This window comes from Streptomyces sp. NPDC024687 (assembly GCF_055559055.1).
Genome location: NZ_JBVHLJ010000001.1, coordinates 112,933 through 342,218 on the forward strand (window position 1 = coordinate 112,933; position 229,286 = coordinate 342,218).

The following is a 229,286-nucleotide window of genomic DNA, read 5'->3' on the forward strand; positions in this document are numbered from 1 at the left end:
ACCCCACCTCCGGGCGACCACACGCCACCCCCTGGCGGTGACCACACGCCGCCGCCCGGTGGCGAGAACTCCCCGCCTCCCGGTGGTCATCACACGCCTCCGCCCGGTGACCACACGCCGCCTCCCGGTGGTGATCACACCCCACCTCCGGGCGACCACACGCCACCCCCTGGCGGTGACCACACGCCGCCGCCCGGTGGCGAGAACTCCCCGCCTCCCGGTGGTCATCACACGCCCCCGCCCCAGCTGCCGCACACCGGTGCCGAGGCCATGCTGGCCGCTTCCGGTGCCAGCGCCGCGATGATCGTGGGTGGCGTCGTCCTGTACCGCCGCGGCCGAGCCGCCTCCCGACGGTAGTGCGCAGGGTGCCGGACGGTGAACGTCCGGCACCCGCGACCCGGTACCCGGGACACCGCACCCGAGGCTCGACGGGCGTCAGCCGCGCACACCCGCCGGTGCCCCGCTGTGCCCCCGCCTCCCCGGCGCCGGAACCACCGCGCCCACGTCCCCGGCCCGCAGCCGGCGCCGCACCCCCCGTACCAGCGTCCCCGCCGTGTAGGCCGCCCCGTGCACGAACCGCATCGCCGGGCCGAACCCCGGCGCGGTGATCAGGCCGGCCAGGAACAGGCCGCGGTGCGAGGACTCGAAGACGGAGGTCACCCGGGGTGAACCGGCCGCGCCGCTCGTGAGGCCGGCGCGCAGGTCGGGGGAGAGAAGGGTCAGGCGGTCACAGGTGGCCGCGAACCCGGTGGCCGAGATGACGTGGTCGGTCTCCAGGGTCGCCAGGACTCCGGTCCCCTCGCCGCCGGTCCGGTGCACCACCTCCAGCCGTACCCCGGCCCCGTCCCGCACCGGCCCCGCCGCCGCGACCTCGTGACCGGGCAGGACCTCCACCGCCCCCTCGACCCGGTCCCTCACCCACCACGCGCCCGCCGGGCCGAGTGCCGTCGCGGCGACGCGGGTGCGGGTCGATTCCGGGAGGCGGTGGAAGAGGCCGGGGCGTTCGGCGTAGAACCAGTTGCGCCAGCCGCAGCCCAGGCCGCTGTGCGGGGCGCGGGCCGACTGCCACCAGGGGCGTTCCCACGGCGGTGGCACGTCGTTCCAGGACAGGCGGTCGGCGCGCACCAACACCCGTACGCGCGTGCCCTGTTCGGCGAGCAGGGCCGCGGTCTCCAGCGCCGCCTGGCCGCCCCCGATGACCGTCACGTCCCGTCCGCGGAAGCGGGAGAGGTCGTGGTGGTGGCTGCTGTGCGAGACGAGGGACGGGGGCAGGTCGCGCAGGGCCGGCGGGATCTCGACGAAGGGCATCACGCCGACCGCCAGGGCGACCGTACGGGCGTGCACGACCTGTCCGTCCTCCGTGACCGCCTCGAAGCCGCCGGGGCAGGGGGTCACCCGGGTCACCATGCGTTCGTCGACCTCGGGCGCGGTGTTGCGCGCGAACCACAGACCGTACTCGGCGAACGTCTCCACCGGGATCGGCTCCCCGTGCCGGGCCGCCGTCCGCTGGTCCGCGCAGTACCGGTCCAACTGCCAACGGCCGTCCGGATCCGAGAGGTTGGAGGCCCAAGGCTCCGACTTGAGGAACATGCCGCGGGGCATGTGGTCACGCCAGGACGCCATGGGGCGGCCGAAGACACGCAGCCTGAGCCCGGCGGCCGCGGCGTGGGAGGCGATGGACAGGCCGTAGGGCCCGGCGCCCACCACCAGTAGGTCGTACATCAACAACTGCTCGCTTTCTCGTCACAGACGTCGTCACAGACGCCATCGCAGACGTCATCGGAGACGTTCTCGGACAGGTCGTGGGACAGGTCGTGGGACAAGGCGGTCGGCGACTCGCCGGCGGAGGCGGTCGCGCCCGCCGCCCCCCGCACGCGATCCAGCAGCCGACCCGACACATGGCGCCCCCACAGACCCCACAGGGCCCGTCCGGGCCCCCGGTCGTCGCGCGCGTTCCAGGCCAGTTCGCGGCCGGCGGGAGGGGCGGGCCGCAGCGCGTTCAGCGGGGCGTAGTTCTCCACCACGAACTCCCGCCCCGGCAACGGCGCCCCGTCCGGCAGCGGACGGTGGGTCAGGTCCAGGTGCAGGGCGCGTACGACGTCCAGCCCGGCGGTGTCGGTGAAGAGCCGGAACTGGGCTCCGGGGCGCGGGTTGAAGTCGAGCAGGTGATAGCGCCCCGTCGTGCCACAGCGGCGGAAGTCGAGGTCGAAGATGCCGCGGTAGCCCAGTTCGCCTGCCAGCCGCTCGGCGAGCAGCTGTACGTGCGGATTGGGTGCCCAGCGGCCGACCGCCGTCAGTCCGGCGCCGCGCGGCCAGGCCCGCGACTTGACGCCTGGGCCGCCGCCGCACACCGCCCCCGACCGGTCGGCGTACCCGTGGAAGAACCAGTCCCGGTCGGGGCCCGGAGGCAGGAAGGCCTGCAGCAGCAGTCGGCTGCCGGCCTCTCCGGTCCGCAGGTACAGTTCCCGCGCCTCCTGCGCCGAGCGGACCACGACCGTGCTGCGCAGCCCGGCCCCGGCAGGCAGCAGCCAGGGCCGGCTCCACTTGGCGATCAACGGGAGCCCCAGTCCCCGGGCGGCGCTCGCGGCGTGCTCCGCGCTCTCCGGGATGACCGTCTCCGGATGAGGCACCCCCGCCGTCGCGCACACCCCGGCCAGTTCCGCCTTGTCGGCCACGCGTTCGGGCAGCGTGCCCGGCTGCTGCGGCAGGAGGTAGGCGGGGGTCAGTTCCTCACGCAGCCGGCCCACCGCGATGCCGCTCGCGTCGTCCATCGGGATCAGCACGGCCGGACGCGCGACGCCGGTCGCGATCCGGCGCAGTGCGGCGGCGATGTCGGCGAGGGAGGCGCCGGGCGGCGGCGGGGGGTGGATCTGGCGTACGAAGCGGGAATTGCGTACGGGACTTCCGGTGGCGTCCGCGACGAGATGGACCTGGACTCCCGCCCTGCCGAGTGAGCGTACGGCCCCCAGCGTTCCGTGGTGAAAGGGATTCCGGTCGATCCGCAGCAGGACGGCGGGGACGCGGGTGTCGAGCAGCGACACGGGCATTTCCTTCGGGTGGTTTCACTCGGGCGGGCGATCGGTGCACTCGAAAGCCGCAACCGCGGTGGCGTTGGTCGTATTGATGTGACTGAGTGTCAGTTATCGGAGAGAAAGGAGCAGGCATGTCCTCACAGCAGCGAGGGGCCCGTTCCCGACGACTGGCGGTCACCATGGCGGCGGCCGCCGCGTCGGTCGTCCTGGCGTCGGGTCCGGGTTTCGCCGCGGGGACGGCGCGGGTCGCCGATCCTCCCGCTCCGACACCCACGGTCACCCCGCCGGTCCCGGCGCCGACGGTCACCCCGCCGATCCCACCGAGTCCGCAGGTCGCACCGGTGTCGCCGGTCTCGCCCGTCCCCGTCACGCCGGTCCCGCCGACGAAGGTCGGCCCCGCCTTCGGCGCCTACCTCGACTATGGCCCCCGAGGCGTGGCCCGGATCGCCGAGCTCAGCCACTGGCTGGGCGGTGCCGAGCTGCGCGTCGGGCACACCTATCTGCCCGGCGACCGCTGGACCAACATCGAGGGCGGGCACGGCTTCCTCGACGTCTGGGCGGACTGGCGTACCCGGCAGGCCGACAGGATGCTCGTCCTCAACGTGCCCATGATGGAGCGCAACGAGGAGAACGTCTCCGACGCCGAGGTGCGGCAGCTGCTGCGCCGGGCCGCCGACGGGGCCTTCGACCGCCACTTCCGCGCGCTCGCCGAGCGGCTGGTCGAGCTGAAGGTGCCGGACACGATCGTCGTCCTCGGCTGGGAGATGAACGGCACCACGTACACCCACCGCTGCGGACCCGACCCGGAGGCGTGGAAGACGTACTGGAAGAGGATCGTCACCACGATGCGCGCGGTGCCGGGCCAGAAGTTCCGTTTCGACTTCGCCCCGAGCCGCGGCCGGGACGCCGTTCCCTGGACGGAGTGCTACCCCGGGGACGACACGGTCGACATCATCGGCATGGATTCGTACGACCAGCCGACCGGGCTGTCGTTCGACGAGCAGGTGAAGGAGCCGTACGGTCTTCAGGCCCAGGTGGACTTCGCGAAGGCGCACGGAAAGCCCATCTCCTACCCGGAGTGGGGACTCTTCCGCAACGGTGACAACTCCGCGTACATGCGGAGCATGCTCGCGTGGATGGACGTGCACAAGCCGCTCTACAACACGCTGACGGACTACTGTCCGCACGGTGTCTGGCAGTGCGCCGACAACCCCAGGTCCTCGCAGGTGTACCGGTCCGTGCTCTTCGGCCGCACCGGCGACCCGACCCCGCAGCCGACCGAGCCCGGAGGAAGCACCACACCGACGACTCCGGTGACTCCTTCCGTACCCGCCACTCCGACCGCACCGGCCGCCACGCCCGTGCCCCCGGCCAACTGCTCCCCGGTGCAGCTGGGCGACTGGGTCGAGTACTGGCTCGGCGGGAAGCTGTGCCTGCGCTTCGACTGGTGGTCGCGCAGCCGGTGAGACCCAGGTGGCGGCGGGTCGGTCACGGCCCGTCGCCACCGCGCTCCCTCCACCGTCGCAGCAGTTCCTTGCCCCGCCGGCGGGCGGCCACGTCGCACAGCGTCGCCGTCAGCAGCGGGGCGGTGCGCCGCCGGGCCAGCAACAAGCGCTGGTTGACGACCGGTTCGGGGCGCCAGTGATGCTTGTACGGCTCGTTGCCGCGCAGCAGGCTCAGCGTGCCGCGCCCGCCGTTACGGGTGTGCTCGGCGCACGCGTCCAGCAGCATCACCGCCACGTCCGCCTTGTTCTCCCGCAGCCGCGGATGGGCGCCGTAGAGATAGCCGCCCGCCAGCCGTCGCGACAGCAGTGTCAGGTCCACGGCCACCACGTCCTCGCCGAGGCGGAACTCGGTGACCACGGCGTCCCCCGAGCGCACCATCGGCTCCACCGACCGCACCAGGTGGTCACAGAACCGCGGCCGCAGATGCTCCGACGTCACCTTCCGCCCCTGCCACTGGAGCCGGTGCAGCTCCAGCAGTCGCCGCAGCGCCGTGTCCACCTCCTCCGGCCGCACCACCTGACGCTCGACGCCGAGCGCGGTCAGCTTGCGCAGCTTGGCCCGCACCCGCTGGGCCTTCGCCGAGGGCAGCCGGGCGACCAGCTCGTCCATCGGTACGGCCGGCAGCTCCAGGCACAGCGAGTCGCTCACCCGGCGACGCGGGCCGCGCCAGCGGTCGTAGATCCGCTCGGCCGCGCCCCCGGGACGTACCTCGCGGAAGTCGATCAGCGCGGTGCGGGCCACCGAGGCGAGCCCCTCGGTGAGGGCGGTCACCGCCTCCTCGCCGCGCTCGTCGTCCAGCAGTACGTCCCCGTAGTCGGAGATCGCCCCGCCGAGCGGCACGAGCGTCGGCACCGGACGCCGTACCCGCATCAGCGGGGCGGCGGCGACGAGCTCACGGCCGTCACGGACCAGCAGAAGACGCAGCCGGCCGCGTCGGCCGTAGGACAGCCACCACGAGTGCAGCCAGGCATGGCTCTGGAACGGGGTCGCCGCCGCGCACCTTCCGTACAACTCGCGCCAGTCCGGGGCGAGTTCCGCGAAGACGGTGTCGTCGGTGACGAGTTCCACGGTGTACTTCACAGCTGCCCGTGGACATCGGCGGCGGTGGCCGGGCTGGGTACGGACGGCGGTCGTGCGGGGTCCTCCGTGGCCCGCCGGGGCCGGACCAGCAGCACCAGGCCGCCGAGCAGACCGCCCGCGCTCGCCCCCACCAGACCCGTCACCGCCGGGGACGCCGAGGACGGTGCGACGGGGCGGGTGGCGCGGGCGAACTGCCGGAGCTCGACATGGGTGTCGGCCTGGGAGTCGTTCGCATGCCGGGTCAGCGCGCGCGAGACGGCGTTGGCCATGTCGGCGGCGAGGTCCGGGCGCGAGGAGGTGGCCGTGATCGCGACCATCGGCGCGTCCGGCGAGGTCGCCGTCTGCACGCTCGACTGCAGCGTCTTCACCGGCACGCCCGCCCACACCTGCGCGTCCCCGAGCACCGCGAGCTGTGGGGCGACCCGGCCGTAGGCCTGCGCGAAGCCCAGCGCGGTCGCGGAGTCGGACTTCTCGGTCGGTACGGCGACGACATAGCTGGTGGCCGTGTACGTCGGCGTCCTGGCCAGGCCGTACGTGCCGCCGAGCAGACCGCCGGCGAGGACACCGGCCGCCAGCAGGGACCAGGCCGGCAGCGACCTCGCCCGGGTGAGGACGGCGGACGGGCGGCGGGCGCCGGTGGGATTCTCGGTCATGAGGAACTGACTCCGTGAGGTGACGAGGGCGAGGAGTGGGCCGCCGCGTAGACGTCCATGAGCCGCGCGGCGCTGCGGGCGATGCTGTAGTGGTGGGCGGCGTCGGGCACGGTGCGCGGGAGGGGGCCCTCGGCGCGGGCCGCCTCCAGCGCCCGGGCGAACGCGTCGGGGCCGCCGGTCACACGGCGCGCGGACGGCGCGGAGTGCGGGGGCAGGTCCTCGACCGCGGGACAGGCGGCGTAGCGCACGGGCAGCCCGGCGGCGAGGCCCTCCACGACGGCCAGACCGAACGCCTCCTCGGGGCACGCCGAGGCGAGCACATCCATCGCGGAGGTGAGCGAGGGAAGGTCGGGACCGGAGGAGCCGTCGGGTACGCAGGGGCGTTCACCGGTGAACAAGACGCGGTCCGCCACCCCGGCCGCCTGCGCGGTGCGCCGCAGCACGTGCTCCTCGGGCCCACCGCCGACCAGCAACAGCCAGTAGTCAGCGGGAAGTTGGGCGAGCGCGTGGATGAGTACGTCGAACCGCTTGGCCGCCGTGAGCCGGCCGATGCCGCCGACGACGTACGCGGTCTCCGGCAGTCCGAGCCGTTGCCGGGTGCGCAGCCGCCGCTCCGGGTCGAAGCGGAAGCGGTCCAGGTCGATGCCGTTCGGCACGACCTCGATCCGCGGTGCGGGCACCCCCCAGCGCCTGAGCCGGTCGGCGACCGTGGGGGAGACGGCGACGGTGGAACGGCCGAGCCGCTCACTGGCCAGGTACAGCGCCCGGACGCCCGAGGTGAGCCTGCGTCCCTCCATCTGCGAGTCGCCGAGGGAGTGTTCGGTGGCCACGACCGCCCGGACGCCCGCGAGCCGCGCGGCGAGCCGGCCGTAGACGCAGGCACGGTAGAGGTGGGTGTGGACGAGGTCGTAGCGGCCCCGGCGGATGAGCCGGACCAGCCGGGGCAGCGCGGCCAGGTCGCGGTTGCCGGCCATGCCGAGGTGCGTGACCCGCACCCCGTCCGCGGTGAGCCCGTCGGCGACCGTGCCCGGGTTGGTGAGCGTCACGACCTCGCAGTCGACGGGCAGGTGCCGCAGCAGCAGCCGCAGTTGCTGCTCGGCGCCGCCGACGCCGAGGCCGGTGATGATGTGCAGGGCCCTCATGTCACAGACCCTCCACGGGGCGGCGCCGCAGCCGGTGCAGCCGGTACTTGAGGAACAGGCGTACGGCGTCGTCGTTCTGTCCGACGTGGACGCGGGGGAGGGCGTGCGGACCGGTGAGCGGGCCGGGGTCGATGCCACAGGCGTACCGGTATCCGGCGCTCCGTACGGCCTCGACGGTCCGCTGGTCGAGCGTGCCGTAGGGGTAGCAGAAGCCCTCCACCGGTGCGTCGAGCAGGTCCTCCAGCGCGGCCCGGCTCTCGACGACCTCGGCCTTCAGCCGGAGGTCGTCCGCCGCGGTCAGGTCGACGTGGGTCAGCCCGTGCGAGCCGATCTCGATCCCCGCCCGCGCCGCCTGCCGGATGCCGTCGGCCGTCAGGAGCGGCTTGCGCGGGCCCAGCGGATCCCAGGCGTTGTCGCCACCGAGCCGGCCGGGCAGTACGAAGAGGGTGGCGCCGAAGTCCAGCCGGCGCAGCACGGGCAGGGCGTGGTCGACGAAGTCGGCGTAGCCGTCGTCGAAGGTGAGCCCCGCCAGGCGCCGGCCCTCGCCGCGCGCGCGTGCGGCCAACAGCTCGGCCATGGACACGCCCCGCACCCCCCGCAGGGCGAGCCATCTCAGCTGCTGCTCCAGCCGCTCGGGAGTGACGGTGATGCGGTACGGGTCGTCCGAGCAGTTGGACACCGAGTGGTACATCGCCACCCAGGGAGCGGGACCGCGGCGGGGCGCCGTGCGGGTGCCTGCGGAGGAGTCAACGGCCATGCGTCAGCCTTCGGGTGAGGGCACGGGCCGCGGCCCGTACGGAACGGAGGGCGGGTGCGAAGCCCTGGGCGCCCAGGGCCAGGCCGACCAGGACGAACACGGCGGCCACGGTCGCCACCCCGGCCAGAAGTCCCGGCAGCGGTTCCCCGGTGCGGCTCGCGACGAGCGCGCCCGCCGGTGTCGCGACCGCGGCCGCGCACACCGGCCGGCTCAGCTCCGCGAGCACCTGCCGGGTGCGGACCGGGATACCGCGCGCGACGCCCCGGTACGCCGTCCCCATGCCGGCGAGCAACAGCGCCGCCGTCACGGTGATCCCGGCGGCGTTGGCGGCGGCGATCCCGGACACGCCCCAGGGGCCCACCGCCAAGGCGCCGGACCACGAGGTGACGAGGATGCCCCCGGCCATCGCGCAGACCGGGTACCAGGTGGGGCGGCCCGCCGAGAAGTACGAGCGGACCAGCGCGCCGACCAGGGTCTGGCCGAGCAACCCGAGGGCGTACACGCGCATCACGTCCGCCGTGGCCGCCGTGTCCCGGGCGGTGAACGCGCCGCGCTGGAAGAGGACTTCGATGATCTGGGGGGCGCACGCGATCACCGTGGCCGCACCGAGCAGCACCGTGCAGGCGGCCAGCGCCAGGTCCCGCTCCACGCGGGCGCGGGCCCGCTCGGTGTCCCCGTCGGCCAGCGCCCGCGCGACCACCGGGAAGGTGACGGTGCACAGCATCAGCGACAGGGTCATCGGGATCTGGGCCACCTTCTGCGCGTAGTTCAGGTGCGAGATGGCCCCGGCGGGCAGGGCGGAGGCGAGGAAGCGCTCGACGAGGACCTGGGACTGCCGGCACAGCGCGAAGAGCAGGACGGGGGCGACGAGTGCCAGGGTCACCGCCCGGTCCGGGGTCTCGGCGGGCTCCTCCCGACGCACCGGGGAGCGCCGCAACTGCCGCCACATCGCGGGAAGTTGGACCGCCACCATCAGGGCACCGCCGGCCGCGACACCCACGGCGGCCGAACGCACCCCCCAGTCGCCGCCCAGCACGAACATCGCCGCGATGATGCCGGCGTTGTACGCCACGTAGATCGCGCCCGGCATCAGGAACTGCCGGTGGGCCCGCAGCACCGCGCTGCAGTACCCGGCGAGCCCGAAGCTCAGTACACAGGTCGCGGTGAGCCGGGTGCAGTCCACGGCCAGGGCAGGGTCGGGTAGGCCCGGCGCCAGGGCCTCGACCAGGTAGGGGGCGGTGGCGACGATCAGCGCGGACGCGGCGACGAAGACCAAGGTCAGACGGGGCAGGGTGGCGGCGACCAGGGCCCGGACCGGATCGCCGGGGGCACCCTGGGCACGCCGGGCGAGGGCCAGGCTGAACGCCGGGATCAGTACGAAGGCCAGCCCGTCCTCGATGAGCAGAGTGGACGCGAACTCCGGCACGGTCCACGCCACCAGGAAGGCGTCCGTCCCGCTGCCGGCCCCGAACAACCGGGCCAGCGACTGATCCCGCACCAGCCCGAGCAGCGCCCCGGCGACGGACAGGGCGGCGGTGACGGCGGTGGCCTTGGCGAGAAAACGCCGGGAGACGGGAGGAAGTTCGGGAGCCCCGGCGGGCGAGTCGACGGCGCCGCGCGCCGTGGGCACGGGAAGGGGGGCGTCGGCGAGGCGGGGGGCGGCGGCAGAGCTGGCGGACCCGGAAGCGGGGCCCGCGCCGGACGCGGACCCGGCCGCCCCGGAAGCCGGCCCAGGCTCGGCGCCCGGCCCGGCTGACCCGGAAGCCGGCCCATCGTCCGCCCCCGACCTGGCCGACCTGGAAGCCGGCCCGGGGTCGGCGTCAGACCCGGCCGACCGAGAAGCCGGCCCGGGGTCCGCGCCCGGCCCCGCCGACCCGGAATCTTGCCCAAAGTCCGCGCCGGACCCGACCGACCCGGAAGCTCGCCCGGGTCCAGCGGCATCAGACCCGGCCGACGTCGAGGCACGCGGAGGTGTCACCGTCATCGCGCTCCGGCCTCCTCGGTCTCGCCGGCCCCGTCCCGCGCCGGTGCCGCACCGCTCCCGTCCCGCGCCGCCACCGCCCCGCTTCCGACCAGCGCCCACCACGCCACCACCCCGAAGCACACCGCCGTCAGTACCGTCGAGGGGCCGCCGATGTCCGCGTACGCGAAGTCCGTCAGCTGCCACACCAGCAGTCCGCAGCCGACGAGCGCGCAGTCCAGCCCGCGCCCGGACCCGCGCGCCCGCACCAGTCCCCGCAGCCCGCACACCAGCAGCGCCAGCCAGCTCCCCGCGAGGGCGAGCAGGCCGATCAGACCCTGTTCGGCGAGGACGAGGAGGTACATGTTGTGGGGGGACAGCAGCGGTTGCCGGCGGAAGGCCGCGCCCGCACCCTCCGTGTCACTGCCGGCGGACAGGGCCAGCGAGGCGTGCCCGTCCCGCTGCTCGGGGAAGCCCTTCAACCCCACACCGGTCAGCGGCTGTTCGCGCCACATGCCGACGGCCGCCGCCCACATGGTGTACCGGTCGGTCACGGACTGGTCGGGGGCGTCGGTGACCTGCGTGATGCTGTCGATCCGCTCCTGCAACTGCGCCGAACCCAGCCCGAACCCACCCACCAGGACCACGCCGACGGCAGCCACCACGGCCCCCACCGCCAGCGCCCGCCGCACCCCGGCCAGCACCAGCTGCACCGAGCACGTCACGGCCGTGGCGATCCACGCGCCCCGGCTGAAGGACAACGCGAGCGGCAGCAGCAGCGCGAGCGCGCACCCGGCGGCGACCACCCGTTGCCGTACCGACGCCCGTCCGAGCGCCAGCCCGAGCGCGCAGACCAGCCCGAAGGAGACGACGGTCGCCATCCCCATCACGTCCGCCGGCCCGAAGGTGCCGACAGCCCGGATGTCCGCCCCCTGGTAGGAGGCGCCGGTCCCGGTCGCGTACTGGTGCACGCCGATCGCCCCCTGCCACCCGGCCAGGGTCACCAACGACCAGGCCAGCAGCCGGAAGTCGCGCCGGTCCCGGACCAGCAGCAGCACGGCCACCGGGACCACCACGAAGACCTGGAGATAGCGGCCCATACCGGTGAGCCCGGCCACCGGGGAGGACGCGCTCACCGCGGCGACGGCCAGGGCGGCCACCGGCAGGCCGAGGACGACGGCGGCCGTTCGCGACAGGGGGCGCCGCCGCTCCCGCAGCAGCCGGATCACGCAGTACAGCACCACCAGGCCGGAGACCGCGTCGGCCGGTCCCGCACCGCTCTCGGCGGTCGGCGACACCGGAAGCGCCAGCAGCGCGACCACGGCCACCACCGGCAGAACGGGAGAGAGCTCCCGCACCCGCGGCAGGCTCAGTGCGAGACTCATGCGTGCTCAGCTCCCTGTCGGACGCACAAGCGCGGCCGCGGTGCGCAGCAGGATGCAGATGTCCTGCCACAGCGACCAGTTGTCGATGTAGGCGTTGTCGAACCGGCAGCGGTCCTCGATCGAGGTGTCACCGCGCAGACCGTGGACCTGGGCGAGCCCGGTGATGCCGGTCCGCATCCGGTGGCGGGCCGCGTAGCCGGGGTAGGTCTGGCTGAACTTCGTGACGAAGTAAGGGCGTTCGGGCCGCGGACCGACCAGGCTCATGTCGCCCCGCAGGACGTTCCACAGCTGGAGCAGCTCGTCCATCGAGGTACGGCGCAGGAAGCGGCACAGCCACGGCATCTGGTGCTCGTTCGCCACGCTCCAGCGCGTCGCCGCCTCGTGCGCGTCGACCGGCCTGTGGGTGCGGAACTTCAGCAGCGTGAACGGCTTGCCGTCCATGCCGATCCGCTCCTGCCGGAACACCACCCCCGGCCCGCCCTTCAGCCGCAGTGCCGCCGCGCACACCAGCAGCAGCGGGCTGACCAGCAACAGAAGCGTCCCGGACACGATCACGTCCAGCGCCCGCTTCCCGGCGCTGCCCCGCCGCCGCGACCCCATCACCAGACGCCGGCAGGAGAACCCGGCGAGCTGCTCCCTCGTCTCGTACGACGGTGACTCCGCGTCGATCTCCCACACCGCGCACCCCGACTCGGCGAGTGCCCGCAGCAGCGGTCCCTGCCGGGACCGTACGGAGGGATGCACGATCAGGACGTCCTGTACGCCGTTCTGGATGAGCGCCCGCTCGACCTCCTCGCCGGTCGTCAGCACGGGCAGCCCCTCGCCGCCGTCGGACTGCTCGCTCACGATCCCCACCGGCCGTACCCCACAGCCCGGATGGCGCAGTACGGCGGCGGCCACGCGCTGCGCGGTCGCCGCGGGGCCGATGACCAGAGCGGCGCGCGGACGGACCAGCCGGGTCACGCGCTGGCGCCGGCGCACGGTGCCGCGGCCCACGCAGGCCGCCACCGACTGGAGCAGGAAGCCGACGGCCAGGGTGGCAGGGGAGAGCACCCGGTCCGCGTCGTACGAGGCCACCGCGGCGGCGAGGACCAGCCAGGCGACCGCGATCCTTGCGCACACGGCGGGCAGTTCGTCGAGGACGCCGGCCACCTGACGGGGCGGGTGCGGACGCAGCAGTATCGACGCGGCCAGCAGCACGGCCACCAGAAGCGGCCGGAACCGGTCGCCGCTGAGCGCGAACGCACCCACCAGGCCGGCGAGAAGGTCCGCGGTGAGCAGCGGGACCGGGGAGGCGGGGCGGGCCGTGGGCCGGCGGGCGGGGAACCGGAATCCGGCTCCCTGGTCGCGCGGCGGCATGATCGAAACGGATGAGAATCCGAGGTCCCGGGCCTGTCCGCCGGGGGAGGGGACGGTGCTTTCCGCGGTCACGAGTGGATGGGCTCCCTGTGCTCGGTGGGCGCGACGCGCGCGGCGAGCTCGGCGTCGAGCAGGTCGCGGTACAGGCCCGCCACCGCCTCGGACGTGCGCCGCACGTCGTGGGTGGACAGGACGTGACGGCGGCCCCGGTGGCCGAGCGACTCGCGCAGCGACGGGTCGAGCAACAGCGCGGCGACGCTGCCGGCCAGTGCCGCCGGGTTCTCCGGGGGCGCCAGGCAGTGCGGTGCGAGGGCGGGCGGCAGGCTCTCCCGGGCGCCGTCCACGTCCGTCACCACCACGGGCCGCCCGCAGGCCATCGCCTCCAGCGGGGCGAGCGCCATGCCCTCCCAGCGCGAGGGCAGCACGACCAGATCGGCGGCCCGGTACCAGGGCACGGCATCGGCGACGGCCCCGGTGAAGAGCACGGACCGCGGGGCCCGTTCGCGCAGCCGGTCCCGCTCGGGTCCGTCCCCGACCAGCACCAGCCGGGCGTCCGGCACCTGGCGCAGCACCGTGTCCCACGCCCGCAGCAGGACGTCCTGCCCCTTCTGCCGGCACAGCCGCCCCACGCACACCACGAGGGGGGCCGCCGGATCGACCTCGGGCAGCAGCTGCGCCCGTACGGTGTCCGCGGAGGCAGGACGGAAGCGTTCGGTGTCGATCCCGTTGGGGATCACGCTCCACCGCCCCGCGATCCCGGCCCGCAGCCCCGTCCGGCGCTCCGCCTCGCTGACGCACACGGTCCGCGCGGACCAGCGCGATCCGGCCCGCTCCCAGCCGAGCGCGAGGGCGGCGGTGACGCCGCCGACGGCCTCGAACGACCAGGCGTGCGGCTGGAACACGGTGGGGATCCGCCCCCGCACGGCGAGCCGCCCGGCCAGTCCGGCCTTCGCGCTGTGCGCGTGCACCAGATGCGGCCGCACCTCCGCGATCACCCGGGCGAGCCGCCGCACCTCTCGAACGAGTGTCGGACCCGGCGAGCGCGTCGCCTCCCACTGCCGTACGTCCGCGCCCAGGGCCCGCAGGTCCGCGGTGAGAGGGCCGCGCGGGCAGGCGACCGTGACGTGCAGACCGGCGGCGACCTGGGCCCGCGTCAGGTCCGTCACCACCCGGGGCACCCCGCCGTCCACGGGTTGCGTGAGGTGCAGGACCCGCGGCCTGGGGTCGGTTGCTGACTGGTGCATTGCGCGGTTTCCTCGCTCAGGGACGGGCTCGGGACGGGCCGGAACGGGCCTACTGCCGGGCGTCGACGACGACGAAGAGCGCGCCGGCCCATGCCGCGTCCCGGTGGGAAACGAGCCGGAAGGCCAGGTGGTCACCGCCGTCGCGCAGGGCGTTTCCGAGTTCGAACACGTCCGAGTCGTAACCCAGGGTGTGCGCGTACGAGGGCACACGCTCCGGCGTGGGCGCCCCCATCTCGGAGATCGTCGAGTTCAGTACGTCGCCCCGGGGGCCGGCGGGACCGGCGAGCACGGTGTTCGAACCGCGGCCGGTCGACACGGTGAACGAATCACCCGTGCGGCCGCGGTCGCCGTCGTACGCGACGAGCCCGGCCCGGCCGGTGCCGTTCCTCGGCAGGCGCAGCCCGTTCAGACGGATCTCCTGGACGGTACGGGAGTTCAGGGCGTCGAAGCCGTCCCACAGGGAGAGGTGCCGCAGGGGCTGGGCCGCGTTCTCGTACGCCACCACCAGCGTCCAGCCGCCCCACGCCCCGGCCGTCGACCTGCCCATCGCCACGTTGACCTGCGCCACCGTGTACAGGCCCGAACCGCTCTCCCGGACCAGCTTCGTGACGTCCGCCGAGGCCTGGTAGGCGTCCGCGCCGTGGGTCACCCGGTGGCCCACCACCGTGTCCGCGAGGAGGGCCTTGTACTCGCCGCCGGGCTCGGCGATCAGCACCCGCCCGTTGTCCTTCGGCGGCTTCTGCTCGCCCACCCGCAGATTGCCGCCCCAGTACAGGCGCGCGTACGTCACCCGTGAGCCCTCGGGGAGCCGGACCTCGGCGCGGGAGGAGTTGTAGGTGTTGGGGTCGCGGTCCACGTCGACGTAGAACATGTCGAAGCCGCCGTTGACCCCCTGCCCGCCCGCGCGTACGGCCGGGCAGGAGGCTGCGGCCCGGGCGCCGGTGGCTCGGCAGCTGATGGAGATGTTGGCGGCGCGGACGATGCCGCCGTGCTGAGTCGCGCGGTACCGCTCGGTGAAGGGGAGTCGCCGCGCCTCCGCGGCCGACGGGGCGACCGGCGGGGCGGTCGAGGGGGCGGAGACCGCCGCTTCGGCGCAGACCGGCGCGGTGAGGGCCGCCAGACAGAGCACGCCCGCCATCGCACGGCGCAGCAGTGGACCCGGGGAATTACGCATGACCGGCGTTGCCCTTTCCGGAAATTACGGCGCCCCGTTGCGTGCGACATGCCGTCTGTGGGGGCGTCGGGAGAGCCGCAACTCTAGCCGCGTTCCGGACTATTACTGTCAAACCGGTCAATCGTGTCGCAATCGCACACCCGGGATCCCGGTGGATCACCCCTTTGGCCGCACAACCCGCGAAGGCGCCGCGCGTTGACACAGCGCCGGGCATCCCCGCCCGGGTGTTTGCGTCAACCCCCAAGGAGCAACTCTCCATGTCGCGTATCGCGAAGGGCCTGGCCCTGACCTCCGTTGCCGCCGCGGCCGTCGCCGGTGGTGCGGGCATCGCTGTCGCCGACAGTGGCGCGCAGGCCGTCGCCGCTCACTCCCCGGGTGTGCTGTCCGGCAACGTCGTCCAGGTTCCGGTGCACGTTCCGATCAACCTCTGCGGCAACACCGTCGACATCATCGCCCTGCTGAACCCGGCGTTCGGCAACCAGTGCGTGAACGACTGACGTTCACCCGTCGCTCCGTCGGCCGGCCGCCCTCCCGTGATTCGCACGCGGAAGAGCGGCCGGTCTGCGTTTCCCCGAACGGGGGACACCGGTTGCGGGGCCCGGTGGGTGAATTCACGGTGGGCACAGATCCGATGCTCATCGAAAGGAACACCCATGCGTGGTCTGCCCGCACGGCGCATCGCGTCCACCGCACTGTGCGCCGCCCTGCTGGTCGGCACGGTCGGCCCGGCCGCCGTCGCCGCCGACCCGGCCCAGGAGCGCGCCCGTACGGCGTCCGCTGCGCCCCTGCCCGACGCGGACACGCTCCTCGCCCAGGTGAAGAGCCTCGGTGGCCTCGGCGGCGTACTCACCCCGGTCACCGACCTGCTGAACTCCGTGCTCAAGGCCGACAACGGCCAGCTCTCCGCCGCCGAGGCGAACCGGCTCGGCACCGCCGTGAAGGACGCCATCGCCAAGGCCACCACGACGGCCCCGGCCCTCCCGGCCGCCACGCTCCCCGCCCCCACGAGGAGCGGTGTCAACGCGAGCGTGGCCCCCGTCGACGTCATCGGCGACGCGCTGGCAGCGCTGCAGAAGGCCATCGACGAGCTGATCAAGGCGGTGACCTCAGGAGACGCCGCTCAGGTGCCACCGGCGGTCACCGGCTCGGTGACGAGTCTCGTCAACACCGTCGCCGCGACCCTGCTGGGCGGCAAGCTGCCCAGACCGAGCCTGCCGGGCCCGCCGGGCCTTCCGGCGAACGGCCTGCCGAGCTAGCCCCGCGGCCCTTTCGCGCGGTCTTTCATGGAGCTCAGGGATCTCATATGAGGACTCATCGGAGGGGTTTCCGCTCCGGACGCAACTCGTTGGGCACGGCGTCAGAATTCTCTCTGGCGACATGAGTTGCCGAAGAAAGGAACACGATGAAGTCCCTGAAGGCCGCTGCTGTCGTTGCCGGTTCCCTGGTCCTCGCCGGTGTCGCAGCGCCCGCGTTCGCATACAACAACGCCGACCTCACGCCCACCAGCCTCAACGGCGCCGTGAACGCGCTCACCAGGGGTCCCATCGACGTGATGCCGCTGCAGCACCAGTCGGACGCGCTCAACACCGAGAACAAGGACTCCGTGCTCAACACCGTGAAGGGCGCGACCGAGGACCTGAACAACGACGGCGGAATTGTCGGCGTTCTTCCCGTGGGCGGCTGACTCCGCTTTTCCCCGCACCGGATCCGTCCGGGAATGGGGCCGGTTCCGTGGTGGCCGTCCGGGCCATGGGATCGGCCCTTCGCGCTGTTCGAGCCCGTCCCTCGTTCGTGTGGACGGACGGCGGCCCATCGCCCACACGGGTGAGAACGCGTCCGGCGGCCGTCCGGAGCGTCGTTAAGGTCGCCCGGTGACCTCAACCCCAAGCGAAACCCGGCCCTTCCGCTCCGCCGACCTGGGCACGATCGTCGTACTGCCCTGGAGCGGGGAGAACGCCGGCGGCGTCGACATCCCCCACCTCCTGGTCTGCTCCCTCGGGAACGCCGAGGGCGGTCCGGAGACGACGTCCGCGGCGGTCGAGCGGCTGCTGACGGACAACGGCCTGCCGGTCGGCCGGGAGCTGGTCGACGGCATCGCCAGGCCCAGTCTCCCGGTCGGTCTGCTCGTCGTCGCGGGCCAGGCCGTCCTCACCATGCCGCGGCTCAACGTCCAGTGCACCGTGCCGCCGGAGTGGCTGGCGGCGGTCGACGCACGCGGCTTCGCCTACCTGATCTTCACCACCCGGGCCTGGCCGGAGGCGGCGCCGGGCGAGTCCGTCGACCCGGCGACGCTCGCCGAGTTCGTCAACGCCGACGAGACCCTGGACGCCGCCGCGCACATCGTGCTGCCGGCCCGCAGCCTGCGCGCCTGACGCCGTGACCGCCCCGGGACAGCACACGCGGGAGCCCGCGGGCGCGGGCCGCGCCTTCGCCCTGCTGCTGGTGATCACCGGGACGGCCGGGCTGCTGGCCTCCTGGGTCATCACGCTCGACAAGTTCAAGCTGCTCGAGGACCCGGATTTCACCCCCGGGTGCAGCCTCAACCCGGTGGTGTCCTGCGGCAGCGTCATGCGGAGCGACCAGGCCGCGGCCTTCGGGTTCCCCAACCCGATGCTGGGCCTGGTCGCCTACGGCATGGTGATCTGCGTCGGCGTGAGCCTGCTGGCGGGCGCCCGCTTCCCCCGCTGGTACTGGCTGGCCCTCGCGGCCGGCTGCCTGTTCGGCGTCGGGTTCGTGTCGTGGCTGCAGTTCGAGTCGCTGTACCGGATCAACGCGCTGTGCCTGTGGTGCTGTCTGGCGTGGGTCGCCACGATCCTGCTGTTCTGGTACGTCGTCGCGCACGCCGTACGCCACCGGTTCCTGCCCGCGCCCGGACCGGTGAGGACGTTCCTCGACGAGTTCGCCTGGGGGCCACCGGTGCTGCACACCGGGATCGTCGGAATGCTGGTCCTGACCCGCTGGTGGGACTTCTGGACGAGCTGACCGGCCGCTGTCGGTTCGTCGTACTACTGCGGCACCCGGGGGATTCTTGCGCTGGTGACCGCCCCAGGATCGTTACGCGGTACGGACGTTGAGCCCCCGAACCCTGAAAGGGACCGCACCTGCCATGAAGTCGACCCCCCGAACCCTTGCCGCCGTCGCCGCCGGCGTCGCGGCCGCCATGGGTGCCGCCGCCGCGCCCGCCGCCGCGGTCGGCACGGTCCCCGTCCCGGTGCCGCTGGAAGCCGCCGAGAAGAACCTCAACATGGAGCTGCCGAGCCTCAGCGGGGAGATCCCGCTGCCGCGACCGGGCAAGCCCGACGGTCCGCAGTTCGTCGAGGGCCGGCTCCTCCCGGCGCGTACTGTCCCGCAGGTGCCGCTCACCGGCGGCCTGCCCGGCGCCGGCCTGCGCGCGCCCGTGCCCCACATTCTCGGAGACGGCTTCGACCACGTCGGTGTCGGCGTACCCGCCGCTGATCTGCGCACCCTGGCGCCCGGCCTGAGCGTGGACGCCCCGCTGACCCGTCCGAACCCCGACCACATGGGCCTGCCGGACACGAAGCTCCCGGAGGCGGGCATCCTCGCCCCGGTCCTGCAGACGGTGCCCGGCGCGGACCTGGGCATGGGACCGGGGCTCTAGGACCGCGCCAACGCGGCGGCTCGGCGGTTCGGCGGTTCGGCGAGGGCCGGGGCCCGGGGCATGGCGGCCCGGGCCCGTCGGCCTTCCGAGACCGCCTGGGCCGAAGGAGTGACCACGGGGGCCCTCAGGCGGTTACGGCTGTGTACATCGCAACCGGACGAGGAGTACACGATGGTCGTCAGCGTCGGTGGGGGAGTGGCGAGGGCCGAAACGGGGGCGGTGAGACCCCGGCCGGTGCGCACCGCGCGGCGGGACGCGGTGCGCGCGCTGCTCGCCACGGCCGCGGCCGTCGCGCTGGCCCCCGTCGTCGCTGCCTCCCGGCCCGAGCGCCGGGCCGCGCACCCCGTGGACGCGGCCTTCGACTTCGACGAGATCCATCGCGGCCGGCGCATCCGCGGCCTGCGGATGATCGCCGCCGGGCACCCCGCCGACGCCGTCCCGTGGCAGGTCACCGTGGACGGCCGACCGCTGCACCTCATGCGCCGCGCCGACGGCAGCTGGCTGAGCATGGTCGACCACTACCGCTCGTACCCGACACCGCTGGAGGCGGCCCGCGCGGCCGTCGACGAGCTGGGGCCCGGGCAGCGGCTGCGCGACCTGGGGACCATGGCGGGCGACACACACATGGGGGGACACCATGGTGTACACGCGTAAGGACGTCAGCACCCTCACCGCCACCGAGAAGCGGCGGTTCGTGAAGGCCCTGCTGGAGCTGAAACGGCGTGGCGAGTACGACGAGTTCGTGCGCACCCACATCCAGTACTACGTCTCCGACGGCGAGCACGGTCTGCGGACGGCCCACATGGCGCCCTCCTTCCTGCCCTGGCACCGCCGCTTCCTGCTGGACCTGGAGCGGGCGCTGCGCCGGGTGGACCCGTCGGTGACGGTGCCGTACTGGGACTGGACCCGGGACCGTGGGACGACGTCCGTGCCCTGGACCAAGGACCTCCTCGGCGGCAACGGGCGGCGCTCGGACCGCCAGGTGATGACCGGGCCGTTCGCCTACGCGAGCGGCAACTGGACCCTCACGGAGGGCGTCACCGACGGGCGGTTCCTCACCCGGGACCTCGGGCACGCCGCCGCTCCTCTCGCGCTGCCGACCAGGAGCGAGCTGGAGGGGGCGCTCGCCGACCCCGTCTACGACGTCTCACCCTGGAACTCCACGGTGACCAAGGGCTTCCGCAACAAGCTGGAAGGGTGGGGGAGCGGACGGGGCAGTGCCGCCTGGCGCAACCACAACCGGGTGCACCGCTGGGTCGGCGGGGCCATGGTCGGCGGCGCGTCCGTCAACGACCCCGTGTTCTGGCTGCACCACGCCTTCATCGACCTGTGCTGGTACCGCTGGCAGCGCCGGCACGGCGGCGCCCGCTATCTGCCCGCGAGGCCGCCCGGCCCGGCGAGCGACCAGTACGAGCGGGTCGTGGCCCGGCACGAGAAGCTGCCGCCGTGGAACGTGACGCCGGATCAGCTGGAGGACGTCAGCGGGATCTACCGGTACGCCTGAGACCTGGGGCGGGCCCGCGGGGATGGGCCCGCACATGGTCCCGGACCGGGTCCCGCACATGGTCCCGCACATGGTCACGGACATGGGGAGAGCCCCGGCGCTCGAGGTGCCGGGGCTCTTGTGTCGCGTACGGACGATCAGCCGCCGTAGCCGCTGTGCCCACCCGGGCCGGGGTTGCCCTTGTGGCTGTCGCCGCCACTGATGTTGGCGCAGGTGTTGCCGAAGGCCGGGTTCAGCAGACCGACCACGTTGATGGTGTTACCGCACACGTTGACCGGAATGTGGATCGGAACCTGGACGACGTTGCCGGACAGGACGCCGGGCGAGCCGATGGCGGCGGCCTCGGCATTGGCGTCCGCCAGGGCCAGGCCGGCGCCGCCGATGACCACGGCACCGGCGCCGAGGGCGACTCCTGCTGCCTTCGCGATGCGAGACATCACGTTCTCCTTTTGACTCGGTGAGTGCGGCGGCAGGACGCGCCGTCGCACTCCCCCTTCAACGCGGAGGCTCACTCCTGGTAACGGCGTTCATGAGGGGATCACCCTTTTTGCGGCGGGGGACCGGGCACCGATCTGGCGTGCGAGGGAAATCAGCTCGGACCGGTCAGCCGTCGTACGGGGGAACCCGCCAGGTACGCCTGGATGTTCTCGACGGCCTGGCTGTAGTACGTCGTGTAGTTGGCCCGCGAGACATAGCCGAGGTGCGGGGTGGCGAGCAGGCGCGGTGTCGTGCGCATCGGGTGGTCGGCGGGGAGGGGCTCGGTGTCGAAGACGTCGACGCCCGCTCCGGCGATCCGGCCTTCGTGCAGGGCGGCGACGAGCGCGTCCTGGTCGACGATCGCCGCGCGGGAGGTGTTGATCAGATAGGCGCCGGGCTTGAGGAGGGCGAGTTCGGCGGGGCCGAGCAGACCTCGGGTGCGGTCGCCGAGGGCGAGGTGGACGGAAACGAAGTCGCCGGCGCGGAGGAGGTCGGGCAGGGAGGGGGCGAGTTCTACGCCCACCTCGTCGGCGCGCTCCTTGGTGAGGTTCCGGCTCCAGGCGCTGACCTGCATGCCGAAGGCGAGCCCGACCTGTGCCACCCGGCCGCCGATCTTCCCGAGGCCGAGCAGTGCGAGCCGGCGGCCGTGCAGGTCGGCGCCTACGGTGCTCTGCCAAGGGCCGCCCGCGCGCAGGGCGTTGCTCTCCTCGACGATCCCGCGGGCCAGGCCGAGCAGCAGTGCCCAGGTCAGCTCGACCGGCGGGGCCGAGGAGCTGGCCGTACCGCAGACGGTGACCCCGTGTGCCTCGGCGGCCGCGTAGTCGATGACGGAGTTGCGCATGCCGGAGGCGATGAGCAGCTTGAGCCGGGGCAGCCGGGCGATGAGGGAGGCGGGGAAGGGGACGCGCTCGCGCAGGGTGACGACGATGTCGGCATCGGCGAGCGCGGCCGCCAGGGCGTCCTCGTCGGCGAAGTGGGTGTCGTGGCACACGACGTCGACCTGGTCCGCGAGCGGGGACCAGTCGGCGAACTCGGTCGCCACCCGCTGGAAGTCGTCGAGCACGGCACAGTGCAGACGCATGTCGGTCCTTCCCCCTGCGTGATCCGGTCCGGGCTTGATCCGCTCAGGTGATCGACTCTACGCCGTGGCACTGTCAGTGGCGGTCGCGCATGATCTCGGCCGCCCAGGCCGGGCCGACCCCGTCGGTTCCTGCGGGGCGAACTCGGCCAGGCGGGGCGTGATGTCGAGGGGGTGCCGGGGTCCTGCTCCGGGATGTCGGCTCCGGCGGTGCTGGTCCGCCCGAGCCCGATGCCGGTCGCACGACGGCATGTCCGCCGCAACGCGCCTCTGTGGCAAGGAAGAGCCATCGGTAGGCCGTACGGCCCATCCGGACTGGGGAAACACGATGTACAGCGGTGCGCCCCCGGCAGGACTCGAACCTGCGGCCAAGCGCTTAGAAGGCGCTTGGTGGGATCACCGGCGCGCCCCTCTGACCTGGCGTTCCCTGGACGCCGAGCGCGAATGCTCGGCGCCTTCGACACGCATTCGACACAGGGGCATGAACGGCCTCTGCCTCGCTCACCCACGCCGGGTAGGGCGGGAAGGCCGCGACCTGACCATCAGCGGTCCTTGCCGAGTGTTGGAAGGCCGCCACGGAAGGGGCGGTATGCGGACCCGTTCGCGCGGGGTGTGATGCCGAGCTTCTTCTTCAGCGCGGCCAGGTGCTCCGCGTCCTCGGTCGCCTGCTTGGCCTCGTCCTCGGCCGCTCGTAGCCGGGCGGCCTCCTCGTCGGAGACGATCCTCTTGGCCTTCCCCGCGTTGATGTCCTCTATCTCCAGGAGAAAGCCGAGACCCCACAGCCGGTACCGTTCGGCGGCCTCGCTGTCGTCGCGCTCGAGGGCTTCATGCTGCTGCGCTTCGAACCGTCGGGCCATGTCGATGCAGAGGGCGTGCCGGCTTCTGCCGATCCACGTCTTCCCGGACATGGTGTTGCTGCTGGCTTCCATGGTCCCCCTCGTCGCCTGTGTGACGGATCGTAGGCGTCTGACGTTGAGAGTGGGAGACTTCCCGGCCCGGGAGGGCGCTCGTGCGTGAGCACCGCATTAGGAGTTCGATCGTGCCCCTGCGCGGCTGCGGTCCAGCTCGTGTGTGGGGGCCATTGCCGGGTGCTGACTGTCGCGGCTGCTCGTGGTCGTTGATGTCAGCATTGGATGTCAGCGGAACAGCTGTGGCACAGGGCAGAGCTCCAATGGCTCGTCCGGCCGGTCGGCCCACCGCCACCAGACGTGTCGGGCGGTGCACTTCCACAGCGCCCGACAGGTCCGTCGACCATCGTCCTCCCGCTCGGAGAGCACGAGGCCACCAGATCTCATGGGCTGGCTGCACTCAGGGCAGACCAGAACGTCGTCGCTCATACAACGCACCTTAGCGACGCGACTGCTTCGTCCCGAAGCAACTTAAGTGAGGGCAGTGCCTTGGGTTGGTGTGCGTCTTACCTGCGCTGATGGTCCGCAGGCGTTCGCAGTTGTCCGCCGGTGTGCGTCGGCGTTGTCACGCAGTAAGTCACTCACCTGAGGACTCCGCCTGACGGAGGGCCCCTGCCGCCGCAGTCGCGTCGCTGCGGTTGTGTTGTCGTAACTGCTCTCATCTACAACGGAGCGCAGGGTTGTAGATGAACTTGTAGATGAGCTGCCCCTCCGGGGGCACGCAAAGCGAAGATCCTCACTCATCGTGACTGCTGCGAGGGCCTAGTGGTGCTGTCGTGGATACGCTCCGTCGCTACGCTGCACCTACGGTGACGGAGCGTATCCACGACAGCCCGACCTAGGGGTCCACTTGGGTGGAACTTGGTTGCCTCATGGTGAACTCTTTACTCGCGGCCCTCGCTCAGCGGCCTCTTGTAGGTCTGGCAAACCTACAACGAGCTCTTGTAGGTTTACCTACGTGGATACAGCTGAGCTGGCGACCATCGTTGCGGACTTGCGCAGCGAGGGTAGTGACATCGCAGAAGTAGAGGTCAAGCTGGCTGCGGGAGGATTCCCGCAGACGTTGGCTCCTACGTTGTCGGCATTTGCCAATACCCCAGGAGGTGGCACGCTCCTCTTCGGGTTGGATGAATCGGATAACTTTGCCTCTGTTGGAGTGTATGACGTTGCGGCCTGTAAGGCGGCTCTCGCTAGCCTCGCTCGCACCGGAATGGAACCGGCTCTAGTTCCTCGCTCGTGGAGCTTGGAATTTGAGGGAAACCAAGTAGTTGTTGCTCAGGTTGATGAGCTTTCTACCTCGGTCAAGCCATGTAGAGTGAAAGGCACGGGGAAGGCTTACCTCCGCTCATACGATGGGGATTACGAAATCTCGCTTCTTGAGGAGCAGGCTTTCATTGCGAATCGAGATACGCCTCGGTTCGATCAGGAGCCCGTAACGGCAGCGACGCTTGCGGATCTTGACCCGTCCCTGGTCTCTGATTACCTTGAGACGTGCAAATCGTCATCGGCGGCATTGTCTCGATTTCAGGACTCCGAGATTCTTTTTCGGACTGGCGTTGTCGCGGAGAGAGAAGGTACTCCTACGATGGCGGGCGTGCTGGCGCTCGGACTGTACCCCCAGCATTATTTCCCCAACTTGGTGATTCAGGCGAGCGTTGCACCTGGACCGAACGATCCGCCGGGTACTCGCGTCGTAGATTCGAAAAGGTTTGACGGTCCGATCCCGTTGATGCTGGATCAGGCGCTGAGGTGGGTTCAGCGTAATACGAGAAGTCGTGTGCGATTTGGCCGTGACGGGCATGGTCGAGACGAACCTGAGTACCCGATCGAGGCAGTCCGCGAACTACTCTCGAACGCGCTGATGCACCGTGACCTCGGGCCGTATGCCCTGGGTGAGGCCATTACTTTGAAGCTGGAGAGCGGCCAGCTAATCCTGAGTAACCCGGGCGGCCTCTGGGGGCTGACAGTTGACCGCCTGGGCAAAACAGGGGTCACTTCTGCTCGCAATGGGTTCCTGACCCGTATTTGTCAAAATGTTCGCTACGCACGTGATCAGCGTGTCATTGAAGCCCTGGCTTCTGGCATCCCAACTGTCCTCAGAAGTCTCCAGGAAGCCGGGATGGTTCCACCCCGTTTCCATGATCAGGGAGTTCGCTTCACCGTGCGGGTGCCCAATCACACCCTACTCGCTTCTGAGGACCTTGAGTGGTTGGCTTCTCTGCGTCCCGCGGTGCCGCTCAGCGATATTCAGCGGCACGCGGCAGTGGCCATGAGGCAGGGGGCTAAGTGGACTAATAAGACGCTCAGGGATGCATTCCCTATGGACTCCCTGGAGGCTAGGACTGTATTGGCTGGGTTGGTGGACGCAGGAGTCGCGGAAGCCATCGGCGAGCGTGGTGGGCGTGTCTATCAGTTGTCTGAAGATCTGCTGCCCGATGGTGCCCCAGAGCAGCAAAGACTCCCTATCGACTCAGAACCTGGGGGGCGTGATGATGCGCCGGAGCCTCCCGTGCCGGCCGCAGAAGGTGAACCGTCTCTGACGCGGAGAGCTCGGGGAGCGCGTCGAGTAAATGCAGAAAGAATCGCCAACGTTCTACTGAGTGGACCTGCTTCCATGGCGGCTATTCAGCAAGCTACAGATTTGTCTGAGAGGCAGGCGCTGTACGCGCTGCACTTGTTGAAGGAACAAGGCAGAGTAGTTTTGCAGGGTGGGCAGGGGGATAAAAACAGCAGATGGGCACTCATTCACAAAGGTGAAACCAGCGCTGACTGACGAGGTCGGCGGAGCGGCTTTGGGCTGGAGCTGCTTTGGGGCGAGTGATCATGGCCCCGTAAGCTTCCGGCGAGTCGGGCAGTCTGTGGACCTGCCCGTTAAAGCACGACGTTGGGGCCATGATCTTAGAGGCTCGCCCCAAAGTGGCTGCCTAAAGCCGCGGAGCCGACCGCCCCAGCCATAGAGGGTGTCTCCCTACTTCTGCCCGCGGCCGCCGAGCGCGCCGCCGGGCGCGGCCAGCCGGGGCGCAGACAGGAGGCAGGCCGCGCCGCAGAGGCGGCGCGCGCCCGCGCCGTGCGCGGGCCTTGATGAAGTAGGGAAAGTCTTATCCCGCTGGGATGGGGGCTTCGGTTCGGCTACGCCGCTACGCCGCTACGTCGCTCGGCGCCTGGCCATGCTCGAGGTACACCGGGGCGCTCGCTGCTCGGGCATCGATCGCCGCAAGGATGCGTCGGGCTAGCCGAGGGATCGTCCGGTCCGCGATCTCGCCCGGGGCAACGAACGTGACGCTCTTCAGTTCCTCGGCCTGCGGGCGGATGTCCTCCATGGCCTCCGGGGCAAGCTCGCCGCCGTCGAACAGGTACAACACCTTGTCGCCCTCGGTAGTGCTGGGCGCCCAGTCCACGGCCAGGAGGCGGCCAAGCGTCGGCGTGATGCCGAGTTCTTCCCGCACCTCGCGGCTGGCAGCCTGAAGCGGAGACTCACCGGTCTCGACGTAGCCCCCGGGGATGTCCCAGTAGTCCTTGTACGTGGGCACCACCATGAGGACGCGCCCGCTGGCATCGAAGAAAAGCGCACCCGCTGCCATACGCGGATGCGCCATCTTCGCTTCGTGCTCGTTCGCTGCCATGCAGCCGAGCGTACCCACCTAGACCACGTGCAGCCGATCGGCGAGATCCGCCATGGCCCGGCTCGGTCGGCTGCGCTGGTTGCGTACCCACGTGAGTACGAGTTCGCGGGCCAGGTAGTGGCTCCGTACCTGCTCCGGCGCCCAAGACTCGGCTTCAAGGATCATCGCCAGGGCGTCGTCGACACGGTTGTATGCGCTCAGCGCCCGGGCTACCTCGATGTTGTGCCGCGTCCGGCGCTCCGTCGGGAGGCTGCTGGTGTCGATACGCGGCCCGAGGTCGGCGGCTACCTGCATGTCGCCCAGTTCGCCCGCGGTGGCCACACGGTGGATGTCGACGTTGGTCGGGCCGAAAGCGGTCCACATGTGGTTCGCATCCTGCCCGAGTTGGCGGGCTGCCTGGTCGGCCTCGGCGAGGAACTCGCGCACGATCGAGCGCTCCTCCGCCCTGGCGGCTGCCATGGAACCAGCGAGGAAGAGCGTCCCGTAGATCGACAGGAACTCCGGGCTGGCCCCAGAGAGGCCCGGGCGAAGGTAGTCGGACGCATCACCGATGAGCTGCACGGCGGCATCAAAACGGCCAGTCGTCAGGAGGCAGTGGCCCACGGACCGGAAGAGCGAGCCGATGACCGCCGGGTCGCCGGACTGCTGCGCCGCGCCCAATCCGCGATCGGCGGCAATCCAAGCGAGGTCCACCTCGCCCACCTTCCCAAGGACCATGGCAGCGCTCTGGTACGTCAGCGCCAACAGCCCGTTGGCCTGCTCACGCTCCCGGCCGTCGTAGGACTGCGCCGCGATGAGAGCGTCCGCCAGTACCAGGGGCAGACGACGGGTGGCGAAGCCATAGCGGGAAGCCTGGTAGGAATCCATGATCTCTACGACGCTGGTGCGAAGCTCGTCCAGAGGCGTGGGGTCACCCTCGGTCGGCACCCCCAACAACGGCGTCAGCTGGCGGTAGTTCATCAACGCCGACCGAAGTGCCGGCACCGTGCGGTTGCCGCTGTCGGCGGTCCACTCCATGAGGGTCGGCTCGGCAAGCAGGTCACCGAGGGACACGTCAAGAGCATCGGCCAGGGCCTTGATGACCGAGAGCCGGTCGAGCTCCATGCGGTTGTTCTCGGCCCTGCTCAGCCAGTCGACCGTTCGGCCGACGAGTCCGGCCAACACCTCCTGGGACATGCCGCGCCTACGGCGGTACCAAGCGACTCGCTCACCGATCGTCAGGTTCGTCGTCATTCCTCGCATAGGAAGAGCGTCCACCCGCCTCTCGCTACGGACCCGGAAAATTTTTCTGGGTGGAAAATTTTTCAGGGTTGGTGAGTTGTGTCGGTCCTAGCGTTACTTACAGGCCGAGGGGCTGTCAGATCGAAAGGGCAACGAAGGGGCTGTGACCGTGCTGAGCCCGGCAGAGAAGCGAGAACTGATCAACCAGGTAAGGGGACTTGGTGAAGAGCTGGCAGAGGTTGCGCGTCGAGCGGACGCCTTGGTCATCGCCCTTGAGCCTGCTGCCGAACCAGGTCCTCCAGCTGGTCCATCCGCTCCGCAAGGCGGCGCACATCCCGACGGACCTCGGACAGGTACTCCGTGATCTGCTCAAACTCGGGGCTGCGCTTGGCGGAACCGCCTTCTCCAGGCAACGCAGCAAAGCTGCCCTTGCCTTGGTGGGAGATGGCGTAGCCGTCCTCGCGGAGACGCGAGATCGCCTGCCGGGCGACCGTGCGAGACACGGAGTGCTGCGCCATCAGGTCCGACTCTGAGGGGAGCTTGTCCCCCGGTGTGAGCTCTCCGTCTCGGATCCGGCGCTTGAAGTCGTCCGCGATCTGCAAGTACGCGGCACGTCCGGCGGTGAAGTCGGCCATAGCCCCTCTCAGTGGTTGTCGTACCTAGTGCAGCACATCGCGCTGACAGGCGTCGAGACAATCACTTGACACACCAAGTAGTACAGGTTCATGCTCTACACCAAGCTGACGTACTAAGTACGTCAAGTTCACGACCCAAGGAGCGCGTCATGCGTCAGATCCCCGTCGACACCTCCAACGCGACCGTGATGGTCGCCAAGGCTCCGCAGCCGAAGGTCAAGGACCGTCGCACCGGTGAGATCGCCATCGACAAGGACGGCGTCACGCTGATGACCGTGGAGGTCATGTTCTCCACGCCGGATGAGGTCGAGATCCTCAAGCTCACCGTCCCTCAGCCCGGCGTCTCCGAGGACCTGGCCATGGGTACCCCGGTCGCACTTACCGGCTTGGTCGCCTCGGCATGGGAGAACGAGTTCAACGGGCAGAAGCGGCACGGCATCGCCTTCCGCGCGGTCGCGGTGACGTCGCTCGCCGCCGCTACCTCGAAGCCCAAGGCGGCCTGACCATGACCTGGTTCATGGTCGCGCTGGTGCTGGTCGTCGCTGCTGCGGGTCTCCTGCGGTGGCGGCGCCCCGCCTGGTACTGGATGACCTTCGGGGTCACCCTCGCCGCCCTGCGGGTCCTGGTCCGGTACGCCTCCGTCATGGACGCCTGCGGGCTGACCGTCCCGCCCTCGCGTTGGCGCCTTGCCCTCGCCCGGATGACCAACCGACCGTCACCCGAATCCCGCGCCCCGCGCATCCTGCGACTGCGGCCGACCCGGACAGGTTTGGTGCTCCGGCTCAAGCTCCGCCCCGGACAGGACGCCTTCGACGTCTCCGCCGCAACAGACCGGCTACGCCACTCCTTCGGCCTGTACGGCGTCACCTCCCGCGAACTTCGCTCCGGTGTAGTCGAGTTGAGGATGACGGGCTATGACGTCCTCAAGCGGGTGCAGATGCCCGCCAAGACCGATCGCGCACCCATGCGGGTTCCTGTCGCCCTGCGCGAGGACGGCTCAGTCCACTACCGCGACTACCGAGCGGTCCCGCACGGCCTCACCCTCGGCGCCACGGAATCCGGGAAGTCCGTCTACCAGCGCAATCTTGTCGCAGGGCTGGCCCCGCTAGATGTCGCCCTGGTCGGTATCGACTGCAAGCAAGGCGTCGAACTCTTCCCGCTGGCCCGCCGCTTCTCCGCCCTTGCCGACAACCCTGACACCGCCCTCGACCTGCTCGAATCCCTGGTCACTCACATGGAAGGCGTCTATCAGCTGATCCGGGCCAACCAGCGGATCACGGCGGACGTCCCGGATGCCGAGATCGCCGCCGACATCTGGGACCTGCCCGCCGACATACGCCCCGTCCCGGTCGTGGTCCTGGTCGACGAGGTCGCCGAACTCGCCCTGTTCGCCACCAAGGACGACGAGAAGCGCCGCGACCGCATCATCACCGCCTTGGTCCGCCTCGCCCAGCTCGGCCGCGCCGCCGGCATCTACCTCGAAATCTGCGGCCAGCGCTTCGGCTCCGAACTCGGCAAGGGCATCACCATGCTCCGCGCCCAGCTCACCGGCCGCACCGCCCACCGCGTCAACGACGAGACATCTGCCAACATGGCCTTCGGCGACATCTCCCCGGACGCCGTCCTCGCCGCCATCCAGATCCCCACCGACGCCCCCGGCATCGCCGTCACCGGCGACGCCTCCGGCGGCTGGGCCCGCATCCGCGCCCCGCACACCTCGCTGCGCGAAGCCGTGAACATCTGCAACAAGCACGCCGAGCGCACCCCGGACCTGCCCGCCCTGGCGGCCTTCCGCCCCGCGGTTGCCCCGCTGCCCTCAGCCCGCGTGCCGCTGTCCAAGACAGCCCCCGCCACCGCCTGAGCCCCCTGCTCCACCGGTCGGCGCGACCGCCTTCGCGCCGGGTCCCTACCCCCCCCATGCCTGCTGAAGGGAGAGCACGTCATGTGCCCCGACTGCGAAGACTTCGCCCGCACCGTGCTCCTGCTAGGCCAACTCGCCCTCTACGCCGACGTATCCGGCGCTGACCACGGCTTCATCGAGGCGCTGGGCCCGTCCCTCGCCGCGTCCCTGCCCGAGCCTCCGCCCGGTGCGTTCCCGCCCGGCTACGACCCCACCGACGGCCCCGACTACCCCGGCGGCTCCTGATGGCCCGCCCCGCATTCCGCGTGGACGCCGTCCTCGTCCAGGCCGTCATCGCCGGAGCGCTGTCCTTCGCCCACCTTCACGACCTCGCCGCCGCTGCCGGACAGGACGGCTGGAAAGCCTGGGCCTACCCGATCTCAGTGGACCTGCTCCTGGTCGCCTCCTGGCGGCGGTTGCGCAGTGAGGGGCCGTCCCGGCTGGCCTGGTGCTGGTTCGTGATCGCCCTGGTTGCCTCGCTCGGCGCCAATGTCGCGACTGCCGGACTCCTCGACCTCCAACAGGTCCCGGCCTGGTTGCGCATCCTCGTCGCCGCCTGGCCCGCGCTGGCCTTCATGGGCGGCACGCTCCTCGCCCACTCCGCCACCGACCACCCGGCACCCGAAGTGCCGGCCACCACGCCCGAGCCCGATCCGGTCGCCTCGCCCGAGCCGGGAGCCCTCCCGGCCGCAGTCACCGAGGCCGAGCAAACCCCCGCACTCCCGGCTGCCGATCCCCTCCCGGAGCCCGAGCCCGCCGCGCCTGCTGCCCCGGCTGCGCCCGCTGTCCCGGCCGCTCTGGTCGACCACGCCCGCAAGGTCGCCGACGACCACCAGATCCGCACCGGATCGCCGATCGACACCGACACCCTGCGCGCCCGCCTCGGCGTCCCGCCCCAACTCGCCCACGCCATCGCTGCCCAACTCGCCTGAGCCGAAAGGAAACGACCTCGATGCCTGCCCGCGACCACTTCCACTCCGTCATGCGGATCGGCCCCGTGCAGATCGGCACCCACCGCGACCGCCACGGCCGCACCAAGCACGCCGCCGTGTGCACCAACGACCGGTGCGGCTGGTCCTCCGACTACTCCAGCCAGAGCGCCGCCCAGCTCGCCGCCCGCACCCACCGCTGCACCGTCCGATAGGAGGCCACCGCCCATGGACGTCCCCCTCTGGTTCGCCCTCGCCGTCGTCGGCTACCTCGGCTGCAAGCTCATCCGCCCGCCGCTCTGGCTGGTCCTGGTGCTGCTCCTCGGCGGCTACCTCATCGCGGACAGCCTCCTCGCCCCCGTCATCGACACCGCCATCAAGTAACCACCCGCGAAAGGAGACTCACCATGATCCGCCCCAAGATCCCGACCATGCCCCAGCCGACCGGCCTCATCACCCCGCCTGCCGTCGAGCCGACCGCCGTCATCCAGCAGCCGCCCACCGCCTCCGCGCCGGTCGCCCCGGTCACGGCGTCTGCCCGGCCCACCGTCCAGCTCACCCCCGGCGCTGTCGTCGCCCTGATCGGTGGTGGGACGGCCGTGGTCCTGGTCGTCGGCGCGGTCCTGGTCTCGATGCTCCTCGCGGTCGCCATCACCGGCGCCTCGGTCGCCCTCTGCGCCCTGGTCATCCGCTCGCTCATCAACACCGAGGCCAAACGGCGCTGACCGGCCCCCGGGCGGCCTCAACCGCCAAGTCTCCGCCGCCCGGGAGCCCTGCCCATTCCGAACCCGAAGATCCGGAAGGAACTCCCAGCATGACGCGCCGCACCACACCGCCGCCCCGCATCTGCCCCAACTGCGACGGCTTCGCCTCCGCCGCCGTCACCCTTGGCGGCCGCGACCCGCACGGTCGCCTGCACACCATCACTGCGCACTGCCCGGCCTGCCAGGGCACCGGCACCACGCACCGCCGCGCCGGCCGCAACCTGGAGGGCGCCCGTGCCTGACCTGCTGCTCGACCCGGCCACCCTCAGCGACCTGTTGAGGGTGGCCTCGGCCGATGACTATGACCGCTGGAATGAGCAGATCCGCCGCACCGGCGGCTGCGCCGACCCGATCCACCTGACCGGCTGGACGATCACGAAGGACAAGACGACCGGCGAGACCCTGCACCACTGGTCCACCGAGAACGAACCCGGTGGACGCCTCCGCCTCGCCTGCGGGAACCGCCGCGCCTCCCGCTGCCCCTCCTGCGCCTGGACGTACGCCGGAGACACTTACCACCTAATCCGCGCAGGACTGGTTGGAGACGACCGCCGCGACATCCCGGCCACGGTCCGCGATCACCCGCGTGTCTTCGCCACCCTCACCGCTCCCTCCTTCGGCCCGGTCCACAACCGGCCCGACACCGGGGTCTGCCGCTGCGGCACCTGCCACACCGCCGATGACTCCGTACTCGGCACCGCCCTCAACCCGACCACCTACGACTACGCGGGCGCCGTTCTCTTCAACAATCACGCAGGCAACCTGTGGCAGCGCTTCACCACCCGCCTGCGCCGCGAGATCGCCGCCCGCGCAGGACTCACCCGGCGCGAACTCGCCGACCACGCACGCATCTCCTACGGCAAGGTCGCCGAGTTCCAGAAACGCGGCGCCCTGCACTTCCACGCCGTCATCCGCATCGACGGCCCCGACGGACCAGACACCTCGCCCCCGGCCTGGGCCACCGCGCAGCTGCTCGACGACGCGATACGCGCCGCCGCCGCGCACGCCTACACCTCGGTCTCCGTCCCGGCCGCCGCCGATCAGCCCGCCCGCACCTTCCGGTGGGGCACCCAACTCGACGTACGCCCCATCAAGGCCTTCGGCGACGGCTCCGACATCACCGAGCAAGCCGTCGCCTCCTACGTCGCCAAGTACGCCACCAAAGCCGCCGAGAACACCGGCACCCTGGACCGCCGCATCGGCGAACTCTCCGAACTCGACCGCCACCAGGTCCCCGACCACACCCGCCGACTCATCAAGGCTTGCAAGGAACTCGACTCGCTCTACCCCGACCGCCGCCTCTGGGCCTGGGCCCACATGCTCGGCTTCCGCGGCCACTTCTCCTCCAAGTCCCGCCGCTACTCCACCACCCTCGGCGAACTCCGCCAGGCCCGCGCCGACTTCCGCGCCGCACAGGAACGCGAAGCCCTCGGCCTGGACGACATCGAACCGGACACCGTCCTCGTCCTCGCCGACTGGCAATACGCCGGACACGGACACACCCCCGGCGAATCCGTCCTCGCCGCCACCATCGCCCGCGACCTCCAACACAACCGCGAAACCGCCCGCGAAGCCCTACACGACCAACTCGCCCAGGAAGGAGCCGCAGCATGACCACCGCCACCCGGTCACGCAACATGCTCACCCTCGCGGAGGTCTGCGAGGAGCTGAGCATCTCGCGATCGACTTTCTACGACTGGCGAGCGAAGAGGCGTGCGCCGCGTTGCATCAAGCTCCCGAACGGCGACCTCAGGATCCGGCGGAGCGATCTCGACCACTGGCTCGACGACCGTGAGGACGTCGCCTGATGGAGACCACGTACGACGTGAAGGTCTACAAGATCCTTACGTACAAGGGCGCCCGGAAGACCACGTACACGGTGCGTTGGGTGGTCGCGGGGAAGCGCTGGCGGGAACCCTTCGGCACCGTCGCACTCGCTGAGGGCTTCCGCTCCGAACTGATCCGGGCCACGGGGAAGGGGGAGGCCTTCGTCATTGCCACCGGGCTGCCGATGTCCCATCGTTCCAAGTCGGCTTCGATGAGCTGGTACGCGTTCGCAGTCGGGTACGTGGATGCCCGTTGGCCGGAGCTCGGCGGCAACAGCCGTAAGAACACGGCCAAGACCCTGACGGCGGCTACCATCGCGCTGCTGCGTGTCCAACCGACCCAGTTCGCCCCGGTGGCCGTGCGGACTGCGCTGCGCGAATGGGCGTTCAACGCGACTCGTCGTGCGGACGCCCCGCGAGACGTGGTGACCATCCTCCGGTGGGTGGAGCGCAACTCCCTGCCGGTCTCGGCCTGGGAGGAGGCAGAGAGGGAAAAGGTCCTGCGCGCCGTCGACACGCGCCTCGACGGCAAGCAGGCGGCGGCCTGGTCCAGGAAGCGCCACCGCCGGATCCTCAACGTCGTGATGAAGCACGCGATCCGGCGGCGCGTGCTGCGGACCAACCCACTCCCCAAGGGGAAGGAGTCGACGGCTGTCACCAAGACCAGCAACGCCGTGGACAAGCGGTCCTTGATGAATGCGGACCAGGCGGCGGCTCTCCTCGACTGGGTTCGGCGCCGGCCGCGTGGAGGAAGGCGGCTGCACGCGTTCTTCGCCACGCTGTACTACTGCGGTCTGCGGCCGGAGGAAGCCGTAGCCATGCGAGTTGAAGACGTGACGATTCCCGGCCCCGACGCCCGGGATCAGTGGTGTGAGCTGCTGATCCACACGGCGACTCCGGAGGTCGGCAAGCAGTGGACAGACACCGGAGAGATCCACGAGGAACGTGACCTGAAGGGCCGTGCCGAGGGCGAGACGCGCACCGTGCCGGGGCATCCCGCCCTGACGCGCATCCTGCGACAGCACATCGAGGACGAACAGCTGGAGCCGGGGGATCTGCTGTTCCAGGGGGAGACGGGCGGCATCCTCGCGGGTTCGGTTATCCGCCGGGCCTGGCGCAGTGCGCGCAAGGCCGTCTTGCCCCCGCACGTCTTCGAGTCGCCCACGGGCAAGCGGGTGTACGACAACCGGCACACGCGCCTGACGAAGTGGCTCAACGACGGCATCCCGCCCGCCCAGGTTGCGGAGTGGGCAGGGAACAGCGTGCCCGTGCTGCTTGCCACCTACGCCCGGTGCGTCGACGGGCAGCTGCCGGACTTGAAGAAGCGTCTTGAAGCTGCCGGAGACCTCCCCGAGCCGCCCGACGCTGGTTGATCTTCGGCCAAAGAACTTCGACACGTATTCGACACGGCCACCCGCAAAAACCCGGTGACAGCCGGACAGCCCCGGAGTCCTCCCTTGATCGTCAGGGGAGTGCCCGGGGCTTCGTCGTGCCGAGCGATACCCGCTCTGAGCAGCAAAAACGCCCTCCCGAAGGAGAGCGGAGAAAAGGCGCCCCCGGCAGGACTCGAACCTGCGGCCAAGCGCTTAGAAGGCGCCTGCTCTATCCACTGAGCTACGGGGGCCGGGTGTGGTGGCCTCTGTCTTGGGTGCCCGGGTGTGGGCCGTTCCGTGACGTTGCCGGGGACAAGGATAGGGCTCCCACGACCTTGTCCCTGTTGCTTCGCCTCCGTGGCTCGATGTGGAGGTTCAGTGAAGCGGTCCTGATAATCGCAGGCAGGTACGAATCGTGCATCGCTTTTGGCGCCTCGCGCACCGGGTGTTGTGCACTCGTTATGCCTGGACTGTGCCTGCGTCCCAGTCGTCCCTTCCATCCCTTGTGTCCGGTCGGCGCGCAGACATGGCCATATGCTTCAGAATTCCCCCAAAATTGGGCATTCTTCACATGTGGTGACCTTGGACGTAAGGCCTCAGCTGCTCGACGCACTCTCCGCCCTGCGCGACCGTGTCGCCGCCGCACGCTTCCCGCTGCCCCTGGCGGGGGCCCCACGCGCGCGTGCCAACCGCGACGAACTGCTCGCCCAGCTCGACGACTATCTGGTGCCCCGGTTGAGAGACCCCGAAGCGCCACTGCTGGCCGTGGTGGGCGGTTCCACCGGGGCCGGCAAGTCGACCCTCGTCAACTCCCTTGTAGGACGCCGGGTGAGCGAGGCGGGCGTGCTGCGGCCGACCACGCGGACACCGGTGCTTGTCTGCCATCCGGAGGACCACCACTGGTTCAGCGGGATGCGCGTACTGCCCGACCTCACCCGCGTGTGGGTGCCCCACCACGAGCCGGGGGACGAACTCCTGCTGCCCGGCGAGAACCCCGCGCGCGTGCTGCGCGTCGAGACCGCCGACACCCTCCCGCCGGGCATCGCGCTCCTCGACGCACCCGACATCGACTCCCTGGTCGCCGACAACCGTGTCCTCGCCGCCGAGCTGGTCTGCGCCGCCGACATCTGGATCATGGTCACCACGGCCGCCCGCTACGCCGACGCCGTCCCCTGGCATCTCCTGCGCACCGCCAAGGAGTACGACGCCACGCTGGTGACCGTCCTCGACCGGGTGCCGCACCAGGTCGTCTCCGAGGTCTCTCGGCAGTACGGCGCCCTGCTCACCAAGGCGGGTCTCGGCGAGGTGCCCCGGTTCACGGTGCCGGAGCTGCCCGAGTCGGCCTGGGGCGGCGGGCTGCTGCCGGCCACCGCCGTGGCCTCGCTGCGGACCTGGCTCGTCCACCAGGTGCAGGACCCCGCGGCCCGGCACTACGCCGTCGCCCGTACGGCCCACGGCGTCCTGAACTCCCTCAAGTCCCGCATGCCCGAGCTGGCCGGCGCGGCCGCCGCCCAGTACGCGGCCGCGCTGCGGCTCACCGCCGCCGTCGAGGGGGCGTACGACAGCGAGTACGCGCGCGTGCGGGGGCGGCTGCAGGCCGGTGCCGTGCTCGCCGGTGACGCCCTCAAGCGCTGGCGGGCCTTCCCCCTCGACTGCACCGCCTCGGAGCTCCTGGACGCCCTGGTGGAGAGCCTGGGCGCCCTCCTGCTGTGCGCGGTCACCGCCGCCGACGAGCGCGTCGACGAGGCCTGGCGGCGCGAACCGGCCGGCGCCGCGCCGGAACTGACGGACCGCGACCCGACCCTGGAGAGCGCCGAGCACCGGATCGGGATGGCCGTACGGCGCTGGCGGCGGGAGCTGGAGGAGTACGCCGAGGAGGAGATCCGCGACCTCGACCGCGGGGCCCCGCCCGACCCGGAGACGGTCGCCGCCCTCGTTGCCACCGCGCTGCTCGGCGGACGCCGGGCCCGGGTCGCGGGCGAGGGGCTCGCCGAGCGGATCGGCGCCCACGGGGCCCTGCGGCTGCGCGACCGGGGCGGACGGTTGCTCGCCGAGCACCTCGACCGGGTCGTGAACACCGAACGCGAGCGCCGGCTCGCCCCGCTCGACGCACTCGACGTACACCCCGAACCACAGGCCGAACTCATCGCCGCGCTGTCCGTACTGCAGAAGGAGAGGTGACCGATGACCGCCGTGACGGATCAGGACCACACGGATCAGGACCACACGGGGCGGGCGGGGGACGCCGTATCGGAGAACGCCGTATCGGAGAACGCGGAGGGACCGGCCGAGGAATCCGCGCGCGCCGAAGCGGACTCGGGCGGGAAGGACGGGCACGCGCGCGTGGAAGGGACTCAGGGCCGGGACGGGCGGGCGGACGCCGGGCAGGCGCGCAAGAGCGCGGGCTCCGGTCCCGCGCGGGCGGACGCGGGCCAGGGACACGTACGCGAGGAGGCCGAACGCGCGCGCGTGGAGGCCGTTGACACCTCCGCAGGGACGGCCGACGCCGACTCCGGCGGCTCCTGGGACGACGGGCTCATCGCGCGCCGGGTCACCGCCGAGACCGAGCAGGCCGCCGTCGTGGAGGTCCGTGGGCCCAACGTCCCGCCGCCGGCCCCGCTCACGTACGACGGCCCGCTGCGCGCCCGCCTGGAGGCGCTGCGGGAGCTGGTCGGGCTCTCGCGGACCCGGCTCGACAGCCGGACGCTCGCCGAGGCCGGCCAGGTCCTGGACGAGGCGGCCGCCCGGCGCAGGCTGTCCGGGCAGCACACCGTCGTCGCGATCGCCGGCGCGACGGGCAGCGGCAAGTCGCAGCTGTTCAACTCGCTGGCCGGAGTGGCCATCTCGGAGACGGGGGTACGCCGGCCCACCACGGCCGCGCCGATCGCGTGCAGTTGGAGCGACGGTTCGGCGAGTCTCATCGAACGGCTCGGCATTCCGCCCCGGTTGCGGCGGCGCCCGCTGCAGAGTGCCGACTCGGAGGCCCAATTGCGCGGGCTCGTCCTGGTCGACCTGCCCGACCACGACTCGGCCGCCGTCCAGCACCGCGAGCACGTGGACCGGGTTCTGGCGCTCGTCGACGCCGTCATCTGGGTCGTCGACCCCGAGAAGTACGCCGACGCGATGCTGCACGAGCGCTATCTGCGGCCCATGGCGGGCCACGCGGAGGTCATGTTCGTCGTCCTCAACCAGATCGACCGGCTGCCCGGGGAGGCCGCCGAGCAGGTCCTCGACGACCTGCGGCGGCTGCTCGACGAGGACGGGATCGCCCTCGGGGAGTACGGCGAACCAGGCGCCACCGTGCTCGCGGTGTCCGCTCTCACCGGGGACGGAGTCGGTGAACTGCGGGAGGCGCTCGGTCAGTTCGTGGCGGAGCGCGGGGCTCCCTCGCGGCGGATCGCGGCCGACGTGGACGCGGCCGCGTGGCGGCTGCGGCCCGTCTACGCGACGGGCCGGCGCACCGGGCTGAGCGAGGCGGCGCGCGACGACTTCGCCGCCCGGCTCGCGGACGCGGTCGGCGCCACCGCGGCGGGCGAGGCGGCCGAACGCGCCTGGCTGCGCAACGCCAACCGCGCGTGCGGTACACCCTGGCTGCGGCTGTGGCGCTGGTACCACGACCGGCGCGAACCTCCCACGGGCCGACTGCCGTTGCGCGCCCACCCGGACGAGGAGGCGACCGCGCGTCAGCAGGTCGAGCAGGCGGTACGCACGCTCGCCGACCGGGCCTCGGCGGGGCTGCCCCCGGCGTGGGCGCAGGCGGTGCGCGAGGCGGCCGTACGCGGCTCCCAGGGGCTGCCCGAGGCGCTGGACGAGCTGACCGCCCGGGCCGGACTCCCACCGGGCCGTCCGCCGCGCCCGGGCTGGTGGCCGGTGGCCGTGCTGGCACAGGCGTCCATGACCCTCCTCCAAATCGTCGGCGGGCTCTGGCTGGTGGGCCAGATCGTCGGGGTCATGGCGCCGAACCTCGGGGTCCCGGTGCTGCTGATGGTGGCGGGCATCATCGGCGGCCCGCTCGTCGAGTGGAGCTGCCGGATGGCGGCGCGGGGGCCGGCGCGGCGGTACGGCGTGGAGGCGGAACGGCGGCTGCGGGAGGCGGCGTCGGGATGCGGGAGGGCGCGGGTGCTGGATCCGGTGGCGGCGGAGCTGCTGCGCTACCGGGAGGTCCGGGAGCAGTACGGCAAGGTCGTCGGGGTGGGGTGACGGCCGACGGCGGTGAGGTCCCTCGTTCGGGTGGCGGAGTTTTCCACAACCCGGGGATGGTCCACAGGGCGCAGCGGGCCCGGCCCGGCGGAGGCAGTCTGGCTTCGCGGCGATCGCGGTGACGCGGTCGGCACGCAGACAGCAGCAGCCGTACGGGACGGGCCCGTACGCATGTCAGGGAGGGGATCCCAGCGATGAACGAGACCATGATCTGCGCGGTGGGCAACGTGGCGACACAGCCGGTGTACCGGGAGCTGGCGACGGGCGCGTCGGTGCGGTTCCGGCTGGCGGCGACCGCACGCTATCTGGACCGCGAGAAGAACGAGTGGACGGACGGGCACACCAACTTCTTCACGGTGTGGGCCAATCGCCAGCTCGCCACGAACGTGGCGGGGTCGATCAACGTGGGTGATCCGGTGGTCGTCCAGGGCCGGTTGAAGGTGCGTTCGGAGGTGCGCGAGGGGCAGCCGGCCTGGACATCGGCCGACATCGACGCGGTGGCGATCGGCCACGACCTGGCGCGCGGCACCTCGGCCTTCCGGCGCACCCAGCGGCCGGAGAACACCGCCGCGGGTTCGTCCACGCAGCCCGAGCCCGTCTGGGAGACGCCACCGGGCGAGGCAGCGGAACGACAGGAGGCCGTCGCGGTGACGTGACGCCGACCGAGGGCGCGGCGACGGCGACCGAAGTGCGGCTTATCAGCGCATGTGTTCCGGTCATCTCTGGTCGATTTGTCGATAAGCCATACGAGTGAAAGGTCGTGGCGATAACGATTCCGAGTCGGATCGATCTTCCGACGGCCTCCTCGGGAAGAGGGGGGCGGCCGCGTCCCTAGGATGCCGAACACAGCTTCCGGGGCTACTGAGTTTGCTGGTGGGACCGCCACCCCGCTCGACAACGGGTCCTGCTCGAAGGGGAATTCCGTGTTTTCTGCGTTCTCTGCGCTGTCCGTGCGCGGACGGGGGGCGGCTCGCCTCGCGGCCGTCACGTTCGTCTCTGGCCTACTCGCCGCCGGTGCGACGGTGGCCGTCGCCGGCACGGCGTCGGCGGACGAGGCGGCGCAGAACCAGAGAGGGGCGACCGCCACCATAGGAGGCCTGAAGACCTACGGTGACGCGGTGATACACGACACCGACGGCGATCTCCAGGTGTCGGCCGGGCTGTTCGAGATGTCCGTCGAGGGCGGCGGAACGCTCCAGACCTACTGCGTCGATCTCTACAACCCCACGCAGAAGGACGCCAAGTACCACGAGACCGACTGGAGCGGCACCTCGCTGGGCGCCAACAAGGGTGCGGGCAGGATCCGTTGGATCCTGGAGAACTCCTATCCCCAGGTCAACGATCTCGCGGCGCTCGCCGCCAAGGCCGGTATCGCCTCCGGCCTGACCGAGCAGGACGCGGCGGCCGGCACCCAGGTGGCGATCTGGCGCTACTCGGACGACGCGGACGTGGACGCCGTCGACCCGCAGGCCGAGAAGCTCGCGGACTACCTCCAGAAGAGCGCCCGTGACGTCGTGGAGCCGGCCGCGTCCCTGACGCTCGACCCGCCCGCGGTCTCCGGTCACCCCGGCGAGCTGCTCGGCCCGGTGACGGTGCACACCAACGCGGCCGGCGCCACGGTCACCCCGCCGGCGGACACGGCCACCAGCGGCGTGCGGATCGTCGGCAAGGACGGCAGAGCGGTGACCTCGGTCAGCGACGGCAGTGAGCTCTACTTCGACGTCCCCGAGGACGCGGCGGCGGGCTCGGCCGACCTCACCGTGCAGGCCTCGACCACCGTGCCGGTGGGCCGTGCCTTCGCCTCCGAGAGCCGGAGCCAGACCCAGATCCTCGCCGGCTCCAGCGAGTCGACGGTCTCGGCCACGGCGAGCGCGACCTGGGCGAAGGAGGGTGCCGTGCCGGCTCTGTCCGCGGCGCGGAACTGCACGAAGGGCGGCCTGGACATCACGGCGGTCAACCAGGGCGATGAGGAGTTCGCCTTCGAGTTGATGGGCATCAAGTACGCCATCGCGGCGGGCGAGTCCCGCACGGTGACGGTCCCGCTCCAGGAGGACCAGGCCTACGACTTCACGATCACCGGCCCCGACGGTCTCGCCGAGCGCTTCACCGGTGTCCTCGACTGCCGCACCCGCAGCAGTGAGCGGGGCGCCACGACCCAGACCCTCAGCGAGCCCAGCCCCGCCACGGTGGCCCTCCCCACCACCGACGTCAACCTCGCCGAGACCGGCGGCTCCGCGACCACCCCGCTGATCGCTGGCACCGCCATCGCGCTGGTCGTGATCGGCGGCGCGGCCCTGGTCCTCACGGGCCGGAAGCAGAACCGGGCCCAGGACTGACCGCGGCGCGTCGGTGACGGGCAGAATGGCATCATGACCAAGCCATCCGCATCGCCGGCGCGTCACACCTCCTCGGACTCGGTGCTGTCCCTGTGGTCGCAGGACTCGGTGCTGTCGATCGGCTCGGTGGGCTCGGTGCTGTCCATCGGTTCCGTGGGCTCGGCCCTCTCGGTCGGCTCGATCGGCAGCGCCCTGTCCGTGGGCTCCATCGGTTCGGCCCTGTCCCTGATCTCGGCGGGATCGTGGCTGAGCACGGGGTCACTGCTGTCGGCGCAGTCGACGTGGTCGGTGCTGTCGTGGCGGACGTCCCGGGGGTGGATGCGGTCCTTGGGGGCGGTGGGGGCGGTAGGGGCAGCGGGCGCGGTGGTAGTGGGTGCGGCTGTGGTGCTGGCCGTGCGTGGGACGGGCGACTGACCACTGGCTGCGACGTTCCTCCAGGGGAGGGGCTCAGCGGTGGGGAGGTGGTCCTGAACGCCGTCCGCTCACCGGTCCGTGGAAGGTGGGTGAGGTGGCCGGTCCTGGACCGGGGTGCTGAAGGTGATGCCGGAGAAGTCACGTCCCTGCACGACGGGTCCGTGCTGTGTGCCGCCGCTGATGGCGTTGTGCGTGTCTCCGTCCCCGGTGCGCAGCAGCTGAGCCTGCTGCTGCCACTGCGTCAAGTCCGCGTGGAACGAGGGGTCTTGTTCGGCGCGGCGGTTCAGGGCCTCGCTGAGCGCCCGCGCTCGCTCCACGTCATGGGGGGCCTCGGACAGGGCGGCCAGTTCGGCTTCGCCGGTCGTGGGGCCCGTCCGCACCAATCCCCGTAGCGCCGACCAGAGTTGCCGGCCCATCTCACCGCCCGCTCCGGTCGCCGCCGCCACGAGAAGGCTCGCCGAGATCGGATCCACGCCAGTACCCCCAGTCGCTCAAAGGAGTCGAACGCATCGGTACGTCATCGTCCCAGAGCGGGCGCCGAGCAGGGCGGTCGTCGTCGGCCAGATTCGGGGGCCGGTGTCCGGTACCGAGCCACGAGCAATGGGTACCGGACACAGGGCGGTTCACATGCCGAAGTACGTCGGACCGTGACTCTGGACCATCACGTATGCAATGCATGTCAGTACTACGACACGGTTCAGATATCTCACGAGGCTCTTTGCCTTTCGTTCTCTCAACGAGCGTTGGTCTATGCCGAGACGTGGGCAAGGCACAGCTGCGGACCGGAGTGGCAGCGGGGTGCCTCGTCGCACGCGAGAACATTAGCGTGTTGATCGAGCGTGCGTGCGGCTATGGCGAACCAGGTCGAACGCTGCGCGGGTTACGCGTGTATCCCTATGGTCCGGCCGCGCCCATCCGAATTGAACTAGGCGGTAACTTCGGCCCGCAGCTCGGCCAGTAAGACGGCGGCCCGGACTTCCTCGGCGGAGGCCCCGATGCTCCGGCTCACCGCCAGGCTCTCCTCCATATGGGCCAGGGCCCGGGCGATGAGCCCGGCGTCCCGTTCGGCCAGGGCCAAGTCGTGGAGCACCTCGGCCTCCTCGCCCGCCGCACGAATGGCACGTGCCATCTCAAGTGCGGTGATGTGGTGTCGCAGGGCCTCATCGGTGCGTCCCGCCGTGCGGTACGTCCTGCCGATGCGCGTGAGGGCGATGGCCTGTGCGCGCCGGTCTCCGACATCCCGCAGCACCGGCAGGGCCATGCCGTACAGCTCAAGGGCTTCATCGGCTCTGCCGAGCGCATCCATCACGGACGCCATATTCATCTGAAGGGTGGCTCTGTCTCGCGGATTCCCCATCCGCTCGGCCACGATCACCGCCTGCCGATAAGCGATTTCGGCGGCCTCCGGGTGCCCTGCTCTCTTGTGGAGTTCCGCCATGTTGTTCAGTGCGCTGTATTTTCCCCGCTCATCTCCTATTTTCGTGAAATCGGCCAGAGCCGAAGTGAAGCACGCCAGAGCTTCTTCGTTCTCGGCCAGATGGAGATGATTGATGCCGAGTAGATTTCGGCAGCGCGCGGTGCGAAGTGTGTCAGTAGTTCGCGAAAGGAAATCAAGAGATTTCTTGAGAAGTGATCGGGCCGATCTGTACTGCCCCGTCTGCCACAGGGGGATCGAGAGCTGGTGAATGCATTCGCTCTCGAGCTCCCGGTCCCGCAGTGACCGTGCGAGGTCGAGAGCCTGGCGTGCGGTCGAGATCGCCTCGTCGTAAAGGGAGGCGTGGGTGTGCACCGCGCAGAGGTCGAGCAGGGCTCGCACCCTGGCCGGGCTGTCACCTGCGGTGTTCCAGTGGGCGACAGCGCGCCGCAGCAGTGGCTCGGCCGCGGCGAGGTGTCCCTCCATGTCCAGGAAGCCCGCCAACACATGAACAGAAAGGGCGAGTTGATGTTCTGTGCCGTGGTTTACAAGCCAGTTCAGGGTGTCCAGAAGATTGGCCGACTCGGTGATCAGCCACTGTTCCGCCGACTGCGCGCCGACGATTTCCGGACAGGGTGCGGTGGCGGGAACGCCCGTGCCGAGATCGGTGCGTGAACGGAAGGGATAGGCCAGCCGGTCCGCCCGGTCCGCGGTGTGCACGTAGTGATCCACAAGGTTTTGCACGGCCAGTCGGGCGTCGTCCCGGGATTCGGCGTCGCCCGACTCGATCAGTGATCTGGCGTAGTCCCGTAAAAGATCATGCATGGTGAAACGGTGGGGAATGGGCTCGGCCACGAGGTGGTGAGCCAGTAGTTCTTCAAGTACCTGTTCAGCCGTCTCCGGGGAGAGCCCGGTGAGAGCGGCAACCGCCCGGGGACCGAACTCGACTCCCACATGCAGACCGACGCGGCGGAAGACCAGCCGCTGGTCGGCGTTGAGAGCCTCGTACGAGACCGCGAAGACATGGGTCAACGTGCGGTCCAGGTCGTGGAGTTGGGCCAGGCGGCCGTTGCCGTCGCTCAGCTGGCGCAACAGGTCGGAGGTGGTCCACGAGGCGCGGGCCAGCAACCGGCTCGCGGCGATCTCGATCGCCAGCGGGAGGTAGCCGCAGACCCGGACGATCTCCGCCACATCGGCGGGATTCGTGTCGCGCGCTCTCCCCAGCCGCTGTGCGAAGAGCGCCGCCGCGTCCTCGGGAGGCAGCACGTCCAGTGAGACCGGCCGTACGCCAGGCAGTCCGGGCAGTCGTCGGCGGCTGGTCACGACGACCGCTGTCGGGGAAGCGCCCGGGAGGAGTGGGCGGATCTGCTCGGAGGAGGTCGCGTCGTCGAGGATCACCAGCATCCGGCGGTCTCGTGCCACCGAGCGCCACAGGGCGACCAACTCGTCCAGTTCGCAGGGTAGTTCCTTGGTGGCCAGGCCGAGCAGCCGTAGCAGTTCGGTGAGGGCGCGGGCGGGGGTCGGTCGGGTCCGGTCGGTGGAGGAGCCGCCGAGGTGGAGGAAGATGCGGCCGTCCGGGAAGCGGTCCCGTAATCGATGCGCCAGGTGGACGGCCAGGGCGGACTTTCCGACCCCGCCCATTCCGTGGATCGCCTCGACGGTGACGACGTCCGCTGCTCCCCGCCCCTCGCAGAGCGCCGCGGTGAGCCGCCGCAGTTCATCGTGCCGCCCGGCCCACGGGACATCACGGGGCAGGTTGTCCGGGACCCGGCGCGTCGGCCGCGGGACGCGCTTGTCCTTGGCCCCGGTGTGGGGGAGGAGGTCTGCCGCGGGGGTTCCCGCCAGGATTCCCTGGTGGACCCGGTGCAACCCGCGGCCGGCGTCGAGGCCGATGTCCCGGACGACACGCTGCCGGGTCCGCTGAAGCAGTCTGGTCGCCTCGGCCGTCCGGTTGCCGCCGTACAGGGCGACGGCGAGTCGTTCGGCCAGGGCCTCGTCCACGGGGTGTGCCTCGGCCAACGGCAGGAGTACGGGCACGGCGTCGCTGAACTTCCCTGCGCCCAGAAGGATTTCGGCCCTGGTCATGGCTGCCACGAGGCTGGTCTCGCCGATAGCGGCACGCAGATGCTCGGCCCACGAGCCGGTGATCCCGCCCAGCGGCTCGCCGTGCCACAGAGCCTCCGCCCGGTCCAGCAGACGCAGTCCCGTCTCCTCGTCCCCGTTGTCCCGCAGGGATCGGGCTCGCTCGACGCAGTTCGTGTAACAGCGCAGGTCCACCCGTTCCGGGTCGACCTCCAGGGCGTACGAGTTCGTACGACTGACGACCGGGGGAGCGTCGCCCCCGGCCATCCGCAGGGCGCCCCGGATGCGGGAGATGTGGGCGTGGAGCGCTTCCCGTGCCTTGGCGGGCGGATGCTCGTCCCAGATGCGGTGGATCAGAGCGTCCACGCTCACCGTGCGACCCGCGTCCCAGGCGAGGCCGGCGAGCGCCAGCCGTGTCTTGGTCGATCCGAGATCGCTACGGCGGCCCGCCGTTCGGATCTCCACCGATCCCGAAAGCCTGATCTCGAACTCCACCAGCGTCCTCCCCGCCGGTAGGCCCTGTGATTGCCGAGCATTCGAGAGTGTCATGGACCTGGCATGGGCGACCATAAGGGAGCGCTGTGTGTTCAAAGTTGACCGGTAAATAGCCCTATTGGTTCACATCTTGTCCGCAGTGGGGAGTGACTCCCGAGAAGACGGAAGGAGTCGCGTACGTGCGTGCTTTCTCCTCGGACGGATCGGAGGCGCTGCTGTCGGCCATGGCCGCCTGCGGCGCCGACCCGGAGTCGCCCGCGTGGCGCGAACTGGCCCGGGTGATGGACACCGCGGCCCTCGCGGCCCCCTCGGTGGCGCGGCTCTGGCCGGGGCACGAGGCGCGGGGGCAACCGGTCGAGGTGGCGCGGTGGCAGCAACTGGCGCAAGCTTTAGGTGAGTTGGCATCGCGCGACCCAGCGACACGGCAGGCGCTTGCCGAGTGGTTACGCGACCACTTTGCCCCCGGTCCGACTCTGCCTGGGTCGCCCTCCGTGCCGTCCGGATCGGGCCCGACGCCACCCGCAGCCGCGCCCAGGGCACCCGCACCGCCCGCATCCGCACCGACGTCTCCCGGGCCGGCCCCGGAGCCGCCCGCAGCCGTACCCACGTCACCAGTCCCCGACCCTGCCCCAGCACCCCCCGCCCCCGCGGTGACCGCCAACCTCATCAGCGGCAGTTCCGTGCTCCACGGGCCCAGCGTGCAGGCTCGGGACATCCACGGTGGTGTCCATTTCCATCCCTCCGTCACCCCGGCACCACCGCCCCGCCACCCCGTTCCCCGGCAACTGCCGCCGGTGACCGCGCGGTTCGTCGGCCGGGAGGCCGACCGGCAGGCACTCGACGCACTGCGTGCCGAGCGGTCGGCGCACGCGCCGCAGGTCCTGGTGGTCACCGGGCTCGCGGGTGTCGGGAAGACCACCTTCGCCGCCCACTGGCTCCACGAACACGCCGACAGTTTTCCCGACGGCCAGCTCTACGCCGACCTCGGCGCCCAGAACACAGCCGCGGAGGACGGCCCCGTCTCCCCGGCCACCGTCCTGGAAGCCTTCCTGATCGCACTCGGCGCGTCCTCGGTGCCGAGCGGAACCGCACAGCGAAGCGCGCTGTGGCGTTCCACGACCTCGGGCCTCCGGCTCGCCGTCCTGCTGGACAGCGCGTTCACCGCCGCCCAGGTCCGCCCGCTCCTGCTCGGCACACCGACCGGCCTCACCATCGTGACCAGCAGAAACAACCTGACCGGGCTGCGCGTCGACGGCGCCTCCGTGCACCGTCTGGAGGGGCTCCCCGCCGCCTCCGCCGTCGAACTCCTTGCCGTCGGCGGCGGGACGCGCGTGGTCCGGGAGCCGGCCGCCGCGCGTGAGGTGGTCAGACTGTGCGGCCGCCTGCCCCTGGCCGTGGCCCTGGCCTCCGCCCAGCTCGCCCTGCGCCCCCACCGCTCCGTGTCCGCCCTGGCCGACAGCCTGTCCCGGGGGCGGGGCGCGGTCGACACACTGCGCGTGGACGGGGAGGCCGTGATGCGTACGGCGCTCGACATGTCGTACGACGTCCTCCCGGGCGGGAGTCGGGCCCTGTACCGCCGGATGGGACTGCTGCCCGCCGACCGCCACGACCTGTCGCTGCTGACCGCCCTCGCAGCCGACGTGGAGGAGCCGGGCGGGGAAGGGGCGGGGGAGGAAGGTCCGGGGGAGAAAGGGGTCGACAGTGCGGAGGCCGCCGACATCGCCGTCGGCGCGCTCGTGGAGTCGAATCTGCTGGAGGAGACGGGGCCGGGCACCTATCGCTTCCATGACCTTGTCCAGCCGCACGCCCGGCGGCTCGGCGAGGAGCTGGAGGACCCGGGCCGACGCGAGCGCACCCTGCGGCGGTTCGTCGACTGGTGTCTGTCCACCGCGGCTTCGGCGGAGGGCATCCTCACGCCCAGCCACCGGCTGGCAGGGCACGACCTCCCCGCCGGGACGACGCCCGCGACACCACTCGACGGCCCCGAGGAGGCGCTGACCTGGCTGGACACGCACCGCAACGCGCTCATGGGTGCCGTACGGCTCTCGGCCCGGCTCGGCTGGCACTCCTCCTGCTGGCGTCTGACGGACCTCATGTGGCCCCTGTTCCTGCGGTTGCGCCCCTCGGAGATGTGGATCGAGGCGCACCGCCTCGGCCTCGAAGCGGCGCGCCGGAGCGGATCGAGGCAGGGGGAGGGCCGCATGCTCACCTCCGGCGCGATCGGCCTGCGCGACGCGGGCCGCTACCGGGAGGCCGCCGACTGGTACCGGCAGGCACTGGAGGCGGCCACGGCCGACGGCGACGTACGCCAACAGGCCCAGGCCCTGAGCGGGTTGGGACACGTCGCACTCCTGGCCCACCGGCTCGACGAGGCCCGCGGCCACTTCGAGCACGCCCTGCGGCTGCGGGAGTCGATCGGCTACCGGCGCGGCGCCGCCCTGACCCGGCGGCGCCTCGGCGAGACCGCACTGGCCGCCGGTGACCTGGCCACGGCCGCCGAGCAGCTGCGCCGGGCGGGCACCGAACTGGACGCGCTGGAAGAGACGTACGAGGCGACCCGCGTCCTGGCTCTTCTCGGTCATGTGCTGGACCGCGCAGGGGACCCCGACGGGGACCCGGGCGGTGGTGTGCGACGGCTGCGGGAGGCGCTCGCGCGCTTCCGGGCGGGCGAGGCCCGTTCCGAGCACTGGGAGGCACGCTGCCTGGAATGGCTCGGCCAGGCCGCCGAGACGCGTGGTGATCGGGAGGAATCGGTACGCCACTACGAGGCCGCCCGCGCGCTCCTCCGCCGCCTGAGCCCCGCGGACGCACAACGCCTGGACGACCGGCTGCGGCAGCGGTGAGCGCCGCGGCCGGCCGTCCTCCCGCCGGTCCGGTCAGTGCGGCGGTACCTCGGCGAGGCGGCGGAGCGCGTCCGGCGGTCTCCCGGCCACCGTCCAGGCGTGCACGACCGAGGCGACCGTGTGCGGCGGGAGCGGTGCATGGGACCTGCCGCCCCGTGACGGCCGTACGAACGACACGGTGCCCGACGCGTCCCGTACCCCGGCGACGCACACGGTGGACGTGTCGGGTACGGCGGCGGCAAGGCAACCGGGGTGGGCGGTCAGCAGCTCGAGCACGCGTCGGCGGGCTGCGCCGGGCGGCAGTGGGGCACGGCTCACCAGGACGTCGGCGTGTGCCGCGAGCGCTGCCTGCTCCGGGCCGTCCGCGTCCACCCACAGGTGCACGTCGCAGGGCAGCGGGCCTCCGGGCGGGTGCGGGCAGGGGGAGGGATACGGCTGTCCGCGTCCCCCGGTGGGCGAGGGCAGCGGATCGGACCGTACGAGCACCGGACCGTGCGCCGAGTCCGAACGCCAGACGGCGAGGGACGACCGCTCGTGCGAGCCGCCGGCGTGGAGCGCGGACGGACCGGAGCGCGCCGCGGGAAAGCACACCGTGGCCCATGCGGCATCCATGGCCGACGCGACGTCCCTGACCCATGCGGCATCCGGGATCGGGCGCCGGTCGCTCCTCATGCCGCCCCACTGCCGGCGGAGATCTCCCACCGGGTCAGCGCGGGCGGTGGCGGGGGCGGTGCGACGAGGGGCGGACGGGCCGGTTCGCCCAGCCCGAGCAGGCGGTAGAGGAGCGAGCGCATCCGCCGGTGGAACTGTCCCGGCGCCGACGTCAGCGAGGCGGCGACATGGTCGTACTGCCCCGGGCGGTGCAGCTGAGCCGCGTACTCCAGCTGCTCCGCGAGCGGATACCCCGGTACGACCACGGGCGCCACGGCGGACAGCAGAGCCGCCGGGGAGCAGGCCGACACCTCGCGCCGGGGACCGGCGGTCAGCAGCAGCGTCGCGTCCGTGAGGGTGCCGTACGCGGTGAGTGATCCGTGGTCCCCGATGATCCAGTCGGCCGCGATCAGCGGCGCCTGCCAGTCGGCCTCCGGCGGCACGACCGCGAGCCCGCGGCCCCGGCAGGAGGACAGCCAGCCGTGCACCTGCCGGGTTCCGTGGCCGGCGAACACATTGGGATGGACCAGCATCGCCACGCGGTGGCCGTCGCCCGGCAACTGACTCAGCAGTTGCGGCAGCAGGGCGTCGAGCCGCCCGAACGTCGACGCGGGCCCCCAGGTGGACGTGACGACCACGAGTCGCTGCCCGTCCTCGATTCCGAGTGCCCGGCGGTAGGCATCCCGGCCGGGCCGGCCCGCCATGATCCGGTCGGCACACGGATCGCCCGCCACGTGCGCCACCGGAAGCGCCTCAGGGCAGGACCGGGAGAGTTCCTCCAGGTCCCGGTCATGGGCGTAGACGACCGCCGCCGGGACCAGCTGCCCCTCGTGCAGCAGATGCCGGCGGCTCAGCATCCCCGGCGGCCTCGGCTCACCCGGGGCCAGTGCGGTGACGTCAGTGAGCAGTTTGATCTGGCCGGCCCCGTGCGAGATGCGTACGACCGGAGCCCGCAGTTCGTGCACTCCGCGGGAGCCCGCGGCGAGCGCGAGGTCGAAGTCGGCGCGCCGGGCCTCTTCCCAGGGCACGGTGCTGATGCCCAGGCTCCGCAGGAACTCGGTGGTCCCGTTGCCGAAGGCGTGCGGGGCGACCGTGAAGACCAGTTGGATGCGCAGGTCGGTCTCCAGGAGTTCGAAGACCTCGCGCAGCCGTTGGGCGAAGGTCACGGTGTGCACGACGACCAGGACCCTTTTGCAGTCCCGTACGGTCAGCCAGTGCCCCTGCTCGATCAGTGCTGATCTCGTCGTTCCGACAGACACGCGATCCCCCATCGCTCGTCGCGACGTACCACGGACGGCAGGGGGGTTCCCGGCGCACACAGTGCTTTCCTTGCACGTCTCTTGCAGCACCCTTGCGGCGGCGCAGCTGCCACTTACCTCTGCGGTGTCCCGGCCTGACTGTCCGAGAGCTGTGGCTGCGGCTCTGGCCGAAGCAGATCTCGGGGGTCGCTGACGACCAGCGTAGTGGCCATTTTGTCCCACAGCTCCTGTCGATTCTTGTCCCACAGGAGCCAGAAATAGGGAATCAGAAGGGTGAAGCTGGCAAGGAATCCGATGAGCGTCTTCGCGATGACTTCCCGGAAGAACATCCTGAGCCATCCGGCGGTTCGAGCCTGCGGAATGCAGACGACTCTCATGTGGAGCAGCTGTTTGGCGGGCGTTTGGCCATACTGGAAGACTATGAGCGCCCAGATGACCCAGCCGATCACCAACGTGCAGATCATGAGTACGAACTCCAGCAAGTACCCGCCGAAGCGAAGTCCGGCAGTGGAGAGCGTTATTCCTTGCGGCAGGAACAGTACCTGATTGCAGAATTGGCAGGAGAGTTCCTCGCCGACGGGTTTTCCGCAGGCCGGGCATTCGGTGGGCGGTGTCAATGCCGTCGACGTTGCCGGCGGCGTTGGCTGTGGTGTGAACGGCGGCGGGGTCGTCGGGGGGTGTTGGGGTCGCTGGCCCCATTGCCGGGGCTCGCCGCGAGCCTCAGGCTGCACCCTCGTTCCCCTGTGCTCGTCAGGGTTCTCGGTCATTGTCGTCTCCACTCGCTGTTGCGTAGGCTCAGTGACCAAAGGGGTCAAGGGCCTGGGAGGTCCCGTAGTCCTCCCACTGCAGTGAGACGCGATCGCCGATCCTGGGAACGTTGTGGAATACAGCCCAGGACATGATGATCCTGTGGTTGGGGCTCAGGTTGGCGTTCCACTCCGGGTGATCGCTGCATAGGTCGTGCTCGGCCTTTACGTACCCAATACTCTTGCCTTGTCTGAATATGTTTTCCCTTATCTTTCCGGTGTCCCAACCCTGGCATGTCAAGTAAACGACATGATCTGACGTGTTGTTGTAGATGACGTTCACCTGCCAGCGTGTGGGTATGCCTCCCTCCCAGGGGAAAACTTGGCTGGCTATCCAGAAGACTTGCACCTCTCCGTCGTCCGAGACGACATTGCTCTTGCCCTGGGTTGCGTATGCACCAGCCTCGGGGAATGAGCCGGCTGCTGAGACTATGGACGGCTGCTCTGCGGGGGCGGCACTCAGTCCGATTGCCGCGACCATCATCACTGGGCTACTCGCAGCCAAAGCCCTTCGGATGTTCATGGTGACCACATCCCAAGCGGGCGGAAATGCATGATGTGCAGGTGCCACGGCAGCGCGATGCGTCGGAGCGATCCGAATGGTGCTCGGTGCATCTGCGGGTGCTTGACCGCTTCGAGCGGTAGCTGTCGCCTGCCATGGGGCGAGAGTGTCCGCCAGGCATATGGCGGGGTTCGCCTGCGGTACCGGCAGTACCTATGTCCAGGGGAGCACGGGTCGGAGGCAGCTGCATGTCGATCAAGGGCGTTGCGGGTACAGCATTCTCCCCGACGGGCCCGGCATCCGGGACGCGGGCGGCATCGGGACCGACTGGCGTTCCAGGGCGTCCTGTTCGTGCCGGCAGACCGGGATCGGCTGGGGCCGGCGCAGCACCATGGAGCGCGCCCGGCTGACCGCCTTCACCACGGTCATGGCGGCTTCGGCGGCCTTCCGGATGATCTTCGCTCAGAGCGGTTCCGCCCTGTCGCTGCTCGCCGCGCACCGCACGACCGCGACATCCTCGGCTTCACGGTTCCCGCGAGCCGGCTGCAGTCGGTGCACCCGCTGTCCATCCTGCTGTCGGCCCCCTGGCAGGCCGGCTGCACCTGCCGCAGGAGCCCGGCTTCGCTTCGGGGATGACATGCGGGCGGCGCCTGGTCGGCGGACCGAGGCTGGACTGGGGTGTGGCCCCGCTGTGCGAGGTCCTCCTCGCGGAACTCCGCGGCGCGGACATCCTGGCGACAACCGTGACCGGTCGGCTACCGGGTGGTCGGTGAACGGCCAGGTCACAGCCCCCCGACCGAACGGGTTACCACCCGAGGGTGGACGTCAGGCAAGATGGGGTGTATCTGCCCACTCCAGATCTCAAGTTGCCGGACGGTTTCTCTTGGCTGAGTACATCTACACCATGCGCAAGACGCGTAAGGCGCACGGAGACAAGGTCATCCTTGACGACGTGACGCTGAGCTTCCTGCCCGGCGCGAAGATCGGTGTGGTCGGGCCCAACGGTGCCGGTAAGTCCACCGTTCTCAAGATCATGGCGGGTCTGGAGCAGCCGTCCAACGGTGACGCGTTCCTGTCGCCCGGCTTCAGCGTCGGCATCCTCATGCAGGAGCCGAAGCTCGACGAGTCCAAGACGGTCCTGGAGAACGTCCAGGACGGCGCCTCCGAGATCATGGGCAAGCTCAACCGCTTCAACGAGGTCGCCGAGCTCATGGCGACCGACTACTCGGACGCGCTGCTGGACGAGATGGGCAAGCTCCAGGAGGACCTGGACCACGCCAACGCCTGGGACCTGGACGCGCAGCTGGAGCAGGCCATGGAGGCGCTGGGCTGCCCGCCCGGAGACTGGCCCGTCACCACCCTCTCCGGTGGCGAGAAGCGCCGCGTCGCGCTCTGCAAGCTGCTGATCGAGGCCCCGGACCTGCTCCTCCTCGACGAGCCCACCAACCACCTGGACGCCGAGTCGGTGAACTGGCTGGAGCAGCACCTGTCGAAGTACGCGGGCGCTGTCGTCGCCGTCACTCACGACCGGTACTTCCTGAACAACGTCGCCCAGTGGATCCTCGAGCTCGACCGCGGCCGCGCGATCCCCTACGAGGGCAACTACTCCACGTACCTGGAGAAGAAGGCCGCTCGCCTCAAGGTCGAGGGCCGCAAGGACGAGAAGCGCGCCAAGCGCCTCAAGGAAGAGCTGGAGTGGGTCCGCTCCAACGCCAAGGGCCGCCAGACCAAGTCCAAGGCCCGCCTGGCTCGTTACGAGGAAATGGCGGCCGAGGCCGACAAGATGCGGAAGCTGGACTTCGAGGAGATCCAGATCCCGCCGGGCCCGCGTCTGGGCTCCATCGTCGTCGAGGTCAACAACCTCTCGAAGGCGTTCGGCGACAAGGTCCTGGTCGACGACCTCTCGTTCACGCTGCCGCGCAACGGCATCGTGGGCATCATCGGCCCGAACGGCGCCGGCAAGACCACGCTGTTCAAGATGATCCAGGGTCTTGAGCCCGCGGACTCGGGCACGGTCAAGATCGGCGACACGGTCAAGATCAGCTACGTCGACCAGAGCCGGGCCAACATCGACCCCAAGAAGACCCTCTGGGCCGTGGTGTCGGACGAGCTGGACTACATCAACGTGGGCCAGGTCGAGATGCCGTCGCGGGCCTACGTCTCCGCCTTCGGCTTCAAGGGTCCGGACCAGCAGAAGCCGGCCGGCGTCCTGTCCGGTGGTGAGCGCAACCGCCTGAACCTGGCGCTCACGCTCAAGGAGGGCGGCAACCTGCTGCTCCTCGACGAGCCCACCAACGACCTCGACGTCGAGACCCTGTCCTCGCTCGAGAACGCTCTGCTCGAGTTCCCGGGCGCGGCTGTGGTCATCTCCCACGACCGCTGGTTCCTGGACCGGGTCGCGACCCACATCCTCGCCTACGAGGGTGACTCCAAGTGGTACTGGTTCGAGGGCAACTTCGAGTCGTACGAGAAGAACAAGATCGAGCGGCTCGGCCCGGACGCCGCGCGTCCGCACCGCGCCACCTACAAGAAGCTGACCCGGGGCTGATCTTGCGGCACACCTACCGCTGCCCGCTGCGCTGGGCGGACATGGACGCGTACGGCCACGTCAACAACGTGGTCTTCCTCCGCTACCTGGAGGAAGCCCGTATCGACTTCCTGTTCCGCCCGGAGAAGGACTTCCAGCAGGGGTCCGTGGTGGCACGCCATGAGATCGACTACAAGCGGCAGCTGGTCCACCGGCACGCGCCCGTGGACATCGAGCTGTGGATCACCGAGATCCGGGCGGCGTCCTTCACCATCGCCTACGAGGTGAAGGACGGCGACGACGTCTACGTCCGGGCCTCGACGGTGATCGTGCCGTTCGACTTCGAGGCCCAGCGGCCGCGCCGGATCACGGCGGAGGAACGGGAGTTCCTCGAGGAGTACCGGGACGACGACGAGGAGGAGGCCGTCGCCGCATGACGGTGCTCCACCTCGCCGACGAGGGGGAGGCCGCGGATCTCGCCGCCTTCCTCTCCCGGCTGCTCCACTACGACCGCTCGGCCGCGGTACGGCTCCAGGGGGCCGGCACCGCGCTCGCCGTCTTCGGGCGCCCGCCGTCCTTCGAGGTGCTGGCGATCCGGGCGGTGCGGCTGGCCAAGCCGTACGAGAACGGGCTCGACGACACCCTCGATGTGACCGTGTCCGCCGGGGAGCTCCTCGGGTCCGTCGACGAGAGCGCGGGTACGGCTGTCGTGCCGGGGGTGGTGACCGGGCCGCCCTGGGCCGGAGTGCTGCCGCCGCGCGGCGGGTGGCAGGCGGTGACCGGGCTGCCGGGGCCGGAGGCGCTGCGGGCGCTCGTCCACGCCGGGGTCGCCGAATTCCGGGCCCGTAGCGAGGAGTTGGCACCCGAGACGCGTACGCGGGCCGAACTCGACCGGATCGGGCGGGAGATCTGGTCCCGGACCGTGGGAGACACCCGGCTGCCCGTGCGGGCCGTGCACGCGGCCCAGTCGCTCGGATTCCTGCGGTCCGGCGGGGGCCTGGGGCTCTTCTCTTCGGGGGCGTGGCTGCGGCTGCGGACGCCCTACGGCTCGATCGCCGTACGGCAAGGGGGACTCGGGGCGCTTGGCGTCAGCGTGCGCTGAGGGTCATCCGTCCCGGTCGCTGTCGTCCGGCCATACGCCGATGTGGTCCGGCTCCAGTTCCAGCGCGACCCGGTCGCGCATCCCCAGCGCCTCCGTGTACTCCTTCGGGAGCTGGAGGCGGCCCGCGCGGTCCAGCATTGCGTACTCCCTGGCCACCAGGGTCTCGTGGCCCGTTGCCGCGTCCACCTCGCTGCGGCGCAGGACCTCGGTGGACGTACGGCCGTCCCTGATCGCCACCGCGCGGCGGACCTCGCCGGCCACGGCCTGGTCGTGGGTGACGATGACGATCGTCGTGCCGAGCTGTTCGTTGGCCGTGCGGAACGCGGCGAAGATCTGTTCCGCGGTGTGGGAGTCCAGTTCGCCCGTCGGTTCGTCGGCCAGGAGGACCGCGGGGTTGTTGGCCAGGGCCACCGCGATCGCCACGCGTTGCTGCTGGCCGCCCGACATCTGGTGGGGGCGGCGGTTGCGGCAGTCGGCGACCTCCAGCAACTCCAGGAGTTCCAGGGCGCGTTCGGTGTGGATGCGGCGGGGTGTACGGGCGCCGGAGAGCTGGATGGGGAGGGTGATGTTCTGGGCGGCGGTGAGATAGGGCAGGAGGTTGCGGGAGGTCTGCTGCCAGACGAAGCCGACCGTCTTGCGGCGGTAGGCCAGGCGGTCCTTCGCGGTCATGGTCAGCAGGTCGTGCCCCGCGACCCGGGCGGCGCCGGCGGTGGGGGTGTCCAGGCCGGCGAGGATGTTCATGAGCGTGGACTTGCCGCTGCCGGACGCGCCCACCAGGGCGAGGAGTTCGCCCTCGCGGACCAGGAGGTCGAGGCCCTGGAGGGCCTGGACCTCCACGCCGTCGGTGGTGAAGACGCGGACGAGCCGGTCACAGGTGATCAGGGCGTCGTGGCCGTAGCCGGGACGGGAGCGGGCCTGGGCCGCCCGGTCGGCCAGGTTGGTGAGGGTGGGATTCGTCGTCATCGGCCTTCTCCTCGACGGTGGTCCGGGACGGTGAGTGGCCGGGGCGGGGTCCCGCTGCTGCGGTCGCCCCCGGCGAGGTCGGCGCCTCCGCCGGTGTCGTCCTGGCGGTATGACTGCGTATGGCTGGGGCCGGGGTGGGCGCTCGTCTGCGGCAGGGCTGCTCGTGGCTGGAGCCGAGGTAGGTGCTCGTGCCGCGCGGGCGGGCTGCTTCGCCCGCCGCCGGGCGGGTGCCGTCGCGCCCGGCGAGGTCGGCGGGTCCAGCGTTGTTCCCGCGCTGGCCGGTGCTGCCGTGTCCGTCGGGGTCGCCCCAGCAGCCCGCCTGCCCGCGACCGGGGCCGAGGGAGACGCGCGTCTCGCGCAGACGGGTTGCTTCGCCCGCCGCCGCTGAGCGGATGCCGCCGCGCCCCCCAGCACCGCCGCGCCCACCGCCACCCTCCCAGCCGTCCGACCAGGTGTTCATCTCGCGTCCCCCGCTCTCAGCTCCCGCACCGATCCCCGTCTCCCCGACCACCATGCCTGGCCGATCCCCATCCCCACCGCCAGCAGCAGTACGGCCGTCGCCGGTATCGCCAGGGACAGGGTGTCCGTGCGCAACTCCGACGCGGGCGAGGAGGGTTCGGCCGAGGGGAGGGCGATGGCTGTCAGGTCGATGCCCGGGGACAGGAGGCGGATGGTGGCCCAGCCCGTGAGGGTGCCTCCCAGCGCGGCCAGGATCGCCTGGGGCAGGGACTCCAGGATCAGCAGGCGGCGGCCCGCCGCTCGGGTCAGGCCCATCGTGCGGAGTCGGGCCAGCAGCGCCGTGCGTTCGGGGGCCGAGCGCAGGAGGGACAGCAGGAGGGCCAGGAGCGCGTAACCCGTGCCGGCCGCCACCGCCGTCGCGTAGACGCCTTCCGCGCCGGTCTGCAGCGGCGAGTCGACGTAGCGTTCCCGTTCCTCGGACCTCAGGTGCACGGACGCCGCCTCGGGGGCCGCCCTGCGCAGAGCGGGCCCGTCCAGGTCCTTCCCCGTCAGCAGCAGGGTCGTCGGCCGCGCCATCTCCGGGCTCAGCGCCTCGCGTTCCACGACCAGGAAGTCCGGGCCCGTCACGGCCGACGTGCGGTCGAGGACGGTGGTGATGCGGACGGTGAGCGAGCTGCCGTCCGGGAGGAGGACCGGGAAGGGGCGGGTGCCGTACGTCCGGGCCGTGGCCGTGGAGGCCAGGGCCGGGGTCGTGCCTCCGGCGGCCCCCTTCCGCAACCGGTCCGCCGGGAAGGCGCCGATGCCGGTCCGGGACGACAGTGCCGCGTAGTCCGCGGGGTTCACCCCGGCCAGCGGCACCGAGACCGCTCCGTCCTCCGGCTTCGCTTCGTACGTGACGCTCACCGCGGACAGGCCGCTCACCCCGGGTGAGCGGCGCAGCCGCTCCGGCAGCCCCGACGGGAGCGGCGTCGCCGTCTCCACGCGCGCGTCGGCGCCGACCGCGAGGAGGGCCGCGTGGTCGCGGGCCTCCTGTACGCCCGCGAGGACCGAGCCGCCGAAGGCCGCCGTGGTCAGAGCGGTCAGCAGGGCGAGCAGGGGCAGGACGGCGGAGGCCGAGGTGCGGCCCGCCCGGGCCAGGGACAGATGGGCGAGGGCACCGCGCAGACGGGCGGCCGGGCGGGCCAGGACCCGCAGCGGAAGCGGGTACAGACGGACCAGGACCAGGGCGGCGATCACGCCCACCAGCACCGGTGCCAGCGAGACGAGGTCGTCGGACGCGCCCGACGTGCCGCGGCGGCGCAGCGACTCCACCGCCCCCGCCGCCAGCACCAGCAGCGTCAGCTCGACGACCGTACGGCGCCGGGACGGTCGTACGGAGGAGATGTCCTCGCGGCCGGTGTGGACGCGGACCGCGCGGTGGGCGGCCACCGCGCGCAGGGGCAGGGCGGCACAGGTGACGGCGGTGACCGCCACGGCGGCCGCGATCGCGTACGGGAAGCGGCCCTCGGGGACCGTGACGAGCGCGGCGGCCAGGCCCAGGGCGCCCGCCGGGACGGCCACGACCGCCGTCTCGGCGAGGAGGCGGGCGGTGAGCCCCCGCAGGGAGGCGCCACGGGCCCGCAGCAGGGCGAGTTCGCCGCGGCGGCGGTCGGCGGTGAGGCCGCCCGCCATCAGCAGGACGACGACGGCGACCGTGCCGGTGCCGGACGCGGCGACCGCGACGAGCGGGGCGACTTCGCCCCGGAACCGGTCGTAGGCGATGAGGATCTCGTCGAGGTCGGTGAGGACGTCGGTCCGGCCGGTGATCTCGCTCAGTTCGGTCACCGGACCGTCGATCTCCAGCCGCACCTTCTGCAGGGCCGGACCAGCCTCCAGGGAGGCGAGCGCGGAGCGCAGGGCCGGGGTGTCGCGGGCCCGCAGCGTCTGCTCGGAGGGCGCCAACTGCCAGTAGGGCTCCGGGTTTCCGGGGGTGGCGAGCAGGAGCGGGGCCGCCTCGGGGGCGATGAGCAGGGCGCCGAGCCAGTGCATGTCCAGGGACGGCGCGGGTTCGCGGATCAGGGACGGGGAGCGCAGGATCGGGTGGGTGGACCAGTAGGAGCCCTGCGGGTCGTGCGGGGTGACGATGCCCGTGACGCGGATGGGCAGGGTACGGCCGGCGGCGGGCGCGTGGATCACCGAACCGACCTTGATGTGGAGGGACTTGGCGGTCTCGACGGTGACCGCGGCCTCCAGCTCGGGGCTGTTCGCGGTCACCTCGCCGTCCGCACGCGGCAGACGTCCCCGGGCGAGCGAGGTGTGGGCGCCCAGGCCCGCCTGGGCGATCAGGGTCACCTCCGCGGGTTTGCCGGTCGGGCGCGGCAGCCACGGGTCCGGTACCGGGATGTCCATGGTGGTGCGCACGCCGTACGTCGACTGCCCCGGGTCGAGGACGAGCGCCCGCGGGACCTGGGCGCGGACCTTGGCGTACTGGTGGGCCAGCACGCCGGGGCGCAGGACGTCCTCGCGTCCGCGTGGCGGCAGCATCATGGACGGCTGCGGGGCGAAGACCTCGATGCTGGTCCGGTCGGGGCGGGCCTGTTCGACGGCCCGGCGCAGTCCGGCGTCCTCGTAGCGGTCGACCGCCCGTGGGAACGCGGCCGCGAGGCACGCGGTCAGCGCGACCAGCAGCGCCAGCCAGAACGCGGTGCCGGGCGCGGTCCGCAGCCGCGTGCGCACCCAGGGCACGGACTCCCCGGAAGCCGCCGGCTCGGCCGTGTTGAAGAACCTCACCTCACTCGCCCCCCTCACGCAGCGCCCGCGCCGGATCCGCCCGCCGCAGTGCCAGCGCCGCGGTGACCAGGAGCGGGGCGAGGGCCACCGCCGCCAGCAGCGTGGCCGCCTGCGGGAGCGGGAGCTGGACCAGGACCTGCGGGACCGGTCTGGTCGCCTCGTCCGTCAGCACGATCAGCGGGACCACCGCTCGGGTCAGCACCGTGCCCAGCAGCGCGCCCACCAGCAGCGCCAGCACCACCAGGACGCCCTGTTCCACGGCGACCGCCCTGGCCAGCCGCCGCCGCGGGGCCCCCAGGGCGCGCAGTACGGCGAACTCCGCGCCGCGCTCCCGCAGCGACCCGGCCGCGCTCACCGCGAACCCGACCGCGGCCAGCGCCGCCGCCACCGCGGCCGCCGCGGCGAACGCGGCCTCGGGGCCCGCGCCGAACGGGTCGTCGCGCAGCTGCCCGGCGAGTTCGTCCCGTACCACGACCTGCGCGGGGTCCATGTCGGGCCGGGCCCGCAACGCCGCCGCGACCTTGTCCGAGGCGCCCGGCCGGGTCGACAGCCACCATTCGGTCGGCTCCACGCCGCTGTCGGACTGCTCCTGCAACTGCCGGTTCACGGACCGCAGATCGACCAGCAGGGCGCCGCCGTTGTCCGAGGTGGTGGGCAACTCCCGTACCGAGCGCACGATCCGCACCGACACCGTCGAGCCGCCCAGCGGCACGTCCACTCTGTCGCCGAGGGCCGCGCCCGCCGAGGTGAGGAAGCGCTCGGTGGCGACGGCGGTGACCCCGGCCGACCTCGGCTGCGGGGCCTTCAGCCGGATCGTCAGCGCCCCCGAGCTCCAGGTCTCGTCGTACGGGATGAACCCGGTGCCGTAGGCCACGCTCAGCCCGCCGGATTCCGAACTCAGGCGTGGCGAGGTCGGTTTGGTCTTGGGGTTCGCCGACGAACTCGCCCCGTCGCTCTGCGAGCGGACCGCCCAGTCGGTCGGCAACCGGAGCCGCCGCACCGCACCGCCGGTGCCCGAGGCGGTCAACTCCGAGACGGTGAGCCGCTGTTGCTGGGCCCTGCCGCCCGGGACGGGGACGAGCAGTTCCAGGGCGGTCAGGGTCAGCGGGCCCCCGGACACGTAGACGTCCAGCGCGTGGGGCCGTCCGTCGGCGGGGAGTTGGCCGGCCTGGACGCGGTAGGGGGTGTCGTAGCTGTCCACCAGGGTGACGGCGACCTGCGCCGTCGTACTCGGCACCGGGCCGCGCAGGGTCGCCGTCAGCCGCAGCCGGGTCGTGTCGGCGGGCACCTTCACGCCCGCGGTCGCACCCTTGGGGGCGAGCCCCTGGCGGAACGGTCCGGAGTGCAGGTCGGGGCGGATCAGCATCGAGGCGTGGGCGGTGTCGAGGGCCAGCACCGTCGCCACCCGGCTGCCGGACAGGGCCAGTTCGGAGCGGGCGGCGGGGGCGGTCCGCCGTACGCCCGGGACGGCCGCGTACTGCTCGGTGCGGCCCGGACCCGCGTCCCCGGAGGCCAGCACGCGCACCGGCGCCCCGGCCCGGAAGTCCGCCTGGTCGGACTGTGAACGGTCCCAGGAGGCGCCCTGCCCGATCGCCAGCATGCCCAGCGCCATCGCGAGGACCAGCAGCAGCACCGGGCCCGCCCCGCGCATCGGACGCCGGGCGATCTGCCAGCCCGCCAGGGCCGCGGTCAGTCCGCGCCCGCCGGTCGCCCGGCGTTCGGCGAGCCGGGCCAGCGGCGGCAGCAGCCGCAGCGTCAGGACGGTACCGGCCAGCAGCGCGAGCGCGGGCGCCGCCACCAGCAGCGGATCCACGCCCAGCGTGCCGGAGGTGTCGTCGGACACGGCACCGGAGGTCTGACGGCTGAGCTGGAAGTACGCCACCGCGGCCACGGCCAGCAGCCCGAGGTCCGCCCCCGCGCGCACCGCACCGGGCAGCGTCCGGGCCCGGCCACGCGCGAACGAAGAGGTCAGCGCGGGCAGGGTCACCGCCAGCGCGCACCCGAGCGCCACCGCCCCCGCCACCAGCCACACCCCGGGCCGGCCGCCCGGCGGCACCTCCAGACGCAGCCCGATCCGGGCCAGCGCTCCCCGTTCGGCCAGCGTCCGGGTCAGCGGGCCCGCCAGCAGCGGCGCGCACAGCAGCGCGGGCACCGCGAGCAGCACCGCCTCCAGGGCGGCGAGGCCCGCGATCCGGGCACGGGAGGCGCCGCGCGCCAGCAGCAGCCGGCTCTCGCCGGTTCGCTCACTGCTCAGCAGCCCCGCCACCAGCAGCAGGGCGCAGCCCGCGAGGAGCACCAGCTGAAGGGCGACGATCAGCAGGGTCGAGCGGGAGACGAGCAGGGAACGGTCGGTGCGGTCGAGGACCTCGGGCAGCGAGGTCGAGGCGGTCGTGGCGCCGCCGAGCGAGGACTCCTTGCGCAGCGCCGCGTTGCCCGCGACGGCCGTCTCCCGCAGCGCGTCCGAGCGCGCGGTCGTCACCGTCGCGAAGTCGGCCGACGCCAGCCACCCCGACGTCCCGACGCTCACCGTCCCGCCGGCCAGCACACCGGGATCGGCGAGCAGCGGGCCGTACGTCGTGAAGTCGAGCTTGTTGATGCCCCGCCCGTGCAGGTCGTCGAGGAGCCAGTACGGGTCGGCGGCGCGGACGGGCCGGTACAGACCGGTCACCGTGACCCGCACCGCCGGGCCGCGCAGCCGGTCGGCGAGGGTGAGGCGGGCGCCGGGGCCGAGGTGCAGGGAGCGGGCGGCGGCCTGCGGGAGCGCCACCTCGACCAGCCCCTTCGCCGCCCGCGGCAGCCGCCCCTCGACGAGTCGCACCCGACTGCGGTCCAGTGCCGCGAAGTGCGTCAGATCCGGGTCCCCGGACCGCTCCGACGCCGGCTGCAGCGACCGCGGCAGCGCGTACGGGCCCGACCGCAGCAGCGTCCGCACGGTCACCGGGAGCCCGTCGAACGCCTGCCGCGCCACCTTGCGTACGGCGGTGTCGGCGGCCGTACGACGCTCCTCGGGTACGTCGGCCCTGACGACCAGGGCGGTGTCGGCGGCGTTGCGCGGGTCCTGGAGGGAGTGGCGCAGGGCCGCGTCCCCGATCGCGCCGGAGTAGGCGGTGAGGGTCGCGAGTACCGCCGTGGTGAGCAGGACCGTGAGCAGCGCGGCGGCGAGCAGCAGCCGGTGCGCCCGCCCACGCAGGAACACCAAACGCGCGATTCCCCCGAACCCCGTCACCCGGCCCCCCGCCGTGTTGTGCAGATCTCCGGCGAGGATGTCAGAGGGGACGGTCGCGGGTAAGCGCTTGTAGCCCGGGCTTGACCGGATTGTGACCGGAATCCGACACCGGACGACCGGAATCCGGCACTCGGTGAAGAGTTGTCAGTCGGCGGTGTTCACCATCGAAGCAGCCGCGTACGTCAGGTAGTTCCACAGCTGGGTCTCGTGCTCCTCGGACAGGCCGAGTTCGTCGACGGCGTCCCGCATGTGCTTGAGCCACGCGTCGTGCGCCGCGCGATTGACCTGGAAGGGTGCGTGGCGCATGCGCAGCCGCGGGTGGCCGCGGTTGTCGCTGTACGTCGTGGGGCCGCCCCAGTACTGCATCAGGAACAGCACGAGGCGCTCCTCGGCCGGACCGAGGTCCTCCTCGGGGTACATGGGCCGCAGGACCGGGTCCTCGGCGACCCCCTGGTAGAAACGGTGGACGAGGCGGCGGAAGGTCTCCTCCCCGCCGACCTGCTCGTAGAAGGTCTGCGTCTGAAGCGTGCCGCGCCGGATCTCTTTCACGTCAACCATGGTCTCAGACGGGGTGGACGAGGACTCAAGGCTTAGGACCTGCCGTTCTCAGGGTGCAGAGTGGAGGCATGGGCGCGCACGCTCTCGACAGGGACCTCGCCGCACTCGCCGCCTCCGCGCGGGCCGCGCTGGTGCGGGAGATCGACGCGAGCGGGGCCTGGGCCGCCGACCCGGTGTGGCGGCAGGCCTTCGAGTCGGTGCCCCGGCATCTGTTCGTGCCCTACTACTACGTCGGCGTCGTGGGCGGCTACGAGCGGCGCTGGGGAGAGAGCCCGGACCCGCGCGCCCGTCGGGAGTGGGTCCGCGGGGCCTACGCCGACGCCCCGCTGGCCACCCGGCTGCGCGACGGCGAACTGGTCTCCTCCAGCAGCCAGCCCTCGCTGATGGCGATGATGCTGGCCGAGCTGCGGATACGGGACGGCGACCGGGTCCTGGAGATCGGCGCCGGCACCGGCTACAACGCGGCCCTGCTCGCCCACCGGCTCGGCGACGAATCCGTCACCACCGTCGACCTGGAACCGGAGATCACCGAGGCGGCGCGCAGCCACCTGGCCGCGGCCGGGTACCGCCCCGTCGTCGTCACCGGCGACGGAGCGCGGGGGGTGCCCGAACGCGCCCCCTTCGACCGGGTCATCGCCACCTGCACCCTGACGTCGGTCCCGACCGCCTGGCTCGGCCAGTGCCGCCCGGGCGCCCGCATCGTGAGCCCGCTCGCCACCGGTCTGATCGCCCTGACGGTCCGGGACGCCGGGCACGCCGAGGGGCGCTTCCTGCACACGCCCGTCTACTTCGTGCCGCTGCGTGGCACGGACCGGCACGACGAGGGGTCCGTCGAGTGGGGCGGGGTGCCGCGCCGGGCCCGGCAGGACGACCTGTTCCGCTTCCTGCTGGCCCTGAGCCGCGGCAGCCTCCAACCGCGGGAGGCGTACGCGCTGTGGGAGCGCGAGGGGCGGCCGAGCCGTGAGCGGTACGGCATCACGATCAGCGGAGACCGGCAGTGGGCGTGGCTGGACGACCCGGAGGGACCGCATACGTGGCCCCTCCGGTGAAGCCTCTCCGGTGACCTGGCCGCCGGCTAGCCGCGGCGGATCGTGATCGTCGTCCAGGCGCCCACGTGCACCCGGTCGCCGTCCTGGAGCGGCACCGGCACGAACGGTGTGATGGGCTCCTCGGCCCCGTTGACCGTGGTGCCGTTCGTCGAGTTCTGGTCCACGACCGCCCAGGAGCCGTCCGGCTGCTGCACCAGCACCGCGTGCTGGTGCGAGACGCCCGGGTCCTCCGGCGGCACCGACAGATCGACGTCGGGGGTGTCACCGGTGGAGTGCCGGCGGCGGCCGATGGTGACCTGGTTGCCGGTGAGCGTGCGCTGCTGCTCGGGGGAGTACGCGGGCAGGTTCAGGCCCGCGGCCTCCGGGCCGGAGCGCTGCATCATCGCCAGGAAGTAGTCGCGGTCCGGGCCGATCGTCGCCGTCCAGGTCGCAGGCTGCTGCGGGAAGGACGGCCCGGGAGGCCCGGGCGGGGCCTGGGTGGCGCCGGGCTGCGGGTAGCCGTAGCCGCCGCCGGGACCGCCGGGGCCGCCGCCCGGACCTCCGGGGGCGGTGTTGGAGGGCGGGGAGATGACCCAGTCGTCGGCGCCGCCGCCGAAGGAGGGACCGCCCTGCTGGGGCCGGTTGGTCTCCTGCGGGAAGGCGGGCGGGGCGGATGCGCTCTGCGCCGGGAAGCCCTGCGGGGCACCGCTGTTACCGGGGCCGGCGGGCGGGGTCGGGCCCAGGGGCGGCGGGACCGGGCGGGACGGGTCGGCACCGAAGTTCGGCGGACCACCGGGGGCGCCGCCGGGACCGGAGGGGCCACCCGGGCCGGGGCGGGACGGGTCGCCGGGGAAGCCCTGCGGGCCGCCGGGACCGCCGGGCCCGCCAGGGCCGGGCTGGGTGGGAGTGCCGCCGAAGCCCTGCGGACCACCGGGCTGGGGGTAGCCGTAACCACCGGGGCCGCCTGGGCCACCGGGACCGGAGGATCCGGGCGGGCCGGAGGGAGCCTGGGTGGCGCCGGGCTGCGGGTAGCCGTAGCCGCCGGGGCCGGGGTTGTTGCCGGGTCCACCTGGGCCTCCGGGGCCGCCTGGGCCTCCGGGACGTGAGGGTTCGCCCGGGAAACCGGAGGAGCCCGGTGCGCCGGGTCCGCCCGGGCCGCCAGGGAAACCGGAGGGGCCGGGTGCGCCGGAGCGTCCGGGATCGCCCGGGAAGCCCTGCTGGCCACCAGGACCGGACTGGCCGGGGCCACCGGATCGGGACGGGTCGCCGGGGAAACCGGAGGGGCCGGAACCGCCGGGCGCACCGGGTCCGCCCGGGAAACCGGAAGGACCGGAGGAGCCCTGGCCACCGGGACCACCGGGACCACCGGGACCACCGGGCCGGGACGGGTTCCCGGGGAAACCCTGCGGACTGCCAGGACTGCCGGGACCGCCGGGACCGCCGGGCCCACCCGGGCCGCCGCCCGGTCCACCCGGACCCGGGCGGCCCGAAGGCTCCGAGCCGAAGGGGATCGGTTCCGCGGGGCGGTTCACCTGGGACGGGCGCGAGCCCTGGTACTCGTACGAGTCACCGCCGCCGCCGAAGGACGGACCGGGCCCGGGCTGCTGCTGGAAGTGTGAGGGCGGCCCGCCGGAGCCGGCCGGCGGGCGCGGGGCGGCCGGGGTGTACGAGGTCGCCGTGTTCGTCAGGAAGTTCCACCGGCACTCCTCGCAGAAGGGCGCACCGCCCTCACGGGGCGTACGGCACTGCGGGCAGAGCTCCGGCTCGGGGTCGGGTACGGCGGACAGAGGCGGACGTCCGCCGGGCTGGCCCCCGGGACCACCGGGACCACCGGGACCTCCGGGACCGCCGGGCGGCGGGAAGCCGTAGCCGCCTCCACCCGGACCGGGCGGCGGCGGAGGGGGCGGAGGCACGGCACCGGCCATGCGGTGACCGCAGACCTCGCACCAGTCGTCGGAACCCGACTGGTGTCCGTTCGGGCAGGTCGGCATGTCGGCGCTTCCCCCTCTCGGATCAGGGAACTTCTACGTCGGTAACTGTCTACTTCTTTACACGAACTGTCTTTGTCGACCGTGTCTCGAGAGTCATCTCGTCGGCCTCCTCGACCTTCGCCTTCAGTCGCACAGTACCTGTCGTGGCGTCGACCACGTCGACCACCTTCGAAAGCAGTTTCGCAGTATCGGCGTTCCCCGAGTCGCTCGCGAGCTGAACGGCCCGGCCCAGTTTGGCCGTTGCTCCGTCGATATCGCCCGCTTTGCGGAGATCGAGCCCCTGTTGGATAGCTTGTGCCAGTTCGGCCTGGCCGGTGTAGTGGGCGACTTGGGGGTTGATCGACGTCGAGGCGACCATGTCGTCGGTCCACACGGCCCTGACGAGACCCTGTGCGCCCAGGTTCTGTGTGGTGCCGTCGGGCTGCGGGACGACCAGGGAGACCCGGGCGGCGAGCATCTCCTGGCCGATGTGCGCGGCCGGGACCTCGACGCAGACGTGGTAGTCACGGGACTCGTCTCCCCAGGAGCCGGTGGGGTAGTCCCCGGCGCGCGGACCGGCCTCGGTGCGGCGGTCGGTGAGCTCCTCGACGGTGGGCGCGACCTGCTTGACGAACTTGATGGTGGTGCCCACCGGGGTCCACACCCTGAGGGCGACGTCGGCGACCTCCTTGCCCATGGCCGTCTCCATCATCTGCGTGAAGTCGGCGGCGAGGGCGGCCGGGTCGGCGACGATGTCGGCGGTGCCGAGCAGGGCGGAGGCGATCCCTGTGACTTCTTTCACTTCCCAGTCGGTGCCCACGCCCCGGGCGTCGCAGGTGAAACGCCCCGCACAGGCGTCGAGGGAGGCCTTGAGGTCCTCCGGTGACTCGTGTTCGTTGCGTCCGTCGGTGAGCAGGATGCCGTGCCGTATGGCGACGTCCGCCGAGGACAGCAGGCGGTCGGCGAGGCGCAGCCAGGTGCCGATGGCCGTGCCGCCGCCCGCGCTGAGCTTGCGCAGGGCCTGCTTGGCCTGGTCGCGGGTGGTGGCGTCGGCGACCGCGAGCCGGCCGTTGCCCGGATAGATCTCCTTGGCCACGTGGGTGCCGCCGATCACCGCGAAGTGCACCCCGTCGCGCAGGGTGTCGATGGCGGCGGCCGTGGCGTCGCGGGCGTTGCGCATCTTGGTCGGCGGGTAGTCCATGGAGCCCGAGCAGTCGACCATGAGCGCGACCGCCGCCGAGGGGCCCTGTTGCGCCGACCACAGGTGCGCGGCCGCGACCGCGCTGCCGATCGTGCCGCCGCCGGTCGAGGTCACCGTGACGATCGCGTTGACCTCACGGCCGCCTTCGGGCAGGTACTCGTTCTGGTAGACGTCCATCGCGAACTGCGGCGCGTGCGACTTCGAGAAATTGGCCATGCCTGCTCACATCCCCCTCGCGAACCCCACAGTCGTGGGGCGATGACTGATCGCGGACCGGTCCCCTCCGGTCCGGCGCTCCCGCTGCGGCGCGTGCCCCGTGTGCGGCCTCAGGCCGATCCTGCCCCCTGCGAAGGGGTCGGGAACGGCACGACGGCCACTGTTACGTTGTCGTGGCCCCCGCCGTCCAGGGCATGGCCGACCAGCACCCGGGCGGTGTGCAGCGGGCGCACGGCGGCGTCGGCCGGTACGGCTTCCGCCATCTCGTCGGCCGCCTCGGCGTAGTTCCACAGGCCGTCGGTGCACACCACCACGACACCAGGCCGGTCCGGCTTGAAGGAAGCGGTGTGCGGGTCGAGTTCGTAGGCGTCCGCGCCGAGCCAGCCGGTGATCGCGTGGGCGCGCTCGTCGGCGTACGCCTCGGCCTCGTTCATCAGCCCCGCGGCGACCATCTGGGCGGCCCAGGAGTCGTCCTCGGTGAGCCGGGCCGGGGGTGAACTGCGGTCCGTCGGCACCCAGTAGACCCGGCTGTCGCCGACCCAGCCGACGACCAGCAGGCTCGGGGTGACGACCGAGCCGACGATCGTGCACGCGGGGGCGTTCTGGTGGGGCTGGTGCTCGCGGGCCGTGGCGGGCTCCGCGGCGAGCGAGTTGACCGCGCGGGAGGCGGCGACGATCGCCTCGTGCATCGCCTGCTGGGGGTGCGTGCCTTGCGGCAGCGCGGCCAGCAGCGCCTCGGCCGCGGCCCGGGACGCGGCCAGGGAGGCGTCGTCGGGGCGGGTCGCGGAGGACACGCCGTCGCAGACGACCGCGAAGGTGGCCGGCGAGCCGTCGGGCAGCACGCTGGTGCCGAGGGTGAAGGCGTCCTCGTTGCGGTGGTGGCGCAGCCCGCGGTCGCTGACGGCGGCCATCGGGCCCGCCTCCTGCTCCATGTGGTCGCGCTCACGCGGCTGGGCGTGCCCGCAGTTCTCGCAGTACCCGTCGTCGTCGACCCGGCCGGCGCGGCAGGCCACGCAGACCGTCGACGGTGCGGTGCCCTCGGCGGGGGTGGGCGGTCCGGCGGCCACACGTGGGTCGGGCGCCTGCAAAAGGTACTCCTCGGGCTCCGGGGGCCGGTCGAAGCGCACACCGGAGGCGGGGGAGACCGGTGACCCGAGCACCGGCCCCGACTGGGGTGGCACCTGGGGCAGTTCGTGCTCGCCCGACGCCGCGGCCCGCAGGTCGCTCGGCAGATGCAGCTCCGCCGGGGGGTGCGGGGCCTGCGGCCAGGGGCCGGCCGCGGGCGCGCCGTTCATGGCGATGGTCGGGCTGTCGTCCGGGTGTGCCGGGACGGCGGACAGGTCGTATCCGCACGCACCGCAGAAGCGGTCGCCCGACTCGAGGGGTTCCTCGCAGCTCGGGCACCTCGACAGGGCGGTCTGCTGGGGCATCTGCGACATCAACTACACCCACGTCCGGGGGCGGTAACGGTTGGCTCGTTCCACCAGGTAGATCCTCTCCTCGCCGCCCTGCGCGAGCCGGGCCAGCGCGCGGTACGAACGCTCCAGGCCGAAGCGCAGTCCTCGCTCGTCCAGTCCACTGCCGAGCAGCGCCCGTCCCCCGGCGGCGGAGGCGACGGAGTCCTGGCCACCGGAGAGTATCCAGTCCAGGGCCGCGCCCAGCACCTCGGCCGACAACTGCTCACGGCGCGCCGGATCGAGACCGTACGCGTCCAGCGCCTCGACCTGCCCGGCGGCGGCGGTCAGGTCGTCCAGGAAGGGTACGTCGCCCGCGGTCGCGGTGCGTCCACGCAGCCGCGCGCGGACGGCGGCCACCCGGGCGGCGGTGTAGTGGATGGAGGACTCCGGCACCGACTCCAGCGTCTTCACCGCGCTACGGCGGTCCCCGCTCGCCAGCTGCACGCGCGCGAGGCCGAACGCGGCGCTCACATAGCTGGGGTCGGTCGACCAGACCAGGCCGTAGTACTCGGCGGCGTTGTCGAGCTGGCCGAGCACCTCCGCGCACAGGCCGAGGGCGAGCTTGGGGGCGGGTTCGCCGGGGAAGGCGTCGTAGATCGCGTCGAAGGCGAGCGCGGCGGCCTCGTGGTCGCCGGTCACCAGGGCGGCCACGCCCCGGTACCAGACCACCCGCCAGTCGTCGGACCGTTCGTCCTCGAGGCGCCGCAGCGCCTCGTCCGCGGTGTGCGCGTCGCCGTTCTCCAGCCAGGCGCGGATCTGCCGGAGCCGTGACTCCGCCGACGGGGCCGGCGCGGCCGCGAGGGCGCCGAGCAGTTCGGCGGGCGCGGTGGTCATGAGCCCGGCGAGGAAACCGGCGTTGGGGTCGGAGGGGTCGACGAGGGGGACGGGAAGCGCGAGGGAGGCGACGGGAGCGTCGACCGCCTTGACGATCGAACCGCCGACACCGATCGCACCGACCACACCACCGGAACCGACCACACCGCCGGCACCGACGGAGGTCTTCCGGGACGGCAGCACCCGTCCCCCCAGCCGAGACACCTCCCCGTCCAGCTTCGGGAACAACTCCGTGTCGGTGACCCGGACTTCGGGGCCGAAGAGGGTCGACAGGGAGGGCCTGGCGCGGCCCGTCTGGAGGGAGACGACCTCGCGCAGCACGCCCGTCAGCTGGTCCGACATCTCCTGCGCGGAGGAGAACCGGCGGGCCGGGTCCGGGTCGGTCGCGCGGACCAGCAGCCGGTAGAAGGACTCGTACCGGCGGAAGACCTCGATGTTGTCGGGGTCGGGCAGCGAGTCGACGAAGACGTTGGTGTAGCCCTGGAAGTCGAAGGTCAGCACCGCCAGGGTGCGGCCGACGGTGTACAGGTCGGAGGCGACCGAGGGGCCCACGTCCGCGACCTCGGGGGCCTGGTAGCCCACCGTGCCGTAGATGGCCGACTCCTCGTCGTCCATCCTGCGCACCGCGCCCATGTCGATCAGCTTGAGCTGGTCCTCGGTCTGGATGGCGTTGTCGACCTTGAAGTCGCAGTACAGGAGGTTGCGGCTGTGGAGGTGGCCGAGCGCCTCCAGGGCCTCGATGCCGTAGGCGCACGCCTGCTCCACCGGCAGCGGGTCCCGCTTGCCGTCGGCCGAACGGCGGCCGTTGGCGATCTCCTTGAGCGACTTGCCGCCGACGTACTCCATGACGATGTAGCCGTCGAGCGAGCCGGTGCGCTGGTCGAGATGCTCCACGAAGTTGTAGATCCGCACGATGTTGGAGTGCTCGATCTCCGCGAGGAAGCGCCGCTCGGAGATCGCCGCGGCCATCGCGTCCTGGTCGCCGGTGTCCAGCAGGCCCTTGAGGACCACCCAGCGGTCGGACACCGCGCGGTCCACGGCGAGATACACCCAGCCGAGACCGCCGTGCGCCAGACAGCCCGCGACCTCGTACTGGCCGTGCACGACGTCACCGGACTTCAGCTTCGGCACGAACGAGTACGGGTGACCGCACTTCGTGCAGAAGCCCTCCGTGCGCCCCGGCCGCTCCCCGCGCGAACGCCCCACCGGGGCACCGCAGTCGGAGCGCGAGCAGAACCGCTTGCGCTCGGGCACCTCCGGGTTCTCCAGCACCATCCCGCGCGGGTCGGGCCGCGGTATCCCGGGCACCTCGACGAGCCCCGCGCCGAGCCGGCCGCGCCCGGTCGAACCTCCGGTCGAGCCGGAGCCGCGCACCGACACCGAACGGCCAGTCGACTTCCCCGAGACCGCGCGCGAGAGCCGTCCCGACACCGAGCGCCGTGACTTCGACGAGTGCGAGGAGGTACGGGCCGAACCGCGGCTCGTGGCGCGCGAACCGGCGCTGCCCTGTGAGTGGCTGCCGCCGCCCGTCCCGCCGGTGGGCACCGAGCCGTTCCGGCCGGTCCCGGCGGGGACGACCGGTGCGAGGCCGCAGGTGTCGCAGTACAGCTCGCCGCCGCCCATGTCCTCGTACCTGCCGTCGCAGCCGGGCCGCTGGCAGGGCTGCTGTTCCTGGCTCATGACGTCGACTCCCCCCTACGGTCCTGCGGCACCCGCGGGGCGCCCAGCAGTTCGGCGACCGCGTGCTGGTAGCGCAGCACGGCCTGTTCGGCGACCCGCAGGTCGCAGGGCGCGCTCCACAGCATCCGCCGGGCCGCGTCGTACCGCTCGATCAGGAACGGGTCCTCGGCCAGTCCGTGCCGGGCGACCTTCGCCTTGTACGCGTCGAGCCGGCCGCGCAGCTCCGCGCGGACCGCGAGCGGTGCGGTGACCGCGGTCAGCGACTCGCGGGCGCGCAGCAGTTCGTCCTCCGCCTTCTGCTCCAGGGACTCCAGGAGCGGGGACAGACGGTGCCACTGGGCGTGTCTGCGGTACTCGGCGGCCGTCGACAGCTGCTCCTGCAGCACGGTCGGCGGTCCGCTGACGACCGGCACCTCCGTGGCGGCGATCTTCGCGAGCACCTCACCGCGCGCGAGACGCGCCTCGGCGAGCGTGCGGTCCGCGCGGGAGAGCACGTCCCGCAGCCTGACCAGCCGGGCCTCCGCGTCCTGCCGGACGGTGAGCACGGCGTCGATCTCCCGGCGCACGTCCTCCAGCGCGCGCGCCTCACGGTCGTACGCCGTGGTGTCCGGTCTGCCGCCGCCGGGCGCCGAACTGCCCTGCGCGCGCTGCCAGAAGGCGAGCGGGTCGGAGATCACCTGCTCGCGCAGCGAGGTGAGGGTGCGGGTGATGCGCTCCAGGTCGTCACCGGCCGGGTGTTCCCCGGGCCGTACGCCGACGGAGTGCGCGAGCCGGCGGGTGCGCTGGAGCTCGGCGGACAGGAGGTCTATCCGCGCGGGCAGTGCCGACCACACCGAGTCGGCGGCGACGACCATGTCCAGGCTCGTCGCGTACAGCTCGTTCATCCGCTCCACGAGCGTCACCAGCGAGAACCGCTCGCTGAGCTTGCCGGAACCACCGTGCAAGGTGGGCGCGTTGGCCGTGGCGGTGGTCGAGCCCGCGACCGTGACCGACTCGCCGCGCAGCAGCTCGGACAGCTCCACCAGGTCCTCGCGGCTGGACCAGCGGCGGCGGGAGCGGATCTCGCGGGCCGAGCGCAGCGCGTCCGAGTACGCGTCGAAGTACGCCCACAGCAGGGTGATCGACGCGTCGGCGGCCTCCCAGCGCTCCTTGGTGACCCCGGTGAGGTCGGCGCCTTCGAGGAGTCTGCGGCCCGCGTGGTCCTGCAGGGCGAGGAGCGAGGTCTCGATCGCCTCGTGCTCCGCGCCGAGCCGCGCCAGCGCACGGTCCACCTCGTCCCGGTCCATCACCGGCCCGGGGGGTCCCGTGACGCCCATCGATCACCTCTCGCTGCTGAAGGGTTGCTGGGTGGTTGTTCGGTTGTGACGGTGCGTCAGTTCTTGCGCAGGTACTTCGGTGGCGGCGGCTCCGACTTCGCCGACTTCTCGATCAGTGTGGCCGACAGCCACTTGTCGTACGACGCCTGCCAGCCGTCGGTGGTGTCCTTGCGGTAGTCCACCAGGATCTGGTTGACCCGGCGTACCAGGTCGTCGGCGTCGCTCTTCATCGCCACGCCGTAGTACTCGGTGGTGAAGGGGGAGCCCTTCAGTTCGACCGTGGGGTCCTGGGCGGCCTGGCTGGCGGCGAGGGCGCCGTCGGTGACCACGGCGTCGACCTCGCCGAGCTGGAGCCTGACGAGGCAGTCGAGTTGGTTGGGCACCGTGGTCTTGATGTCGGCGGAGGCGACGAGATCCCCCGCCTTCTTGTCGTCCTCCAGCTTGGAGAAGGCGGTCGAACCCTCGGCCGTGCAGATCTTCTTCTTCGCCAGAGTGTCGTTGTAGCCGGTGATGTCCGAGGACTTGGGGGCGAGGACCTGCTGACCCGTCTTGAAGTAGGGCGCGGAGAACGCCACTTGGTCGACGCGGGTGCAGTTGATCGTCATCGTGCGGACGACCATGTCGACCCGGCCCTTCTCGATCGCCGGGATGCGCTGGTTGGTCGGGATCGCCTTGAACTGCACGGCGTTCGCGTCACCCAGGATGTCCTGCGCGATCCGGTGCACCAGATCGATGTCGAAGCCCTCCAGGTCGGCCTTGGGCCCGCCGTTGGGGTTGCGGTAGCCCCAGCGGTAGCTGTTCTGGTCGACGCCCACGATCAGCTTGCGCTTCTCGCCCTGCCGGGCCTTGATCCTGTCTATGGCCGGGCCGTCCGCGCTCGACGGGGACAGTGTCTGGTCCTCCGGGTGCGCCCTGATCGCCGGGTTCAGACAGGCCTTGTTGTCCGCCGCCTGCAGTGCGCGCGTCAAGCCTGGCCCGCCGGTTCCCGCGCTGCCGTCGCCGCTCGGCCGGGTGTGCGGCAGCAGCAGCGCGAAAGCGAGCACCAGGACGCAGACGACCGTCATCGCCCCGACACCGCCCCAGCCCTTGAGACCGGTCCGCACACGTCCGCGCATCCGCATCGTCACGCCCCCTCTCACCGGTACTCCGACAGCCTGCGGCCGATGCCCAGTACCGCGCCGGCCGCGCCGAGGACGGCCAGGACGGCGGCGCCCACCGGCAGTCCGGTCATGGCGCCCAGGCCGTCACCGGCCGACCGCGCGAACTCCTTCTCCTCGTGGGTCAGGGCCTTGGCGAGGTTCTTGTCGACGCTGTCGAAGCACTCGCCCGTGTCGCCCTTGCCGCCTATGACCCGGTTCAAAGCCACTTCGTAGTTGCCGAAGTCGTCCTGCTCGCGGGCCGCGGAGTGGCGCTGTTTCCACACCGCCATGTTGCCCTCGGCCGCGGTGACCGGCTTCTTGCCGTCGCTGTCGTCGGCGAGCTCGGACGCCTCGGCCAGGCCCTTGCCGAGGGTGTCCATGTCCTTGCCGAAGTCGTAGTCGTAGGCGTCGTAGGAGACGTCCTGGCCCTGGGCGTTCTTCACGGTGACCGTCTCGGCGCCGCGGGCCACCAGGGTGAGGTTCTCGTTGCCGCGCGCCTTCAGGGAGGCGATCCGGGCGTCGTGCAGCACATTCAGCGAGCGGACCCCGTGGTCGTAGGAGTCGTCGAGGCCCGCGCGCGCGACGGTGTGGCCGACGACCAGCCACAGCAGGACCACCGTGGCCGTCGCGGTGGCCGCGACCAGACCGTGGTTGAGGACCCGGTTGGTGCGCCGGTAGTTGCGGTGCTGCGCCCACGCGAGCCCGGCCAGCGCCAGGACGCCGAGGCCGATCGCCGCCCACGGGTAGGGCGTGGCGTCGGCGTAGTCGGCGCGCAGCCGCTGGTTCTCGCTCGTGTAGAGGTTCTGCGCCTTCGGGAGCATCTCCTCCTGCATCTTCTCGTTGGCGTACCGCAGATAGGCACCGCCGACCGGGAAGCCCTGACGGTTGTACGTACGGGCCCGCTCCACCAGACCCTTGTACTCCGGCAGCAGGGTGTTCAGCTCGGCCACGGTCTTCGCGGCGGGGGAGTCCGGGTCGGAGTTCGAGGCCGCCTTGACCAGACCGGTCGCCGCCAGGTCGATGTCCTTCTCGTACCGGTTGCGGGAGCCGGCCGTCTCCTGGCCGCCGGCGAGGAAGCCACTGGAGGCCGTGGTGTTGGCGTCGGCCAGGTAGCGGTAGATGTCGGCGGCTGCGCTGCTGAGCGGCTGGCTCTTGTGCAGCACGTCGTCCGCGGCGGCGGCCCGGTCGTTGGTCTGCCAGGCGGTCACCGCGCCGAAGAGGATCACGAGCAGGGCGAGCGCCGCGCCGATGATGCGCAGCCGGCCCGGTTCGGTGGTGGCGGCCGCGCGCACCTGGTCGAAACCCTCGGCGAAGGCCGTACGACGGGCGGGTGCCCGGTCCGGCGCGGGGGCGGGCGGGGGCGCCTGCGGGGCCGGGGCCGGGGGTCCCGGCTGCGGCGGAACGGCCGGCATCGTGGGCACCCCGGAACCCGGTGGTGCCGCGCTGCTCTTCGGCGGGTGTGTCACTGTTTGACCTCCCCCATGGTCATCCCTCGCCGCAAGTATCGCTGCCGGGACCGACATCCGCACCGGGCTTCACTCGATCTTGATCGGATCGCAGCGGACTGCCTGCCGCCGCGCCGCGTTCCGCACCACCCCTTGCCCATCAATACGCCGCCGGAATCGGTTCGGTTCCCCCCAAGGGGCGCGTAAGGTCACCGTCGTGCGCGGGGTACGTGTGGTGATGATCGGCGGAACGTCCCATACCGGCAAGTCCACGGTCGCCGGGGCGGTCGCCGGGCGGCTCGGCTTCGGGCATCGCTCGACCGACCTGCTGGCGAGACACCCGGGGCGGCCCTGGCGCACGCCGGAGCGGGAGGTGCCGCCGCACGTGGCCGAGCACTACGCGACGCTCGGCGTCGACGAGTTGATCGCCTCGGTCCTCGCCCACTACGAGCGGCTCTGGCCCCGCGTCGAGGAGGTGGTCCGGACGCACGCCGGCGCGGGGCCCGGCCTGGTCCTGGAGGGTTCCGCCCTGTGGCCCGAGCGGGTCGCCGCGCTGGACGTCCCGGGCACGGCCGCCGTGTGGCTCACCGCCGGCGAGGACGTCGTACGCGCCCGGATCCGGGCGGGCGGGCGCTACGACCACGCGTCGGAGGCGGAACGCGCGCTGATGGACGCGTTCCTGGCCCGCAGCCTGCGTTTCCAGGAGCTCGTGGTGGCGGCGGTCGACCGGCTGGGGCTGCCCCGCGTCCACGTCGGAGACGGCATGTCCGTCCCCGACGTGGCCGACGCGGTGCTCGCTCAGGCCTCGTAGAATGCCCGCACCCTCGTCTGCGCCTCCGGGGACGCCCCCGCCCGGTCCAGGCCGAGCAGCGCGGCGCCCAGGACCGGACTCGCGGTCACCACCCGGGGCACCGCCTTCGGGGCCCGGGCCGCCAGCAGTTCCCGTACGCCGTCGTCCAGCTGGGGGTGCCGGGCGGCCAGGACGCTGCCGCCGAGCAGGACCGGGGTCTCCTCGTCGAGAAGGTCGAGACGGGTCAGGGCCACCGTCGCCATGGACACCACCTCGTCGGCCAGGCGGTCGACGAGCGAGCGGGCCACCGGGTCGCCGGCGGCGGCCGTGGCGAACAGCACCGGCGTCAGTTCGTGACGGCGGGCCGTGGCGATCTCCTCCAGGTGCAGGGCCTCGATGAGGGCGTACATCGACGGCAGCCCGAAGTGAGCGGGCAGCACGCGCGCGAGCTCGGTGTCGGCACCCCGCCCGTCCTCCGCGCGGGCCGCGTGCCACAGAGCCTCCTCCGCGAGGCCCCAGCCGCCGCCCCAGTCGCCGGAGATCCGGCCCAGCGCGGGGAAGCGGGCGGTACGGCCGTCGGGCCGCATGCCGACGCAGTTGATGCCCGCGCCGCACACCACGGCGACCCCGCGCGGTTCGGTGACCCCGGCCCGCAGGATCGCGAAGGTGTCGTTGCGGACCTCCACGTCCGGGCCCCACGCGCGCGTGCGCAGCGCCGCGGCCAACTGCCGCTCCTCCACCGGGAAGTCGGCGTTGGCGAGACACGCCGAGACGTGCTCCACCGAACTCACCCCGGCGGCTGCGAAGGCCCGCCCGGCCGCGTCGGCGACGGCGTCCACCGCCGCCTCGACGCCCACCACCGGCGGCCGGAACCCGCCGCCGCGGGCCGTGGCGAGGACGCTGCCGTCGGCCGCCACGACCGCGACGTCGGTCTTGCTGTTGCCCGCGTCGACGGCGAGGACACATGCGGTCAGGCCCACGCGAGATGCTCCCGGTTGTGTGCGATCAGTCGGTCGGTGAGGCCCTCGGCGTACGCGTACTGGCCGACGAGGGGGTGCGCGAGCAGCGCCTTGAAGACCCGGTCCCGGCCGCCCCGCAGAGCCGCCGCCAGTGCCAGGTCCTCGTACGCCGTCACGTGCGCCATCAGCCCCGCGAACAGCGGGTCCACGGCCGGCACCGCCAGCGGGGTCGGACCGTTCGGGCCCACCGCCGCCTGCACCTCGATCACCGCGTCGGCGGGCAGGAAGGGCAGCGTGCCCCGGTTGAGGGTGTTGACCACCTGGTAGGGGCTGCCGCCCCCGCCGAGCAGCCCGGCGGCGAGGTCCACCGCCGCCTCCGAGTAGTAGGCCCCGCCGCGCCTGGCGAGCAGCTCCGGCTTCTCGTCCAGGGCCGGGTCGCCGTACATCCGCAGCAACTCGCTCTCCATCGCCGCCACTTCGGCGGCCCGGGACGGCTTGCTGCCCAGTTCCCGCACGACCTCGTCGTGCGCGTAGAAGTACCGCAGGTAGTACGACGGGACCACGCCGAGCCGGTCGAGGAGCGGGCGCGGCAGGTGCAGGTCGCCGGCGATCGTGTCGCCGTGCTCGGCGAGCAGCTTGGGCAGGACGTCCTCGCCCTCGGGACCGCCCAGCCGTACACCTGTCTCCCAGGTGAGGTGGTTGAGGCCCACGTGGTCGAGGTGGAGGTCGGCAGGCGTCACGCCGAGCAGCCCGGCGAACTTCCGCTGGAAGCCGATGGCCACGTTGCACAGCCCGACCGCCTTGTGCCCGGCCTGGAGCAGGGCGCGGGTGACGATTCCGACCGGGTTGGTGAAGTCGATGATCCAGGCGTCCGGGTTGGCCCGGCGGACCCGTTCGGCGATGTCGAGGACCACCGGGACCGTGCGCAGCGCCTTGGCGAGGCCGCCCGCGCCGGTCGTCTCCTGGCCGACGCAGCCGCACTCCAGGGGCCACGTCTCGTCCTGTTGCCGAGCCGCCTGGCCGCCCACGCGCAGCTGCAGGAGCACCGCGTCGGCGCCGTCCACGCCCGCGTCCAGGTCGGACGTGGTGACGATACGGCCGTCGTGCCCCTGCTTGGCGAAGATGCGCCGGGCGAGACCGCCGACCAGCTCCAGGCGCTCGGCGGCCGGGTCGACGAGGACGAGTTCCTCGACGGGCAGGGTGTCGCGCAGGCGGGCGAAGCCGTCGACGAGTTCGGGGGTGTAGGTCGAGCCTCCGCCGACCACGGTGAGTTTCACTGGAGGTTCCCTCGCTTCCGGATGCCGGGGACGGTGTCGGTCGGCCGGGGGTCCGGGGGTCGGCCCCCGGGGTGACGCAGCATGCGTGGTTAACCCTTCACTCCGGTCAGCGTGACGCCCTCGACGAACGCCTTCTGCGCGAAGAAGAACACGAGGATCACGGGGGCCATGACCAGCACGGTCGCGGCCATGGTGAGGTTCCAGTCGGTGTGGTGCATGCCCTTGAAGGACTCCAGGCCGTAACTGAGCGTCCAGGCGTTCTGGTTCTCCGAGGCGTAGATCTGCGGGCCGAAGTAGTCGTTCCAGGCGTAGAAGAACTGGAACAGGGCCACGGCCGCGATGCCGGGCTTCGCCATGGGGACGACGACCTTCAGCAGGGTGCGCAGATCACCGCAGCCGTCGACCTTGGCCGCGTCCACGTACTCGTTCGGGATCGTCATCAGGAACTGCCGGAGCAGGAAGATCGAGAACGCGTCCCCGAACGCCATCGGGATGATCAGCGGCCACAGGGTGCCCGACAGTCCGAGCTGCTTCGCCCAGAAGAGGTACATCGGGATGATGACGACCTGGGGCGGCAGCATCATCATCGAGATGACCAGCATCAGGGAGAGATTGCGGCCCCGGAAGCGGAACTTGGCGAGCGCGTACGCCACCGGGATCGACGACACGACCGTAAGGACTGTTCCCAGTCCCGCGTAGATCAGCGTGTTGCGCCACCAGGTCAGGAAACCCGGGGTGTCGAAGACCCGCCGGTAGTTGCCCCACTCCCAGGTGTGCGGGATCAGATCGCGGCTGAGGGCCTGGGTGTCGCTCATCAGCGAGGTCAGGAACACGAACACGAAGGGCAGCGTGAAGAAGAGGGCGGCGGCGAGGCCGAGGGAGTGGATCGCCACCCATTCGAGGAGTGCCTTGCGGCGGGCGGTGCGTTCGGCGGGCGAGGCCGGGGTCTTCAACTCCACCGGCCGGTCCAGTACTTGGGTCATGGTCAGTCACCTGCCTGGATGAGACCGCCCCGGCGCCGCATCAGGAACGCGGTGAACACCATCGACAGGGCGAAGAGGACGAGGGCGACGACACACGCGGAGCCGTAGTCGAAGCGCTGGAAGCCGAGGTTGTAGACGAGCTGGGGGAGGGTCAGCGTGGACTTGTCCGGGTAGCCGGGCTCGAACTGGGTGCCCGCGCCCTGGATCACGCCCGAGGCGACCTTCCCGGCGATGAGTGGCTGTGTGTAGTACTGCATGGTCTGGATCACGCCGGTGACGACGGCGAACATCACGATCGGCGAGATGTTGGGAAGGGTGACGAACCGGAACCGCTGCCAGGCGGACGCCCCGTCCAGCTCGGCCGCCTCGTACTGCTCTGTCGGCACGTCGAGCAGCGCGGCCATGAAGATGACCATCAGGTCGCCGATGCCCCACAGGGCGAGCAGGGTGAGCGCCGGCTTCGACCAGGTGGGGTCGTTGAACCAGCCGGGGGCCGGGATGCCGACCTTCTCCAGGATCGAGTTGACCGGTCCGGTACCGGGGTTGAGGAGGAACGCGAAGGCCATCGTGGCGGCCACCGGCGGGGCCAGGTACGGCAGGTAGAAGAGCGTCCGGAAGACCCCCGTCCCCGTCTTGATCTTCGTGATGAGCAGACCGACACCGAGGCCGAAGACGACCCGGAGGGACACCATCACCACGACCAGCCACAGGGTGTTGCGCAGGGCCGGCCAGAAGAAGGGGTAGTGCTCGAAGACGTAGGTCCAGTTCTTCGTCCCGCTCCAGGTCGGCGGCTTGAAGCCGTCGTAGTGCATGAACGAGAAGTAGACCGTCGACAGCAGCGGGTAGGCGAAGAAGACCGTGAAGCCGATCAACCAGGGCGACATGAAGGCGAGGGTCCGAAGCGCCGACCGGCGGCGCTTCGACGCCAGAGTGACGGTGCTCATCGCTACTTCGCCTGCGCGATGTCCGTGTCGATCTGCTTGGCCGCGTCGGCGAGGCCCTTGTCGAGGTCCGTGACCTTGCCGCTCTCGTAGGCGTAGCCGAGTTCCTGGATGGTGGTGAGGTACACGCCGCCGTTGATCGAGGACGGGGCGGTAGTGGAGTTCGGGTTCGCGGCGATGTCGAGGAAGGTCTTGAAGCGCGGGTCGTACTTCAGCTTCGGGGACTTCAGGGCCGCGAGTGTCGAGGGCACGTTGTGGATGGCGTTGGAGAAGCCGACCACCGCGTCCGTGTCCGTGGTGATGTACTTCAGGAACTCCCAGGCCGCGTTCTGCTTGGTGCTGTTGGCGGCGATGCCTGCGATGGTGCCGGTGATGTACCCCTTGCCGTACTGGTCCGCCCGGTCGTCGGGTACGGGCAGCGGGGCGACGCCGATGTCGAAGCCGGGTTTGGCGTCCACGGCCATGCCGAGCCGCCACTCACCGTCGAGCTGCATGGCGACCTGGCCGGTCTGGAAGGGGTGCTTGGGGCCCCACTCGTCGCCGAGTCCCGCGCGGTACTTCTCCAGCTTCCGGTAGCCGCCGAGCTCGTCGACGAGCTTCTTCTGGAGGGTGAAGGCGGCGGCGACGGCCGGGTCGGTGGCGACCGTGGACTTGCCCGACTTGTCGAAGTAGGTGGGCGAGAACTGGCCCATGTAGTGCTCGGTCGTCGTCTCCCAGCCGTGGTAGTCCGGCATGAAACCGAGCTGCTTGTACGAGTCGCCCTGGGCGATCGTCAGCTTCTTGGCGTCGGCCTCGAACTCGGTCCACGTCCTGGGCGGCGCGGTGATGCCCGCCTTCTCGAACGCCGTCTTGTTGTAGTAGAGCCCGTACGCGTCACCGAGGAGCGGCGCGGCACAGCGGTCGCCGTCGAACTGCGTGTACTGGTTCATCGCGGCCGGGAAGGTCATGTCCGGGTCGATCGACGACTTCTTGAAGAACGGGTTGAGATCGACCAGCGCCCCCGAGGAGCAGAACTTGCCCACGTTGTTCGTGGTGAACGAGGAGATGACGTCCGGGGCCTTGCCGCCGCCCGTGCGCAGCGCCTGGTTGATCTTGTCGTCGGTCATGTTGCCGACGACGTTGACGTGGATGTTGGGGTGCGCCTTCTCGAAACCGGCGACCAGCGCCTTCACTCCCGCCACCTCGGAGTCCGCGCTCCAGGCGTGCCAGAAGTTGATGGTCGTCTCCTTCGAGGCGTCGTCGTCGGCGCCGGAGGAGGACTGGCCGGTACAGGCGGTGGTGACGAGCACGGCGGACACGGTCAGGGCAAAGGCCGCTTTTCGGGCGGACGAGGGTATGGGTGTGCGCATGACGGGGTCTCCCAGGGGACGGGAAGGGACGGTGAGGTCGGAGGCTCAGCGCGAGGTGTCGAAGACCTCGTCGCGGGTGGCCGCGAGCGCGCTCTCCAGCGCGCCGCGCAGCACGGGGTGTTCGCGGACGTCGCCGACGACCAGTCGGGGCCGGGAGGCTGCCAGTTCCTCCAGCTCGGCCTGGACGAGGGCGCGCAGGGTGTCGCCGCCGGCGGTGAGCGAGGCACCGCTGAGGACGACGAGTTCGGGGTCGAGGACGGAGACGAGGGAGGCGAGACCGGTGGCCAGCCGGGTGGCGTAGGTCTCCAGGAGCAGCCGGCCCAGGACGGTGTCCTCGGTGGCGGCGCGCTCGACGAGGGCGGCGGCGGCCTCGGCGTACGGCCCCGAGGGGATGTCCGTCATGCCGAGCTCGCGGGCGAGGGCCGGGATGGCCTGGGAGCCCGCGAGCTCCTGGTAGCCGCCACTGTTGGCCTTGGTCACCTGCCGCACCAGCGGTGCTCCGGGAACCGGCAGGAAACCTACCTCCCCCGCACCGCCGGTCCAGCCGCGGTGCAGCCGTCCGCCGAGGACCAGGGCGGCACCGAGGCCGCCCTCGTTCCACAGCAGTACGAAGTCCTCGTGTCCGCGGGCCGCCCCGAGCCGTTGCTCGGCCACGGCGACGAGGTTGACGTCGTTCTCGTACTCGACCGGCATCGGCAGCGCGGCGGCGAGTTCGTCGAGGAGGGTCGGGCTGTGCCAGCCGGGGAGGTGGGAGGCGTAGCGCAGCCGGCCCGTGCCCGGGTCGAAGGCGCCCGGAGTGCCGATGACGAGCCGGTGGACGTCGCCCCGGGCCAGTCCCGCCGCCTTCACCGCGCCGTCGAGGGCGTCGGTGACCTGTTGTACGACGGGCTGGGCGGGCCGGCGTCCCGGCGTGGGCAGTTCGTAGGAGCCCACCGTGCGGCCGGTGATGTCGGCGACTGCGGCGAGGACGCGCTCGGGGGTGACGTCGAGCCCGGCGGCGTACGCGGCGGTCGGGTCGACCTCGTACAGCTGGGCGTTGGGGCCCGGCCTGCCCTCGGTGGTACCGGTGGCGAGGACGAGGCCCGACGCCTCCAGGCGGGCCAGGAGCTGGGACGCGGTCGGCTTGGACAGGCCGGTGAGCTTGCCGATCCGCGTACGGGAGAGGGGGCCGTGCTCCAGCAGGAGGTCGAGCGCGGCACGGTCGTTCATGGCGCGCAGCGTGCGTGGTGTGCCTGCCATGGGTGCCCCTCTCCGTGACTGCCGGACGACTTTACTGGCCGGCGACTGTTAGGAAGGTTTCCTATCGGATGCACCGGAACTTAGGTCTGGACCACCTGTCCGTCAAGGGGGGAACGGCAAACCGCCCCCGCAGGAAACGGAGTCGTTACCTGCGGGGGCGGTCGAGGGGCGGGGGAAAGCGTCTACCGGACGTCGATGAAGTCGCCGGGGGCCTTCGCCGAGCCGGTGGTGGCCGTACCCGCGAAGACGTAGCGGTAGTAGCCGTCCTTGGTGGCCTTCGTCGTCGTCCTCAGGGCGCCGCCGGTCCCGGAGGTCACCGTCTTGACGGTGGTGTAGCTGGTGGTGCCCTTGGCGCGGAACTGGAGGGTCGCCTTCTGGGAGGTGTAACCCGTGTACCTCCCGGCCTCCCAGTCGGCCCGGGTCAGCTTGCCGGTGACCGTGACGGTCCCGCCCTTCTTCACCGGCTCGGGCGCCGCGTCGGCGGTGAGCTTCGCCGCGCGCTTGACCTGGACGCCGCTGCCGAGGGGACCCCAGGCGTCGAAGTCGTAGCCGAGGTGGACGTGGCCGTCGGAACCGTCGTTGTCCTGGTCCATCGTGCTGTAGAGGCCGGCCGCCTTCCAGGTGGTGGCGTCCGAGGCCGAGTACAGGGTGTCCTCGGGGGCGATCACCACGATCTCCTTGCACGACTCGGTGACGGTGGTGTCCGTCGTCGCGGTCGTCGTGCAGGTGGGGACGTCCTCGGGCTCGACCTCGTTCGACATCCTGCTGAGCGTGCCCCGGTAGAGCAGGACGCCCGCGAAGGTGGTCTTGTAGTCGATCGTCAGGTCGGAGGGGCGGGTGAGGGTGTACGTCACCGGCACCTTCACGGCGGCGGTGGTGCCGACGGTGACCGCCTTGCCGTTGTTGACCGTGACGGCGGAGAAGACCAGGTCGGGCGAGGTGTCCGCGGACGCGACGGGCGCGACCAGACCGGTCAGTGCCAGGGCGCCGGACGCGGCGATGCCTATGGCGAGCTTTCTCATGCGTTTCCCCACATTCGAAGCGGGCCCCTGGGCGGCATTGCGCTCCAGAACAAGGGCCCGCTGTGGGGGTGACCCTAGACGATCACATTCGTGGCCGGGACGTGGGGTTCACGTGAAGAAGGTGAGAGTTCACCACCGCCGCACCGCTTGACCGCCGTACCGCCGACCGTTACTTCGCCGCCGGACGCTGCGCCGGTGTCGACACGAGCGGGGAGGCCGCCGCGGCCTGCGGGGAATCGGAGTTGGAGAAGACCGACGGGGCCGCGACCGCCGCGGTCGGGTCGGCAGCCTCCTCGTCGGTGACGACGGCGGCGCCGCCGACGATGCGGATGTCCGCCGCGTCGAAGGCGCGCTTGATGCGCCAGCGCAGCTCACGCTCGACGGTGAGGGACTTGCCGGGCATGGTCTTGGCGGAGACCCGCACGATCATGGAGTCCAGCAGGACGCTGTCCAGGCCGAGGACCTCGATCGGGCTCCACAGGAGCTCGTTCCAGGGCTCCTCCTTGCTCATCTTCTCGGCGACCTCGCCCAGCACCCGCTTGACCTTGTCCAGGTCCTCGGAGGCCCGCACGATCACGTCCACGCCGGCCGTCGCCCAGCCCTGGGAGAGGTTGCCGATGCGCTTGACCTCGCCGTTGCGGACGTACCAGATCTCGCCGCTGTCGCCGCGCAGCTTGGTCACCCTCAGGCCGACCTCGATGACCTCGCCGGAGGCCACCCCCGCGTCGATGGTGTCGCCGACGCCGTACTGGTCCTCCAGGATCATGAAGACACCGGAGAGGAAGTCCGTGACGAGGTTGCGGGCGCCGAAACCGATCGCGACACCCGCGACACCGGCCGACGCGAGCAGCGGGGCCAGGTTGATCTCGAAGGCGCCCAGGACCATCAGGGCGGCGGTGCCCATGATGATGAAGCTCGCCACCGAGCGCAGCACCGACCCGATGGCCTGCGAGCGCTGCCGGCGGCGCTCGTTGTTGACGAGCAGACCGCCGATCGCCGTGCCGTCGACCGCCTGCGCGGTGCGGTTCATCCGGTCGATCAGCTTGGTGATGGCCCGCCGCACGAACATTCTCAGCACCGCGGCGATCACCAGGATCAGCAGGACCCGCAGACCGATCGCCAGCCAGGTCGACCAGTTCTGCTCGACCCAGCTCGCGGCGTTCGTCGCGCTCTCCTGGGCGTCCTGGAGACTCGGCACGGCCGGCGTCGAGGTGTCCGAGGGGGACGGCGACGGCGACGGACTCGCGGCCAGTAGGACGGCGGACAAGGACACGGCAGGTACCTCCAGGTGCTGCGTCTGCCTTCCGGTACGGCGGTCAAGGTCACGAAATGGTCACCGGTAAAGCAGGCTCACCACACTAACGGTGCATCGTGTGTGGATCGTTGCAATGCCGAGGGGAGAGACGGCTCTCACCTGGGGATGAAGAATGGTGTGGTCGAAAACACTCCCAGCCCGTTACCGGGACATGGTGGCGTTTCTCCCGGGCGAGAGGGGAGACTGACTGCAGTTCGTCCCGGCGCGAGCCACGCGCCGCCGACGCCCAAGGAGGCATCCGTGCCGCATGTCCTGGTACTCAACGCGTCGTACGAGCCCCTCGGCGTCGTACCGCTCCGCCGCGCGCTCGTCCTCGTCCTGGAGAACAAAGCGGTCTCCCTCGAGGAATCCGGCGCCTTCATGCACAGCGCGACCGTCACAGTCCCCGCACCCAGCGTGGTCCGGCTCAAGCGATTCGTGCGGGTTCCCTATCGGGGGCCCGTTCCTCTCACCCGCAGAGCGCTCTTCGCCCGCGACGGAGGCCGGTGCATGTACTGCGGTGGCGTCGCAACCAGCGTCGACCACGTCATCCCGCGCAGCCGCGGGGGCAAGCACGTCTGGGACAACGTGGTGGCGTCCTGCCGGCGCTGCAACCACGTGAAGGCCGACCGACACCTGTTCGAAATCGGCTGGCGGCTGCGCCACAAACCCGCCCCGCCCACCGGTCTGGCCTGGCGCATCATCGGCACCGGGCACAGGGACCCACGCTGGCTGCCGTACTTGCAACCGTACGGCGCGGAGGCCGCCATGGCCCGGATCGACGGCATCTCTGCCTGACGACGATCCGGGCCTTTGTGTTGCCGCACGCGGCTCGTTCCGGTCCCGGAGGCCCCCCGTACCTCCGGGACCGGAAGATCAGCTGCTCAGGTGTACCTGAGCTCCGCCGGGCGCAGTGAGCGGCGCAGCAGGGGCAGCGAGGTGGCGGCGGCCAGGAGACAGGCCGCGTAGACCCCGAGCGGGACCAGGAGCGCGGTGTACGGCAGTCCGGTCACCGTGTCCTGCGAGGCCAGCGAGGCGTACCAGACGCCGATCGCCGTACCGCCCACGCCCGCCACGGCCACCGCGGGAGCCAGCGGCAGAGCGGTCTCCAGGAGCAGCGCCCTGGCCAGCACCCGGTACGGCACCCCGGCGGCGACCTGGGCCCCCAGGCCCCGGCGACGGGTGGCGAGGGACTCGACGGTGCCCACGGCCAGCCCCGTCACGGTCAGCGCGAGGGCGACGAGGATCGCGGCCGCCGTCAGGTCGATGCCGGTCGTGTAATAGCTCAGGTCCGTCGCCGGCGTGCCCTCGCGGCGCATGGTGTGCAGGGTCGAGAGCAGCACCTGCCGTACGCCCACGAACCCCGCGCCGACGACCGTCACCAGCAGCACCGAGGCATGGGTGCGGGCCGCCGCCCAGGGGTCGTCCCGCAGCCGTTCCGCCGCGATCAGCACCGCCGGGCTCTGCGCGCGGGCGGCCAGGGCCCCGCCCAGCCGCCGGGCCGCCGTACCGGCCAGGGACACCGTCGCGGCCCCGACGACCAGGACGACGGCGAACAGCGCCGGCGGCCCGAGCGCGACCTCGACGGGCCCACCGAGGAACGACGACACACCGACGAACAGCGCTGCGACCCCGAGCAGCCCGATCACCACGCGCAGCACCCGCCCCGGACCCCACACCGGCCGCGCCCGTCGCACCCAGCCCAGCGGGGAGGCCACCACCCGACGCAGCGCCAGCATGCTCACGGCCGTGCCCAGCAGCGGTACCGTCACCGGGACCAGGACGACACCGGCCCAGGCCAGGGCGCCGGGCCGCTCCCACAGGTGCAGCAGCAGCGGTACGAACACGGCGGTGGCCGCAACCGAGCCCGCCAGACAGGCCGGCCCCGACTCCAGCGCCGCGATCCGCCGTACCTGCCACGCCCCGGCGCCCGCCAGCCGCAGCGCGGCCAGTCGCCGGTCCCGGTGCACCGCGCCGATCCGCGCGCACTGCCCGAGGAACCCCAGCACCGGGACGAGCAGCATCAGCAGCACGAGTCCGACGTTGCGCCGGTCGCTTGCAGAGTTGAGCAGCCCGGAGCCGAAGGACACGGAGTGGTACCCGTCCAGCGAGTTCAGCGCGACGACGGACATCACGATGCCGGCCGCGAGCGCCGCCCCGACGGCCGTCAGCCCCACCCGCCACCACTCCCGCCGGTCGGAACCGCGGGTGAGCAGCCAGGCCATGCGGAGGTCGGCGGCCAGGGAGCCGCCGGTACGTGCCCCGAGATCGGTCGTCATGCCATCACCCCCGCCGGGGCCACGGCCCCGTCGGCCATCCGCACCTCGCGGTCCGCGTACGCCGCCACCTGGGCGTCATGGGTGATCAGCAGGACCGCCGTGCCGGACTCGCGGGCCGTGCGGGCCAGGGCGGTCATGACCTGCTCGCTGGCCAGGGAGTCCAGCGCGCCGGTCGGCTCGTCCGCGAAGACGACCTTCGGTCCGGTGATCAGGGCGCGGGCCAGCGCGGTCCGCTGGGCCTGCCCGCCGCTCATCTCCCCGGGCCGCAGCGGGGCCTGGCCGCGCACTCCGAACCGCTCCAGCCACTCACCGGCCCGCGTGTGGGCGTCGGCGCGGGAGACGCCCGCGAGCAGCAGCGGCAGCGCCACGTTGTCGAGCGCTGTCAGCTCGGGGATCAGCTGCCCGAACTGGAAGACCACCCCGAACTCCGTACGGCGCAGCTCGCTCAGCCGCTTCTCGGGCAGCTCGTCGAGGCGCTCACCGCCGTAGGACACCGAACCGGCGTCCGGCCGCACGATCCCGGCCAGGCAGTGCAGCAGCGTCGACTTCCCGCTGCCGCTGGTGCCGGTGACGGCGAGGATCTCACCGGCGTCCAGCTCGACCGAGGCGCCGCGCAGGGCCTCGGACCTGCCGTACGCCTTGGCGAGGTCGCGGGCCGCGAGCAGCGGCTCTGGGTTGCTCATGCTGAGTCGACCTCCGCGGTCAAAGTGGTCAGCCGGGCCGCCGTGGTGGTCATCCAGCGGAGGTCGGCGTCGAGGTGGTTGAGGGCGTAGTCCGCCGAGAGCACGGTCGCGAGGTCGGCGCCCTGAGCGGTCTTGACCGCCGTGAGCTCCCGCATCCGCGCCATGTGGGCGGCGCGCTGGGCCCGGAGATAGGCGTCCGGGTCGCCGCCGGACAGGATCGAGACGACGACCTTGGCGAAGATCTCGTTGGTCACGAAGGGCGCGGGCGGGGCGATCTGCCCGGCCCACTCGGCCAGTTCACGCGCGCCCGCCTCGGTCGAGCGGTATTTGGTGCGCTCCGGACCGCCGTCGGAGTCCGTGCCGTCGATCTCGGCGAGACCGTCGCGGACCAGGCGCTGGAGGGTCGTGTAGACCTGCCCGTAGGCCAGCGGACGGGCCTCGGGGAAACGGTCGTCGTGGCGTCGCTTGAGGTCGTAGCCATGGCTCGGCCCTCCGGCGAGCAGCCCCAGCAGGATGTGGCGGATGCTCATGGCGATCAGTATGCACCAAGTACATGTACTGAGTGAATAGTGATCGGTGCTGATCGACTGTGACCGCTGGACGGGAACCACGGAGCCACGGAACATGACGAAGAGCACGTTCCCCCCTTCGATACGTCTGTCGTCGCGTCCTGTGGGTAGGGCTGCGGTAACCCCGTCGTCGTACTCGACAAGGAGGCCCCCGTGGCCGCACCGGCACCCCTTCTGCTCCCGGCCCTGTCCAAACCCGAGGCGCCCGCTGAATACTTCTGTGTCTTCAGCGCCGAGGGCGCCTGCACCGAGACCCCGCTCACCAGCGAACCACCGCTGCCCGACGCCGAACCCCTCACCAGCGAACCCCCGCTCGCCGAGGCCGCCCACCTGATCAGCGAGTCCGACGCCCACCTGGAGCCATAGATGGCGGCGCCCCCCGGTCCGGAACTGTCCCGGCTCGCCGAGTCGTACGGCATCGCCACCGCGTACCAGCCCTCCCCGGACCGTACGGTCGCCGCCTCCGCCACGGCCGTCACCCTGGCCCTGGCCGCCCTCGGCGTCGACGCGAGTGACCCGGCCGCCGCCCTCGCGGCCCGGGACCGCGAGCTGCGCGAGCGCCTGCTGCCGCCCACCGTGGTGTGCTGGAGCGGCAGCCCGCCCGCCTTCGTCGCCGACCTGCCCGCGGGCACCCGGCTGCGCATCGCCACCGACCAGGGCGAGGTACGCGCCGCCGCCGACCAACTCCCGCCCGGTGTCCACCGGTTGACCGCCACCGCGCCCGACGGCCGCACCGCCGACGCCCACCTGATCGTTGCCCCGCCGCGGCTGCCGGCGCCTCCGGGACGGTCGTACGGCCTCCTCGTCCAGCTCTACTCCCTGCTCTCGCACCGCTCCTGGGGCATGGGCGACCTGGGTGACCTCGCCGAACTGACCTCCTGGGCGGGGCGTGCCCTCGGCGCCGGATTCGTCCAGGTCAACCCGCTGCACGCGGCCGTGCCCGGCGCCCCCACCGACCCGTCCCCCTACCGGCCGTCCTCGCGCCGCTTCCCCGACCCGGTGCACCTGCGCATCGAGGACATCCCCGAGTACGCCCAGGTCGCGGACCGCGACCGGCTGCGGACCCTGCTGGAGCGGGCCGAGCGGCTGCGGGCATCCGTGCTCGACAAGGGCGCGCTGATCGACCGGGACGCGGTGTGGGACCTGAAGCGGGAAGCGCTCGAACTCCTCCACGAGGTCCCCCTCGGGCCGGGCCGCCGCGCCGCCTACGCCGACTATCTCGCCGAGGGCGGCGAGGCGCTGGAGGACCACGCGACCTGGTACGCGCTGGCCGAGGCGCACGGCTCGGACTGGCGCGGCTGGCCCGTCGGCCTCCGCGACCCGCGATCCGCCGAGACGGCCCGCGCGCGCGGTGAGCTGATGGACCGCGTCGACTTCTACTGCCGCCTCGCCTGGCTCACCGAGAGCCAGCTCGGCGCCGCGCAGCGGACCGCGCGGGAGGCGGGGATGCCGGTGGGCGTCGTCCACGACCTCGCGGTGGGCGTGCACCCCGACGGCGCGGACGCGTGGGCCCAGCAGGCGTACTTCGCGGCCGGCATGTCCGTGGGAGCCCCTCCGGACGCCTTCAACGCCCGCGGCCAGGACTGGGGGCTGCCACCGTGGCGCCCGGACCGGCTCGCGGAGTCGGGGTACGCGCCCTACCGGCAGCTGCTGCGGGCCCTGTTCCGGTACACCGGTGCGCTGCGCATCGACCACGTCATGGGCCTGTTCCGGCTGTGGTGGGTCCCGCAGGGGCAGCCGCCGACAGAGGGGACGTACGTCCGCTACGACGCGGAGGCGATGCTCGCCGTGCTGGTCCTGGAGGCGTCGCGGGCCGGGGCGCTGGTGATCGGCGAGGACCTCGGCACCGTCGAACCAGGGGTGCGGGAGGCGCTGCGCGAGCGGGGGGTGCTCGGGACATCGGTGCTCTGGTTCGAGCGGGACTGGGAGGGCGACGGGCGTCCGCTGCCGCCCGAGCGGTGGCGCGCGGACTGCCTCGCGACCGCGACCACGCACGACCTGCCGCCCACCGCCTCACGCCTGACCGGGGAGCACGTCGAGCTGCGGGACAGCCTCGGACTGCTGACCCGGCCGCTGGACGAGGAGCGCGCCGAGGCCGCGGCGGACACGGGCGAGTGGCTGGAGCTGCTGGCCCGTCTCGGACTGCTGCACGGCACGGGGGGCGGCACCGACCCCTCCTCGGAGGAGGCGCAGATCCAGGCCGTCCACCGGTACCTGCTGAACACTCCCGCCCGCATGGTGGGGGTCTGGCTGCCGGACGCGGTGGGGGACCGCCGACCGCAGAACCTCCCGGGGACCTGGGACCAGTACCCGAACTGGCGGTTGCCGATCGCGGACGGGGACGGCCGGGTGATGACGCTGGAGGACCTGGCGGCGTCGGCTCGCCTGCACGCGCTGGTGGACGTCCTGCGGGCGCCGTAACGGCCGCGGCCGCGGGGCATGCGCGCACGGCCGGGGCGCCTCATACGGCACCCCGGACGCGCGGCCCGAACCGCCGTTGGATACTTTGGCTCCGTGGACAAGAAGAACGCCCTGCGCGCCGGCGCCCTGGTGGCCGGTACGACGCTGATGATGCTGCTCATGTCGTCCCCCGCCTCCGCGCTGTCCCGCGACGACGGTGACGACCCCGGCACGGGCCTGAGCGTCATCGAGACGCTGGGTCTCTTCGTCGTGGCCCCGCTCGTGCTGTTCGGGGTCATCGCCGCCCTGGTGATGGTCCTGGACAAGTCCAAGGAAGAGCACCGGGTGACCAGCCGCAACATCAGGACCAAGCCCGCCGAGGCCGAGGCAAAGGCCGGATCGAAGGCCTGACCCCGCATTTCCCGGGGCGCCGACCCCGCCGCACGTACGCGCGTGAGCCGTACGTGGGCGAGGCCGGCGCCCTCGTGCGTTCTCAGGGACTGGGCGCCGTGAGGTACCGCTGCAGAGTCGGGGCCAGCCACGCGACGACCTCCTCGCGGGTCAGTGCGACGACCGGCGGGAAGCGCAGGACGTACCGGGTGAGCCCCAGCCCGAGCAGTTGCGTCGCCATCAGCCCGGCCCGCGCCGGTGCCTGCTGGGGATCCGGGCACACCTGACGGGCGACCGGCAGCAACTGGTCCCGGAAGATGTTCTGGGTGCGCTCGGTGCCCGCCTGATTGGTCACCCCGACCCGGAGCAGGGCGGTGAGCACCTCGTTCTCCTCCCACATGGTGAGGAAGTGCGACACCAGCACCCGCCCGACGTCGTGCCGGGGCAGCGCGGCGAGGTCCGGCAGCTTCAGGTCGACGGCCACGACCGCCGCGAACAGGCCCTCCTTGCTGCCGTAGTAGCGCATCACCATCGACGGATCGATGCGCGCGTCCTTGGCGATGGCGCGGATGGTGGCCCGCTCGTAGCCGTCGGCGGCGAAGCGCTCGCGGGCCGCGGCGAGGATCGCGGTGCGGGTGGCGTCGGAGCGGCGACGCGTGCCGGTGGGACCGGAGTCCGAGCTGTTGTTGCCATTCGAGCTGCCATTCGTGCTGCCGTTCATGCCGCTGAGCCTAGGCCAACAGCTGTTGGCCAACAAATGTTGACCCTCTCCGTCTGTCGCGCTAACTTCGTCAACGAGTGTTGGCAAACAGGCGTTGGCAATCGTTGGCAACCACCAGGAGGTCGCTATGAACAGCACCGTGATCGTCGTCGGCTCCGGTCCCACCGGCCTCCTCCTGGCCGGCGACCTCGCCATGGCCGGCGTCTCCGTCACCCTCGTCGAGAAGCGCCCGCACCGGATCAGCAACCTCTCCCGCGCCTTCGTCCTGCACGCCCGCACCCTCGAACAGCTCGACGCCCGCGGCCTCGCCGACGGCCTGGAGGCGCTCGGGCAGCGCCTGGACAAGCTGCGCCTGTTCGGCGACCTGACCATCGACCTCGACGACCTCCCCTCCCGCTTCAACCACCTCCTCGTCCTGCCGCAGTACGAGGTCGAGAAAGCCCTGGAGCGCCGCGCGGTGGAGGCGGGCGTCGACTTCCGGTACGAGACCGAGGTGACGGGCCTGTCCCAGGACGAGAACGGCGTGACGGTTCAGGTCAGGGGCCCGGACGAGTCCACGCGGTCCCTCCGCGCCGAGTACCTCGTGGGGGCCGACGGCATGCGCAGCGCCGTACGCGACGCGATCGGCCTGCCCTTCCCGGGCCGCTCGGTGATCCGCTCGGTGGTGCTGGCGGACGTCCGCCTCGCCGAGCGGCCCGAGACCCTGCTCACCGTCAACGCCGTGGGCGACGCCTTCGCCTTCGTCGCCCCCTTCGGCGACGGCTACCACCGGGTCATCGCCTGGAACCGCGCCCACGACGTCCCCGACAGCGAGCCCCTGGACCTCGACGAGATCAAGGAGGTCACCCGTCTCGCCCTGGGCCGCGACTTCGGGATGCACGACGCCCGCTGGATGTCCCGCTTCCACAGCGACGAACGCCAGGCCCCCGCCTACCGGGTGGGCCGGGTCTTCCTGGCCGGTGACGCGGCCCACGTGCACACCCCGGCCGGCGGCCAGGGCATGAACACCGGCCTCCAGGACGCGGCCAACCTGAGCTGGAAACTGGCCCAGGTGACGGGCGGCCACGCGGGGCCCGAACTCCTGGACACCTACCAACTGGAACGGCACCCGGTCGGCAGGGCCGTCCTGCGCAGCAGCGGCGGCATCGTCCGTCTCGCGATGGCCAAGCGCCCCTGGGAACTGGCCCTGCGAGCCACCCTCACCACCGTCCTCGACCACGCCGCCCCGGCCCGCCGCCGCATGCTCGGCCAGCTCACCGGCATCGGCTACAAGTACCCGGCCCCCCGCGGCTCCCACCCCCTGACCGGCACCCGCGCCCCCGACGTGACCCTCGCGGACGGCGGCCGCCTCTACGAGTCCCTGCGCGGCGGCAGGTTCGTCCTGATCACCCCGGACGGCCACGAGGCCCCGGACCCCCGCAAGGAACGGCTCACGGTGGAGCACTGGGCGAGCGGACGGCGCACGACGGTCCTGGTGCGGCCCGACGGGTACGTGGGGTGGGCGGCGGAGGGGGCGACTGCGGGGGAGACCGAGGCGGCGCTCGCCGAGCATGTCGGCTGATCTCCACGGAGCGGTCTCCTGGTAGGAGGGCGAGGCCCTCTCGCCGTCCGAGAGCCGGGGTGGGGCTCGCGGACCCCGGGTCACTCCGGTGAGTTCTGTGTCCCTTCCAGCAACGCCCGCAACAGGTCGGCCAGTTGGTCGGCCTGTTCGTCGTCGATGGTGGACAGGGCCTCCGTCTGGGCGGCCAGGCCCGCTCCCACCGCCTCGTCGATGACGGCCAACCCCTTTTCCGTCAGGGTCACTTGGAGGCCTCGGCGGTCGTGGGGATCGGGGGAGCGGCGGAGCAGGTCGGCGCGTTCCAGCTTGTCGAGGCGGCCCGTCATGCCGCCCGTGGTGAGCATCAGCGTCGAGGAGAGCCGGCGGGGGGAGAGGGTGTACGGCTCACCGGCGCGGCGGAGGGTGGCGAGGACGTCGAACTCGCCGCGGGAGATGCCGTAGGGGCCGTACGCCTTCTCCACACGGTCGCTCATGGCGCGGGAGAGGCGGTAGATGCGCCCGAAGACCTCCATGGCCCGGGTGTCGAGGTCGGGCCGCACGGCCGCCCACTGCCCGATGATCGCGTCGACGGCGTCCTTGCGCTGTGCACTCATGTGCCGAGTATCCGCAGGGCTCGGCTCGGCCGCAAGAAAGTGGCTTGCGGAAAAGTAGCTTAGGGGTAAGCTACTTTCTGTCAAGCTAATAGGAGAGGGAGTCATGAGGAAGCCGACCACGAACCGCCCCGCCACGATCCTTCTCACCGCCCTCGCCCCCGTCTCCTGGGGCACCACCTACGCCGTGACCACCGAGTTCCTCCCCGCCGACCGGCCCCTGTTCACCGGCATGATGCGCGCGCTGCCCGCGGGGCTCGTGCTGCTCGCCCTCGCGCGGGTGCTGCCGCGCGGGGTCTGGTGGGGGAAGGCGGCGGTGCTCGGGGCGCTGAACATCGGGGCGTTCTTCCCGCTGCTGTTCCTGTCGGCGTACCGGCTGCCGGGCGGGATGGCCGCGGTGGTCGGGTCGGTGGGGCCGTTGATCGTCGTCGGGCTGTCGGCCTTGCTGCTGGGGCAGCGGCCCACCGCCCGGAGCGTGCTCACCGGGCTCGTGGCGGCGTTCGGCGTCAGTCTGGTCGTCCTCAAGGCGGCCGGGGCCCTGGACGCCGTCGGTGTGGCGGCGGCCTTCGCCTCCACCGCCTCGATGTCCGCCGGGACCGTGCTGACCAAGCGGTGGGGTCGCCCCGACGGCGTCGGCCCGCTCGCGCTCACCGCCTGGCAGCTCACCGCCGGCGGCCTGCTCATCACGCCCCTCGCCCTCTTCGTCGAGGGTGCTCCGCCCGCCCTCGACGGCCGCGCGGTCGGCGGCTACCTCTACCTCGCGCTGGCGAACACGACGGTGGCGTACTGGCTCTGGTTCCGCGGCATCGGCCGTCTCACCGCCACCCAGGTCACCTTCCTCGGCCCGCTGTCCCCGCTGACCGCCGCGGTCGTCGGCTGGGCGGCGCTCGGGCAGACGCTGACCCCGCTCCAGCTGACGGGCATGGCGCTGGCCTTCGGGGCGACGGTGGCGGGGCAGCTGGGGGTACGGCCCACCGCCGGCCGGTCGTTCGGCTCCGGTGGGATCAACCCCCGAAAGGCAGACCTGACGAGTACGGCGCTGCGGCAGATCTGACGGGTCCGGCGCGGGGACGGTGGGGGTGCGAGAGCGCCGGAAGCCGGAAGCGCTGCGGGTCGGGTGCGCGGCCCTGGCTGTCAACTCGTCGGCTCCTGCACCAAGGTGCGGTCAGATCGACACCGAGGGGTTCGCGGCGTCCGGAGCCATCCCGGGCGCGCGAGCCCCTCGGATTCTGGTTCTGAGACAGAAGGCCGCTGTCCGGTCTTCGCTGCGCGGGTCAATCACTGCGTCGGCGGCAGCCTCGGCACTGTCGTCGAGGTTCACGACGGCTACCGATGGCGAACCGTCCGCGCGGCACCGCACAAGCCAGTCGCCGTTGGGAGCGGTGATGGCGGAGGCTTGCGGTTGGGCTCCAGGGACGCGCGGGGGCCGTAGCCCGTGGTCGGCGGTGGCCCCGCGAGCCCCGAGACGCGAGAGGCGCGCCGCGATGAGCGAGCAGGACAGCCGGGTCATGCATCACCCCGCGGTGGTTGCGCACCGCAACAGCCGTGCCGGGGATGTCCAGTTGCGGATCGCCGACGCCATCACCAAGTTCGCCGGTTCGATGCCGTTCGTCTACCTTCACGCCGTCGCGTTCGCTTTCCACGTTCGTCGTGATCGGTCAGAACCGGCAGGCGGCCTTCCAGCAGATCAAGGCCGACCACGATTTCGTCGAGCAGGAGTTGGAGCTCAGGACCAACACCGAGCTGACGCGAGCGATCCACCTCATGACCACGGAGCTGCACCGCCGTCTGATCGAGGACGCCGCAGAGCAGTAACGGGGCCCCACCGGGGAGCGGGTCAGGCTCCTAGACCGGCGAGGGGTTCGGAGTCGTCGACGAAGGCACGGGCCACGTCGGCCAGGCGACGGTTGTGGGAGCGGGCGTAGCCGCGCAGCGCGGTGAACGCCCGCTCCATGTCGATGCCCTGGCGTTCGGCGAGCTTCCCCTTGGCCTGTTCGATCAGTACCCGGCTGTTCAGGGCGGCCTGCAACTGTTCGTTCAGCACGGTGCTGCGCTGGGTGGTGCGTTGTTGCAGCAGGCTGATGGTGGCGACGTCGGCCAGCGCCTGGGCGATGAGGGTGGCGGGTGGGTCGAAGGGGCCGGGCGCGGCCCGGAAGAGGTTCAGGGCGCCCACGGTCTCCTCCCGCAGGCGCATGGGCAGGGCCTGCACGGCGCCGAATCCTCCGCGGTGAGCAGCCGTGACGAAGCGCGGCCAGCGGTCGATCTCCCGGGTCAGGTCGGGGACGATCACCGGTGCGCCGGTGCGGAAACACGTGAGGCAGGGGCCCTCGTCGTTCTGGAGCTGGAAGAGCTCCAGCACACGCACCTGTTCGTCGGAGGCGGCCATGACGCGGAGTTTGCCGTCCCGGTCGGCGAGCAGCACCCCGGCGGCGCTCGCGTCGAGCATGCCGACGCAACGGTCGGTCAGCAGGCGCAGGAAGTCGATGAGGTCGAAGTCGGCGACCAGGTTGTCGGCCAGCTCGACGAAAGTCTTGGACAGGAGCTGTTCATCCATCGTGGGCACCCTCGATTGAGACTAGTCCCGGCCCGAAGGGGCGGGAAGTACGGCGCGTTCCTCGATCGGCACCAATGCGTCAGGGGTTCTCCCCGGCCTGGCCCGGCTCCGCGTCCGGTGGGAAACGGAGACGATGGGCCACCACGTCCGCGGCCACGTCGCCCAGTCGGCGTCCCTGAGCGTAGGCGTGGGAGCGGAGCCGGATGACGGCTTCTTCGATGCCGACGCCGAGCTGGACCGTGATCATCCCGCTGGCCTGGTCGATCTCCGCCCGGTACGCGCCCAGGTCCTCGACGGGGCCATCACGCGGCCCGCCCGTTTCGTCGATTGGCGCATCGAGCAGCGCCAGCGTCGCGAGATCGGCGAACGCCAGCGCGTCCGCCAGTTCCTCCGCGTTCAACCGGACCGGAACGCGTGCGTACAGGTCCAGGACTCCCGGGCTGATCGCACCCATCTGCAGAGGGAGCGCGAACACCGCACGTGCCCCGGCTTCCAGGGCCGCCTCGGCGAACACCATCCAGCGGTCCTGCAGGTCACGGGCGAGCAGATCGGGTGCCAGCACGGCCGAGCCCTGCAGGAAGGCGTCCACGCAGGGCCCCTCGCCCAGCGTGAGCTGGAGCTCTTCCAGTTGCTCGCTGACGCTGTCGGTGCTGCACAGCGGATGGCTCTGCGCGGTCCTGGACATCGCCGACACCCCGGCCCCGCCGACCGGCAGCGCGGCCACGGCCGCGGTGCACACATCCACCACACCGACTTGGGCACGGCGTCGTGCCGCCTGCTCCGCCACCAGCATCCGAATCCGCGCCGACCGGTTCTCAGGGCCCACCCGGTCCACCGCCTCCCGGTATCGTGACAAGGTCCTCCAGTCGCGCCGCGGTACGTTCCCCGGCGGGAAACACCAGCGCGCGGAACGTGGCGGCGCCCAGTGGCCTGCGAAGCTCTCCGACATCCAGCCACCCCCAGGAGTGGAGCGCGGCGAGAGCAGCGTGATCGGCCCCGTCCACCAAGGTGGCACCGAGAGAGGCCTGGTGGTCGGTCAGCAGCCGCTCCTGCACGCGACGGGCCAGGCGCCGGTCCTGCGGGTGCGGGCGGATCAAGATGTCACTGAACGCGAAGGCCCTGCCGGACACCGTGAGGTGCCCGACGCTTCGCGGCATTACTCCGTCGAAGCCGAGCCACCACGAGCCGTCGCCCCGCACCGGGAATCCGAAGGCACATCCCATCAGGCCGTCCGACTCGGCGACCACCATGGCGAATCCCGGCCGGCCCATGTCCGTGGTGACGCGGTTCAGGAAGTCCTGGCGGCCGGGACGGCGGTACGCGTCACCTGGCGCCGTTGCTCGGGAGTCCACGTACAGATCCGCCAGATCCTCACGTATGCCGTCCGCCATCCGACGGTCCAGCTGACGCAACCGCACCGGAGTCATAGGGCGTCACCCGAGAGGAAAGGCGTAAGAGGGGCAGACCGGTGCGGCGGGGTGGGAAGGGGCGCTACCGGGGCGCCGCCGACAGAAGGTGGCAGGGGGACGAACTGAGGACCGGGGAACAAGAACCCGCAGTGGGCGAGGCGGACGATACGCGCGAGTATCGGCGGCGGGTGGTGCAGTCGCAGGGTCCCACCCGCCACTCGGGTCTGCTGCGCAGCGTGGAGGAACTCGTTGAGTCCGCTGCAGTCGCAGAAGGTGACGAGGGTGAGGTCGATGTCGATGGTGCGGATACCGTCGCGCAGGCACCACTCCAGGGACGCACGCACCAGCGGCGCCGATTCCAGGTCGATCTCACCGACCAGGGTGATCAGCGTCCGTGTCCTTCGGTCATGGCGGTGGACAGTGAGCTGCGGCAGGGGCATGACGCCTCGGTTCAGAAGACCATCCGGCAGCGGGCCCGGTGGCGCCGGAGTTCCGGCCACTTGGGGCGCTCCCGGCAGGGCGTACGTTCGGCGGAGGCAGAGCAAGGCCGGTCCGACAGCCTGCACAGCAGGCCGGAGGACCACCCGGTTCCCTCCAGGGATGCGCCGGGTGACGGACCACGAGCCCGCTCCCCACGCCATCTGTGTCGCGCAACGACAAGCCGCCAGGGTCTGGGACGTCTGTACGGCAGCATAGTCCCCGGCATGGTCCGATGTCCGAACGGGCTTGGGTGGCCGCATCGGAGGCGGCGCCGACCGGCTGAGGCGAAGGACAGGACGCCGAGGAGAACTGACCCGAAGCAGACGGCGATGAGTAGCCACGGCCCCGCCGCTGTCTGCGCGGGGCTGCCGAGCGTCACGAGCACGGCAGCCCTTGCGTCCGAGAGAGATCAGCGGCGCGCCAACTGCCGTTCGCCTGCCGCGCCGGACTGGTAAGGCAGTCCGTAGTGCTTGAACACCGCTTCCTCCTGCTCGGCGGGCAACACGTCGTCGGTGCCGATCGAAGGGGCCTGCTTCACCAGCGTTCTGACATAACCGACCCTGACATAGCCCGGCCCGACGATCGCGTTCTCAATGGGCACGAAGACCAGACGGTGCCGGGTGGGCAGACCGGTCCGCACCGTGGCCATGGCAGGCTCGTCGGTGGTGGTGTCCACATAGATCGCCTCCAGGACACCGATCTTGTGTGACTCGGCGTCGACGACATCGCGGTTACGCCATTCCCGGACGTCTGCTGCGTGAATCATGACCTCTCCCTACCTGGACGACTTGCCTGGTTGTCGTGAGTCGCGGCCCTGGTCTTCCACGTGAAATCGCCGCAGCGTACGACGTAGCGCCCGCTGCATCCGCTCCGGGAGCGGCTTGCCCTCCCAGGCGGCGACCAGGGCCGCGGCCACCTCCGGAAGTCTGGTGTCGCACTGCCGCGAGATGTCGACCAGCAGGTTCCTGGCAGCTCCGCGGCGGCAGGGGGTCAGGACCATCACCATGCCGCGAGCCTGGTCGATGACCGCACGGCCGGCCAGCGCCCGCCGCAGCTGATCGTTCTCGGCGCGCAGTGTGACGAGATCCTGCCCCGCCGCTGCGTTCCCCCACATGGCCTCGGCCCGCAGGTTCCACCAGTCCTCTTGGAGCACGGTTGTGCGTTGCATGGCCTGTACCTCTTCTCGCGTTCTCGCGTTCTCGCGTTCGGCCTCTCAGGTCCCGAATGGAGCAGCCCCGGATCGTGGCTGTCTGCGCACGGGACGGGTCACCTGTGGCGTTCATGTTCCCGACGGTCCACGCGCCGTCGGCGCGCCCGATTCTGGCGGGTATAGCGGCGGTCCCAGCGGTCCTGACGATCCCTGCGCTCCCGGTAGTCCTGGTAGTCCCGGGGGCCTCGATAGTCCCCAGGATCGGACCCGCCGCCACGGCTCAGGCCTCCGCCATGACCGCGGCCGTGTCGGGTGGCACCGTAGGCCAGCACCGCCGCGGCCACCCACCAGATGGGGTGGAGGAAGCCGAAGCCGAACAGAACGGCGAAGAGCATGAGAAGCAGGACGAACACGGTGGGCCTCCCCGGGAGCAGGACACGGCATCGATACCGGGGACTGGGGCCTCACACCAGAGCTTAGTCCTGCCCAGCGGCTGCGGATACGGGGCGACGTAAGTGCGTCCTGCCCGGCACGGATGGCTACTTGACACCTGTCGGGAAACTGCCGGGAGGGCTGGCGTGCGACGTGCCGCCCCGGGCCCCGGCAGCGTCGCACCGCCAACTCGCTTCCCAGGGGGCGCATTCCCCCCGCATCGGTGCCGGACCCGCCGCGTCACGAGCGAGGCTGTCCCGCACGCGCCCCGTCACGAGGTCCCGGCGAAGCCCCGATGCCCCTCACGCGGGCAACGACCTGCCGCCCGCCGCGTCGTGGGAAGACCACATCCCGCCGTCGCCGCCGACCGGGCCGGCCGAATCCCCAGGCGAGGCGTCACTCACCCCGGTGCAGCTCCCGGAACTCACCCGTGTCGACACCACGTTGACAGGGGAGGTTGCCGGGCGTTGACTGGCAGCACGGCGTAGGGCCATGCCGCTCCGGAAGATCGGGGTGAGGCATTCCTCCTCCCCGTTTCGCCCGGACCCCGCGGAATCAAGGAAGTCCCCGCGATCTGGAGGCTCGGCGATGATCTGGATTCTTCTCCTTCTGCTGATCCTGGTGGTCTTTGGGTTCGGCTTCACGATGCAGATCCTGTGGTGGGTCGCCGCTGTCCTACTGGTCGTCTGGATCGCCGGCTTCGCGATGAGCCGGCGCGGCCGTGGCCGCCGCCGGTAGTCCGTTCCGGCGTTCGGCGCTGCCCGCAGGAACCCATTCACCGGACAAACAGGAGGCCGGCCATGAGTGTCGGACAGACCATCAAGCACAAGACACAGGCGTTCAAGGGCAGAGTCACCGAACGCATCGGCCGGACCACCGGCAATAGGCGACTGCGGTGCGAAGGCAAGACCGACCGGGTCTCGGGAAACCTGAAGCAGTCCGGCGACAAGGCCAAGGACGCCTTCAAGACCTGACCACCAACGCTCCGGGTGGTGCCCACGTCGCGGACACCACCCGGCATGCTTGAACGCCCGATCAGCCGACAGGAATCGACGGCAATGAAGCAGACCAGCGTGCGCACCGAGAGCCGGAAAAGCCCATCATGATCATCACCGTGATCATCGCCGTGGCCTTCATCGGCCTGGCCATCCTCCTCCACCCCGGACATGGACGAACCCGGGGCGGTGGCGGGCAGGGGCTGAAGCGCCGATTCGGCCCCGAGTACGCCCGCGCAGTCGCCGACCACGACGGCGACACCAGGGCCGCCGAGCAGGAACTCGGCAAGCGTGTGAAGGAGCACGGCCTCCTCACACAACAGCCGCTGACGCCCGCGGCCCGCGAGCGCTACATGACGCGATGGGCCGGCGTCCAGGAGGCTTCGTCGAGTCACCGCAGCAGGGCGTCATCGAAGCGGACGCACTGCTGGCCCGCCTGGCAAGGGACCGCGGCTTCCCCGACGGCGAGCGGTTCGAGGACCAGATCGCCGCCCTCTCCGTCCACCACGCCCACTACGTCCAGGGCTACCGCAGCATGCACACGGCGGCCCACGAGCCGAGCGGTACCGAGGACATGCGGGAGGCGATGGCCGACGCCCGAAGCCTCTTCGAAGCACTGGTCACCGAGCGGCCGGTCAGCCCGCCCCTACAGCGACGTACGTGACGGCTCCGAGCGGAGAGGCCGCTGCTCGGATCCGTAAGGCCGTGGTCGAGCTGCCTGCCGACGAACTGACGGACCCGGAAGCGGTCAGGAAAGTTCTCCCGCTCCGTGAGGTTGTGGAGGAACGGTCCGCCGGTCATGCGGGCCTGGACGCCCTGTCGACGGTCAGGTTGTTGCTGCCGCCGGTTGTCGCGTATGGCCGAGCTCGACGGCTCACGTGAGCGTGCTGACTTCGCCTGACCGGCGTGGGAAGGGCCTTGCCCGTGCCTCGGCGAGATGGTTCACGGACCGCTTCGTCGCCGGAGGCCGTTCGGTGGGCGGAGATCTTCTGTACGAGGTCGGGGACAGCGGCGACGGAAAGTCGTGTTGCTCATTCGACCCGGCGGCGCGGCCCCCTGCCGGCCGGCCGTTCGGCCCCGCCGAAGGCAGCCGCCGGGAGGCTTCGGCAGACCTGGCGGGCCCGGCGCCGCGATCGCAGGGGCGCCAGGGTGCTGGAAGCGCTGCGGGTGATGTCGGAGGCGTTATAACGTCACCCCGATCCCGCGTTACGGAACTCCCGGAGGCGCACGTGCCCGAAGACGTCTGTCCGGTGTGCGGGAAACCGCTCGCCGCGCGAGCCGGGCGTACGGGCCGCGGCTCCGTGTACTGCTCCGCCGCCTGCCGGCAGAAGGCCTACCGGGAACGGCGGCAGCCGGAAGGCCTCACCGTGCAGGGTCTCATCGACGACATCGGCCGGCAGGCCGGCCGGCTGGTGCCGCAGCCCGCCGACGCCCTCTACTCGACCGTCGCCGAACTGTCCGCGTCCGTCGCACAGTTGAGGCGCGTGGCCCGTACCGCCCGCGACACCACCGAGGACTCCGGGGATTCCGTCACACCCGCCCCCGTTACGCAACTCACCGAAAGCGACTTCGGCGCCCTCACCGAGCAGTACCGCCGTGAGATCCAGGTGCACTGCTACCGCATGACGGGGTCCTACGACGAGGCCGAGGACCTCGTGCAGGAGACCTTCCTGCGGGCCTGGCGGGCCCGGGACGGCTTCCAGGGCCGGGCCAGTGCGCGGACCTGGCTGTACCGGATCGCCACCAACGCCTGTCTGGACCTGCTGCGGCGGACCGCGCGCCGCCCGCAGCGCTACGAGCCGCTGCCGGGGATGAACCACGGCGAGGGGGAGCCGCCCGCCCGTATCGCCTGGCTGCAGCCCTACCCCGATGACGAACTCCCCGTCGCGGACAGCGAGTTGCCGGAGACGGCCACCGTCTCCCGGGAGACCCTGGAGCTCGTCCTGCTGGCCGCGATCCAGCATCTGCCCGCCCGGCAGCGGGCCGCCCTCATCCTGCGGGACGCCCTCGGACTGACCGCCGCGGAGACCGCCGAGGCCATGGAGACGAGCGTGGCCTCGGTCAACAGCGCGCTCCAGCGGGCCAGGCCGACCCTGCGCGCCCACCTGCCCCGGGACCGTTCCGACTGGCGGCCCGCGGAGCCGACAGAAGCGCAACAGGCCGTACTGGAGCGGTACATGGCCGCGGTCGAGCGTCTCGACCTCGACGCGATGGCCGCGCTGCTCGCCGAGGACGTGGTCCTCACCATGCCGCCGAACCCGTTCTGGTTCACCGGCCGGGACGCGCTCGTCGACTTCGTGAGGGTCAGCCTCGACCCCGCCTCACCGGCCTTCCTGGGCCACTGGCGCAGCCTGCCCGCCCGCGCCAACGGGCAGCTCGCGGTGGGGAACTACGTCCGCAGACCGGGTACGAGCGTCTACCGCGCCCAGGTCCTGGACGTCCTGCGCTTCGACACGCGGGGCCGGGACGACCGGATCGTGGAGATCACCTCCTTCGAGCCGCACCTCTTCCCGGCGTTCGGGCTGCCCCTGCGCCTGTGACGCCGTGACGCCTGTGACCTCGCGACCGATGAGCATCCGGGGAGTCGTACGTCTGCATGGTTGTCACCCCGTACAGCCGGTACACCCGTACACACCACTTCCCAGGAGTTCACCATGCTGCTCACCGACAAGACCGCGATCGTCTACGGCGCCGGCGGTGCCATCGGCGGTGCCGTCGCCCGCGCCTTCGCGGAGCAGGGCGCGAGGGTCCACCTCGTCGGCCGCACCCGTGCCTCCCTGGAGGCCGTGGCCGCCGACATCAAGGACGCCGAGGTCGCCGTCGTGGACGCGCTCGACGAGGCGGCCGTGGAGGCGCACGCCGAACAGGTCGGGGACATCGACATCTCCATCAACCTGGTCACGCGCGGCGACGTGCAGGGCGCGCCGCTGGTCGACATGGCCGCCGAGGACTTCCTGCGGCCGGTCACCAACGGTCTGCGCGCCAACTTCCTCACCGCCCGTGCCGCCGGACGCCGGATGGCCGCACGCGGATCCGGAGTGATCCTCGCCCTCAACAGCGGCTCGGCGCACGGCAGTCCGATGATGGGCGGCACCGGCCCCGCGGACGGGGCGATCGACACGCTCGTGCGCAACCTGGCGATCGAGCTGGGGCCGCGCGGGGTGCGGGCGGTGGGGCTGTGGGTGGCCGGGGTGCCCGAGACGTTCACCGTCGAGAAGCTCGCCGCCGTCAATCCCGCCATCGACGAGGGGGCCGTGCGGGGCATCATCGACCAGCTCGCCGGGATGCGCATGACCCGCCGCAACCCCACCCTCGCCGAGGTCGCCGCCACCGCGGTGTTCCTCGCCTCCGACCACGCGGGCGGCATCACCGGCACGTTCGTCAACGCGACGGGCGGGATGGTGTCCGTCTGAGGACCTACGACCTGCGCCGGGTGCCGGTGGCCGCGCAGACCGGGGTGCATGTGCGGACGATGCTGCACACGGCCCGGTTGGTGTGCCTGGGAGGCGCATTACCGGGACCGCGTGCCTCCTGGTGTGCCTGGGAGGCGGATGACCGGGGCCACCCGCCTCCCGGTGTCCTACTGAGCCGCCTGCGCGTCCGCCGCCTGGGCCTTCAGCGCGCGCTCCACGCCCGCGCGGGACTCGGAGACGAGCCGGCGCAGGGCCGCGTTCGGCTCGGCCGAGGCCAGCCAGGCGTCCGTCTTGTCCAGGGTCTCCTGGGAGACCTGGAGCGACGGGTAGAGGCCGACCGCGATCTGCTGGGCGATCTCGTGCGAGCGGGACTCCCAGATGTCCTTGACCACCTCGAAGTACGTGTCCGTGTACGGCGCGAGCAGCTCACGCTGGTCGGTCTGGACGAAGCCGCCGATGACGGCCTCCTGGACCGCGTTGGGCAGCTTGTCGGACTCGACGACCTGCGCCCAGGCCTCCGCCTTCGCCTCCTCGGTCGGCCGCGAGGCACGCGCGGTCGCCGCGTGGCGCTCACCCGCCGCCGTCTTGTCCCGCTCGTACTCGGCGGCGATCTCCGACTCGTCGTAGCGGCCCACCGAGGCCAGCCGCTGCACGAACGCCCAGCGCAGCTCGGTGTCGACGGCCAGGCCCTCGACCACCTGGGACCCGTCGAGCAGCCCCTCCAGGAGGTCCAGCTGCTCCGGCGTACGGGCCGTCGCCGCGAAGGCCCGCGCCCACGCCAGCTGATGGTCGCTGCCCGCCGGCGCGGACCGCAGGTGGGCCAGCGTGGCGTCGGTCCAGCGGGTCAGCAGGGTCTCGCGGGTGGTGGGGGCGGCGTACAGCTCGATCGCCAGCTTCACCTGCCGGTGCAGCGACTGCACGACACCGATGTCCGACTCCTTGCCGATGCCCGACAGCACGAGGGAGAGGTAGTCGCGGGTCGCGAGCTCCGCGTCCCTCGTCATGTCCCACGCCGACGCCCAGCACAGCGCGCGCGGCAGCGAGGACGCGAAGTCGCCGAGGTGCTCGGTCACGAAGGCCAGCGACTGGTCGTCGAGGCGGACCTTGGCGTACGACAGGTCGTCGTCGTTGAGGAGCACGACCGCCGGGCGGCGCTTGCCGACCAGCTGCGGTACGGCCGTCAGCTCACCGTCGACGTCCAGCTCGATCCGCTCGTCCCGCACCAGCTTGCCGCCGGCGCCTTCTGAACTGTCCAGTTCGTACAGGCCGACCGCGATGCGGTGGGGCCGCAGCGTCGGCTCGCCCTTCGCGCCCGCGGGCAGCGCCGGGGCCTCCTGACGGATCGCGAACGAGGTGATGACACCGTTCGCGTCCGTCTCGATCTCGGGGCGCAGGACGTTGATCCCGGCCGTCTGCAGCCACGCCTTGGACCAGGACTTCAGGTCTCGCCCGGAGGTGGTCTCCAGGGCGCCCAGCAGGTCGGACAGGCGCGTGTTGCCGTACGCGTGCGCCTTGAAGTACGCCTGTACGCCCGCGAAGAACTCGTCCTCGCCGACGTAGGCGACGAGCTGCTTGAGAACGGAGGCGCCCTTGGCGTACGTGATGCCGTCGAAGTTGACCAGCACGTCGTCCAGGTCGCGGATCTCCGCCATGATCGGGTGCGTGGACGGCAGCTGGTCCTGGCGGTACGCCCACGTCTTCATGGAGTTGGCGAACGTGGTCCAGGAGTGCGGCCACCGGCTGTCCGGGGCGTACGCCTGGCAGGCGATGGAGGTGTAGGTGGCGAACGACTCGTTCAGCCACAGGTCGTTCCACCACTCCATGGTCACGAGGTCGCCGAACCACATGTGGGCCAGCTCGTGCAGGATGGTCTCGGCGCGCATCTCGTACGCCGCGTCGGTCACCTTGGACCGGAAGACGTACTGGTCGCGGATGGTCACCGCGCCGGCGTTCTCCATCGCGCCCGCGTTGAACTCCGGCACGAACAGCTGGTCGTACTTCTTGAACGGGTACGCGTAGTCGAACTTCTCCTGGAACCACGCGAAGCCCTGCCGGGTCACCTCGAAGATGGCGTCCGAGTCGAGGTGTTCGGCGAGCGAGGGGCGACAGTAGATGCCCAGCGGGACGGACTGGCCGTCCTTCTCGTACACGCTGTGCACGGAGTGGTACGGGCCGACGATCAGGGCCGTGATGTACGACGAGATCCGCGGGGTCGGCTCGAAGACCCAGACGTCGTCCTTCGGCTCGGGCGTCGGGGAGTTGGAGATGACGGTCCAGCCGGTCGGCGCCTTCACGGTGAACTGGAAGGTGGCCTTCAGGTCCGGCTGCTCGAAGGAGGCGAAGACGCGGCGGGCGTCCGGCACCTCGAACTGCGTGTACAGGTACGCCTGCTGGTCGACCGGGTCGACGAAGCGGTGCAGGCCCTCACCGGTGTTGGTGTAGGCGGCGTCGGCGACGACCCGCAGGATGTTGCGGCCCTCCAGCAGGCCCGGCAGGGCGATACGGGAGTCCGCGAAGACCTCGGCCGGGTCGAGCGGGTCCCCGTTCAGCGTGACCTCGTGGACCGTGGGAGCGACGAGGTCGATGAAGGACTCGGCTCCGTTTTCGGCCACGTCGAAGCGCACCGTGGTCACGGACCGGTAGGTACCGCCCTCCTGCGCGCCGGAGAGGTCGAGATCGATCTCGTAGGACTCGACGCTCAGCAGCTTCGCCCGCTGCTGCGCCTCTTCGCGAGTCAGGTTTGTGCCAGGCACGCGGTCATCTCCTCGTTATGTGTGGGTTCGGCGGTTCGGTCATCCTTCCACGAACTGTCTCCGGCGGATCGGGGGATTACCCTGCGGTTGTGGGGGCGTCCGGTCCGATTTCCGCCGGTCATCCGCGCCCGGCCGGGCCAGCCTGGTCCCATGACGACCTACACCGCACGCCCCGTCGACTCCGCAGTCCTCCGGGAACTCCGCACCGCCGACGACGCCGGCCGCCCCCTGTCCCCCTTCCCGGACGCGGAGGGCGGGGCCCCGCTCCGCTGCTGTCTGCGCCGCAGCGAGCCCGGCGAGCGGATCGCGCTCGTCTCGTACGCCCCCCTGCGCCGCTGGGCGGCCGAGACCGGCGCCCGGCCCGGGGCGTACGACGAACAGGGGCCCGTCTTCATCCATGCCGACGAGTGCGCCGGGCCGGACGGACGCGACGGGTACCCCTTCGCCGACGCTCACCGGACGGTGCGGCGGTACTCCGCCGACGGACGCATCCTCGGCGGTGAGCTGGTCGAGGCTCCCGACGACGACGCCTTCCGAAACGCGTTCGACGACCCGTCCGTGGCACTGGTCCACGTCCGGGCCGTCGAGTACGGCTGTTTCCTCTACGAGGTGCGCAGGCCCCCGGCCTAGCCCTTGAGCTCGGCCGCCACCAGCTCCGCGATCTGCACCGCGTTCAGCGCGGCGCCCTTGCGGAGGTTGTCGTTGGAGATGAACAGGGCGAGGCCGTGCTCGACCGTCTCGTCGCGCCGGATGCGGCCGACGAAGGAGGCGTCCTGGCCGGCGGCCTGCAGGGGGGTCGGGATGTCGGAGAGGGTCACGCCCGGGGCGCCCGCCAGGAGCTCCGTCGCGCGCTCCGGGGAGATGGGGCGGGCGAAACGGGCGTTGACCTGGAGGGAGTGGCCGGAGAAGACCGGGACGCGCACGCAGGTGCCGGAGACCTTCAGCTCGGGCAGTTCCAGGATCTTGCGGGACTCGTTGCGGAGCTTCTGCTCCTCGTCGGTCTCGTTCAGGCCGTCCTCGACGAGGTTGCCGGCGAAGGGCAGGACGTTGAAGGCGATGGGCCGCTTGTAGACCTGCGGCTCGGGGAAGTCGACCGCCCCGCCGTCGTGGGTGAGCTTGTCCGCGTCGGCGGCGACCTTCTGCACCTGGCCGTGCAGCTCCGCCACGCCCGCGAGGCCCGAGCCGGACACCGCCTGGTAGGTGGTGGCGATCAGCGTCTGCAGGCCCGCCTCGGTGTCCAGCACCTTCAGGACCGGCATCGCGGCCATGGTGGTGCAGTTCGGGTTGGCGATGATGCCCTTGGGGCGGTCCGCGATGGCGTGCGGGTTCACCTCGGAGACGACCAGCGGGACCTCGGGGTCCTTGCGCCAGGCCGAGGAGTTGTCGATCACGACCGCGCCCTGCGAGGCGACCTTCTCGGCCAGCGCCTTCGAGGTCGAGCCGCCCGCGGAGAACAGCACGATGTCCAGGTCGGTGTAGTCGGCCGTCGCCGCGTCCTCCACCGTCACACCGTCCAGGACCGACCCCGCCGAGCGCGCGGAGGCGAACAGGCGCAGCTCGGTGACCGGGAAGTTCCGCTCCTTGAGGATCCTGCGCATGACCGTGCCGACCTGACCGGTGGCTCCGACGATTCCGACCCTCACGGTGACTCCCTATCTCTTCGCACTATCTCTTCGCACGTGACCGAGGCTTTTCCATCATGCGGCCGACCCGGGGCTCCCTGTCCAATTCTTTGCGCTCCATGCCCGAGGAATGGAACGCCTGAGCGTGTGATGTACGCCTCTGGACAATTTCCCGGGGATCCGCCGAACGTTTCCGCGCCCTGCGGCGTCGTAGAGGAAACGCGGTGAGGGGAGGGTGTCTGTGCTGCGCGGAATCGCCCGCCGTGGCCAGGGGGAACAGCGGGAGGATCCCCTGGACGCGGCGCAGGAACGCCGGGTGCGGGCCGTGCTCGCCCTGGGCGGAGTGCCGCAGGCGGACCTGCCGGACGGGGTGCAGCAGGTCCGCCTGCGGTTGCTGGAGCGGGCGGCGAAGGGGTACGAGGCGCCACGGGACGTGTCCGCGTGGGCCGCCGTCGTCGCCTCCAACCTCGCCATGGACTGGCACCGGGCCAAGAAGCGCCAGGACCGGCTGGGGGAGCGGCTGGCCTCGCTGCGCCAGCACGAGCACCCCTCCGGGGAGGACACCAGCGTGCTCTCCCTCGCCGTCGCGCAGGGCCTGGACGAGCTGCCCGACCAGCAGCGCCAGGTCGTCGTGCTGCGGTTCTTCGCCGACCTGCCGGTGCGCTCGATCGCCCAGGAGCTGGGCGTCCCGGAGGGCACGGTCAAAAGCCGCCTGCACACGGCGGTCCGGGCCCTGCGCGCCCGCCTGCACGAGGACGAGGTGGTGTGAGATGACCGCGGAACACGACGGTCTCGACGCCCTGATGGCCGCCATCACCGAAGAACCGCTGCCCGGGAGTGCCGCCGACGACCCGGCCTTCCTCGCCGAGCACCGCTCGGCCCGGGCCGATGTCGCCCTCCTGCGCGAGCAGCTGCGGATCATCGGCGAGACGCTGACGGAGACCGCACCGGCCGCGGAACCCGTGCCGCTACGACGGCCCCTCGCGGCCCGCCGTCGCGCCCGCGTGCTGGCCTTCGGCACCCTCGCGGTGGCCGCCGTCGCCGGTGTCGTCACGGGTCTCGGCTGGCTCGTGGGGCACAACGGTGCGAACAGCCTGAGCTCGGCCGACTCGGGGTCCTCCAAGGCGGAAGCCGGCGTCCGCTTCGGCAGCCCGGCCTACCTGGCCTGTGCCACCACGGTCGCCGAGGGCGAGGTCACCGTGGTCAAGCGGCTCCCCAGCACCGAAGAGCTCCAGGTCACCGTGCAGGTCACCCACTACTACAAGCCGACCCGGGGCGTCGCCCACCTCACCTACGTGATCAGTGAGTACGACCTCCCCGAACCCCTGGCCAAGGGCACCCGTGTCCTGTTCGGCGTGACCGAGGGCTCGCCGCGCCCCGACCACTGGGCGGTCGGCGAACAGGAGATCACCGTGGAGCGGGCCTGGATCACCGCCTCCCTCCCGGCCTCGCGCGGGCTCACCTGCTAGGGCACGAGAAAGGGCGGGCGCCCACCGGACGCCCGCCCCTTTGCCGCCGTACGGAGAAGTGTTACGGCGTGACCTTCTCGATCTTCACGTTGCCGACGCCCGCGATCGTGCCGCGCGCGTTGACGAGGCTGACCTGGCCGAAGAACTCACGGCCCTCCGGCGCGGCCGCCAGGGCGGTGACGCTGCCGGAGACGGTCGTCGAGGCGCCCGTGGCGAGCTTCACCGGCGCGTCGGAGACGGTGACGGTGCCCAGGGTGCTGGAGAAGAACACGTCCTGGTAGTCGTACGCCGTGGAACCGGCCGGGACCGAGTAGCCGGCGACCTCGATGGTGTACGTGCCGGCGGCGGGAGAGGCGACCGAGACGGCCTCCTCCGAGTCGCCGTCGGCGGACGTGCCGACCACGGTGCCCGCCGCGTCGTAGACCGTCAGGTCCAGGTCGGCGGAGACGTCGGAGACGTTGCCGATGGCGACGTCGAGCGACTTCGCGCCCGCGGGCACCTCGACCGTGGTGGTCTGGGTGGCGCCCTCGGCGATGGTCGGGCGAGCCGTCTTGGACGAGCCGAGCGGACCGCCGGCCAGCTTGCCGTCGATCGCGGCGAGCGTGTTGGTCACCTTCCAGGAGGCGGTGGCCGGGGTGCCGACCTTGGCCTCGGGGACGGTCACGGTCTCCGGGTCGAAGACCGCGCCGTAGACGGCGACGTCCAGCTTGTACGGGTTGTCGAGCAGCGGCGAGGTGCGGCGCGACTCGACCTCGATCTCCCAGACACCGGCCTGCGGGTCGGCGTAGGAACGGGCGTCGGGCTTGCAGCCGTTGCCGTCGAGGTAGTTGTTGTAGCAGTACGGGGTGCCGGTGTTGTCGACCGGGACGCCGTAGGGGTGGATGGCGATGAAGCGGGTCTGGCTCTTGTCCTTGAGCCCGCCGATCGCGACTTCGAGGGACTTGGCGCCCGCGGGCACGGTCACGAAGTACGACTGGGTGCTGTTGCGCTGCACGGTGTTCGACGCGGTGTAGGTGTACTTCACCGGCGCCGAGACGACGACCGTGGTCAGGATCTGCTGGTCAAGACCCTCGGTCTTCGGGTCGTCGACGACCAGGATCGCGCTCTTGAGGCCCGCGGACTTCGTCTGGGCCTGGACCTTGACGGTCACCGGCTGGTTCAGCGGGAGCCTGATGTCGTCCTTGCCGAGGATCCGGAAGGTGCCACCGGCGTTGTTGTGGAAGTGCAGGGTGTGGCGGAGCGCCTTGTCCGTGCCGGACGTACGGGTGATCGTGATGTCGTACGTCTTCTTCTGGCCGGCCTTCAGACCGCCCTCGCGGTCGTAGAGACCGGTGCCGTAGCCCGGGGTCTTCAGGAGCTGGTCGATCGCGGTGTCGACCGGGGCCTTCACGGTGTAGTCGTGAGCGGTGGCGCCGTCCTTGATGGCGTCCCAGGCGTCCACGATGTCGATGAGGCCCGCGCCCTCCTCGTACGCCTGCACACCCTTGATGTGGTCGGCGGTCGAGGTCAGGGCGGTGCGCAGGGTGGCCGGCGTCAGCGCGAGGTGCTTCTGCTTGGCGGCCGAGATCAGCAGCGCGGACGCGCCCGTGGCCTGCGGAGAGGCCATCGAGGTGCCCTGGAGCATCGAGTAGCCGGCCGGCAGCGTGTAGCCCGACTCGGCGACCGGGGAGCCCGGCAGCCAGGTCTGCGTGGTGTTGATGGACGCACCCGGGGCGGACAGGGTCGGCGTGAAGCCGCCGTCCTCACGCGGACCGCGCGAGGAGAACGGCATCATCGCGTACTTCTTCTCCACGGCGGAGCCGTAGTTGGAGGCCCAGGTCGCCTTGGAGATGGTCGCGCCGACCGAGATGACCTTGTCGGCCAGGCCCGGGTCGCCGATGGTGTTCGCGCCGGGGCCGGAGTTGCCCGCGGAGATCACCAGCTGGACACCGTAGGTGTCGATGAGGCGCGTGTAGAGCTCGGCGCGCGCGTTGTTGCCGTCGTTGAGCGCGGGCAGGCCGCCGATCGACATGTTGACGATGTCGACACCGCGGTTGACGACGAGGTCGATCATGCCCTCGGTCAGCGCCACGTTGGTGCAGCCGCCGGTCCAGGTGCAGGCACGCGAGGAGACGAGCTTCGCGCCCGGGGCCGCGCCGTTCATCCGGCCGCCGAACAGGCCGTTGGCGGCGGTGATGCCGGCGACGTGGGTGCCGTGCTCGGACTCGATGACGCCGATGTTGACGTAGTCGGCCTTGCTGCCCGCGGCGTCGTAGACGACGTCCTTGCGGATCTCGACGACGAACGGCTGGCGCTCGGCCACGTCCGTCGACGGGTTGTCGGTGCCGAACCAGCCGATCTGGTAGCCGTCCTTGTACGGCTTCATCGGCGTGTCGTCGGCGAAGTTCTGGTTGTTGTTCAGGTCGACCCGGACGGTCCCGGCGGCCTTGTCGTACAGCACGCCCCAGGTGTCGGTGGTGTCGCCGTCCCGGTTCGCGTCACCCTTGGCGTCGCCGCCCGCGGTCGCGGCCTCACGGAACAGGTTGACCTGGTACGACCCGGCGGGCGCGGTCCAGGTGCGGCCGTCGAAGGTGAAGCTCGGGCCGGAGACCGAGGTGGTCATGCGCCGCCAGGTGGCGTCGGCGTCGGAGACCGGGTCGGTCGCCGTCACCCAGTCGACGATCTTCCGCTCACCGGTGGTGGTCTTCTGCAGCGCCGGGTGGCCGAGGTCCACACCCGAGTCCAGGATGCCGATGGTGACCCCGCGGCCGTCCGCCTTCGGGTGGTCCTTCACGAAGTCGACGGCGCCCGTCTCGAAGGACGGGTTGTACGGGTTCTCGGCGGGCGTCTTCGCGCTCGGCGCCGGGTAGGTCTTCGCGGCCTTGTGCGCGGCACCCTTGGCGGTGTCGGCGCTCGGCGTCGGGTCGTCCAGCGGGATGTCCTGCTTGACGTCGATGCCGTGCACGGAGGAGAGCTTCGCGGCGGCGGCGATGGCCGAGTCCGCCTTCGCGGTGGGGACGGTGGCCCGGACGTAACCGAGCTTGTCGTACGTGAGACCCACCAGGCCGCCCTTGACCGCGTCCAGCTCCGCGGCGACCTGCTCGGTCTTCCCGGGGGCGGTGGCGACCATCAGCGTGATGTTCTTGGTGCCGTCGGCCTTGGCCTCGGCGAGCGCGCCGGCGTCGTCCGAACCCAGCTTCTCGTCGGCGGACTTCAGGCCCGGGTCCGACGCCGCGGGGGTGGTGCCCGCGTCCGCGGAGAAGGCCATGGGTATCGGTCCCGCCGCGGAGAGCGCGGCGACCAGTCCGGCGGCCGCGGCTGTCCGCGCCACACGTCTCGCGCCCGATATCGGAGGGCGCTGGGGGGTGAAGGTCATCGGCATCCCTTGTAGGTAAAGGAACGAGCGGGTGTGTGACCGGGACCGATCGGTCCTGGCCACGGCGATCCGGATGAAGACCCCGGATGACCGCACAGCTTTACGCATGGGAAGGATGTTTAGGGAGAGTTGACCGAATCGATATGGGTCTATGGGGAAAACCCGCGATGCCCTTTGGGGACATCGGTGAAGAGACATGAGGAAGCGGGCAATTCACCCCATGAGCCCTTGGGGATGTCTTTTCAGGCGTCCTTCGTGCGCGCGTAATGCCGGGACGCCTTCGCCCGGTTGCCGCAGATCGCCATCGAGCACCAGCGCCGGGTGCCGTTCCTCGACGTGTCGAGGAAGTGGAGCACGCACGACTCGTGGGCGCATGACCGGATCCGGTCCGGTGCGGTGCTCAGCAACTCCAGGTAGTCGCGGGCGGCGAGCCAGCCGGGCCCCCAGGCGGGGTCGCTCAACTCCGGGTGCTCGACCGGCCCTTGGGGGGCGAGCGCGACCCGGACCCGCCCGTGCTCCAGCACGGCGTCGACCAGCGGTGCCCCCTCCTCCAGTGACCCGTCCACCGCCGTGCGCAGCGCCTCCCGCGCCTGCCGGACGTGCCGCAGCATCGCGTCGTCGGGGATGTGACCGTCACTCAGTCCGGTCGAGTCGAGCCACACCGCGAGCCCGTCGAGGTCGGTGAGGAGGTCCTGGAGGGCCCCCTCGCTCATCCACCGCGTGTTGAGCAGATCGAGTGCGAGCGGCTCGCCGGTGAGCGGGCGGGGATCGCGGGGGGCGGACATGCGGGGCTCCCTTCCGTGCTAACCACTCAAGCGTACGTGACTGGTTGCACCTCTCGCCTCTAACCCCTAAAGTCGATAACAAGGGTTAACCATCCAGGTTGCCCACGCTGAAGGGGACAGCCGTGACCTTGCGCACCGGCCACATCGGTCTGAACGTCACCGACCTCGACCGCTCGCTCGCCTTCTACCGGGACGTCCTCGGCTTCACGCCCCTCGCCGAAGGCAAGGAGGAGGGCCGCCGGTACGCCTTCCTCGGCGACGGCGACACCCTCGTCCTGACCCTGTGGCAGCAGGCGGAGCAGCCGTACGGCCCCGACCGTGCGGGCCTGCACCACCTCGCCCTGGAGGCGGACTCGATCGACCGCGTCAGGCAGTACGAGGAGGCGCTGCGGGCGTACGGGGCGGACTTCGCCCACGAGGGCGTGGTCGCCCACCGCGAGGGCGCCGGGTCGGGCGGCGTCTTCTTCCACGACCCCGACGGCACCCGCCTGGAGATCTTCGTGCCGAGCGGCGCCGAGGACGCGCCTGCACCCTCCGGTACGGCCCCGACCTGCGGGTTCTTCTAACCATGGGAGCCATGGGGATCTATCACGCGGGCTCGCGGGCCGTGCAGGACCGGGTGGGAGTGCGCGAGCAGGCGGATCACGTGGGCCGCTCGGTCGGCCGGGGCATCCGGGAGGTCGCCGCAGCCTTCCTGGAGCTCCAGCCGCTGCTGGTCGCCGGTGCCGCGGACCCCTCGACGGGCCGGGTCTGGGCGTCCCCGCTCACGGGGGAACCGGGCTTCGTCAGGGCGACGGGCCCGGACCGCGTCTCGGTCGCGGGCGGATGGCTCCCGTCAGACCCCCTCGCTACGGCGTTCACCACACCCGGCACCCCTGTCGGCACGATCGCCCTCGACCCCCGCACCCGCCGCCGGATGCGCCTCAACGGCCGACTCCAGCCCACGGCACGGGGGTTCGCGATCCAGGCCGACCAGGTGTTCTCCAACTGCCCCAAGTACCTGCAGAAGAGGCAGACGTACGAGGTCGTACCGGACCGGCACCGCGGCGTCACGCGGCACGGCGGTGAACTCACGTCCACGCAGGCGGAGTTCGTGTCGGCGGCCGACACCTTCTTCCTGGCCTCCGGGCGAGAGGGCGGCGCCGATGTCAGCCACCGGGGCGGCAACCCCGGCTTCGTGCACGTCGATTCACCGGGCGAGCTCAGCTGGCACGACTACCCGGGCAACTCGATGTTCCTCACCCTGGGCAACCTCACCGCGGACCCCCGGGCCGGCCTGCTGTTCCTCGACTGGACGACCGGCACGACCCTCCAGCTGACCGGGGAGGCGACCACCGAGTTCGGCCCCGAGCGCAGGATCCGCTTCACCGTACGGGGGACCGTCGAGACCCCGTCGGCGATTCCCCTACGCTGGTCCGCGCCCGAATACTCACCGGCCAATCCGGACCCGGCGGACTAACTTGCCCGTATGCGCGAGAAATTGAGGGTGGCGGCCTACGCCATATGCGTCCGCGACGGACAGATCCTGCTCGCCCGGTGGCTCAACGACGGCAGCCCGGCGTGGACGCTGCCCGGCGGAGGCATGGAGCACGGCGAGGACCCCTACGACACCGTCCTGCGGGAGGTGACGGAGGAGACGGGCTACCGCGTCGAGGTCACCGGCATCCTCGGAGTGCGCTCGGTGCGCTTCCCGTCCCGGAGCCGCTTCGGCCGCACTGTCGAGCGCCACCACGTGGGGCTCATGTACGAGGCCCGGGTCACGGGAGGGGAACTGCGCTTCGAGGTCGGCGGCTCCACGGACATGGCCGCATGGCACGACCTGGACGCGGTACCCGCGCTGGAACGAGTGCCCATGGTCGACTTCGGCCTGCGGCTGTGGCGGGAGCGGCCGGTGTCCGGACGGCCCGCGGAGTAGGTGTCGTACCCCGCGAGATGAACACGCAGTGACCACCCCCGGGCCGTTCGGCGAGCGCTCCCGAACGCGCGGGGTGGGCCAAGATCCACGTACGGTGATCGGCGTTGCGCGTTGCCGTCTCGTTCACGCGCAGGCCATTCCCGGTGCCAAGCATCCAGAGCGAGCGGGAAATTCGCAGCAGCGACTCCCGCGACCACTGCCGACGCAGTTCGCACTCGGGGAGATCGCGCCATGTCGCGCACACGCTCTGTCGCCGGCGCCACGCCGGTGGTCCACCGCCGTACCGTCCTCGCCGCCGCGGGCGCGGCCGCCGTCTCCGTGGGCGTCGGCTACGCCCTGCGGCCCACCGACAGCCAGGCCGCCACGACCACCGGTGCCGCCGAGGCACCGGTGGCCCGGACCGTCCACCAGGCCGCCGCCCCGGTCCAGGCCCCTCTCGCCCCGTACACCCGCGGCACCACCGTCGCCTCCGTCGCCGCCCCGCGCACGAGCTCCGGCTACCGGCGCCTGGGCAACGGTCCCGGCTGGAGTCGCAAGGTGCGCTCCGACCTCGCCGCCCCGAAGGCCGGGCGGGCCGGCCGCCGTACCCCGCTCGCCGCGTTCGTGCAGCTCACCGACCTGCACCTGATGGACAGCCAGCACCCGATGCGCCTGGAGTACCTGCGCTCGACCGACGTGCACGCCTGGCGGCCCCAGGAGGCGCTGACCGTGCCGGGCGCGATCTCGCTCGTCGAGCGGATCAACGCGCTGCGGGGCGCCCCCGCCACCGGCGCCCCGCTCCAGTTCGCCATGACGACCGGCGACAACACCGACAACAACTCCCGCACCGAACTCGACTGGTTCCTGACCGTCATGAGCGGCGGCCGGATCACCCCCAACTCCGGGGATCCGCGCCACTACGAGGGCGTCCAGAACAGCGGCCTCAAGCAGTACTGGCAGCCCGACTCGACCACCCGCGACAACGACAAGCAGCTCGGCTTCCCGCACCTGCGGGGCTATCTCGCCGCCGCCATCCGGGAGGTGAACAGCCCCGGCCTCACCATCCCCTGGTACTCCACCGTCGGCAACCACGACAGCCTGCCGCTCGGCTGCTACGGGCACGGCGACTCCTGGCTCGCCGAGTACGCCGTCGGCGGCAAGAAGCTGATGTCGCTGCCCGCGTCCGAGTCGAAGAAGCTCCAGGACATGATCCGGAAGGCGAACGACCCGCAGGGCCACAACTTCCGCGACCTGCTCAAGGCGCACGCCCGGAACATGCGCTCGGTCACCCCCGACGAGCGGCGCGCCCCCTACACCGCCCGCGACTACCTCAAGGCCCACCTCGACCCCGCGTACCGGGGCGTGGGCCCGGTCGGCCACGGCTACTCCACCGCCAACCTCGACGCGGGGACCCAGTACTACAGCTTCCGCATCGCCGACGACGTCATCGGCATCAGCCTCGACACCACCGACCCGGGCGGCCACTACCAGGGCTCCATCGGCACCGGGCAACTTCGGTGGCTGGACCGGACGCTGCGGGAGAACAAGGACTCCTTCGCCGTCGTCTTCAGCCACCACACCAGCGACTCCATGGACAACCTCCGCCGCGACCCGGCCCACCCGGGCGAGCGGCGGTACGGCGGCCAGGAGGTCGTCGCCCTGCTCGCCAGCCACAGCAACGTCCTGGCCTGGGTCAACGGTCACATCCACCGCAATGTGATCAAAGCCCACGCGGCCCCCGACGGTCGCTCCTTCTGGGAGATCTCCACCGCCTCCCACATCGACTTCCCGCACCTCGCCCGGGTCATCGAGCTGGCCGACAACAAGGACGGCACGATCTCGGTCTTCACCACTCTGGTCGAGTCCGCGGCCCCCCACCGCACCGACTTCACCGACCTCTCCCAGACCGGCCTCGCGGCCCTTTACCGCGAACTGGCCTACAACGCCCCCGGTTCCAGCAACAAGCTCGGCGGCGGCGCGGGGGACCGGAACACAGAGCTGATGGTGAAGAAGGGCTGAAAACGGCTCAACCGACCGGACCGCCTCAACCTTCCCCTCCCGGCGGGGGTCTCTCCCGCCGATCACGCTCACCGGGCGTGCCTGAACAGGGGGAAGACATGACCGTACGCACGACTGTGGTGGTCGGGGCGACCGCCGTGGCACTCACGACCGGCCTCGCCGCCCCGGCGATGGCCGCCGGGTCCGACACTCATGCGGCCACCCGGCAGGCCGTCCGCGCCGCAGTGAAGGACGGCGTGCCGGGGGTGACGCTCACCGCGAAGGACGGCCGGAGCACCTGGTCGACCACCGCCGGGGTCGGCAACCTCAGGACGCACGCGCCGCGTTCGGCCGACGACCGCTACCGCGTCGGCAGCATCACCAAGACCTTCGTCTCCACCGTGCTGCTCCAACTGGAGGCGGAGGGACGGCTGTCGCTCGACGACACCGTGGAGAAGTGGCTGCCCGGCGTGGTCCACGGCAACGGCCACGACGGCAGCCGGATCACCGTCCGGCAGCTCCTCAACCACACCAGCGGAGTCTTCGACTACACCGCGGACGAGACGTTCGCGCGCACATACTTCCTCAAGGACGGCTTCCTCGAGCACCGGTACGACACCCAGAGCCCCGAGCAGCTCGTCGCGACCGCCATGGCCCACAAGCCGGACTTCGCACCCGGCACGTCCTGGAACTACTCCAACACCAACTACGTCCTGGCGGGCATGGTGATCCACAAGGTCACCGGCCGGACGTACGGCGAGGAGATCCGGCACCGCGTCATCGACCCGCTGCACCTGACCGCCACCTCGGTCCCCGGCACCCGCGTCACCGTGCCGCAGCCCAGCAGCCGGGCCTACTCCAAGCTGGCCGAGACGGCGACGGGACCGACGTACGACGTCACGAAGCTCAATCCCTCCCTCGCCTCCTCGGCGGGTGAGATGATCTCCGACTCGGCCGACCTGGACCGCTTCTACACGGCCCTGCTGAAGGGCCGGCTGCTCCCGCCGAAGCAGCTGAAGGAGATGAAGACCACGGTGGCCGTCGAGGGTCTCCCGAACGCCGGCTACGGCCTCGCTCTCATCGACCGCGAGCTCAGCTGCGGGGTCCACGTCTGGGGCCACGACGGCGGCATCCACGGCTCGACCTCCGTGGCCGTGACCACCGCCGACGGCAAGCACTCCCTCGCCTTCAACTTCAACGGCGACTGGTCGGGGGACACCGACGCGGTGATCGAGGCGGAGTTCTGCGGCGAGTAGCCGCCCGGGCCCACGCACGAGGAGGGGCCCCGGCTCCCCTCGTGCCGTGGCCCCTCCTCTCCCCTCCTGGTCCCGCCCCGGTCCGTCACTACCGGGGCAGCACCACGACATAGGCGGCGGGATCCCGGTCGCCGGAGGCCATCAGGGCCGTACGGACCACCGTCGCCTGCTGCTCCATCGCGTCCCGGAGCTTGCGCGGGGTGATGTGGACGACCGTGATGCCGAGCCGCTCCAGGTGCTCGCGCTTGCGGGCGTACTCGGACCAGAGGGCGTCGTCGTCCTCCCGGTGACCCTGGCGAGGTGCCCGGGTGTCCAGCTCCACCGCGACCGCCTGCTCCGGCCAGTACGCGTCCAGGCCGCCCAGGTGGGGGCCGCCCGGCAGCCTCAGGTCGACGTTCCAGACCGGGTCGGGGAGACCGTACTCCTGGACCATGCGGTACAGGCGGTCCTCCGCGATGGCACGGCCCTCGGCGAGCAGCGAGTCCACCGCGTCCACCACGTGCGGGCGGCCCAGCAGCTTGGCGTTGTTCAACTCCCGTACGACCGCGGCCGGTTCGCAATGGCCGGCGCGTACCGCCTCGGTGAGGAGCCGGCGTACCGCGCCCGCGTCCGTGAGCTCGGTGACCGCGTCGGCGAGGGCGCGCGGCACCGGGGCGACCGGGACGCCGGTGACCTGTTCGGCGGCGGGGAGCGCCGAGGTGCGGACGATCCGCGCGCCGCCCGCCGGGCGCAGCCGGCGCATCCTCGGGACCAGGACGTCGATCCGGTCCAGGGAGGGCAGCGGCGGGGTCGAGGTGAAGCCGTGCAGGGTCAGCGCCGCGAGGCCGGTGATCATCGCGTCCGCGTACACCGGGCGGTGCGGCTCCTCCGCGCCCGGCTGCGTCGGGACCCCGGCGCTCCGCTCGCGTGCCGCGTACATCAGCACCGCGTGCAGCCGCTCCTCGCTGGTCGGCGGACCCGGGTGGAGCAGGAAGACACCCGGGAAGATCTGCTGCCAGGGGCCGCCGGGCCGGCACTGCTCGTCGGCCTCGGCGACCGAGACGCCGGTCGTGCGCAGCCGGCCGGCCGTCACGACACGGCGGTGCACCTCGGAGAGGTGACGCAGGGGGCGGGGGGAGAGCGGGGGGACCGGGGGGTTGTGGTTCATGCGACGGAGGTTCCCGCCTTCGGACCGCCCGATAACCGCTGTTACACGCCTGTCGACAAATACGGACAAGACGGCACTAAAGGACGGGTGTTCGGGTGCCGACAAGGGACCGAAAACCCCTGGTCCATTCGGGTGGGACCAGGGGTTACGGCTCCTATTGACCGTATTTCGTAACGGCTACCGGGCGCCCAAGCTCAGGCCAAAGGTCACGCGTGGTTGACGGGGTTGACGGCCTGCGCGTCGCACGCCTGCCCCCGCAGCGCCCGCGCCAGATCGTCCCGCCCCTCCAGCACCAGCCTGCGCAGCGCCGGCGCCGCGTCCTCGTGCGCCGCCAGCCATGCATCGGCCGCGTCCAGCGTCGCCTGCGAGTCCTGGAGGGAGGGGAACAGCCCGGAGACGACGTTCACCGCGATCTGGATCGAGCGGTCCTGCCAGATCCGCTCGAGCACCGCGAAGTACTTCTCCGTGTAAGGCGCGAGCAGCTCCCGCTGGGCCGGCTGCCGCCAGCCCGCGATCGTCGCCTCGGCCAGCGCGTTGGACAGCGCGTCCGACTCCACGATCTGCGCCCAGCCCTGTGCCTTCACCGCCGCCGACGGACGCGCGGCCAGGCAGCGCACCTGATGGCGCTTGCCGGACGCGGTGTCGTCCCGGGCCAGTTCGGCCTCCAGCGCCTTCTCGTCGGCGAACCCGTGCACGACGAGCGGCTCCAGGAACGCCCACCGCAGCTCCTGGTCGACCTTCAGACCCGGCACGGTCGTCGTGCCGTCAAGCAGCCCCTGCAACATGTCGAAGCCGCCCGGGTCCTCGGCCGTGCGGGCGAAGAAGCGCGCCCACGCCAGCTGGCGCTCGCTGCCCGGCTCGGCCCGCTCCAGCAGCTCGCGCTCGGCACATTCGGCGAGCAGTGCCGCGCCGCGCGGACGCCAGTCGGGGGCCGCGTAGTGCGTGACCGCACCGTCGGCCCAGGCATGCAGCATCTGCAGCACCCCGATGTCCGACTCGCGCCCCGCGAACCGCGTCACCAGCTCCACGAAGTCCCGCGCGGGCAGCAGCGCGTCCCGGGTCATGTTCCACAGCGCCGACCAGCACAGGGCGCGGGCGAGCGGGTCGGTGAGGTCACCGAGGCCCGCCTTCAGGGTCTCCAGGGAGCCCGCGTCGAAGCGGGTCTTGCAGTACGTCAGGTCGTCGTCGTTGACCAGCACGAGCTCCGGCGCCTCGGCACCGGCCAGCTCCGCCACGACCGTACGCGGGCCGTCGACGTCCACCTCGGCGCGCGCGTACCGCTCCAGCGCGCCCCCGCCCGAGCGCCGGTACAGGCCCACCGCCACCCGGTGCGGCCGCAGCTCCGGGTGCGACTCCGCCGCCTCCTGCACGACCGCCAGCTCGTCGACCCGGCCCTCGGCGTTCAACAGCACCTGGGGAGTCAGGGAGTTGACCCCGGCCGTCTGGAGCCAGGACCGCGCCCACGCGCCCATGTCCCGCCCGCTGGTCTCCTCCAGCACGGACAGCAGATCGCCGAGCCGCGTGTTGCCGTACGCGTGCCGCTTGAAGTAGCGCCGCGCGCCCTCCAGGAACGCGTCCTGGCCGACGTAGGCGACGAGCTGCTTCAGTACGGAGGCGCCCTTGGCGTACGTGATGCCGTCGAAGTTGAGCTTGGCGTCCTGGAGGTCGCGGATGTCGGCGGTGATGGGGTGCGTGGAGGGCAACTGGTCGGCGCGGTAGGCCCAGGCCTTGCGGCGGTTGGCGAAGGTGATCCAGGCGTCGGTGAAGCGGGTCGCGCCGACGTTGGCGAAGGTGCCCATGAAGTCCGCGAAGGACTCCTTCAGCCACAGGTCGTCCCACCACACCATGGTGACCAGGTCGCCGAACCACATGTGCGCCATCTCGTGCAGGATGACGTTGGCCCGGCCCTCGTAGGACGCCTGGGTCACCTTGCCGCGGAAGATGAACTCCTCGCGGAAGGTCACGAGCCCCGGGTTCTCCATCGCGCCGAGGTTGTACTCGGGCACGAACGCCTGGTCGTACTTCCCGAAGGGGTACGGGTAGTCGAAGTGCTCGTGGAAGAAGTCCAGGCCCTGCTTGGTGACGAGGAACACGTCGTCGGAGTCGAAGTGGGGGGCGAGCCCCTTGCGGCACAGGGCGCCGAGGGGGATCTCCAGCCGGGTGCCGTCCTCGAGGACGCGCTCGTAGGAGTCCGTCACGTAGTGGTACGGGCCCGCCACCACGCACGTGATGTACGTCGAGATCGGCTTGGTCTCCGCGAACCGCCAGACACCGTCGTTCTGCGAGCCGAGCCCGTTGCTCCACACCGTCCAGCCCTCGGGCGCCCGCACCTCGAAGCGGAAGGGCGCCTTGAGGTCCGGCTGCTCGAAGTTGGCGAAGACGCGGCGGGAGTCGGCCGGCTCGTACTGCGTGTAGAGGTAGACCTCGCCGTCCTCGGGGTCGACGAAGCGGTGCATGCCCTCGCCGGTGCGGGAGTAGGCGCACTGGGCGTCGACGACCAGTTCGTTGTCGGCGGCCAGGTCCTCCAGGGCGATCCGGGTGCCGTCGAAGACCTCGCCGGGGTCCAGGTCCCGGCCGTTCAGCGAGAGGGCCGTGACGCTCGGCGCGACCAGGTCCGCGAAGCTCGTGGCCCCCGGCTCGTTGCACCGGAAGCGGATCGTGGTCACCGACCGGAAGGTGCGCGGACCGTCCCCGGCCTGGTCACCGACCGCCGAGCGCAGGTCGAGGGACACCTCGTACCCGTCGACGGACAGCAGGGCGGCCCGCTCCCGGGCCTCGTCACGGGACAGATTCTCACCGGGCACGGGCGGTACTCCCTCGGGTGTGTTCAGCATGCGGACAGGCCCGATCCTGCCATGTGCTCCTGACATCGGTCAGCCGGGAATGGGGTGGGCGACGAGCGGTGTTGCGGGTTGAAACGAACACTTTTCTAGGAGACCCATGTCCGACACCGCGAACGCCTCCGGCAAGACCCCCGTCGACTTCTGGTTCGACCCGCTGTGCCCCTGGGCCTGGATGACCTCCCGCTGGGTCCTGGAGGTGGAGAAGGTCCGGGACATCGAGGTGCGCTGGCACATCATGAGCCTGGCGGTGCTCAACGAGGACAAGATCGACCAGCTGCCCGAGGAGTACCGGGACATGCTGGCGACCAAGGCGTGGAAGCCGGTCCGGGTGGTCACCGCGGCCTGGCAGAAGCACGGCGCCGATGTCCTCGGCCCGCTCTACACCGCGCTCGGCACCCGCTTCCACAACCAGGACGAGGGGCCGACCGTCGAGGCCATCGCCGCCGCGCTCGACGAGGTGGGCCTGCCGGCCGACCTCATCGACTACGCGGACCAGGAGGACTTCGAGTTCGACGCCGAGCTGCGCGCCTCCCACAAGGAGGGCATCGAGAAGGTCGGCCAGGAGGTCGGCACCCCGGTGATCGCGGTCCCCGGTGCGGACGGCGAGCAGATCGCCTTCTTCGGCCCGGTCGTCACCCCGGCCCCCAAGGGCGAGGACGCGGCGCGGCTGTGGGACGGCACGCTGGCGGTCGCCTCGGTACCGGGCTTCTACGAGCTCAAGCGCACGCGTACGAAGGGCCCGGACTTCAGTAACCTGTGATCACTTCTCCGGCTCGGGGAAGGTGCCGCCGTCGTTCACGTCACCGCGCCGCTGGTATCGCCGGCAGCTCCCGCGTGAGCAGCGGTAGTACGCGTGCAGGCCGGCCCACTTCGGCTTGTTGGCCCGGACGTATGCCCTCTCCTTCTCGTCCCTGAGCGGTTCGAACTCCTCGGACGAGCGGCAGTTCGGGCACGGCATCTTCGGCATGTGACCCTCCACTGGCCAGAGGCCGACCGCCTCGACCCCGCGAGAGCAGACCCTCGCGGGGCCAAGGCATCAGCCCGGAATCGGTCCCACCGCACCATCGGCGGGGCGGGCATTGCTCCGACCCTCTTGGCATCGCCGGGGCCGGCCTGGTTCTGAGTTCCTTGAGTTACGAGCGCCGGACTCGCTCCGGGTTTCTTCGCGTCGCCGGGGCCTGGGACGTTTCGGGTTTCTTCGTGTCGCCGGGCCGGGCTGCTCCGAGCTTCCTCCCGTCGCCGGGGCCGAGCCCGCTTCAGGCCTCGTCGTATCGCCGGCGCCAGGCCTCTTCGAGGCGCCTCGCAGCGCCGGCGATACGACTGCTCGGAGCCTGCTCGCACTGTCTGCGCCCCCTCCGCTCGGAGCCTGCTCGTGTTGTCGGCACGCCGAGACGGGCCGCTCCGGGCCCTTTCGCCTTGTCACCGCCTCGCTCGTCCCCGGGCCTCCTCCAGCCGGCCCAGGTGCTCCTCGTACCGCTTGGAGTAGTACGCGGAACGCCCCGGATCCGGCTCGACGATTGCCGTGGGTTCGGTCCAGGCACCCGCGTCCAGAAAGACCCCGTGACGCTCTGCTGCCGCCAGCACCGCTCCACGGGCCCCCACTTCGCCCTCGACGACCCGCAACGGCCGCCCCAGCACGTCCGCCAGCAACTGCATCCACGCGGGGCTTCGGGTGCCTCCGCCGCACACCGCGAGCGACCCCGTCAGCCCGGCCGCCTCCAGACAGTGCCGGGCCGCGTAGCCGATGCCCTCGCAGGTCGCCCGGATCAGGTCGGCCTTGGTCGTCTCCAGGGAGACACCGCTGAGTTCGGCCCGCAGATGAGGCTCGACGAAGGGGGCCCGCTCCCCGGAGGGAGCGAAGTACGGCAGCACCCGGACCCCGTGCGCCCCCGGCGCGGTCGCCGCCAGCAGGTCGTCCACCTCGGCGTGGGTGACGCCGGTCGTCGACAGCACCCAGTCCAGCGCCGCCGTCCCCACCATCGCCGGCATCGCCCGCAGCCGGTGCCCGGGCCGGTCGGTGGAGATGTACAGCCCGGCCGGCTCCCCGGTCAGGTCCAGCTCGGTCGTGGCGACCAGCGCGGCGAGACACGTGCCCACGATCAGCAGCCCGTCCCCCGGCGACACCACCCCCGCGCCCAGCGCGCAGGCCGGCAGGTCGTACGGCCCGTTCGTCAGCCGTGTCCCGGACGGCAGCCCCTCCCGCGCCTCGCCCGTGGCGATGGGATCCCCGACGGACGCGAGCAGCCGCCGGCGGCGGGTGAGCCCCAGCAGCTCCACCACCCGGTTGTCGTACGTCCGGGTCCGCGGGTCGAGAAAGGGCATGGACGCGTCCGACACGTCCGTCGTCGCCCGCGCCGCCCCCGTGAGCCGCTGGAAGACCATGTCCTTGCAGTACACGGCGGCCGCGGCGGCGTCCAGGGACTTCGGGTCGTACCGGTCCAGCCAGGCCAGCAACGGCCCCGGCGAGCCCGGGAACATCGCGCCGCCGGTCCGCCGGAACACCGTCTCGAAGGTGCCGTCCGCGAGCCACTGGTCGAGCAGTTCGTGCGCCCGCCCGTCCATCCAGGACAGCGCCGACCGCACCGGCCGCCCTTCCCCGTCGACCAGCCACACCCCGTCGCCCTGACCGGTCAGCCCGGCCAGCTCCACCGGCTCCGGCACCCGCCCGGTCAGCGTGCCGAGGACGTCGACGGCGGCGTCGTAGACCTCGTCCATGTCCTGCTCGACGTACCCGCCGTGCAGGGAGAGCTCCACCGGGCGCGACTCGACGGCCAGTTGACGGCCCTCGGCGTCGAAGGCGGCGGCCTTGACGACGGACGTGCCCACATCGATACCGACGTACATGAAGAAATCCCTCCTAGGTCACGTCAAGCAGTGCGCCAACCGCTCCCCCCGCGCCCAGCGGCCCACCTCCTCCGCCGCGATCCTCGCCGCCTTCTCGGCCACCGCGCGGCTCGCCCCGCCGAGGTGCGGGGTCAACACGACCCGGTCGGCCAGGGCGCGCAGGCGGGAGTCCGGAGGCAGCGGTTCGTGCTCGTAGGTGTCGAGGGCGGCCGCGGACACCCGGCCCGCTTCGAGGGCGTCGCACAGCGCGGACTCGTCGACCAGCGGGCCGCGGGCCACGTTCACCACGACCGCCCCCTCCGGCAGCAGCGCCAGCTCGCGGGCGCCGATCAGACCGCGGGTCTCGGCGGTGAGACGGGCGTGCAGAGTGATCGCCCGGGAGCGGGTGAGGAGCTGGTCGAGGGAGGACACGCGCAGGCCGTGGATCTCGCCGCGCACATAGGGGTCGTACACCATGACCTGGGCACCGAAGGCGCACAGCACGCGCGCGACCCGGCTGCCGACGGCGCCGTAGCCGACGAGTCCGACGGGCAGGTCCTCCAGTTCCAGGCCGCTGTGCTCGTACGTGTAGTAGGCGGCGCCGCCCTCCCAACTGCCCTGTCCGGCGAGCAGGTCGTGGGCCTGCGGGATGCGGCGCACGGCAGCCAGCAGCATGCCGACGGTGAACTCGGCGGTGGCGGCGGCGTTGCGGCCGGGCGCGAAGCACACCCGTACGTCACGGGCCTTGGCCGCGTCGAGGTTCACGTTGACCGGGCCGCCCCGGCACACGACGACCAGCCGCAGGCTGTCGGCGGCGTTCAGCACCCGCTCGGTGACCGGGCCCATCTGGGTGACGAGGACCTCCGCGCCGTCCAGCGCCTCGATCAGCTCGTCCTCGGCGTCGCTCGCCTCCACCACCTCCGCCACGGGCCCGAAGGGTTCCAGGGGCCAGCCGAGCGTCAGCTCCTTCGTCTGCGCGGCGATGCCGCCCAGTTCGGCCTCGACGGCCCCGGCGATCAGCCCCGGCAGTACGAAGTGGTCGCCGGCCGCCACGACACGTACGGGATCGGTCCTCTGGGTCATCGTCGACCTCCGAGTCGTCGCTTCACTGAGACGATGTTGAGCCGCGGATCCCGGGTACGCATAGACCCCGTGCGGGTGGGAGGTCCCGATGACCGGTATGACTGACGAGAACGAGACGGCGTGGCTGGGGATCGACCTCGGCACGCAGAGCGTGCGCGTGCTGGCGGTCACGGCCGACGGGACCGTGCTGGGCCAGGGCTCCGCCCCGCTCGGCGGCCGGCGCGAGGGCGTGCGGCACGAGCAGGATCCGGAGCAGTGGTGGGAGGCGGTGCGTACGGCGTCCCGTTCCGCCCTTCTCACCCTGACGGGCGTACGGATCGGCGCCCTCGCGGTGTGCGGCACGTCGGGGACGGTCCTGCTGACGGACGCGGAGGGCCGGCCGACGAGCCCGGCGCTCATGTACGACGACGCGCGCGCGGCGGGTGAGGCGGCCGGGCTGCGGGAGGCGGGGCTCGCGGTCCAGGACACGTGGGCGCTGCCGAAGGCGCTGTGGCTCGCCGGTGCGCATGGGAAGGGCCGGGTCACCCACCAGCCGGACGTCGTCACCGCGCGCCTGACCGGCGGGCCGGTGCCCACCGACTCCAGCCACGCGCTCAAGACGGGCTACGACGTCGAGCGCGGTGCATGGCCGGATGTCGCCCTGGACCTACCCGAGGTCGTCCTGCCCGGCACCCGGCTCGGCGAGGTCTGCGCGGCCGCCGCGGAGGCGACCGGCATCCCCGCCGGCACGCCCGTCGTCGCCGGGATGACCGACGGCTGCGCGGCCCAGATCGCAGCGGGCGCCCTGCGGCACGGCTCGTGGAACTCGGTGCTCGGCACCACCCTCGTGCTGAAGGGGGCCACCCCGGACCCGGTCCGGGACCCGACCGGCGTGGTCTACAACCACCGTGCGCCGGGCGGCACCTGGCTGCCCGGCGGGGCGTCGAGCGTGGGCGCGGGGGCGCTTCCGGCGGACGCCGACCCCGCCGCGATGGACGAGCGCGCGGCCGCGTTCGAGCCGTCCGGCGCGGTGGCCTACCCGCTGGTGTCACGGGGGGAGCGGTTCCCCTTCCGCGCCCCGGACGCCACCGCGTTCCAGTTCGGCACCCCCGCCGACGACGCCGACCGCTGGGCCGGGCTCCTGCAGGGCGTCGGGTTCGCGGAACGCCTGTGCCTCGACTACCTGCACCACCTGGGCGCCCCGCTCGACGGCCCCCTCACCTTCACCGGCGGCGCGGCCCGCAGCCCGTACTGGAACCAGCTCCGCGCCGACATCCTGGGCCGCCCGGCCCGCGTACCCGAACAGACCGAACCGGCCCTGGGAATGGCCGCGTTGGCGCTGCACGGCACGACCGGCACCCCTTTGGCGGAGGCCGCCGAGCACATGGTCCGCATCCGCACGGTCGTGGACCCGCGCCCCGGCCGCACGGCCCTCTTCGCCGAGCCGTACGCCCGCCTGGTCGACGAACTCACCGAGCGGGGCTGGCTCCCCGCACCGGTGGCGGCGCACGCGCACAGCCGACTGAACGGGGACACCAGCCGGTGCTCCCACCCGCCAAGGGGCGCGGGGCTGTGACATCAGCGGCTCCGCCGCGGGGCACGACCAGCCACGACGGCGCCGCACCTACCGACGGGACCACACCATGAGCACGGGCACGACACTGCTGCTGGCCCGGCACGGGCAGACCATCTGGCATGCGGAGAACCGTTACGCGGGCGTGAGCGACATCGGGCTCACCGACGAGGGGCGGGCCCAGGCCGAGGCGCTGGGGAGGTGGGCCGCCGTACACCGTCCCGACGCGATCTGGACGTCCCCCCTGTCGCGGGCGATCGCCACCGCCGACCCGGCCTGCCGTGCCCTCGGCGTCACCCCGCACCGCGAACCCGGCCTCAGGGAGTGCGACTTCGGGGTGGTGGAGGGCCGTACCCTCGCGGAGTTCGCCGCCGAGGTGCCCGACGCGGCCGAGGCCTACCGTGCGGACCCGGTGGCGTACCCCTTCCCCGGCGCGGAGGATCCGACGGCCGCCGCCGCCCGGGGCACGCAGGCCCTGCGCCGCATCGCCGCCGCCCACCCGGGCGAGCGCGTCCTGGTCGTCGCCCACAACACCCTGCTGCGGCTGGTGCTGTGCACGCTGCTGTCGATCCCGCTCGGGCAGTACCGCAGAGTGTTCCCCCGGTTGCGCAACGCGGCGATCACCGAACTCCGCCTCCATGACGACGGATCCGCCGCACTTCTCTCCCTCAATGTGCCGTGCGAACAGGATCGGTCGTAGCACGATAGGCCCATGACGGAGATCGACACCTCGGTGCCGCATTCGGCCCGGATCTGGAACTACTGGCTCGGCGGCAAGGACAACTACCCCGTCGACGAGGCGGCCGGCGACGCCTACACGGCCGTCTTCCCCGGCATTGTCACGATCGCCCGCAGCAGCCGGGCCTTTCTCGGCCGCAGCATCCGCTACCTGGTCGAGGAGGCGGGCGTCCGCCAGTTCCTGGACGTCGGCACCGGGCTGCCCACGGTCGACAACACCCACGAGGTCGCCCAGCGCATCGCCCCCGAATCGAAGATCGTCTACGTGGACAACGACCCGCTGGTCCTCGCCCACGCCCGCGCCCTGCTGACCTCCACACCGGAGGGCGAGACGGCGTACGAGGACCTGACGCTCTACGAGCCGGAGAAGATCCTGGAGGCTGCCTCCCGGACCCTCGACCTCACCCGCCCCACGGCCCTGATCCTCAGCGGCCTGCTGGGCCACGTCGCCGATTACGACCTGGCCCGGGACCTGGTCCGCCGGCTGGTGGCGGGCCTGCCCTCGGGCAGCTACCTCTGCGTCAACGACGGCTCGCGCGGCACCGACCCGGACTACGAACAGGCCCAGGACGCCTACAACGAGACCGGCGCGGTGCCGTACTTCCTGCGTCCGGTCGACAAGATCGAGGCGTTCTTCGAGGGCCTGGAGCTGGTGGACCCGGGCGTGGTCTCCGTCCCGCTGTGGCGCCCGGACGGCGACACGGTCCCCGCACCCATCGGCCAGCACGGCGGTCTGGCCCGCAAGGCCTGACCGGACCCGGGAAGCCCCCGCGAGTCACGTCCTCGCGGGGGCTTCCGTCATTCCGCCCGCCGCATGAAGGCTGAGAAGACGATCACGAGGCGGGACGCTTCGGTGCGGGCCGGTCAGCACAGGACGGCCCCTCTTGTTGCAAAGAGCTTGCAACTACACGCTAGCAACAAAAAGACCCCCGCAGGTGGACCGGGGGTCTTCCGGGGCGCGTGGGGATCAGGCCTCGGCGCGCGCCCTCTGCCAGGCGTATCCCGCGGCCGCCAGGACCAGGGTCATGCCGCCCGTCCCGTACAGCTGTACGCGGGTGTCCGGTTCGCCGGCCATCAGGACCAGGATCGCCGCCATGCCGGCCAGGGCGACCCACGTCAGATACGGGAAGCCCCACATCCGGACCGTCAGGTTCCCGGGGGTCTCGCGCTCCAGGGCGCGGCGCAGCCGCAGTTGGGAGACGGCGACGAAGCCCCAGACGACCAGGACGACCGCCCCGATCATGTTGAGGAGCCAGGAGAAGACGTCGTCGGGGCGCCAGTAGCTCAGCACCACGCAGCCGAAGCCGAACATGCTGGAGGCGAGGACCGCGGCGCGCGGCACACCGCCGCGGACACGGCCGAGGAACCCGGGTCCCATGCCCCGCTCGACCAGGGAGTAGGCGATGCGCGAGGAGCCGTAGACGTTGGCGTTCATCGCGGAGAGGAGGGCGACCAGGACGACGACGTTCATGAGCGGGCCCGCTCCCGGGATGCCCAGTTCGTCGAGGGCGGCGACGTACGGGCCCTTCTCCACGACCGCCTTCGCGTCCCAGGGGACCAGGGTGACGATGACCGCCATCGAGCCGACGTAGAACAGCGCGATACGCCACATCGCCGTACGGACCGCGCCCGCCACGCCCCGCACCGGGTCCTCGGACTCGGCGGCCGCGATGGTGACCGTCTCCAGACCGCCGTACGCGAAGACGGAGGCGAGGAGGCCGACGACCAGGCCCTCGCCGCCGCCCGGGAAGAAGCCCCCGTGGCCGGTGAGGTTCGCGGTGCCCGGGGCGGCCGTGCCCGGCAGGAGGCCGGCGATCGCGAGCACCCCCAGGACCAGGAACAGGACGATCGCGCCGACCTTCAGGGCCGCGAACCAGAACTCGAACTCGCCGAAGTTCTTCACCGCGGCCAGGTTCGTGACGCAGAAGACCAGCATGAACAGGGCCACCCAGGCCCATTCCGGGGTCCCCGGCAGCCAGCCGGTCACGATCTTCGCGGCGCCGATGCCCTGCAGGCCCACGGCCGTGCACAGCAGCACCCAGAACGACCACCCGGCGGTGAAGCCGGCCCAGGGACCGATCGCCCGTTCGGCGTGCGCGGAGAAGGAACCGGAGGACGGATACGCGGCCGACATCTCGCCGAGCATCCGCATGACCAGCATCACGAGGAGGCCGGAGAGCGTGTAGGCGAGGACGATCGACGGTCCGGCGGCGGCGATCCCCGCCCCGGAGCCGACGAACAGTCCGGCGCCGATCACCCCGCCGAGAGCGATCATCGACAGGTGGCGCTGCTTGAGGCCGTGGGAGAGGGGAGCGTCGGACTCTTGTGGGGTCCTGACGGTGGTGCTGGGCATGGGCGCGGTTCGTCCAGTGCGTGAGACGGCAAAAACGCCCACAGTGTGGGCGGTCTTCCCTGGTCAAAGGGGAGACCGCCCACGATGCGGACCGGTCCGGCACCGGCTGTGACTACGCGGCTACGACCGTGTAGTGCGAGGCGTCGCCCTCGATCGAGTAGCTCTCCTTGCCCTCGATGCCCACCGGGACGTCCCCGGCGACCGTCACCCGGTGCAGCCGGCGCGGCAGACCGTCGTAGTTGTCGACGGCGTAGTGCTGGGTGATGCGGTTGTCGAACAGCACCAGCTGGTTCTCCGACCAGCGGTGGCGCAGCAGGTTCTCCGGGCGGGTCACGTACGACTGGAGGATCTCGAGCAGCTTGCGGGACTCACCCGTCGACAGCCCCACGATCCGCTGCGCGAACCCGCCGATGAACAGCCCGCGTTCACCGGTCAGCGGGTGCACCCGGATCACCGGGTGGACCGTGCGGTACTTGATCGACGTGAACTGGGCGCGCCGCGCGGCCTGTTCCTCGTCCAGGCTCTCCTCCGGTACGGCGTAGTCGTAGTCGTTGGTGTGCTCGGCCCACAGGTCGTCGGCGAGGCGCCTGAGCGGCTGCGGCAGATCCCGGTACGCGGCCGCCGAGTTGGCGATCAGGGTCTCGCCGCCGTACGGCGGGATCGTCAGGCTGCGCAGGGTGCTGGCCTGGGGCGGGTTGAGGACGAAGGTGACGTCGGTGTGCCAGTGGTTGGCGGCCCGGCCGCCCTCGCTGTCGACGGGCAGGACGTTCGAGGTGCCGTCGACGGCCGGCACGGTCGGGTGGGCGGTGGTGAGTTCGCCGAAGTGCCGGGCGAAGGCCTGCTGGCCCTCGTCGTCGAGGTTCACGTCGCTGAAGACCAGCGCCTTGTGGATGTTGAGGGCGTCGCGCAGCGCGGTGGTCGTGTCCTCGTCCAGAGGCTTGGAGAGGTCGACACCGGCCACATGGGCGCCGATGTTCGCGGTGACCTTGCGGATCTCGATACCGGACATGAGAGGGGTCCTTCCTAGGCGTGGACGGGCTGGACGGGCTGGACGGGCTGGACGTGCTGGTTGGCGGGGCGGGGGAGGCCGTAGCGCTCCCGCAGGGTCCGGCGCGGTCCGTACTCGGTACGCAGCAGGCCGCGGGTGCGCAGGATCGGGACGACGTGGTCGACGAAGGTGTCGAGTCCCGAGGGGAGCACCGCGGGCATGATGTTGAAGCCGTCGGCGGCGCCCTGCGTGAACCAGGTCTCGATGGCGTCGGCGACCTGCTCGGGCGTGCCGGCGAAGGTGAGGTGGCCGCGGCCGCCGCCGAGCCTGCCGATCAGCTGCCGCACGGTGAGGCGGTCGCGCCGGGCCAGCTCCACGACGAGCGTGTACCGGCTCTTGGCACCCTCGACGGCCGACTCGGGCGGCAGGTCGGACGGGAGCTGCCTGTCCAACTCCAGGCTGCCCGCGGGGAGTTGCAGCAGCCGCTCCAGGTTGGCCACGCCGTGCCGGTGCACGATGTGGTCCTCCAGCTCCTGTTCCTTCGCGAGCGCCTCGGCCTCCGTGGCGCCGAAGACGGGGACGATGCCTGGCAGCACCTTGATGTGCTCGGGGTCCCGACCGGCCGCCGCCGTACGGGACTTGAGGTCGGCGTAGAAAGCCCGCGCGTCCTCGATGGTCTGCTGGGCGGTGAACACGGCCTCCGCGTACCGGGACGCGAACTCCTTGCCGTCCTCGCTGGAACCGGCCTGCACGAGCAGGGGGTAACCCTGGGGTGTGCGGGGCACGTTGAGGGCGCCCTCGACGCTGAAGTACGTCCCCCGGTGGCGGGGCGGGTGGATCTTCGCGTCGTCGCCCCAGACGCCGGCCGCCTTGTCGCCGAGGATCGCGTCGTCCTCCCAGCTGTCCCAGAGCTTGAGGGCCACGTCGAGGAACTCGGAGGCTCTGGCGTACCGCTCGGCGTGTGCGGGTTCCGCGGCCAGGCCGAAATTGCGGGCGGCCTCCGCGCCGGCGGTGGTCACGATGTTCCAGCCGGCCCGGCCACCGCTGATGATGTCCAGCGAGGCGAACTTACGGGCCAGGTTGTAGGGCGAGTTGTAGGACGTGGAGGCGGTCGCGATCAGTCCGATGTGCTCGGTGGCCGTCGCCAGCGCGGTCAGCAGCGTGAGCGGCTCCAGCGCACCGGCGGGCCGCTGGGCGAGGTTGCTCCACAACTGCGGCCCGTCGGCGAGGAAGAGCGAGTCGAAGGTCCCGCGCTCCGCGATCCGGGCGAGGCGGACGTAGTGGTCGAGCGAGACGTGCGCGAAGGGATCGCTCTCGGGCAGCCGCCAGGAGGCTTCGTGGTGGCCGGTGTTCATGAGGAAGGCGTTGAGGTGGAGGTGGCGGGGCATGGGGGTCCTTTACGGCGTGCTCGGGGGGAGTGGCTTCGGGTACCGGTCGGCTGCGCTCAGCCCGTCCGGCGTTTGAGGACGAGGCCCCTTCAGGGCCGATGGGGGTCTGGGGGCGCAGCCCCCAGGGACGGTCACCCGGCGTCTGCGGTCGCTCCCGGCGCGGTGAGCTCCGTGCCCTGGTCGGCCGGGGTGGTGCCCGCGGTACGACTTCGGCGTGCGAGGTTGAGGTTCTTGACGGCCGGTGGGGTCTGGGGGGCCGCCCCAGGGACGGTCACCTGACGTCTGCGGTCACTCCCAGCGCCGTCAGCAGCCGCGCCCGGTACTCCTCCCGGGGCCGGGCCCGGTCGATGGTCTCGTCGAGGCCGATCCGTCCCTCCTCCAGGACCAGCACCCGGTCGGCCAGCGCGATCGCCTCGTCCACGTCGTGCGTCACCAGCAGCACCGACGGCTGATGCCGCTTCCACAGCTCCCGCAGCAGCGCGTGCATCCTGATCCGGGTCAACGCGTCCAGCGCCCCGAACGGCTCGTCCGCCAGCAGGAGTTCCGGCTCCCTGACCAGCGACCGGGCCAGTGCGGCGCGCTGTTGCTCGCCGCCGGACAGCTCGTTCGGCCAGGCCCGCTCGCGCCCGGCGAGACCCACCTCGGCGAGCGCCTCACGCCCCCTCTCCTCCCCGTCCGTCCCCAGCAGGACGTTGTCCAGCACCCGCCGCCACGGCAGCAGCCGGGAGTCCTGGAACACCACGGACACCCTCTCGGGGGCCGTCAGCTGCCCGCTCCCCACCACCTCGTGGTCCAGCCCCGCCACCGCCCGCAGCAGTGTGCTCTTGCCGGAGCCGCTGTGTCCGAGCAGGGCGACGAACTGTCCGGCCGGGATGTCGAGGTCGATGCCGTCGAGGACCGTACGGCCGTCGAACGACCGGGTCAGCCCCCGGATCCGTACGGCCGGCCGGGTCAGCTGCTCAGTGTGCGGCGCCATGACAGCACCCTCCGTTCGACGAGACGGACCGCGCTGTCGGAGACCAGGCCGAAGACCCCGTAGACCACGAGACCGACGAGGATCACATCGCTCTGGCCGTAGTTCTGGGCCTGGAACATCATGTAGCCGAGTCCGCTGGTGGCGTTGATCTGCTCCAGGACGACCAGGCCCAGCCAGGAGCCGGTGACACCGAGCCGGAGTCCCACGAAGAATCCGGGCAGCGCGCCGGGGATGACGATCTGCCGCACGAACGCGAACCTCGACAGCCCCTGCACCTCGGCGAGTTCGACGAAGCGGTGGTCGATGCCGGCCAGTGCGGCATGGGTGTTCAGATAGATCGGGATGTAGACGACGATCGCGATGATCGCGACCTTGAAGGACTCGCCGATGCCCAGCCAGAGGATGAACAGCGGGATCAGGCCCAGGGTCGGAATCGCCCGGTTGAGGTTGACCGTCCCGTCGATCAGCGCCTCACCGACCCGGCTGAGCCCGGCGGCCAGGGCCAGCAGGACACCGGCGGCCAGACCGATGGCGAAGCCGGACGCGGCCCGCTGGAGCGAGGTCAGCATGTCGGTGGGCAGGGTCCCGGCGGTCCACAGATGGACGCCGGTCCTGACCACGGTCCAGGGTGCGGGGACCGCGGCCGGGTCGAGCCGCCCGGCGGCGGAGGCCGCGGCCCACAGCGCGAGGAGGAGAACCGGGCCGACGAGCCGGGCGGCGGGCAGGCGCTTGCCGGGGGAGAGCCGGCGGCGCCTGCGGACCTGGGGAGCGTCCGGGGCGACCACGGCCGCAGCGGTCACGGTGGTCACGGCGCTCACCTCCGGTACTCCGCGGCCACGGCCTTCGCGGCGATGCCCTCGAAGCGGTGGTCGAAGAGGCCGCCCACATCGAACTTCTTCACGAAGCCGCCCTCCGCCAGCAGATCCGCGGTCTCCTGCTCCCACTTGATCGCCTCGTCCCAACTCGGCGGGAACAGAGGCTTGTTGGCGAGCGCGGTGACGGCCTTCGCCTGGGCGAGGGTCAGGTTCTGCGTCTTGACGTAGAACTCCTCGTTCCAGATGTCGGGGTTCTCGTACGTCCACACCTGGCCCTTGGCCCAGTACGGGATGTAGGCGGCGACCGCGGCGGCCTTCGCGGGGTCGCTCAGCACGGAGGCCGGCGCCCACAGCAGGTTGAGCAGGTCGACCACGTCGGTGGTGATGGCGCGGGCGCCCTTGCGCTCGTACTGCTGGAAGTAGGCGGGCGACTGGCTGTTGGGCAGCGGCGCCACGTCCACCTGGCCGGACTGCAGGGCCGTGAAGAACTGGTTGCTGGTGAGCGGGACGAGCTTGACCTCGTCGTAGGCGAGCCCCGCCTTCTTCAACGCCCGCAGCAGGACCACCCCTTGGGCCTGACCCTGCGAGAAGGCCAGCTTCCTGCCCTTGAAGTCCTCGACCGAGCGGATGTCGCTGCCGGGCTTGGTGGCGAAGAGGTAGTTCGGCTTACGGGTGATGTTGATCGCGACGATCTTCGCGTCGTAGCCCTGGAAGTGCGCCTGGATCGGCGGGATTCCCGCGTTGTTGGCGACGTCGAGGGAGCCGGAACGGAAGGCGTTGATGACGTCGGGGCCGGCGCTGATATTGGCCCAGGTGCTCACCTTGAACGGAGGAGCGCCCAACTTGCCGAGTTTCAGCTGTAGTTGCTGGGTGCCGGAGTACGAGGCGATCTTCAGGCTCGTGCCGGCCGGGACCTTGGCGGCGAGCGGGGCGGACAGGGCGTCCTGGCTGTCGGCGGCGGCACTGCTGTCGGCACAGCCGCTGAGGCCGGCGACACCGGCCGCGGCGCCGAGGACCGAGGTGAGGAACAGCCGCCGGTCGATTCCGGACGTGCTGATTCCGGACGTGCGGGAAAAGGGCATGGGAAGGCTCCCTGAATCAGTGCATGAGAAAGTCACAGAGAAATGAGTTCATGCAGGGGAAATGAGCGCGTCACGCGGGGTAACGTGTCAGCAACAAAGGGCGCGACAGTACAGGTGCGGGCTCATGAACAGGATGTTCGCGTCCACAAGGAGCCCCTGTCAACATTCGGAGTTTCTGAATTAAATAGCCTCAGGTGACGCGGCCAATGGATCCCGGTAGAGCACGTCGAGGGCCACCGAACCGCCCGCCACGGCAAGAACGGAATCCGGGAAACTCGACGGAATGACGGAAGCCGCGCGGTCGTCGCCGACGCCCTCGCGCAGGGCGACGAGGCAGTCCTCCCGGTGGAGGATGCCGACCTCGGTCACCACGACCGTCTCCGGGTTCAGCACGTCGAGGAGCAGCCGCGCCGCCCGCCCCACGGCGCCCGCCCGCTCGGTCAGCAGCCGGGCCGCCACCGGGTCGCCCGTGGCCGCCGCCGCGACCACGTGCATCGGGTTCACGCCCTCGACGATCCCCGCCTGCCGGGCCCGTCGGCACAGCGTCCGCTCGCTCAACTCGACCTGCAGGCACCCGGTCCGCCCGCAGTCGCAGGGCTCGGTGCCGCCCGGCACCGGCAGATGGGCGATCGCGCCCGCCTGGGAGCGCGGCCCGTGGTGCACCTCGTCGTTGGTGGCGAACGCCGAGTCCACCACGTTGCCGACGAACAGGTGCAGCACGCTCCGGCTGCCGCGCGCCCGCCCGAACAGCCGCTCCGCGTTGACCAACGCCCGCGCGTGCCCGTCCACATGGACCGGCAGACCGGTCCGGGCGCCGAGCACCTCCCGCACCGGCACCTCGTGCCAGCCCAGCAGGGGGTGTTCGACGACGGTCCCGGAGTCCCGGTCCACCCAGCCGCCGGCCGCGAAGCCGACGTCCAGGCAGCGCAGCCGCGGTGACCGCCCCAGCAGTGCGGCGAGGCATTCTGCGGCCCGCGCCAGGATCTCGGAGGCGCCGGCCCCGTTGTGCCGGAGCTCCCGTGCGGCCACCACCCGGCCGCGCAGATCGAGCAGCGCAACTGTCGTATAGGGGACGGCCACATGGACCCCGCCCACAACGAACCGTGACTCGTCCAGGTCGACGGGCACATGGGGGCGGCCCACACCATGGGACTGCCGGGGCGCCTCCGACTCACGGATGAGACCGAGCTCGGTGAAGCGCGAGCAGTAGTCCGTCACGGACGCCGGGGACAGTCCGGTCAGCCGGGCGATGGTGCTGCGTGCCACCGGCCCGTGCTCCAGCACGGACCGCAGGACGACGCTGGCGCTCGTGCGGCGCCGGGACATGGAAGGGGGCATGGAAGGGCGAGTGGCGGGAGCGGTGGCAGGGGGTGCCGCGGTACGGGGCATGGAAGACCGTCCTCGGGAACGGGGGCCGACACGTCTCGGAGAGTGAGGCGCGCCGGAGCCCGCCTCACACCGGACGGCGACAGACAGCCGTGCCCACGCGTCGCAGGTCGACGTGTCGACGCGAGGAGAAGTACCGGGACTGGGCGACCATGCCTGGAAGGGTAGGTCAGAAACGGTGAATCCGACCAGACCACTAGGGTTCGGTCGGTGATTCCGTTCGTTTGGTGATTCCCCACAGCGGCCCGACCCCGCCCCCCCTGTAGCCGGTGCCACCTCACCTCAGTGACCGGCATCACGCCGAACCGGGTGTAACCGACATCCTTTGTCCGGAGCCCACCAAGCCCCGGCTCCCGCCTTTGTCGGGCGCTGACGGTGATCGGCCGGAACACGCTGGGATAGCGTCACGATGTCCCCCGCCGTTCACACCCTCGCGGAGTCCCCATGAGCACCGCCGTCGCCCCCGCCCGCACCGGCCAGGTCCTCGCCGACCTGATCCCCGCCTCCCGCGTCCGGGACATCGCGCTCGTGGCCGGCGGCGCCGCGCTCACCGGTCTCGCCGCACAGCTCTCCGTGCCCGTGCCGGGCTCCCCGGTGCCGGTGACCGGCCAGACCTTCGCCGCGCTGCTCGTCGGCACCACCCTCGGCGCCCGCCGCGGTGTCGCCTCCCTCGCCCTGTACGCGCTGGCCGGCCTCGCCGGACTCCCGTGGTTCGCCCAGGGCACCTCCGGGTTCTCCGTGTCCTTCGGCTACATCCTCGGCATGATCCTGGCCTCCGCCGCCGTCGGCGCCCTGGCCCGCCGCGGCGCCGACCGGAACGTGTGGCGGACGGCGGGTGCCATGCTGGCCGGCGAGGCGATCATCTACGCGATCGGTGTCCCGTACCTCGCCTACGCCGCCGACATGTCGCTGTCCGCCGCGATCGCGGCCGGCCTCACCCCCTTCCTCCTCGGCGACGCCCTCAAGGCCGCCTTGGCGATGGGCGTCCTGCCGACCACCTGGAAGCTCGTCAAGCGCTGACATTCCTCCGGATCTCCCGCAGAGGTGCATGCCGGACATGCCGAAGGCATGACCTGACAGACCGTCAGGTCATGCCTTCACCGTTTTCCCGCTCCGGATCAGCCGGTGCGCTGCGGCCGCCGCTGCGACCACCACAGCCCGGCCACGCCCGCCGCCATCAGCGAGGCGCCCGCGGCCCCGAGCGGCAGCAGGTCCCGCCCGACACCGGTCTTCGGCAACTCGCCCGGGGTGTCACCGCCGGGCGCCACCGGCTTGTTGTCGGTGCCCAGCAGCAGCGGGGTGGCCGGGGCGTTCGGCGACGGATTCGTCGTACCGAACGGAACCGGGCCCTGCTGCCAGAACGTCTTCTTCCCGTCACCGGTCTGCACCGGCAAGCAGATCTTTCCGGTCTTGTCGAGATCGAATGTCGCGTCGACGGCGTACGACTTCGACTTACCGGCCGCGAGATTGTCGATGGGGCAGGCGAAACCGCTGTTCGAGCCCTCCGGTAGACCCTTTTCTGCAATCTGAGAGCAGCCTTGAACGTTTTTGACCGTCATGCCGTCGAATCCGACGACCAAAAGCCTGATCTTTCCGCTGTCCTTGCTCCCGTCGTTCTTCACGGTGGCCGTGAGATCGGTCTTCTGCGAGCTGTTGTCGACGGAGATCGTCCCGGGCAGTGTCGTCGTCAGCTCCACGCCCGCCGGCGCATCGTCAACGGCCTTTCCCCCCTTGCTGCTTGCGGGTCCCTCGTCCGCGCTCGCGGTGAAGGAAAAGATCATCACCGTCGAGAAGGACGCCGTGACCAGCGATCCGGCGATGGTCGTCATACGACGAGAACTCATGTTCGCCCCCCTTGGCTGCGCCTGAATTCGCAGTACTTGAAGAGGTACCACAAGATTTCTCCGCACTATGCTGGTACGGCGCGAAGTGTGACCATTGTGTTCCAGTCGGGGCATCGTTGAGGGGGTGCAGCGGATTGCCGGGGAATACGGGAGACACGGGAAATGCGAGGCGCGGCGGAGTTCCAGGGCTCCTGGTGACGGGACGCTATCGCCTGGTCGAAAGTATCGGCCAGGGCGGAATGGGGCGGGTGTGGCGGGCCGCCGACGAAATGCTCGACCGCCAGGTCGCGGTCAAGGAGATGCGGATCGACGGCCTCGACGCCGAGGACACCCGCACCCGCCGTGAACGGACCCTGCGCGAGGCCAGGGCCACGGCGCGCATCGACCACCCCAACGTCGTACGGGTCTACGACGTCGTGGACGAGGGCGAACGCCTGTGGATCGTCATGGAGTTGGTCAACGGCCGTTCCCTGGAACGGATGACGGTGGAGGACGGCCCACTGGGCCCGCGCGAAACGGCGCTCCTCGGCCTGGGGCTGGTGCGGGCCCTGCGCCAGGTCCACGCACGCGGCGTCCTGCACCGGGACATCAAACCCGGGAACGTCCTGGTGGAGTCCGGCGAGCGCACTGCCCGCCGGATCGTGCTCACCGACTTCGGCATCGCCGCGATGCAGGACGCCGAGGCGCTGACCATGGTCGGCATGCTCGTCGGCTCCCCCGACTACATGGCCCCCGAGCGGGTCTCGGGCCGTCCGCAGGGCCCGCCGTCGGACATCTGGTCCCTGGGAGCGACGCTGTGCGCGGCACTGGGCGGCCGCTCCCCCTTCTCCCGCGACACCACCCTGGCCACGCTGCACGCCGTCCTCTACGAGGAGCCGGAACTCCCGGCGGCGGGCCCGTTGACCGACCTCCTGACAGCCCTGCTGGAGAAGGACCCGTCGATACGCCCGGGCCTGGACGAGGTGGAGTCGACCCTGCACACGGTCGCGTTTCCGGCGTCTACGCCGACTTTGAGGATGGGGACGGGGGATGACACCGGCGACACGGGGACGTCGGAGCGGGAGCCCTGGGTGGGAGGTGTGCAGGCATCGGGTTCTGACCAGGCGGACTCTGCGCAGGTGGCAGGGGTGGGACAGGTTGACGGGGATTCCCTGTCGGGGGCGGCGCCGGGATCGGGGCGAGCGGGGAGTTCTGCGCCGGCGTGGGCCCAGGGGGAGTCGAGTGGCCCTGGGGATCCGAGGGGGCCGAGAACATCTGGGGCCACGGCAGTCCCTGGGACTGCGGGGGCTCCAGGAACGCCGGTTGGTGCGGACGCTTCCGAGGCGCGGGGTGCCGATGAAGCGGGCGGGGCGGGAGAGAGGCGGGGCGCTTCGGGAATTCCGGGTGGGTCCGAGGTGCCGGGGGACCCGGGAACACTGGGAGCCTCACGGGACACGCGGGAAAACTCGCCGGACGCGTCGGGTGCGCCCAGCGGTTCACCGGATACGTCAACTGCCCGAGGGGGCTCATCAAAGACTCCGTCGGTCCCGGGGCCGTGGACACCGCGGGAGTCACCCACTCCGGCCTATCTGGAGACCGGAGTCGTACGGGCGGTACGGGATCCGCGGGTGCCGGAGCCGGATGCCGGGCCCGAGGCGGCCGTGGACGAGCCTGCCGAGGTGGAGCCGTCGGATGCGGTGCCGGGGTTCTCGGGTGGGGGGGTTGGTCGGGCTTCGGGTTCAACGCCGGGGGAGTCCCGGTCTGGAGCCGAGGCGGCCGAGGCAGCGGAGCCGTCGGATGCCGTGCCGGGCTTCTCGGGTGCGGGGGTTGGTCGGGCTTCGGGCTCAACGCCGGGGGAGTCCCGGTCTGGAGCCGAGGCGGCCGAGGCAGTGGAGCCGTCGGATGGCGTACCGGTCGGGCAGGGGCCTGGGGGTGCGCGGGTTGCCTGGGGATCGGGCACATCGCCAGAGGAGGCTCGGTCTGTTGCGAAGGGTACGGAGCCGTCGGACGGTGTCGTGTCCAGGCGCGGGTCCTCGGAGTTGGCCGCGACCGCGACCGCGACCGCGACCGCGACCGCGACCGCGACCGCGACCGCGACCGCGACCGGAACCGGAACCGGAACCGGAACCGGAACCGGGACCGGGAGCGTGGGCCCGGATGGAGCGGGTGACGACGCCGTAGCCGCGCAACCCGAACACCTCACCCCAGCCGGGCCGTTCCTGCCCTCCGGATCTCAGGAGGCCTCGGCCGACCACATCGCCAGTGCTTCCACCGAGGCCGCCTCGGAGGAGCGTTCGGAGGTTCGGTCGGAGGTGCCGTCCGGGAGCTCGGTGGGAGCCGTACTCCGGGCAGGGGCCACCACGACCAGTACACCTCTCGCGAGCGCCCCCACCCAGGACTCCCTCGCGGCGGGCGCCCCCACGGAGCACTTCCCGATGCCGGACGCGCCGACCCGGGACGCCCTCACGCGAGCGGCCTCCGCCCCCACCCGTGTCGGTCCGGTACCGAAAACTCACCGTCGCCCCCACCACCCGGGCCAGGATCCCGATCCAGGCCCCGAGCAAGGACGGCCGGCGCAGGAAGGCGCAGCCGGCGGCGGGCAGGGCATCGACACCGACGTCCCCGCGACCGATCCCCGTACTCGACCCCACCCGGGCCAGGACCCCGGCCCTCGCCCCGCACAAGGTCCAGTGCAGGTAGGCGACGGCGGCAGCGGACCCGGCATCGACACCGCCGACCCCGCCACCGATCCCGGTACCCGACCCCACCCCGAGCAGGACCCCGACCCCGGCCCGGCGCTGGTCCTCGGCCCGCACCCCCACCGCATACCCCCGGGCGAACCCCCCACCACCGCCCACCGGGGCCGGCGCCGGACCACCCTGGTTGCCGTCGGAAGCGTGGTCGCCGCAGGTGCTGCCGTGGTCGCGATCATCCTCGCCACCACGTCCGGCCCACCCGGCGACGACAAGGCGGGCGGCTCCCCGTCCGCCTCGGCCTCCGTCTCCTCCTCGGCACCCGGCGGGACCCCGTCCGCCACCGTCGAGGGCACCTCCCGCCCCCGTTCGCTCCCGCCCGGCGCACACGAGGAGGCCGGCGGATTCGCGTGGGCGACTCCGACCGGCTGGCGGCGGGACGTGAAGACGGGGGCCGAGGTCCACTACACCTCGCCGGACGGGAAGCAGGAGCTCGCGGCCAAGTCGTCCCTCGCCCGAGGCGACCTGATGGAGACCTGGCGGACCTCCGAGCAGAACGCCCACCAGGGCCAGGACTACGCCAAGATCCGCCTGGAGGAGACGACGTTCCGCGATCACCCCGCGGTCGTCTGGGAGTACACCTTCACCCTCGGCGGCGTCCCCTGGCACGCCCAGCTGCTCGGCTTCAACGTGGGCGACAAGTCGTACCAGATCAACACCTGGTACCAGCCGGACATCGAGACGCAGGCCCTCACGACGTACGAGAAGGTGAAGGACAGCTTCACCGTCCTGTGAACCGGAACGGAGAAAGGGCCCCGCGGCACACGCCACGGGGCCCTGCTCACATGTCCGTTCAGCCGTCCGTTCAGCCGACGGAAACCTTGTCCGTCACGTCACCGGCCGACGCGGCGGTCGCCCGCCCGCGCCCGACCTTCTCCTTCACCACGGCGATGACCAGCACCACCGCCGCGACGAGCAGCGACAACAGCACGGTCTCCCGCCCGTCGTGCTCCGTGTCGGTCAGCATGTAGCCGAGGACGAACACGATCAACGCGGCCGTCGCCCAGGTCAGATACGGGTACAGCCACATCTTCACGACCAGCTTCTCCGGCGCCTCGGCCTGGATGATCTTCCGCATCCGCAGCTGCGAGAAGCAGATGACCAGCCACACGAACAGGGCCACCGCACCGGAGGAGTTGACGAGGAAGAGGAAGATCTTGTCGGGGGAGAGGTAGTTGAAGAACACGGCGACGAAGCCGAACACCACCGACGCGAGGATCGCGGCCATCGGCACACCCCGGCCGTTGACCCGCGCGAACGCCTTCGGCGCGTCGCCCCGCTCGCCGAGCGAGAAGGCCATCCGGGAGGCCGTGTAGAGGCCGGAGTTGAGACAGGACAACACCGAGGTCAGCACGATGAAGTTCATGATCTGACCGGCGTGCGCGATCCCGAGGGAGTCGAGCGCGGCGACGTAGGACCCGCTGTCCTGGATGGACTTGGAGTCCCACGGGATCAGCGTGACGACGACGAAGATGGATCCCAGGTAGAAGACCGCGATACGCCAGATGATGCTGTTGGTCGACTTGGTCACGGCCCGCTGCGGGTCCTCCGACTCACCGGCCGCGAGGGTCGCGATCTCGCTGCCCATGAAGGAGAAGACGACGAGCAGTACGCCGGTGAGGATGGCGCCGGGCCCGTGCGGCAGGAAGCCGCCGTGGTCGGTGAGGTTGGAGAGCCCCGCCTGGTCGGCGTCGACACCCGGCAGCACGCCGAACACGGCGAGCAGGCCGATGACGATGAACGCCCCGATCGCCACGACCTTGATCCCGGCGAACCAGAACTCGAACTCGCCGTAGGACCCGACGGAGACGAGGTTGGTGGCGGTCAGCACCACCATCACGATCAGCGCCCACCCCCACTGCGGTACGGCGGGTATCCACCCTTCGAGGATCTTGGCGCCGGCGGTCGCCTCGACGGCGAGCACGACGACCCAGAAGAACCAGTAAAGCCAGCCGATGGAGAAACCGGCCCAGCGGCCGAGGGCCCGGTCGGCGTGCGCCGAGAAGGAACCGGAATTGGGATTCGCGGCGGACATCTCACCGAGCATCCGCATCACGAGGACGACCAGCGTGCCGACGAGCGCGTACGACAGCAGGATGCCGGGTCCGGCGGTGGCGATACCGGAGCTGGAGCCCACGAAGAGGCCCGCTCCGATGACGCCGCCAATGGCGATCATCGAGAGGTGACGATTCTTGAGTCCGGCCTGGAGACCAGTCATACGGGGAATTCCTTCGTGCCGGGTGTGGGGAGGCCCGTACGAGCGGTGTACGGGTCGGTCCAGTGAATCGGAGGCAAAGAAATTCGTGAACCTTTGAATCCAGATTGTTACTTGAGGTTTCCTTGAGGTTCCATTGTCAGGCTCACTGTTTTCCTGGCCGACACCCGGGGCTGCTGCCCCGAAACAGCCGTGTCACACTCGTTCCATGCGCGTGTATCTCGGCTCCGACCATGCGGGCTTCGAACTCAAGAACCACCTCGTCGACTGGCTCAAGGCGGCCGGCCACGACGTGGTCGACTGCGGCCCCCACATCTACGACGCCCAGGACGACTACCCGCCCTTCTGCCTCCGCGCCGCCGAGCGCACCGCCGCCGACGCCGACTCCCTCGGCATCGTGATCGGCGGCTCCGGCAACGGCGAGCAGATCGCGGCGAACAAGGTCAAGGGTGTTCGGGCGTCCCTCGCCTGGAGCGAGGAGACCGCGTCGCTGGGCCGCCAGCACAACAACGCCAACGTCGTCGCGGTCGGCGCCCGCATGCACTCGACGGAGGAGGCGACGAAGTTCGTCGAGACCTTCCTCGCGACGCCGTTCTCGGGCGACGAGCGCCACCAGCGCCGCATCGACATGCTGTCCGACTACGAGACCACGGGCGACCTGCCGGCGATCCCGGCGCACCACCCCCAGCAGTAGCAATTCAGCCCCTCCGGCGATTGAGGAGCGGGGTTCCGGGGGTGGAGCCCCTGGGGGCGGGGTCGAAGGGGCGGCAGCCCCTGGAGGACGGGACGGGGCGGCGGGGGCGAGAACCCCCATGGCCCGCCCCCACCGGCAGACGCAGAAGGAGCCACCGTGCCTGAGGGGCACACCATCCACCGCCTGGCACAGGACTACGCCGAAGCCTTCACCGGCACGAAACCCCGCGTCACCAGCCCCCAGGGCAAGTTCTCCGACGCCGCCGCCCTCCTCACCGGCTCCGAACTCACCCGCACCGACGCCCACGGCAAGCACCTCTTCCTCGGCTTCCGGGACACCGACTGGGTCCACATCCACCTCGGCCTCTTCGGCAAGGTCACCTTCGGCGCGGCCCCCGCACCCCCGCCTACCGACACGGTCCGCCTCCGCCTCGCGAACACCACGGCGTACGTCGACCTCCGCGGCCCCACGACCTGCGCCCTGATCACCCCCGCCGAGAAGCAGTCGATACACGAGCGCCTCGGCCCGGACCCCCTGCGCGAGGACGCCGACCCGCACGCCGCGTACCGGCGGATCTCCCGCAGCCGGACGACGATCGCCGCCCTGCTGATGGACCAGAAGGTCATCGCGGGCGTGGGCAACGTCTACCGGGCGGAGGTCCTCTTCCGGCACCGCATCGACCCGTACCGCTCGGGCAAGGACATCACCCCCGCCGAGTGGCACGCGATCTGGACCGACCTCGTCGCGCTCATGCGCGAGGGCGTGCGGAACAACCGCATCGACACCGTCCGCCCGGAGCACACCCCCGAGGCGATGGGCCGCCCGCCGCGCGTCGACGACCACGGCGGCGAGGTCTACGTGTACCGCAGGGCCAGCCTGCCCTGTCACCTCTGCGGCGGCGAGATCCGCACCGCCGACCTCGCCGCCCGCAACCTTTTCTGGTGCCCGACCTGCCAAAAACTCTGAAGGCGGGACTCTGAAAGACAGGGCCGCCTAGAACCCGTGCGGCAGCCAGGGCGCCACCGCCGACCCGAACCCCACCGCCGCCTCGGCCAGCGCCCCCTGTCGCAGCTCCCGCACCAGGCCCGCGCCCGCCAGCGCGGCGAGGCTCACGCCGCCGAGGTAGGCCGCCCCCAACTCCCTTACCGGCAGAGCGAGGTCGGCCGGGTCCGTCGTACGGTCGCACGACGCGCCCTTCGCGTCCCCGCTGAGCCGCCAACGCCCCGCGTTCCAGGGGCAGAAGGAGTCCTCGACCTCCAACACCACGTCCACCGGCGCCTGATAGGTCCGCGCCTGGAGCGCGGCCCCCACGTCCACCAGCCGTACGTGCAGCGAGTCCCGCACCAGCAGTGAACAGCGCCGGACATCGGAGACGAGGTACTGCCAGGCCTCGTCGACCGGCCGCCGCCGCACATCGATCCGCGAGGTGAGGTCGAGGTCGAACAGGAACCGCCACAGCGCGCCGTGCGCGGCCGGATCCAGTGCCTCCAGGTCGGAGACCACCACGGTGCCCTTGGGCCCGGCCGGTTCCCAGTCCGCCTTGACCCGATACCGCACGAACCCCACGACCTCCCCGTCCCGCTCCGCGACCACGCACTGCAGGGGTGAGGCACCGTCCCGGTCGCTCTCCGGATCGAGCAGCCACATCCGCTCCCAGCCGGGAAGCCGGGCGACCATCCCGGGCCGCCGCGGCACGAGCCGGGCGTACACCGCCTCGCACGCGTCGAGCACGTCGGCGGGCGCCGCGTACCGCAGCCGTACGTCGTCGGTGCCGGGCGGCACGGACAGCCGTACCCGGGTCGTGTCGATGTCGGCGTTGAGGTGGTAGGTGCCGACGCCGTACCCGAACCGGCCGTAGATCACCGGCTCGGAGGCCGTGAGCACGGCCAGCGGCTCGCCCCAGGAGCGCACGTCGTCCAGCTGGCGGCGCATCATCGAGGTCAGCACCCCGCGCCGCCGGTGCGTGCCGGCCACGCCGACCATGGTGACGCCGGCGGCGGGCACCAGGGCGCCGCCCGGCACGGTCATCCGGAAGCCGAACGCCCCCGCCGTACCCACACACCGCTCGCCGTCCCAGACGCCGATGGAGCGGTCGTACGCGGTGAGCTCACGAAACAGCTCCCGCTCCTCGGCCGACTCCGGAACCCCGCCGAAGGCGCGGATCAGGGTGTCGTACCACTCGTCCCAGTCGTCCTGCCGTAGCACCCGCAAGTCAGTCCCCATGAACCATGCCTACCAGGGCATTGCGGGACGAGCGAGGGAATTTCACCGGGGCCCGTCATCGGCCGGAGCGTGTACGGCCCTTGAACAGCTGTGAAGTTGAACCTCGCACGGGGGACAAGTCGTACCTCCTGTGCCAAGCAGAGGGTTCGACGGATAAGGTCCCGAACTAATGGCAGCAGGACGAGAGCGGCGCGCGGAAGCCGAGACGTTCACGGCCCGGTGGAAGATGCAGTGGCACCGGGTCCGCGTCGGCCTGCGCAGAAGCGCCGTGGACTACTTCCGCGGCGACGGCTCGGACTGGGTCGCGCTGGCCGGTCTGCTCCTGACCATCCCAATGATCGCGTCCGTCACCCTGATGAACTCGGTGTGGTGCTCACCGGCCGCGCTGGTCCTCCCGATCGTCGCCGGCGGTCTGCTGCTGCGCCCGGCGAGCCTGCTCGGTCTGTACGCGGCGGCGGCGACCGCGCTGATCGTGGAGTCGGTGCGGCTGGGGCCGTACACCGAGGGGCCGTCCCGGGTCACCCCGGGCGTGGTCCTGGTCGTGGCCGCCTGCGGTTTCTTCGGCCTGCTGATCGCCCAGTTCCGCAGCCGGGTCGGGGTGCCCTGGCGGCGCGGCGGCACCATGCTGTTCGACCTGCGCGAACGCATCCGGGTGCAGAGCAAGCTGCCGCACCTGCCGCAGGGCTGGCACCGGGAGATGGCGCTGCGTCCCGCGGGCGGCCAGTCGTTCTCCGGTGACTTCGTTGTCGCGGCCCGTACCAACGGCGGCCGGACGATGGAGGTCGTCCTGACCGACGTCTCCGGCAAGGGCATGGACGCGGGCTCGCGTGCACTGCTGCTGTCGGGGGCGTTCGGCGGTCTGCTCGGTTCGCTGCCCCCGCACGCCTTCCTGCCCGCCGCGAACGGCTATCTGCTCCGCCAGGACTGGGACGAGGGCTTCGCGACCTCGATCCACCTGGTCCTGGACCTGGACTCCGGCGACTACGAGCTCTACTCGGCCGGCCACCCGCCGGGGCTGCAGCTCAGCGCCGGCAGCGGCCGCTGGGAGGAGAAGGCCGCGGAGGGCCCGCTCCTCGGGGTCTACGACGGCGCCCAGTTCGACCCGGTCAAGGGATCACTGCGGCCCGGCGACGTCCTGATGCTGTTCACCGACGGCCTGGTGGAGACGTCCGACCGCGACATAGTCGAGGGCATCGACCGGCTGACGGGGGAGGCCGACCGGTATGTCGCCGGCGGCTTCCACGGCGCCGCCTGGCACCTGATCGAGGCGGTGGCGAAGGACGTCAACGACGACCGGGCGCTGCTGCTGATCTGCCGCGAGGGCCCCACGGCTCAGTCGATGCCGCACTAGGCACGATTTCCGTACCGCGGCACGCCACACTGGAGGAATGACCGACGAGTTGACCCTGGCCGAGGTCGAGGCCCTCGCCCGCGCCGCACACGAGGGCCAGACCGACAAGGCCGGCCGGCCCTACGCCGAACACCTGCGGGCCGTCGCCGAGGGCGTACACGCGCGTGGCGGTGACGACGACCAGATCGCGGCGGCCTGGCTGCACGACTCCGTCGAGGACGACGCGCTCTCCGCGCAGTGGCTCGCCGAGGCCGCGCTGAGCCGTCGTACGAAGGACATCGTGCTCGCCGTCACCAAGCGGGCCGGTGAGCCGCCCGAGGCGTACGCCGGGCGCATCCTCGCGACCCCGGGCGCGCTGCTGGTCAAACAAGCCGACCTGGCGCACAACGCGGACCCGGCACGCCTGGCGGTCCTCGACGAGGCGACCCGGCAACGACTCACCGAGAAGTACGCGGGGATGCGCGCACTTCTCGGTCTGCCGGCGTCCGGCTAGGCACTGACCTCTAGCCGCTGGCCTCTAGGCGCTGACCTTCTCCCGGGGAGCCGCCGCCTTCTGCTCGACTCCCCGCCTCACCTCGGCCGGCTCCCGCCTGAACGCCCAGTTCATGTCGGGCTCCATCACACACCGGAAGACCCGGCGCACCGGCGCGGTGCACAGCAGGGTCACGGCGACCGCGGCGAGGGCGCTCACGAAGAGCTCACCGGCCGGACGGTGCAGCCAGGCATGGTCGAACCAGCCCGCGAAACCCGCGCCCTTGATCAGGAAGCCGTGCAACAGATAGCCGTACAGCGTGCCCGCGCCGAGTGCGGTGAACCACATGCGCCGGCCCGGCACCCAGGCGAAGAAGCAGGCCGTCAACAGCAGCGAGGCGCCGAACATGGCCAGCACCATGACCGGCCCCGTCCACCAGGGAGCGCCCATCTCCTGAGCGGCGTTGCGGTGGTAGAACCACTCGGTGTTCATCCGCGGCACCGCCCACCAGCCGACGGCGAGGGCGGCGGCGAACACCGGCACCGCCGCGATCCGCATCGAACGCCGGCGCACCATCCGGAAGTGCTCGGGCTTCATGACCAGGCCGAGCACGAAGTACGGCAGGAACTGCAACACCCGCTGGAGGTCCAGGTCGTCGCCGATGTCCGGGGTCACGGACGCCAGCATCGCGATGCCGAGCGCGAGCGGCAGCGGCCACCGCACCAGGTTCCAGATCGGCGTGGTCAACCGCCAGATGAACAGCGCCACCAGGAACCAGGTCAAGAACCACGGGTCCAGGAGGCTGATCTCCATGCCCGGGTCGTGGTCGGCGTAGCGTTTGAAGAGGGAGTACGCCGTCTCGAAGACGATGTACGGCACCGCGACGCCGGTGACGAGCCGCTTCAGCCGGTCCGGGCGCATGTCGAAACTGCGCGAGAAGAAGCCGGAGATGACGATGAACGCCGGCATGTGGAACGAGTACACCACCGTGTACACGCCCTCCAGGATCCTGCTGTCGCCCTTGAGCGGCTCCCAGGAGTGTGCGACGGCCACCAGGACGATCGCCAGGTACTTGGCGTTGTCGAAGAAGGCGTCACGCTGCTTGGTGGACGGCGGGTCCTGAGGCGAGCGCGGACGGGGGACTGGGTCGGCGGCGGCTGGAAACATCTGAGGCACCCTAGCCTCGGCTGTGTGTCTCCGTAAAACCGGCTGTCTCGTTGCCGGTTGTGCACTTCTGAGCCGTCTTCAACGGGCCTGTTTTGTCACCATCAATCCCCCCGAAATGCCGCATAACCCAGCCCGTCGCACACCTGTGTCGGTGCTTCGAATTCCCTGCGGACGGAATGTGCGGACACGGTGACCGCAGACCGAAAGGAACCGGCCACGGGGTGCGGGGCGTGTATCGGCATGGCCAAACGTTGGCTCACCGGCCGCATATGCGGGCCGCGTTGGTGGCACGATGGTTCTGGCGGGGGTCGCGGGGTCGCGTCCCCGGGCCGGGAGAGCGGGACCGACCGAGGGTGTGATCAGTTGTGGCCATTTCGCTGTCAGTGGTGCTGCTGTTGGGGATCATCCTCGTGGTGTTGATACGGGGAGGCTCCCTCAAGGCCGGCCCCGCCATAGTCGCGGTGCTCTTCGGCTTCTTCCTCGCCTCGACCGGCATGGCCGACGACATCCAACGCTTCCTGGACTCGATAGCGGAAACCATCAACTCGATCCAGTTCTAGCCCGGCTCCGACCCGCCGTGGATCATGAGCACATGCATCCTCGATTAAGCCGCATCGCCGGCATGGCGCTGTTTCTGCTCGGTATCGCCCTCGTGCTCTGGAGGGTCTTCGGCAGCCCTCAGGACTGGGAGGGCGGCATGAGATGGCTTCGTGCCGGCCTCGTGCTGGGAGCTCTGGGGGCGATCGGCCTCAGCGCACAACTGATCTTCCCCGACGCCGAGGGCGATGCACCGGATGAGGTGTCCGAGAAGACCGACGGAGCAGCTCCGGATGAGAGGCCATGAGCCGGTCCGCTGCTCAACGCCCTTACCGGTCCGGGGGACACCGAAGGCCCAGGAAGAGGGAATCCACCTCTTACCTGGGCCTTCGGCATTCAGAGCGGGCGACGGGAATCGAACCCGCGTAGCTAGTTTGGAAGACTAGGGCTCTACCATTGAGCTACGCCCGCACAGCACGCGCCGCGACCCGATGGCCGACGGCACGAAAGCATCGTACCGGGTCGTCACCCCTCGTCGCACACCCCTTCCGTCCCGCCGCCGACCGCGCGGCGCGCGAACCCGGCGCACCGGGGCGCGCACAGGCGCGGCCCCGGAGGCGACGCGCGGGCCGCGCGGCGTGGTGCTGCAAGGTTGCGAGGCGTGTTGCAAGTGACGGGCCGGCGGCGGTGCAGAGGCCCGGGACCCGCCGTACGTGCTCGTTTCAGTAGCCCGGACGGGGCGCGTGGCGGCGTGGTTCTGCATGGGGCTCGTGAAATGCGGCAACCCCGCTGCCTGCGGGCATGTACCCTACGTGTCGCACCAGACGGGGTGTGGCGCAGCTTGGTAGCGCGTCCGCTTTGGGAGCGGAAGGCCGTGGGTTCAAATCCCGCCACCCCGACCACCTGCGCGATCAGTCGCGTGACCGAGTCCGTGATCGCCTTTGGGGCGTGTCGCCGCTGCCGTTACTATGCAAGCTGCACGCCCGTGTGCCTCTCCATTCCAGAAGATCCTCCGGGCGGCGATCCGCCGGAGCCGCTCTGGCCCCGGCAGAATCCGAGAAGTCAGCCACAAGGAGACCGAACCGTGAAGAGCGCCGTGGAGACCCTGAACCCGACTCGGGTTCGGCTCAGCATCGAGGTGCCCTTCGAGGAGCTCAAGGACAGCCTCGACGCGGCGTACAAGAAGATCAACCAGCAGGTCACGGTGAAGGGCTTCCGCAAGGGCAAGATCCCGGCGCGCGTCATCGACCAGCGGTTCGGCCGCGGTGCGGTCCTCGAGGAGGCGGTCAACGACGCGCTTCCGAAGTTCTACACCGAGGCGGTCAACGAGGCCGAGATCGACGTCCTGGGCCAGCCCGAGGTCGACATCACCGAGCTGAAGGACGGCGAGACGCTGAACTTCACCGCCGAGGTCGACGTCCGCCCCGCCATCGAGATCCCGGACTACTCCGGCATCGAGGTCGAGGTCGACGCGGTCGAGGTCAGCGACGAGGACGTCGAGAAGGCCGTGACCGAGCTGCGTGAGCGCTTCGCGTCGACCTCCCCGGTCGAGCGGGCCGCCGAGGACGGCGACGTCGTGACCGTCGACCTGGAGGCCAAGGTCGAGGGCGAGGTGCTGGAGGACGGCGTCGCGAGCGGCGTCTCATACACCATCGGCTCCGGCGAGCTGCTGGACGGCATCGACGACGCCGTGAAGGGCCTGGAGGCCGGTGGCGAGGCCACCTTCACCTCCGAGCTCAAGGGCGGCACCGCGGCCGGCAAGGAGGCCGAGGTCACCGTCAAGGTCACCCAGGTCGCCGCCCGCGAACTGCCTGAGCTGGACGACGAGTTCGCGCAGCTCGCCTCCGAGTTCGACACCCTCGACGAGCTGAAGGCCGACAGCCGCAAGCGCCTCGAGAACATGAAGCAGTACGACCAGGCCACCCAGGCCCAGGAGCGCGTCCTGGAGAAGCTCCTGGAGCTCGTCGAGGTGCCCGTCCCCGAGAAGCTCCTCGAGGACGAGATCAACACCCGCAAGCACAACCTGGAGCACCACCAGCTCGGCCAGATGGGCCTCGACCTCGAGAAGTACCTCGAGATCCAGGGCAAGACGGCCGAGGAGTTCGACACCGAGACCAAGGAAGCCGCGGTCAAGGGCATCAAGACCCAGTTCGTGCTCGACGAGCTCGTCAAGCGCGAGAAGCTGAACGTCAACCAGGAGGAGCTCACCGAGCACCTCATGCGCCGTGCCGCTTCCTCCGGCATGTCCCCCGACCAGTTCGCCCAGGCGGTCGTCGAGGGCGGTCAGGTCCCGCTCCTCGTCGGCGAGGTCGCCCGCGGCAAGGCCCTGGCCGTCGTGGTCGAGGCCGCCACGGTCAAGGACACCAACGGCGAGGTCGTCGACCTGGACGACGACGAGGACGAGACGGCCGAGACCGTCGAGGCCGTCGAGGCCGCGTCCGAGGAGACCCCGGCCGAGGCCGAGGAGAAGACCGAGGGCTGAGCCCACGGCACCTCGGACGTCGCTCGAACGTCGTAGGAAGGGCCCCGGAGACCATGTCTCCGGGGCCCTTCCCGCATGGACCGGGGGGACACGGCCGGGGGTGCGGAGAACAGCGCGGCGGGTCACGGATCGCGCGCGCCCGGCCCCGAACCGGCGATACCACGGCGCTACGCCCCCGGCGAACACCCCCCTTACCGGGATTCCCCGAGGGGACCAGCGCGTTAGGGTCCATGAGTACCAGGGCAGGGAAGTCCCTCGAACTGCCCAGCCCCCGGACGGGAACACGTAAGACGGCCCGGTGCCGTCGTAAGACGAGCAGGTGGATACGTGACGAATCTGATGCCCTCCGCCGCCGGCGACCCCTCCATCGGTGGTGGCCTCGGTGACCAGGTCTACAACCGGCTGCTCGGCGAGCGGATCATCTTCCTCGGCCAGGCGGTCGACGACGACATCGCCAACAAGATCACCGCGCAGCTGCTGCTCCTTGCCGCTGACCCGGAAAAGGACATCTACCTCTACATCAACAGCCCCGGCGGATCGATCACCGCGGGCATGGCGATCTACGACACCATGCAGTACATCAAGAACGACGTGGTGACCATCGCCATGGGTCTCGCGGCCTCGATGGGCCAGTTCCTGCTCAGCGCGGGCACCCCCGGCAAGCGCTTCGCGCTGCCGAACGCCGAGATCCTGATCCACCAGCCGTCCGCCGGCCTCGCCGGTTCGGCCTCGGACATCAAGATCCACGCCGAGCGGCTGCTGCACACCAAGAAGCGCATGGCCGAGCTCACCTCGCAGCACACCGGCCAGAGCATCGAGCAGATCACCCGCGACTCGGACCGCGACCGCTGGTTCGACGCGCACGAGGCCAAGGAGTACGGCCTCATCGACGACGTGATCGCCACGGCCGCCGGCATGCCGGGCGGCGGCGGCACCGGGGCCTGAGCCCCATGCGGGGCCACAACGCCCCCGCACAGCCCCTCAGCCGACCGCCTAAGCCCCTAGGAGACAGACAGTGAACGACTTCCCCGGCAGCGGCCTCTACGCCCGCACCGAGGCCGAGTACACCGGCCCGCGTGCCGAGTCCCGCTATGTGATCCCCCGCTTCGTCGAGCGCACCTCGCAGGGCGTCCGCGAGTACGACCCGTACGCGAAGCTGTTCGAGGAGCGCGTGATCTTCCTCGGCGTGCAGATCGACGACGCCTCCGCCAACGACGTCATGGCGCAGCTGCTGTGCCTGGAGTCGATGGACCCCGACCGGGACATCTCGGTCTACATCAACAGCCCCGGCGGCTCCTTCACGGCGCTCACGGCCATCTACGACACGATGCAGTTCGTGAAGCCGGACGTCCAGACGGTCTGCATGGGTCAGGCGGCCTCCGCCGCCGCGATCCTGCTGGCCGCCGGTACGCCCGGCAAGCGCATGGCACTGCCCAACGCGCGCGTGCTGATCCACCAGCCCTACAGCGAGACCGGCCGCGGTCAGGTCTCCGACCTGGAAATCGCCGCCAACGAAATCCTCCGGATGCGCGCGCAGCTGGAAGACCTGCTGGCCAAGCACTCCACCACGCCGATCGAGAAGATCCGCGAGGACATCGAGCGCGACAAGATCCTCACGGCCGACGACGCCCTGGCGTACGGTCTGATCGACCAGATCATCTCCACCCGGAAGATGAACAACGCCGCCGTCCGCTGACGCGGACCCGTAGGATATGCCGCCCCTTGGCACAGCGCACGTCGAAGTGAACCCTGCCAAGGGGGGCCCGAACGGGGGGCCCGGCAAGGTACCGTCGGACATAAGGCAGCACCAGGAGCCGCTGGACCTAGGCGTCTCCCAGGCGAAGGGGAAGCACACCGTGGCACGCATCGGTGACGGCGGCGATCTGCTCAAGTGCTCGTTCTGCGGCAAGAGCCAGAAGCAGGTCAAGAAGCTCATCGCAGGGCCTGGTGTGTACATCTGCGACGAGTGCATCGACCTCTGCAACGAGATCATCGAGGAGGAACTCGCGGAGACGAGCGAGGTGCGCTGGGAGGAACTCCCCAAGCCCCGCGAGATCTACGAGTTCCTGGAGGGCTACGTGGTGGGCCAGGAGCAGGCCAAGAAGGCCCTCTCCGTGGCGGTGTACAACCACTACAAGCGCGTCCAGGCCGGCGAGAACGGCGGCGGCAGCAGCCGTGACGACGCGATCGAGCTGGCGAAGTCCAACATCCTCCTGCTGGGCCCCACGGGTTCCGGCAAGACGCTCCTCGCCCAGACCCTCGCCCGCATGCTCAACGTCCCGTTCGCGATCGCCGACGCGACCGCGCTCACCGAGGCGGGCTACGTCGGCGAGGACGTCGAGAACATCCTGTTGAAGCTGATCCAGGCGGCCGACTACGACGTCAAGAAGGCCGAGACCGGGATCATCTACATCGACGAGATCGACAAGGTCGCGCGGAAGAGTGAAAACCCGTCGATCACGCGCGATGTGAGCGGCGAGGGCGTGCAGCAGGCCCTGCTGAAGATCCTTGAGGGCACCACGGCCTCCGTGCCGCCGCAGGGCGGACGCAAGCACCCGCACCAGGAGTTCATCCAGATCGACACGACGAACGTCCTGTTCATCGTGGGCGGTGCCTTCGCGGGCCTGGAGAAGCTCATTGAGTCCCGGGCGGGCGCCAAGGGCATCGGCTTCGGCGCGACGATCCGCTCCAAGCGCGAGCTCGAGGCCAAGGACCAGTTCGAGGACGTCATGCCCGAGGACCTGGTCAAGTTCGGCATGATCCCCGAGTTCATCGGCCGCCTTCCCGTCATCACCTCCGTCCACAACCTGGACCGGGAAGCCCTCCTCCAGATCCTGGTCGAGCCGCGCAACGCGCTGGTGAAGCAGTACCAGCGCCTCTTCGAACTCGACGGCGTGGAGCTGGACTTCGAGCGCGAGGCCCTGGAGGCCATCGCCGACCAGGCCATCCTCCGCCAGACCGGCGCGCGCGGCCTGCGCGCCATCATGGAAGAGGTCCTGCAGGGCGTCATGTACGAGATCCCGTCCCGCAAGGACGTGGCCCGTGTCGTCATCACGGCGGACGTCGTCCACTCCAACGTCAACCCGACGCTCATCCCCCGGGATGCCCGCGGGCGGGGCCCGGGGGAGCAGAAGACGGCGTAGCCAAGTTTCCGAGGGGGCATCCGACGATCCAGGTCGGGTGCCCCCTCGGCGTATGTCTCAGTCGATCTGTACTGGGATCAAGCCAGACTCACGACTCGCCCCTTATGTCATGGGCATGGTTTTGATTGCATTATTGCCGCCAGGGGTGACCGCCCTGCGACGCAAGACAAACGGAGGGGCAAGCGTGAGGATGAAACGAGCGTTGGCGGCAGCCGGATTGACTGCGGCGGCGGTAGTAATGCCGGTCACGGTGGCGGCGCCGGCACAGGCCAGCGCGGCGGACTGCCGGAACTATCTGGCGAGCCAGGGCTACATCGTCGGACCAAAGGTCAAGGAGGCTTGTGCGCAGACCGGGATCACCGGCTATCAGGGCTGTGTCCAGAGGCTTTTGAACGTTGGCGTTCGCTCCGAGCATGCGCTCATCGCATGCAGCAAGCGCTGATCTCGACTCCGGACAACTGACCGACGGGTCCCGGTCGACCACTGGCCGGGACCCGTCGCCGGTGTCGCGTCCGTCAGGCCTTGACGCGCACGTCGTTGCGGACCTTGGCGGTCAGTTCGGCAGCCTCCGTCATCGTGGTGCTCTTGCCCTCGGTCAGGGCGGCCATGTCGTACGCGAAGACGTAGGTGACCGTGCTGTGGTCACCCCAGATGCACACCGGCATGGTCAGGGTCGTGCCGGACTCGGTGGTCTTGATCTCCTGGCACTTCATGACGCCGTTCTCGAAGCCCGCGGGCGTGAACTTCTGGGGGCTGCCCACGAACGTCCCCGAGCCGGAGTCCTTCGAGGAGCCCTCCTTGGCCTGGGCGAACATCGAGTCGACGACCTTCTCCGGGTCGTCGATCGTGCCGTACACCCCGGCGATCATCAGGGACTTGGTGCTCAGACCCGTGCCCGAGGAGTAGGTCGCGCTGACGTCCTTGGCGCCCTTGACGCCCCACGACTCGGCGTCCTTGACGTCGCTGTCGCTCAGCGCACCGAGCCCGTCGCCGCTGCCCTTCTTGTACTCCCCGCCGAGGATCGTCGCCGGTGCCGCCAGCTTGTGCGCCCCGTCGTCGTTGATGTCCGAACCGCCGCCGGACCCGCCCCCGGCGAACACGAGGGAGGCGCCGACCGCGATCGCGGCGACGACCACCACCGCGCCGACGATGAGGCCGATCTTCTTCCCCTTGCCGCCGCCGGCCGGGGGCGGCTGCGGGACGCCGTAGGGGGCCTGACCGTAAGGCGGCTGCTGGCCGTACGGGGCCTGCTGGCCGTAGGGGGCCTGCGGCTGGCCGTACGGCGGAGTCTGCGGCGGCACCCCGCCCTGCTGCGGATAGCCGTAACCGGGCTGCTGCGGCTGCTGTCCGGGCTGCTGCGGATACCCGTAACCCGGCTGCTGGGGCTGCGGGGCCTGCTGGGGGTAGCCGTAGCCGGGCTGGGGCTGGCCCTGCGGAGCCTGCGGCGGCTGGCCGTAGGGGCCCGGCTGGCCGTACGGCCCGGGCTGCGGCGGCTGCCCGGGCTGCTGGGGCTGCCCGTACGGGCCCGGCTGGTTGTGACTCATCCCTGGGTTCCCCTCCAGATACTTATGTGTTCCCGACATCCTGGCTCAGGCACCGGCGGCGCACCGCATCGGGGCCCCCACCGTTACAGAACAAACGCGTTTCGGGACACGCCCGCGACACCCCTAAACTGACCCCGTGACCGAGAACGCTCAGCAGCAGCCCACAGCGCCCAGCACCGAACTGCCGACCCAGTACGCGCCGGCCGAGGTAGAGGGGACGCTGTACGAGCGCTGGGTGGAGAAGGGTTACTTCACCGCCGACGCGAAGAGCGACAAGCCGCCGTACACCATCGTCATCCCGCCGCCGAACGTCACCGGTTCGCTGCACCTGGGCCACGCCTTCCAGCACACGCTGATGGACGCGCTGACCCGCCGCAAGCGCATGCAGGGCTACGAGGCGCTGTGGCTGCCGGGCATGGACCACGCCGGTATCGCGACCCAGAACAAGGTCGAGCAGCAGCTCGCCGAGGAGGGCAAGTCCCGCCACGACCTGGGCCGCGAGGAGTTCGTCGAGCGCGTCTGGCAGTGGAAGGAGGAGTACGGCGGCCGGATCCTCGGCCAGATGCGGCGCCTCGGTGACGGCGTCGACTGGAGCCGTGAGCGCTTCACGATGGACGAGGGCCTGTCCAAGGCCGTCCTCACCATCTTCAAGCGGCTCTACGAGGACGAGCTGATCTACCGCGCCGAGCGCATCATCAACTGGTGCCCGCGCTGTCTGACGGCCATCTCCGACATCGAGGTGGAATACCAGGAGGACGCGGGCGAGTTGGTCTCCATCCGCTACGGCGAGGGCGAGGACAGCCTCGTCGTCGCGACCACGCGCGCGGAGACGATGCTCGGTGACACGGCCGTCGCCGTCCACCCCGACGACGAGCGGTACCAGCACCTCATCGGCAAGCAGATCAAGCTCCCGCTGACCGACCGCACCATCCCGGTCGTCGCCGACACCCACGTCGACCCCGAGTTCGGCACGGGCGCGGTCAAGGTGACCCCGGCGCACGACCCGAACGACTTCGAGATCGGCCGACGCCACGACCTGCCGTCCCTGACGATCATGGACGAGCACGGCGTCATCACCGTCCACGGCCCCTTCGTCGGCCTGGACCGCTACGAGGCCCGCTCGGCCGTCGTCGGCGCCCTCAAGGAGCAGGGCCGCATCGTCGCCGAGAAGCGCCCGTACATGCACTCCGTCGGCCACTGCTCGCGCTGCAAGACCACGGTCGAGCCCCGCCTGTCCCTGCAGTGGTGGGTCAAGGTCGGCCCGCTCGCCAAGGCCGCCGGTGACGCGGTCCGCGACGGCCGCGTCAAGATCCACCCTGAGGACATGTCGAAGCGCTACTTCGACTGGGTCGACAACATGCACGACTGGTGCATCTCGCGCCAGCTGTGGTGGGGCCACCGCATCCCGATCTGGTACGGCCCCGACGGCGAGGTCGTCTGCGTCGGCCCCGACGAGGAGCCGCCCACCGGTGAGGGCTGGACCCAGGACTCCGACGTCCTGGACACCTGGTTCTCCTCCGGCCTGTGGCCGTTCTCCACACTCGGCTGGCCCGAACAGACCGAGGACCTGCGGAAGTTCTATCCGACCGACGTCCTGCTCACCGGCCACGACATCATCTTCTTCTGGGTCGCCCGGATGATGATGTTCGGCCTCTACGCCATGGACGGCCAGGCCCCCTTCCACACCATCGCGCTGACCGGCCTGGTCCGCGACGAGTTCGGCAAGAAGATGTCGAAGTCGAACCCCAACGCGGTCGACCCGCTGGTCTGGATGGACGCCTACGGCTCCGACGCCGTCCGCTTCACCCTCGCCAACGGTGCCAACCCCGGCGCGGACGTGCCGATCGGCGAGGACTGGGTCAAGGCCTCCCGGAACTTCACCAACAAGCTCTGGAACGCCACCCGCTTCGCCCTCATGAACGGCGCCACGGTCGAGGGCCCGCTGCCGGACGCCTCCGAGATGTCGGCGACGGACCGCTGGATCCTGTCCCGCCTCAACACCACGCTCGCCCAGGTCGACGCGTACTACGACGACTACCAGTTCGCCAAACTCGCCGACGCGCTCTACCACTTCGCGTGGGACGAGGTCTTCGACTGGTACGTCGAGCTGTCGAAGACGACCTTCTTCGCGGGCGGCGAGCAGGCCAGGGTCTCAGGCCGGGTCCTGGGCGAGGTCCTCGACGTGACGCTGCGGCTGCTGCACCCGGTCATCCCGTTCGTGACGGACGCCCTGTGGACCACCCTGACCGGCGGCGAGTCCCTGGTCGTCGGCGAGTGGCCGGCCGACAGCGGCTTCCGCGACAAGGACGCCGAGCTCGAGATCGCGCTGGTCCAGCGGGTCGTCACCGAGGTCCGCCGGTTCCGCAAGGACCAGGGACTCAAGGACGGCCAGAAGGTCCCGGCCCGCCTGGAGCTCACCGGCACCGACCTCGCCCCGCACGAGGCCGCCATCCGCCAGCTCCTGCGCCTCCAGCCGGAGGGTGAGACCTTCGCGGCCACGGCGACCCTCCCGGTGGCCGGTGCCACGGTCGCCCTCGACCTGTCCGGCACGATCGACGTGGCGGCGGAACGCAAGCGCCTCGCGAAGGACCTGGCGGCGGCCGAGAAGGAGAAGGCCCAGGCCAACGCCAAGCTCGGCAACGAGGCGTTCCTCGCGAAGGCCCCGGACAACGTGGTGGACAAGATCCGCGGCCGGCTGGCCAAGGCGGACGAGGACATCACGAGGATCAAGGCCCAGCTGGAAGGCCTGCCTCAGGCGTAGGGCTTCATAGGGCCCGGGGTCTTCTGGACTCCGGGCCCTGCGTCTACCCGGCCGCTCCCGAAGCTCAGCCACCCCACTCCGTGGGCGCACTGTCACTCGCCCTCCGTAGACTGACCCCGTGAGTGACACCGACCCCTTCGACGAGATCGTCGCCGCCGAGACCGACCGTGACCCCGACCTCGCGGTCATCGAGGCCGGCAGCCGCACCCTGCGCACCCAGGGCGCCCCGCCGGAGGCCGACGTGCCCGGACGCCCTGAGGACCCGGAGGTCGACAAGGCCCTGCGCAAGGTCGAGGCGGAGCTCGCCGGCCGCTGGGGCGAGACCAAGCTGGAGCCCTCGGTCAGCCGTATCGCCGCCCTGATGGACCTGTTGGGCGAGCCGCAGCGGTCGTACCCCTCGATCCACATCACGGGGACGAACGGCAAGACCTCCACGGCCCGCATGATCGAGGCCCTCCTCGGCGCCTTCGAACTGCGCACGGGCCGCTACACCAGCCCCCACGTCCAGTCGGTCACCGAGCGCATCAGCCTGGACGGCGCGCCGATCTCGGCCGAGCGGTTCATCGAGACGTACGACGACATCAAGCCGTACATCGAGATGGTCGACGGTCAGCAGCCGTACCGGCTGTCCTTCTTCGAGGTGCTGACCGGCATGGCGTACGCCGCCTTCGCGGACGCGCCTGTCGACGTGGCCGTCGTCGAGGTCGGGATGGGCGGCTCCTGGGACGCCACCAACGTCATCGACGGCGATGTCGCCGTGATCACGCCCATCGATCTGGACCACACCGACCGGCTCGGCGAGACGCCCGGTGAGATCGCCGTCGAGAAGTCCGGGATCATCAAGCAGGACGCGGCCGTCATCATGGCCCAGCAGTCGGTGGACGCGGCGCAGGTCCTGCTGAAGAAGGCCGTCGAGGTGGACGCGACCGTCGCGCGCGAGGGGCTGGAGTTCGGGGTCGTCTCCCGGCAGGTCGCCGTCGGCGGGCAGCTGGTGACCCTGCGCGGTCTCGGCGGTGAGTACGAAGAGGTGTATCTGCCGCTGCACGGCCCCTATCAGGCACACAACGCGGCCGTGGCGCTCGCCGCCGTGGAGGCGTTCTTCGGGGTGGGTGCCCAGCGCCCGGACCCGCTCGACATCGACACCGTCCGCAAGGCCTTCGCGGCCGTCTCCTCCCCGGGCCGCCTCGAAGTCGTACGGCGTTCCCCGACCGTCGTCCTGGACGCCGCCCACAACCCGGCGGGCGCCCGCGCGACGGCCGAGGCGGTCGGCGAGGCCTTCGACTTCAGCCGGCTCATCGGTGTGGTGGGCGCGAGCGGCGACAAGAACGTACGGGGACTCCTGGAGGCCTTCGAGCCGATCCTCGCCGAGGTCGTGATCACGCAGAACTCCAGCCACCGCGCGATGGACGCCGACGAGCTCGCCGCGATCGCCGTCGAGGTGTTCGGCGAGGAGCGTGTCCAGGTGGAACCGCGGCTGCCGGACGCCCTGGAGGAGGCGATCACGCTGGCCGAGGAGGACGGCGAGTTCGCGGGCGGCGGTGTGCTGGTCACCGGCTCGGTCATCACGGTCGGCGAGGCCCGGCTGCTGCTGGGAAGGGGCTGAGCCGCGGCCATGCGTACGCTCTGTGCATCGACTCTGATCGGCGAGTTGTTCGTCATCGGCTTCGCCGGACTCGTCGCGATGAAGGACCCCGACCTGGCCACGTCCACGGTGTGGACGGTCAGCGGCATCGCCATGTTCCTGTGCCTCGCGCTGTGCGGGATGGTGACCCGGCCCGGCGGCGTCGCCCTCGGCTGGGCGCTCCAGATCACCCTGATCGCCTCCGGCTTCGTGATCCCGACCATGTTCTTCATGGGCGCGATCTTCGCGGCGCTGTGGTGGGCCTCCGTGCACTACGGCCGGAAGATCGACGAGGCGAAGGCGAGATTCGCCGCTCAGGCGGACCAAGCCGGCCCGGCGCACTCCACTACACCTGACGCTGTGTGACGAACGTACCGACACGCCCTGTAATCTCGTCTCACCGCATATGTCAGCAGGTTAGGAGCCCCTCGTGAGCCAGCGCACCCTCGTCCTCCTCAAGCCCGACGCAGTCCGTCGTGGCCTGACAGGCGAGATCATCAGCCGTATCGAGCGCAAGGCCGGCTGGCAGATCACCGCGCTGGAGCTGCGCACCCTGGACCAGGACACGCTGGAGCAGCACTACGGCGAGCACAAGGGCAAGCCCTTCTACGAGCCGTTGGTGGAGTTCATGGCCTCCGGTCCGGTCGTCGCGCTGATCGTCGAGGGCGAGCGGGTCATCGAGGGCGTCCGCGCGCTCGCCGGCCCGACCGACCCGATCGCCGCCGCGCCCGGCTCTATCCGTGGCGACTTCGGTGTCATCGTCCGCGAGAACCTGATCCACGCGAGCGACTCGGAGGAGTCCGCCGAGCGCGAGGTGAAGATCTTCTTCCCCGGGCGCGCATAGTCCGGCGCGTAGTCCGGCGCGTAGGTTTCGTGGCATTTTCTGACAGGGTGTCAGTTCACCCGACTGTCTGACCTGGGGCGGCCGTACGTTTTCGGCCGTCCTCCGGCATATGCGTGCCGATCGGGGGAACGCGTGCCCCCTATGGACCGTCTCCACAAGCGAGGCGGCGTTCGATCTGCTGACAATGGCGAAGACCCTCGCGCGGTGTTCGTGCAGGCGCGTCTACGATGGAAGCCTTCACGTCACAGCACCCACTTCGCCGACCTGAAAAGCCCTCAAAAGCTCCCAGGAAGGCCAGACGAATCCTGATGGGGAACTCAATGTCGTTCATCGGCCGTGACATGGCTGTCGACCTCGGGACCGCCAACACGCTGGTGTACGTCAGGGGTCGCGGGATCGTACTCAACGAGCCGTCCGTCGTCGCGATCAACACGAACACCGGTGGAATCCTCGCTGTAGGCGCCGAAGCGAAGAAGATGATCGGGCGGACCCCCGGCAACATCGTTGCCGTGCGGCCGCTGAAGGACGGCGTGATCGCCGACTTCGAGATCACCGAGCGGATGCTGCGCTACTTCATCCTGAAGATCCACAAGCGGCGGTATCTCGCCAGGCCGCGCGTCGTCGTGTGTGTCCCCTCGGGCATCACCGGCGTCGAGCGCCGCGCCGTCATCGAGGCGTCGTCCCAGGCCGGCGCCCGCCAGGTGCACATCATCGAGGAGCCCATGGCGGCCGCCATCGGCTCCGGCCTGCCGGTCCACGAGGCCACGGGCAACATGGTGGTGGACATCGGCGGCGGCACCACGGAGGTCGCGGTCATCTCGCTCGGCGGCATCGTCACCGCCCAGTCCATCCGCGTCGCGGGCGACGAGCTGGACAACGCGATCATCCAGCACATCAAGAAGGAGTACTCCCTCCTCCTCGGTGAGCGGACGGCCGAACAGATCAAGATCACGATCGGCTCGGCCTACGACCTCGACAACGACGAACACACCGAGATCCGCGGCCGGGACCTCGTCTCCGGGCTGCCCAAGACCGTGGTCATCTCGGCCGCCGAGGTCCGCAAGGCGATCGAGGAACCCGTCAACGCCATCGTCGACGCGGTCAAGACGACCCTCGACAAGTGCCCGCCGGAGCTCTCCGGCGACATCATGGACCGCGGCATCGTCCTCACCGGCGGCGGCGCCCTGCTGCGCGGGCTCGACGAGCGGCTGCGCCGGGAGACCGGCATGCCGATCCACATCGCCGAGGACCCGCTGGACAGCGTGGCGCTGGGCTCCGGAAAGTGCGTCGAGGAATTCGAGGCGCTCCAGCAGGTGCTGGACGCCCAGCCGCGCAGATGACGTAACTCTTCGATTCCGCCGTACGAGATGATCTCCTCTCGTGCGGCGGATCGTTGATATCGAGGCATAAGCTCCCACAAACGCAACTCCAATGAGAAGGGCACGGCCGCCGCACGTGAGGGACACACGAGAGAGCCGGCTGCTCCTGGTGCTGCTGATCGCCGTCGCGTTCGCGCTGATCACGGTGGACATCCGCGGCGGGGAGGACTCGCCGGTCGACGGTGCCCGCCAAGGCGCGGCCGCCGTGTTCGGCCCCATCGAGAACGGTGTGTCCGCCGCGGTCGACCCGGTCGGCAACGCTGTCTCCGCCGTCCGCGACTCCGGCGAGCGGCACGACCGGCTCGCCGAGCTGACGAAGGAGAACGCCGCCCTCAAGGCGCGACTCGGCAGCGACGACCGCAACTCCAGCCGCCTCAAGCAGCTCGACAAGATGCTGAAGATCGCCGGCGAGGGACAGTACGGCATCAAGGGCGCCGAGGTCATCGCCATAGGAGCGGCCCAGGGCTTCTCCTGGACCATCACCATCGACGTCGGCGTCAACGACGGCATCCGGCGCGACATGACCGTCCTCAACGGTGACGGACTGGTCGGACGCGTCACCACCGTCGGCCCCAACACCGCCACCGTGCTCCTGGCCAACGACCCCGACTTCACCGTCGGCACCCGCATGGAGTCCACCGACGAACTCGGCTTCGCCTCCGGCCAGGGCGACCGCCCGCTGCGCGTCGAACTCCTCAACGGCAAGGCCGAGATCAAGAAGGGCGACCGCCTGGTCACCTTCGGCTCGCAGGCCGACAAGCCGTTCGTGCCCGGCGTCCCGGTCGGCGTGGTCTCCCGCGTCGACCCCTCCGGCGGCGACCTCACCCGCACCGTCTATGTCACGCCGTACGTCAGCTTCACCAAGCTCGACATCGTCGGCGTCGTCGTCCAGACCCCGAAGAAGGACCCGCGCGACACGGTGCTGCCCGCCAAACGGAAACCGACGCCCACGCCGACCGTGACGGTCACCGTCACCCCGTCCGCCAATGCGCCGGTCGACGGCGAGATCCAGCAAGAGCAGTAGGAGCTGTAGTCATGCGTGTCAACCGGATCCTGCTGTCCTCCGCCCTGATCGTGGTCGCCCTGGTGATCCAGGTGAGCGTCCTCGCCCGCCTGCACCTCCCGGGCGCCGTCCCCGACCTACTGCTCCTCACCGTCCTCGGCCTCGCGCTGGTCTACGGCCATGTCGGCGGCGCTCTCGTCGGCTTCGCCGCCGGTCTCCTCGCCGACCTCGCCCCGCCCGCCGACCATGCCGCCGGCCGCTACGCCCTGGTGCTCTGCGTCATCGGCTACCTCGCCGGCCTCGCCAAACCGGAGAACGGCAGACTCAAGTCGGCCACCGGCCCCATGGTCGTCGTGGTCGCCGCCGCCATCGGCACCACCCTGCTGTACGCCGGTGTCGGCGCCCTCGTCGGCGACACCGCCGCCCGTCATGTCGGCCTGCCCAGCCTGCTGTTCACCGCCGCCCTGTACGACCTGCTGCTCGCCCCGTTCGTCGTGCCCGGCATCATGGCGCTCGCCCGGCGCGCCGACAACGACCCGCTCGCCGAGGCCGGTTCCTCGGCCAAGTCGGCGGACATCTCCTCGGGCTGGCTCTCCTCGGGCACGGGCCTGAAGATCGGCGGCCAGCGCGGCGGCCTCGCCGGCCTGAAGACCAGGGCGCGGACCCGTACCGCGCGGGTGGGCCGCATCAAGGGGGTCAAGCGGCTGTGACCCCACGCGAGTCGGCGGCCCGCGTTCACAGGTTCGCCGTATATGACACGTACACACACTGAGAGGGGGCGGCAGCCACAGTGACCAACGCCCACCCGTCTCCCACCACCACCCTCAAAGGGATGGGCTTCGCCCATGACTAACATTCCGGAGACCGGACGGACCCCACGGGTCCAGATCCGACTCGTCGTCATCCAGATCCTGGTGCTGTCCCTCCTCGGCACCCTCGGCGGCCGCCTCTGGTACCTCCAGATCCGGGAGGGCGACGCGTACGCCAAGGAAGCCTCCGGCAACCACGTCCAGCAGGTCGTCGACCCCGCCGTACGCGGCTCGATCCTGGACGCCCGCGGAGTGCCCCTGGCGGACAACGAGACCCGCCTGGTGGTCTCCGCCTCCCGCACCGACCTGCTGAAGATGAAGGACGACGGCAAGGCCGTCCTCGCCAAGCTGGCCAAGGTCCTCGGCATGTCCGCCAAGGACGTCATGCTCAAGGTCCGGCTCTGCGACGCCAAGACGCCCCAGCCCTGCTGGAACGGCTCGCCCTACCAGCCGATCCCCATCACCGACGAGGCCACCCCCAAGCAGGCCCTGCAGATCCGCGAGCGCGCCGAGGACTTCCCCGGCATCAGCGCCGAGCCGCAGGCCGTGCGCCGCTACGCCGCCCCCGGCAAGGCCAACACCGCCCAGGTTCTCGGCTACCTCTCCCCGGTCACCGACGAGGAGATCACCAAGGCCCAGAACACCGACTCGCCCTACCTGCGCTCCGACCAGGTCGGCCGCTCAGGTCTCGAGCGCCAGTACGACAAGGCACTGCGCGGCAAGGCCGGCGTGACCCGCTACGAGGTCGACAACCTCGGCCGTGTCATCGGCGAGGCCGAGGCCGACGAGGCCCAGCCCGGCGCCAACCTCGTCACCAGCATCGACGCCCGCGTTCAGCGAGTCGCCGAGTACGAGCTGAACCAGGCGATGAAGATCGCCCGCAAGCAGTTCGACAAGATCACCGGCGAGAACTACAAGGCCGACTCGGGCGCTGTCGTCGTGATGGAGGCCAAGACCGGCCGGATCGTGGCGATGGCGTCCGCCCCGACCTACGACCCGAACGTCTGGGTCGGCGGAATCTCCGCCAAGGACTACAAGAAGCTCACCGGCAAGGGTTCCGACTACCCGCTGCTCAATAGGGCCATACAGGGTCAGTCCGCACCCGGTTCGACGTTCAAGGTCGTCTCCACGGCCGCCGCGGTCGAGGCCGGCTACGAGTGGGACGGCGGCTACCCCTGCACCAGCTCCTACTCGGTGGGCGGCCAGGTCTTCAAGAACTTCGAGGGGGAGAGCTTCGGCCCGATCTCGCTCGGCCGCGCCCTGGAGGTCTCCTGCGACACCGTCTTCTACGGCCTCGCCGACCGGGAGTGGAAGAAGGACGGCGGCATCAACCCCAAGAAGGGTGAGCCGAAGGACTACTTCTACAAGGCCGCCCACCAGTTCGGCCTCGGCAAGGAGACCGGCATCGACCTCCCCAACGAGGTCACCGGCCGCGTCCCCGACCGCCAGTGGAAGGAGTCGTACTGGAAGGCCAACAAGGACGCCTGGTGCAGGACCGGCAAGAAGGACGGCAGCTACGTCGAGAAGATCGCGTACGAGAACTGCCTCGAAGGCAACAAGATGCGCGAGGGTGACTCCATCAACTACTCCATCGGTCAGGGCGACACCCTCGTCACCCCGATCCAGGAGGCCAGGATCTACGGGGCGCTCGCCAACGGCGGGACCATATACCAGCCGAGCATCGGCAAGGCGATCATCAGCGCCGACGGCAGGACCGTCCAGGAGATCAAGCCCAGGGCGACCGGGAAGCTTCCGGTCAGCAAGGCCACCCTCAAGGGCATGGACACCGCCCTGGAAGGCGTCGTCACCCGCGGTACGGCCGCCTGGAAGTTCGGCGGCTGGCCGCAGGACAAGATCCCGCTGCACGCCAAGACCGGCACCGCCGAGGTCTACGGCAAGCAGACGACGTCCTGGCTGGCCACGTACTCCAAGGACTACACGGTCGTCATGACGATCGCCCAGGCCGGTACCGGCTCCGGCGCCTCGGGTGAGGCCGTGCGCCACATCTACAACGCCATGTACGGCGTCGCGGCCGACGGCACCATCGACAAGAAGAACGCGCTGCTGCCCACGCCCGAGAAGAGCCTGCCGAAGGTGCAGACGGACGGGACCATCAAGTCCCCGAAGATCTCCAAGGACCCGGCCAAGGACCAGCGGGCGAGCCAGGAGGCCGCGCCCGAGCCCGACGGGACACAGCAGGGCGCGACCGTGAACACGCCGGCCAACGGGAACCGTGACACCCGAAGGCGGCGCCGCAGGAGGGGACGCCGGAGGATGCTCACATGACCGGGGCGAACAGCTTCCAGGTCTCCGGGTACGGCCCCGCGCGCGCGGGCTGGACCCGGCTGCTGGCCCGCGACTCGCTCGCCCGCCGGCTGGACTGGCCGATACTGTTCTCGGCCCTCGCCCTGTCCATGATCGGTTCGGTCCTGGTCTTCTCGGCGACCCGCAACCGCACCGAGATCAACCAGGGCGACCCGTACTACTTCCTGATCCGGCACCTCATGAACACCGGCATCGGGTTCGCCCTGATGATCGGCGTGGTGTGGGTCGGCCACCGCACCCTGCGCACCGCCGTGCCCCTGCTCTACGGCGTCTCGCTCACCCTCATCCTGCTGGTCCTGACCCCGCTGGGCTCCACGGTCAACGGCGCCCACTCCTGGATCGTGCTCGGCGGCGGCTTCTCGCTCCAGCCCTCGGAGTTCGTGAAGATCACGATCATCCTCGGCATGGCGATGCTGCTGGCGGCCCGGGTCGACGCGGGCGACAAGCCCTACCCCGACCACCGCACGGTGCTCCAGGCCCTGGGCCTGGCCGCCGTCCCGATGCTGATCGTGATGCTCATGCCCGACCTCGGGTCGGTCATGGTCATGGTCATCATCGTGCTCGGTCTGCTGCTCGCCTCCGGCGCCTCCAACCGCTGGGTCTTCGGACTGCTGGGCGCGGGCACGCTCGGAGCGGTCGCGGTGTGGCAGCTCGGGGTGCTGGACGAGTACCAGATCGCCCGCTTCGCCGCCTTCGCCAACCCGAGCCTCGACCCGGCGGGCGTCGGCTACAACACCAACCAGGCCCGGATCGCCATCGGTTCGGGCGGACTGACGGGCGCGGGGCTCTTCCACGGTTCGCAGACCACGGGCCAGTTCGTCCCCGAGCAGCAGACCGACTTCGTCTTCACCGTCGCCGGCGAGGAACTGGGCTTCCTCGGCGCGGGCCTGATCATCGTCCTGCTCGGGGTCGTGCTGTGGCGGGCCTGCCGCATTGCCCGCGAGACGACCGAGCTGTACGGCACGATCGTGGCTGCCGGGATCGTCGCCTGGTTCGCCTTCCAGGCCTTCGAGAACATCGGCATGACCCTCGGGATCATGCCGGTCACCGGTCTGCCGCTGCCGTTCGTGTCGTACGGCGGATCGTCGATGTTCGCGGTGTGGGTGGCCATAGGGCTGCTGCAGTCGATCAAGGTGCAGCGGCCGATGTCGGCGTAGGCGGGGTGGGCCGGGTGGCCGCGGCCCCTGCCGGATACGGGGGCCGAGCACTAGATTTGAATCATGGCGGACACCAAGCGGGAGATCGAACGCAAGTATGAGTCCGACGACAGCGGCCTGCCCGATCTGACCAAGGTCGCCGGGGTCGAGACCGTCGTCGACAAGGGTGTCGCCCAGTTGGACGCCACCTACTACGACACACCCGACGAACGCCTCATGGCGTCCTCGATCACCCTGCGCCGCCGCACGGGTGGATCGGACGCCGGCTGGCATCTGAAGTTCCCCGTCTCCGAGGGCGTGCGCGACGAGATCCGGGCCCCGCTCTCCGACGCCCTCCCCGACGAACTCGCCGCCCTGGTCCGCTCCCGCGTCCGGGACGTCGAGCTGCTGCCCGTGGTCCGGCTCCGCTCGGACCGCGACGTGCGCCACCTCCTCGACGCGGGGGGCCGGCTCCTCGCCGAGGCCAGCGTCGACTCCGTGCACGCCGAGCGGCTCAGCGGCGGCGTCGGTGAGGCCCAGTGGACCGAGATCGAGGTGGAACTCGCCGACGGCGGCGACCCGGTCTTCCTCGACAAGGTGGACAAGCGCCTGCGCAAGGCAGGCGTACGGCCCTCAGGGTCCTCCTCGAAGCTGGCCCGGGCCCTCGCGGAGACCGCGCCCAAGAAGAAGAGCCCCGTCACCGGGGACCCGGTGACCGCGGGCGACCACGTCCTCGCGTACGTCCGCACCCAGCGGGACGCGATCGTCGCACTCGACCCGGCCGTCCGCCAGGACGCCGAGGACTCCGTGCACGGCATGCGCGTCGCCACCCGCCGACTGCGCAGCACTCTCAAGTCGTACGGCAAGGTCCTCGACCGTGCCGTCACCGACCCGATCGGCGACGAGCTGAAGTGGCTCGCCGGCGAACTGGGCGTGGACCGGGACCGCGAGGTGCTCAGCGGGCGCCTGTCGGCCGCCCTCGAGGAGGTGCCCGGGGCCCTGGTCTCCGGGCCCGTGGGCGAACGCCTCAGCGCCTGGTCGGGGGCCCGGCCCGGCGGGGCGAGCGCGCGGCTGATCGGAGTGCTCGACTCCCGGCGATACCTCGCCCTGCTCGACACCCTCGACGCGCTGATCGCCGACCCGCCGCTGCTCAAGGCGGCCGGGAAGAAGCCCCACAAGGTGATCGCCAAGGCCGTACGGAAGGACTTCCGCAAGGTCGCCGGGCTCGTCGGGCACGCTCTGGAGCTGGAGCCCGGCACCGACCGCGATGTCGCGATCCACGAGGCCCGCAAGAGGACCAAGCGCACCCGCTATGCGGCGGAGGCGGCCCGCCCGGCCCTCGGCAAGCCGGCCAAGACCATGGTCAAGTCCCTGAAGGCGCTTCAGAACCTGCTGGGGGAGCACCAGGACAGCGTGATGGCCCGGCAGACCTTGCGCGAGCTGTCCGCGGTCGCCCATGCGGGCGGGGAGAGCGCCTTCACGTACGGCCTGCTGTACGGGCGCGAGGAGCGGCGGGCGGCGGCGGTGGAGGCGGAGCTGCCCGGGTTCTGGGACGGGGTCAAGGGGGCGGCGGACGCCCTGTGATCTTTCGGGCGTACGGGGGGTGGCCGTGGCCGCGTTAGGCTAGATGGTCACCCCTGTCCGTCCATGGAAGTGCGAGATGTCAGCCGAAACCGCAGTGTCGGTGTTCCCGCAGCTCGAAGCTCTGCTCCCGCATGTGCAGAAGCCGATCCAGTACGTCGGCGGTGAGCTCAACTCCACCGTCAAGCCGTGGGAGTCCTGCGATGTCCGCTGGGCACTGATGTACCCGGACGCGTACGAGGTGGGGCTGCCCAACCAGGGCGTCATGATCCTCTACGAGGTCCTGAACGAGCAGGAGGGCGTCCTCGCCGAGCGCACCTACAGCGTGTGGCCGGACCTGGAGGCGCTGATGCGCGAGCACCGGGTCCCGCAGTTCACGGTGGACAGCCACCGGCCCGTGGGTGCCTTCGACGTGTTCGGCCTGTCCTTCTCCACCGAGCTGGGCTACACCAACATGCTCACGGCCCTTGACCTGGCGGGCATCCCGCTGGAGTCCAAGGACCGTACGCTCGACGACCCGATCGTGCTGGCCGGCGGCCACGCGGCCTTCAACCCCGAGCCGATCGCGGACTTCATCGACGCGGCGATCATCGGCGACGGCGAGCAGGCCGTGCTCGACATGACGAAGATCATCCGAGAGTGGAAGGCGGAGGGCCGGCCGGGTGGCCGCGAAGAGGTCCTCTTCCGCCTCGCGAAGACGGGCTCGGTCTACATCCCGGCGTTCTACGACGTCGAGTACCTCCCGGACGGCCGTATCGCCCGCGTGGTCCCCAACAAGTCGGGCGTCCCGTGGCGCGTGTCCAAGCACACGGTCATGGACCTCGACGAGTGGCCGTACCCCAAGCAGCCCCTGGTCCCGCTGGCGGAAACAGTCCACGAACGCATGTCCGTGGAGATCTTCCGGGGCTGCACCCGAGGGTGCCGCTTCTGCCAGGCGGGCATGATCACCCGCCCGGTCCGCGAGCGCTCCATCACGGGCATCGGCGACATGGTGGAGAAGGGCCTGAAGGCGACGGGCTTCGAGGAGGTGGGCCTCCTCTCGCTGTCCTCGGCGGACCACTCGGAGATCGGCGACATCGCGAAGGGCCTGGCGGACCGGTACGAGGAGGACAAGATCGGCCTGTCCCTCCCCTCCACCCGCGTGGACGCCTTCAACGTCGACCTGGCGAACGAACTGACCCGCAACGGCCGCCGTTCGGGCCTGACCTTCGCCCCCGAGGGCGGCTCGGAGCGCATGCGCAAGGTCATCAACAAGATGGTGTCCGAGGAAGACCTCATCCGTACGGTCTCGACGGCGTACGGCAACGGCTGGCGCCAGGTGAAGCTGTACTTCATGTGCGGCCTGCCGACGGAGACGGACGAGGACGTCCTCCAGATCGCGGACATGGCGACGAAGGTGATCGCCGAGGGCCGCAAGGTCTCCGGCCAGAACGACATCCGCTGCACGGTCTCCATCGGCGGCTTCGTCCCCAAGCCCCACACCCCCTTCCAGTGGGCCCCGCAGCTCTCCGCGGAGGAGACGGACGCCCGCCTGCAGAAGCTCCGCGACAAGATCCGCGGCGACAAGAAGTACGGCCGCTCGATCGGCTTCCGCTACCACGACGGCAAGCCGGGCATCGTCGAGGGTCTCCTGTCCCGCGGTGACCGCCGCATCGGCGCCGTGATCCGCGCCGTCTACGAGGACGGCGGCCGCTTCGACGGCTGGCGCGAGCACTTCTCCTACGACCGCTGGATGGCCTGCGCCGACAAGACGCTGCCCGCCTTCGGCGTGGACGTCGACTGGTACACCACCCGCGAGAAGACCTACGAGGAAGTCCTCCCCTGGGACCACCTCGACTCCGGCCTCGACAAGGACTGGCTCTGGGAGGACTGGCAGGACGCCCTCGACGAGACAGAGGTCGAGGACTGCCGGTGGACGCCTTGCTTCGACTGCGGGGTGTGTCCGCAACTGGACACCCACATCCAGATCGGACCGACGGGCAAGAAGCTGTTGCCCCTGACGGTCAAGAACGCGGGGACCCCTGCCGCGAGTGGGCACTCGCACTGAGGTGAGTGACGCCGAGGCCCCCTTCCTGCGCGGGAGGGGGCCTCGGCCGTCCATTGCGGGGTGCGGTGGGTCCGAGGGATTGCGGGCCCGCGAGAACCCCGTACTCGGCGGCTGTCGCCTGAGTGGCTGCTCTCGGTTCGCGAGATGCCTCCTGGCTTCCTAGCGTGGCGATATCCGCTACGGAGGAGACGCCATGACAGCGAGTGAGCCGTCTGAGGGCGGTCCTCGGCAGTGGACATCGCCCCCTGGGCCACCCCGGAAGAAGCGACGGGGCCGTGGCTGTCTCTGGGGCTGTGCCGGCGCCCTGGCCGCAGTGGCCGTCATCGTCATTGTTGCGCTGGTGATCGCGTCGGGGGACAACGATGAGAGCACCAGCCCTGCGCCCAGTACGAGCCTCACTGCGAAGACCCAGCAGAGGCAGACACGGGAAGCCGCGAAGGAGCGGGCCGACCTCATCAGCTTCCAACTCGACGACCGCTCGCAAGCCGGTATCACCGACATCTGGCTCGTTTGGACGATCAAGAACAGCAGCAGCGAGAAGTCCGACTACTCCTGGGACTGGGAGGCGGTCGATGCCGACGGCACTCGCGTCGAGAACAGTTCGGAGCTGGAGTCCGATGTGCAACCCGGCCAGACGGCTCGGGGCGAGTTCTTCACGACACTCAAGAGCGTGGAGGGCCTCAAGCTCAACGTCACCAGCTTCGACCGGACTGCCAGCTACTGAGCTGAGGCTTCGGCTAGGGGAGTTGAGGCTTGAAGGGGTGGAGCATGTCGTGGCCCGGCTGGACGAGGCCGTAGCTGCTCTCGGGTACTGCGTTCCAGGCGCCGGGCAGGTCGCCCAGGGGCTCGGAGACGACGAGGCGGGTCTCGTCCCCGACCTCTTGGAGGAACTCGGCGTCCGGGTGGAGCGCGCGCAGGGACTCCACCTGGGTGCTGTAGAACAGGGACCGCGACGAGCCCTCACTGGAGTAGCGGAAGGCCCAGAGGCGGTCACCGTCGGAGAGGGCGATGGTCATCTGGAGGGGGTGGGGGACGCCGTGTCTGCGGCCCGTCTCCTCGACCAAACCGGCCATGCGGGCCACGGCACCCGGCGGGTCCTCGGTGAGACCGAACGTCAGGGCCAGGTAGAACATCAGCTCGGAGTCGGTGGAACCCTCCATCTCCGGGTAGAGGGCCGGGTCGACGGCCAGGGCCAGGTCACGTCGGAGCAGATGGAAGTCGTTGATCATGCCGTTGTGCATCCACAGCCAGCGCTCCCTTCGGAAGGGATGGCAGTTGGTCTGCTGGACGGCTGTTCCGGTCGTCGCCCTGATGTGGGCGAAGAACAGACCCGACCTGACGTGGTGAGCGACTTCCTGCAGGTTCCGGTTGTTCCACGCGGGGCCCACGTCCCGTAGCACCGCCGGTGTGGTGAGCTCCTGCGCGTACCAGCCGATGCCGAAGCCGTCACCGTTGGTGGTCTCCACTCCCATACGGGAGTGCAGGCTCTGGTCGATCAGATTGTGGCGAGGCTCGAACAGGACGCGGCTGAGCAGGACGGGTGTGCCTGAGTAGGCGATCCAACGGCACATGTGCGCACTCACCTTCCTCGTACGAAGGGCGGCGTCACTCCTGCCTTCAGTATGGACCGACCGGGCGAGGAGAGCAGGACGTGGAGGGTCCGCGGCGCCCCGCCCGGGTTCGGGCTCAGCGCCCGTCGGCCGACTTCGGGCCGTAGAGCGCCGCGATGTCCTTCGACGTGGCCCAGCGGCTGTAGGTGGGGGACTGGGGCCAGCCGTCCGGGGAGTCCTGCCATTCCTCCTGACGGCCGTAGGGGAGGAGGTCGATCAGGGCGAAGGTGTGGCTCAGTTGCTCGGTGCCGCGGCCGTTGGTGTGCCAGGTGCGGTAGACGGTGTCGCCGTCGCGCAGGAAGACGTTGACCGCGAATCCTCCGTCGGGCGGGGCGCCGACGTCGGCTCCGAAGGGGCTGTTCGCGGTCGAGTACCACGGCATCCTGTTGCCGACCCGCTCCTTGTAGGCGAGGGCTTCCCCGATCGGGCCCCGGGTGACGACGACGAACCGGGCGTCGTAGTTGTCCAGGAACTCCAGGCGGGTGTATTGCGAGGTGAAGCCGGTGCAGCCCGGGCACTGCCACTCCTGGCCGGCGGACCACATGTGGTGGTAGACGATCAGTTGCCGCGTGCCCTCGAAGACGTCCGCCAGCCGTACGGGGCCGTCCTCGCCCTCCAGTGTGCAGTCGGGCATCTCGACCATCGGCAGGCGACGGCGCTCGGCCGCGATGGCGTCGAGTTCCCGCGTCGCGGCCTTCTCCCGGGCTCGCAGTTCCCCGAGCCGGTGCTCCCACGTCGCGGCGTCGACGACGGGAGGCAGTGCTTGTGCGGTCATGGGTCCCCTCACAGAGTGAGTGCGTACGCGACTTTCGCTTCTGCAGAGGGCAGACCTCGTCGGGCTTCAGAACTCATCGGTCGAGGGAGAGGGAGAGCTGGAAGGGGGCGAGCTGGAAGGGGGCCAGGGGGAGGGTTGCCCATGGTGTGGCCCCCGGCCCTCTCCCTCCGATCCTCGTCCCGCCGTCGGCTACTTGCTCGCGGCGAAGCGCATCAGGGCCAGTTCGTCGCCCTGCTTGATCTTGCCGGTGGTGTTGATGACTTCGAGCTTCCAGGTGTTGCCGACTCGGACCGCCTTGGCGACCGCGCAGCCGTTGTCCGTGGTGAGCATGCTGGGCCAGATGTCGGCGACCTGCTGGGAGCTGCCGCCGGTGGCGTCGTAGACCTTGAAGCTGATGTTGCGGGCCTTCTGGAAGGAGCTGCCCTTCTTGTAGGCGGCGGCGACGAAGACGATCGACGTGATGTGCGGCGGGAGCTTCGCGAACTCGACGGTGACCGTCTCGTCGTCGCCGTCCCCGTGGCCGGTCTGGTTGTCGCCGCTGTGGAGCAGGGAGCCGTTGCCGATGGGGTCGAGCGAGTCGAGGCCCGCCAGGCGCACCGGGTCGCCGTCGTGCATGGCTATGGCGATCAGGTCGAGATCCGTGCCGGTCTTGCGGCGGAGCTTGCCCATCACTCCGCCGCTGGCGCCCGCGGTGGGGTCCCAGGAGACCCCTATGGACAGGTGGGTCACGCCGTCCAGGTCGGCGGGGCCGTCTTCCTTCGTAAGCGTAATCATGGGGACATAGTGCACGGGCTCTCACCGAGGTCCCAGGGCGGACCCGTCATGACGGCCGGCCGCACCGCGTCTCGTAAGGTGAGCCGCCGTACTGCATCCGGACGGGGAACTGAGGCGTCTACGTCGTTATGGACCTGGAGAAGCAGCCACACGCGCCCCCGCCCCCGCCCGAGGGATGTCTCACCGTCGCGATCCGCATCCCCGTACGCATCGTCGTGCTCGTGCTGGTCGTGCCCGTGCGGCTCGTGTGGGACGCGCTCGTCGTGGCGGGGCGGTTCCTGCGGGACAGCCTGCTGCGGCCGCTGTGGCGGGCCCTGGTCGTGTGGCCCTGCGTGGCCCTGTGGCGATACGTGGTCGTGCCCCTCGCCAAAGCGGTCGGCTGGCTCGGCAAGGTGCTCCTCGTCGTCCCCCTGGTGTGGCTGTACCGGTCTGTGCTGACGCCGGTCGGGCACGGCGTCACGTGGTTCGTGCGGGGGATCGTGGCGGGGCTGGGGTGGGTGTACGCGCGCGTGCTCACTCCGGTCGGGCAGGGGACGGTGTGGCTGCTCAAGAGCCTGGGCGCCGGGATTGTCTGGATTCTCACACTGGCCGCACGCGGCCTCGTGTGGGTCGGGCACGGGATCGTGGTCGGCCTGGTCTGGGTGTACGCGCGGATGTTCACGCCGGTCGGGCGCGCGATCGTGGCCGCGCTGGTCTGGGTGTACGCGCGTGCGCTCACGCCGATCGGGCACGGGATCGTATGGCTCCTCAAGGGCGTCGGCGCCCTGCTCGTCTGGATCTTCACGCCGATCGGGCGCGCGATCGCCTGGTGCGCTCGTGGGCTCGCCTGGCTGGTGAGCGCAGTCGTCGGCGCCGTCGTCAGTGGCATCGGTCTCGCCCTGTACTGGATCGCCCGCATCCTGCTCGTGCTGCCCGCGCTCGCCCTGTGGCGCTGGGTTCTCGCGCCCGTGGGAAGGGTTCTCGTCGTCGTCGGCCGGGAGGTCCGGGACGCGCTCGGGCACGCCTGGCGGATCGCCGGGCACATCTCCCTCGCCGTCGGCCGGTTCCTCGCGACCCTCTTCCGGTGGATCTTCGTCGAGCCGGTGCGCTGGGTGTACCGCGAGGTCCTGACCCCCGTCGGGCACGTGATCCGGGACGCCGTGCTGCGCCCCGTCGCCGAGGCCGCGCGCAGTGTGGGCCGGATCACCCGGGCCACGCTCGCCTCCGCCCGGGAGTCGGTACGGCAGGCCCGGGCCGATGTCCGGCGCATGCTGTTCGGGGATCGGGGGCAACCGCAGGTGGTGTCCCCCCGGGAACCGACGGGCGCCGACACACGTACTCTTGGTAGCAGTACGACCGCACTCACGAAGGACTGAGCGACACTGGGCAAGCGACAGCCCGAAGGCCCGCCGCCCGCACCGGCGGTGCAGCGCATCCGACTGCGCTACACCAAGCGCGGCCGCCTCCGGTTCACCAGCCACCGTGACTTCCAGCGCGCCTTCGAGCGTGCGCTGCGCCGCGCCGAGGTGCCCATGGCGTACTCGGCGGGGTTCACACCGCATCCGAAGGTGTCGTACGCCAATGCCGCACCCACCGGCACGGGCAGTGAGGCGGAGTATCTGGAGATCGCGCTCACGCAGGCGCGCGACCCGGAGAAGCTCCGGCTCCTCCTCGACGAGTCGCTGCCCGCAGGGCTCGACGTCGTCGACGCGGTCGAGGCCCGGACCTCGGGACTCGCCGACCGGCTCACTGCTTCCGTGTGGGAGCTCAGGCTGGACGGCGTGGACCCGGCGGAGGCCGGGCGCGCGGTCGCCGCGTTCAATACCGCCGAGGCGGTCGAGGTCCAGCGCACCACAAAGAACGGCCTCAGGACCTTCGACGCCCGCCCCGCGGTCGTACGACTTGAAACGCACAGTGAACCTGCTGATAGGCCGACCGACCAGCCCTGTGCGATACTGCGGCTGGTTGTTCGGCACGTGACGCCTGCCGTTCGACCCGACGACGTCCTGTCCGGTCTCCGCGCCGTGGCCGACCTGGCGCCGCCGGTCCCCGCAGCGGTGACCAGGCTGGCGCAGGGGCTGCTCGATGAAGAGACCGGCACGGTGACCGACCCGCTCGCGCCCGACCGCGAGGCAGTCGAGGCCCACTCAACGGCCGAAGCGACTGCCGCCGCGAAGGCGCCGGCGTAAGGAAGGTCCCGCGAAGGACGGGCGTCGTAGCGCAGCCCTCGTACTCGGGAGCCACCTGGGTCGGGCAGCGCACCGACCACAAGACTTTCGCCAGGCCGTACCCAACAAGGGCGTACGGAACCGGCGAGACAGGACACAGAGAGCTCCCGTGCGGCGCCCGCGCCCCGGACGGCGGCACCGCGCATCGCGCGAGCCGCGGACGTCACCGGCATTTTCGCCGGACCAGGTGCGGCGCCCGGGAGCCTGACGGGAGACAAGCCCGCATGCTCGAACCGACCGAACCCCTCGAGGGTTCCGAACAGAACACTCCGAGCGACACCCTGCCGCCGCGTCGTCGGCGCCGTGCCGCTTCCAGGCCGGCGGGACCGCCGGTCGCCGCCGCCCCGGGTGGCGAGGAGATCGTCGCTCCGGCCGTACCGGCCGCGGAGGCGGAGGACCTCGTCACGGACGAGGAGGAGAAGCTCGACGAGACCGTCGAGAACACCGCGAACTCCGCGAACACCGAGAGCGCTGAGACGCAGGAGCCGGCCGAGACCGCCGCGCCCGCCGCGCGTCCACGTCGGCGTGCGACCCGTAGGGCGTCCGCCCCCGCCGGGGCGACCGCGGCTCCCGAGGCCGCCGAGACCGTGGTGCCGGTGGTCGCCGCCGAGGCGCCCGCCGTCGAGACAGCGACTGAGACCGAGGCTGCCGCTGAGGTCGAGGACGCGGCTCCGCCCGCCGGGCGTACCCGTCGGCGCGCCACCCGCCGGGTGTCCGCGCCCGCCGGTGCCGCCGCGGCCGGTGAGACCGAAGCCGGTGAGACCGCGGCTCCGGTGAGTGCCGAGACGCCTGCCGCGGCCGAGACCGCCGACGAAGCGCCCGCCGGGCGTACGCGCCGCCGCGCCTCGCGGCGTGCCGCCGCGCCCGCCGGTGCCCCGGAGGCCGCCGAGGTCGCCGAGGCCGTGGAGGCGGCGCCTGTCGCCGCTGAGGTCACCGGGACCGTCGCGCCGGTGGCCGCAGAAGCGCCCGCCGAGAGCGCCGACGCCGAGGACGCGGGCCCGCGTCGTACCCGCCGCCGTGCCACCCGTCGTGTCTCCGCGCCCGCCGGTGTCCCCGAGGGCGAGGCCGTCGAGGCCGCGCCGTCCGAGCCGGCTGCCGAGGCCCCCGCCGTTCAGGAAGCCGCCGCTGAGGCCCCCGCGCCCGCTCCCGCCCCCGCCGCCGAGGAGGCCACCCCGCGCCGTGGCCGTCGGCGGTCCGTCCGGCAGGCCGCCACCGGGTTCTCCGAGCCCGCGCGCCGCGCCGGAGGTGGCGAGGACGAGGACGGTTCGCCGCGTCGGCCGGCCCGGCCCGCGGTCGCCGTGTTCCAGGCGCCCGTCTTCACCGAGCCGCAGTTCCAGACCCCGCAGCGGGCCGCCGCCGAGGCCGCCGCCGAGGCGGAGGCCGGGCAGAGCGAGCCGGCCGAGTCCGTCGAGCCGGTCGAGGAGATCGCCGAGGAGCAGACCGGGTCGCGGCGCCGCCGTCGGCGCCGGGGTGCCGGTGACGAGCCCGAGGTGCAGGAGACCGTCGTCGAGGAAGAAGAGGCGGACGACGCCGGCGAGGACTCCGTCGAGGAGGACGACGCCGAGGAGAGCGGGTCGCGCAGGCGCCGCCGTCGCGGTGGCCGTCGCCGTCGCCGCGGTGAGTCCGCCGAGGCGTCCGGTGACGACGACCCGGAGGACTCCGACGAACAGGACGCCGAGCAGACCGGGCGGTCCGGACGGTCCGCGCAGTCCGTGCAGTCCGCACCGGAGGACGAGGACGCCGAACAGGACGACGAGGACGACGAGGACGCCCGTTCGGACGAGTCCGGCGGCTCCAGCTCCAGCCGTCGCCGCCGTCGCCGCAGGCGTCGGGCCGGTGACTCCTCCGTCGACGTCGAGCCCGGTGACGGCGACCCCGAGCGGACCGTCGTCAAGGTGCGCGAGCCGCGCGCCAAGGCCGAGCCGTCCGACGAGGTGCAGTCCATCAAGGGCTCGACCCGTCTGGAGGCCAAGAAGCAGCGCCGCCGCGAGGGCCGCGAGCAGGGGCGCCGTCGCGTCCCGATCATCACCGAGGCCGAGTTCCTGGCCCGCCGCGAGGCCGTCGAGCGCGTGATGGTCGTCCGGCAGAGCGGCGAGCGCACCCAGATCGGCGTCCTCGAGGACGGTGTGCTCGTCGAGCACTACGTCAACAAGGAGCAGGCCACCTCGTACGTCGGCAACGTCTACCTGGGCAAGGTCCAGAACGTGCTGCCGTCGATGGAGGCCGCCTTCATCGACATCGGCAAGGGCCGCAACGCGGTGCTCTACGCCGGTGAGGTCAACTTCGAGGCGCTGGGCATGGCCAACGGGCCGCGCCGCATCGAGTCCGCGCTCAAGTCCGGCCAGCCCGTGCTCGTCCAGGTGACGAAGGACCCGATCGGGCACAAGGGCGCGCGTCTGACCAGCCAGGTCTCCCTCCCGGGCCGCTACCTCGTGTACGTCCCCGAGGGCTCCATGACCGGCATCAGCCGCAAGCTGCCCGACACCGAGCGCGCCCGTCTGAAGACCATCCTCAAGAAGATCGTCCCCGAGGACGCGGGCGTCATCGTGCGCACCGCCGCCGAGGGTGCGAGCGAGGACGAGCTGCGCCGCGACGTCGAGCGGCTCCAGGGGCAGTGGGAGGACATCCAGAAGAAGGCGAAGAGCGGCAACGCCCCGACGCTGCTCTACGGCGAGCCGGACATGACCGTCCGGGTCGTCCGCGACATCTTCAACGAGGACTTCTCCAAGGTCATCGTCAGCGGTGACGAGGGATGGGAGACCATCCACGGATACGTCTCGCACGTCGCGCCCGACCTGGTCGACCGGCTGTCGAAGTGGACCTCCGAGGTCGACGTCTTCGCCACGTACCGGATCGACGAGCAGCTCGCCAAGGCGCTGGACCGCAAGGTCTGGCTGCCCAGCGGCGGTTCGCTGGTGATCGACCGGACCGAGGCGATGGTCGTCGTCGACGTCAACACCGGCAAGTTCACCGGCCAGGGCGGCAACCTGGAGGAGACGGTCACCAGGAACAACCTGGAGGCGGCCGAGGAGATCGTGCGTCAGCTCCGGCTCCGCGACCTCGGCGGCATCATCGTGATCGACTTCATCGACATGGTGCTGGAGCAGAACCGGGACCTGGTGCTGCGGCGTCTGCTGGAGTGCCTGGGCCGGGACCGGACCAAGCACCAGGTCGCCGAGGTCACCTCGCTGGGCCTGGTCCAGATGACCCGTAAGCGGGTCGGCCAGGGCCTGCTGGAGTCCTTCTCGGAGACCTGCGTCCACTGCAACGGCCGCGGTGTCATCGTGCACATGGAGACGCCGACCTCCGCCGGTGGCGGCGGCAAGCGCAAGAAGCGCGGGCGCGGCGGCGACGGGCAGGAGCACACGCACGAGGCCGTGGCCGCCGTGGAGGCGCCCGAGGACCTCGAGGTGGAGACCGAGGCGGAGCTCGCCGCCGAAGTGGCCGAGCCGATCGCGCTCGCCCCGGCGGAGTTCGCGCCCGACGAGGAGCTGTACAGCAGCGTCGCCGAGGCGGAGGCTTCGGCCACGCGTGGGCGTGGCCGTCGCAGGTCCGGCCGCCGGGCGTCCGCTCCCGCCGGTGCCCCGCGGGGTGCCGGGTCGAGGCGGTCGGGCGGTGCCGAGGCGCCGGCCGATCAGGAGAGCCCGGTCTTCGAGGACGTCGAGGTGCCGACCGCTCAGGCCGTGCCGGCCGAGGTCGAGGCCGAGCGTCCCGTGCAGCCGGAGCCGGCCGCCGAGGTGCAGGCCGAGCCGGTCGCGGCGGAGGACCCGGTCGTCGAGGCCGCTCCCGTGAGCGAGCCCGCCGCCGACGAGGCCGCTCCCAAGGGCCGTACGCGTCGCCGGGCCACCCGCAGGGCATCGGCGCCGGCCGGTTCCCCGACGGGTGCGGAGGCAGCCGTGGTGACGGTCGCCGAGGCCGCGCCGGTGGTCGAGCCGCAGGCCGAGGAGCCGGTGGCCGTGTCGGCCGAGGCCGAGCCCGAGGCGGTCGCCGAGAGCGCCGCCCCGGCCCGTCCGCGCCGCCGTGCCGTCCGCAAGGCCACCGCGCCCACTGCGTCCGAGGAGGCGGCCGTCGTGGTCGTGCCTTCGGCCGAGGTGTCGGTCGAGGCGCCGGTCGAGGTGGAGGAGCCCGCCGAGGAGGCGGCTCCGGCCAAGAAGACGGCCCGCAAGACGGCGAAGAAGGCCACGGCGAAGAAGGCCGCGACCAAGAAGACCGCTGCCAAGAAGACGGTCGCGAAGAAGACCGCCGCCAAGAAGACGACCGCCAAGAAGGTGACGTCGAAGAAGACGGTGGCGGCCGAGCAGCAGTCGCCGCGGTCCGTCTCGACCCCGGCCGACGAGGCCTGACGGACGGTCACCGACTAGTTTCGGCCGTCTGAAGATCGAAATCCGTTCCCGGTTCGCCGGGGACGGATTTCGTGATTCTGTGGCTATTGCGTCCGACGGAAAGTTGTCAACCGGTGATCGATCGTGTGAATGGCCGGTGAATCTCCGGCCTGCCCTCAGGGTTATGATGTGAGCCGTGATTGACGCTTAATTTAGACAAATAGGGATTTACGTGAAGGCTCTCGTGCTCTCCGGGGGAGCGGGCACCCGCCTCCGCCCGATCACCCACACCTCCGCCAAGCAGTTGGTGCCGGTCGCCAACAAGCCGGTGCTGTTCTACGGCCTGGAGGCGATCGCCGAGGCCGGAATCAGCGAGGTCGGCATCGTCGTAGGCGACACCGCGGACGAGATCCGGGAGGCGGTCGGTGACGGCTCCCAGTTCGGGATCAAGGTCACCTACATCCCGCAGGAAGCGCCGCTGGGCCTCGCCCACGCCGTTCTCATCGCGCAGGAGTTCCTCGGTGACGAGGACTTCGTCATGTACCTCGGCGACAACTTCATCGTCGGTGGCATCACCGGTCTGGTGGACGAGTTCCGCGCCGAGCGGCCCGACGCGCAGATCCTGCTGACCCGCGTCCCCAACCCCACCTCCTTCGGCGTCGCCGAACTCGACGGCAACGGCCGGGTGGTGGGCCTGGAGGAGAAGCCGAAGCAGCCCAAGAGCGACCTCGCCCTCGTCGGCGTCTACCTCTTCACCCCGGCCATCCACGAGGCCGTCCGCTCCATCGAGCCCTCCTGGCGTGGCGAGCTGGAGATCACCCACGCCATCCAGTGGCTGATCGACCAGAAGCGCGACGTCCGCTCCACGACCATCTCCGGCTACTGGAAGGACACCGGCAACGTCACCGACATGCTGGAGGTCAACCGGTCCGTCCTGGAGACCGTCGAGCCGGTGAACGAGGGCACGGTCGACGAGGCCAGCGAGATCATCGGCCGGGTCCGCGTCGAGGCGGGCGCCAGCGTCCGTGGCAGCCGGATCGTCGGCCCTGCCATCATCGGCGCCGGCACGGTCGTCAACGACGCCTACATCGGCCCGTTCACGTCCGTCTCCGAGGACTGCCGGATCGAGGACAGCGAAATCGAGTACTCCATCGTGCTGCGCGGCTCGTCCGTGACCGGCGTGCGCCGCGTGGAGGCCTCGCTCATCGGACGTGACGTCGAGGTCACGCCCGCGCCCCGTAACCCCAAGGCACACCGGCTCGTGCTCGGTGATCACAGCAAGGTGCAGATCTCTTCATGACCACTCGGATTCTGGTGACCGGCGGTGCCGGCTTCATCGGCTCGCACTACGTCCGTACCGTGCTCGGCCCCGAGGGCCCCGGTGACGTCTCGATCACCGTCCTCGACAAGCTGACCTACGCGGGCAACCCGGCCAACCTCGACGAGGTGCGCGAGCACCCCGGATTCGCCTTCGTGCAGGGCGACATCTGCGACCCCGAGCTGGTCGGCAAGCTGATGGCCGAGCACGACCAGGTCGTCCACTTCGCCGCCGAGTCGCACGTCGACCGTTCCATCGACGGCGGCGCCGAGTTCGTGCGCACCAACGTGGTCGGCACGCACACGCTGATCGACGCGGCCCACCGCGCGGGCATCAAGACCTTCGTGCACATCTCCACCGACGAGGTCTACGGCTCGATCGACGAGGGTTCCTGGCCCGAGACGCACCCGCTGGAGCCCAACTCGCCGTACTCCTCGGCGAAGGCGTCCAGCGACCTGATCGCGCTGTCGTACCACCGCACCCACGGCCTGGACGTGCGCGTGACCCGCTGCTCCAACAACTACGGGCACCACCACTTCCCCGAGAAGGTCATCCCGCTGTTCGTGACCAACCTCCTCGACGGCAAGAAGGTCCCGCTGTACGGCGACGGCGGCAACGTCCGCGACTGGCTGCACATCGACGACCACGTCCAGGGCATCGAGCTGGTGCGCACCAAGGGCCGCGCCGGTGAGGTCTACAACATCGGCGGCGGCACCGAGCTCTCCAACAAGGAGCTCACCGGGCTGCTGCTGAAGGCATGCGGCGCCGACTGGGAGACCAGCGTCGAGTACGTCGAGGACCGCAAGGGCCACGACCGCCGCTACTCCGTCGACTGCACGAAGATCCGCGAGGAGCTCGGCTACGAGCCCCGCAAGAGCTTCGAGCAGGGCCTCGCGGAGACCGTGCAGTGGTACCGCGACAACCGCGCCTGGTGGGAGCCGCTGAAGGAGCGGGCCGCGCTGTGACCGACAACCGCACCTGGCTGGTCACGGGCGCGGGCGGCATGCTGGGCCAGGACGTCCTGGCCCGGCTGTCCCGGTCGGGGGAGCGGTATGTCGCCCTCGACCGCAAGGCGCTGGACCTCACCGACGCCGACGCCGTGAGCGCGGCACTCGAAGAGCACCGGCCCGCCGTGGTCGTCAACTGCGCCGCCTGGACGGCCGTCGACGACGCCGAGACCCGTGAGGACGAGGCACTCGCCATCAACGGCGACGGGCCCCGCCACCTCGCCGAGGCCTGCGCCCGCACCGGCGCCGTCCTGCTGCACGTCTCCACGGACTACGTCTTCGCCGGGGACGCCACCGAGCCGTACGCCGAAGACGCGCCCACCGCGCCCCGCAGCGCCTACGGCCGCACCAAGCTGGCCGGCGAGAAGGCTGTCCTGGCGACCGAGCGCGGCTACGTCGTGCGCACCGCATGGCTGTACGGCGCAGGCGGCCCCAATTTCGTCCGCACGATGATCAAGCTGGAGGGCGTCAAGGACACCCTCGACGTCGTCGACGACCAGCGCGGCCAGCCCACCTGGAGCGCCGATCTCGCGGGCCTGCTGGTCGAGTTGGGCCTCGGCGCCCTGGCCGGCACCGCCCCGGCCGGCGTCTACCACGGCACCAACTCCGGCGAGACCACCTGGCACGGCTTCACCCAGGAGATCTTCCGCCTGCTCGGCGCCGACCCGGACCGGGTCCGCCCCACCACCAGCGAGGCCTTCGTGCGGCCCGCTCCGCGTCCCGCCTACAGCGTCCTCGGTCACGGCCGGTTCGCCGAGGCCGGCATCGAGCCGCTGCGCGACTGGCGCACGGCTCTCACCGAGGCCTTCCCGGAGATCCACCGGGTCCATCTGAAGGAGAACACGGCGTGACGGTCAAGGTCAGCGTCGTCATCGCGGTCTACAACCCCGGCAAATACGTCGAGGACTGCATCACGGGCCTGCTCCGGCAGAGCCTGACCCCGGACGAGTTCGAGGTCTTCTTCGTCAACGACGGCTCCACCGACGAGACCCCGGCCCGCCTGGACCAGCTCGCCGCCGAGCACCCGCACTTCCACGTCATCCACCAGGAGTCCTCCGGCTGGTCGGGCAGGCCCCGCAACACCGGCATCGACGCCGCCCAGGGCGAGTACGTCATGTTCGTCGACCACGACGACTGGCTCGGCGACGAGGCCCTGGAGCGGATGTACGACTACGGCAAGGCCAACGAGGCCGACGTCGTCGTGGGCAAGATGGCGGGCATCGGACGCCCGGTCCCGCAGGAGCTGTTCCGGGTCAACCGGCCGCGTGCCAGCGTGTCCGACGCGCCGCTGATCGACAGCCTCACCCCGCACAAGATGTTCCGGCGGGAGTTCCTCAACGAGCACGGGATCCGCTTCAAGGAGGGTCGCCGCCGGCTCGAGGACCACGTCTTCGTCGTGGAGACCTACCTGCGCGCGAAGAACGTCTCGGTCCTCGGCGACTACCTGTGCTACTACCACATCACCCGTGACGACGGCTCGAACGCGGGCTTCCAGCGCTTCGACCCGGTCGGCTACTTCGGCAACCTGCGCGAGGCCCTCGACGTCGTCGAGTCGCTGACCGAGCCCGGCGCGCTGCGCGACAAGCTGTTCAGCCGCTGGCTGCGCAACGAGATGGTCGAGCGGCTGCGCGGCAAGCGCCTCCTCAAGCTCCCCGAGGACTACGCCGAGGAGCTGTACACCGAGATCCACAAGGTGGTCACCGAGCGCTTCGGACCCGGTGTCGTCGCCCGTCTCGGCCTCACCCAGAAGGTCGTCGCCGGGCTGGTCTTCGCCGACCGCTACCAGGACATCCACACCCTCGCCGAGTGGGAGGCCGGGATCAAGCCCACCGGCGAGCTCACCTCGCTGGAGTGGCGGGACGGCACCCTGAACGTCGGCTTCGACTCCGAACTGCACATCGGCGACGAGCCCATGACCTTCCGTCAGGAGGGCGAGCGCCGGCTGCTCGGTCTGCCGCTGTCCGACGAGGCCCTCAAGGCGCTCGACGACCAGGGCATCGCCCTGGACGCCCCGCTGGCCAAGAGCGACGTGGACCTGGTGGTCCGGCACCGCGAGGACGCCCGGCAGTTCTACCTCCCCGTCAAGAGCGAGCTGCACGAGGTCGCGGCCGGGGACGGCGCCTTCCGGCAGCGGATCTCCGCCCGCGCCGAGCTCGACCCCGAGACCGCGGCCTCCGGAGCCCCGCTCGACAAGGGCATCTGGGACCTGCACCTCAGGATCAAGTCCTGCGGCTGGAGCAAGGAGACCCGGCTCGGCGCGGTGCGCGGCGAGGACGTCGAGGCCGGCCGTCTGGCCGCCCTCACCGGCGAGTCCAAGCGGCTCGTCCTGCCGTACTGGACCGACGGACCGGGCAACCTCTCGCTCGATGTCGACCAGCACACGAACAAGCTGGAGGGCGAGGCCGTCGCCGTCATGCCGCCCGCCGAGGCCGCAGTCGAGGGCTCCGTCGTACGGCTGCCCCTGCCGCTGCACGTCGCCGCGACCGGCGGGGACGCGGTCCAGCTCCGCTTCGAGCGCAAGAACGTCGGCAAGTACCCGGCCAACGCCACCCTGGACGGCCGTACGGCCACCGCCGAACTGCCGCTGGACAAGCTCACCGGCATGCGCTGGGCGGTCCGGATCGGCGTGCCCTCCGCGGCCCGCGGTGAGCGCAAGTGGACCCGGCTCCCGGTGGACGTGGTGGTCGCCGCCGACGGCACCGCCCAGGTGATCGACCGGCACACCCCGTCGGCCGCGAAGAAGGCCGCTCCCAGTGCCCCGAAGAAGAAGGCGGCCGCGCCGCGCCCGCTGTGGCGCCGGGCCGCCGGGCGTATCAAGCGCGCCCTGACCAACCAGAAGAAGGGCTGAGACCCCGCGATGCGACCCCTTTCCATCTCCGGTGCCTGGGTGTTCGAGCCGAAGGTCTTCCCCGACGGCCGGGGCAGCTTCCACGAGTGGTTCAAGGCCCCCGTCTTCGCCGAGGCCGCGGGCCACCCGCTCGGCCTGGCCCAGGCCAACATGTCGGTGTCCAGCCGGGGCACCCTGCGCGGCATCCACTTCGCCGACGTGCCGCCCGGGCAGGCCAAGTACGTCAAGTGCGTGCGCGGCGCGGTCCTCGACGTGATCGTGGACATCCGCACCGGCTCGCCCACCTTCGGCCAGTGGGAGATCGTCCGCCTGGACGACCAGGACCACCACGCCGTCTACCTCTCCGAGGGACTCGGCCACGGGTTCATGGCGCTCACCGACGACGCCACCGTGGTCTACCTGTGCTCCGAGGGGTACGCACCCCAGCGCGAGCACGGCATCCACCCCCTCGACCCGGAGATCGGCATCGAGTGGCCCGAGGGGATCGCCCCGCTGCTGTCCCCCAAGGACGAGCAGGCGCCCACCCTGGCCGAGGCCCGTGAACAGGGGCTGCTGCCCTCCTACGAGGAGTGCGTGGCCTACCGGGAGAGCCTCGGCTCCTTCGGTTCCTGAACCCGCAGGTTTGAAGTGAGGCGGGGCCCGGTTTGACCCGTTCGGCCGTGGCCCCGTAACCTGGAGCGTCGGCGTGTCCACTGGTGACACGCCACATCCCCGTAAACCTCTTCCTCTCGGGCCTTGGTTCTGGCCGGGAGAGGCCGCTCGCTCTGCCGGGCGGCTGGACTGCGGGGGTGCCGTTCCCGAGCGAGAGAGTGAGATCCGCGTGTACGCCATCGTGCGCAGCGGTGGTCGCCAGCACAAGGTTGCTGTCGGCGACATCGTTGAGGTTGACAAGATTTCCACTGCCAAGGTTGGCGACACGGTCGAGCTCTCGACCCTGCTCGTTGTCGACGGCGACGCTGTGACCAGCGACCCGTGGGTCCTGGCCGGCATCAAGGTCCAGGCCGAGGTCGTGGACCACCACAAGGGCGTCAAGATCGACATCCTTCGCTACAAGAACAAGACCGGCTACCGCCGTCGTCAGGGCCACCGCCAGCAGTACACGGCGATCAAGGTCACTGAGATCCCCGCGGCTGCGAAGTAAGGGACTGAGGAGAGATGGCACACAAGAAGGGCGCATCGTCCACCCGTAACGGTCGTGACTCCAACGCTCAGCGCCTCGGCGTGAAGCGTTTCGGCGGTCAGGTCGTCAACGCGGGCGAGATCCTGGTCCGCCAGCGCGGCACCCACTTCCACCCGGGTGCGGGCGTCGGCCGCGGCGGCGACGACACGCTGTTCGCGCTGAACGCCGGTGCGGTGGAGTTCGGCACCCACCGTGGCCGCAAGGTCGTGAACATCGTTCCGGTCGCCTGATCGGAAGCTTTTCGCGAGGCGGACCTCACTTCCCTGGTGGGAAGCGGGTCCGCCTTTCGCGTGTTGTACCCGTAGGTATTCCGTACGTTTTTCTGGAGGCACTGAACCATGACCACCTTCGTGGACCGCGTCGAACTGCATGTCGCCGCGGGTAACGGAGGTCACGGCTGTGCCTCCGTCCACCGGGAGAAGTTCAAGCCGCTCGGCGGTCCCGACGGCGGAAACGGCGGGCGGGGCGGCGACGTCATCCTGACCGTCGACCAGTCCGTCACCACGCTGCTCGACTACCACCACTCCCCGCACCGCAAGGCCACCAACGGCAAGCCCGGCGAGGGCGGCAACCGCTCCGGCAAGGACGGCCAGGACCTGGTCCTGACGGTGCCGGACGGCACGGTCGTCCTCGACCGGCAGGGCAATGTCCTCGCCGACATGGTCGGGCACGGCACCTCCTACGTCGCCGCCCAGGGCGGCCGCGGCGGCCTCGGCAACGCGGCGCTGGCCTCCGCCCGCCGCAAGGCCCCCGGATTCGCGCTGCTCGGCGTGCCCGGCGATCTGCAGGACATCGTCCTGGAGCTCAAGACGGTCGCCGACGTGGCGCTGGTCGGCTACCCGAGCGCGGGCAAGTCCTCGCTGATCTCGGTGCTGAGCGCGGCCAAGCCGAAGATCGCCGACTACCCCTTCACCACGCTGGTCCCCAACCTGGGTGTGGTGACCGCCGGCGAGACCGTCTACACCATCGCCGACGTGCCGGGCCTGATCCCGGGCGCGAGCCAGGGCAAGGGCCTGGGCCTGGAGTTCCTGCGGCACGTGGAGCGCTGCAGCGTCCTCGTGCACGTCCTGGACACCGCCACGCTGGAGTCCGACCGCGACCCGATCTCCGACCTCGACATCATCGAGGCGGAGCTCAGGGAGTACGGCGGCCTCGGCAACCGTCCCCGCGTCGTCGTCCTGAACAAGATCGACGTACCGGACGGCAAGGACCTCGCCGAGATGGTGCGACCGGACCTGGAGGCGCGCGGCTACCGCGTCTTCGAGGTGTCCGCGGTCGCCCACATGGGGCTGAAGGAGCTGTCCTTCGCACTCGCCGACCTGGTCGGCAGGGCGCGGGCCGCGAAGCCCAAGGAGGAGGCCACCCGGATCGTCATCCGGCCCAAGGCCGTCGACGACACCGGCTTCACCGTGGTCCGCGAGGAGGACGGCCTCTTCCGGGTGCGCGGCGAGAAGCCGGAGCGCTGGGTGCGGCAGACCGACTTCAGCAACGACGAGGCCGTCGGCTACCTCGCCGACCGCCTCAACCGCCTCGGTGTGGAAGAGGCGTTGATGAAGGCGGGCGCCCGCTCGGGCGACGGCGTCGCCATCGGCCCCGAGGACAACGCGGTCGTCTTCGACTGGGAGCCGACGGTCATGGCCGGTGCCGAGATGCTCGGCCGGCGCGGTGAGGACCACCGCTTCGAGGAACCCCGCCCCGCCGCCCAGCGCCGCCGCGACAAGCAGGCCGAACGGGACGAGGCCGCCCAGGAGTTCGACGACTTCGAACCCTTCTGAGTGAACGCCGGGTGACGTCCCGTCACCCCTGAGGGCAACCAACCGCCCTTCCTGTGAGTCGTACGGAGCAATCCGTACGACCGTCACAGGAGGGGGACGCGGCATGCGCGGACAACGAAGAGGGTGGCGCACGGGACTCGCCGTCGTCCTGGCGGTCGGCGGGGTCGTGGCCCTGCCCGCCGCTGCGGGGGCCGCGGAGGCCGCGCCGCACCAGGTGCGGGACGACTTCAACGGGGACGGCTACGGGGACCTCGCGGTGGCCGCGCCCGACGGCACCGTCGCGGGGAAGGCGAAGGCCGGGTTCGTCGGCGTGCTGTACGGCTCGGCGAGCGGCCTGAAGACCTCCACGAAGCAGGTGTTCAGCCAGAACACGGCGGGCGTCCCGGGCGGTTCCGAGGCGGCCGACCGGTTCGGCAGCGCGCTCACCACCGCCGACCTCGACCGGGACGGGTACACCGACCTGGTCGTGGGCGTCGGGGGCGAGAACAGCGGCTCCGGTCTGGTGCAGGTGGTCTGGGGCGGTGCCCGCGGTCTGTCGGGCGGTGCCACCCTCGCCTCCGGCGCGGCCGGCGACCGACTCGGCGCCCAGGGCCGGCTCGCTGCGGGCGACATCGACGGGGACGGCGCGAGCGACCTGCTGACCGTGGTGCACCAGCACGACCTGGTGGCGACCGGCGGCCCCTTCACCCGCGGTGGCTCCGCCACCGGGAAGCGCCAGGTGGTGAAGGACAGGTACGACAGCCGAGTCCTCGACCTCGACGTCGGCGATCTCAACGGCGACGGGATCACGGACGTCGTGGCCGCGGAGAACGGCACCGACACGTTCGACTCCCGGCGGATCGCGTACTGGTGGGGCACCAAGGACGGCCTCACGCCATGGACCCTGGTCTATGACATCGACGGCGCCGCGCTCCAGGGCGGCGAGAACCTCGCGGTCGGGGACGTGAACCGGGACGGCTACGCCGACATCGTGGTGGGCCGGACCGTCGAAGGCTACGAGAGCGACGGGGACACCTACCGCGCCAAGGGCGGCCGTATCACCTGGATACCCGGCACCTCGGGCGCTCCTGACGGTGTGTCGGCCCAGTTCGTCAACCAGGACAACCCCGGTGTGCCCGGCACCGCCGAGAAGGGCGACGGCTTCGGCACCGACGTCCAGCTCGCCGACGTCGACGGGGACGGGTACCTCGACGTGGTCACCGGCGTGCCCGGCGAGGACCTGGGCCCCGCCACCGCACCGAACTCCGTCAAGGACGCCGGCGCGATCGTCGTGCTCAGCGGGCGGGCCGACGGGCTGACCGGAGTGGGCTCCCACCAGGTGGTCGCGCAGGACAGTCCGGGGGTGCCGGGGGCCGCCGAGAAGGGTGACGTCTTCGGCGGGGCCGTCCATGCGGGTGACACCAACGGTGACGGATTGGCCGACGTCGCGGTCGGCGCGCCCGGGGAGAACGCGGGCGCCGGGGCCGTGTGGTCCTTCCGCTCCCGGGCCCAGTACGTCGTCTCGCCCGGCGGCCTGCCGATTCCAGCCACCGTCCTGGGGCCGAACGGCACGCTCACCTTCGGCCACACGCTGCTCGGCACCACGGCCGCGAAGGCCCGTCTGGGCTCGGGCTTCACCAACTAGAACCCAAAAGATCGTCAGTCGGCAGTGTCCTGAAGGCCGTTGCGCCGGGATCACGTTCATCATGTGATACCCGAGTCGCAACGGCTCTTCTGTTGTCTACCTATTTGTCATGCACGCGAACACTCTGGTTCAACGCACGGATCACCCCGAAGCGTGAGCTTCCAGGGTGCCCAAGAGGTCAGCGACGTAAGGGAGTTCGCCCATGTACGGAGCAGCATCACCCGGCCGACGCCGCTTTCTGACCGCAGGCGCCGCTGTGCTCGGCGCCGCGGCCTCCGCCCAGCTGTGGCTGCCGGGCACCGCACGAGCCGCGGAGACCCCGCTGCCCGACGGGGTGTTCAGCCTCGGAGTGTCCTCCGGTGACCCGCTGCCGGACGGCATCGTGCTGTGGACGCGGCTCGCCCCCGATCCGCTGAACGGCGGAGGCATGCCCGACAGAGTGGTGCCGGTCGAGTGGGAGCTCGCCGAGGACGAACGCTTCAGAAAGGTCGTCCGCCGGGGCACCGCCCAGGCCCTGCCCGCGTACGGACACAGCGTCCACGTCGATGTACGGGGCCTGCGCGCGGGCCGCGCGTACTGGTACCGCTTCCGCGCCGACGGCCAGCTCTCGCGCACCGGCCGCACCCGCACCGCCCCCGCCCGGCACAGCTCCGGCGGCAGCCTCCGGGTCGCGCTCGCCTCCTGCCAGAACTGGCAGAACGGCTACTTCACGCCGTACGCCGACATGCTGGACCAGGACCCGGACGTCGTGCTGTTCGTCGGCGACTACATCTACGAGTCGGCGCCGTCATCGGCCGGTCCGCGCCGGCACGAGGGCACGGGGGAGCCGTACACCCTCGTGCAGTACCGCAACCGGTACGCCCAGTACCGCACCGACCCGGACCTCGCCGAGATCCACGCGAACGCTCCCTGGGTGGTCACCTTCGACGACCACGAGGTCGACAACGACTGGGCCGGCGAGATTCCGCAGGACCCCGCCAAGCAGCCGCACGACGCCTTCGTGGCCCGGATCACGGCGGCCTTCCAGGCGTACTACGAGCACATGCCGGTGCGCGCCACCGCCGTCCCGAACGGCCCGCACATCCAGATGTACCGGCGGCTGGAGTTCGGCCGGCTGGTCCGGCTGAACGTGCTCGACACCCGGCAGTTCCGCAGCGACCAGGTCACCAGCCAGGCCGCCGCCCAGGACCCCTCGCTCACCATGCTCGGCGCCGAGCAGAAGCAGTGGCTGCTGGACTCGCTGCACGGCTCACCGGCCCGCTGGAACCTCATCGCCTCGCAGATCATGATGGCCGAGACCGACATCCTGCCCGGCGAGGGCAAGCTCTGGTACTACGACGCCTGGGACGGCTACCAGGTCGAACGCAACGCCCTCCTGGAGGAGTTCACGCGCGTGCGCAACCCCGTCGTGCTCTCCGGCGACCGCCACCTCACGATGATCAGCGACCTCAAGGAGGACTACGCCGACCCGTCCTCCCGGGTCGTCGGCGCCGAGTTCGTCGGCACCTCCATCTCCAGCAACGGCGACCAGGACCAGGCCGCCTTCCACGCCCAGTGGGACCCGCTGCGGGCCGACAACCCGCACTGGAAGTTCATCGACGCCCACCGCGGCTACCACCTCTTCGACATCGACCGGCACGGCATCGACGCGCAGGTCCGCGCCGTGGACACGGTGGTCAGGCCGGAAGCGACGACGACCACGCTGGCACAGCTGCGGGTGGAAGCGGGCAAGCCGGGGGTCCACCCCGTGTGAGCGGGGGCGGCCCGAGAGGGGCGTGGTCCTCGTCGCGGTCCCACGCTCCTCTCCGCACAGCAGACACCCGACGGAAGCCGCCCTGGGCGTGCGCGAGGCCCGCGATGATCGGCGGGGAGCGCACGGGGGAGCGAGCGAGTGCACGTGGTGGTCACCCCGCGGCCGCTGGCGAGGATCATGCCCTCGCCCCAGCTTCTGGCGCCGCCGCCGGTAACAGCTCCTCGGGCTGCCCGAGAATCTTCTCCAGCCCGTTCCGGACAGCGCGAATCGCTCTCTTACTCTTGCCGAGACCGAAATGCTGCGGAATCTTGACAAGGAATTCCGGGGCAATGGACTGCCGGACGAGTTGTATTCCCAGCTGATCCGTAACAGGGCCGTCATGCATATGAAGAACGCGTGCAGTCCGGTGCCCGGCGACGTGATGCGGATCACGGGCGACCCCGGGCTCTGCCCGCCGTACCGGCGCCGGCCGCCCCGCGGCTCTCGCCGAGGTCGCGGCCCGGGTGCTGCACGGGGTGCTCGTCGTCACCTCCCGTGCAAGATGAATGACAGGTAGCGCGCACATATGCGGTGAACGGCGGTCACCTTGCACAGCGGTAACCGCAAGTGGGACCATTTCCCCGTTCCCTGTCGCCCCGAGGTAGGTCTTCTGTGTCCCAGCACATCGCCAAGCCCCGTACCACCGCAGTGATCCTGGCCGGTGGCACCGGTCAGCGCGTGGGTCTCTCGATCCCCAAGCAGCTGCTGAAGATCGCCGGCAAGGCAGTCATCGAGCACACCCTGACCACCTTTGAGAAGGCCGACTCCATCGACGACATCATCGTCCTGATGGCGCCGGGCTATGTTCCGGACATAGAGAAGATCGTCGCCAAGGCCGGGTTCACGAAGGTCAAGAAGATCATCGAGGGCGGCGCCACCCGGAACGAGACCACCGAGCGCGCCATCGCGGCCCTCGGCGAGGGCCTGGCCGAGGGCGAGGACCTCAACGTCCTGTTCCACGACGCCGTACGCCCGCTGCTCTCGCGGCGGGTCATCGACGACTGCGTGGTCGCCCTGGAGCGCTTCCAGGCCGTCGACGTCGCCATCCCGTCCGCGGACACCATCATCGTCACGCGCAAGCACGGCGACGACGGCGAATTCATCACCGAGATCCCGGACCGCTCCCGGCTGCGCCGCGGCCAGACCCCGCAGGCCTTCAAGCTGTCCACCATCAAGCGCGCCTACGAGGTCGCCGCCGGGGACCCCAACTTCCAGGCCACGGACGACTGTTCGGTCGTGCTCAAGTACCTGCCGGACGTGCCGATCCACGTCGTCGCGGGCGACGAGTACAACATGAAGGTCACCCAGCCCGTCGACGTCTTCATCGCGGACAAGCTCTTCCAGCTCGCCTCGACCGCGGCCCCCGAGCAGGTGAGCGACGAGGCCTACCGTGAGCTGCTCACCGGCAAGACCGTCGTCGTCTTCGGCGGCTCCTACGGCATCGGCAAGGACATCGGCGAGCTCGCCGAGTCCTACGGCGCCAAGGTGTACGCGCTGGGCCGCTCCACCACCGGCACCCACGTCGAGAACCCGGAGGAGGTCGACGACGCGCTGTCCAAGGCGTACGCCGAGACCGGGCGCATCGACTACGTCGTCAACACCGCGGGCGTGCTGCGCATCGGCAAGCTGGCCGAGACCGACAACGCCACCATCGAGGAGGCGCTGAAGGTGAACTACCTGGCGCCGGTCCAGATCGCGCGCTCCTCGTACAAGTACCTGGCGGAGACCAAGGGCCAGCTGCTGCTGTACACCTCCAGCAGCTACACCCGCGGCCGCGCCGAGTACAGCCTGTACTCCTCGACCAAGGCGGCGATGGTCAACCTGACGCAGGCCCTGTCCGACGAATGGGCGGGTGACGGCGTCCGGGTGAACTGCATCAACCCCGAGCGCACCGCCACCCCCATGCGCACCAAGGCCTTCGGTCAGGAGCCCGCGGGCAGCCTGCTGTCCTCCGAGGCAGTGGCCCGCACCTCGCTCGACGTGCTGCTCTCCGAGCTCACCGGGCATGTCATCGACGTCCGCCAGCAGGACCCGACGGCCTCCGCGGGCCAGGCCTCCGGCTTCGAGGCCGCGCTGGCCAGTGTCCTGGACCGTCAGGACGGCGTGGCATAATCAGGGACAATTAGTCTTCGGTAAATTCAGGCCTCTGTGGCTGCCCGTTCCTGGTGCATTCACAGGGGCCTGAAGCCTTAAGCAACACCTGAAGCCTCAAGCAGCGTTAATTGGTAAACAACCGGCATCCCTCCCAGAGCAGGTTTTCAGTGATAAGCACCGCTATTCGCGTCGCCCGGGTGGGCAGCGCGGCCGAGCTGGCCGCGGCGGTCCTCATGATGGCGGGTTTCCCCGCCATAATGGTGGCCGCGCTCATCCCGAGCGTCCCTGCCTTCGCGGCCGCGACCGCCGTCACGTACCTTGCGGACCACTATCTGCACCGCCAGGGCAGTTATCTGATCAACCGCCTCAGCAAGGTGCGCGCCGGGCTGTCGATCCGCTTCCTGATCAGACAGCTCCTGCTGATCCTGCTGCTGGCCCGCCTCGACCTCTCCAACAACCTGATCTTCTACGGCGCCACCGCCTGCTTCATCGCGTTCTACGGCCTCCAGGCCCCGCACGGCGCGCTGGTCACCCTGATCCGCAACCGCCGCCGGCTCCCGGTCGCCACCCGCAACGTCGACCTGGCCTCCCGCCTCCGCATCCCGGACGCCCCGCCGCTGGGCCTGCTGAACCGGTCGGCCGAGAAGATGCTCCACCTCGACCTCGCGGCCGTGGTCGGCATACTGGTCGCCGCCGCGATGGACTCGGCGCTGCCGGGCTTCATCGGCATCGGCGTGACGCTGGTGCTCGGCTCCCTGTACGTCCTGGCGCTGACGCCGTACGTGCGTGGCAAGAAGGTCCCGCCGAACGCCGACAAGGTCCTCGCCAAGGTCGACGAGTGGCTGCGCGACTACAAGCCGGAGACGGTGCTCTACTTCTCCGGGTCCAAGGACTCCGTCTACCAGGTCAACATGTGGCTGGAGACCATGGAGCAGCTGGACTCCAGGCCGCTGATCATCCTGCGTGAGCGCGTCATCCTGCAGAACCTCGCGCCCACCACGGTCCCCGTCATCTGCGTGCCCGGAGGGGTGCACCTGATGAACATGGACCTGTCCACGGTGCGGGTCGCGCTGTACGCGGCGAACGTCGGCAAGAACATCCACCTGCTGCGCGTGCCCACCATGAAGCACGTCTTCATCGGTCACGGCGACAGCGACAAGCTGGCGAGCGTCAACCCGTTCAGCAAGGCGTACGACGAGGTGTGGGTGGCCGGCCGGGCGGGCCGCGACCGCTACGCCATCGCCGACGTCGGGGTCCGCGACGAGGACATCGTCGAGGTGGGCCGCCCGCAGCTGGCGCCCATCCAGAAGCGGCAGGGGACGCCGGGCCCCCGCGGCGGAGCCGCTGATGGATACTGCCCGACCGTGCTCTACGCCCCCACCTGGGAGGGCTGGGACGGCGACCCGGGCAACACCTCGCTGATGCTGGCCGGCGAGAACATCGTGGAGAAGCTGCTGAAGGCGGACCCGCCGGTCCGTGTCCTCTACAAGCCGCACCCCTTCACCGGCACGGTCCTGCCCAAGGCGGCCGCCGCGCACGAGAAGGTCACCGCGCTGATCGTGCAGGCCGCCGCCGAGCGCGCCACGGACCCCCGCTTCCCGACCGACGCGGCCGCACTGGCCGCTGCCACGGCCGAACTCGCCCGCATCGAGGCGCGGCTCGCCGTCCTGGTCGGCAGCGGCGGCGAGAAGGGCGACGAGGCCGAGGCCAGCCGTGACGGCGTGGTCGACGTGGCCAAGTACGAGGAGATCGCCCGGCTGCGCGGCGAGTGGAACGACGTGTACTGGCGCTCCTTCCCCCAGTGGCAGCACCGGGTGGTCACGGGCGCCGAACCGCGGCTGTACGACTGCTTCAACGTCTCCGACGCGATGGTCTCCGACATCTCCAGCGTGGTCTCCGACTTCATCGCGAGCGGCAAGCCCTACGCGGTCACGGACTCCGCGGAGCTGGGGGTGGAGGAGTTCAAGCGGCAGAACACCGCGGTGCGGGCGGCCACGATCCTGTCCAACCAGGCCACCGAGCTGGGCGAGCTGCTCGACGCGGTCCGTGACCCGGCGGCCGACCCGTTGGCCGAGGACCGGGTGGAGCTCAAGCAGTACCTGCTCGGACCGGACGAGCCCCTGTCCATCGAGCAGTTCAACACCGCGGTGGCGAACCTCGCGATCAAGGCCGAGGCGCGCAATGTCGGCCAGGAGTCGCGGCCCGCGGCCTCGGCGGCGGAGGCCACGACCAAGGCCTGACCTCCCCTTCGTAAAGAAAGGGCCCGGTTTTCGGGGGTGATCCCGAAAACCGGGCCCTTTCTGCGTATGTCCCAGTGCCGGAAGCAGAATCGGACCGTGGCTGGGGGAGAAGTGACCGTTGCGCAGCCTGATGTGACCGTGGTCATCGGGGCGTACGAGGCGATGCCGTATCTGGTCGACTGTCTGGCCTCCGTCGAGGCACAGACCATCGGCCACGCGCGCGTCGAGGTCATCGCGGTGGACGACGGCTCGGCGGACGGCACCGGGGAGTACCTGGAGGAGTTCGCGGCGCGCACGCCCCTCGACGTCACAGTGGTCCGACAGGACAACTCCGGCGGCCCCAGCGGCCCGCGCAACGTCGGTCTGGGCAAGGCGACCGGGCGGTACGTCTTCTTCCTCGACGCCGACGACCGGCTCGGCCCCGAGGCCCTGGAGCGGATGGTCGCGATGGCCGACCGCAACGGCACGGATGTCGTCCTCGGCCGGGTCGAGGGCGTCAACCGCAAGCCGCCGACGTCGATGTGGGGGCAGACCCTGGAGCGCACCGACGTCTTCTCCTCCAACATCAAGTTCACGCTGAGCGCCCAGAAGCTGTTCCGCCGCGCGTTCCTCGAACGGCACAGCATGCGCTTCGACGAGTCCCTGTGGACCGGCGAGGACGCCCTGTTCACCATGGAGGCCTATCTGCGGGCCGACGGCGTCTCCGTGATCGCCGACCACACCTGCTACTACCTGGTGGGCCGCGAGGACGGCAAGCACGTCACCAGGACCGGCAGCCACACCCTGCGCTTCGACTCCGCCCGCGCCCTGATGAACCTGATCGCCGACATGGTCCCGGCGGGCGCGAGGCGTGACGCGCTGATGGTGCGCCCCTTCCTCGTCACCCTGCTCCCGCAGTTCGGCCCGAAGTTCCTGAAGGACGGCGAGGCGGTCCGCCAGGAGAAGCTGGAGCTGGCGAAGTCCCTGCTGGACGCCTACTGGACCGGTGAGGTGGCCCACCGCCTCCGCGTCCACGAACGTCTGCGGCTCCAGCTGGTGGCGATGGGCCGCCCGGATCTCCTGATGGAGGTCCTGGAGTTCATGAGGGCGAAGAAGACCCCGGAGGCGGTGCTGGAGAAGGGCGGCCGCCGGGTGTATCTCGCCTACCCGTTCTTCCGGGACCGCTCGACGGGCCTGCCCGACTCCGTCTACCTCGCCGAGCCACGGGAGGCCCGGGAGGTGCCGGGTTACCGGGAGGTCGGGGTCGACCAGTTGCTGCGCCGGGCGGTACGCAAAGCACGCAGGGTCCTCATCCCGAGAGGGTGAGCGTCCCGGAGGCCGACCCGGTCTCCTCCTCCCGCCGCTGCCCCGGCAGCCTCCGCGCCCGGGCCAACGCCCCCAGAGCCTGTACGGCCCTGTCGAACCGTTCCTGCGAGGACGGCTCGTCCGGCCCCAGCAGCCGCCGCTTCAACTCCGCCCGCGCCCCGGCGAGTTCGTCCAGCTCGGGGTGTCGTACGGCATCCAGCAGCGCCCGCACCCCCACCGCGTCCGGGGTCAGCACGGTCGCCGCCCCCGCGGTGGGATACGCCGCCCGGAACGCGGCCTCGCTCAGTCCGCTGGTGTTGGCGACCGCGTACGGCTTGCCGCTCGCCAGGAAGTCGCTGACCACGCTGGACACATCACTGATCAGCAGGTCGGCCCGGTTGAAGCAGGCGTACAGCGCGGGCCGGGCGTCGGTGACGACCTGGTGCTCCCACTCCGGCAGTGAGGCCCAGTACGCCCGCTCCCAGGCCGCCGTCGCCCGGGCCACTGCCTCGGCCCGGCCCGGTTCCGGCGTGGACTGCAGCAGCATCCGCTCGACCGAGTCCGCCGCCACCCGGAAGGACGCGGTGGTGAGCCCGTCCAACTCCCGTGTCCTCCGGGAGAGTTCACCGTCGTCGGCGGGTCGTGCCCCCGTCCTCTCCCGGTTCGCCGCCCGCACCAGCTCACGGATCCTCGAGTCCGCCGCGCCCGCCCGTGCGTCCACCGACCCGGTCAGCGGATGCGGCTTGTACAGCAGCCGCACCCCCGGATCCGCGAGCAGCGCCCGCACGATGTTCTCACCCGCCTCGATCACCGACGTGTTGCCGGGATTGCCGTCCCAACCCTCCCAGGTCGGCGCGTACAGCACCGTCGTGTACGCCCCGGCCGGCGGTCCCTCGTACGGCCGCACGGCCTCCAGCTGTGGGCGGCCGATCTCCACCACGTCCTTGTCCTCGACGCCCACCTGGGCCGCCGCGTACCGCTCGCGGGCCGCGGGACCGGCCACCCACACCTCGTCGTACGCCTTCGCGTACGGGTTGCAGGAGGACAGCTTGTCGCTCTCGCCGTGGTTGACGAAGGTGTGCTTGATCGTGGGGATGCGCAGGACCTGGGAGGTCTTGCCCGAGTTCGACGGGTGGATGAGGACCTGGAGCGTGGAGTGCTCCAGGCGCAGCAGCGTGGACACCTTCGGCAGGCAGACGATCGGGACGTCGGTCGCGGCGATCTTCTGCACCATGAACCGCTCGCGCAGGATGATGACCGGCTTCCCGTCGAGCTTCGCGAGCGGCTCCAGCCACATGTTGGCCTGGTAGGCGGAGGAGACCCCGCCGGAGAAGTACAGGCCGACGGTCGGCCGGTACTCGGCGAGCCACGCGTCGAACCAGTCCAGCACCTCCTGCTCGCCCGCCGGACGCCGGCTCGGCAGCAGCCGTACGAGAAGGTCGTACAGGCCCACCAGGGCGAGCCCCAGGGACATCGCGATGCCGAAGGCCGCGCAGCGGGGCTCGCCGGTGGCCGCCGTGACCAGCAGGCCCGTCGTGGCGGGCAGGCCGTGGACCAGGAGGCGGGGCCCCGGGTGGCGCAGCAGGGCGGGCGGGGCCGGGGTCAGGCGGAGCGCGGAGGCGTCGATGTTGCGGGTGACCACCGGGAGGGTGCGGGTGCGCCGGACCAGGACGGAGGCGGCCTGGATGGCGCAGTGCAGCGCGTAGCAGGCGAGCAGCCCGGCCACCAGCGCGGTGTACGCCGTCTCCTCGTCCTCCGGGGTCAGCCGCAGCAGGCCCAGCACCAGCAGCAGGTCGCGCAGGACGTGGCGCACGGTGATGTCCGCGTGGGTCTTGGCGAACAGCGACACCATGCCGCGCTGCCAGCGGTGCAGGACACCCTCGACGGCCAGGGAGGCGGCCGTCGCCGCGAGCAGCAGCGGAACGTGCGGACGCAGGGCGGCGACGGCCTGGGCGACGACGGCGGCGGCCAGGACGGCGGCGACGAGCGCTCTCGTCGCCGTCTGCCGGCCCGGCAGCCGCAGCGCGGACCGGAGGTGGGAGAGGCGTTTTCGCACGGGGACACTCCAAGGTCGTCGCGAGACGGACGCCCTGGTTAACGCGTGCCGACCTCCGGACGACACGCGCGTGTCTCCTGCCCTCCGGGACGGCCAGGTGCTATGCGCCCGCCCGGTCCGGTCGGGCCGGGCGACGGCCCCGGCCAGTAGATCCACCGTCCGCTGCGGGTCCGGGACGTGGACGGATGCGCGTCGGCGCGTCCCGTTCGCGTACATTGCGGGCGAGGACCCACACGTGGCGCGAGGGGACAGGACACAAGGTGGCAGGGGCAAGGCAGGCCGTGGGCGAGGCCCGCAGGATCGTCGTCAAGGTCGGTTCCTCGTCGCTGACCACCGCTGCCGGCGGCCTCGACGCCGACCGGGTCGACGCGCTCGTCGACGTCCTCGCCAAGAGCCGCAGCGGAGGCGAGAAGGAGATCGTCCTCGTCTCCTCCGGAGCCATCGCCGCCGGCCTCGCCCCGCTGGGCCTGCGCCGCCGCCCCCGCGACCTCGCGCGCCAGCAGGCCGCCGCCAGCGTCGGCCAGGGCCTGCTCGTCGCCCGCTACACCGCCTCCTTCGCGCGCTACGGCGTCCGCGTCGGCCAGGTGCTGCTGACCAGCGACGACATGAGCCGCCGCGCCCACCACCGCAACGCCTCCCGCACCCTCGACAAGCTCCTCGCGATGGGCGCCCTGCCGATCGTCAACGAGAACGACACCGTCGCCACCGACGAGATCCGCTTCGGCGACAACGACCGGCTCGCCGCCCTGGTGGCCCACCTGGTCCACGCCGACCTGCTCGTCCTGCTCTCCGACATCGACGGCGTCTACGACGGCGACCCCAGCAGGCCCGGCACCTCGCGGATAGCTCAGGTGCGCGGACCCGAGGACCTGGCGGGCATCGAGATCGGCAGCGCCGGCAAGGCGGGCGTCGGCACCGGCGGCATGGTCACCAAGGTCGAGGCCGCCCGGATCGCGGCCGCCGCCGGCATCCCCGTGGTGCTGACCAGCACGGTCCACGCGGCCGAGGCGCTGTCCGGCGGTGACACCGGCACCTACTTCCACCCTGCCGACAAGCGCTCCGCCGACCGGCTGCTGTGGCTCCAGCACGCGTCCACCCCGCAGGGCTCGCTGACCCTGGACGACGGTGCGGTGAAAGCGGTCGTCGACCGCCGCAAGTCGCTGCTGCCGGCCGGGATCGCCTCCGTCGAGGGCGAGTTCGTCGCGGGCGACCCCGTGGAACTGCGCGACGGCACCGGGCACGCCGTGGCCCGCGGGCTCGTCAACTTCGACGCCAAGGAGATCCCGCGGCTCATCGGCCGCTCCACCCGGGAGCTGGCACGCGAGCTGGGGCCGGCCTACGAGCGGGAGGTCGTCCACCGGGACGATCTGGTGATCCTGCACCCCTGAGGACCGTCTGAGGACCACTCCGCGCCCAACGGAGCCCCGGGTGCCGGGGGTACCGCCCGAAAACGGGGTGAACGCCCTGCCAAGGGCGTCGCCCTGAGGTGGACGTTCCGCAAAACCGCCCCACGAGCCCTTGCGGCCTGCTCAACTTTGTCCCAGGGACAACAACATTCCGCCCGACCCGTGGGGTCGACCTGTGCATGAAGGAGGCCGTCGTGAGACGAGTGCGCCCTGGGGCGGCGTCCCGCGCTGGTGCGGCGGCTTCATCCGGTCGCCCTGGGGGGACCGTGGCGCGGGCGGCCGGCGGTTCCCCGGCCCCGGCCGAGGACGAGACCGGAGGCCCGGCCCCCCGGGCGGCCGGTGAGGAGCGGACCCTGACGAGCGTCGCGGCCGGCGACCGCTACCAGGGCGAGGAGCCCCAGGATCTGCCGCGCCTGTGGCATGTCACCCTCAGCGTCTCCGGTGACGAGGCCCCGCTGAAGGAGGTCCGGCGCGCCCTGGAGCAGCTTGCCCACGACCACCCCTTCCTGCTGACCAGCCGCTACGCCAACGACCACGCCGAGATCCGGTACTGGGAGGAGGCCCGCGACCTGCACGACGCGGCCGCCGTCGCCCTGCGCCTGTGGGGCGAGCACCGCCAGACCGCGGGACTGCCGCCGTGGGAGATCGTCGGCTTGGAGGTCATCGACCGCCAGACCTACCACCAGCGCATCGCCGAAGGGTACGGTCCGCCGCCTGCCTCGCCGGTCGTGGTCCACCCGTTCTGATCGTGTCCCGGCGGGTGTCCCTTTGATCCCGTCTCGCGCTGTGGAACAACGGGTGGACGGCCTCGCCCGGCGCACTACCCTTCCGGTATGACCTCGCTCTCGCCGTACGACTCCATGACCCCGGTCACCCAGGCCGCCTACCGGGCCAAGGCCGCCGCCGCCGACCTCGCCCCGCTGCCGAGGGCCGAGAAGGACGACGCGCTGCTCGCCATCGCGGACGCCCTGGAGGTCCGCACGAGCGAGATCGTCGAGGCCAACGCCAAGGACATCGCCAAGGCCCGCGAGGCCGGCACCAGCGAGGCGATCATCGACCGGCTGACCCTCACCCCGGAACGGGTGCGCGCCATCGCCTCCGACGTCCGGGACGTCGTCGCGCTGCCCGACCCGGTCGGCGAGGTCGTGCGCGGCTCGACCCTGCCCAACGGCATCGACCTGCGCCAGGTCCGCGTCCCGCTCGGCGTGGTCGGCATCATCTACGAGGCCCGCCCGAACGTCACGGTCGACGCCGCCGCCCTCTGCCTGAAGTCCGGCAACGCGGTCCTGCTACGCGGCTCGGGCTCCGCGTACGAGTCGAACACCGCCCTCGTCCGGGTGCTGCGCGACGCCGTGGGCGGCGCCGGACTGCCCGCCGACGCCATCCAGCTCGTGCCCGGCGAGTCCCGCGAGAGCGTGCGCGAGCTGATGCGCGCCCGCGGCCTGGTCGACGTGCTCATCCCGCGCGGCGGTGCCTCGCTCATCCAGACCGTCGTGACGGAGTCGATCGTCCCCGTCATCGAGACCGGCACCGGAAACTGCCACGTCTACGTCGACGCCCAGGCCGACCTCGACATGGCGATCGACATCCTGATCAACTCCAAGGCCCAGCGGGTCAGCGTCTGCAACGCCGCCGAGACCCTCCTGGTCCACCAGGACATCGCCCCGGAGTTCCTGCCTCGTGCCCTGGACGCCCTCGCCGAGGCCGGGGTGACCGTCCACGCCGACCAGCGGGTGCTGGCGTACGCCAAGGACACCAAGGCGACCGTCGTCGAGGCCACGCTCGAGGACTGGGACACCGAGTACCTCTCCTACGACATCGCCGCCGCGGTCGTCGACTCGCTCGACAAGGCCGTCGAGCACATCCGGCTGTGGACCTCCGGCCACACCGAGGCCATCGTCACCACCTCCCAGCAGGCCGCCCGCCGCTTCACCCAGCTGGTCGACTCCACGACCGTCGCGGTCAACGCCTCCACCCGCTTCACCGACGGCGGTCAGTTCGGCTTCGGCGCGGAGATCGGCATCTCCACCCAGAAGCTGCACGCCCGCGGCCCGATGGGCCTGCCGGAGCTGACGAGCACGAAGTACATCGTCACCGGCGACGGCCACATCCGCCGCTGAACCGGGGCGTCCGGGGGCGCCCGAGAGGTGTCTCACAGGGCGGATGAATTTCCCTACCGTCTGCCCAAAATGACCCCCCAGGTCTACTCTGGATTCGTGCCGGAGGACGTGGGGGGCACGCCGTTCCCTGACGGCTGGGAGCCCGACGACGACCACGACCGCGGGGTGTCGGACGAAGAGTTCGCCTCCGTGGTCTTCGACGAGGCCTTCGTACGGGCGGCCGTGGTACACGAGCCGACCGCCGTCGAGCGCCTCCTGGCCGCGGCCCGGGCCAGAGCGGAGGCCTCCGAGGCCGAGGCCCGCCGCGCCCGCCCCAGAGCCGATCGGTACGACGACGGCTACGGACCCGGCGGTTTCGGCCATGATCCGGAACTCGACGACCTGGACGACACCGACATCCTCGAGGGCCGCTACGGCACCCCGGGGACGTACGGCAAACAGGTCCGCTGGCACCGCCCCGTGGCCTGGATGCTCGCGCTCGTCATGGGCATCGGCATGGTCGCGCTGGCCTTCACGGCGGTCTACCGGGGCGCCTCCTCGGGCAGCCGCGACCGGGTTCCGCCGCCCGCCTCGACCGGTCTGGAACAGGGCAGCACGGTGACGCCCTCGGCGTCGGCCGACTACTCCCAGCCAGCCGTCTCCGCGGTCCCGCGAACGCCCTGACGCTCCTGGTGAGAACCTGTCAGAACTTGTCGCACAGCGGGGCGTTTACCTGAGCGCCCCGAGACCTACCCTGAAGATATGGGAGGGCCAGCAGACCCACCCGAGGGGACACCCGAGGGCGGCCCCGTGGGTGGTGAGGACGAGTACCGATCCGTCGTCTTCGACGAGTCGTTCGTCCGCGCTGCCCGCCTCCAGGAGTACTCCGCGCAGGAGCGCATCACCGACCACGCGCCCGCCGTCCGCCGCCGTCCGCCGCTGCGCCGGGGACTGTCCCGACAGGTGCTGATCCTGGTCCTGCTGATCGCCGTCGCCTTCGGCACCGCGATCTACATGGGCGTACGGCACCCCTACCAGAACTCCGCGGTCCGGCAGCCCGTCGAACCCCTGCGCATGACCGTCATCCCGCTGGCGCCCGAGGGCGAGGTCCCGGGACACACCGACGCCGAGTACCTGTACGCGCACAGCCCCGCCGCGCAGTACCGCGTCGGCGCCGAGGGCATCCCGCTGCCGGCTTCCCGCCGCACCGCGCACTTCTCCGACAGCCAGGTCGTGTCCGCGCTGACCACGGCCAAGGACTACATCGTGCGGTCCTCGCTCGACCCGGACGTCCTCGTCCGCGACCAGGTCCGCGCCGTGCGGGTGCTCCTCGACACGGAACAGCTCGACCAGTTCGACCAGAGTTTCGCCCACCCCGCCGCCGACGGACGGCACGCGCCGACCGGGTGGCTGGTCCGCTTCGACCCCGCGCAGGTGCGCCTGGCCGACGCCGGGATCCGGGTGCAGGGCAGCCTCCAGGCCGCCGAGACCGACGCCTCGACGCTGGAGGTCACGGCGGACCACACGTTCGTGTACGCGTTGCGGGCGGCCGGGGCAGGTGCCTCCCAGGCGGCCGCGCTGTTCACCGTCCGGCGTGAGCTGCACTTCCGGTTCGACCGGGACGATCTGCGGATGCACACGGCCCAGCTGGTCGTGTCGTACGTCCAGGCCGGGCCGCTGTCGTGCGCGGAGGACTCCACGAACCGGTTGCATCCGTTGCTGGCCGGCCAGACCGCGAAGGCGGGCGGACCGGCCGGGACCGATCCGTATGCGACGGGGAGCGCGACGGCGCTGTGCGGGTCGCTGGCCACCAGTGCGCAGCCGAAGGTGTGACGGCGGTTCGTCGTCGGCTGCGGGTCCGGTGGGGCCGCGGGATCGGTGGGACTGCGGGATCGGTGGGTCTGTGAGTTCGGTGGGCGTGGGTGGGTTCAGTCGCCCTGGGCCGGTCCGTTCCCTTCGGTCGGTCGGTCGTCGTCCCTCGGGGCCGAATTCGAGAATCCGCCGAAGCCCCTGCGCACCCTGCCGCCCAGGTCGCCCGCTCCGCCCGCGATGTCGCTGACCAGCTTCATCAGGGGGTCCTTGGAGCTCTTGACGTTGGTCGCGTAGCTCGCGGCCGACTCGCGGAAGGAGTCCGTGACCGAGGTGTCCTTGTCCTCGGTGCGGCGCGGGTAGTGACCGTCCATGATCCGCTGGTGGTCGCGGGACTCGGCCCACTTCTTCAGCTCGGCCGCGCGCACGGTGGTGAAGGGGTGGGAACGCGGCAGGACGTTCAGGATCTTCAGCACGGAGTCGCGCAGGTCACCGCCGGCCTCGTACTCCTCGGCCTGCTTCAGGAACGCGTCCACGTTCATCTCGTGCAGATGGTGACCGCCGGCCAGCTTCATCAGGCCGCGCATCGAGGCCCGCAGGTCCTGGCCGACCAGGAGACCTGCCCGGTCCGCCGACAGCTCCGACTTGCGGAACCACTCGCGCAGCGCGGTCACGATCGCCATGATCGCGATGTTGCCCAGCGGGATCCACGCCACCCTGAGGGCGAGGCTGGTCAGGAACAGCAGGATGGTCCGGTAGACCGAGTGACCGGAGAGGGCGTGCCCCACCTCGTGGCCGACGACCGCCCGCATCTCCTCCTCGTCGAGCAGGTCGACCAGACCCGTGGTGACGACGATGATCGGCTCGTCCAGACCGATGCACATCGCGTTCGGCTGCGGGTCCTGGTTGACGTACATCGGCGGGACCTTCTCCAGGTCCAGGATGTAACACGCGTCCCGCAGCATGTCGTTGAGGTACGCGAACTGCTGGTCGGACACGCGCACCGAGTCGGACAGGAACAGCAGCCGCAGGCTCCGCTCGGGGAGCAGTCCGCTGAGTGCCTTGAACACCGTGTCGAAGCCGCTCAGCTTGCGCAGCGCCACCAGGGCGGAGCGGTCGGCGGGGTGCTCGTACGCACGCGAGGAGATACCCGGGAAACGCCTGCGCTGCCTGCTCGGCACCTGCTCGTGTCCGTTGTTCTGATGGCCGTCGTCGGACATGTCTTCCCCCATGTGCGTCTTTGGCTGTGCCTCTTCGGCCTCTGTGATCCTTTACGGACCCTTGTGCGGCCCTTTGCGCCCCCCGAAGCAGAGCCCAGCCTAGGCGGAGATAGCGTGGACGGGCAGTACAGCGAAGGAGTCCACATCATGGAGCACACCCGGGCCGCCTGGCTCACCGAGGCCGCGAGCGCCGCCGAGCAGCAGGGGTCCGGAAATCTGCTCCGGGTGGTACTGGTCGTGATGTTCCTGGGCTGTGCGTTCACCGCGTGGTTCCTGCTGCGGGGGTACAAGCGGAAGGACGACTGAGGAAGGGCGAAGGTTCCCCGACGCCCTGAGCGCGGCCTTCAATGGTGGAGTCGGCGTGATGGCCCCCACCGCGCCCGCTTACCATGAGCCGACGTCTTTATCCCGCCCACCGGATAGGTCCTGCCGAAGATGAGCTTCCACAGCACCGCTGCCCAGTTGGTCACCCTCGCCGCTGAGGGCGAGGAGCACGGCGGCAACCACGAGAGCCTCAACCCCCTGGTGACCGGCGGTGGCGCGTTCATCATCCTGTTGCTCCTGCTGTGGATCACCACCCGTTTCAACCGCGACCGCTGAGGCACCGGGTGCCCGAAGCGGGGCACTGCGGGTCTCCGCCTGCCCGGTTCCTCAGGCCGGGCCGGTAGGGTCTGCACGCATGGGAGAGCAGGACATGCCTACCGGCCCGGGCAACGGCCCGTCGAGCCCAGGCAAGCGCCGACTGGGCGTCATGGGCGGAACGTTCGACCCGATCCACCACGGGCACCTCGTGGCGGCCAGCGAGGTCGCCGCGCAGTTCCACCTGGACGAGGTGATGTTCGTACCGACGGGCCAGCCGTGGCAGAAGAGCCACCGCGCGGTCTCCCCGGCCGAGGACCGCTATCTGATGACGGTCATCGCGACCGCCGAGAACCCGCAGTTCTCGGTCAGCCGCATCGACATCGACCGCGGTGGCGCGACCTACACCACGGACACCCTGCGCGACCTCAAGGCCCTCAACCCCGACACCGACCTCTTCTTCATCACGGGCGCCGACGCCCTCGGCCAGATCCTCACCTGGCGGGACACGGAAGAGCTGTTCGCCCTGGCACACTTCATCGGAGTCACCCGGCCCGGCCACACCCTGGCCGACCCGGGACTCCCCGAGGGCGGCGTCTCACTCGTCGAGGTCCCCGCCCTCGCCATCTCCTCCACCGACTGCCGGGCGAGAGTCGCCAAGGGCGACCCCGTCTGGTACCTGGTGCCGGACGGAGTCGTGCGGTACATCGACAAGCGCGAGCTGTACCGCGGCGAGTGAGCCGAGAGGGGCACCGGTGAACGACCGATACGACGCGGGCTACGGCGACGACCAGGAGAACCAGTACCAGCTCGTCGGCTACGACGACTACGGCCGACCGGTGTACCAGCAGGTCCCGCCGCAACAGGCCCCGCAGCAGCAGTACGACCCCTACGCCCAGCAGGGCTACGGCTACGACCCGTACGCCACCGGCGGACAGCAGGCCACGCCGTACGACACGGGCACCCAGAACCCCGTCCCGCCCTACGACCCCTACGCGGCGGACACCGGTCAGCAGGCGCCCGTGCCGCCCTACGACCCCTACGCCGACGGGGGCGGCCAGGGCGGCGGTCCGGCGACGGCGTACGACCCCTACGGCCGGGCCGCCGCGAACGGCCGGCAGCCCCGCGTCGCCGAGCAGACCGCCTACATCCCGCACCAGGGCGGACCGGCCGAGGGGACACAGGCGGGCCAGGGGTACGCCGGACGGACGCAGGCCGGCCAGGGTCACACCGCGGGAGCACCGGCCGATCAGGGGCGGGTCCGTGCCGGTGCGGAGCCCGCCGACGGGGACGAACGGCAGTACCACACCGCGCAGTTCGCGTTCGTCGAGGAGCCCGACACCGACTCCGAGGACGTCATCGACTGGCTCAACTTCACCGAGAACCGCACCGAGCGCCGCGAGGAGGCCAAGCGTCGCGCCCGCAGCCGGCTCGTCGCCCTGGTCGTCGTCCTCGCCCTGGTCGCGGTGGGCGGAGTCGGCTACCTCTGGTACGCCGGGAAGCTGCCAGGACTGTCGGACACGGAGAGCAAGAAGGGCACCACGATCGCGGCGAGCGCCCAGAACCGCGACGTGATCGTCGTCCATCTGCACAACACCACGAAGGGCGGCACCTCCACGGCGCTGCTCGTCGACAACACCACCACCAAGCAGGGCACCACCGTCCTGATCCCCAACTCCCTCAACCTGACGGGCGACGACGGCTCCACGACGACCCTCGCCAAGTCCGTCGACGACGACGGCTCCTCCGGGACCGTCGACTCCCTCGACACCGTCCTCGGCACCGACATCGAGGGCACCTGGCGCCTGGACACCCCCTATCTGCAGAACCTGGTCGACCTCGTCGGGAACATCGACGTCGACACCAACGCCGCCGTACCCGACCCGGACGCCGGGAAGAAGGGCCAGGCGCCCCTGGTGAGCAAGGGGAAGGACCAGACCCTCAGCGGCAAGATGGCCGTCGCCTACGCCACCTACCGTGCCTCCGGCGAGGCCCAGAACGCCCAGCTGGAGCGGTTCGGCCAGGTCCTGCAGGGCGTCCTGCGCAAGCTGTCCTCCGACCCGACGGCCGCGACCACCACCGTGCAGACGCTGGCCCAGATTCTCGACCCGTCGCTGACGGACAAGGACCTCGGCACCTTCCTCGCCAAGCTCGCGGACCTCGCCAAGAGCGGCGACTACAGGACCGCGCTGCTGCCCGTCCAGCAGGACGGCACCCTGAGTGCGGAGGCCAGTGCGAGCGTCGTCAAGGACGTCCTCGGCGGCAAGGCGAAGAGCCCCGACAAGGACGCGGCCGTGAGCGTCTCGGTCCAGAACGCCACCGGCACCAGGGACAACACGGAGAAGGCCCGCGTCGTCCTCCTCAACGGCGGCTTCACCTTCATCGACGGCGGCACACCCTCCTCGGCCCGGGCCACCTCCAAGGTCGTCTACGCCGACGCCGCCGACAAGGCGAACGCCACCGAGGTCGCCAAGACCCTGGGCCTGCCCACCAGCGCCGTCGGCAAGGGCACGATCTCCTCGAGCGCGAACGTCTCCGTGATCCTCGGCCAGGACTACAAACCCGACTCCTCGTCCTAGGCCCGGCTCAGGGCCCGCAGCGGCACCCCGCGTGATCTCCGCCATCGCGTGGGGTGCCGTCGGCGGTCCGTGAGACCCTTGGTGTCAAGTGACCGCCGACCGAAAGCCTTGTAGTGACCGCCACTGACCGTTCCATCGAGCTCGTCCACACCGCCGCGCAGGCGGCCGCCGACAAGCTCGCCCATGACGTGATCGCGTACGACGTCAGCGACGTCCTCTCGATCACCGACGCCTTCCTGTTGGCGTCCGCACCCAACGACCGCCAGGTCAAGTCCATCGTCGACGAGATCGAGGAGCGGCTCTCGAAGGAGCTCGGCGCCAAGCCGGTGCGCCGCGAGGGCGACCGCGAGGCCCGCTGGGTCCTGCTCGACTACGTGGACATCGTCGTCCATGTCCAGCACAGCGAGGAGCGGGTCTTCTACGCCCTGGAGCGGCTGTGGAAGGACTGCCCCGAGCTGGAGCTGCCCGCCGACGCCAAGGCGACCCGCGGCAAGGCGCAGGAGCACGCCGCGCTCCGGACCGAGGAGGACGACGCCGAGTACGGGGAGCCGCGGTGACCGCTCCCGCCGACCGCAAGGGCCGGGGCCGTCGCGTCATCCTGTGGCGGCACGGCCAGACCTCCTGGAACGTGGAGCGTCGCTTCCAGGGCACCACCGACGTCGAGCTCACCGAGATCGGTGTCGGCCAGGCCCGCCGTGCCGCCCGGCTGCTGGCCTCCCTCGAGCCCGACGCGATCGTCGCCTCCGACCTCCAGCGGGCCGCGAACACCGCCGCCGAGCTCGCCGCGCTCACCGGCCTGGACGTGACCCACGACGAGGGCCTGCGGGAGACCTACGCGGGCGTCTGGCAGGGGCTGACGCACGAGGAGATCATCGCCCGGCACGGCGAGGAGTACGCCGCGTGGAAGCGCGGTGAGCCGGTGCGTCGCGGTGGCGGTGAACTGGAGACCGAGGTGGCCGACCGCGCCGCCCCCGTCGTACTCCGGCACGCCGAGAAGCTCCCCGAGGACGGCACCCTCGTCGTGGTCAGCCACGGCGGCACGATCCGGACCACCATCGGCCGGCTGCTCGGCCTGGACTCCCGGCACTGGGAGAGCCTCGGCGGCCTCTCCAACTGCTGCTGGTCCGTTCTCGGCCAGGGCGCCCGAGGCTGGCGCCTCCTGGAGCACAACGCCGGAACCCTCCCCGAGCCGGTGCTCGGCGACGACGACTGAGGGCTCCGGACCGGATTTCACTTTCCGGCAGGTCGCAGGCTAAAGTTCTTCTTGTTCGCCCGCCGAGCGGGAAGAACACAAGGGGCTATAGCTCAGTTGGTAGAGCGCCTGCATGGCATGCAGGAGGTCAGGAGTTCAATTCTCCTTAGCTCCACAGGTCGACACTCTGTTGAGTTGTCAAAGATCGGTGATCATCAGGGTCCCGTCTCCGTCAGGAGGCGGGATTTTCTGTGTGCTCCTGTGCTGTGTGCTCCTGTTCCGTGTGCTTTCGCAGTCGAGCCGCTTTCTCCCGTGTCTCCTCGTCCTCCGGTGTGTAGACCACGATCCGACACTCGGGCATCCCGTCGATCGACAGCGACTGGGAGGTCATCCGCAGTTCGCCCACGGCCCGGTGGCGGAAGGTCTTCACCCGGGGCCCCGGCGGCACCACCTGGCCGCTCGCCCAGAGTTCGGCGAAGTACGGGCTGGCCGCCGACAGTCCGCGAATGAACTCCTCCCAGGCCGGCTCGCCCACATGTCTGCCGTACGAGGACCGCAGCGTCGCCACCATCACCGGCAGCTCGCGCTCCCGGTGCAGCAGGGGGCAGGCCTCGTCGGACACCGTGAACAGTGTCCACAGCGCGTTCGCCCTCCCGAGGCCGATGATCTCCGGTATCAGGAACAGGTCGCGGTAGCCCGTGTTCGTGGCCAGGATGTCGTAGCGCGAGTTGTAGACGACCGCCGGGAGCGGGTCGAGGGCGTCGATGATGCCCTGCACCTCCGGGCCCGTCGACCGCGTCAGACCCTGCGGGTCCGGGGCGAACGGCACCTGCGCCAGGCGGTACAGATGCTCCCGCTCCGGCGGGTCGAGCCGCAGCGTACGGGCCACGGCGTCCAGGACCTGCGCGGACGCGTTGATCGGCCGGCCCTGCTCCAGCCACGTGTACCAGGTCACACCCACACCGGAGAGCTGGGCGACCTCCTCGCGGCGCAGTCCCGGGGTGCGGCGCCTGAGACCCGGCGGCATGCCCACGTCCGCCGGGGTCACCCGGGCCCGCCTGCTGCGCAGGAACGAGGCCAGCTCGGGCCGTCGTCGCTGTGTCGTCCTCATCGTCACGTCCCCCTCGTCACGACCATCCTCGGTGCCGCACCCGGCGCTTGCCAGGTGCTGGCAGTACCAGCATCGGCGGGCTCTCGGCACCTGTACCGGGATGTCCTCATGCTCAGCGGCATGACGACAACGCCCCGGACGGGACCGAATCCCGCGTCCGTTTCCCCACCTGCCAGAAGTGAAGCACCCGCCACTGACAACCGGCCCCGGCCCCGGCCGCTGCTCGCGCTCGTCCTCGCCGCCCAGTTCATGGCGCTGCTCGACGTGTTCATCGTGAACGTCGCGGCCCCCACGATCGGCACGGAACTGCACGCCTCGGGCGCCCAACTCCAGCTGGTCGTCGCCGGATACGCCATCACGTACTCCGTGCTGCTGATCACCGGCGCCCGGCTGGGCGAGCGGTTCGGCCACGGCCGGGTCCACCTCGCCGGGCTCGCCCTTTTCACGACGGCCTCGCTCGCCTGCGGTCTCGCCCAGGGCGCCACCGAGCTGATCGTCTTCCGGCTGGTGCAGGGCGCCGGATCAGCGGTGATGATCCCGCAGGTGCTCAGCCTGATCCAGCGCAACTTCACCGGCGAGGCCCGGATGAAGGCGCTCGGCGCGTACTCGGCGGTCCTCGCGGTCGGCGCCGCCGCCGGCCAGGTCGTCGGCGGAGTCCTGGTCAGCGCCGACCTGTTCGGCACGAGCTGGCGGCCGGTGTTCCTCGTGAACGTCCCCGTCGGCCTCGTCCTGCTGGTCGCAGGCGCGCGTGTCCTGCTGCTCGGGGACCGTCCGACACCCCGGGACCGGGCGCACGGCCTCGACCTGCCCGGCCTGGTGCTGCTCGGCGCGGCCGTGTCGCTGTGCACGGTGCCGCTGGTGCTCGGGCAGGAGGAGGACTGGCCGCTGTGGTCCTGGCTCTCCCTGGCCGCCGCCGCGATCCTGTTCGCCGTCTTCTGCGGCTACGAGTCCCGGCTGGCCGGGCGCGGCGGAGCCCCGCTGATCACGCCGAGCGTGCTGCGCCACCCCGGCATGGGGCTCGCCGTCTTCCGGATCATGGCGGTCATGGCCGTCAACGGCGGCTTCCTCTTCGTGCTCACCCTGTACGTGCAGGGCAACCTCGGCTACAGCCCGCTGCGGGCAGGACTCTCCTTCGCGCCGACCGCGGCGGTCTTCGGCATCGTCGGACTGACCTGGCGCCACTGGCCCGCGTCCTGGCAGCGGCTGCTGACGCCCGCCGGGTTCCTGATCACCGCCCTGTCCGCGCTGGGCGTGGGCCTGGCGCTGAAGGGCGGCGGCGACGGCGGTGTCGCGCTGTACGCCGCGTACGCCGGCGTGGGCGTCGGACTCGCGCTCGCCTTCAGCCCCACGCTCACCGGGGCCCTGGCCACGGTGGAGCCCCGGCACGCGGCGGACGCCAGCGGCCTGCTCGCCACGGTCACCCAACTCGGCCAGCTGATCGGCGTCGCGGGGTTCGGCACACTGTTCTTGAACCGGCTTGAGTCACTCGGCCCCTCCGAGGCGTATACCTCTGCGGAGGCGCTGTGGGCGTGCATGTTCGCGCTGGCCGGGACCGCCGCGGTGGGCGCCGTGTCCGGACTGGTACTCAGGCGTCGCTGACCGTATTGGTCCGGCCGTGGCAGAATCAAACGGCCGGAAGGGGGCGCGGCCCGACGGGAGGGAGTAGTGATGCCTGCGAGCATCCTCGTGGAGGGCGGCCACCTCCGCGAAGCGGCGTCGACAAAGGACACGACGGTCCGCCTCATCTGCCCTTCCTGCGGTTCTGTCCACGTGGCCCAAGTACTCGGCGACAACGGCGGAATCTCCTACGTGTGCACGGCCTGCGGCCACAGCTGGAGCTGAACGATGGGTGCACACAGGCGAAAGTGCGACTGGTGCGGCAGCGGGACGCCGATCGTACGGGACATGGAGCCGGTCAATCCCGACTACCAGTACTGGTGCGAGGAGTGCGCGCGGGCGCTGATCATAAAAGGCGACCCCATCGAGACGTACCGCGAACTCGAGGGTGAGCCGATCTACGGCCGTCTCCTCGAAGAACACTGCACGCTGAAGCGGTTCTACTCGTTCGTGACCGCTTGACGTCGTCCCTGCTGCCCGCAGGGAAACGATTTGGTGTTCCCCCCGGTGGACCGTGTAATGTTGGCGTCGCCGCCAGGGAAGCCGGGCGGAGCGCAGCACGGGGCTATAGCTCAGTTGGTAGAGCACCTGCATGGCATGCAGGGGGTCAGGAGTTCAAATCTCCTTAGCTCCACACAAAGATCCCGCCAGATCATTTGATCCGGCGGGATTGCTGCGTTTCCAGGGGGAGTTGTCCGCATACGACGAAGGGGGCCGCCCGGAATCCGGGCGGCCCCCTTCGTGACGTCGGCTCAGCGGCCCAGCGCACGCCTCCCGCGACCCTGGGACAGCACCGGCAGGTTGCGGGTGGGGCCCTTGTCGCGCGGGCTCTCGTCCTCCAGGCGCAGGGCGAGCGCCGGACAGCGACGCACCGCGCGTAGAGCCTTGGCCTCGGCGTAGCGCGGTACCTGAGCCTGGGCGACGGTCGGGAAACCGTCGGCGCCCAGTTCGAAGACCTCGGGGAGGATGTCGGCGCACAGGCCGTGCCCCCGGCACAGCGTCCAGTCGACGTAGATCTTCTGACGGCTGGGGCCGGTCTCCTCGGCCTCGCCGCCGCTTGAGATGCCGGTCGCCATCCTGCCGCCCTCGAAGAGCGGCAGAACGCCCTCCACGGGCCGTCCGCAGCCATTGCCGAGGACATGGGCGGCCAGGTCGTCCGTGAACGCCTTGATGGTCGACTCCAGGAACATCGCGGAGCCGTCCGGGTGCGAGCACGCGCCACGCCGCTTCACGTTCTTGGCGACCTGCTTGAGCGCCTCCAGGGCGGCGGGACCGCCGCCGTTGAGGATGTCCTCCATGCCGCGCGCGGCCGCCGGCAGACCGAGGTAGCAGGGGCCGCACTGGCCCGCGCTCTCCTCGGCCAGCCACTGCGCCACCCGCAGCGACTCGCCCAGCGGGCAGGTCTCCTGAGTGATCGGCAGGATCGCGCCGGCGCCGAGCGCGCCGCCCACGGCGTCCAGGGAGTTGCGGGAGACGATCGCCTCGTTGACCGTGGCCGCGTCGATCCACTTGCCGTGGTAGCCGCCCGTCAGCACACCCTGCGGGACCGGCGGGGCGCCGGCCAACTGCAGGACGTAGCGCAGGGGTACGCCGGTTGGGACCTCGATCACCATGGGGCGCGCGACGGCGCCGGAGACCGTGAGCAGGACGGTGCCCGGCTCGTCGTACAGCCCGGTGTTGCCGTAGCGCTCCGGACCGATGCGCGCGGCGATCGCCAGCTGCGCGAAGGTCTCGGCGTTGGACAGGAGCGTGGGTGCGCCGCCGACGCCGTTCTGCGAGGCGCTGACCTTGCGGCCGGGCGGGATGGCCGGGCCGCCGTCGATGGAGCGGATCAGTGATGCCGCCGCTCCGGTGACCATACGGACGGGATTGCGCTGCACGCGTGCGCGTAGCACCGATCTGCGGCCGTTGCTGAGGCCGCGCTCAGCGAGGGCGGCCTCCATGGAGCGCTGCGTGGACTCCCGCGTGACCCCGATCACGAGGGTGCGGGCGCCCAGGGCCTCGGCGGCCAGGAGGGCGCCGTCCAGGATGAGGTGCGGGGCCCGGTTGATGAGGACCGTGTCCTTGCGGCAGGCCGGTTCGTCCTCGCTGCCGTTGACGACGACGACCGGCCGCACACCGCGCTTGATCGCCGCTTCGGCGACCGAGCGCAGCTTCTTGTGGAAGGGGAAGCCGGCGCCGCCGCGCCCCTTCAGGTTGATGGCTTCGGAGAGCTTCGCGAGTTGCTCGCCGCCCATGGGTTCGAGCGGCCCATGCACCTTCAGGTGCATGGGCAGGTCAAGTCGTTCGACAAGGTCGAAGCCCGACGTGAGCTGGGGAAGCCCGACCACGCGGACTTCTGGTACGTCGGGCAGGGCCTCGTTCACCTATAGCCTCCGGAAGGCGTGTTCCAAGGTTCGCCCGGCCCCGGTGAGTCGAAGTCGTACGACTGACCGGGCGTTGGTTCAGCGGCGGGACCGGTGTTGTACGTGTCATTCGGGTTGTACGTGCCGTACAGGGTGTTCGTCTCACCTGTGTCGCGTACATCACCTGTGAGATAGCTGGCCGTGCCCGAATTACCGCCATAGGTCGGGATGTTGTACCCCGTGTCCTGGAGTGGGTCGTAGACCGAGGCGGGTGCCTCGCCGACCGGCGGCGGGGACGGGATCGGCCAGCTGCCGGAGGTGCTGCCGCCGCCGTCCACGCGCGCGATGGGGTCGGTGGCGGCCTGCATGTCCATCGGCAGGTCCATGCGCGCGGTCTGGCCGGTGTCGAAGGGCTGCTGTGCGCCCGGTGACATGGCGCGGTAGGCGGCGGCGAACCCGCTGCCCGCCGGTTCCGGGGCCGGCGGGGCCTGGTAGGCGGGTATGGAGCCGGTCTGCGTCAGGCCCTCGTAGCCGGGCAGGGAGGACTCCGAGCGCCGGCCGGCGGACTCCGGTGCCCTGCGGCGGCCCTCGCGGCCCGGTCCGGCGCTCTCCGCGGCCCTCCTGGCCCGGCTGGCCTCCAGCTCCTCGCGGCCCGGACGCTCCTCGGCACCGAGGAGCATGGCGACCCGGTCGGTGACCTTGCGCTTGAACGGGCGCGGAGCCGCGCGCAGGGCGAGGGCCGCGATGACGCCGAGCACGCAGAGCGCGTACATGTAGGTGAAGATCGGGGCCTTCACCGCGCGGCCCGCGTACAGGCCGTGGATCAGGCCGGCGCACCAGGCCGGGTAGGCCAGCATGTGCATCGCCCGCCAGCGGGCCGCGACCGGAGCCGGGGACGCGAACCGGTTGCGCAGGGCGCCGGTGATGCCGACGAAGATCATGAGCTGGCCGGCCAGGGTGCCGAGACCTATGAGGCCGCCGCTGCTGCTGAAGCCCAGCCCGAACGGGATGAACGCGGCGATCCACGTCGTGTGCTCAAGGGTGAGTTTGATCCCGACGTGCAGCAGAAGGAAGGCGATCGAGCCGACGGCGGTGATCCGGTGCACACCCTGGGCGATGATCCGCTGCCGGGTGTTGAGGACCAATCGGTCCTGTGCGACCAGCCCCCAGATCACGGAACAGGTGAGGAGAACAAGCGTCACCACGCCCGCCCCGAAGTTGAGGAAGTCCTGGAGCCAGACACCTCCGTACACCACGACCAGAGGAATGGTCAGCAGAAAGACGGCCGTCGCCACCCCATAGGCCGACCGGCCGGTCCTGGGGAGCGTGTTGTTGCTACTACGAGGGTTCATGGGGGCAACTCCGAGCGGTTCGGGAAGGCGGTCCCGCTGCCGCACTCTAAGTGGCGCCATACCGATGGGTACGGCGTTTGAGTTATTGCGTTGTTATCAAACGGCCGTGGGGCTGGTGCGATGCCCCTTAGTAGCTGTTACGCGAAGTAATCATTGACCTTGGTTCAGTTCCTGTCGGATCGGACGATGCTCTCGACTGCGGCGGCGAGTGCGGCACCCGGTGCCAAAGAGGCATACGTAAGCTCGTCGCGGCTTGCTCAACGGCTGCGGTACTCTGACGCCATGCGTGCCGTACGCCTTCTGCTTAGTGAGCCGCGCTGATCAGTCCCGACCACCGGTGAAGACGTGGTCGGAATCGGCGCGGCGTCCCCTCCTGTGCGAGGGGATTTTTCGTTTCCGGACGACACAGCCGCTGGCAGAGACGATCGATGGAGCTTTGAGGACCATGAGCGAGACGAACCCCGCTGCCCCCGCCGAGGTGGCCGCGCCGCACCGCTACACGGCCGCCGTCGCGGCCGAGATCGAGGCACGCTGGCAGGACTTCTGGGACGCCGACGGCACCTACGCGGCGCCGAACCCCAAGGGTGACCTGGCGGGCGACCCCGAGGTGGTCGCGCGACCCAAGAAGTACATCATGGACATGTTCCCGTATCCCTCCGGTGCCGGCCTGCACGTCGGCCACCCGCTGGGCTACATCGCCACCGACGTCTTCGCCCGCTTCCAGCGGATGACCGGCCACAACGTCCTGCACACCCTGGGCTTCGACGCCTTCGGCCTGCCCGCCGAGCAGCACGCCGTACAGACCGGCGAGCACCCCCGGGTCACCACCGAGGCCGCCATCAACAACATGAAGTCCCAGCTGCGCCGGCTGGGCCTGGGCCACGACAAGCGCCGGTCGTTCGCCACGATCGACCCGGACTACTACAAGTGGACCCAGTGGATCTTCCTGCAGATCTTCAACTCCTGGTACGACGACGAGGCGAACAAGGCCCGCCCGATCTCCGAGCTGGTCGCCGCCTTCGAGTCCGGTGAGCGCGCGGTCCCCGGTGGCCGTTCCTGGGACGCCCTGTCCGCGGCCGAGCGTGCCGACGTCCTGGGCGAGTACCGCCTGGCGTACGCCTCCGACGCGCCCGTCAACTGGTGCCCGGGCCTGGGCACGGTGCTGGCCAACGAGGAGGTCACCGCCGACGGCCGCTCCGAGCGCGGCAACTTCCCGGTCTTCAAGGCCAAGCTGCGCCAGTGGAACATGCGGATCACCGCGTACGCCGACCGTCTGCTGGACGACCTGAACGAGCTGGACTGGCCCGAGGCCATCAAGCTGCAGCAGCGCAACTGGATCGGCCGCTCCGAGGGCGCCCGCGTCGACTTCCCCGTCGACGGAGAGGCGATCACCGTCTTCACCACGCGCCAGGACACGCTGTTCGGCGCGACCTACATGGTGCTGGCCCCCGAACACCCGCTGGTCGACAAGTTCACACCGCAGGAATGGCCCGAGGGCACGCACGACGTGTGGACCGGCGGACACGCCACCCCCGCCGAGGCGGTCGCCGCCTACCGCGCGCAGGCCGCCTCCAAGTCGGACGTGGAGCGGCAGGCCGAGGCCAAGGACAAGACCGGCGTCTTCACCGGCGTGTACGCGACCAACCCGGTCAACGGCGAGCAGATCCCCGTCTTCATCGCCGACTACGTCCTGATGGGCTACGGCACCGGCGCGATCATGGCCGTACCGGCGCACGACACGCGTGACTTCGCCTTCGCGCGCGCCTTCGAGCTGCCGATCCGCTGCGTGGTCGAGCCGAGCGACGGCCGGAGCACGGACACCTCGACGTGGGACGACGCCTTCGCCTCGTACGACGCCAGGATCGTCAACTCGCACGGCGAGGACGTCTCCCTGGACGGCCTGGGCGTGACCGAGGCCAAGGCGCGCATCACCGAGTGGCTGCAGCGCAAGGGCATCGGCGAGGGCACCGTCAACTTCCGGCTGCGCGACTGGCTGTTCAGCCGCCAGCGCTACTGGGGCGAGCCCTTCCCGATCGTCTACGACGAGGAGGGCATCGCCCACTCGCTGCCCGAGTCGATGCTGCCGCTGGAGCTGCCCGAGGTCGAGGACTACTCGCCGCGCACCTTCGACCCGGACGACGCGGACACCTCCCCGGAGACCCCGCTGTCCCGCAACCAGGACTGGGTCGACGTCACCCTGGACCTGGGCGACGGACGCGGACCCCGCCCGTACCGTCGCGAGACCAACACCATGCCCAACTGGGCCGGTTCCTGCTGGTACGAGCTGCGTTACCTGGACCCGCACAACAGCGAGCAGCTGGTCGACCCCGAGATCGAGCAGTACTGGATGGGCCCGCGCGCGGGACAGCCGCACGGCGGTGTCGACCTGTACGTCGGCGGCGCCGAGCACGCCGTGCTGCACCTGCTGTACGCGCGCTTCTGGTCCAAGGTCCTGTTCGACCTGGGGCACATCTCGTCGCCCGAGCCGTTCCACAAGCTGTACAACCAGGGCATGATCCAGGCCTTCGTCTACCGCGACAGCCGGGGCTTCCCGGTGCCGGCCACCGAGGTCGAGGAGCGCGACGGCCAGTTCTTCCACGCGGGCGAGCAGGTCAAGCGCGAGCTGGGCAAGATGGGCAAGTCCCTGAAGAACGCCGTCACCCCGGAGGCGATCTGCGAGGAGTACGGCGCCGACACCCTGCGCCTGTACGAGATGGCGATGGGCCCGCTGGACGTCTCGCGCCCGTGGGACACGCGCGCGGTGGTCGGCCAGTACCGCCTGCTGCAGAGGCTGTGGCGCAACATCGTCGACGAGGCCACCGGCGAGGTGACCGTCGTCGACGCCGAGCCCGACGAGGCCACGCTGCGCGCCCTGCACAAGGCGATCGACGGGGTGCGCCACGACCTGGAGGGCCTGCGCTTCAACACCGCCATCGCCAAGGTCACGGAGCTGAACAACCACCTGACCAAGACGGGCGGCCCGGTCGCGCGACCGGTCGCCGAGGCGCTGGTGCTGCTGATCACGCCGCTGGCCCCGCACATCGCCGAGGAGCTGTGGCGCAAGCTGGGCCACAGCGAATCGGTCGTCCACCAGGACTTCCCGGTCGCCGACCCGCAGTACGTCGTGGACGAGACCGTGACCTGCGTGGTCCAGGTCAAGGGCAAGGTCAAGGCTCGCCTGGAGGTCTCGCCGGCCATCTCGGACGACGAGCTGGAGAAGGTCGCGCTGGCCGACGAGAAGGTCGTGGCGGCGCTGGAAGGGGCGGGCATCCGCAAGGTGATCGTGCGGGCGCCGAAGCTGGTGAACATCGTTCCGGCGTAAGGCCCCCTAAGGGTCGCGTGCGGGCAGGTTCGGGGTTCTTCCGGAACTCCGGACCTGCCCGTCGCGTTTACCTTTGAAGAGCGGCGAATGCCGTGTCGGGGCAAAGGAGGAGTTTCGTGGAAGCAGTGATCGCGATCGTGGCCCTGCTTTTCGTGCTCTTCGTGGCCCTCGGCGCCTACGCGACGGTGAAGGTGGTCGGGGCCGCCAAGCGCGGTGTGGACCGCACCATCACCCAGGCCCGGCGCACGGTCGAGGACCACACCCTGCGCGCCAAGTCCTTCGCCCAGCTCGGTCCGGCGGGCGAACTGGCCCAGCTGCGGCTGAAGTTGCGCACCTCGATGAGGGCCACCCAGGACGCGCTGCACGCGGGCGTGGCCGAGGACGCATCCCTCAAGGAGTCCCTCGGCCTCTTCCAGCGGCTCAGTGCCCACGGCCACGAACTGGACGGCGAACTCAAGCGCCTGGAGTCCGAGCCCGACCGGGCGACGCTCGCCGAGCGCCTGCCGGGCCTGCGGGAGCGCACCGAGCGCATCACACAGTCGGCGGACTCCCTGCGTTGGGCGGCACGCGACCGCGCCCACCGCTTCGCCGGCGACGACCTGGACACACTGAGCGCGCAGATCGACGTCGAGTCCGGCGCCCTGCGGCACTGGACGAAGACCGAGTCCGCCGCGACACCGCCCCCGTGGCCCGAGGCTCCCGCCGCCGACGCCGGCCCCGGGCAGCAGACCTGGCCCGAGACGCCCCGCTCCCGCACCGCCGAGGAGCCGACGCGGCCCGCGATCACTCCGCCGGGCCCTCGACCCACCTATCCCTGGCAGAAGAAACCCCGTCCTGAGAGCACGACTTGATCCCGACACGGCGGCCCCGGGTGACAGGGGCCGGGCTGCCACCCGGACGCTACGGCAGGTAACCTCCAGCTCATGTCCCGCCATGTCGCGATCGTCACGGATTCAACGGCCTACCTGCCGCAGGGGACGATGGAGCGGCACGGCATCACAGCGGTACCCCTGACCGTCGTCCTCGGTGACCGCGCGCTGGAGGAGGGCACCGAGATCACGGCCCGGTCGCTGGCCCAGGCACTCCAGAAGCGACGCCCCGTCACCACCTCGCGACCCAGCCCCCAGACCTTCGCGGAGCACTACCGCAAGGTCGCCGAGTCCGGCGCGACCGGCATCGTGTCGTTGCATCTGTCCGCCGAACTCTCCGGTACCTACGACGCCGCCGTCATGGCAGCGCGTGAGTCACCGGTGCCGGTGCGCGTGGTCGACACCGGCATGATCGCCATGGCTCTCGGGTTCTGCGCGCTCGCCGCCGCCGAGACCGCGGAGACGGGCGGCACGGTGGACGAGGCGGTCACCGCCGCGGAGAAGCGGGCCGCGGGCACGTCCGCCTACTTCTACGTCGACACCCTCGACTATCTGCGCCGTGGCGGCCGGATCGGGGCCGCGCAGGCCCTCCTCGGTTCCGCGCTCGCCGTCAAACCGCTGCTGAAGCTCGTCGGCGGTCGGATCGAGCCGCTGGAGAAGGTGCGGACGGCGTCCAAGGCCATCGCCCGCCTGGAGGAGATCGCGGCCGAACGGGCCGGCAGCGCGCCGGTCGACATCGCGGTCCATCATCTGTCCGCCCCCGACCGGGCGTCGGCCCTCGCGGACCGTCTTCGGGCGCGGGTGACCGGACTTGCCGACCTGCATGTGAGCGAGGTCGGGGCGGTGATCGGGGCGCACACGGGGCCCGGGCTGCTGGGAGTCGTGGTCTCGCCCCGGTGACGGAACCGCCCGAGGTGCCGGAATCACTCGTGAGGGTGGCGGAGTTTTCCACAACCGGTGGGTAATCCCCGGGAATTGACCAAGATCATCGCGAGGTCGCGGACCTGTCCGATCCTCGGCGCATGGCACTTCGATCACGCTCACGCACAGCGGCGCCGACCAGCGGGCCGGGCCGCGGCCCCCATTCCGACGGACGCTCACGGCACCGCCGACCGCCGCTCACCCGGGGCCGGGTCCGGCCTCGGCATGCCGATTCGGCGGAGGAACTCCAGCGACGGGCGGAGGTGCTCTTCGCCGAACGGGCGCGGGAGCGGGGGGACTTGGGGAAGGGGCCGCCGCCGGGTGTGGACGGCGAGATGGCGGCGGGCGGTCGGGAGCGCCTGGAAGCTGCCGGTGCCGTCGATGGTGCCGAGGCCGGTTCGGCAGGCGGTGCGGTCGGGTTCGTGGAGGAGGCCCGGTGGGGAGCGGGTGGTGCCGAAAGGGCTGTGCGGGACGGTGGTTTCGCGGAGGGGGCGCGGTGGGACGGCGGTCCTGCTGAGAGGGTCCGGCCTGATCCCGGTTCCGCGGAGAGGCTCTGGCCTGACGTCGATTCCGCTGAGGGGTTCCTGCGGGACGGCCGTTCTGCCGGGACGGCCCTGCGGGACAGTGGTGCTGCGGAGGGGGCTCTGCGGGATCGCGGTTCTGTGGACGAGGTCCTGCGGGGCGGTGATCCTCGGGAGGAGGCTTGGCGAGACGCCGATGGCAGGCGTGGCGCTTGGCGAGGTACAGATTCCGGCGGCGGGGACTGGCGGGAGCGGGCCGGGTCGGCTCTGCGGGAGCGGATGCCCGTGTGGCTGCAGACGCGGTGCGGGTTGGAGCGGCGGAACGTGGTCGCGCTCTCGGTACTGCTCGTCGTGGCCGCGGTGTTCGCCCTGCAGCACTTCTGGACGGGTCGGACACAGTCCGTCCAGGCGCCCGAAGTGGTGCGCGCGGCGGCTCCGTTCGGGCAGTCCGGCGCCGGTGGACGGCGAGAGGGGGCTGAGCCGGCCCTCTCGGGCGGGACTTCGAACGCGGCGGGACCGGCCGGGGCCGAGATCGTCGTGGACGTCAGTGGAAAGGTCCGGGAGCCCGGAATCCAGCGGCTGCCGGCCGGTTCGAGGGTCGCCGACGCGTTGAAGGCGGCCGGTGGCGTGCGGCCGGGCACGAGGACCGACACGCTCAACCGCGCGCGGTTCCTCGTGGACGGCGAGCAGGTGGTCGTCGGCGGCCCGGCCGCACCAGCTCCCGCGCCCGCGCCCGGCATGGGAGGTCCCGTCGCCGGGGTGCCGGCCGGTGCGGCGGCCGCTCCCGTCTCCTTGAACACGGCCACCCTGGACCAGCTCGACACCCTGCCCGGCGTCGGCCCCGTTCTCGCCCAGCACATCGTCGACTACCGCACCCAGCACGGCGGCTTCCGCTCGGTGAACGAACTGCGTGAGGTCAACGGCATCGGCGACCGCCGCTTCGCCGATCTGCGGAATCTCGTACGGCCATGAGGTACGGCTCGGAGGTGCGGCGGAGGCAGGAGGACGAGGCGCGTGCGCGGGCCACCGTGCACGCCGCCTCGGGGAAGCGGCTCGGGGATGCTCACCCGCGGCAGGAAGGGCCCACGGATCTGCGGCTGGTACCCGCGGCGCTCGCGGCCTGGGCCACGGCCGCCGTGACCCTGGGCGCGTGGCCGGGGTGGATCGCGGGGGTGGTGGCCGGCTGTCTGGTCCTGGCCTGCGTGCTGTTGTCGGGACGATGGCGCGGAACGCGGGGTCTCGGTGGGGGCGGCCGGGTGCCGGTCGCCGCTGTGCTCCTCTGTGTCGCGGCGGCCGCCGTGTCCGCCGGGCTGCACGGGGCCGATCTGCGGCGGGGACCGGTGCCCGCGCTGGCACGGCAGTACGCCACCGTGACCGCCGAGGTCCAGGTGACCTCCGACCCCCGGCTGACGCGACCCCGGATCACCGGGGACCACGCGGCCCCGACCGCTGTCGTCATCGGTGCCGACGTCCGGCGGGTGGAGACGGAGGACGGGAGGGTGGTGGCGACACGGGCGCCGGTGCTGTTGATCGTCGACGCGCGTGCGGGAGCCGGCTCGGGCACGGAGGTGATCACCACCGGTCGCCCTGGGAGCGGTGGGGTGACGCCCGGCCCGGCGCCCGGCCCGGCGCCGGCCGTGGAAGGTCCCGCTCGATCGCCCTGGCTCGGGTTGTTGCCGTCCACGCGGGTGCGGGTCACCGCGC

203 protein-coding genes, 6 tRNA genes and 1 pseudogene (1 of these 210 running past the window's edge) are annotated in these 229,286 nt (G+C 71.0%); 121 read left to right on the forward strand and 89 right to left on the reverse strand.

The features are described 5' to 3' along the window. Positions 1–270 precede the first annotated feature (270 nt). On the forward strand, positions 271–357 hold the full coding sequence (locus ACZ39I_RS00490) for a hypothetical protein (protein WP_467243281.1): 87 nt from the start codon (positions 271–273) through the stop codon (positions 355–357). A gap of 78 nt (positions 358–435) precedes the next feature. On the opposite strand, the gene ACZ39I_RS00495 is transcribed toward ACZ39I_RS00490, so the two are convergent. Further along, the gene (locus tag ACZ39I_RS00495) at positions 436–1,722 is read right to left on the reverse strand and encodes an NAD(P)-binding domain-containing protein (protein WP_467241351.1); all 1,287 of its coding nucleotides are present in this window, start codon (positions 1,720–1,722) and stop codon (positions 436–438) included. Continuing rightward, positions 1,722–3,047 (reverse strand): carboxylate--amine ligase, encoded by a 1,326-nt coding sequence (locus tag ACZ39I_RS00500; protein ID WP_467241353.1) that lies wholly within the window; start codon positions 3,045–3,047, stop codon positions 1,722–1,724. The genes ACZ39I_RS00495 and ACZ39I_RS00500 overlap by 1 nt, the downstream gene beginning before the upstream one ends. 116 nt (positions 3,048–3,163) lie before the next feature. On the opposite strand from ACZ39I_RS00500, the gene ACZ39I_RS00505 reads away from it, so the two are divergent. After that, the gene (locus ACZ39I_RS00505; protein WP_467241355.1) at positions 3,164–4,498 is read left to right on the forward strand and encodes a glycoside hydrolase family 26 protein; all 1,335 of its coding nucleotides are present in this window, start codon (positions 3,164–3,166) and stop codon (positions 4,496–4,498) included. Between the two features lie 22 nt (positions 4,499–4,520). Here ACZ39I_RS00505 and ACZ39I_RS00510 read toward each other — a convergent pair whose 3' ends face one another. From ACZ39I_RS00510 to ACZ39I_RS00550, 9 genes are all read right to left on the reverse strand, one after another. Beyond that, positions 4,521–5,618 (reverse strand): GNAT family N-acetyltransferase, encoded by a 1,098-nt coding sequence (locus ACZ39I_RS00510; protein WP_467241357.1) that lies wholly within the window; start codon positions 5,616–5,618, stop codon positions 4,521–4,523. Continuing rightward, a complete protein-coding gene (locus ACZ39I_RS00515; protein ID WP_467241358.1) occupies positions 5,615–6,271 on the reverse strand; it encodes a YveK family protein in 657 nt (218 codons plus the stop codon). Before ACZ39I_RS00515 ends, ACZ39I_RS00510 begins: the two co-directional genes overlap by 4 nt. Next, complete coding sequence (locus tag ACZ39I_RS00520; RefSeq protein WP_467241360.1) at positions 6,268–7,413, reverse strand: glycosyltransferase; 1,146 nt, start codon at positions 7,411–7,413, stop codon at positions 6,268–6,270. Before ACZ39I_RS00520 ends, ACZ39I_RS00515 begins: the two co-directional genes overlap by 4 nt. Before the next feature lies 1 nt (position 7,414). Beyond that, entirely contained in the window at positions 7,415–8,170 is a 756-nt protein-coding gene (locus tag ACZ39I_RS00525) for a polysaccharide deacetylase family protein (RefSeq protein WP_467241362.1), read from the reverse strand. Then, on the reverse strand, positions 8,160–9,800 hold the full coding sequence (gene murJ / locus ACZ39I_RS00530) for a murein biosynthesis integral membrane protein MurJ (RefSeq protein WP_467241364.1): 1,641 nt from the start codon (positions 9,798–9,800) through the stop codon (positions 8,160–8,162). The genes ACZ39I_RS00525 and murJ overlap by 11 nt, the downstream gene beginning before the upstream one ends. A 350-nt stretch (positions 9,801–10,150) precedes the next feature. After that, on the reverse strand, positions 10,151–11,515 hold the full coding sequence (locus ACZ39I_RS00535) for an O-antigen ligase family protein (protein WP_467241366.1): 1,365 nt from the start codon (positions 11,513–11,515) through the stop codon (positions 10,151–10,153). 6 nt (positions 11,516–11,521) lie between these two features. Further along, on the reverse strand, positions 11,522–12,946 hold the full coding sequence (locus ACZ39I_RS00540; RefSeq protein ID WP_467241368.1) for an exopolysaccharide biosynthesis polyprenyl glycosylphosphotransferase: 1,425 nt from the start codon (positions 12,944–12,946) through the stop codon (positions 11,522–11,524). Then, complete coding sequence (locus tag ACZ39I_RS00545) at positions 12,943–14,118, reverse strand: glycosyltransferase (RefSeq protein ID WP_467241369.1); 1,176 nt, start codon at positions 14,116–14,118, stop codon at positions 12,943–12,945. Before ACZ39I_RS00545 ends, ACZ39I_RS00540 begins: the two co-directional genes overlap by 4 nt. A gap of 49 nt (positions 14,119–14,167) precedes the next feature. Next, positions 14,168–15,292 carry a DUF3344 domain-containing protein gene (locus ACZ39I_RS00550; protein ID WP_467241371.1) on the reverse strand — a complete coding sequence of 375 codons (1,125 nt, stop codon included), beginning with the start codon at positions 15,290–15,292 and terminating at the stop codon, positions 14,168–14,170. Between the two features lie 257 nt (positions 15,293–15,549). On the opposite strand from ACZ39I_RS00550, the gene ACZ39I_RS00555 reads away from it, so the two are divergent. The 8 genes from ACZ39I_RS00555 (at position 15,550) to ACZ39I_RS00590 (ending at position 20,415) form a co-directional block, all read left to right on the forward strand. Beyond that, entirely contained in the window at positions 15,550–15,789 is a 240-nt protein-coding gene (locus ACZ39I_RS00555; protein ID WP_467241373.1) for a chaplin, read from the forward strand. A gap of 156 nt (positions 15,790–15,945) precedes the next feature. After that, positions 15,946–16,548 (forward strand): hypothetical protein, encoded by a 603-nt coding sequence (locus tag ACZ39I_RS00560; protein ID WP_467241374.1) that lies wholly within the window; start codon positions 15,946–15,948, stop codon positions 16,546–16,548. A gap of 146 nt (positions 16,549–16,694) precedes the next feature. Continuing rightward, positions 16,695–16,976 carry a hypothetical protein gene (locus tag ACZ39I_RS00565; RefSeq protein WP_467241376.1) on the forward strand — a complete coding sequence of 94 codons (282 nt, stop codon included), beginning with the start codon at positions 16,695–16,697 and terminating at the stop codon, positions 16,974–16,976. A 187-nt stretch (positions 16,977–17,163) separates the two neighbouring features. Then, the gene (locus ACZ39I_RS00570; RefSeq protein ID WP_467241378.1) at positions 17,164–17,664 is read left to right on the forward strand and encodes a DUF5949 family protein; all 501 of its coding nucleotides are present in this window, start codon (positions 17,164–17,166) and stop codon (positions 17,662–17,664) included. A 4-nt stretch (positions 17,665–17,668) separates the two neighbouring features. Further along, the gene (locus ACZ39I_RS00575; protein ID WP_467241379.1) at positions 17,669–18,274 is read left to right on the forward strand and encodes a vitamin K epoxide reductase family protein; all 606 of its coding nucleotides are present in this window, start codon (positions 17,669–17,671) and stop codon (positions 18,272–18,274) included. 124 nt (positions 18,275–18,398) lie between these two features. Continuing rightward, the gene (locus ACZ39I_RS00580; protein WP_467241381.1) at positions 18,399–18,911 is read left to right on the forward strand and encodes a hypothetical protein; all 513 of its coding nucleotides are present in this window, start codon (positions 18,399–18,401) and stop codon (positions 18,909–18,911) included. Between the two features lie 171 nt (positions 18,912–19,082). Beyond that, complete coding sequence (locus ACZ39I_RS00585) at positions 19,083–19,565, forward strand: tyrosinase cofactor (RefSeq protein WP_467241383.1); 483 nt, start codon at positions 19,083–19,085, stop codon at positions 19,563–19,565. Further along, positions 19,549–20,415, forward strand: a complete 867-nt coding sequence (locus ACZ39I_RS00590; protein ID WP_451471174.1) for a tyrosinase family protein — start codon at positions 19,549–19,551, stop codon at positions 20,413–20,415. Before ACZ39I_RS00585 ends, ACZ39I_RS00590 begins: the two co-directional genes overlap by 17 nt. Before the next feature lie 137 nt (positions 20,416–20,552). Here ACZ39I_RS00590 and ACZ39I_RS00595 read toward each other — a convergent pair whose 3' ends face one another. From ACZ39I_RS00595 to ACZ39I_RS00610, 4 genes are all read right to left on the reverse strand, one after another. Continuing rightward, complete coding sequence (locus ACZ39I_RS00595; RefSeq protein ID WP_467241385.1) at positions 20,553–20,852, reverse strand: chaplin; 300 nt, start codon at positions 20,850–20,852, stop codon at positions 20,553–20,555. A 152-nt stretch (positions 20,853–21,004) separates the two neighbouring features. Further along, complete coding sequence (locus ACZ39I_RS00600; RefSeq protein WP_467241386.1) at positions 21,005–21,973, reverse strand: D-2-hydroxyacid dehydrogenase family protein; 969 nt, start codon at positions 21,971–21,973, stop codon at positions 21,005–21,007. Between the two features lie 338 nt (positions 21,974–22,311). Continuing rightward, positions 22,312–22,392: transfer RNA gene (locus ACZ39I_RS00605), tRNA-Arg, on the reverse strand. 120 nt (positions 22,393–22,512) lie between these two features. Beyond that, positions 22,513–22,899, reverse strand: a complete 387-nt coding sequence (locus ACZ39I_RS00610; protein WP_467241388.1) for a hypothetical protein — start codon at positions 22,897–22,899, stop codon at positions 22,513–22,515. Between the two features lie 937 nt (positions 22,900–23,836). Here ACZ39I_RS00610 and ACZ39I_RS00615 point away from each other — a divergent pair. Continuing rightward, positions 23,837–25,651, forward strand: coding sequence for an ATP-binding protein (locus ACZ39I_RS00615; RefSeq protein ID WP_467241389.1), 1,815 nt, complete (start codon positions 23,837–23,839; stop codon positions 25,649–25,651). A gap of 364 nt (positions 25,652–26,015) precedes the next feature. Here ACZ39I_RS00615 and ACZ39I_RS00620 read toward each other — a convergent pair whose 3' ends face one another. The 3 genes from ACZ39I_RS00620 to ACZ39I_RS00630 form a co-directional block, all read right to left on the reverse strand. Further along, positions 26,016–26,501: an NUDIX domain-containing protein gene (locus ACZ39I_RS00620; RefSeq protein ID WP_467241390.1), complete on the reverse strand. Its 486-nt coding sequence runs from the start codon at positions 26,499–26,501 to the stop codon at positions 26,016–26,018. Between the two features lie 18 nt (positions 26,502–26,519). Then, positions 26,520–27,734 carry a helix-turn-helix domain-containing protein gene (locus tag ACZ39I_RS00625; protein ID WP_467241392.1) on the reverse strand — a complete coding sequence of 405 codons (1,215 nt, stop codon included), beginning with the start codon at positions 27,732–27,734 and terminating at the stop codon, positions 26,520–26,522. 251 nt (positions 27,735–27,985) lie between these two features. Further along, positions 27,986–28,357 (reverse strand): winged helix-turn-helix domain-containing protein, encoded by a 372-nt coding sequence (locus ACZ39I_RS00630; RefSeq protein WP_062043675.1) that lies wholly within the window; start codon positions 28,355–28,357, stop codon positions 27,986–27,988. A gap of 149 nt (positions 28,358–28,506) precedes the next feature. Here ACZ39I_RS00630 and ACZ39I_RS00635 point away from each other — a divergent pair, with 149 nt between their 5' ends. The 11 genes from ACZ39I_RS00635 to ACZ39I_RS00685 all read left to right on the forward strand — a co-directional run bounded on the left by ACZ39I_RS00635 (position 28,507) and on the right by ACZ39I_RS00685 (position 35,149). Then, positions 28,507–28,860, forward strand: a complete 354-nt coding sequence (locus ACZ39I_RS00635) for an SCO3933 family regulatory protein (RefSeq protein ID WP_389894226.1) — start codon at positions 28,507–28,509, stop codon at positions 28,858–28,860. Between the two features lie 2 nt (positions 28,861–28,862). Then, the gene (locus ACZ39I_RS00640; RefSeq protein WP_467241394.1) at positions 28,863–30,218 is read left to right on the forward strand and encodes an FtsK/SpoIIIE domain-containing protein; all 1,356 of its coding nucleotides are present in this window, start codon (positions 28,863–28,865) and stop codon (positions 30,216–30,218) included. An 81-nt stretch (positions 30,219–30,299) separates the two neighbouring features. Continuing rightward, complete coding sequence (locus ACZ39I_RS00645) at positions 30,300–30,503, forward strand: hypothetical protein (protein ID WP_467241396.1); 204 nt, start codon at positions 30,300–30,302, stop codon at positions 30,501–30,503. After that, positions 30,503–31,189: a DUF2637 domain-containing protein gene (locus ACZ39I_RS00650; protein ID WP_467241398.1), complete on the forward strand. Its 687-nt coding sequence runs from the start codon at positions 30,503–30,505 to the stop codon at positions 31,187–31,189. The genes ACZ39I_RS00645 and ACZ39I_RS00650 overlap by 1 nt, the downstream gene beginning before the upstream one ends. A gap of 20 nt (positions 31,190–31,209) precedes the next feature. Further along, the gene (locus tag ACZ39I_RS00655) at positions 31,210–31,401 is read left to right on the forward strand and encodes a mobile element transfer protein (RefSeq protein ID WP_190172747.1); all 192 of its coding nucleotides are present in this window, start codon (positions 31,210–31,212) and stop codon (positions 31,399–31,401) included. 13 nt (positions 31,402–31,414) lie between these two features. Further along, a complete protein-coding gene (locus ACZ39I_RS00660; RefSeq protein WP_106409895.1) occupies positions 31,415–31,570 on the forward strand; it encodes a hypothetical protein in 156 nt (51 codons plus the stop codon). A gap of 23 nt (positions 31,571–31,593) precedes the next feature. Next, a complete protein-coding gene (locus tag ACZ39I_RS00665) occupies positions 31,594–31,911 on the forward strand; it encodes a SpdD-like protein (protein WP_467241400.1) in 318 nt (105 codons plus the stop codon). A gap of 89 nt (positions 31,912–32,000) precedes the next feature. Continuing rightward, positions 32,001–32,192, forward strand: a complete 192-nt coding sequence (locus tag ACZ39I_RS00670; protein ID WP_467241402.1) for a hypothetical protein — start codon at positions 32,001–32,003, stop codon at positions 32,190–32,192. Beyond that, positions 32,185–33,564 (forward strand): replication initiator protein RepSA, encoded by a 1,380-nt coding sequence (gene repSA, locus ACZ39I_RS00675; RefSeq protein ID WP_467241404.1) that lies wholly within the window; start codon positions 32,185–32,187, stop codon positions 33,562–33,564. The genes ACZ39I_RS00670 and repSA overlap by 8 nt, the downstream gene beginning before the upstream one ends. Beyond that, complete coding sequence (locus tag ACZ39I_RS00680; RefSeq protein ID WP_467241406.1) at positions 33,561–33,758, forward strand: helix-turn-helix transcriptional regulator; 198 nt, start codon at positions 33,561–33,563, stop codon at positions 33,756–33,758. The genes repSA and ACZ39I_RS00680 overlap by 4 nt, the downstream gene beginning before the upstream one ends. Further along, positions 33,758–35,149 (forward strand): tyrosine-type recombinase/integrase, encoded by a 1,392-nt coding sequence (locus ACZ39I_RS00685; RefSeq protein WP_467241408.1) that lies wholly within the window; start codon positions 33,758–33,760, stop codon positions 35,147–35,149. Before ACZ39I_RS00680 ends, ACZ39I_RS00685 begins: the two co-directional genes overlap by 1 nt. A 178-nt stretch (positions 35,150–35,327) precedes the next feature. Here ACZ39I_RS00685 and ACZ39I_RS00690 read toward each other — a convergent pair. Continuing rightward, positions 35,328–35,400, reverse strand: a tRNA-Arg gene (locus ACZ39I_RS00690). A gap of 322 nt (positions 35,401–35,722) precedes the next feature. Between ACZ39I_RS00690 and ACZ39I_RS00695 the strand changes: the two genes are divergently transcribed. The 5 genes from ACZ39I_RS00695 to ACZ39I_RS00715 all read left to right on the forward strand — a co-directional run bounded on the left by ACZ39I_RS00695 (position 35,723) and on the right by ACZ39I_RS00715 (position 42,099). Then, positions 35,723–37,330: a dynamin family protein gene (locus ACZ39I_RS00695; protein ID WP_467241410.1), complete on the forward strand. Its 1,608-nt coding sequence runs from the start codon at positions 35,723–35,725 to the stop codon at positions 37,328–37,330. 3 nt (positions 37,331–37,333) lie between these two features. Further along, positions 37,334–39,349, forward strand: a complete 2,016-nt coding sequence (locus tag ACZ39I_RS00700; protein WP_467241412.1) for a YfjP family GTPase — start codon at positions 37,334–37,336, stop codon at positions 39,347–39,349. Between the two features lie 194 nt (positions 39,350–39,543). Next, entirely contained in the window at positions 39,544–40,005 is a 462-nt protein-coding gene (locus tag ACZ39I_RS00705; protein WP_467241413.1) for a single-stranded DNA-binding protein, read from the forward strand. Between the two features lie 267 nt (positions 40,006–40,272). Next, positions 40,273–41,685 carry a TQXA domain-containing protein gene (locus ACZ39I_RS00710; protein WP_467241415.1) on the forward strand — a complete coding sequence of 471 codons (1,413 nt, stop codon included), beginning with the start codon at positions 40,273–40,275 and terminating at the stop codon, positions 41,683–41,685. A gap of 33 nt (positions 41,686–41,718) precedes the next feature. Then, positions 41,719–42,099, forward strand: a complete 381-nt coding sequence (locus ACZ39I_RS00715; protein WP_467241417.1) for a hypothetical protein — start codon at positions 41,719–41,721, stop codon at positions 42,097–42,099. Positions 42,100–42,167: 68 nt separating this feature from the next. On the opposite strand, the gene ACZ39I_RS00720 is transcribed toward ACZ39I_RS00715, so the two are convergent. Both ACZ39I_RS00720 and ACZ39I_RS00725 read right to left on the reverse strand, forming a co-directional pair. Next, on the reverse strand, positions 42,168–42,572 hold the full coding sequence (locus tag ACZ39I_RS00720; RefSeq protein ID WP_467241419.1) for a hypothetical protein: 405 nt from the start codon (positions 42,570–42,572) through the stop codon (positions 42,168–42,170). Positions 42,573–43,024: 452 nt separating this feature from the next. Then, on the reverse strand, positions 43,025–46,090 hold the full coding sequence (locus ACZ39I_RS00725) for an AfsR/SARP family transcriptional regulator (RefSeq protein ID WP_467241421.1): 3,066 nt from the start codon (positions 46,088–46,090) through the stop codon (positions 43,025–43,027). Between the two features lie 224 nt (positions 46,091–46,314). Here ACZ39I_RS00725 and ACZ39I_RS00730 point away from each other — a divergent pair, with 224 nt between their 5' ends. Then, complete coding sequence (locus tag ACZ39I_RS00730; RefSeq protein ID WP_467243282.1) at positions 46,315–48,933, forward strand: tetratricopeptide repeat protein; 2,619 nt, start codon at positions 46,315–46,317, stop codon at positions 48,931–48,933. A 33-nt stretch (positions 48,934–48,966) separates the two neighbouring features. Here ACZ39I_RS00730 and ACZ39I_RS00735 read toward each other — a convergent pair whose 3' ends face one another. From ACZ39I_RS00735 to ACZ39I_RS00755, 5 genes are all read right to left on the reverse strand, one after another. Continuing rightward, complete coding sequence (locus ACZ39I_RS00735; protein WP_467241423.1) at positions 48,967–49,545, reverse strand: hypothetical protein; 579 nt, start codon at positions 49,543–49,545, stop codon at positions 48,967–48,969. A gap of 56 nt (positions 49,546–49,601) precedes the next feature. Next, positions 49,602–50,855, reverse strand: coding sequence for a hypothetical protein (locus ACZ39I_RS00740; protein ID WP_467241425.1), 1,254 nt, complete (start codon positions 50,853–50,855; stop codon positions 49,602–49,604). Positions 50,856–50,956: 101 nt separating this feature from the next. Beyond that, a complete protein-coding gene (locus ACZ39I_RS00745) occupies positions 50,957–51,610 on the reverse strand; it encodes an RDD family protein (RefSeq protein WP_467241427.1) in 654 nt (217 codons plus the stop codon). A 28-nt stretch (positions 51,611–51,638) separates the two neighbouring features. Further along, entirely contained in the window at positions 51,639–52,172 is a 534-nt protein-coding gene (locus ACZ39I_RS00750) for a hypothetical protein (protein ID WP_467241428.1), read from the reverse strand. A gap of 234 nt (positions 52,173–52,406) precedes the next feature. Continuing rightward, positions 52,407–52,580, reverse strand: a complete 174-nt coding sequence (locus tag ACZ39I_RS00755; protein ID WP_467241430.1) for a hypothetical protein — start codon at positions 52,578–52,580, stop codon at positions 52,407–52,409. A 454-nt stretch (positions 52,581–53,034) separates the two neighbouring features. Between ACZ39I_RS00755 and ettA the strand changes: the two genes are divergently transcribed. The 3 genes from ettA to ACZ39I_RS00770 are packed head-to-tail and all read left to right on the forward strand — an operon-like array spanning position 53,035 to position 55,780. After that, positions 53,035–54,699 carry an energy-dependent translational throttle protein EttA gene (ettA, locus tag ACZ39I_RS00760; protein ID WP_467241432.1) on the forward strand — a complete coding sequence of 555 codons (1,665 nt, stop codon included), beginning with the start codon at positions 53,035–53,037 and terminating at the stop codon, positions 54,697–54,699. Positions 54,700–54,701: 2 nt separating this feature from the next. Beyond that, positions 54,702–55,115, forward strand: coding sequence for an acyl-CoA thioesterase (locus ACZ39I_RS00765; protein WP_467241434.1), 414 nt, complete (start codon positions 54,702–54,704; stop codon positions 55,113–55,115). Then, entirely contained in the window at positions 55,112–55,780 is a 669-nt protein-coding gene (locus ACZ39I_RS00770; protein ID WP_467241436.1) for a DUF8185 domain-containing protein, read from the forward strand. Before ACZ39I_RS00765 ends, ACZ39I_RS00770 begins: the two co-directional genes overlap by 4 nt. Positions 55,781–55,783: 3 nt before the next feature. Here the strand turns inward: ACZ39I_RS00770 and ACZ39I_RS00775 are convergent, their stop codons facing one another. The 4 genes from ACZ39I_RS00775 to ACZ39I_RS00790 all read right to left on the reverse strand — a co-directional run bounded on the left by ACZ39I_RS00775 (position 55,784) and on the right by ACZ39I_RS00790 (position 63,755). Beyond that, positions 55,784–56,743 (reverse strand): ABC transporter ATP-binding protein, encoded by a 960-nt coding sequence (locus tag ACZ39I_RS00775; RefSeq protein ID WP_467241438.1) that lies wholly within the window; start codon positions 56,741–56,743, stop codon positions 55,784–55,786. A 456-nt stretch (positions 56,744–57,199) separates the two neighbouring features. After that, a complete protein-coding gene (locus tag ACZ39I_RS00780) occupies positions 57,200–59,971 on the reverse strand; it encodes an ABC transporter permease (protein WP_467241440.1) in 2,772 nt (923 codons plus the stop codon). A gap of 1 nt (position 59,972) precedes the next feature. Next, positions 59,973–63,167 carry an FtsX-like permease family protein gene (locus ACZ39I_RS00785; RefSeq protein ID WP_467243283.1) on the reverse strand — a complete coding sequence of 1,065 codons (3,195 nt, stop codon included), beginning with the start codon at positions 63,165–63,167 and terminating at the stop codon, positions 59,973–59,975. 174 nt (positions 63,168–63,341) lie between these two features. After that, positions 63,342–63,755 carry a globin gene (locus ACZ39I_RS00790; RefSeq protein WP_467241442.1) on the reverse strand — a complete coding sequence of 138 codons (414 nt, stop codon included), beginning with the start codon at positions 63,753–63,755 and terminating at the stop codon, positions 63,342–63,344. A gap of 68 nt (positions 63,756–63,823) precedes the next feature. Here ACZ39I_RS00790 and ACZ39I_RS00795 point away from each other — a divergent pair, with 68 nt between their 5' ends. Continuing rightward, positions 63,824–64,804: a methyltransferase domain-containing protein gene (locus ACZ39I_RS00795; RefSeq protein ID WP_467241444.1), complete on the forward strand. Its 981-nt coding sequence runs from the start codon at positions 63,824–63,826 to the stop codon at positions 64,802–64,804. 26 nt (positions 64,805–64,830) lie between these two features. Here ACZ39I_RS00795 and ACZ39I_RS00800 read toward each other — a convergent pair whose 3' ends face one another. From ACZ39I_RS00800 to ACZ39I_RS00830, 7 genes are all read right to left on the reverse strand, one after another. Next, complete coding sequence (locus ACZ39I_RS00800; protein ID WP_467241446.1) at positions 64,831–66,774, reverse strand: FHA domain-containing protein; 1,944 nt, start codon at positions 66,772–66,774, stop codon at positions 64,831–64,833. Between the two features lie 49 nt (positions 66,775–66,823). Then, entirely contained in the window at positions 66,824–68,170 is a 1,347-nt protein-coding gene (locus tag ACZ39I_RS00805) for a vWA domain-containing protein (RefSeq protein WP_467241448.1), read from the reverse strand. Positions 68,171–68,280: 110 nt separating this feature from the next. Then, positions 68,281–69,612: a PP2C family serine/threonine-protein phosphatase gene (locus ACZ39I_RS00810; protein ID WP_467241449.1), complete on the reverse strand. Its 1,332-nt coding sequence runs from the start codon at positions 69,610–69,612 to the stop codon at positions 68,281–68,283. Further along, entirely contained in the window at positions 69,613–72,141 is a 2,529-nt protein-coding gene (locus ACZ39I_RS00815) for a serine/threonine-protein kinase (protein ID WP_467241451.1), read from the reverse strand. Continuing rightward, positions 72,138–73,457, reverse strand: a complete 1,320-nt coding sequence (locus ACZ39I_RS00820) for a coiled-coil domain-containing protein (protein WP_467241453.1) — start codon at positions 73,455–73,457, stop codon at positions 72,138–72,140. Before ACZ39I_RS00820 ends, ACZ39I_RS00815 begins: the two co-directional genes overlap by 4 nt. Before the next feature lie 56 nt (positions 73,458–73,513). Then, positions 73,514–74,578 (reverse strand): glutamate ABC transporter substrate-binding protein, encoded by a 1,065-nt coding sequence (locus tag ACZ39I_RS00825; RefSeq protein ID WP_467243284.1) that lies wholly within the window; start codon positions 74,576–74,578, stop codon positions 73,514–73,516. A gap of 14 nt (positions 74,579–74,592) precedes the next feature. Continuing rightward, entirely contained in the window at positions 74,593–76,008 is a 1,416-nt protein-coding gene (locus tag ACZ39I_RS00830) for a hypothetical protein (protein ID WP_467241455.1), read from the reverse strand. A gap of 250 nt (positions 76,009–76,258) precedes the next feature. Between ACZ39I_RS00830 and ACZ39I_RS00835 the strand changes: the two genes are divergently transcribed. Beyond that, positions 76,259–76,852 (forward strand): AAA family ATPase, encoded by a 594-nt coding sequence (locus ACZ39I_RS00835; RefSeq protein ID WP_467241457.1) that lies wholly within the window; start codon positions 76,259–76,261, stop codon positions 76,850–76,852. Here ACZ39I_RS00835 and ACZ39I_RS00840 read toward each other — a convergent pair. The 8 genes from ACZ39I_RS00840 to ACZ39I_RS00875 form a co-directional block, all read right to left on the reverse strand. Continuing rightward, positions 76,840–77,811 carry an N-acetylglucosamine kinase gene (locus tag ACZ39I_RS00840; protein WP_467241459.1) on the reverse strand — a complete coding sequence of 324 codons (972 nt, stop codon included), beginning with the start codon at positions 77,809–77,811 and terminating at the stop codon, positions 76,840–76,842. The two genes, ACZ39I_RS00835 and ACZ39I_RS00840, sit on opposite strands and share 13 nt — an antisense overlap. Next, positions 77,802–79,067 (reverse strand): 6-phospho-beta-glucosidase, encoded by a 1,266-nt coding sequence (locus ACZ39I_RS00845; protein WP_467241461.1) that lies wholly within the window; start codon positions 79,065–79,067, stop codon positions 77,802–77,804. Before ACZ39I_RS00845 ends, ACZ39I_RS00840 begins: the two co-directional genes overlap by 10 nt. An 89-nt stretch (positions 79,068–79,156) precedes the next feature. Beyond that, positions 79,157–80,050, reverse strand: a complete 894-nt coding sequence (locus tag ACZ39I_RS00850; RefSeq protein ID WP_467241463.1) for a carbohydrate ABC transporter permease — start codon at positions 80,048–80,050, stop codon at positions 79,157–79,159. Positions 80,051–80,052: 2 nt separating this feature from the next. After that, on the reverse strand, positions 80,053–80,994 hold the full coding sequence (locus ACZ39I_RS00855; RefSeq protein WP_451471201.1) for a carbohydrate ABC transporter permease: 942 nt from the start codon (positions 80,992–80,994) through the stop codon (positions 80,053–80,055). A gap of 2 nt (positions 80,995–80,996) precedes the next feature. Then, positions 80,997–82,340 (reverse strand): ABC transporter substrate-binding protein, encoded by a 1,344-nt coding sequence (locus tag ACZ39I_RS00860; protein ID WP_467241465.1) that lies wholly within the window; start codon positions 82,338–82,340, stop codon positions 80,997–80,999. A 45-nt stretch (positions 82,341–82,385) separates the two neighbouring features. Then, positions 82,386–83,579, reverse strand: a complete 1,194-nt coding sequence (locus ACZ39I_RS00865) for an ROK family transcriptional regulator (protein ID WP_393599929.1) — start codon at positions 83,577–83,579, stop codon at positions 82,386–82,388. 182 nt (positions 83,580–83,761) lie between these two features. Further along, a complete protein-coding gene (locus tag ACZ39I_RS00870; protein WP_467241467.1) occupies positions 83,762–84,601 on the reverse strand; it encodes a hypothetical protein in 840 nt (279 codons plus the stop codon). Between the two features lie 169 nt (positions 84,602–84,770). Then, positions 84,771–85,874, reverse strand: coding sequence for a mechanosensitive ion channel family protein (locus ACZ39I_RS00875; protein ID WP_467241468.1), 1,104 nt, complete (start codon positions 85,872–85,874; stop codon positions 84,771–84,773). Between the two features lie 282 nt (positions 85,875–86,156). Here ACZ39I_RS00875 and ACZ39I_RS00880 point away from each other — a divergent pair, with 282 nt between their 5' ends. After that, positions 86,157–86,693 carry an HNH endonuclease gene (locus ACZ39I_RS00880; protein ID WP_266514508.1) on the forward strand — a complete coding sequence of 179 codons (537 nt, stop codon included), beginning with the start codon at positions 86,157–86,159 and terminating at the stop codon, positions 86,691–86,693. An 86-nt stretch (positions 86,694–86,779) separates the two neighbouring features. On the opposite strand, the gene ACZ39I_RS00885 is transcribed toward ACZ39I_RS00880, so the two are convergent. The 3 genes from ACZ39I_RS00885 to ACZ39I_RS00895 are packed head-to-tail and all read right to left on the reverse strand — an operon-like array spanning position 86,780 to position 89,387. Continuing rightward, on the reverse strand, positions 86,780–88,174 hold the full coding sequence (locus ACZ39I_RS00885; RefSeq protein WP_467241471.1) for an ABC transporter permease: 1,395 nt from the start codon (positions 88,172–88,174) through the stop codon (positions 86,780–86,782). Further along, positions 88,171–88,857, reverse strand: a complete 687-nt coding sequence (locus tag ACZ39I_RS00890) for an ABC transporter ATP-binding protein (RefSeq protein WP_467241473.1) — start codon at positions 88,855–88,857, stop codon at positions 88,171–88,173. The genes ACZ39I_RS00885 and ACZ39I_RS00890 overlap by 4 nt, the downstream gene beginning before the upstream one ends. Then, positions 88,854–89,387, reverse strand: a complete 534-nt coding sequence (locus ACZ39I_RS00895) for a PadR family transcriptional regulator (protein WP_352384029.1) — start codon at positions 89,385–89,387, stop codon at positions 88,854–88,856. Before ACZ39I_RS00895 ends, ACZ39I_RS00890 begins: the two co-directional genes overlap by 4 nt. Positions 89,388–89,579: 192 nt before the next feature. Here ACZ39I_RS00895 and ACZ39I_RS00900 point away from each other — a divergent pair, with 192 nt between their 5' ends. From ACZ39I_RS00900 to ACZ39I_RS00910, 3 genes are all read left to right on the forward strand, one after another. After that, on the forward strand, positions 89,580–89,792 hold the full coding sequence (locus tag ACZ39I_RS00900) for a hypothetical protein (protein WP_352384028.1): 213 nt from the start codon (positions 89,580–89,582) through the stop codon (positions 89,790–89,792). Further along, complete coding sequence (gene malQ / locus ACZ39I_RS00905) at positions 89,793–91,847, forward strand: 4-alpha-glucanotransferase (RefSeq protein WP_467241475.1); 2,055 nt, start codon at positions 89,793–89,795, stop codon at positions 91,845–91,847. A 93-nt stretch (positions 91,848–91,940) separates the two neighbouring features. Beyond that, entirely contained in the window at positions 91,941–92,237 is a 297-nt protein-coding gene (locus tag ACZ39I_RS00910) for a hypothetical protein (protein ID WP_451471210.1), read from the forward strand. 82 nt (positions 92,238–92,319) lie between these two features. Here ACZ39I_RS00910 and ACZ39I_RS00915 read toward each other — a convergent pair whose 3' ends face one another. Continuing rightward, on the reverse strand, positions 92,320–92,937 hold the full coding sequence (locus ACZ39I_RS00915; protein WP_467241478.1) for a TetR/AcrR family transcriptional regulator: 618 nt from the start codon (positions 92,935–92,937) through the stop codon (positions 92,320–92,322). Positions 92,938–93,064: 127 nt separating this feature from the next. Here ACZ39I_RS00915 and ACZ39I_RS00920 point away from each other — a divergent pair, with 127 nt between their 5' ends. Next, the gene (locus ACZ39I_RS00920) at positions 93,065–94,498 is read left to right on the forward strand and encodes an FAD-dependent monooxygenase (RefSeq protein ID WP_467241480.1); all 1,434 of its coding nucleotides are present in this window, start codon (positions 93,065–93,067) and stop codon (positions 94,496–94,498) included. An 80-nt stretch (positions 94,499–94,578) separates the two neighbouring features. On the opposite strand, the gene ACZ39I_RS00925 is transcribed toward ACZ39I_RS00920, so the two are convergent. Continuing rightward, entirely contained in the window at positions 94,579–95,088 is a 510-nt protein-coding gene (locus ACZ39I_RS00925; protein WP_467241482.1) for a MarR family winged helix-turn-helix transcriptional regulator, read from the reverse strand. A gap of 103 nt (positions 95,089–95,191) precedes the next feature. Between ACZ39I_RS00925 and ACZ39I_RS00930 the strand changes: the two genes are divergently transcribed. Continuing rightward, positions 95,192–96,139: an EamA family transporter gene (locus ACZ39I_RS00930; protein WP_467241484.1), complete on the forward strand. Its 948-nt coding sequence runs from the start codon at positions 95,192–95,194 to the stop codon at positions 96,137–96,139. A 596-nt stretch (positions 96,140–96,735) separates the two neighbouring features. Further along, positions 96,736–96,900, forward strand: coding sequence for a hypothetical protein (locus tag ACZ39I_RS00935; RefSeq protein WP_467241486.1), 165 nt, complete (start codon positions 96,736–96,738; stop codon positions 96,898–96,900). Positions 96,901–96,922: 22 nt separating this feature from the next. Here the strand turns inward: ACZ39I_RS00935 and ACZ39I_RS00940 are convergent, their stop codons facing one another. From ACZ39I_RS00940 to ACZ39I_RS00970, 7 genes are all read right to left on the reverse strand, one after another. After that, on the reverse strand, positions 96,923–97,639 hold the full coding sequence (locus ACZ39I_RS00940; RefSeq protein ID WP_467241487.1) for a GAF and ANTAR domain-containing protein: 717 nt from the start codon (positions 97,637–97,639) through the stop codon (positions 96,923–96,925). Positions 97,640–97,718: 79 nt separating this feature from the next. Further along, the gene (locus tag ACZ39I_RS00945; protein ID WP_467241488.1) at positions 97,719–98,465 is read right to left on the reverse strand and encodes an ANTAR domain-containing protein; all 747 of its coding nucleotides are present in this window, start codon (positions 98,463–98,465) and stop codon (positions 97,719–97,721) included. Then, a complete protein-coding gene (locus tag ACZ39I_RS00950; RefSeq protein WP_467241489.1) occupies positions 98,455–99,030 on the reverse strand; it encodes a hypothetical protein in 576 nt (191 codons plus the stop codon). Before ACZ39I_RS00950 ends, ACZ39I_RS00945 begins: the two co-directional genes overlap by 11 nt. 32 nt (positions 99,031–99,062) lie before the next feature. Then, positions 99,063–99,488 (reverse strand): STAS domain-containing protein, encoded by a 426-nt coding sequence (locus ACZ39I_RS00955; protein ID WP_467241490.1) that lies wholly within the window; start codon positions 99,486–99,488, stop codon positions 99,063–99,065. Between the two features lie 449 nt (positions 99,489–99,937). Next, on the reverse strand, positions 99,938–100,294 hold the full coding sequence (locus ACZ39I_RS00960; RefSeq protein WP_057613052.1) for a PRC-barrel domain-containing protein: 357 nt from the start codon (positions 100,292–100,294) through the stop codon (positions 99,938–99,940). 9 nt (positions 100,295–100,303) lie between these two features. Then, complete coding sequence (locus tag ACZ39I_RS00965; RefSeq protein ID WP_467241492.1) at positions 100,304–100,696, reverse strand: ANTAR domain-containing protein; 393 nt, start codon at positions 100,694–100,696, stop codon at positions 100,304–100,306. Positions 100,697–100,794: 98 nt separating this feature from the next. Further along, on the reverse strand, positions 100,795–101,091 hold the full coding sequence (locus ACZ39I_RS00970; protein ID WP_467241494.1) for a hypothetical protein: 297 nt from the start codon (positions 101,089–101,091) through the stop codon (positions 100,795–100,797). A 607-nt stretch (positions 101,092–101,698) separates the two neighbouring features. Here ACZ39I_RS00970 and ACZ39I_RS00975 point away from each other — a divergent pair. The 5 genes from ACZ39I_RS00975 to ACZ39I_RS00995 all read left to right on the forward strand — a co-directional run bounded on the left by ACZ39I_RS00975 (position 101,699) and on the right by ACZ39I_RS00995 (position 105,518). Further along, positions 101,699–101,848 (forward strand): hydrophobic protein, encoded by a 150-nt coding sequence (locus ACZ39I_RS00975; RefSeq protein WP_467241496.1) that lies wholly within the window; start codon positions 101,699–101,701, stop codon positions 101,846–101,848. 62 nt (positions 101,849–101,910) lie between these two features. Continuing rightward, positions 101,911–102,084: a CsbD family protein gene (locus tag ACZ39I_RS00980; RefSeq protein ID WP_467241497.1), complete on the forward strand. Its 174-nt coding sequence runs from the start codon at positions 101,911–101,913 to the stop codon at positions 102,082–102,084. Positions 102,085–102,466: 382 nt separating this feature from the next. Continuing rightward, positions 102,467–102,769: a hypothetical protein gene (locus ACZ39I_RS00985; RefSeq protein ID WP_467241499.1), complete on the forward strand. Its 303-nt coding sequence runs from the start codon at positions 102,467–102,469 to the stop codon at positions 102,767–102,769. 565 nt (positions 102,770–103,334) lie between these two features. Beyond that, on the forward strand, positions 103,335–104,645 hold the full coding sequence (locus tag ACZ39I_RS00990) for a sigma-70 family RNA polymerase sigma factor (protein ID WP_467241501.1): 1,311 nt from the start codon (positions 103,335–103,337) through the stop codon (positions 104,643–104,645). Between the two features lie 114 nt (positions 104,646–104,759). Continuing rightward, positions 104,760–105,518 (forward strand): SDR family NAD(P)-dependent oxidoreductase, encoded by a 759-nt coding sequence (locus ACZ39I_RS00995; RefSeq protein ID WP_467241503.1) that lies wholly within the window; start codon positions 104,760–104,762, stop codon positions 105,516–105,518. A 167-nt stretch (positions 105,519–105,685) separates the two neighbouring features. Here ACZ39I_RS00995 and pepN (ACZ39I_RS01000) read toward each other — a convergent pair whose 3' ends face one another. Continuing rightward, a complete protein-coding gene (gene pepN / locus ACZ39I_RS01000) occupies positions 105,686–108,271 on the reverse strand; it encodes an aminopeptidase N (RefSeq protein ID WP_467241504.1) in 2,586 nt (861 codons plus the stop codon). Between the two features lie 150 nt (positions 108,272–108,421). Between pepN (ACZ39I_RS01000) and ACZ39I_RS01005 the strand changes: the two genes are divergently transcribed. Next, a complete protein-coding gene (locus ACZ39I_RS01005) occupies positions 108,422–108,901 on the forward strand; it encodes a DUF1203 domain-containing protein (RefSeq protein WP_467241506.1) in 480 nt (159 codons plus the stop codon). Here the strand turns inward: ACZ39I_RS01005 and ACZ39I_RS01010 are convergent. Further along, a complete protein-coding gene (locus ACZ39I_RS01010; RefSeq protein WP_467241508.1) occupies positions 108,898–109,914 on the reverse strand; it encodes an aspartate-semialdehyde dehydrogenase in 1,017 nt (338 codons plus the stop codon). The two genes, ACZ39I_RS01005 and ACZ39I_RS01010, sit on opposite strands and share 4 nt — an antisense overlap. Positions 109,915–110,134: 220 nt before the next feature. Between ACZ39I_RS01010 and ACZ39I_RS01015 the strand changes: the two genes are divergently transcribed. Next, positions 110,135–110,662, forward strand: coding sequence for a sigma-70 family RNA polymerase sigma factor (locus ACZ39I_RS01015; RefSeq protein ID WP_403652170.1), 528 nt, complete (start codon positions 110,135–110,137; stop codon positions 110,660–110,662). A gap of 1 nt (position 110,663) precedes the next feature. Further along, on the forward strand, positions 110,664–111,362 hold the full coding sequence (locus ACZ39I_RS01020) for a hypothetical protein (protein WP_467241510.1): 699 nt from the start codon (positions 110,664–110,666) through the stop codon (positions 111,360–111,362). A 61-nt stretch (positions 111,363–111,423) separates the two neighbouring features. Here the strand turns inward: ACZ39I_RS01020 and ACZ39I_RS01025 are convergent, their stop codons facing one another. Both ACZ39I_RS01025 and ACZ39I_RS01030 read right to left on the reverse strand, forming a co-directional pair. Continuing rightward, positions 111,424–114,717: a S8 family serine peptidase gene (locus ACZ39I_RS01025; protein WP_467241511.1), complete on the reverse strand. Its 3,294-nt coding sequence runs from the start codon at positions 114,715–114,717 to the stop codon at positions 111,424–111,426. A gap of 242 nt (positions 114,718–114,959) precedes the next feature. Continuing rightward, entirely contained in the window at positions 114,960–115,502 is a 543-nt protein-coding gene (locus ACZ39I_RS01030; protein ID WP_467241513.1) for a CGNR zinc finger domain-containing protein, read from the reverse strand. Positions 115,503–115,624: 122 nt separating this feature from the next. Between ACZ39I_RS01030 and ACZ39I_RS01035 the strand changes: the two genes are divergently transcribed. The 5 genes from ACZ39I_RS01035 (at position 115,625) to ACZ39I_RS01055 (ending at position 120,650) form a co-directional block, all read left to right on the forward strand. Continuing rightward, entirely contained in the window at positions 115,625–116,068 is a 444-nt protein-coding gene (locus tag ACZ39I_RS01035) for a VOC family protein (RefSeq protein ID WP_467241514.1), read from the forward strand. Between the two features lie 11 nt (positions 116,069–116,079). Further along, complete coding sequence (locus tag ACZ39I_RS01040; protein WP_467241516.1) at positions 116,080–116,961, forward strand: pyridoxamine 5'-phosphate oxidase family protein; 882 nt, start codon at positions 116,080–116,082, stop codon at positions 116,959–116,961. Positions 116,962–116,970: 9 nt separating this feature from the next. Continuing rightward, positions 116,971–117,417, forward strand: coding sequence for an NUDIX hydrolase (locus tag ACZ39I_RS01045; RefSeq protein WP_467241518.1), 447 nt, complete (start codon positions 116,971–116,973; stop codon positions 117,415–117,417). 231 nt (positions 117,418–117,648) lie between these two features. Continuing rightward, positions 117,649–119,415 (forward strand): TIGR03767 family metallophosphoesterase, encoded by a 1,767-nt coding sequence (locus ACZ39I_RS01050; RefSeq protein ID WP_467241519.1) that lies wholly within the window; start codon positions 117,649–117,651, stop codon positions 119,413–119,415. Between the two features lie 98 nt (positions 119,416–119,513). Next, positions 119,514–120,650, forward strand: a complete 1,137-nt coding sequence (locus tag ACZ39I_RS01055) for a serine hydrolase domain-containing protein (RefSeq protein WP_467241521.1) — start codon at positions 119,514–119,516, stop codon at positions 120,648–120,650. Between the two features lie 88 nt (positions 120,651–120,738). Here ACZ39I_RS01055 and ACZ39I_RS01060 read toward each other — a convergent pair whose 3' ends face one another. Both ACZ39I_RS01060 and pepN (ACZ39I_RS01065) read right to left on the reverse strand, forming a co-directional pair. Then, positions 120,739–121,797 carry a hypothetical protein gene (locus ACZ39I_RS01060; protein WP_467241523.1) on the reverse strand — a complete coding sequence of 353 codons (1,059 nt, stop codon included), beginning with the start codon at positions 121,795–121,797 and terminating at the stop codon, positions 120,739–120,741. A 206-nt stretch (positions 121,798–122,003) separates the two neighbouring features. Beyond that, the gene (gene pepN / locus ACZ39I_RS01065) at positions 122,004–124,601 is read right to left on the reverse strand and encodes an aminopeptidase N (RefSeq protein ID WP_467241525.1); all 2,598 of its coding nucleotides are present in this window, start codon (positions 124,599–124,601) and stop codon (positions 122,004–122,006) included. A 136-nt stretch (positions 124,602–124,737) separates the two neighbouring features. Here pepN (ACZ39I_RS01065) and ACZ39I_RS01070 point away from each other — a divergent pair, with 136 nt between their 5' ends. After that, positions 124,738–125,400: a mycothiol-dependent nitroreductase Rv2466c family protein gene (locus tag ACZ39I_RS01070; protein WP_467241527.1), complete on the forward strand. Its 663-nt coding sequence runs from the start codon at positions 124,738–124,740 to the stop codon at positions 125,398–125,400. On the opposite strand, the gene ACZ39I_RS01075 is transcribed toward ACZ39I_RS01070, so the two are convergent. From ACZ39I_RS01075 to ACZ39I_RS01085, 3 genes are all read right to left on the reverse strand, one after another. Next, a complete protein-coding gene (locus tag ACZ39I_RS01075; protein WP_467241529.1) occupies positions 125,401–125,607 on the reverse strand; it encodes a hypothetical protein in 207 nt (68 codons plus the stop codon). 452 nt (positions 125,608–126,059) lie between these two features. After that, positions 126,060–127,484, reverse strand: a complete 1,425-nt coding sequence (locus tag ACZ39I_RS01080; protein WP_467241531.1) for an FGGY family carbohydrate kinase — start codon at positions 127,482–127,484, stop codon at positions 126,060–126,062. Between the two features lie 18 nt (positions 127,485–127,502). Beyond that, positions 127,503–128,546: a 2-hydroxyacid dehydrogenase gene (locus ACZ39I_RS01085; protein WP_467241533.1), complete on the reverse strand. Its 1,044-nt coding sequence runs from the start codon at positions 128,544–128,546 to the stop codon at positions 127,503–127,505. A 97-nt stretch (positions 128,547–128,643) separates the two neighbouring features. Here ACZ39I_RS01085 and ACZ39I_RS01090 point away from each other — a divergent pair, with 97 nt between their 5' ends. The 3 genes from ACZ39I_RS01090 (at position 128,644) to ACZ39I_RS01100 (ending at position 131,587) form a co-directional block, all read left to right on the forward strand. Next, complete coding sequence (locus ACZ39I_RS01090; RefSeq protein WP_467243285.1) at positions 128,644–130,101, forward strand: FGGY-family carbohydrate kinase; 1,458 nt, start codon at positions 128,644–128,646, stop codon at positions 130,099–130,101. Between the two features lie 67 nt (positions 130,102–130,168). Beyond that, complete coding sequence (locus tag ACZ39I_RS01095; protein WP_467241535.1) at positions 130,169–130,798, forward strand: histidine phosphatase family protein; 630 nt, start codon at positions 130,169–130,171, stop codon at positions 130,796–130,798. Between the two features lie 12 nt (positions 130,799–130,810). Further along, a complete protein-coding gene (locus tag ACZ39I_RS01100) occupies positions 130,811–131,587 on the forward strand; it encodes an SAM-dependent methyltransferase (RefSeq protein ID WP_352383981.1) in 777 nt (258 codons plus the stop codon). Positions 131,588–131,803: 216 nt separating this feature from the next. Here the strand turns inward: ACZ39I_RS01100 and ACZ39I_RS01105 are convergent, their stop codons facing one another. The 8 genes from ACZ39I_RS01105 to ACZ39I_RS01140 form a co-directional block, all read right to left on the reverse strand. Continuing rightward, entirely contained in the window at positions 131,804–133,189 is a 1,386-nt protein-coding gene (locus ACZ39I_RS01105; protein WP_467241537.1) for an amino acid permease, read from the reverse strand. 112 nt (positions 133,190–133,301) lie between these two features. Continuing rightward, positions 133,302–134,198: a TauD/TfdA dioxygenase family protein gene (locus ACZ39I_RS01110; protein WP_467241539.1), complete on the reverse strand. Its 897-nt coding sequence runs from the start codon at positions 134,196–134,198 to the stop codon at positions 133,302–133,304. Positions 134,199–134,212: 14 nt separating this feature from the next. Beyond that, positions 134,213–135,565 (reverse strand): LLM class flavin-dependent oxidoreductase, encoded by a 1,353-nt coding sequence (locus tag ACZ39I_RS01115; protein ID WP_467241541.1) that lies wholly within the window; start codon positions 135,563–135,565, stop codon positions 134,213–134,215. A gap of 271 nt (positions 135,566–135,836) precedes the next feature. Then, positions 135,837–136,541 carry an ABC transporter ATP-binding protein gene (locus ACZ39I_RS01120; protein ID WP_467241542.1) on the reverse strand — a complete coding sequence of 235 codons (705 nt, stop codon included), beginning with the start codon at positions 136,539–136,541 and terminating at the stop codon, positions 135,837–135,839. Further along, complete coding sequence (locus tag ACZ39I_RS01125; RefSeq protein WP_393599891.1) at positions 136,517–137,359, reverse strand: ABC transporter permease; 843 nt, start codon at positions 137,357–137,359, stop codon at positions 136,517–136,519. Before ACZ39I_RS01125 ends, ACZ39I_RS01120 begins: the two co-directional genes overlap by 25 nt. Next, the gene (locus ACZ39I_RS01130) at positions 137,356–138,438 is read right to left on the reverse strand and encodes an ABC transporter substrate-binding protein (protein ID WP_467241544.1); all 1,083 of its coding nucleotides are present in this window, start codon (positions 138,436–138,438) and stop codon (positions 137,356–137,358) included. The genes ACZ39I_RS01125 and ACZ39I_RS01130 overlap by 4 nt, the downstream gene beginning before the upstream one ends. A gap of 180 nt (positions 138,439–138,618) precedes the next feature. After that, a complete protein-coding gene (locus ACZ39I_RS01135; protein WP_467241546.1) occupies positions 138,619–139,827 on the reverse strand; it encodes an ROK family protein in 1,209 nt (402 codons plus the stop codon). Between the two features lie 64 nt (positions 139,828–139,891). Beyond that, positions 139,892–139,978 carry a putative leader peptide gene (locus ACZ39I_RS01140; RefSeq protein WP_353963568.1) on the reverse strand — a complete coding sequence of 29 codons (87 nt, stop codon included), beginning with the start codon at positions 139,976–139,978 and terminating at the stop codon, positions 139,892–139,894. A 290-nt stretch (positions 139,979–140,268) separates the two neighbouring features. Here ACZ39I_RS01140 and ACZ39I_RS01145 point away from each other — a divergent pair, with 290 nt between their 5' ends. After that, positions 140,269–140,844: a biotin transporter BioY gene (locus ACZ39I_RS01145; RefSeq protein ID WP_467241548.1), complete on the forward strand. Its 576-nt coding sequence runs from the start codon at positions 140,269–140,271 to the stop codon at positions 140,842–140,844. A 98-nt stretch (positions 140,845–140,942) separates the two neighbouring features. Here ACZ39I_RS01145 and ACZ39I_RS01150 read toward each other — a convergent pair whose 3' ends face one another. Then, on the reverse strand, positions 140,943–141,668 hold the full coding sequence (locus ACZ39I_RS01150) for an LPXTG cell wall anchor domain-containing protein (RefSeq protein ID WP_467243286.1): 726 nt from the start codon (positions 141,666–141,668) through the stop codon (positions 140,943–140,945). A 239-nt stretch (positions 141,669–141,907) separates the two neighbouring features. On the opposite strand from ACZ39I_RS01150, the pseudogene ACZ39I_RS01155 reads away from it, so the two are divergent. After that, positions 141,908–142,691 (forward strand): annotated as a pseudogene (locus tag ACZ39I_RS01155) (serine/threonine-protein kinase); the annotation flags it as partial. A gap of 1,189 nt (positions 142,692–143,880) precedes the next feature. On the opposite strand, the gene ACZ39I_RS01160 reads toward ACZ39I_RS01155, so the two are convergent. Beyond that, a complete protein-coding gene (locus ACZ39I_RS01160; RefSeq protein WP_467243330.1) occupies positions 143,881–144,114 on the reverse strand; it encodes a hypothetical protein in 234 nt (77 codons plus the stop codon). A 223-nt stretch (positions 144,115–144,337) separates the two neighbouring features. On the opposite strand from ACZ39I_RS01160, the gene ACZ39I_RS01165 reads away from it, so the two are divergent. Then, positions 144,338–145,135 carry a hypothetical protein gene (locus tag ACZ39I_RS01165; RefSeq protein ID WP_467243331.1) on the forward strand — a complete coding sequence of 266 codons (798 nt, stop codon included), beginning with the start codon at positions 144,338–144,340 and terminating at the stop codon, positions 145,133–145,135. 70 nt (positions 145,136–145,205) lie between these two features. Here ACZ39I_RS01165 and ACZ39I_RS01170 read toward each other — a convergent pair whose 3' ends face one another. Beyond that, positions 145,206–146,618, reverse strand: a complete 1,413-nt coding sequence (locus ACZ39I_RS01170) for an amino acid permease (RefSeq protein WP_467241550.1) — start codon at positions 146,616–146,618, stop codon at positions 145,206–145,208. Positions 146,619–146,823: 205 nt separating this feature from the next. On the opposite strand from ACZ39I_RS01170, the gene ACZ39I_RS01175 reads away from it, so the two are divergent. Both ACZ39I_RS01175 and ACZ39I_RS01180 read left to right on the forward strand, forming a co-directional pair. Continuing rightward, complete coding sequence (locus ACZ39I_RS01175) at positions 146,824–147,309, forward strand: ribose-5-phosphate isomerase (protein ID WP_352383960.1); 486 nt, start codon at positions 146,824–146,826, stop codon at positions 147,307–147,309. 156 nt (positions 147,310–147,465) lie between these two features. Continuing rightward, complete coding sequence (locus ACZ39I_RS01180) at positions 147,466–148,275, forward strand: Fpg/Nei family DNA glycosylase (RefSeq protein ID WP_467241552.1); 810 nt, start codon at positions 147,466–147,468, stop codon at positions 148,273–148,275. A gap of 27 nt (positions 148,276–148,302) precedes the next feature. On the opposite strand, the gene ACZ39I_RS01185 is transcribed toward ACZ39I_RS01180, so the two are convergent. Continuing rightward, positions 148,303–149,532, reverse strand: a complete 1,230-nt coding sequence (locus ACZ39I_RS01185) for a GNAT family N-acetyltransferase (RefSeq protein WP_467241554.1) — start codon at positions 149,530–149,532, stop codon at positions 148,303–148,305. A gap of 169 nt (positions 149,533–149,701) precedes the next feature. Here ACZ39I_RS01185 and ACZ39I_RS01190 point away from each other — a divergent pair, with 169 nt between their 5' ends. Beyond that, a complete protein-coding gene (locus ACZ39I_RS01190; RefSeq protein ID WP_467241556.1) occupies positions 149,702–150,883 on the forward strand; it encodes a SpoIIE family protein phosphatase in 1,182 nt (393 codons plus the stop codon). A gap of 37 nt (positions 150,884–150,920) precedes the next feature. After that, positions 150,921–151,376, forward strand: a complete 456-nt coding sequence (locus ACZ39I_RS01195; RefSeq protein WP_467241558.1) for an HD domain-containing protein — start codon at positions 150,921–150,923, stop codon at positions 151,374–151,376. Positions 151,377–151,400: 24 nt separating this feature from the next. Here ACZ39I_RS01195 and ACZ39I_RS01200 read toward each other — a convergent pair whose 3' ends face one another. Beyond that, positions 151,401–152,522, reverse strand: coding sequence for an acyltransferase family protein (locus tag ACZ39I_RS01200; protein WP_467241560.1), 1,122 nt, complete (start codon positions 152,520–152,522; stop codon positions 151,401–151,403). A gap of 365 nt (positions 152,523–152,887) precedes the next feature. Here ACZ39I_RS01200 and ACZ39I_RS01205 point away from each other — a divergent pair, with 365 nt between their 5' ends. Together ACZ39I_RS01205 and ACZ39I_RS01210 are read left to right on the forward strand one after the other, a co-directional pair. Further along, positions 152,888–153,082 (forward strand): hypothetical protein, encoded by a 195-nt coding sequence (locus tag ACZ39I_RS01205; protein WP_467241562.1) that lies wholly within the window; start codon positions 152,888–152,890, stop codon positions 153,080–153,082. A gap of 62 nt (positions 153,083–153,144) precedes the next feature. Beyond that, positions 153,145–153,366 (forward strand): hypothetical protein, encoded by a 222-nt coding sequence (locus ACZ39I_RS01210; protein ID WP_467241564.1) that lies wholly within the window; start codon positions 153,145–153,147, stop codon positions 153,364–153,366. Between the two features lie 93 nt (positions 153,367–153,459). Here the strand turns inward: ACZ39I_RS01210 and ACZ39I_RS01215 are convergent. Next, positions 153,460–153,530 (reverse strand) — tRNA-Gly (locus tag ACZ39I_RS01215). A 354-nt stretch (positions 153,531–153,884) separates the two neighbouring features. Between ACZ39I_RS01215 and ACZ39I_RS01220 the strand changes: the two genes are divergently transcribed. From ACZ39I_RS01220 to ACZ39I_RS01245, 6 genes are all read left to right on the forward strand, one after another. Continuing rightward, a tRNA-Pro gene (locus tag ACZ39I_RS01220) sits at positions 153,885–153,961 on the forward strand. 182 nt (positions 153,962–154,143) lie between these two features. Beyond that, positions 154,144–155,541, forward strand: coding sequence for a trigger factor (tig, locus tag ACZ39I_RS01225; protein ID WP_467241566.1), 1,398 nt, complete (start codon positions 154,144–154,146; stop codon positions 155,539–155,541). A gap of 339 nt (positions 155,542–155,880) precedes the next feature. Next, complete coding sequence (locus tag ACZ39I_RS01230) at positions 155,881–156,486, forward strand: ATP-dependent Clp protease proteolytic subunit (RefSeq protein WP_352384376.1); 606 nt, start codon at positions 155,881–155,883, stop codon at positions 156,484–156,486. A 70-nt stretch (positions 156,487–156,556) separates the two neighbouring features. Further along, the gene (locus ACZ39I_RS01235) at positions 156,557–157,237 is read left to right on the forward strand and encodes an ATP-dependent Clp protease proteolytic subunit (RefSeq protein WP_352383943.1); all 681 of its coding nucleotides are present in this window, start codon (positions 156,557–156,559) and stop codon (positions 157,235–157,237) included. 160 nt (positions 157,238–157,397) lie between these two features. Further along, complete coding sequence (gene clpX / locus ACZ39I_RS01240) at positions 157,398–158,684, forward strand: ATP-dependent Clp protease ATP-binding subunit ClpX (protein ID WP_389991338.1); 1,287 nt, start codon at positions 157,398–157,400, stop codon at positions 158,682–158,684. A gap of 109 nt (positions 158,685–158,793) precedes the next feature. Beyond that, positions 158,794–159,126: a hypothetical protein gene (locus tag ACZ39I_RS01245; RefSeq protein ID WP_467241568.1), complete on the forward strand. Its 333-nt coding sequence runs from the start codon at positions 158,794–158,796 to the stop codon at positions 159,124–159,126. A gap of 73 nt (positions 159,127–159,199) precedes the next feature. Here ACZ39I_RS01245 and ACZ39I_RS01250 read toward each other — a convergent pair whose 3' ends face one another. Next, a complete protein-coding gene (locus ACZ39I_RS01250) occupies positions 159,200–160,228 on the reverse strand; it encodes a hypothetical protein (RefSeq protein WP_467241570.1) in 1,029 nt (342 codons plus the stop codon). A gap of 136 nt (positions 160,229–160,364) precedes the next feature. Here ACZ39I_RS01250 and ACZ39I_RS01255 point away from each other — a divergent pair, with 136 nt between their 5' ends. The 12 genes from ACZ39I_RS01255 to ACZ39I_RS01310 all read left to right on the forward strand — a co-directional run bounded on the left by ACZ39I_RS01255 (position 160,365) and on the right by ACZ39I_RS01310 (position 176,458). Further along, entirely contained in the window at positions 160,365–162,989 is a 2,625-nt protein-coding gene (locus ACZ39I_RS01255; protein WP_467241572.1) for a valine--tRNA ligase, read from the forward strand. A 118-nt stretch (positions 162,990–163,107) separates the two neighbouring features. After that, positions 163,108–164,592 carry a bifunctional tetrahydrofolate synthase/dihydrofolate synthase gene (gene folC / locus ACZ39I_RS01260; protein WP_467241574.1) on the forward strand — a complete coding sequence of 495 codons (1,485 nt, stop codon included), beginning with the start codon at positions 163,108–163,110 and terminating at the stop codon, positions 164,590–164,592. Between the two features lie 9 nt (positions 164,593–164,601). Continuing rightward, entirely contained in the window at positions 164,602–164,976 is a 375-nt protein-coding gene (locus ACZ39I_RS01265) for a DUF4233 domain-containing protein (protein WP_467241576.1), read from the forward strand. Positions 164,977–165,040: 64 nt separating this feature from the next. Next, complete coding sequence (ndk, locus tag ACZ39I_RS01270; protein WP_059205347.1) at positions 165,041–165,454, forward strand: nucleoside-diphosphate kinase; 414 nt, start codon at positions 165,041–165,043, stop codon at positions 165,452–165,454. A 320-nt stretch (positions 165,455–165,774) separates the two neighbouring features. After that, positions 165,775–166,794, forward strand: coding sequence for a rod shape-determining protein (locus ACZ39I_RS01275; protein ID WP_352383933.1), 1,020 nt, complete (start codon positions 165,775–165,777; stop codon positions 166,792–166,794). 115 nt (positions 166,795–166,909) lie between these two features. Then, positions 166,910–167,857, forward strand: coding sequence for a rod shape-determining protein MreC (mreC, locus tag ACZ39I_RS01280; RefSeq protein ID WP_467241578.1), 948 nt, complete (start codon positions 166,910–166,912; stop codon positions 167,855–167,857). 11 nt (positions 167,858–167,868) lie between these two features. Further along, entirely contained in the window at positions 167,869–168,546 is a 678-nt protein-coding gene (gene mreD, locus ACZ39I_RS01285) for a rod shape-determining protein MreD (RefSeq protein ID WP_467241580.1), read from the forward strand. A gap of 135 nt (positions 168,547–168,681) precedes the next feature. Further along, positions 168,682–170,931 carry a penicillin-binding protein 2 gene (mrdA, locus tag ACZ39I_RS01290; RefSeq protein ID WP_467241582.1) on the forward strand — a complete coding sequence of 750 codons (2,250 nt, stop codon included), beginning with the start codon at positions 168,682–168,684 and terminating at the stop codon, positions 170,929–170,931. Further along, positions 170,928–172,127, forward strand: coding sequence for a rod shape-determining protein RodA (gene rodA, locus ACZ39I_RS01295; RefSeq protein WP_467241584.1), 1,200 nt, complete (start codon positions 170,928–170,930; stop codon positions 172,125–172,127). Before mrdA ends, rodA begins: the two co-directional genes overlap by 4 nt. Positions 172,128–172,190: 63 nt before the next feature. Beyond that, positions 172,191–173,690, forward strand: coding sequence for a CYTH and CHAD domain-containing protein (locus tag ACZ39I_RS01300; RefSeq protein WP_467241586.1), 1,500 nt, complete (start codon positions 172,191–172,193; stop codon positions 173,688–173,690). 76 nt (positions 173,691–173,766) lie between these two features. Continuing rightward, positions 173,767–175,734, forward strand: a complete 1,968-nt coding sequence (locus ACZ39I_RS01305) for a TIGR03960 family B12-binding radical SAM protein (protein WP_467241588.1) — start codon at positions 173,767–173,769, stop codon at positions 175,732–175,734. 313 nt (positions 175,735–176,047) lie between these two features. Beyond that, entirely contained in the window at positions 176,048–176,458 is a 411-nt protein-coding gene (locus tag ACZ39I_RS01310; RefSeq protein ID WP_467241590.1) for a hypothetical protein, read from the forward strand. Positions 176,459–176,471: 13 nt separating this feature from the next. On the opposite strand, the gene ACZ39I_RS01315 is transcribed toward ACZ39I_RS01310, so the two are convergent. The 3 genes from ACZ39I_RS01315 to ACZ39I_RS01325 all read right to left on the reverse strand — a co-directional run bounded on the left by ACZ39I_RS01315 (position 176,472) and on the right by ACZ39I_RS01325 (position 178,893). Next, positions 176,472–177,305 (reverse strand): class II glutamine amidotransferase, encoded by an 834-nt coding sequence (locus tag ACZ39I_RS01315; protein ID WP_467241591.1) that lies wholly within the window; start codon positions 177,303–177,305, stop codon positions 176,472–176,474. Between the two features lie 115 nt (positions 177,306–177,420). Beyond that, a complete protein-coding gene (locus ACZ39I_RS01320) occupies positions 177,421–178,119 on the reverse strand; it encodes a DUF899 domain-containing protein (protein WP_467241593.1) in 699 nt (232 codons plus the stop codon). A 189-nt stretch (positions 178,120–178,308) separates the two neighbouring features. After that, on the reverse strand, positions 178,309–178,893 hold the full coding sequence (locus ACZ39I_RS01325) for a TerD family protein (protein ID WP_467241595.1): 585 nt from the start codon (positions 178,891–178,893) through the stop codon (positions 178,309–178,311). A gap of 128 nt (positions 178,894–179,021) precedes the next feature. On the opposite strand from ACZ39I_RS01325, the gene ACZ39I_RS01330 reads away from it, so the two are divergent. The 16 genes from ACZ39I_RS01330 to ACZ39I_RS01405 all read left to right on the forward strand — a co-directional run bounded on the left by ACZ39I_RS01330 (position 179,022) and on the right by ACZ39I_RS01405 (position 202,605). Next, positions 179,022–180,248, forward strand: coding sequence for a hypothetical protein (locus ACZ39I_RS01330; protein ID WP_467241597.1), 1,227 nt, complete (start codon positions 179,022–179,024; stop codon positions 180,246–180,248). Positions 180,249–180,296: 48 nt separating this feature from the next. Next, the gene (locus ACZ39I_RS01335) at positions 180,297–181,061 is read left to right on the forward strand and encodes a TIGR03936 family radical SAM-associated protein (protein WP_352383913.1); all 765 of its coding nucleotides are present in this window, start codon (positions 180,297–180,299) and stop codon (positions 181,059–181,061) included. A gap of 263 nt (positions 181,062–181,324) precedes the next feature. Further along, positions 181,325–185,443: an Rne/Rng family ribonuclease gene (locus tag ACZ39I_RS01340; RefSeq protein ID WP_467241599.1), complete on the forward strand. Its 4,119-nt coding sequence runs from the start codon at positions 181,325–181,327 to the stop codon at positions 185,441–185,443. A gap of 211 nt (positions 185,444–185,654) precedes the next feature. Continuing rightward, on the forward strand, positions 185,655–186,722 hold the full coding sequence (locus ACZ39I_RS01345; protein ID WP_467241601.1) for a glucose-1-phosphate thymidylyltransferase: 1,068 nt from the start codon (positions 185,655–185,657) through the stop codon (positions 186,720–186,722). Next, complete coding sequence (gene rfbB, locus ACZ39I_RS01350; protein ID WP_330266958.1) at positions 186,719–187,705, forward strand: dTDP-glucose 4,6-dehydratase; 987 nt, start codon at positions 186,719–186,721, stop codon at positions 187,703–187,705. The genes ACZ39I_RS01345 and rfbB overlap by 4 nt, the downstream gene beginning before the upstream one ends. Further along, positions 187,702–188,598, forward strand: a complete 897-nt coding sequence (gene rfbD / locus ACZ39I_RS01355; protein WP_467241603.1) for a dTDP-4-dehydrorhamnose reductase — start codon at positions 187,702–187,704, stop codon at positions 188,596–188,598. The genes rfbB and rfbD overlap by 4 nt, the downstream gene beginning before the upstream one ends. Continuing rightward, positions 188,595–190,595 (forward strand): glycosyltransferase family 2 protein, encoded by a 2,001-nt coding sequence (locus ACZ39I_RS01360; protein ID WP_467241604.1) that lies wholly within the window; start codon positions 188,595–188,597, stop codon positions 190,593–190,595. The genes rfbD and ACZ39I_RS01360 overlap by 4 nt, the downstream gene beginning before the upstream one ends. 9 nt (positions 190,596–190,604) lie before the next feature. Then, positions 190,605–191,207, forward strand: coding sequence for a dTDP-4-dehydrorhamnose 3,5-epimerase (gene rfbC / locus ACZ39I_RS01365; RefSeq protein WP_467241606.1), 603 nt, complete (start codon positions 190,605–190,607; stop codon positions 191,205–191,207). 208 nt (positions 191,208–191,415) lie between these two features. Further along, positions 191,416–191,736 (forward strand): 50S ribosomal protein L21, encoded by a 321-nt coding sequence (rplU, locus tag ACZ39I_RS01370; RefSeq protein ID WP_007381993.1) that lies wholly within the window; start codon positions 191,416–191,418, stop codon positions 191,734–191,736. A 14-nt stretch (positions 191,737–191,750) separates the two neighbouring features. After that, a complete protein-coding gene (gene rpmA / locus ACZ39I_RS01375) occupies positions 191,751–192,005 on the forward strand; it encodes a 50S ribosomal protein L27 (RefSeq protein ID WP_007381992.1) in 255 nt (84 codons plus the stop codon). Positions 192,006–192,113: 108 nt separating this feature from the next. Continuing rightward, positions 192,114–193,550 carry a GTPase ObgE gene (gene obgE / locus ACZ39I_RS01380; protein ID WP_467241608.1) on the forward strand — a complete coding sequence of 479 codons (1,437 nt, stop codon included), beginning with the start codon at positions 192,114–192,116 and terminating at the stop codon, positions 193,548–193,550. 103 nt (positions 193,551–193,653) lie between these two features. After that, positions 193,654–195,174, forward strand: coding sequence for an FG-GAP-like repeat-containing protein (locus ACZ39I_RS01385; RefSeq protein ID WP_467241610.1), 1,521 nt, complete (start codon positions 193,654–193,656; stop codon positions 195,172–195,174). A 202-nt stretch (positions 195,175–195,376) separates the two neighbouring features. Continuing rightward, positions 195,377–196,927, forward strand: coding sequence for an alkaline phosphatase D family protein (locus ACZ39I_RS01390; protein ID WP_467241612.1), 1,551 nt, complete (start codon positions 195,377–195,379; stop codon positions 196,925–196,927). A gap of 651 nt (positions 196,928–197,578) precedes the next feature. After that, complete coding sequence (locus tag ACZ39I_RS01395) at positions 197,579–199,078, forward strand: bifunctional cytidylyltransferase/SDR family oxidoreductase (RefSeq protein WP_352383897.1); 1,500 nt, start codon at positions 197,579–197,581, stop codon at positions 199,076–199,078. A 149-nt stretch (positions 199,079–199,227) separates the two neighbouring features. Further along, on the forward strand, positions 199,228–201,300 hold the full coding sequence (locus ACZ39I_RS01400; protein ID WP_467241613.1) for a hypothetical protein: 2,073 nt from the start codon (positions 199,228–199,230) through the stop codon (positions 201,298–201,300). A gap of 111 nt (positions 201,301–201,411) precedes the next feature. Next, on the forward strand, positions 201,412–202,605 hold the full coding sequence (locus ACZ39I_RS01405) for a glycosyltransferase family 2 protein (protein ID WP_467243287.1): 1,194 nt from the start codon (positions 201,412–201,414) through the stop codon (positions 202,603–202,605). On the opposite strand, the gene ACZ39I_RS01410 is transcribed toward ACZ39I_RS01405, so the two are convergent. Beyond that, complete coding sequence (locus ACZ39I_RS01410) at positions 202,589–204,607, reverse strand: hypothetical protein (RefSeq protein ID WP_467243288.1); 2,019 nt, start codon at positions 204,605–204,607, stop codon at positions 202,589–202,591. The genes ACZ39I_RS01405 and ACZ39I_RS01410 overlap by 17 nt on opposite strands. Positions 204,608–204,921: 314 nt before the next feature. On the opposite strand from ACZ39I_RS01410, the gene proB reads away from it, so the two are divergent. From proB to ACZ39I_RS01435, 5 genes are all read left to right on the forward strand, one after another. Next, positions 204,922–206,028 carry a glutamate 5-kinase gene (gene proB / locus ACZ39I_RS01415; protein WP_352384370.1) on the forward strand — a complete coding sequence of 369 codons (1,107 nt, stop codon included), beginning with the start codon at positions 204,922–204,924 and terminating at the stop codon, positions 206,026–206,028. A gap of 212 nt (positions 206,029–206,240) precedes the next feature. Further along, complete coding sequence (locus ACZ39I_RS01420) at positions 206,241–206,792, forward strand: hypothetical protein (protein ID WP_467241614.1); 552 nt, start codon at positions 206,241–206,243, stop codon at positions 206,790–206,792. Positions 206,793–206,879: 87 nt separating this feature from the next. After that, a complete protein-coding gene (locus ACZ39I_RS01425) occupies positions 206,880–208,166 on the forward strand; it encodes a glutamate-5-semialdehyde dehydrogenase (protein WP_352383894.1) in 1,287 nt (428 codons plus the stop codon). Between the two features lie 96 nt (positions 208,167–208,262). After that, complete coding sequence (locus tag ACZ39I_RS01430; protein WP_467241616.1) at positions 208,263–208,829, forward strand: SCO2584 family spore wall biosynthesis protein; 567 nt, start codon at positions 208,263–208,265, stop codon at positions 208,827–208,829. Between the two features lie 78 nt (positions 208,830–208,907). Next, positions 208,908–209,978, forward strand: a complete 1,071-nt coding sequence (locus ACZ39I_RS01435; RefSeq protein WP_467241618.1) for an SCO2583 family membrane protein — start codon at positions 208,908–208,910, stop codon at positions 209,976–209,978. Between the two features lie 95 nt (positions 209,979–210,073). Here the strand turns inward: ACZ39I_RS01435 and ACZ39I_RS01440 are convergent, their stop codons facing one another. After that, positions 210,074–211,174, reverse strand: coding sequence for a M48 family metallopeptidase (locus tag ACZ39I_RS01440; RefSeq protein WP_467241620.1), 1,101 nt, complete (start codon positions 211,172–211,174; stop codon positions 210,074–210,076). Between the two features lie 147 nt (positions 211,175–211,321). Here ACZ39I_RS01440 and ACZ39I_RS01445 point away from each other — a divergent pair, with 147 nt between their 5' ends. The 7 genes from ACZ39I_RS01445 (at position 211,322) to ACZ39I_RS01475 (ending at position 215,699) form a co-directional block, all read left to right on the forward strand. Beyond that, a complete protein-coding gene (locus ACZ39I_RS01445; RefSeq protein ID WP_088245276.1) occupies positions 211,322–211,480 on the forward strand; it encodes a hypothetical protein in 159 nt (52 codons plus the stop codon). A 129-nt stretch (positions 211,481–211,609) separates the two neighbouring features. Further along, a complete protein-coding gene (locus ACZ39I_RS01450; RefSeq protein ID WP_037716950.1) occupies positions 211,610–211,774 on the forward strand; it encodes a hypothetical protein in 165 nt (54 codons plus the stop codon). Positions 211,775–211,853: 79 nt separating this feature from the next. Next, positions 211,854–212,492, forward strand: a complete 639-nt coding sequence (nadD, locus tag ACZ39I_RS01455; protein WP_403651974.1) for a nicotinate-nucleotide adenylyltransferase — start codon at positions 211,854–211,856, stop codon at positions 212,490–212,492. A gap of 16 nt (positions 212,493–212,508) precedes the next feature. Next, positions 212,509–214,332, forward strand: coding sequence for a LytR C-terminal domain-containing protein (locus tag ACZ39I_RS01460; protein ID WP_467241622.1), 1,824 nt, complete (start codon positions 212,509–212,511; stop codon positions 214,330–214,332). A 113-nt stretch (positions 214,333–214,445) separates the two neighbouring features. After that, positions 214,446–214,889 carry a ribosome silencing factor gene (rsfS, locus tag ACZ39I_RS01465; protein WP_467241623.1) on the forward strand — a complete coding sequence of 148 codons (444 nt, stop codon included), beginning with the start codon at positions 214,446–214,448 and terminating at the stop codon, positions 214,887–214,889. Next, positions 214,886–215,545, forward strand: a complete 660-nt coding sequence (locus tag ACZ39I_RS01470; RefSeq protein WP_403651968.1) for a histidine phosphatase family protein — start codon at positions 214,886–214,888, stop codon at positions 215,543–215,545. The genes rsfS and ACZ39I_RS01470 overlap by 4 nt, the downstream gene beginning before the upstream one ends. A gap of 81 nt (positions 215,546–215,626) precedes the next feature. Then, positions 215,627–215,699: transfer RNA gene (locus ACZ39I_RS01475), tRNA-Ala, on the forward strand. Positions 215,700–215,756: 57 nt separating this feature from the next. On the opposite strand, the gene ACZ39I_RS01480 is transcribed toward ACZ39I_RS01475, so the two are convergent. Next, entirely contained in the window at positions 215,757–216,635 is an 879-nt protein-coding gene (locus ACZ39I_RS01480; protein ID WP_467241625.1) for a helix-turn-helix transcriptional regulator, read from the reverse strand. A gap of 120 nt (positions 216,636–216,755) precedes the next feature. On the opposite strand from ACZ39I_RS01480, the gene ACZ39I_RS01485 reads away from it, so the two are divergent. From ACZ39I_RS01485 to ACZ39I_RS01500, 4 genes are all read left to right on the forward strand, one after another. Beyond that, positions 216,756–218,234: an MFS transporter gene (locus tag ACZ39I_RS01485; protein ID WP_467241627.1), complete on the forward strand. Its 1,479-nt coding sequence runs from the start codon at positions 216,756–216,758 to the stop codon at positions 218,232–218,234. Between the two features lie 69 nt (positions 218,235–218,303). Continuing rightward, the gene (locus ACZ39I_RS01490; RefSeq protein ID WP_352383877.1) at positions 218,304–218,477 is read left to right on the forward strand and encodes a hypothetical protein; all 174 of its coding nucleotides are present in this window, start codon (positions 218,304–218,306) and stop codon (positions 218,475–218,477) included. A 3-nt stretch (positions 218,478–218,480) separates the two neighbouring features. Continuing rightward, positions 218,481–218,714, forward strand: a complete 234-nt coding sequence (locus ACZ39I_RS01495; protein ID WP_003976229.1) for a hypothetical protein — start codon at positions 218,481–218,483, stop codon at positions 218,712–218,714. Positions 218,715–218,813: 99 nt separating this feature from the next. Then, positions 218,814–218,886 (forward strand) — tRNA-Ala (locus tag ACZ39I_RS01500). Between the two features lie 118 nt (positions 218,887–219,004). Here the strand turns inward: ACZ39I_RS01500 and ACZ39I_RS01505 are convergent. Beyond that, positions 219,005–220,618, reverse strand: a complete 1,614-nt coding sequence (locus ACZ39I_RS01505) for an NADH-ubiquinone oxidoreductase-F iron-sulfur binding region domain-containing protein (RefSeq protein WP_467241629.1) — start codon at positions 220,616–220,618, stop codon at positions 219,005–219,007. Then, positions 220,615–221,949, reverse strand: coding sequence for a cytochrome b/b6 domain-containing protein (locus ACZ39I_RS01510; protein ID WP_467241630.1), 1,335 nt, complete (start codon positions 221,947–221,949; stop codon positions 220,615–220,617). Before ACZ39I_RS01510 ends, ACZ39I_RS01505 begins: the two co-directional genes overlap by 4 nt. Positions 221,950–222,394: 445 nt before the next feature. On the opposite strand from ACZ39I_RS01510, the gene leuS reads away from it, so the two are divergent. The 5 genes from leuS to ACZ39I_RS01535 form a co-directional block, all read left to right on the forward strand. Next, on the forward strand, positions 222,395–225,271 hold the full coding sequence (gene leuS / locus ACZ39I_RS01515) for a leucine--tRNA ligase (protein WP_467241632.1): 2,877 nt from the start codon (positions 222,395–222,397) through the stop codon (positions 225,269–225,271). A 116-nt stretch (positions 225,272–225,387) separates the two neighbouring features. Beyond that, the gene (locus ACZ39I_RS01520) at positions 225,388–226,122 is read left to right on the forward strand and encodes a hypothetical protein (RefSeq protein ID WP_467241634.1); all 735 of its coding nucleotides are present in this window, start codon (positions 225,388–225,390) and stop codon (positions 226,120–226,122) included. A 72-nt stretch (positions 226,123–226,194) separates the two neighbouring features. Next, entirely contained in the window at positions 226,195–227,040 is an 846-nt protein-coding gene (locus ACZ39I_RS01525) for a DegV family protein (RefSeq protein ID WP_467241636.1), read from the forward strand. A gap of 485 nt (positions 227,041–227,525) precedes the next feature. Next, a complete protein-coding gene (locus ACZ39I_RS01530) occupies positions 227,526–228,554 on the forward strand; it encodes a ComEA family DNA-binding protein (protein WP_467243289.1) in 1,029 nt (342 codons plus the stop codon). Continuing rightward, on the forward strand, positions 228,551–229,286 hold the 5' end (the start) of the coding sequence (locus ACZ39I_RS01535; protein ID WP_467241638.1) for a ComEC/Rec2 family competence protein. It continues 1,964 nt past the right edge of the window; only the first 736 of its 2,700 coding nucleotides appear in the window; its start codon is at positions 228,551–228,553; its stop codon lies beyond the right edge, outside the window. Before ACZ39I_RS01530 ends, ACZ39I_RS01535 begins: the two co-directional genes overlap by 4 nt.

Excerpts from the sequence above, each read along its gene's own strand:
- ACZ39I_RS00490 (WP_467243281.1), top strand. The coding sequence starts at position 271 with ATGCTGGCCGCTTCCGGTGCCAGCGCCGCGATGATCGTGGGTGGCGTC.
- ACZ39I_RS00495 (WP_467241351.1), bottom strand. The coding sequence starts at position 1,722 with ATGTACGACCTACTGGTGGTGGGCGCCGGGCCCTACGGCCTGTCCATC.
- ACZ39I_RS00500 (WP_467241353.1), bottom strand. The coding sequence starts at position 3,047 with ATGCCCGTGTCGCTGCTCGACACCCGCGTCCCCGCCGTCCTGCTGCGG.
- ACZ39I_RS00505 (WP_467241355.1), top strand. The coding sequence starts at position 3,164 with ATGTCCTCACAGCAGCGAGGGGCCCGTTCCCGACGACTGGCGGTCACC.
- ACZ39I_RS00515 (WP_467241358.1), bottom strand. The coding sequence starts at position 6,271 with ATGACCGAGAATCCCACCGGCGCCCGCCGCCCGTCCGCCGTCCTCACC.
- ACZ39I_RS00520 (WP_467241360.1), bottom strand. The coding sequence starts at position 7,413 with ATGAGGGCCCTGCACATCATCACCGGCCTCGGCGTCGGCGGCGCCGAG.
- ACZ39I_RS00525 (WP_467241362.1), bottom strand. The coding sequence starts at position 8,170 with ATGGCCGTTGACTCCTCCGCAGGCACCCGCACGGCGCCCCGCCGCGGT.
- ACZ39I_RS00535 (WP_467241366.1), bottom strand. The coding sequence starts at position 11,515 with ATGAGTCTCGCACTGAGCCTGCCGCGGGTGCGGGAGCTCTCTCCCGTT.
- ACZ39I_RS00545 (WP_467241369.1), bottom strand. The coding sequence starts at position 14,118 with ATGCACCAGTCAGCAACCGACCCCAGGCCGCGGGTCCTGCACCTCACG.
- ACZ39I_RS00550 (WP_467241371.1), bottom strand. The coding sequence starts at position 15,292 with ATGCGTAATTCCCCGGGTCCACTGCTGCGCCGTGCGATGGCGGGCGTG.
- ACZ39I_RS00555 (WP_467241373.1), top strand. The coding sequence starts at position 15,550 with ATGTCGCGTATCGCGAAGGGCCTGGCCCTGACCTCCGTTGCCGCCGCG.
- ACZ39I_RS00560 (WP_467241374.1), top strand. The coding sequence starts at position 15,946 with ATGCGTGGTCTGCCCGCACGGCGCATCGCGTCCACCGCACTGTGCGCC.
- ACZ39I_RS00565 (WP_467241376.1), top strand. The coding sequence starts at position 16,695 with ATGAAGTCCCTGAAGGCCGCTGCTGTCGTTGCCGGTTCCCTGGTCCTC.
- ACZ39I_RS00580 (WP_467241381.1), top strand. The coding sequence starts at position 18,399 with ATGAAGTCGACCCCCCGAACCCTTGCCGCCGTCGCCGCCGGCGTCGCG.
- ACZ39I_RS00585 (WP_467241383.1), top strand. The coding sequence starts at position 19,083 with ATGGTCGTCAGCGTCGGTGGGGGAGTGGCGAGGGCCGAAACGGGGGCG.
- ACZ39I_RS00590 (WP_451471174.1), top strand. The coding sequence starts at position 19,549 with ATGGTGTACACGCGTAAGGACGTCAGCACCCTCACCGCCACCGAGAAG.
- ACZ39I_RS00595 (WP_467241385.1), bottom strand. The coding sequence starts at position 20,852 with ATGTCTCGCATCGCGAAGGCAGCAGGAGTCGCCCTCGGCGCCGGTGCC.
- ACZ39I_RS00600 (WP_467241386.1), bottom strand. The coding sequence starts at position 21,973 with ATGCGTCTGCACTGTGCCGTGCTCGACGACTTCCAGCGGGTGGCGACC.
- ACZ39I_RS00610 (WP_467241388.1), bottom strand. The coding sequence starts at position 22,899 with ATGGAAGCCAGCAGCAACACCATGTCCGGGAAGACGTGGATCGGCAGA.
- ACZ39I_RS00620 (WP_467241390.1), bottom strand. The coding sequence starts at position 26,501 with ATGGCAGCGAACGAGCACGAAGCGAAGATGGCGCATCCGCGTATGGCA.
- ACZ39I_RS00625 (WP_467241392.1), bottom strand. The coding sequence starts at position 27,734 with ATGACGACGAACCTGACGATCGGTGAGCGAGTCGCTTGGTACCGCCGT.
- ACZ39I_RS00630 (WP_062043675.1), bottom strand. The coding sequence starts at position 28,357 with ATGGCCGACTTCACCGCCGGACGTGCCGCGTACTTGCAGATCGCGGAC.
- ACZ39I_RS00635 (WP_389894226.1), top strand. The coding sequence starts at position 28,507 with ATGCGTCAGATCCCCGTCGACACCTCCAACGCGACCGTGATGGTCGCC.
- ACZ39I_RS00640 (WP_467241394.1), top strand. The coding sequence starts at position 28,863 with ATGACCTGGTTCATGGTCGCGCTGGTGCTGGTCGTCGCTGCTGCGGGT.
- ACZ39I_RS00645 (WP_467241396.1), top strand. The coding sequence starts at position 30,300 with ATGTGCCCCGACTGCGAAGACTTCGCCCGCACCGTGCTCCTGCTAGGC.
- ACZ39I_RS00650 (WP_467241398.1), top strand. The coding sequence starts at position 30,503 with ATGGCCCGCCCCGCATTCCGCGTGGACGCCGTCCTCGTCCAGGCCGTC.
- ACZ39I_RS00655 (WP_190172747.1), top strand. The coding sequence starts at position 31,210 with ATGCCTGCCCGCGACCACTTCCACTCCGTCATGCGGATCGGCCCCGTG.
- ACZ39I_RS00660 (WP_106409895.1), top strand. The coding sequence starts at position 31,415 with ATGGACGTCCCCCTCTGGTTCGCCCTCGCCGTCGTCGGCTACCTCGGC.
- ACZ39I_RS00665 (WP_467241400.1), top strand. The coding sequence starts at position 31,594 with ATGATCCGCCCCAAGATCCCGACCATGCCCCAGCCGACCGGCCTCATC.
- ACZ39I_RS00670 (WP_467241402.1), top strand. The coding sequence starts at position 32,001 with ATGACGCGCCGCACCACACCGCCGCCCCGCATCTGCCCCAACTGCGAC.
- ACZ39I_RS00680 (WP_467241406.1), top strand. The coding sequence starts at position 33,561 with ATGACCACCGCCACCCGGTCACGCAACATGCTCACCCTCGCGGAGGTC.
- ACZ39I_RS00685 (WP_467241408.1), top strand. The coding sequence starts at position 33,758 with ATGGAGACCACGTACGACGTGAAGGTCTACAAGATCCTTACGTACAAG.
- ACZ39I_RS00700 (WP_467241412.1), top strand. The coding sequence starts at position 37,334 with ATGACCGCCGTGACGGATCAGGACCACACGGATCAGGACCACACGGGG.
- ACZ39I_RS00705 (WP_467241413.1), top strand. The coding sequence starts at position 39,544 with ATGAACGAGACCATGATCTGCGCGGTGGGCAACGTGGCGACACAGCCG.
- ACZ39I_RS00715 (WP_467241417.1), top strand. The coding sequence starts at position 41,719 with ATGACCAAGCCATCCGCATCGCCGGCGCGTCACACCTCCTCGGACTCG.
- ACZ39I_RS00730 (WP_467243282.1), top strand. The coding sequence starts at position 46,315 with ATGGCCGCCTGCGGCGCCGACCCGGAGTCGCCCGCGTGGCGCGAACTG.
- ACZ39I_RS00735 (WP_467241423.1), bottom strand. The coding sequence starts at position 49,545 with ATGGATGCCGCATGGGCCACGGTGTGCTTTCCCGCGGCGCGCTCCGGT.
- ACZ39I_RS00740 (WP_467241425.1), bottom strand. The coding sequence starts at position 50,855 with ATGGGGGATCGCGTGTCTGTCGGAACGACGAGATCAGCACTGATCGAG.
- ACZ39I_RS00745 (WP_467241427.1), bottom strand. The coding sequence starts at position 51,610 with ATGACCGAGAACCCTGACGAGCACAGGGGAACGAGGGTGCAGCCTGAG.
- ACZ39I_RS00750 (WP_467241428.1), bottom strand. The coding sequence starts at position 52,172 with ATGAACATCCGAAGGGCTTTGGCTGCGAGTAGCCCAGTGATGATGGTC.
- ACZ39I_RS00755 (WP_467241430.1), bottom strand. The coding sequence starts at position 52,580 with ATGACCGTGGTGAAGGCGGTCAGCCGGGCGCGCTCCATGGTGCTGCGC.
- ACZ39I_RS00770 (WP_467241436.1), top strand. The coding sequence starts at position 55,112 with ATGACGGTGCTCCACCTCGCCGACGAGGGGGAGGCCGCGGATCTCGCC.
- ACZ39I_RS00775 (WP_467241438.1), bottom strand. The coding sequence starts at position 56,743 with ATGACGACGAATCCCACCCTCACCAACCTGGCCGACCGGGCGGCCCAG.
- ACZ39I_RS00790 (WP_467241442.1), bottom strand. The coding sequence starts at position 63,755 with ATGGTTGACGTGAAAGAGATCCGGCGCGGCACGCTTCAGACGCAGACC.
- ACZ39I_RS00795 (WP_467241444.1), top strand. The coding sequence starts at position 63,824 with ATGGGCGCGCACGCTCTCGACAGGGACCTCGCCGCACTCGCCGCCTCC.
- ACZ39I_RS00800 (WP_467241446.1), bottom strand. The coding sequence starts at position 66,774 with ATGCCGACCTGCCCGAACGGACACCAGTCGGGTTCCGACGACTGGTGC.
- ACZ39I_RS00805 (WP_467241448.1), bottom strand. The coding sequence starts at position 68,170 with ATGGCCAATTTCTCGAAGTCGCACGCGCCGCAGTTCGCGATGGACGTC.
- ACZ39I_RS00815 (WP_467241451.1), bottom strand. The coding sequence starts at position 72,141 with ATGAGCCAGGAACAGCAGCCCTGCCAGCGGCCCGGCTGCGACGGCAGG.
- ACZ39I_RS00820 (WP_467241453.1), bottom strand. The coding sequence starts at position 73,457 with ATGGGCGTCACGGGACCCCCCGGGCCGGTGATGGACCGGGACGAGGTG.
- ACZ39I_RS00825 (WP_467243284.1), bottom strand. The coding sequence starts at position 74,578 with ATGCGGATGCGCGGACGTGTGCGGACCGGTCTCAAGGGCTGGGGCGGT.
- ACZ39I_RS00830 (WP_467241455.1), bottom strand. The coding sequence starts at position 76,008 with ATGCCGGCCGTTCCGCCGCAGCCGGGACCCCCGGCCCCGGCCCCGCAG.
- ACZ39I_RS00850 (WP_467241463.1), bottom strand. The coding sequence starts at position 80,050 with ATGACCCAAGTACTGGACCGGCCGGTGGAGTTGAAGACCCCGGCCTCG.
- ACZ39I_RS00855 (WP_451471201.1), bottom strand. The coding sequence starts at position 80,994 with ATGAGCACCGTCACTCTGGCGTCGAAGCGCCGCCGGTCGGCGCTTCGG.
- ACZ39I_RS00860 (WP_467241465.1), bottom strand. The coding sequence starts at position 82,340 with ATGCGCACACCCATACCCTCGTCCGCCCGAAAAGCGGCCTTTGCCCTG.
- ACZ39I_RS00865 (WP_393599929.1), bottom strand. The coding sequence starts at position 83,579 with ATGGCAGGCACACCACGCACGCTGCGCGCCATGAACGACCGTGCCGCG.
- ACZ39I_RS00870 (WP_467241467.1), bottom strand. The coding sequence starts at position 84,601 with ATGAGAAAGCTCGCCATAGGCATCGCCGCGTCCGGCGCCCTGGCACTG.
- ACZ39I_RS00885 (WP_467241471.1), bottom strand. The coding sequence starts at position 88,174 with ATGACGACCGATCTCGGGGCACGTACCGGCGGCTCCCTGGCCGCCGAC.
- ACZ39I_RS00890 (WP_467241473.1), bottom strand. The coding sequence starts at position 88,857 with ATGAGCAACCCAGAGCCGCTGCTCGCGGCCCGCGACCTCGCCAAGGCG.
- ACZ39I_RS00895 (WP_352384029.1), bottom strand. The coding sequence starts at position 89,387 with ATGAGCATCCGCCACATCCTGCTGGGGCTGCTCGCCGGAGGGCCGAGC.
- malQ (WP_467241475.1), top strand. The coding sequence starts at position 89,793 with ATGGCGGCGCCCCCCGGTCCGGAACTGTCCCGGCTCGCCGAGTCGTAC.
- ACZ39I_RS00915 (WP_467241478.1), bottom strand. The coding sequence starts at position 92,937 with ATGAACGGCAGCACGAATGGCAGCTCGAATGGCAACAACAGCTCGGAC.
- ACZ39I_RS00920 (WP_467241480.1), top strand. The coding sequence starts at position 93,065 with ATGAACAGCACCGTGATCGTCGTCGGCTCCGGTCCCACCGGCCTCCTC.
- ACZ39I_RS00925 (WP_467241482.1), bottom strand. The coding sequence starts at position 95,088 with ATGAGTGCACAGCGCAAGGACGCCGTCGACGCGATCATCGGGCAGTGG.
- ACZ39I_RS00930 (WP_467241484.1), top strand. The coding sequence starts at position 95,192 with ATGAGGAAGCCGACCACGAACCGCCCCGCCACGATCCTTCTCACCGCC.
- ACZ39I_RS00940 (WP_467241487.1), bottom strand. The coding sequence starts at position 97,639 with ATGGATGAACAGCTCCTGTCCAAGACTTTCGTCGAGCTGGCCGACAAC.
- ACZ39I_RS00950 (WP_467241489.1), bottom strand. The coding sequence starts at position 99,030 with ATGGCGGACGGCATACGTGAGGATCTGGCGGATCTGTACGTGGACTCC.
- ACZ39I_RS00955 (WP_467241490.1), bottom strand. The coding sequence starts at position 99,488 with ATGCCCCTGCCGCAGCTCACTGTCCACCGCCATGACCGAAGGACACGG.
- ACZ39I_RS00960 (WP_057613052.1), bottom strand. The coding sequence starts at position 100,294 with ATGATTCACGCAGCAGACGTCCGGGAATGGCGTAACCGCGATGTCGTC.
- ACZ39I_RS00965 (WP_467241492.1), bottom strand. The coding sequence starts at position 100,696 with ATGCAACGCACAACCGTGCTCCAAGAGGACTGGTGGAACCTGCGGGCC.
- ACZ39I_RS00975 (WP_467241496.1), top strand. The coding sequence starts at position 101,699 with ATGATCTGGATTCTTCTCCTTCTGCTGATCCTGGTGGTCTTTGGGTTC.
- ACZ39I_RS00980 (WP_467241497.1), top strand. The coding sequence starts at position 101,911 with ATGAGTGTCGGACAGACCATCAAGCACAAGACACAGGCGTTCAAGGGC.
- ACZ39I_RS00985 (WP_467241499.1), top strand. The coding sequence starts at position 102,467 with ATGGGCCGGCGTCCAGGAGGCTTCGTCGAGTCACCGCAGCAGGGCGTC.
- ACZ39I_RS00995 (WP_467241503.1), top strand. The coding sequence starts at position 104,760 with ATGCTGCTCACCGACAAGACCGCGATCGTCTACGGCGCCGGCGGTGCC.
- ACZ39I_RS01005 (WP_467241506.1), top strand. The coding sequence starts at position 108,422 with ATGACGACCTACACCGCACGCCCCGTCGACTCCGCAGTCCTCCGGGAA.
- ACZ39I_RS01020 (WP_467241510.1), top strand. The coding sequence starts at position 110,664 with ATGACCGCGGAACACGACGGTCTCGACGCCCTGATGGCCGCCATCACC.
- ACZ39I_RS01025 (WP_467241511.1), bottom strand. The coding sequence starts at position 114,717 with ATGACCTTCACCCCCCAGCGCCCTCCGATATCGGGCGCGAGACGTGTG.
- ACZ39I_RS01030 (WP_467241513.1), bottom strand. The coding sequence starts at position 115,502 with ATGTCCGCCCCCCGCGATCCCCGCCCGCTCACCGGCGAGCCGCTCGCA.
- ACZ39I_RS01040 (WP_467241516.1), top strand. The coding sequence starts at position 116,080 with ATGGGGATCTATCACGCGGGCTCGCGGGCCGTGCAGGACCGGGTGGGA.
- ACZ39I_RS01045 (WP_467241518.1), top strand. The coding sequence starts at position 116,971 with ATGCGCGAGAAATTGAGGGTGGCGGCCTACGCCATATGCGTCCGCGAC.
- ACZ39I_RS01050 (WP_467241519.1), top strand. The coding sequence starts at position 117,649 with ATGTCGCGCACACGCTCTGTCGCCGGCGCCACGCCGGTGGTCCACCGC.
- ACZ39I_RS01055 (WP_467241521.1), top strand. The coding sequence starts at position 119,514 with ATGACCGTACGCACGACTGTGGTGGTCGGGGCGACCGCCGTGGCACTC.
- ACZ39I_RS01060 (WP_467241523.1), bottom strand. The coding sequence starts at position 121,797 with ATGAACCACAACCCCCCGGTCCCCCCGCTCTCCCCCCGCCCCCTGCGT.
- ACZ39I_RS01070 (WP_467241527.1), top strand. The coding sequence starts at position 124,738 with ATGTCCGACACCGCGAACGCCTCCGGCAAGACCCCCGTCGACTTCTGG.
- ACZ39I_RS01075 (WP_467241529.1), bottom strand. The coding sequence starts at position 125,607 with ATGCCGAAGATGCCGTGCCCGAACTGCCGCTCGTCCGAGGAGTTCGAA.
- ACZ39I_RS01080 (WP_467241531.1), bottom strand. The coding sequence starts at position 127,484 with ATGTACGTCGGTATCGATGTGGGCACGTCCGTCGTCAAGGCCGCCGCC.
- ACZ39I_RS01085 (WP_467241533.1), bottom strand. The coding sequence starts at position 128,546 with ATGACCCAGAGGACCGATCCCGTACGTGTCGTGGCGGCCGGCGACCAC.
- ACZ39I_RS01090 (WP_467243285.1), top strand. The coding sequence starts at position 128,644 with ATGACTGACGAGAACGAGACGGCGTGGCTGGGGATCGACCTCGGCACG.
- ACZ39I_RS01095 (WP_467241535.1), top strand. The coding sequence starts at position 130,169 with ATGAGCACGGGCACGACACTGCTGCTGGCCCGGCACGGGCAGACCATC.
- ACZ39I_RS01100 (WP_352383981.1), top strand. The coding sequence starts at position 130,811 with ATGACGGAGATCGACACCTCGGTGCCGCATTCGGCCCGGATCTGGAAC.
- ACZ39I_RS01105 (WP_467241537.1), bottom strand. The coding sequence starts at position 133,189 with ATGCCCAGCACCACCGTCAGGACCCCACAAGAGTCCGACGCTCCCCTC.
- ACZ39I_RS01110 (WP_467241539.1), bottom strand. The coding sequence starts at position 134,198 with ATGTCCGGTATCGAGATCCGCAAGGTCACCGCGAACATCGGCGCCCAT.
- ACZ39I_RS01115 (WP_467241541.1), bottom strand. The coding sequence starts at position 135,565 with ATGCCCCGCCACCTCCACCTCAACGCCTTCCTCATGAACACCGGCCAC.
- ACZ39I_RS01120 (WP_467241542.1), bottom strand. The coding sequence starts at position 136,541 with ATGGCGCCGCACACTGAGCAGCTGACCCGGCCGGCCGTACGGATCCGG.
- ACZ39I_RS01130 (WP_467241544.1), bottom strand. The coding sequence starts at position 138,438 with ATGCCCTTTTCCCGCACGTCCGGAATCAGCACGTCCGGAATCGACCGG.
- ACZ39I_RS01135 (WP_467241546.1), bottom strand. The coding sequence starts at position 139,827 with ATGCCCCGTACCGCGGCACCCCCTGCCACCGCTCCCGCCACTCGCCCT.
- ACZ39I_RS01140 (WP_353963568.1), bottom strand. The coding sequence starts at position 139,978 with ATGGTCGCCCAGTCCCGGTACTTCTCCTCGCGTCGACACGTCGACCTG.
- ACZ39I_RS01145 (WP_467241548.1), top strand. The coding sequence starts at position 140,269 with ATGAGCACCGCCGTCGCCCCCGCCCGCACCGGCCAGGTCCTCGCCGAC.
- ACZ39I_RS01150 (WP_467243286.1), bottom strand. The coding sequence starts at position 141,668 with ATGAGTTCTCGTCGTATGACGACCATCGCCGGATCGCTGGTCACGGCG.
- ACZ39I_RS01170 (WP_467241550.1), bottom strand. The coding sequence starts at position 146,618 with ATGACTGGTCTCCAGGCCGGACTCAAGAATCGTCACCTCTCGATGATC.
- ACZ39I_RS01175 (WP_352383960.1), top strand. The coding sequence starts at position 146,824 with ATGCGCGTGTATCTCGGCTCCGACCATGCGGGCTTCGAACTCAAGAAC.
- ACZ39I_RS01185 (WP_467241554.1), bottom strand. The coding sequence starts at position 149,532 with ATGGGGACTGACTTGCGGGTGCTACGGCAGGACGACTGGGACGAGTGG.
- ACZ39I_RS01190 (WP_467241556.1), top strand. The coding sequence starts at position 149,702 with ATGGCAGCAGGACGAGAGCGGCGCGCGGAAGCCGAGACGTTCACGGCC.
- ACZ39I_RS01195 (WP_467241558.1), top strand. The coding sequence starts at position 150,921 with ATGACCGACGAGTTGACCCTGGCCGAGGTCGAGGCCCTCGCCCGCGCC.
- ACZ39I_RS01200 (WP_467241560.1), bottom strand. The coding sequence starts at position 152,522 with ATGTTTCCAGCCGCCGCCGACCCAGTCCCCCGTCCGCGCTCGCCTCAG.
- ACZ39I_RS01210 (WP_467241564.1), top strand. The coding sequence starts at position 153,145 with ATGGCGCTGTTTCTGCTCGGTATCGCCCTCGTGCTCTGGAGGGTCTTC.
- ACZ39I_RS01230 (WP_352384376.1), top strand. The coding sequence starts at position 155,881 with ATGCCCTCCGCCGCCGGCGACCCCTCCATCGGTGGTGGCCTCGGTGAC.
- ACZ39I_RS01245 (WP_467241568.1), top strand. The coding sequence starts at position 158,794 with ATGGGCATGGTTTTGATTGCATTATTGCCGCCAGGGGTGACCGCCCTG.
- ACZ39I_RS01250 (WP_467241570.1), bottom strand. The coding sequence starts at position 160,228 with ATGAGTCACAACCAGCCGGGCCCGTACGGGCAGCCCCAGCAGCCCGGG.
- ACZ39I_RS01265 (WP_467241576.1), top strand. The coding sequence starts at position 164,602 with ATGCGTACGCTCTGTGCATCGACTCTGATCGGCGAGTTGTTCGTCATC.
- ACZ39I_RS01275 (WP_352383933.1), top strand. The coding sequence starts at position 165,775 with ATGTCGTTCATCGGCCGTGACATGGCTGTCGACCTCGGGACCGCCAAC.
- mreD (WP_467241580.1), top strand. The coding sequence starts at position 167,869 with ATGCGTGTCAACCGGATCCTGCTGTCCTCCGCCCTGATCGTGGTCGCC.
- mrdA (WP_467241582.1), top strand. The coding sequence starts at position 168,682 with ATGACTAACATTCCGGAGACCGGACGGACCCCACGGGTCCAGATCCGA.
- rodA (WP_467241584.1), top strand. The coding sequence starts at position 170,928 with ATGACCGGGGCGAACAGCTTCCAGGTCTCCGGGTACGGCCCCGCGCGC.
- ACZ39I_RS01300 (WP_467241586.1), top strand. The coding sequence starts at position 172,191 with ATGGCGGACACCAAGCGGGAGATCGAACGCAAGTATGAGTCCGACGAC.
- ACZ39I_RS01305 (WP_467241588.1), top strand. The coding sequence starts at position 173,767 with ATGTCAGCCGAAACCGCAGTGTCGGTGTTCCCGCAGCTCGAAGCTCTG.
- ACZ39I_RS01315 (WP_467241591.1), bottom strand. The coding sequence starts at position 177,305 with ATGTGCCGTTGGATCGCCTACTCAGGCACACCCGTCCTGCTCAGCCGC.
- ACZ39I_RS01320 (WP_467241593.1), bottom strand. The coding sequence starts at position 178,119 with ATGACCGCACAAGCACTGCCTCCCGTCGTCGACGCCGCGACGTGGGAG.
- ACZ39I_RS01325 (WP_467241595.1), bottom strand. The coding sequence starts at position 178,893 with ATGATTACGCTTACGAAGGAAGACGGCCCCGCCGACCTGGACGGCGTG.
- ACZ39I_RS01330 (WP_467241597.1), top strand. The coding sequence starts at position 179,022 with ATGGACCTGGAGAAGCAGCCACACGCGCCCCCGCCCCCGCCCGAGGGA.
- ACZ39I_RS01340 (WP_467241599.1), top strand. The coding sequence starts at position 181,325 with ATGCTCGAACCGACCGAACCCCTCGAGGGTTCCGAACAGAACACTCCG.
- rfbB (WP_330266958.1), top strand. The coding sequence starts at position 186,719 with ATGACCACTCGGATTCTGGTGACCGGCGGTGCCGGCTTCATCGGCTCG.
- rfbC (WP_467241606.1), top strand. The coding sequence starts at position 190,605 with ATGCGACCCCTTTCCATCTCCGGTGCCTGGGTGTTCGAGCCGAAGGTC.
- rpmA (WP_007381992.1), top strand. The coding sequence starts at position 191,751 with ATGGCACACAAGAAGGGCGCATCGTCCACCCGTAACGGTCGTGACTCC.
- obgE (WP_467241608.1), top strand. The coding sequence starts at position 192,114 with ATGACCACCTTCGTGGACCGCGTCGAACTGCATGTCGCCGCGGGTAAC.
- ACZ39I_RS01385 (WP_467241610.1), top strand. The coding sequence starts at position 193,654 with ATGCGCGGACAACGAAGAGGGTGGCGCACGGGACTCGCCGTCGTCCTG.
- ACZ39I_RS01390 (WP_467241612.1), top strand. The coding sequence starts at position 195,377 with ATGTACGGAGCAGCATCACCCGGCCGACGCCGCTTTCTGACCGCAGGC.
- ACZ39I_RS01425 (WP_352383894.1), top strand. The coding sequence starts at position 206,880 with ATGACCTCGCTCTCGCCGTACGACTCCATGACCCCGGTCACCCAGGCC.
- ACZ39I_RS01435 (WP_467241618.1), top strand. The coding sequence starts at position 208,908 with ATGGGAGGGCCAGCAGACCCACCCGAGGGGACACCCGAGGGCGGCCCC.
- ACZ39I_RS01440 (WP_467241620.1), bottom strand. The coding sequence starts at position 211,174 with ATGTCCGACGACGGCCATCAGAACAACGGACACGAGCAGGTGCCGAGC.
- ACZ39I_RS01445 (WP_088245276.1), top strand. The coding sequence starts at position 211,322 with ATGGAGCACACCCGGGCCGCCTGGCTCACCGAGGCCGCGAGCGCCGCC.
- ACZ39I_RS01450 (WP_037716950.1), top strand. The coding sequence starts at position 211,610 with ATGAGCTTCCACAGCACCGCTGCCCAGTTGGTCACCCTCGCCGCTGAG.
- nadD (WP_403651974.1), top strand. The coding sequence starts at position 211,854 with ATGGGAGAGCAGGACATGCCTACCGGCCCGGGCAACGGCCCGTCGAGC.
- ACZ39I_RS01480 (WP_467241625.1), bottom strand. The coding sequence starts at position 216,635 with ATGAGGACGACACAGCGACGACGGCCCGAGCTGGCCTCGTTCCTGCGC.
- ACZ39I_RS01485 (WP_467241627.1), top strand. The coding sequence starts at position 216,756 with ATGACGACAACGCCCCGGACGGGACCGAATCCCGCGTCCGTTTCCCCA.
- ACZ39I_RS01490 (WP_352383877.1), top strand. The coding sequence starts at position 218,304 with ATGCCTGCGAGCATCCTCGTGGAGGGCGGCCACCTCCGCGAAGCGGCG.
- ACZ39I_RS01495 (WP_003976229.1), top strand. The coding sequence starts at position 218,481 with ATGGGTGCACACAGGCGAAAGTGCGACTGGTGCGGCAGCGGGACGCCG.
- ACZ39I_RS01510 (WP_467241630.1), bottom strand. The coding sequence starts at position 221,949 with ATGAACCCTCGTAGTAGCAACAACACGCTCCCCAGGACCGGCCGGTCG.
- leuS (WP_467241632.1), top strand. The coding sequence starts at position 222,395 with ATGAGCGAGACGAACCCCGCTGCCCCCGCCGAGGTGGCCGCGCCGCAC.
- ACZ39I_RS01525 (WP_467241636.1), top strand. The coding sequence starts at position 226,195 with ATGTCCCGCCATGTCGCGATCGTCACGGATTCAACGGCCTACCTGCCG.